216 protein-coding genes, 2 tRNA genes, 1 other RNA gene and 1 pseudogene (2 of these 220 only partly in view) are annotated in these 230,686 nt (G+C 57.0%); 110 read left to right on the forward strand and 110 right to left on the reverse strand.

Features of this window, described 5'->3' with window-relative positions:
- On the forward strand, positions 1-509 hold the 3' portion of the coding sequence (locus tag HWX89_RS07160; protein WP_138792171.1) for a GDSL-type esterase/lipase family protein. Its footprint begins 115 nt before the window's first position; the window shows 509 of its 624 coding nt (coding positions 116-624); its start codon lies beyond the left edge, outside the window; its stop codon occupies positions 507-509.
- Positions 510-847: 338 nt separating this feature from the next.
- Here the strand turns inward: HWX89_RS07160 and HWX89_RS07165 are convergent, their stop codons facing one another.
- Together HWX89_RS07165 and HWX89_RS07170 are read right to left on the reverse strand one after the other, a co-directional pair.
- Positions 848-1,756, reverse strand: coding sequence for a GGDEF domain-containing protein (locus HWX89_RS07165; protein ID WP_138792170.1), 909 nt, complete (start codon positions 1,754-1,756; stop codon positions 848-850).
- A gap of 294 nt (positions 1,757-2,050) precedes the next feature.
- A complete protein-coding gene (locus HWX89_RS07170; protein ID WP_138792169.1) occupies positions 2,051-2,977 on the reverse strand; it encodes a LysR family transcriptional regulator in 927 nt (308 codons plus the stop codon).
- Between the two features lie 160 nt (positions 2,978-3,137).
- Here HWX89_RS07170 and HWX89_RS07175 point away from each other — a divergent pair, with 160 nt between their 5' ends.
- On the forward strand, positions 3,138-3,887 hold the full coding sequence (locus HWX89_RS07175; RefSeq protein ID WP_138792168.1) for an SDR family oxidoreductase: 750 nt from the start codon (positions 3,138-3,140) through the stop codon (positions 3,885-3,887).
- 133 nt (positions 3,888-4,020) lie between these two features.
- Here HWX89_RS07175 and HWX89_RS07180 read toward each other — a convergent pair whose 3' ends face one another.
- The 7 genes from HWX89_RS07180 to HWX89_RS07210 form a co-directional block, all read right to left on the reverse strand.
- On the reverse strand, positions 4,021-4,890 hold the full coding sequence (locus HWX89_RS07180; protein WP_138792167.1) for a D-psicose 3-epimerase: 870 nt from the start codon (positions 4,888-4,890) through the stop codon (positions 4,021-4,023).
- A gap of 85 nt (positions 4,891-4,975) precedes the next feature.
- Entirely contained in the window at positions 4,976-5,644 is a 669-nt protein-coding gene (locus HWX89_RS07185; protein ID WP_138792166.1) for a nucleoside triphosphate hydrolase, read from the reverse strand.
- 61 nt (positions 5,645-5,705) lie between these two features.
- Positions 5,706-6,554 carry a sugar phosphate isomerase/epimerase family protein gene (locus HWX89_RS07190; RefSeq protein ID WP_138792165.1) on the reverse strand — a complete coding sequence of 283 codons (849 nt, stop codon included), beginning with the start codon at positions 6,552-6,554 and terminating at the stop codon, positions 5,706-5,708.
- A 1-nt stretch (position 6,555) separates the two neighbouring features.
- On the reverse strand, positions 6,556-7,551 hold the full coding sequence (locus HWX89_RS07195; protein WP_138792164.1) for an ABC transporter permease: 996 nt from the start codon (positions 7,549-7,551) through the stop codon (positions 6,556-6,558).
- Positions 7,551-8,564: an ABC transporter permease gene (locus tag HWX89_RS07200; RefSeq protein ID WP_138792163.1), complete on the reverse strand. Its 1,014-nt coding sequence runs from the start codon at positions 8,562-8,564 to the stop codon at positions 7,551-7,553. The genes HWX89_RS07195 and HWX89_RS07200 overlap by 1 nt, the downstream gene beginning before the upstream one ends.
- Positions 8,557-10,047, reverse strand: a complete 1,491-nt coding sequence (locus HWX89_RS07205; protein ID WP_138792274.1) for a sugar ABC transporter ATP-binding protein — start codon at positions 10,045-10,047, stop codon at positions 8,557-8,559. The genes HWX89_RS07200 and HWX89_RS07205 overlap by 8 nt, the downstream gene beginning before the upstream one ends.
- A gap of 108 nt (positions 10,048-10,155) precedes the next feature.
- Positions 10,156-11,133 carry a substrate-binding domain-containing protein gene (locus tag HWX89_RS07210; protein ID WP_138792162.1) on the reverse strand — a complete coding sequence of 326 codons (978 nt, stop codon included), beginning with the start codon at positions 11,131-11,133 and terminating at the stop codon, positions 10,156-10,158.
- Between the two features lie 237 nt (positions 11,134-11,370).
- Here HWX89_RS07210 and HWX89_RS07215 point away from each other — a divergent pair, with 237 nt between their 5' ends.
- A complete protein-coding gene (locus HWX89_RS07215) occupies positions 11,371-12,447 on the forward strand; it encodes a LacI family DNA-binding transcriptional regulator (RefSeq protein ID WP_138792161.1) in 1,077 nt (358 codons plus the stop codon).
- Here HWX89_RS07215 and HWX89_RS07220 read toward each other — a convergent pair whose 3' ends face one another.
- Entirely contained in the window at positions 12,448-13,185 is a 738-nt protein-coding gene (locus HWX89_RS07220; protein ID WP_138792160.1) for an IclR family transcriptional regulator, read from the reverse strand.
- A 236-nt stretch (positions 13,186-13,421) separates the two neighbouring features.
- Between HWX89_RS07220 and HWX89_RS07225 the strand changes: the two genes are divergently transcribed.
- The 7 genes from HWX89_RS07225 (at position 13,422) to HWX89_RS07255 (ending at position 23,778) form a co-directional block, all read left to right on the forward strand.
- Positions 13,422-17,282 carry a hydantoinase B/oxoprolinase family protein gene (locus HWX89_RS07225; protein WP_138792159.1) on the forward strand — a complete coding sequence of 1,287 codons (3,861 nt, stop codon included), beginning with the start codon at positions 13,422-13,424 and terminating at the stop codon, positions 17,280-17,282.
- 69 nt (positions 17,283-17,351) lie between these two features.
- Positions 17,352-18,908, forward strand: coding sequence for an ABC transporter substrate-binding protein (locus tag HWX89_RS07230; protein WP_138792158.1), 1,557 nt, complete (start codon positions 17,352-17,354; stop codon positions 18,906-18,908).
- Between the two features lie 54 nt (positions 18,909-18,962).
- The gene (locus HWX89_RS07235; RefSeq protein ID WP_138792157.1) at positions 18,963-19,970 is read left to right on the forward strand and encodes an ABC transporter permease; all 1,008 of its coding nucleotides are present in this window, start codon (positions 18,963-18,965) and stop codon (positions 19,968-19,970) included.
- Positions 19,967-20,863, forward strand: a complete 897-nt coding sequence (locus HWX89_RS07240) for an ABC transporter permease (protein ID WP_138792156.1) — start codon at positions 19,967-19,969, stop codon at positions 20,861-20,863. Before HWX89_RS07235 ends, HWX89_RS07240 begins: the two co-directional genes overlap by 4 nt.
- A gap of 9 nt (positions 20,864-20,872) precedes the next feature.
- Complete coding sequence (locus HWX89_RS07245; protein WP_138792155.1) at positions 20,873-21,757, forward strand: ABC transporter ATP-binding protein; 885 nt, start codon at positions 20,873-20,875, stop codon at positions 21,755-21,757.
- On the forward strand, positions 21,757-22,581 hold the full coding sequence (locus HWX89_RS07250; protein WP_138792154.1) for an ABC transporter ATP-binding protein: 825 nt from the start codon (positions 21,757-21,759) through the stop codon (positions 22,579-22,581). Before HWX89_RS07245 ends, HWX89_RS07250 begins: the two co-directional genes overlap by 1 nt.
- Positions 22,582-22,596: 15 nt before the next feature.
- Positions 22,597-23,778 (forward strand): M20 aminoacylase family protein, encoded by a 1,182-nt coding sequence (locus tag HWX89_RS07255; RefSeq protein ID WP_138792153.1) that lies wholly within the window; start codon positions 22,597-22,599, stop codon positions 23,776-23,778.
- An 84-nt stretch (positions 23,779-23,862) separates the two neighbouring features.
- Here the strand turns inward: HWX89_RS07255 and HWX89_RS07260 are convergent, their stop codons facing one another.
- From HWX89_RS07260 to HWX89_RS07290, 7 genes are all read right to left on the reverse strand, one after another.
- Positions 23,863-24,702 (reverse strand): MurR/RpiR family transcriptional regulator, encoded by an 840-nt coding sequence (locus HWX89_RS07260; protein WP_138792152.1) that lies wholly within the window; start codon positions 24,700-24,702, stop codon positions 23,863-23,865.
- A gap of 103 nt (positions 24,703-24,805) precedes the next feature.
- On the reverse strand, positions 24,806-25,483 hold the full coding sequence (locus HWX89_RS07265) for an aspartate/glutamate racemase family protein (RefSeq protein ID WP_138792273.1): 678 nt from the start codon (positions 25,481-25,483) through the stop codon (positions 24,806-24,808).
- Positions 25,484-25,528: 45 nt separating this feature from the next.
- Complete coding sequence (locus tag HWX89_RS07270; protein WP_138792151.1) at positions 25,529-26,494, reverse strand: ABC transporter ATP-binding protein; 966 nt, start codon at positions 26,492-26,494, stop codon at positions 25,529-25,531.
- 3 nt (positions 26,495-26,497) lie between these two features.
- Complete coding sequence (locus HWX89_RS07275) at positions 26,498-27,559, reverse strand: ABC transporter ATP-binding protein (RefSeq protein ID WP_138792150.1); 1,062 nt, start codon at positions 27,557-27,559, stop codon at positions 26,498-26,500.
- Positions 27,556-28,446, reverse strand: coding sequence for an ABC transporter permease (locus HWX89_RS07280; protein ID WP_138792149.1), 891 nt, complete (start codon positions 28,444-28,446; stop codon positions 27,556-27,558). The genes HWX89_RS07275 and HWX89_RS07280 overlap by 4 nt, the downstream gene beginning before the upstream one ends.
- A 2-nt stretch (positions 28,447-28,448) precedes the next feature.
- Positions 28,449-29,402, reverse strand: coding sequence for an ABC transporter permease (locus tag HWX89_RS07285; protein WP_138792148.1), 954 nt, complete (start codon positions 29,400-29,402; stop codon positions 28,449-28,451).
- Positions 29,403-29,479: 77 nt separating this feature from the next.
- Complete coding sequence (locus tag HWX89_RS07290; RefSeq protein WP_138792147.1) at positions 29,480-31,096, reverse strand: ABC transporter substrate-binding protein; 1,617 nt, start codon at positions 31,094-31,096, stop codon at positions 29,480-29,482.
- 490 nt (positions 31,097-31,586) lie between these two features.
- On the opposite strand from HWX89_RS07290, the gene HWX89_RS07295 reads away from it, so the two are divergent.
- Positions 31,587-32,525 carry a DUF808 domain-containing protein gene (locus HWX89_RS07295; protein ID WP_138792146.1) on the forward strand — a complete coding sequence of 313 codons (939 nt, stop codon included), beginning with the start codon at positions 31,587-31,589 and terminating at the stop codon, positions 32,523-32,525.
- Between the two features lie 7 nt (positions 32,526-32,532).
- On the opposite strand, the gene HWX89_RS07300 is transcribed toward HWX89_RS07295, so the two are convergent.
- Entirely contained in the window at positions 32,533-33,480 is a 948-nt protein-coding gene (locus tag HWX89_RS07300) for a YihY/virulence factor BrkB family protein (RefSeq protein ID WP_246705101.1), read from the reverse strand.
- A gap of 178 nt (positions 33,481-33,658) precedes the next feature.
- On the opposite strand from HWX89_RS07300, the gene HWX89_RS07305 reads away from it, so the two are divergent.
- The 7 genes from HWX89_RS07305 to HWX89_RS07335 all read left to right on the forward strand — a co-directional run bounded on the left by HWX89_RS07305 (position 33,659) and on the right by HWX89_RS07335 (position 38,970).
- Positions 33,659-34,492, forward strand: a complete 834-nt coding sequence (locus HWX89_RS07305; protein ID WP_138792145.1) for an SDR family oxidoreductase — start codon at positions 33,659-33,661, stop codon at positions 34,490-34,492.
- Between the two features lie 15 nt (positions 34,493-34,507).
- Positions 34,508-34,705 carry a twin transmembrane helix small protein gene (locus HWX89_RS07310; protein WP_138792144.1) on the forward strand — a complete coding sequence of 66 codons (198 nt, stop codon included), beginning with the start codon at positions 34,508-34,510 and terminating at the stop codon, positions 34,703-34,705.
- Between the two features lies 1 nt (position 34,706).
- Entirely contained in the window at positions 34,707-35,285 is a 579-nt protein-coding gene (locus tag HWX89_RS07315) for a cob(I)yrinic acid a,c-diamide adenosyltransferase (protein WP_138792143.1), read from the forward strand.
- Between the two features lie 32 nt (positions 35,286-35,317).
- Positions 35,318-36,091 carry a rhomboid family intramembrane serine protease gene (locus tag HWX89_RS07320; RefSeq protein WP_138792142.1) on the forward strand — a complete coding sequence of 258 codons (774 nt, stop codon included), beginning with the start codon at positions 35,318-35,320 and terminating at the stop codon, positions 36,089-36,091.
- A 181-nt stretch (positions 36,092-36,272) separates the two neighbouring features.
- On the forward strand, positions 36,273-37,019 hold the full coding sequence (locus HWX89_RS07325) for an electron transfer flavoprotein subunit beta/FixA family protein (RefSeq protein WP_138792141.1): 747 nt from the start codon (positions 36,273-36,275) through the stop codon (positions 37,017-37,019).
- A gap of 25 nt (positions 37,020-37,044) precedes the next feature.
- Complete coding sequence (locus HWX89_RS07330) at positions 37,045-37,974, forward strand: electron transfer flavoprotein subunit alpha/FixB family protein (protein WP_138792140.1); 930 nt, start codon at positions 37,045-37,047, stop codon at positions 37,972-37,974.
- A 114-nt stretch (positions 37,975-38,088) separates the two neighbouring features.
- Positions 38,089-38,970: a 3-hydroxybutyryl-CoA dehydrogenase gene (locus tag HWX89_RS07335; RefSeq protein WP_138792139.1), complete on the forward strand. Its 882-nt coding sequence runs from the start codon at positions 38,089-38,091 to the stop codon at positions 38,968-38,970.
- A gap of 67 nt (positions 38,971-39,037) precedes the next feature.
- Here the strand turns inward: HWX89_RS07335 and tlpA are convergent, their stop codons facing one another.
- Positions 39,038-39,700 (reverse strand): thiol:disulfide interchange protein TlpA, encoded by a 663-nt coding sequence (gene tlpA, locus HWX89_RS07340; RefSeq protein WP_138792138.1) that lies wholly within the window; start codon positions 39,698-39,700, stop codon positions 39,038-39,040.
- Positions 39,701-39,724: 24 nt separating this feature from the next.
- Between tlpA and argH the strand changes: the two genes are divergently transcribed.
- From argH to HWX89_RS07360, 4 genes are all read left to right on the forward strand, one after another.
- Positions 39,725-41,125 carry an argininosuccinate lyase gene (gene argH / locus HWX89_RS07345; RefSeq protein ID WP_138792137.1) on the forward strand — a complete coding sequence of 467 codons (1,401 nt, stop codon included), beginning with the start codon at positions 39,725-39,727 and terminating at the stop codon, positions 41,123-41,125.
- A 93-nt stretch (positions 41,126-41,218) separates the two neighbouring features.
- Positions 41,219-41,422, forward strand: coding sequence for a hypothetical protein (locus HWX89_RS07350; RefSeq protein WP_138792136.1), 204 nt, complete (start codon positions 41,219-41,221; stop codon positions 41,420-41,422).
- 13 nt (positions 41,423-41,435) lie between these two features.
- Positions 41,436-42,704 (forward strand): diaminopimelate decarboxylase, encoded by a 1,269-nt coding sequence (gene lysA, locus HWX89_RS07355; RefSeq protein ID WP_138792135.1) that lies wholly within the window; start codon positions 41,436-41,438, stop codon positions 42,702-42,704.
- 165 nt (positions 42,705-42,869) lie between these two features.
- Positions 42,870-45,554, forward strand: a complete 2,685-nt coding sequence (locus HWX89_RS07360) for a TIGR02302 family protein (protein ID WP_138792134.1) — start codon at positions 42,870-42,872, stop codon at positions 45,552-45,554.
- A 156-nt stretch (positions 45,555-45,710) separates the two neighbouring features.
- Here HWX89_RS07360 and HWX89_RS07365 read toward each other — a convergent pair whose 3' ends face one another.
- The 3 genes from HWX89_RS07365 to HWX89_RS07375 all read right to left on the reverse strand — a co-directional run bounded on the left by HWX89_RS07365 (position 45,711) and on the right by HWX89_RS07375 (position 47,494).
- The gene (locus tag HWX89_RS07365) at positions 45,711-46,070 is read right to left on the reverse strand and encodes a response regulator (RefSeq protein ID WP_138792133.1); all 360 of its coding nucleotides are present in this window, start codon (positions 46,068-46,070) and stop codon (positions 45,711-45,713) included.
- A gap of 144 nt (positions 46,071-46,214) precedes the next feature.
- The gene (gene hpt, locus HWX89_RS07370) at positions 46,215-46,757 is read right to left on the reverse strand and encodes a hypoxanthine phosphoribosyltransferase (RefSeq protein ID WP_138792132.1); all 543 of its coding nucleotides are present in this window, start codon (positions 46,755-46,757) and stop codon (positions 46,215-46,217) included.
- A 65-nt stretch (positions 46,758-46,822) separates the two neighbouring features.
- Positions 46,823-47,494 (reverse strand): DUF3426 domain-containing protein, encoded by a 672-nt coding sequence (locus HWX89_RS07375; RefSeq protein WP_138792272.1) that lies wholly within the window; start codon positions 47,492-47,494, stop codon positions 46,823-46,825.
- 196 nt (positions 47,495-47,690) lie between these two features.
- Between HWX89_RS07375 and ftsE the strand changes: the two genes are divergently transcribed.
- The 4 genes from ftsE (at position 47,691) to HWX89_RS07395 (ending at position 51,111) form a co-directional block, all read left to right on the forward strand.
- Positions 47,691-48,350, forward strand: coding sequence for a cell division ATP-binding protein FtsE (gene ftsE, locus HWX89_RS07380; RefSeq protein WP_138792131.1), 660 nt, complete (start codon positions 47,691-47,693; stop codon positions 48,348-48,350).
- Positions 48,343-49,350: a cell division protein FtsX gene (locus tag HWX89_RS07385; RefSeq protein ID WP_138792271.1), complete on the forward strand. Its 1,008-nt coding sequence runs from the start codon at positions 48,343-48,345 to the stop codon at positions 49,348-49,350. Before ftsE ends, HWX89_RS07385 begins: the two co-directional genes overlap by 8 nt.
- Positions 49,351-49,447: 97 nt before the next feature.
- Positions 49,448-50,179, forward strand: coding sequence for a YdcF family protein (locus HWX89_RS07390; protein ID WP_138792130.1), 732 nt, complete (start codon positions 49,448-49,450; stop codon positions 50,177-50,179).
- Between the two features lie 116 nt (positions 50,180-50,295).
- On the forward strand, positions 50,296-51,111 hold the full coding sequence (locus tag HWX89_RS07395; RefSeq protein ID WP_138792129.1) for a lysophospholipid acyltransferase family protein: 816 nt from the start codon (positions 50,296-50,298) through the stop codon (positions 51,109-51,111).
- Here HWX89_RS07395 and HWX89_RS07400 read toward each other — a convergent pair.
- Positions 51,083-51,619, reverse strand: coding sequence for a gamma-glutamylcyclotransferase (locus tag HWX89_RS07400; RefSeq protein WP_138792128.1), 537 nt, complete (start codon positions 51,617-51,619; stop codon positions 51,083-51,085). The genes HWX89_RS07395 and HWX89_RS07400 overlap by 29 nt on opposite strands.
- 49 nt (positions 51,620-51,668) lie before the next feature.
- Between HWX89_RS07400 and HWX89_RS07405 the strand changes: the two genes are divergently transcribed.
- Positions 51,669-52,670 carry a DUF2125 domain-containing protein gene (locus HWX89_RS07405; protein WP_138792127.1) on the forward strand — a complete coding sequence of 334 codons (1,002 nt, stop codon included), beginning with the start codon at positions 51,669-51,671 and terminating at the stop codon, positions 52,668-52,670.
- A gap of 55 nt (positions 52,671-52,725) precedes the next feature.
- On the opposite strand, the gene HWX89_RS07410 is transcribed toward HWX89_RS07405, so the two are convergent.
- The 3 genes from HWX89_RS07410 to HWX89_RS07420 form a co-directional block, all read right to left on the reverse strand.
- Positions 52,726-53,655: a prephenate/arogenate dehydrogenase family protein gene (locus tag HWX89_RS07410; RefSeq protein ID WP_138792126.1), complete on the reverse strand. Its 930-nt coding sequence runs from the start codon at positions 53,653-53,655 to the stop codon at positions 52,726-52,728.
- On the reverse strand, positions 53,655-54,761 hold the full coding sequence (gene hisC, locus HWX89_RS07415; RefSeq protein ID WP_138792125.1) for a histidinol-phosphate transaminase: 1,107 nt from the start codon (positions 54,759-54,761) through the stop codon (positions 53,655-53,657). The genes HWX89_RS07410 and hisC overlap by 1 nt, the downstream gene beginning before the upstream one ends.
- A gap of 84 nt (positions 54,762-54,845) precedes the next feature.
- Positions 54,846-55,607 (reverse strand): class I SAM-dependent methyltransferase, encoded by a 762-nt coding sequence (locus tag HWX89_RS07420; protein WP_138792124.1) that lies wholly within the window; start codon positions 55,605-55,607, stop codon positions 54,846-54,848.
- A 107-nt stretch (positions 55,608-55,714) separates the two neighbouring features.
- Between HWX89_RS07420 and gloB the strand changes: the two genes are divergently transcribed.
- On the forward strand, positions 55,715-56,488 hold the full coding sequence (gene gloB / locus HWX89_RS07425) for a hydroxyacylglutathione hydrolase (RefSeq protein WP_138792123.1): 774 nt from the start codon (positions 55,715-55,717) through the stop codon (positions 56,486-56,488).
- On the forward strand, positions 56,485-56,928 hold the full coding sequence (locus HWX89_RS07430) for a cupin domain-containing protein (RefSeq protein ID WP_138792122.1): 444 nt from the start codon (positions 56,485-56,487) through the stop codon (positions 56,926-56,928). Before gloB ends, HWX89_RS07430 begins: the two co-directional genes overlap by 4 nt.
- 5 nt (positions 56,929-56,933) lie before the next feature.
- Here the strand turns inward: HWX89_RS07430 and HWX89_RS07435 are convergent, their stop codons facing one another.
- Complete coding sequence (locus HWX89_RS07435; RefSeq protein WP_138792121.1) at positions 56,934-57,707, reverse strand: DUF3108 domain-containing protein; 774 nt, start codon at positions 57,705-57,707, stop codon at positions 56,934-56,936.
- 252 nt (positions 57,708-57,959) lie between these two features.
- Between HWX89_RS07435 and rpmB the strand changes: the two genes are divergently transcribed.
- Together rpmB and HWX89_RS07445 are read left to right on the forward strand one after the other, a co-directional pair.
- Complete coding sequence (gene rpmB, locus HWX89_RS07440) at positions 57,960-58,250, forward strand: 50S ribosomal protein L28 (RefSeq protein WP_138792120.1); 291 nt, start codon at positions 57,960-57,962, stop codon at positions 58,248-58,250.
- A 169-nt stretch (positions 58,251-58,419) separates the two neighbouring features.
- Positions 58,420-59,055 carry a queuosine precursor transporter gene (locus HWX89_RS07445; RefSeq protein ID WP_138792119.1) on the forward strand — a complete coding sequence of 212 codons (636 nt, stop codon included), beginning with the start codon at positions 58,420-58,422 and terminating at the stop codon, positions 59,053-59,055.
- Between the two features lie 39 nt (positions 59,056-59,094).
- Here the strand turns inward: HWX89_RS07445 and HWX89_RS07450 are convergent, their stop codons facing one another.
- The 4 genes from HWX89_RS07450 to HWX89_RS07465 form a co-directional block, all read right to left on the reverse strand.
- Positions 59,095-60,120 (reverse strand): esterase-like activity of phytase family protein, encoded by a 1,026-nt coding sequence (locus HWX89_RS07450; RefSeq protein WP_502707585.1) that lies wholly within the window; start codon positions 60,118-60,120, stop codon positions 59,095-59,097.
- Positions 60,110-62,011 (reverse strand): cobaltochelatase subunit CobT, encoded by a 1,902-nt coding sequence (gene cobT / locus HWX89_RS07455; protein WP_138792118.1) that lies wholly within the window; start codon positions 62,009-62,011, stop codon positions 60,110-60,112. The genes HWX89_RS07450 and cobT overlap by 11 nt, the downstream gene beginning before the upstream one ends.
- Positions 62,012-62,115: 104 nt before the next feature.
- Entirely contained in the window at positions 62,116-63,105 is a 990-nt protein-coding gene (cobS, locus tag HWX89_RS07460; RefSeq protein ID WP_138792117.1) for a cobaltochelatase subunit CobS, read from the reverse strand.
- 66 nt (positions 63,106-63,171) lie between these two features.
- Entirely contained in the window at positions 63,172-63,807 is a 636-nt protein-coding gene (locus HWX89_RS07465; protein ID WP_138792116.1) for a J domain-containing protein, read from the reverse strand.
- A gap of 113 nt (positions 63,808-63,920) precedes the next feature.
- On the opposite strand from HWX89_RS07465, the gene HWX89_RS07470 reads away from it, so the two are divergent.
- A complete protein-coding gene (locus HWX89_RS07470; RefSeq protein WP_138792115.1) occupies positions 63,921-64,202 on the forward strand; it encodes a BolA family protein in 282 nt (93 codons plus the stop codon).
- Positions 64,203-64,204: 2 nt separating this feature from the next.
- On the opposite strand, the gene aroB is transcribed toward HWX89_RS07470, so the two are convergent.
- Positions 64,205-65,338: a 3-dehydroquinate synthase gene (gene aroB, locus HWX89_RS07475; RefSeq protein WP_138792114.1), complete on the reverse strand. Its 1,134-nt coding sequence runs from the start codon at positions 65,336-65,338 to the stop codon at positions 64,205-64,207.
- On the reverse strand, positions 65,335-65,925 hold the full coding sequence (locus HWX89_RS07480; protein ID WP_138792113.1) for a shikimate kinase: 591 nt from the start codon (positions 65,923-65,925) through the stop codon (positions 65,335-65,337). Before HWX89_RS07480 ends, aroB begins: the two co-directional genes overlap by 4 nt.
- A gap of 134 nt (positions 65,926-66,059) precedes the next feature.
- Between HWX89_RS07480 and HWX89_RS07485 the strand changes: the two genes are divergently transcribed.
- The 5 genes from HWX89_RS07485 (at position 66,060) to HWX89_RS07505 (ending at position 69,949) form a co-directional block, all read left to right on the forward strand.
- Positions 66,060-66,233: a histidine kinase gene (locus HWX89_RS07485; protein ID WP_138792112.1), complete on the forward strand. Its 174-nt coding sequence runs from the start codon at positions 66,060-66,062 to the stop codon at positions 66,231-66,233.
- Between the two features lie 14 nt (positions 66,234-66,247).
- On the forward strand, positions 66,248-67,204 hold the full coding sequence (gene xerD, locus HWX89_RS07490) for a site-specific tyrosine recombinase XerD (RefSeq protein WP_138792269.1): 957 nt from the start codon (positions 66,248-66,250) through the stop codon (positions 67,202-67,204).
- A 62-nt stretch (positions 67,205-67,266) separates the two neighbouring features.
- Positions 67,267-68,220: an acetyl-CoA carboxylase carboxyltransferase subunit alpha gene (locus HWX89_RS07495; RefSeq protein ID WP_138792111.1), complete on the forward strand. Its 954-nt coding sequence runs from the start codon at positions 67,267-67,269 to the stop codon at positions 68,218-68,220.
- A gap of 203 nt (positions 68,221-68,423) precedes the next feature.
- On the forward strand, positions 68,424-69,719 hold the full coding sequence (locus HWX89_RS07500) for a L,D-transpeptidase family protein (protein ID WP_138792110.1): 1,296 nt from the start codon (positions 68,424-68,426) through the stop codon (positions 69,717-69,719).
- Positions 69,716-69,949 carry a sulfurtransferase TusA family protein gene (locus HWX89_RS07505; protein WP_138792109.1) on the forward strand — a complete coding sequence of 78 codons (234 nt, stop codon included), beginning with the start codon at positions 69,716-69,718 and terminating at the stop codon, positions 69,947-69,949. The genes HWX89_RS07500 and HWX89_RS07505 overlap by 4 nt, the downstream gene beginning before the upstream one ends.
- Positions 69,950-69,967: 18 nt before the next feature.
- Here the strand turns inward: HWX89_RS07505 and HWX89_RS07510 are convergent, their stop codons facing one another.
- Both HWX89_RS07510 and HWX89_RS07515 read right to left on the reverse strand, forming a co-directional pair.
- Complete coding sequence (locus HWX89_RS07510; RefSeq protein WP_138792108.1) at positions 69,968-71,116, reverse strand: CobW family GTP-binding protein; 1,149 nt, start codon at positions 71,114-71,116, stop codon at positions 69,968-69,970.
- A gap of 187 nt (positions 71,117-71,303) precedes the next feature.
- Positions 71,304-72,389, reverse strand: a complete 1,086-nt coding sequence (locus HWX89_RS07515; RefSeq protein WP_178340653.1) for a D-alanyl-D-alanine carboxypeptidase family protein — start codon at positions 72,387-72,389, stop codon at positions 71,304-71,306.
- 181 nt (positions 72,390-72,570) lie between these two features.
- Here HWX89_RS07515 and HWX89_RS07520 point away from each other — a divergent pair, with 181 nt between their 5' ends.
- The 4 genes from HWX89_RS07520 to HWX89_RS07535 all read left to right on the forward strand — a co-directional run bounded on the left by HWX89_RS07520 (position 72,571) and on the right by HWX89_RS07535 (position 78,018).
- On the forward strand, positions 72,571-73,743 hold the full coding sequence (locus HWX89_RS07520) for a M20 aminoacylase family protein (RefSeq protein ID WP_138792106.1): 1,173 nt from the start codon (positions 72,571-72,573) through the stop codon (positions 73,741-73,743).
- 591 nt (positions 73,744-74,334) lie between these two features.
- On the forward strand, positions 74,335-74,628 hold the full coding sequence (locus HWX89_RS07525; protein ID WP_138792105.1) for a hypothetical protein: 294 nt from the start codon (positions 74,335-74,337) through the stop codon (positions 74,626-74,628).
- A gap of 147 nt (positions 74,629-74,775) precedes the next feature.
- Positions 74,776-76,065 (forward strand): TadE/TadG family type IV pilus assembly protein, encoded by a 1,290-nt coding sequence (locus HWX89_RS07530; protein WP_138792104.1) that lies wholly within the window; start codon positions 74,776-74,778, stop codon positions 76,063-76,065.
- 192 nt (positions 76,066-76,257) lie between these two features.
- Complete coding sequence (locus HWX89_RS07535; RefSeq protein WP_138792103.1) at positions 76,258-78,018, forward strand: peptidoglycan D,D-transpeptidase FtsI family protein; 1,761 nt, start codon at positions 76,258-76,260, stop codon at positions 78,016-78,018.
- 12 nt (positions 78,019-78,030) lie between these two features.
- Here HWX89_RS07535 and pbpC read toward each other — a convergent pair whose 3' ends face one another.
- The 6 genes from pbpC to HWX89_RS07565 all read right to left on the reverse strand — a co-directional run bounded on the left by pbpC (position 78,031) and on the right by HWX89_RS07565 (position 88,145).
- Positions 78,031-80,109: a penicillin-binding protein 1C gene (gene pbpC, locus HWX89_RS07540; RefSeq protein WP_138792102.1), complete on the reverse strand. Its 2,079-nt coding sequence runs from the start codon at positions 80,107-80,109 to the stop codon at positions 78,031-78,033.
- Complete coding sequence (locus HWX89_RS07545; RefSeq protein ID WP_138792101.1) at positions 80,106-85,553, reverse strand: alpha-2-macroglobulin family protein; 5,448 nt, start codon at positions 85,551-85,553, stop codon at positions 80,106-80,108. Before HWX89_RS07545 ends, pbpC begins: the two co-directional genes overlap by 4 nt.
- A 113-nt stretch (positions 85,554-85,666) precedes the next feature.
- A complete protein-coding gene (locus HWX89_RS07550) occupies positions 85,667-85,855 on the reverse strand; it encodes a Trm112 family protein (protein ID WP_138792100.1) in 189 nt (62 codons plus the stop codon).
- 15 nt (positions 85,856-85,870) lie between these two features.
- Positions 85,871-86,545 carry an LON peptidase substrate-binding domain-containing protein gene (locus HWX89_RS07555; RefSeq protein WP_178340654.1) on the reverse strand — a complete coding sequence of 225 codons (675 nt, stop codon included), beginning with the start codon at positions 86,543-86,545 and terminating at the stop codon, positions 85,871-85,873.
- A gap of 66 nt (positions 86,546-86,611) precedes the next feature.
- Positions 86,612-87,580, reverse strand: coding sequence for a thioredoxin (gene trxA, locus HWX89_RS07560; protein ID WP_138792099.1), 969 nt, complete (start codon positions 87,578-87,580; stop codon positions 86,612-86,614).
- Positions 87,581-87,635: 55 nt separating this feature from the next.
- Positions 87,636-88,145 (reverse strand): prolyl-tRNA synthetase associated domain-containing protein, encoded by a 510-nt coding sequence (locus HWX89_RS07565; protein WP_138792098.1) that lies wholly within the window; start codon positions 88,143-88,145, stop codon positions 87,636-87,638.
- A gap of 258 nt (positions 88,146-88,403) precedes the next feature.
- On the opposite strand from HWX89_RS07565, the gene HWX89_RS07570 reads away from it, so the two are divergent.
- Positions 88,404-88,478, forward strand: a tRNA-Gly gene (locus HWX89_RS07570).
- Between the two features lie 753 nt (positions 88,479-89,231).
- On the opposite strand, the gene HWX89_RS07575 is transcribed toward HWX89_RS07570, so the two are convergent.
- The 23 genes from HWX89_RS07575 to ruvC form a co-directional block, all read right to left on the reverse strand.
- Positions 89,232-89,308 (reverse strand) — tRNA-Met (locus HWX89_RS07575).
- A gap of 134 nt (positions 89,309-89,442) precedes the next feature.
- Positions 89,443-90,639 (reverse strand): tRNA 2-thiouridine(34) synthase MnmA, encoded by a 1,197-nt coding sequence (mnmA, locus tag HWX89_RS07580; RefSeq protein WP_138792097.1) that lies wholly within the window; start codon positions 90,637-90,639, stop codon positions 89,443-89,445.
- Positions 90,640-90,840: 201 nt separating this feature from the next.
- Entirely contained in the window at positions 90,841-92,028 is a 1,188-nt protein-coding gene (locus tag HWX89_RS07585) for an OpgC family protein (protein WP_138792096.1), read from the reverse strand.
- A 451-nt stretch (positions 92,029-92,479) separates the two neighbouring features.
- Positions 92,480-93,550 carry a Tim44 domain-containing protein gene (locus tag HWX89_RS07590; protein ID WP_138792095.1) on the reverse strand — a complete coding sequence of 357 codons (1,071 nt, stop codon included), beginning with the start codon at positions 93,548-93,550 and terminating at the stop codon, positions 92,480-92,482.
- 219 nt (positions 93,551-93,769) lie between these two features.
- The gene (gene serA, locus HWX89_RS07595; RefSeq protein WP_138792094.1) at positions 93,770-95,365 is read right to left on the reverse strand and encodes a phosphoglycerate dehydrogenase; all 1,596 of its coding nucleotides are present in this window, start codon (positions 95,363-95,365) and stop codon (positions 93,770-93,772) included.
- Positions 95,366-95,446: 81 nt separating this feature from the next.
- Complete coding sequence (locus HWX89_RS07600; RefSeq protein ID WP_138792093.1) at positions 95,447-96,625, reverse strand: phosphoserine transaminase; 1,179 nt, start codon at positions 96,623-96,625, stop codon at positions 95,447-95,449.
- Between the two features lie 215 nt (positions 96,626-96,840).
- Positions 96,841-97,686: an outer membrane protein gene (locus HWX89_RS07605; protein WP_138792092.1), complete on the reverse strand. Its 846-nt coding sequence runs from the start codon at positions 97,684-97,686 to the stop codon at positions 96,841-96,843.
- A gap of 185 nt (positions 97,687-97,871) precedes the next feature.
- Complete coding sequence (gene glmM / locus HWX89_RS07610; RefSeq protein WP_138792091.1) at positions 97,872-99,224, reverse strand: phosphoglucosamine mutase; 1,353 nt, start codon at positions 99,222-99,224, stop codon at positions 97,872-97,874.
- A gap of 191 nt (positions 99,225-99,415) precedes the next feature.
- Entirely contained in the window at positions 99,416-101,362 is a 1,947-nt protein-coding gene (gene ftsH / locus HWX89_RS07615; protein WP_138792090.1) for an ATP-dependent zinc metalloprotease FtsH, read from the reverse strand.
- Between the two features lie 154 nt (positions 101,363-101,516).
- Complete coding sequence (gene tilS / locus HWX89_RS07620; RefSeq protein WP_502707586.1) at positions 101,517-102,848, reverse strand: tRNA lysidine(34) synthetase TilS; 1,332 nt, start codon at positions 102,846-102,848, stop codon at positions 101,517-101,519.
- 32 nt (positions 102,849-102,880) lie between these two features.
- A complete protein-coding gene (ybgF, locus tag HWX89_RS07625) occupies positions 102,881-103,861 on the reverse strand; it encodes a tol-pal system protein YbgF (protein WP_178340655.1) in 981 nt (326 codons plus the stop codon).
- A 159-nt stretch (positions 103,862-104,020) separates the two neighbouring features.
- Positions 104,021-104,554: a peptidoglycan-associated lipoprotein Pal gene (gene pal, locus HWX89_RS07630; RefSeq protein WP_138792088.1), complete on the reverse strand. Its 534-nt coding sequence runs from the start codon at positions 104,552-104,554 to the stop codon at positions 104,021-104,023.
- A 209-nt stretch (positions 104,555-104,763) separates the two neighbouring features.
- Positions 104,764-106,077, reverse strand: a complete 1,314-nt coding sequence (tolB, locus tag HWX89_RS07635; protein ID WP_138792087.1) for a Tol-Pal system beta propeller repeat protein TolB — start codon at positions 106,075-106,077, stop codon at positions 104,764-104,766.
- 82 nt (positions 106,078-106,159) lie between these two features.
- Positions 106,160-107,341 carry a cell envelope integrity protein TolA gene (gene tolA, locus HWX89_RS07640; RefSeq protein WP_138792086.1) on the reverse strand — a complete coding sequence of 394 codons (1,182 nt, stop codon included), beginning with the start codon at positions 107,339-107,341 and terminating at the stop codon, positions 106,160-106,162.
- A gap of 10 nt (positions 107,342-107,351) precedes the next feature.
- Positions 107,352-107,810 carry a protein TolR gene (gene tolR / locus HWX89_RS07645; protein ID WP_138792085.1) on the reverse strand — a complete coding sequence of 153 codons (459 nt, stop codon included), beginning with the start codon at positions 107,808-107,810 and terminating at the stop codon, positions 107,352-107,354.
- Between the two features lie 46 nt (positions 107,811-107,856).
- A complete protein-coding gene (gene tolQ / locus HWX89_RS07650; protein ID WP_138792084.1) occupies positions 107,857-108,576 on the reverse strand; it encodes a protein TolQ in 720 nt (239 codons plus the stop codon).
- 262 nt (positions 108,577-108,838) lie between these two features.
- Positions 108,839-109,276 (reverse strand): tol-pal system-associated acyl-CoA thioesterase, encoded by a 438-nt coding sequence (gene ybgC, locus HWX89_RS07655; RefSeq protein ID WP_138792083.1) that lies wholly within the window; start codon positions 109,274-109,276, stop codon positions 108,839-108,841.
- The gene (locus tag HWX89_RS07660; RefSeq protein ID WP_138792082.1) at positions 109,273-109,809 is read right to left on the reverse strand and encodes an NUDIX hydrolase; all 537 of its coding nucleotides are present in this window, start codon (positions 109,807-109,809) and stop codon (positions 109,273-109,275) included. Before HWX89_RS07660 ends, ybgC begins: the two co-directional genes overlap by 4 nt.
- Positions 109,806-110,318, reverse strand: a complete 513-nt coding sequence (locus tag HWX89_RS07665; protein ID WP_138792081.1) for an NUDIX hydrolase — start codon at positions 110,316-110,318, stop codon at positions 109,806-109,808. Before HWX89_RS07665 ends, HWX89_RS07660 begins: the two co-directional genes overlap by 4 nt.
- Complete coding sequence (locus HWX89_RS07670; RefSeq protein WP_138792080.1) at positions 110,308-110,898, reverse strand: DinB family protein; 591 nt, start codon at positions 110,896-110,898, stop codon at positions 110,308-110,310. The genes HWX89_RS07665 and HWX89_RS07670 overlap by 11 nt, the downstream gene beginning before the upstream one ends.
- 68 nt (positions 110,899-110,966) lie before the next feature.
- Positions 110,967-112,007, reverse strand: coding sequence for a Holliday junction branch migration DNA helicase RuvB (ruvB, locus tag HWX89_RS07675; RefSeq protein WP_138792079.1), 1,041 nt, complete (start codon positions 112,005-112,007; stop codon positions 110,967-110,969).
- A gap of 70 nt (positions 112,008-112,077) precedes the next feature.
- Entirely contained in the window at positions 112,078-112,695 is a 618-nt protein-coding gene (ruvA, locus tag HWX89_RS07680; RefSeq protein ID WP_138792078.1) for a Holliday junction branch migration protein RuvA, read from the reverse strand.
- A 32-nt stretch (positions 112,696-112,727) separates the two neighbouring features.
- Positions 112,728-113,240 carry a crossover junction endodeoxyribonuclease RuvC gene (ruvC, locus tag HWX89_RS07685; RefSeq protein ID WP_138792077.1) on the reverse strand — a complete coding sequence of 171 codons (513 nt, stop codon included), beginning with the start codon at positions 113,238-113,240 and terminating at the stop codon, positions 112,728-112,730.
- Positions 113,241-113,485: 245 nt separating this feature from the next.
- Between ruvC and HWX89_RS07690 the strand changes: the two genes are divergently transcribed.
- Complete coding sequence (locus tag HWX89_RS07690; RefSeq protein ID WP_138792076.1) at positions 113,486-115,795, forward strand: methyl-accepting chemotaxis protein; 2,310 nt, start codon at positions 113,486-113,488, stop codon at positions 115,793-115,795.
- Positions 115,796-115,926: 131 nt separating this feature from the next.
- Complete coding sequence (locus HWX89_RS07695) at positions 115,927-116,928, forward strand: LLM class flavin-dependent oxidoreductase (protein WP_138792075.1); 1,002 nt, start codon at positions 115,927-115,929, stop codon at positions 116,926-116,928.
- A gap of 66 nt (positions 116,929-116,994) precedes the next feature.
- Here HWX89_RS07695 and HWX89_RS07700 read toward each other — a convergent pair whose 3' ends face one another.
- Positions 116,995-117,741, reverse strand: a complete 747-nt coding sequence (locus HWX89_RS07700; RefSeq protein ID WP_138792074.1) for a YebC/PmpR family DNA-binding transcriptional regulator — start codon at positions 117,739-117,741, stop codon at positions 116,995-116,997.
- Positions 117,742-117,933: 192 nt separating this feature from the next.
- Between HWX89_RS07700 and HWX89_RS07705 the strand changes: the two genes are divergently transcribed.
- A complete protein-coding gene (locus HWX89_RS07705) occupies positions 117,934-118,437 on the forward strand; it encodes a pyridoxamine 5'-phosphate oxidase family protein (RefSeq protein ID WP_138792073.1) in 504 nt (167 codons plus the stop codon).
- 37 nt (positions 118,438-118,474) lie between these two features.
- Here HWX89_RS07705 and HWX89_RS07710 read toward each other — a convergent pair whose 3' ends face one another.
- The 7 genes from HWX89_RS07710 to HWX89_RS07740 form a co-directional block, all read right to left on the reverse strand.
- Positions 118,475-119,314: an MBL fold metallo-hydrolase gene (locus HWX89_RS07710; protein WP_138792072.1), complete on the reverse strand. Its 840-nt coding sequence runs from the start codon at positions 119,312-119,314 to the stop codon at positions 118,475-118,477.
- Positions 119,315-119,441: 127 nt separating this feature from the next.
- On the reverse strand, positions 119,442-120,266 hold the full coding sequence (locus tag HWX89_RS07715) for a TIGR00282 family metallophosphoesterase (RefSeq protein WP_138792071.1): 825 nt from the start codon (positions 120,264-120,266) through the stop codon (positions 119,442-119,444).
- Between the two features lie 90 nt (positions 120,267-120,356).
- A complete protein-coding gene (locus HWX89_RS07720; RefSeq protein ID WP_138792070.1) occupies positions 120,357-120,953 on the reverse strand; it encodes a 5-formyltetrahydrofolate cyclo-ligase in 597 nt (198 codons plus the stop codon).
- Complete coding sequence (locus tag HWX89_RS07725; protein WP_178340679.1) at positions 120,953-122,215, reverse strand: hemolysin family protein; 1,263 nt, start codon at positions 122,213-122,215, stop codon at positions 120,953-120,955. The genes HWX89_RS07720 and HWX89_RS07725 overlap by 1 nt, the downstream gene beginning before the upstream one ends.
- A gap of 212 nt (positions 122,216-122,427) precedes the next feature.
- Positions 122,428-122,585, reverse strand: a non-coding RNA gene (gene ssrS, locus HWX89_RS07730) — 6S RNA.
- Positions 122,586-122,714: 129 nt separating this feature from the next.
- Positions 122,715-123,095: a cell division protein ZapA gene (locus HWX89_RS07735; protein WP_138792068.1), complete on the reverse strand. Its 381-nt coding sequence runs from the start codon at positions 123,093-123,095 to the stop codon at positions 122,715-122,717.
- A gap of 11 nt (positions 123,096-123,106) precedes the next feature.
- Entirely contained in the window at positions 123,107-123,379 is a 273-nt protein-coding gene (locus HWX89_RS07740) for a DUF4164 domain-containing protein (RefSeq protein WP_138792067.1), read from the reverse strand.
- Between the two features lie 330 nt (positions 123,380-123,709).
- Between HWX89_RS07740 and tkt the strand changes: the two genes are divergently transcribed.
- The 5 genes from tkt to HWX89_RS07765 all read left to right on the forward strand — a co-directional run bounded on the left by tkt (position 123,710) and on the right by HWX89_RS07765 (position 131,442).
- Entirely contained in the window at positions 123,710-125,692 is a 1,983-nt protein-coding gene (tkt, locus tag HWX89_RS07745; protein ID WP_138792066.1) for a transketolase, read from the forward strand.
- A gap of 59 nt (positions 125,693-125,751) precedes the next feature.
- Positions 125,752-126,762: a type I glyceraldehyde-3-phosphate dehydrogenase gene (gap, locus tag HWX89_RS07750; RefSeq protein WP_138792065.1), complete on the forward strand. Its 1,011-nt coding sequence runs from the start codon at positions 125,752-125,754 to the stop codon at positions 126,760-126,762.
- 304 nt (positions 126,763-127,066) lie between these two features.
- Positions 127,067-128,947 carry a potassium/proton antiporter gene (locus HWX89_RS07755; RefSeq protein WP_178340656.1) on the forward strand — a complete coding sequence of 627 codons (1,881 nt, stop codon included), beginning with the start codon at positions 127,067-127,069 and terminating at the stop codon, positions 128,945-128,947.
- Positions 128,948-129,021: 74 nt separating this feature from the next.
- Positions 129,022-130,224, forward strand: a complete 1,203-nt coding sequence (locus HWX89_RS07760; protein WP_138792063.1) for a phosphoglycerate kinase — start codon at positions 129,022-129,024, stop codon at positions 130,222-130,224.
- A gap of 192 nt (positions 130,225-130,416) precedes the next feature.
- Positions 130,417-131,442 carry a class I fructose-bisphosphate aldolase gene (locus HWX89_RS07765; RefSeq protein WP_138792062.1) on the forward strand — a complete coding sequence of 342 codons (1,026 nt, stop codon included), beginning with the start codon at positions 130,417-130,419 and terminating at the stop codon, positions 131,440-131,442.
- 72 nt (positions 131,443-131,514) lie between these two features.
- Here HWX89_RS07765 and HWX89_RS07770 read toward each other — a convergent pair whose 3' ends face one another.
- Positions 131,515-131,670: a hypothetical protein gene (locus HWX89_RS07770; protein WP_178340657.1), complete on the reverse strand. Its 156-nt coding sequence runs from the start codon at positions 131,668-131,670 to the stop codon at positions 131,515-131,517.
- Between the two features lie 134 nt (positions 131,671-131,804).
- Here HWX89_RS07770 and HWX89_RS07775 point away from each other — a divergent pair, with 134 nt between their 5' ends.
- The 3 genes from HWX89_RS07775 to rcdA all read left to right on the forward strand — a co-directional run bounded on the left by HWX89_RS07775 (position 131,805) and on the right by rcdA (position 134,208).
- Positions 131,805-133,088, forward strand: a complete 1,284-nt coding sequence (locus tag HWX89_RS07775; protein WP_138792061.1) for an MFS transporter — start codon at positions 131,805-131,807, stop codon at positions 133,086-133,088.
- The gene (locus tag HWX89_RS07780) at positions 133,085-133,276 is read left to right on the forward strand and encodes a DUF1192 domain-containing protein (protein WP_138792060.1); all 192 of its coding nucleotides are present in this window, start codon (positions 133,085-133,087) and stop codon (positions 133,274-133,276) included. The genes HWX89_RS07775 and HWX89_RS07780 overlap by 4 nt, the downstream gene beginning before the upstream one ends.
- A 416-nt stretch (positions 133,277-133,692) precedes the next feature.
- Complete coding sequence (gene rcdA, locus HWX89_RS07785; protein WP_138792059.1) at positions 133,693-134,208, forward strand: protease adaptor protein RcdA; 516 nt, start codon at positions 133,693-133,695, stop codon at positions 134,206-134,208.
- 142 nt (positions 134,209-134,350) lie between these two features.
- Here the strand turns inward: rcdA and rpmE are convergent, their stop codons facing one another.
- Positions 134,351-134,572, reverse strand: coding sequence for a 50S ribosomal protein L31 (gene rpmE / locus HWX89_RS07790; protein ID WP_003497640.1), 222 nt, complete (start codon positions 134,570-134,572; stop codon positions 134,351-134,353).
- A gap of 260 nt (positions 134,573-134,832) precedes the next feature.
- Between rpmE and HWX89_RS07795 the strand changes: the two genes are divergently transcribed.
- Positions 134,833-136,632 (forward strand): ABC transporter transmembrane domain-containing protein, encoded by a 1,800-nt coding sequence (locus HWX89_RS07795; protein ID WP_138792058.1) that lies wholly within the window; start codon positions 134,833-134,835, stop codon positions 136,630-136,632.
- Positions 136,633-136,635: 3 nt separating this feature from the next.
- Here HWX89_RS07795 and HWX89_RS07800 read toward each other — a convergent pair whose 3' ends face one another.
- The 6 genes from HWX89_RS07800 to HWX89_RS07825 form a co-directional block, all read right to left on the reverse strand.
- Entirely contained in the window at positions 136,636-138,282 is a 1,647-nt protein-coding gene (locus HWX89_RS07800) for an FAD-binding dehydrogenase (protein WP_138792057.1), read from the reverse strand.
- 85 nt (positions 138,283-138,367) lie between these two features.
- The gene (locus HWX89_RS07805) at positions 138,368-139,399 is read right to left on the reverse strand and encodes a peptidoglycan -binding protein (RefSeq protein ID WP_138792056.1); all 1,032 of its coding nucleotides are present in this window, start codon (positions 139,397-139,399) and stop codon (positions 138,368-138,370) included.
- A 2-nt stretch (positions 139,400-139,401) separates the two neighbouring features.
- A complete protein-coding gene (locus HWX89_RS07810) occupies positions 139,402-140,424 on the reverse strand; it encodes a flagellar motor protein MotA (protein ID WP_138792055.1) in 1,023 nt (340 codons plus the stop codon).
- Positions 140,425-140,626: 202 nt separating this feature from the next.
- The gene (locus HWX89_RS07815) at positions 140,627-141,427 is read right to left on the reverse strand and encodes an inositol monophosphatase family protein (protein ID WP_138792054.1); all 801 of its coding nucleotides are present in this window, start codon (positions 141,425-141,427) and stop codon (positions 140,627-140,629) included.
- A gap of 163 nt (positions 141,428-141,590) precedes the next feature.
- Complete coding sequence (locus HWX89_RS07820; protein WP_178340658.1) at positions 141,591-142,691, reverse strand: tetratricopeptide repeat protein; 1,101 nt, start codon at positions 142,689-142,691, stop codon at positions 141,591-141,593.
- 8 nt (positions 142,692-142,699) lie between these two features.
- Positions 142,700-143,353, reverse strand: a complete 654-nt coding sequence (locus HWX89_RS07825; RefSeq protein ID WP_138792052.1) for a thiamine phosphate synthase — start codon at positions 143,351-143,353, stop codon at positions 142,700-142,702.
- 104 nt (positions 143,354-143,457) lie between these two features.
- On the opposite strand from HWX89_RS07825, the gene HWX89_RS07830 reads away from it, so the two are divergent.
- Entirely contained in the window at positions 143,458-144,222 is a 765-nt protein-coding gene (locus HWX89_RS07830) for a sulfite exporter TauE/SafE family protein (protein ID WP_138792051.1), read from the forward strand.
- Positions 144,223-144,341: 119 nt separating this feature from the next.
- Here the strand turns inward: HWX89_RS07830 and HWX89_RS07835 are convergent, their stop codons facing one another.
- Positions 144,342-144,518 (reverse strand): YdcH family protein, encoded by a 177-nt coding sequence (locus HWX89_RS07835; protein WP_138792050.1) that lies wholly within the window; start codon positions 144,516-144,518, stop codon positions 144,342-144,344.
- 233 nt (positions 144,519-144,751) lie between these two features.
- Here HWX89_RS07835 and HWX89_RS07840 point away from each other — a divergent pair, with 233 nt between their 5' ends.
- The 5 genes from HWX89_RS07840 (at position 144,752) to HWX89_RS07860 (ending at position 147,540) form a co-directional block, all read left to right on the forward strand.
- Positions 144,752-144,955 carry a YdcH family protein gene (locus HWX89_RS07840; RefSeq protein WP_138792049.1) on the forward strand — a complete coding sequence of 68 codons (204 nt, stop codon included), beginning with the start codon at positions 144,752-144,754 and terminating at the stop codon, positions 144,953-144,955.
- Between the two features lie 48 nt (positions 144,956-145,003).
- Positions 145,004-145,471, forward strand: a complete 468-nt coding sequence (gene purE, locus HWX89_RS07845; RefSeq protein ID WP_178340680.1) for a 5-(carboxyamino)imidazole ribonucleotide mutase — start codon at positions 145,004-145,006, stop codon at positions 145,469-145,471.
- Positions 145,472-145,479: 8 nt separating this feature from the next.
- On the forward strand, positions 145,480-146,571 hold the full coding sequence (locus tag HWX89_RS07850) for a 5-(carboxyamino)imidazole ribonucleotide synthase (protein WP_138792047.1): 1,092 nt from the start codon (positions 145,480-145,482) through the stop codon (positions 146,569-146,571).
- 124 nt (positions 146,572-146,695) lie between these two features.
- On the forward strand, positions 146,696-146,821 hold the full coding sequence (gene ykgO / locus HWX89_RS07855; protein WP_003497670.1) for a type B 50S ribosomal protein L36: 126 nt from the start codon (positions 146,696-146,698) through the stop codon (positions 146,819-146,821).
- 98 nt (positions 146,822-146,919) lie between these two features.
- Positions 146,920-147,540, forward strand: a complete 621-nt coding sequence (locus HWX89_RS07860) for a tetratricopeptide repeat protein (protein ID WP_138792046.1) — start codon at positions 146,920-146,922, stop codon at positions 147,538-147,540.
- A 57-nt stretch (positions 147,541-147,597) separates the two neighbouring features.
- Here the strand turns inward: HWX89_RS07860 and HWX89_RS07865 are convergent, their stop codons facing one another.
- The 3 genes from HWX89_RS07865 to HWX89_RS07875 all read right to left on the reverse strand — a co-directional run bounded on the left by HWX89_RS07865 (position 147,598) and on the right by HWX89_RS07875 (position 149,118).
- A complete protein-coding gene (locus HWX89_RS07865) occupies positions 147,598-147,855 on the reverse strand; it encodes a DUF2312 domain-containing protein (RefSeq protein WP_138792045.1) in 258 nt (85 codons plus the stop codon).
- Between the two features lie 150 nt (positions 147,856-148,005).
- The gene (locus HWX89_RS07870) at positions 148,006-148,311 is read right to left on the reverse strand and encodes a DUF1244 domain-containing protein (protein ID WP_138792044.1); all 306 of its coding nucleotides are present in this window, start codon (positions 148,309-148,311) and stop codon (positions 148,006-148,008) included.
- Positions 148,312-148,329: 18 nt separating this feature from the next.
- Positions 148,330-149,118: an N-formylglutamate amidohydrolase gene (locus tag HWX89_RS07875; RefSeq protein WP_138792043.1), complete on the reverse strand. Its 789-nt coding sequence runs from the start codon at positions 149,116-149,118 to the stop codon at positions 148,330-148,332.
- A 194-nt stretch (positions 149,119-149,312) separates the two neighbouring features.
- On the opposite strand from HWX89_RS07875, the gene HWX89_RS07880 reads away from it, so the two are divergent.
- Entirely contained in the window at positions 149,313-149,795 is a 483-nt protein-coding gene (locus tag HWX89_RS07880; protein WP_178340659.1) for a DUF1036 domain-containing protein, read from the forward strand.
- Complete coding sequence (gene pyk, locus HWX89_RS07885; protein ID WP_138792041.1) at positions 149,795-151,234, forward strand: pyruvate kinase; 1,440 nt, start codon at positions 149,795-149,797, stop codon at positions 151,232-151,234. The genes HWX89_RS07880 and pyk overlap by 1 nt, the downstream gene beginning before the upstream one ends.
- Before the next feature lie 58 nt (positions 151,235-151,292).
- Here the strand turns inward: pyk and HWX89_RS07890 are convergent, their stop codons facing one another.
- On the reverse strand, positions 151,293-151,790 hold the full coding sequence (locus HWX89_RS07890) for a thermonuclease family protein (RefSeq protein WP_138792040.1): 498 nt from the start codon (positions 151,788-151,790) through the stop codon (positions 151,293-151,295).
- A gap of 188 nt (positions 151,791-151,978) precedes the next feature.
- On the opposite strand from HWX89_RS07890, the gene HWX89_RS07895 reads away from it, so the two are divergent.
- The 8 genes from HWX89_RS07895 to HWX89_RS07930 all read left to right on the forward strand — a co-directional run bounded on the left by HWX89_RS07895 (position 151,979) and on the right by HWX89_RS07930 (position 158,441).
- Positions 151,979-152,881, forward strand: coding sequence for an NUDIX hydrolase (locus HWX89_RS07895; protein WP_138792039.1), 903 nt, complete (start codon positions 151,979-151,981; stop codon positions 152,879-152,881).
- Between the two features lie 69 nt (positions 152,882-152,950).
- Positions 152,951-153,922, forward strand: a complete 972-nt coding sequence (gene nadA / locus HWX89_RS07900) for a quinolinate synthase NadA (protein WP_138792038.1) — start codon at positions 152,951-152,953, stop codon at positions 153,920-153,922.
- Positions 153,919-155,460, forward strand: coding sequence for an L-aspartate oxidase (locus HWX89_RS07905; protein WP_138792037.1), 1,542 nt, complete (start codon positions 153,919-153,921; stop codon positions 155,458-155,460). The genes nadA and HWX89_RS07905 overlap by 4 nt, the downstream gene beginning before the upstream one ends.
- A gap of 1 nt (position 155,461) precedes the next feature.
- Complete coding sequence (nadC, locus tag HWX89_RS07910) at positions 155,462-156,319, forward strand: carboxylating nicotinate-nucleotide diphosphorylase (RefSeq protein ID WP_138792036.1); 858 nt, start codon at positions 155,462-155,464, stop codon at positions 156,317-156,319.
- 134 nt (positions 156,320-156,453) lie between these two features.
- The gene (locus tag HWX89_RS07915) at positions 156,454-156,705 is read left to right on the forward strand and encodes a GlsB/YeaQ/YmgE family stress response membrane protein (RefSeq protein WP_138792035.1); all 252 of its coding nucleotides are present in this window, start codon (positions 156,454-156,456) and stop codon (positions 156,703-156,705) included.
- 12 nt (positions 156,706-156,717) lie between these two features.
- Positions 156,718-157,134 carry a DUF3597 domain-containing protein gene (locus tag HWX89_RS07920; RefSeq protein WP_138792034.1) on the forward strand — a complete coding sequence of 139 codons (417 nt, stop codon included), beginning with the start codon at positions 156,718-156,720 and terminating at the stop codon, positions 157,132-157,134.
- Positions 157,135-157,214: 80 nt separating this feature from the next.
- On the forward strand, positions 157,215-157,403 hold the full coding sequence (locus HWX89_RS07925; RefSeq protein ID WP_138792033.1) for a hypothetical protein: 189 nt from the start codon (positions 157,215-157,217) through the stop codon (positions 157,401-157,403).
- A 78-nt stretch (positions 157,404-157,481) separates the two neighbouring features.
- Entirely contained in the window at positions 157,482-158,441 is a 960-nt protein-coding gene (locus HWX89_RS07930) for an asparaginase (RefSeq protein ID WP_353505662.1), read from the forward strand.
- Between the two features lie 58 nt (positions 158,442-158,499).
- Here HWX89_RS07930 and cydX read toward each other — a convergent pair whose 3' ends face one another.
- The 6 genes from cydX to HWX89_RS07960 all read right to left on the reverse strand — a co-directional run bounded on the left by cydX (position 158,500) and on the right by HWX89_RS07960 (position 165,519).
- On the reverse strand, positions 158,500-158,622 hold the full coding sequence (gene cydX, locus HWX89_RS07935; RefSeq protein WP_138792031.1) for a cytochrome bd-I oxidase subunit CydX: 123 nt from the start codon (positions 158,620-158,622) through the stop codon (positions 158,500-158,502).
- A gap of 21 nt (positions 158,623-158,643) precedes the next feature.
- Entirely contained in the window at positions 158,644-159,801 is a 1,158-nt protein-coding gene (gene cydB, locus HWX89_RS07940) for a cytochrome d ubiquinol oxidase subunit II (RefSeq protein WP_138792030.1), read from the reverse strand.
- 5 nt (positions 159,802-159,806) lie between these two features.
- Positions 159,807-161,384 carry a cytochrome ubiquinol oxidase subunit I gene (locus HWX89_RS07945; RefSeq protein WP_138792029.1) on the reverse strand — a complete coding sequence of 526 codons (1,578 nt, stop codon included), beginning with the start codon at positions 161,382-161,384 and terminating at the stop codon, positions 159,807-159,809.
- A 75-nt stretch (positions 161,385-161,459) separates the two neighbouring features.
- Positions 161,460-163,151, reverse strand: coding sequence for a thiol reductant ABC exporter subunit CydC (cydC, locus tag HWX89_RS07950; RefSeq protein WP_138792028.1), 1,692 nt, complete (start codon positions 163,149-163,151; stop codon positions 161,460-161,462).
- Positions 163,148-164,938, reverse strand: coding sequence for a thiol reductant ABC exporter subunit CydD (cydD, locus tag HWX89_RS07955; RefSeq protein ID WP_138792027.1), 1,791 nt, complete (start codon positions 164,936-164,938; stop codon positions 163,148-163,150). Before cydD ends, cydC begins: the two co-directional genes overlap by 4 nt.
- A gap of 8 nt (positions 164,939-164,946) precedes the next feature.
- The gene (locus tag HWX89_RS07960; protein WP_138792026.1) at positions 164,947-165,519 is read right to left on the reverse strand and encodes a GbsR/MarR family transcriptional regulator; all 573 of its coding nucleotides are present in this window, start codon (positions 165,517-165,519) and stop codon (positions 164,947-164,949) included.
- Between the two features lie 403 nt (positions 165,520-165,922).
- Between HWX89_RS07960 and HWX89_RS07965 the strand changes: the two genes are divergently transcribed.
- Both HWX89_RS07965 and HWX89_RS07970 read left to right on the forward strand, forming a co-directional pair.
- On the forward strand, positions 165,923-166,678 hold the full coding sequence (locus tag HWX89_RS07965) for an SDR family oxidoreductase (RefSeq protein ID WP_138792025.1): 756 nt from the start codon (positions 165,923-165,925) through the stop codon (positions 166,676-166,678).
- A 79-nt stretch (positions 166,679-166,757) separates the two neighbouring features.
- Positions 166,758-167,660, forward strand: coding sequence for an NAD(P)-dependent oxidoreductase (locus HWX89_RS07970; RefSeq protein ID WP_178340660.1), 903 nt, complete (start codon positions 166,758-166,760; stop codon positions 167,658-167,660).
- Between the two features lie 52 nt (positions 167,661-167,712).
- Here the strand turns inward: HWX89_RS07970 and HWX89_RS07975 are convergent, their stop codons facing one another.
- Positions 167,713-168,174, reverse strand: coding sequence for an Lrp/AsnC family transcriptional regulator (locus tag HWX89_RS07975; protein ID WP_138792024.1), 462 nt, complete (start codon positions 168,172-168,174; stop codon positions 167,713-167,715).
- Between the two features lie 171 nt (positions 168,175-168,345).
- Between HWX89_RS07975 and HWX89_RS07980 the strand changes: the two genes are divergently transcribed.
- The 11 genes and pseudogenes from HWX89_RS07980 to HWX89_RS08030 form a co-directional block, all read left to right on the forward strand.
- On the forward strand, positions 168,346-169,059 hold the full coding sequence (locus tag HWX89_RS07980) for an aspartate/glutamate racemase family protein (protein ID WP_138792023.1): 714 nt from the start codon (positions 168,346-168,348) through the stop codon (positions 169,057-169,059).
- Positions 169,060-169,830, forward strand: coding sequence for a class II glutamine amidotransferase (locus HWX89_RS07985; RefSeq protein WP_138792022.1), 771 nt, complete (start codon positions 169,060-169,062; stop codon positions 169,828-169,830).
- A gap of 335 nt (positions 169,831-170,165) precedes the next feature.
- On the forward strand, positions 170,166-172,628 hold the full coding sequence (locus HWX89_RS07990) for a glycogen/starch/alpha-glucan phosphorylase (protein WP_138792021.1): 2,463 nt from the start codon (positions 170,166-170,168) through the stop codon (positions 172,626-172,628).
- Complete coding sequence (glgB, locus tag HWX89_RS07995) at positions 172,628-174,835, forward strand: 1,4-alpha-glucan branching protein GlgB (protein ID WP_138792020.1); 2,208 nt, start codon at positions 172,628-172,630, stop codon at positions 174,833-174,835. The genes HWX89_RS07990 and glgB overlap by 1 nt, the downstream gene beginning before the upstream one ends.
- A gap of 27 nt (positions 174,836-174,862) precedes the next feature.
- Positions 174,863-176,125: a glucose-1-phosphate adenylyltransferase gene (glgC, locus tag HWX89_RS08000; RefSeq protein ID WP_138792019.1), complete on the forward strand. Its 1,263-nt coding sequence runs from the start codon at positions 174,863-174,865 to the stop codon at positions 176,123-176,125.
- Positions 176,126-176,130: 5 nt separating this feature from the next.
- Positions 176,131-177,573: a glycogen synthase GlgA gene (glgA, locus tag HWX89_RS08005; protein WP_138792018.1), complete on the forward strand. Its 1,443-nt coding sequence runs from the start codon at positions 176,131-176,133 to the stop codon at positions 177,571-177,573.
- A gap of 3 nt (positions 177,574-177,576) precedes the next feature.
- On the forward strand, positions 177,577-179,205 hold the full coding sequence (locus HWX89_RS08010; RefSeq protein WP_138792017.1) for an alpha-D-glucose phosphate-specific phosphoglucomutase: 1,629 nt from the start codon (positions 177,577-177,579) through the stop codon (positions 179,203-179,205).
- A gap of 74 nt (positions 179,206-179,279) precedes the next feature.
- Positions 179,280-181,235: a glycogen debranching protein GlgX gene (glgX, locus tag HWX89_RS08015; RefSeq protein WP_138792016.1), complete on the forward strand. Its 1,956-nt coding sequence runs from the start codon at positions 179,280-179,282 to the stop codon at positions 181,233-181,235.
- Positions 181,236-181,292: 57 nt separating this feature from the next.
- On the forward strand, positions 181,293-181,781 hold the full coding sequence (locus HWX89_RS08020; RefSeq protein ID WP_138792015.1) for a MaoC family dehydratase: 489 nt from the start codon (positions 181,293-181,295) through the stop codon (positions 181,779-181,781).
- 38 nt (positions 181,782-181,819) lie between these two features.
- Positions 181,820-181,990: a hypothetical protein gene (locus HWX89_RS08025; protein WP_178340661.1), complete on the forward strand. Its 171-nt coding sequence runs from the start codon at positions 181,820-181,822 to the stop codon at positions 181,988-181,990.
- Positions 181,956-182,771: pseudogene (locus HWX89_RS08030) on the forward strand (DUF2332 domain-containing protein); the annotation flags it as partial. The gene HWX89_RS08025 and the pseudogene HWX89_RS08030, both read left to right, overlap by 35 nt.
- A gap of 10 nt (positions 182,772-182,781) precedes the next feature.
- Here HWX89_RS08030 and HWX89_RS08035 read toward each other — a convergent pair.
- The 4 genes from HWX89_RS08035 to HWX89_RS08050 are packed head-to-tail and all read right to left on the reverse strand — an operon-like array spanning position 182,782 to position 187,872.
- Positions 182,782-183,336, reverse strand: coding sequence for a sarcosine oxidase subunit gamma (locus HWX89_RS08035; protein ID WP_138792013.1), 555 nt, complete (start codon positions 183,334-183,336; stop codon positions 182,782-182,784).
- Positions 183,329-186,289 carry a sarcosine oxidase subunit alpha gene (locus tag HWX89_RS08040; protein WP_138792012.1) on the reverse strand — a complete coding sequence of 987 codons (2,961 nt, stop codon included), beginning with the start codon at positions 186,287-186,289 and terminating at the stop codon, positions 183,329-183,331. Before HWX89_RS08040 ends, HWX89_RS08035 begins: the two co-directional genes overlap by 8 nt.
- Positions 186,286-186,600 carry a sarcosine oxidase subunit delta gene (locus HWX89_RS08045; RefSeq protein ID WP_138792011.1) on the reverse strand — a complete coding sequence of 105 codons (315 nt, stop codon included), beginning with the start codon at positions 186,598-186,600 and terminating at the stop codon, positions 186,286-186,288. Before HWX89_RS08045 ends, HWX89_RS08040 begins: the two co-directional genes overlap by 4 nt.
- 18 nt (positions 186,601-186,618) lie before the next feature.
- A complete protein-coding gene (locus HWX89_RS08050; protein WP_138792010.1) occupies positions 186,619-187,872 on the reverse strand; it encodes a sarcosine oxidase subunit beta family protein in 1,254 nt (417 codons plus the stop codon).
- A 317-nt stretch (positions 187,873-188,189) separates the two neighbouring features.
- On the opposite strand from HWX89_RS08050, the gene rpsU reads away from it, so the two are divergent.
- The gene (rpsU, locus tag HWX89_RS26440) at positions 188,190-188,405 is read left to right on the forward strand and encodes a 30S ribosomal protein S21 (protein ID WP_138792009.1); all 216 of its coding nucleotides are present in this window, start codon (positions 188,190-188,192) and stop codon (positions 188,403-188,405) included.
- Between the two features lie 121 nt (positions 188,406-188,526).
- Positions 188,527-189,417: a tetratricopeptide repeat protein gene (locus tag HWX89_RS08060; RefSeq protein ID WP_138792008.1), complete on the forward strand. Its 891-nt coding sequence runs from the start codon at positions 188,527-188,529 to the stop codon at positions 189,415-189,417.
- 101 nt (positions 189,418-189,518) lie between these two features.
- Here HWX89_RS08060 and HWX89_RS26250 read toward each other — a convergent pair whose 3' ends face one another.
- A complete protein-coding gene (locus tag HWX89_RS26250) occupies positions 189,519-190,010 on the reverse strand; it encodes a DUF6074 family protein (protein WP_246705102.1) in 492 nt (163 codons plus the stop codon).
- A gap of 147 nt (positions 190,011-190,157) precedes the next feature.
- Here HWX89_RS26250 and HWX89_RS08070 point away from each other — a divergent pair, with 147 nt between their 5' ends.
- Complete coding sequence (locus HWX89_RS08070) at positions 190,158-190,442, forward strand: exopolysaccharide production repressor protein (protein WP_138792007.1); 285 nt, start codon at positions 190,158-190,160, stop codon at positions 190,440-190,442.
- A 125-nt stretch (positions 190,443-190,567) separates the two neighbouring features.
- Positions 190,568-191,560, forward strand: coding sequence for a glycosyltransferase family 2 protein (locus HWX89_RS08075; protein ID WP_138792006.1), 993 nt, complete (start codon positions 190,568-190,570; stop codon positions 191,558-191,560).
- Between the two features lie 56 nt (positions 191,561-191,616).
- Here HWX89_RS08075 and HWX89_RS08080 read toward each other — a convergent pair whose 3' ends face one another.
- Both HWX89_RS08080 and HWX89_RS08085 read right to left on the reverse strand, forming a co-directional pair.
- Positions 191,617-192,567, reverse strand: coding sequence for a polysaccharide pyruvyl transferase family protein (locus tag HWX89_RS08080; RefSeq protein WP_138792005.1), 951 nt, complete (start codon positions 192,565-192,567; stop codon positions 191,617-191,619).
- A gap of 51 nt (positions 192,568-192,618) precedes the next feature.
- Positions 192,619-193,584 carry a glycosyltransferase family 2 protein gene (locus HWX89_RS08085; RefSeq protein ID WP_138792004.1) on the reverse strand — a complete coding sequence of 322 codons (966 nt, stop codon included), beginning with the start codon at positions 193,582-193,584 and terminating at the stop codon, positions 192,619-192,621.
- A gap of 119 nt (positions 193,585-193,703) precedes the next feature.
- On the opposite strand from HWX89_RS08085, the gene HWX89_RS08090 reads away from it, so the two are divergent.
- From HWX89_RS08090 to HWX89_RS08135, 10 genes are all read left to right on the forward strand, one after another.
- Positions 193,704-195,182 carry a lipopolysaccharide biosynthesis protein gene (locus tag HWX89_RS08090; RefSeq protein ID WP_138792003.1) on the forward strand — a complete coding sequence of 493 codons (1,479 nt, stop codon included), beginning with the start codon at positions 193,704-193,706 and terminating at the stop codon, positions 195,180-195,182.
- A 373-nt stretch (positions 195,183-195,555) separates the two neighbouring features.
- Positions 195,556-196,704 carry an acyltransferase family protein gene (locus tag HWX89_RS08095; protein WP_138792002.1) on the forward strand — a complete coding sequence of 383 codons (1,149 nt, stop codon included), beginning with the start codon at positions 195,556-195,558 and terminating at the stop codon, positions 196,702-196,704.
- A gap of 4 nt (positions 196,705-196,708) precedes the next feature.
- On the forward strand, positions 196,709-197,500 hold the full coding sequence (gene exoK / locus HWX89_RS08100) for an endo-1,3-1,4-beta-glycanase ExoK (RefSeq protein ID WP_138792001.1): 792 nt from the start codon (positions 196,709-196,711) through the stop codon (positions 197,498-197,500).
- Positions 197,501-197,573: 73 nt separating this feature from the next.
- On the forward strand, positions 197,574-198,755 hold the full coding sequence (locus HWX89_RS08105) for a glycosyltransferase family protein (RefSeq protein ID WP_138792000.1): 1,182 nt from the start codon (positions 197,574-197,576) through the stop codon (positions 198,753-198,755).
- 16 nt (positions 198,756-198,771) lie between these two features.
- Positions 198,772-199,767: a glycosyltransferase family 2 protein gene (locus tag HWX89_RS08110; RefSeq protein ID WP_138791999.1), complete on the forward strand. Its 996-nt coding sequence runs from the start codon at positions 198,772-198,774 to the stop codon at positions 199,765-199,767.
- Complete coding sequence (locus HWX89_RS08115) at positions 199,767-200,711, forward strand: glycosyltransferase family 2 protein (RefSeq protein ID WP_138791998.1); 945 nt, start codon at positions 199,767-199,769, stop codon at positions 200,709-200,711. The genes HWX89_RS08110 and HWX89_RS08115 overlap by 1 nt, the downstream gene beginning before the upstream one ends.
- Positions 200,711-201,706: a glycosyltransferase family 2 protein gene (locus tag HWX89_RS08120; protein ID WP_138791997.1), complete on the forward strand. Its 996-nt coding sequence runs from the start codon at positions 200,711-200,713 to the stop codon at positions 201,704-201,706. Before HWX89_RS08115 ends, HWX89_RS08120 begins: the two co-directional genes overlap by 1 nt.
- A 50-nt stretch (positions 201,707-201,756) precedes the next feature.
- A complete protein-coding gene (locus HWX89_RS08125; RefSeq protein ID WP_138791996.1) occupies positions 201,757-202,662 on the forward strand; it encodes a UTP--glucose-1-phosphate uridylyltransferase in 906 nt (301 codons plus the stop codon).
- A 113-nt stretch (positions 202,663-202,775) separates the two neighbouring features.
- The gene (locus HWX89_RS08130; protein ID WP_138791995.1) at positions 202,776-205,124 is read left to right on the forward strand and encodes a polysaccharide biosynthesis tyrosine autokinase; all 2,349 of its coding nucleotides are present in this window, start codon (positions 202,776-202,778) and stop codon (positions 205,122-205,124) included.
- Positions 205,125-205,256: 132 nt separating this feature from the next.
- Positions 205,257-206,201: a 2-hydroxyacid dehydrogenase gene (locus tag HWX89_RS08135; RefSeq protein ID WP_138791994.1), complete on the forward strand. Its 945-nt coding sequence runs from the start codon at positions 205,257-205,259 to the stop codon at positions 206,199-206,201.
- On the opposite strand, the gene HWX89_RS08140 is transcribed toward HWX89_RS08135, so the two are convergent.
- A complete protein-coding gene (locus HWX89_RS08140; RefSeq protein ID WP_246705124.1) occupies positions 206,195-207,379 on the reverse strand; it encodes a TIGR03862 family flavoprotein in 1,185 nt (394 codons plus the stop codon). The genes HWX89_RS08135 and HWX89_RS08140 overlap by 7 nt on opposite strands.
- 129 nt (positions 207,380-207,508) lie before the next feature.
- On the opposite strand from HWX89_RS08140, the gene HWX89_RS08145 reads away from it, so the two are divergent.
- The 3 genes from HWX89_RS08145 to HWX89_RS08155 are packed head-to-tail and all read left to right on the forward strand — an operon-like array spanning position 207,509 to position 209,441.
- Positions 207,509-208,096, forward strand: a complete 588-nt coding sequence (locus HWX89_RS08145) for an IMPACT family protein (protein WP_138792264.1) — start codon at positions 207,509-207,511, stop codon at positions 208,094-208,096.
- A 40-nt stretch (positions 208,097-208,136) separates the two neighbouring features.
- Positions 208,137-208,805 (forward strand): pseudouridine synthase, encoded by a 669-nt coding sequence (locus tag HWX89_RS08150; protein ID WP_138791993.1) that lies wholly within the window; start codon positions 208,137-208,139, stop codon positions 208,803-208,805.
- A gap of 9 nt (positions 208,806-208,814) precedes the next feature.
- On the forward strand, positions 208,815-209,441 hold the full coding sequence (locus HWX89_RS08155) for a class I SAM-dependent methyltransferase (protein WP_138791992.1): 627 nt from the start codon (positions 208,815-208,817) through the stop codon (positions 209,439-209,441).
- Here HWX89_RS08155 and HWX89_RS08160 read toward each other — a convergent pair whose 3' ends face one another.
- Positions 209,442-209,627 (reverse strand): hypothetical protein, encoded by a 186-nt coding sequence (locus HWX89_RS08160; RefSeq protein WP_138791991.1) that lies wholly within the window; start codon positions 209,625-209,627, stop codon positions 209,442-209,444. It abuts the gene before it with no gap.
- A gap of 203 nt (positions 209,628-209,830) precedes the next feature.
- Here HWX89_RS08160 and HWX89_RS08165 point away from each other — a divergent pair, with 203 nt between their 5' ends.
- The gene (locus HWX89_RS08165; protein ID WP_138791990.1) at positions 209,831-211,060 is read left to right on the forward strand and encodes a PQQ-dependent sugar dehydrogenase; all 1,230 of its coding nucleotides are present in this window, start codon (positions 209,831-209,833) and stop codon (positions 211,058-211,060) included.
- A gap of 135 nt (positions 211,061-211,195) precedes the next feature.
- On the forward strand, positions 211,196-211,759 hold the full coding sequence (recX, locus tag HWX89_RS08170) for a recombination regulator RecX (protein WP_422646349.1): 564 nt from the start codon (positions 211,196-211,198) through the stop codon (positions 211,757-211,759).
- Positions 211,760-211,766: 7 nt separating this feature from the next.
- On the opposite strand, the gene HWX89_RS08175 is transcribed toward recX, so the two are convergent.
- The 6 genes from HWX89_RS08175 to HWX89_RS08200 form a co-directional block, all read right to left on the reverse strand.
- On the reverse strand, positions 211,767-212,171 hold the full coding sequence (locus tag HWX89_RS08175; protein WP_138792262.1) for a c-type cytochrome: 405 nt from the start codon (positions 212,169-212,171) through the stop codon (positions 211,767-211,769).
- A 99-nt stretch (positions 212,172-212,270) separates the two neighbouring features.
- The gene (locus tag HWX89_RS08180) at positions 212,271-212,798 is read right to left on the reverse strand and encodes a DUF992 domain-containing protein (protein ID WP_138791988.1); all 528 of its coding nucleotides are present in this window, start codon (positions 212,796-212,798) and stop codon (positions 212,271-212,273) included.
- A 236-nt stretch (positions 212,799-213,034) separates the two neighbouring features.
- On the reverse strand, positions 213,035-213,844 hold the full coding sequence (locus HWX89_RS08185; RefSeq protein WP_138791987.1) for an ATP-binding cassette domain-containing protein: 810 nt from the start codon (positions 213,842-213,844) through the stop codon (positions 213,035-213,037).
- 30 nt (positions 213,845-213,874) lie between these two features.
- Positions 213,875-215,842 (reverse strand): Fe(3+)-hydroxamate ABC transporter permease FhuB, encoded by a 1,968-nt coding sequence (fhuB, locus tag HWX89_RS08190; RefSeq protein ID WP_138791986.1) that lies wholly within the window; start codon positions 215,840-215,842, stop codon positions 213,875-213,877.
- The gene (locus HWX89_RS08195; protein ID WP_178340662.1) at positions 215,839-216,741 is read right to left on the reverse strand and encodes an iron-siderophore ABC transporter substrate-binding protein; all 903 of its coding nucleotides are present in this window, start codon (positions 216,739-216,741) and stop codon (positions 215,839-215,841) included. Before HWX89_RS08195 ends, fhuB begins: the two co-directional genes overlap by 4 nt.
- Before the next feature lie 31 nt (positions 216,742-216,772).
- The gene (locus HWX89_RS08200; RefSeq protein ID WP_138791984.1) at positions 216,773-218,899 is read right to left on the reverse strand and encodes a TonB-dependent siderophore receptor; all 2,127 of its coding nucleotides are present in this window, start codon (positions 218,897-218,899) and stop codon (positions 216,773-216,775) included.
- A 184-nt stretch (positions 218,900-219,083) separates the two neighbouring features.
- Between HWX89_RS08200 and HWX89_RS08205 the strand changes: the two genes are divergently transcribed.
- The 4 genes from HWX89_RS08205 (at position 219,084) to HWX89_RS08220 (ending at position 223,904) form a co-directional block, all read left to right on the forward strand.
- Positions 219,084-219,995, forward strand: a complete 912-nt coding sequence (locus tag HWX89_RS08205) for a LysR family transcriptional regulator (RefSeq protein ID WP_138791983.1) — start codon at positions 219,084-219,086, stop codon at positions 219,993-219,995.
- A 180-nt stretch (positions 219,996-220,175) separates the two neighbouring features.
- Positions 220,176-221,843 (forward strand): phosphoethanolamine transferase, encoded by a 1,668-nt coding sequence (locus HWX89_RS08210; protein ID WP_138791982.1) that lies wholly within the window; start codon positions 220,176-220,178, stop codon positions 221,841-221,843.
- Between the two features lie 66 nt (positions 221,844-221,909).
- Positions 221,910-222,563: a response regulator transcription factor gene (locus tag HWX89_RS08215; protein ID WP_138791981.1), complete on the forward strand. Its 654-nt coding sequence runs from the start codon at positions 221,910-221,912 to the stop codon at positions 222,561-222,563.
- 6 nt (positions 222,564-222,569) lie between these two features.
- Entirely contained in the window at positions 222,570-223,904 is a 1,335-nt protein-coding gene (locus HWX89_RS08220) for a sensor histidine kinase (RefSeq protein WP_138791980.1), read from the forward strand.
- Positions 223,905-223,962: 58 nt separating this feature from the next.
- On the opposite strand, the gene HWX89_RS08225 is transcribed toward HWX89_RS08220, so the two are convergent.
- Complete coding sequence (locus HWX89_RS08225) at positions 223,963-225,267, reverse strand: MFS transporter (protein WP_138792261.1); 1,305 nt, start codon at positions 225,265-225,267, stop codon at positions 223,963-223,965.
- Positions 225,268-225,513: 246 nt separating this feature from the next.
- On the opposite strand from HWX89_RS08225, the gene HWX89_RS08230 reads away from it, so the two are divergent.
- The 4 genes from HWX89_RS08230 (at position 225,514) to iolG (ending at position 229,809) form a co-directional block, all read left to right on the forward strand.
- Entirely contained in the window at positions 225,514-226,626 is a 1,113-nt protein-coding gene (locus HWX89_RS08230; RefSeq protein WP_138791979.1) for an RHE_PE00001 family protein, read from the forward strand.
- Between the two features lie 246 nt (positions 226,627-226,872).
- Positions 226,873-227,103 carry a helix-turn-helix domain-containing protein gene (locus HWX89_RS08235; RefSeq protein ID WP_138791978.1) on the forward strand — a complete coding sequence of 77 codons (231 nt, stop codon included), beginning with the start codon at positions 226,873-226,875 and terminating at the stop codon, positions 227,101-227,103.
- A gap of 209 nt (positions 227,104-227,312) precedes the next feature.
- Positions 227,313-228,548 carry an adenylate/guanylate cyclase domain-containing protein gene (locus HWX89_RS08240; RefSeq protein WP_138791977.1) on the forward strand — a complete coding sequence of 412 codons (1,236 nt, stop codon included), beginning with the start codon at positions 227,313-227,315 and terminating at the stop codon, positions 228,546-228,548.
- A 268-nt stretch (positions 228,549-228,816) separates the two neighbouring features.
- Complete coding sequence (gene iolG, locus HWX89_RS08245) at positions 228,817-229,809, forward strand: inositol 2-dehydrogenase (protein WP_138791976.1); 993 nt, start codon at positions 228,817-228,819, stop codon at positions 229,807-229,809.
- A 69-nt stretch (positions 229,810-229,878) separates the two neighbouring features.
- Here the strand turns inward: iolG and HWX89_RS08250 are convergent, their stop codons facing one another.
- Positions 229,879-230,349, reverse strand: a complete 471-nt coding sequence (locus HWX89_RS08250; protein WP_138791975.1) for a nuclear transport factor 2 family protein — start codon at positions 230,347-230,349, stop codon at positions 229,879-229,881.
- 32 nt (positions 230,350-230,381) lie between these two features.
- Positions 230,382-230,686: the 3' portion of an NAD(P)-dependent oxidoreductase gene (locus tag HWX89_RS08255; RefSeq protein ID WP_138791974.1), read on the reverse strand. Its footprint extends 307 nt past the window's final position; only the last 305 of its 612 coding nucleotides appear in the window; its start codon lies beyond the right edge, outside the window; the stop codon is at positions 230,382-230,384.

The raw sequence follows: 230,686 nt of genomic DNA on the forward strand, positions 1-230,686 counted from the left end.
CGTCCTCCTTCCGGATCTGGAATTCCATTGCGGAAGATCTTGGGTCATTTGACGTCGTCAATCTTGGCTTCGGTGGCGGCACCTGCCTCTCGGGCATTCATTATCTCGATCAGCTTTTGACACCGCTCAATTCACGCCGGATCGCGCTCTATTTCGGTGAAAACGATATCGCAAGCGATGGCCTGACAGCCCGCACGACCTTCAAACACTTGCAGGACTTGCGCGCGCAAATTTCAGAGAAAATGCCTGAGGCGGAAGTCTATGTTCTGTTGATCAAACACAGCCCCGCACGCTGGATCTACCGCGACGAATTCGAGCAGTTCAACCACCTCGTTCGCGACTGGTGCGATGGCGCAGACAAAACCAAATGGCTGGACCCGAGTGAGGGGCTTATCGGTGAAAATGGTTTACCGATGTTTCGATACTACCTTCCCGATCTGGTCCACATGAACGCTGCCGGTTATGCGGTCTGGTCTGGCGCCCTAAAAGCTAGCGGCCTTTTTCGTTGATCGAGAGGCTCCCAGCTTCTCGCCCGCTTTCCAACAAAACGTTTGCCGAACCCTTTCCATTTTCGGCAAGCGCCAACTTGGCGATTTGCGCAAGCGTCGCCCCCTCGTAGACCACAAGAAGCTCCGCCTCGGCTGCAGCATGCGTCTTTTCAATAATGGCATTGAGGGATTATCGAGGCTTCGAAAGGTCTCAAATTCTTACACGGCCTTACGCTTCCGAGGCTGGTCGCAAACCACCTCTGTCGCCCCCCCGGATAAGCAGTTCCTTTGACTGAAAACAGAGTTCGACGGCCAGATCATTGTCGCCGTCGAATGGAACCACCCTTATCAATCCAGGCTCAAGCGTCTCTTGTCGATCTGCGTTTTTCGTCTCGCGGTGAGAAACTGTGATCAAGAGCATTGGCGCGAGACCCGATCACACGGTTTCGTCCGGCACGCTTGGCCGTATAGAGGTTTGTATCAGCCTGTTTCAGCATGGTGGCCAGGGTCTCTGTTTCCGGCGACGCCTGGTAAACACCGAAGCTTGCGGTGACAGCGCCACCATCCGGCAAGATGGACGTGCGGGCCAACTGCATTCTCATGCGATTGGCAATTTCACTTGCCGCAGCCTGGTCACAGCCTGGCAGAAGAATGGCAAACTCCTCTCCACCAATGCGAGCTGCCAGGTCATAGGGGCGTACACCGGCAAGAATTACCGCACCAACAGCGGTCAGCGCCTTGTCGCCCACATCATGTCCATATTGGTCATTGATCGATTTGAAATGGTCGATATCCATCGCGATTACGGCGAGGTTTGTGTCTTCACGCTTGGCGCGCGACAGCGGGGCCGGAGCGTTGTCGATGAGCCAACGTCTGTTGCGCAGCCCCGTCAAAACATCAAACGTTGCCTGGCGCTCGAGGGTTTCGAGCGTTCTCGCCAGATCCGTGGTGAGGTTGGAAAAGGCATTCGTGATCAGCCCGATCTCGTCTCTGCGCTCCGAACGCATGTCGCACGCAGTCCGTGACTTGCGGAACTGCAAAATCGCGGCTCGCAACTGCCTCAGAGGATGCAGGGACAACCAAAGCGAACCAAGGCAAAGTGCGGTTCCGGCGACAGTTGCCGCAAGCAGAAGAGCAATCGTCGTCATCGGTTCAAGGTGTTGATTTTTAATGTAATAGATAAGTGCTGCTACGAGCGGAAGGTGGGTACTAACGAAGGATGCGAAAAACAGTTTGAGTGTCAGTGATGATCGGATCTTTGCAAACATCTGTAACCTTTCGGACGATCCCCAGCCGGGCGAAAGGTAAAGACCCGTGAATGAGCGGAATATTAAATAATTTGTTAAATTTTTAACGATCAAGGCCATCGCCTGTGGAAAACTCGGGCTGTCAAAGTGAGAAATGGACCCGCCATTCCAAGCCCAATCCCCTCGTTTATAAGGCCGAAGCCTTCGCGCTGACCGAACGAGGAAGCCCCATGGTCTGAGAAAACAAATTTCGCTTATTTTTCGCCTTGGAAAAGCGGAAACCATGGCAAGAAAATCTCGCTTTATTCACAAGCTTCACACTGTCGGATGGTCCCAATAGGGTGGATTTCCGAACGTCGCGCTCAAATGATCTGCCATAGCACGCAGTTTGGCCGAAGGGTTGCGTCCCTCAGGGTGCGCCATATAGATAAACTCGCCCTCGGGCCGCATACCGACATCGATGGGAAGAAGCGCGCCGGACTTCATCGCCGGACCGGCAATGAACATCGGCAGCAAGGCGATACCCAACCCCGCTATTGCGGCATCTCGGATCATGTCTCCGTTGTTCAGTCCTAATCCCAATCGCCCATGCACAACGATGGCGTCGGCATCGACACCTCCAGCAGAACCTCGTGGAAAGCGCCAGTCGGCAACGCCGCGATTGGTGTAGAAAATACCTTTGTGACCTGACAGCTCATCAATCGAACCCGGCGCTCCATGTTCGGCGATATATGTGGGCGAGGCACAAAGCACGCGACTGCTTGGAGCAAGTTTCCACGCCATCAATCGTGAATCGAGAATGGGGCCGTGACGGATAACGGCATCGAACCCGCCAGAACTCGCGTCCACCCTGCGGTCGTCGAGATCCAGCGTCAACTCGATCTGCGGATGAGCTGCAAGAAACGGATAAAGCGCTGGCCCGAGGTGCATTCGCCCAAAGGTCACGGGCGCAGAAATACGCAGCGGTCCGACCATGGCGCCGCGCCGCTCTGCCATATCTGCTGCGGCACTTTCAACATCTGCGACAATTCGCCGGGCGCGGTTGAGGAAGGCAGCACCGTCCTCCGTTAAGGTCAGCCGGCGCGTCGTCCGATGCACGAGTTTGGCACCCAGGGCTCGCTCCAGTTCTGCCAGCCGTTCGCTGACAACGGATTTCGATTGTCGCAGGCGTCTCGCTGCCTCGCTGATCGAACCCGCTTCGCTGATCGCAACAAAAACGGCAATGCCTTCAAGCTTCATCATCGTTCGGAAAATCCGGAAAATAGAACCGCCTTTTGCAGACTAATCCGAACGAAGAAAAAAAGCCATATTCACCTCAAGCAAACGGCCTGACGAAGACAACAGATGCGCCGACCGGTCTTGCGCAACCGACCAACTCATTGATTTGAAAAGGACCACCACCATGAACCGTCTCGCAAACAAGACTGCCCTGATCACCGGCGGCACCAGCGGCATCGGCCTCGAAACCGCTAAACAGTTCATCGCCGAAGGCGCCCGTGTCGCCATTACCGGTACGAACCCGAAAACTATGGAAGCTGCACGTAGCGAACTTGGTGACGACGTGCTGATCATCCGTGCCGATGCCAGCGACGTTGCTGCACAAAAAACCGTCGCCTCCGAAATCGAGAAAGCATTCGGCAAGCTCGACATTGTCTTCGTCAATGCCGGTGTCGCCGATCTGCGACCCATCGAAAACTGGGACGAAGCGGGGTTTGAACGCACCTTCGACATCAACGTAAAGGGGCCGTTCTTCCTCATCCAGGCGCTCTTGCCGCTTTTGAGCAATCCGGCTTCAATTGTGCTCAACACTTCGGTCAACGCGCATGTCGGCATGCCAACATCGAGCGTCTATGGCGCCAGCAAAGCCGCACTTCTGTCCATGGCGCGGACATTGTCAGGGGAGCTGATCGGACGCGGCATCCGCATCAATGCCGTCAGCCCAGGCCCCATCACCACCCCGCTTTACGGCAAGCTCGGCCTTTCTGAAGAAGGCACAAAGGCAATGGCCGCAGGCGTTTTGGCGCAAGTTCCTGCCGGCCGTTTTGGCACCCCATCAGAAGTCGCCAAAGCCGTGGTGTTTCTGGCCTCCGATGAAGCAAGCTTTACCGTCGGCGCGGAGTTGATGATGGACGGTGGTATGGGCACGCTTTGAACGCGTGCCATCATTCACTTTCGACAATTCCATTCAGAAAGGGGCCGCATTTGCGGCCTCTTTCATTCTAAGCACAGTGGATCAGCATGGGGCGAACACCGCCGCCAAACCGTCCCATTGGCTGCACCTTGTATCAGCCCCCCAGCACGAAACGTGAGAAGGCCAGGGAATTGCGAGCATCTTCGTCCATTTTTGCTTCATTGGCGCCGTCGGTCAGATCGCGCCAAACCTTGATGTCGGAGCCGATGGTGCCACCGGTTTTGACGAAGGGTTCCATCACGACGGCACCGGTATAGTTGATATCGCGAAGTGCGAGGCCAATTTCATGCCACGGTATGCGGCCTTTGCCCGGTACGCGACGATTGCTTTCTCCAGTGTGGAAATGCCCAAGCAATGGCCCGGCGGTGCGGATGGCCTCACCGAAACTATCTTCTTCGATGTTCATGTGGAATGTGTCGAGCATAACTTTGACGTTCGATTTGCCGACGTCCTTCACGAAAGCGACACCTTCGGCAGCAGTGTTGAGAACGTGGTTTTCGAAGCGGTTGAGAACCTCGATGCAAAGATTGATACCGAGATTACCGGCAAAGTCCGCGATACCATGGATGCCTTCAACGCCTCGGGCACGATCGCCTTCCTTGTCAACCGGCTTCGAATAATCCACCGGCCAATAGGAATGCAGAGCGCCACCGATTGTCTTGATATCGAGCTTGGCAACATTCGTCAGTGTCTGTTCGAAGAACAACTTGCCGGCCTGGCGAACCGCCAGATCCGGCGAGGATAGGTTCTTCGTCTTGGACGGACCGATGCCCGCGGTCAGAATGATACCGTTATCCTTCGCGCTCTGCCTGATCTCGGCAAGTTCTGCATCGCTATATTCGTTGATATGATGGGCTGCGACCTCGATAACATCGAAGCCAAGTTTGGCAACCTTCTCGACATACGGACCGAACTTGGCGCTCCACTCATGTTCCCAGTAGGAGTAATAGATTCCGTGTTTCATAAGAGCCTCTCTCAATTTTCAGCTATCGGTGTCAGTTTCACGACCGCAGCACCTCTTTGATCGGTGCGGGGAAATCGTATCGACCTCAGAACTCGTTCTGGCCGCTGCCCGGGTTTTTCACGCGCAAGTCCGGTTCGGCGCTCGTTGAGATGATCGACATGCCATTGGGCAGGTCGTTTTCCTCAACCTTTCTGGTGATTTCGGCATCATCCAGTCCGAAGCCGCGCCAACGGTCTTGGAGGCGTCGCCGCAGATCACTCTCATCAACGTCAACGAAGACCGTCAGATCGAAGATTGGCTTCAAAAGATTCCACGGCGTCTGGTGCGAAAGCAGGTAGTTGCCTTCGCAAACAATGATATCGACGGATTGCGGTATCAATCTTCCGCCTGCACGAGAAATCTCGATCGAACGGTCGAAGACCGGCACAGCGATCACGTCGTCTTCGTTGGCCTTGAGGCGCCCAAGCATATGGCGCAGTCCGTGTGCATCGAAGGTATCGATCGCACCTTTGAACGCACGGCGACCCATATCTTCGAGCACCGCATCGTCATAATGGTATCCGTCCATTGGAAATAGCGCTGCCGAGATACCGTCCTCGCGGTTCAACTGCTCTACAACATGCTCGGCAATTGTGGATTTGCCCGATCCCGGCGCACCCGCAATCGCGATCATAACCCGTCGCCCTTTTTTCTCGGCGACGTGTGCCAGGGTGTGCGTGGCAATCTCACGCGCATTGTCTTCTATCGTCTTCAAAGTGGTCCTCGCCACGGTCGTTAAAGAAAAAACAGGCAGCTTGCCAAGGCGAATGGCCTATTCAGAAAATGCGGTACTGGTCCGCCTTATCGCGGAGGAAGGCCACGCCCTTGTCCAGGACCTCATTCGCGTCACGGGCCACAGGACGCCAGGTCGAGATCGCACCGGCCATTTCGGCCTGCATGGTGACAAAACTTTCCAAAGTGAGCAGGCCTTTAAAACCGATCGCCGCAAGCGCTGCGAAGATTTCGTCCCACGCAATATTGCCCAAACCCGGTGTGCCTCGGTCGCTTTCGGACATGTGCATGTATTTCAGGTGATTGCGGGCGGCGATAATGCCGTTGGCAATGCCCTTCTCCTCCATATTCATGTGGAAAGTGTCGAGATGGACAAAGACGTTGTCGAGCCCGATCCGCTCAACCAAAGCCACCGCCTGTTCTGCGGAATTTACGAGATGATTTTCGTAACGATTGACTGCCTCGACGCCAAACTGAAGCCCAAGCGATTTGGCGTGCCTTGCGGCAGCACCAAGTGCGCGCGTGAGATTGTCGTATTCACCCTGCGTGGGTGGAAAACCCGTTCGCTCATTGGTGCCACCGTAGGTCACGCCTGTCAGGGCCTCAGCGCCTATCTCGGCCGCTTTGTCGAGTGCGGCCTTTAGGTGTTCGATCGCCGCATCGGGACGAGCGGAAGCCCAGGCAGTTTCAGGCAGGACAAGGGAGCAGGCTGCACGAAGGGAATGTTTCTCGAGCAACGCACGACTATGGGGTGCATCGACTGCTGGAATGTCGATCAGCGGGATCTCAATGTAGTCCTGACCGTAACGGGCAGCACCGGCAATGGCGCGCTCGGCACCGGCATGGTCCCACACGGTGGACCACATCATTGCGTGAATACCGAAACCTTGCACGTCAGACCTTCTTTCTGCGGGATAAGAAATAGCTGGAAGCCACACTGCGGGCTGCCATCACGACGATCATCAAAACACCCCAGAGCGCTGTCGCGAGATGCTGATTGGCGCCCATCAAATTGAGCCCCGAAGACAGCAGTTGCAGGACCACAAGAGCGACGAAAACGGGCAGCACGCGTCCAAATCCACCGAACGGATTGATCCCGCCGAGAAATGCCGCGAGCACTGTAATGAGCAGATAGGATTCACCGTGGCCGATACGAACGGAATTGAAGCGCGCGAGCATGATAACGCCAGCCACCGCGCACATGATGCCCGACAGCGTGTAGACCAAGATGATGATACGGCGGGTATTGAGCCCCGAATACTGGCCAGCTTCGATGTTAGAGCCGATCATGAGCAAACCGAAGCCAAGCTTGGTACGGGTCAGCAGAACTTGCCAGAGCCCGACGCACGCAATGAAGATCAGAAGCGGGATCGGCAGTCCAAAGATCGATCCGTGCCCAATCGGCGCCATGTAGCTCGGGAAACCGGAGACGTCGCCACCACGTGTCAGGAACTCTCCTAGACCACGCAGGAATATCATCATCGACAACGTCACAAGGATCGGATGGGCACGGGTATAGGCGATTGCTGCGCCGGTCATCAGGCCAGCAGCGCCACCGGTCAAAAGCGCCGCCGCCACGGCAAGTGCGAAGGCACTGGCCGGTGCCTCAACGCCACCATAGGCCTGCAGTACGCCAGCGGCGGCAAGGCCCGAAAGATTGGCGGTGAAGGTCACAGACAGGTTGATGCCACCCGTCAAAAGCGGCAGGAGCATCGCCAGTGTCAGCAGCCCGAGTTCGGGAAGCTGGAATGCCACGGAGCCGAAAGTACCAAGCGACAGGAAGTTATCGGCACCGAAACCGAAGATCACCATTACAGCGAAGAAGGCGATGACCGGGCCGGCCATGTCCGCGCCGAAGAGAGTGTTGAGCCTGCGGATAAGCGACGTCATCAACGTGCACTCCTCTTCTGAGCATGCCCCTTTGCGAAGAACGGCAGAAGCTTGTCGATCCGCGCAGAGGAGAGCGTGATGGCAATGAGAATGATTGCGCCGACAATCATCTTGAAGGCGAAAGGCGAGACACCCATCAGGTTGAGGCCATTTTGCGTGACAGAGACCATCAGCACGCCGAGGACACAGCCGATGACCGACCCTTTGCCACCACCAAGGCGCGCGCCACCAAGCACAGTTGCGGCGAGAACGTCGAGTTCACGACCATAAAGCGCGTTGGGGACAACTTCTTCAGCGTAATGAGCCTGCATAAGCCCACCGATCCCGGCCATGAGACCAAGCCATCCGAAAGAAATGAAGTGCATGGCGCCGATATTGATGCCGAACCGACGCGCACCTTCGGGATTGTCGCCAAATGCATAGAGCTGGCGGCCGATTGTCGTGCGGGAAATCATGAACCAGGTCGCGACGCAGCAGACAATCATCACGACGACCGGCAAAGTCAGTTCCAGCCAGGAACCATCCGCCATCTCCCGTTCGTAGAAGACGACACGCGTGGTCAGCCATTCCGGCAGATCGTAGATCGACACCCCCTTGGTGAAGAACATCAACAGCCCGAAGAATATGTTGAAAGTGGAGATGGTCGCGACGATCGAGATGATCTGAAAGCGGTAGACAAGCGCCGCGTTGATCATGCCAAGGCCGATACCAACCGCACCTGCAATAATGAAACCTTCGGCCCAGTTACCGCCGCCAAGCGCACCAAGTGCCAGCACCGTAACATATTGCACCACCGAGGCTGCAACGGCGAAGGATATGTCGATACCGCCGGAGATCAGCACAACAAGCAGGCCAACCGCGAAAATAATATTGACGGCCGAGACGTTCAAAACATCAAAGGCATTGGAGATGGTGAAAAACCGGTCAGTCGCAAAAGACAACGCGGTGCATAAGACAATCATCACCGCCAGAAGCGTGAATTCGGTCGTATGGCCTAGCATCAACCTACGCATAGACAGCTCCTTCCAGATCGGTCAACGACATCTGTCGCGGGTCATAGGTCGCCTTGATCCGGCCTTCGACCATGTGGATGATGCGATCAGCGTTGAAATAGACTTCCGGCGGCTCGTCGGAGATCAGGATGATCGACAGCCCTTCGGCAGCAAGCTTGCGCACAATGTCGAAGATCCCAGCCCGGGCTCCGACATCGACACCGACCGTTGGGGCATCGAGAATGAGGATCTTCGGTCCGATCGCCAGCCATTTGGCGATCGCGACACGCTGCTGGTTGCCGCCGGAAAGCGTGCGGATCGGGTCTTCGGGTTTCCCGATCTTCACCCCGAGCGCTGAAATCCAGTGATCGACAACATTTTCCTTTTTTGCCGGCGAGATGAGACCACCTGACAGAATTCGATCGAGCGAGGCCATGACAAGATTGTCAGCAATCGACTGCGGCTGGTTGAGTCCGAGCGAAAGGCGATCTTCCGAGAGATAGGCGACACCGGCGCGGATGGCGTCCCGGTTCGAGCCAAAACGAACCTTATCACCCTCAAGCACAATCTCACCGGCATGCGGCTGGCGCATCCCGAACAGAGTGAGCGCCAATTCGGTCCGACCGGCACCAAGAAGCCCTGTCACGCCGAGCGTTTCCCCACGGCGCAGATCAAAGGAGATGTCTTCGAACTCGTTGGCACGGGAAAGATTGCGGACGGACAGCACAACCGGTTGGTCATCATGGTCGGCTGCAATGACAGCGCTGTCGAAATTGCGACCGGTCATCAGTTCTGTCACACGCGACTGGGTCATACCTTCGACCGGAAACACACCGACCAGAGCGCCATCGCGCAATACCGTCATGCGGTCGGAGATTTCCAGCACTTCAGCTAGACGATGCGAGACAAAAACGACAGCCACACCGGAAGCGGAGAGGTTGCGGACAATTTCGATCAGATAATCGGTTTCCGACTGTGTCAGAGATGCCGTGGGTTCGTCCATGAAGACCAGCCGCGCTTCACCCACCAATGCGCGGGCAATGGCGACGATCTGGCGCTGGGCAATTGGCAACTCCTTGAGTGGCAGATGAAGATCGAGCGAGACACCGAGACGAGCAAGGGCCTTTTCGGCCGCCGCCTCCATGGCGCGCTTGTCGACGAGACCGTATTTGCCGCTAACCGCGTATTGAAACCCGATATTCTCGGCCACGGTCATTTCACCGAAAAGCGCCAAATCCTGCCAGATCACCTGGATTCCGAGCGACTGCGCCAGGCTCGGGGTCATGGCCGTGATAGGCTGTCCGTCAAAGAAAAACTCTGCCCCTTCCTCGGGCTTATAGACACCGGTGATGATCTTGATCAGGGTGCTCTTGCCGCAACCATTTTCGCCGGCAAGGCAATGCACTTCCCCGGGATTGACCTCGAACGACACGCCTTTCAGCGCACGGACGCCGCCGAATGTAATCTTGATGTTTTTGAGGGACAGGAGCGGTTCAGCGCTCATCATGGCAAATCTCTTCGCTCAGCCGCCTCTGAGGCGGATGCTGTGAATGATGGATTAAGGGTGGGTCGCACCGAGCCTGCTCGGCGCGACCCCAGGCCTTGGGGAGGATCAGAGGCCCATCGAAACCAGCTTGTCGATGCTTTCCTTGTCGATCTTCAGCAGTTGATCGACCACAATCGTGTTGCCGTCCGGTGTGATCTTGCCGAGGCCGGGAATGTCGTCACCCGCCTTGGGGTCCTGACCCTTGGCAATACGGTCCGCAAGCGTGATGAATACTTCGCCAGCCTGCTTCGGGTTCCACATGAAGCCGCCGGTCAGCGCGCCTGATTTGATGAGTTTTGCGCCTTGCCCTGGCGAGAACGGGCCAATGACGAAGACCTTGCCGTCCTTGCGGCGCTCTTCAACTGCACGACCCGCACCGATCGGACCTTGTGATCCGAAAGCAAGGAAGCCCTTGAGATCTGCATTAGCGGCCATCAGGTCGAGTGCAGTCGAACGGCTTTTGTCGACGTCTTCGGCCACGCCATAACGGTCGCCGATAAGTTTCATGTCAGGATAATTCGCCTTGATGTAAGCGATCGCGCCATCGGCCCAGGCGTTGTGAAGTGGCACGGTCAGCGAACCGACGAACACTGCATAGGAGCCTTTGCCGCCCATCTTTTCGGCCAGCAACTTGCCGTGCGCTTCACCAAAACCCTTGGCGGAGGCTAGTTCGAAATCCCATGTCGCGCCGACCTGCTTCGGCGATTCATGCGTTATAACCTTGATGCCGGCATCCTGCGCCTTTTTCAATACCGGTTCCAGCACCTTGGCATCATTCGGCACGACACCGATGAAATCAACTTTCTGAGCGATCAGGTCTTCGATGGCGCGCACCTGAAGCGCGGGGTCGGCGCTCGTCGGCCCGACCATGAAACCATCAACACCAAGCTTGGCGCTCTGCTCCTTAATGCCGGCCTCCATGGCATTGAACCAGGGAATGCCGCCGATCTTGACGACAACGCCGACCTTCGGTCCATCGGCGAATGCCGCGGATGCGAGCAGCGCAAGCGACAGGCCCACAGTGGCCGCGATTATTTTCTTCATGGATGTTCCTCCTCCAAAAACACTCCGGCAAGCTGATCTGCCCGCAGCGACTCGGTGGTGCCACGCGCAAATTTCCCGTCCCGCCCATTCGAGACGCTCCTCGCCACTCCCATAGCAACCATCTGCACAATCGATATTGCTTTTGTGCACAATCGATGGTGCAATAACCATAACACGAAGATACCTTTCGTCAAGTGGACGAATATTCTAACAATCGGAATCATTCGGGAGAGCATGATGACGGACCACAGCGCCAAAAAAGCCACCATTTACGACCTGTCAGTTTTGTCCGGCGCGTCGGCATCCACGGTGAGCGCTGTTTTGAATGGCTCATGGCGCAAACGTCGGATTTCCAAGGAAACAGCGGACAAGATTTTGTCACTCGCCAAGGCGCATCGCTACACTGCCAACCTCCAGGCACGTGGACTGAGAAGTTCAAAGTCCGGCCTGATTGGCCTGCTCGTCCCGGTCTATGACAACCGGTTTTTCTCCTCGATGGCGCAAACATTCGAGGCCCAGGCGCGCTTGCGCGGTCTGTCTCCGATGGTCGTTTCGGGCCGACGCGACCCTGAAGAAGAGCGACGCACTGTCGAAACGTTGATCGCCTACTCGATTGATGCGCTGTTCATCGCTGGTGTCACAGATCCGGATGGCGTTCACCAGGTCTGCGCCCGTGCCGGCCTTCCGCATGTAAATATCGATCTACCCGGCAAATTTGCATCATCGGTCATTTCCGACAACCGTAATGGAGCGGAAGTATTGACGTCGGCGATCCTGCGCCATGCGGCACAGAACGGCGCCCTCGACCCGGCCGATGTCGTGCTGTTCGGCGGCCACGACGACCATGCTAGCCGAGACCGTATTGCTGGTTTCCATGAAGCAAAAACTGCCTTCTTTGGAATGGAAAGCGGCGGCGACATCGAGATCACAGGATATTCGCCACGCATGACCGAACTTGCTTTCGAGCGGTTCTTCGCGCGCGAGGGCCGCTTGCCCCGCTGTCTCTTCATAAATTCGTCGATCAACTTCGAGGGACTGCTTCGCTTCCTCGGCCGACATGATGGCGAGACATTCAGCGATATCGTCGTCGGCTGTTTCGACTACGATCCCTTCGCCTCCTTCCTCCCCTTCCCGGTCTATATGGCCAAGCCGAACATCTCCGAGATGCTCGAACGAGGATTTGAGTTACTGGAAGCTGCACCGGCACACCCGGTCGTCACCATTGTCGAGCCTCAATTGATTCCGCCAAGAACCGCACTCAAAGGCCCCCTCGACGATATCAGGGACCCGATGCCAGTTCAGAATGCCCTCTAGTCAATCCGACCTGATGCTGAGATCTGTCCGCATCTGGTCCAGGAGAACCGCGATCTTCTCCTTCAATTCCGGATTGCCGAGGCTTGCCGGGTAAGAAATCGCCACTCCGAATATCTCCATCGTATCCGGGTCGCGCATCGCAACCCCCTGCGATGACACGCCCTCGACAATCTCGTTGGATGCATAGGATCTGCCGGTCGCTCGTATTTTACCAATCCGCTCCAGCAACTCCGCATGGTCCCGCGGGGAATTCGGTGAGACGAATGGGAGCGGTTCCGGCACTCGGTTTTTCAGGCCGGCATCATCCAGAAGCGCCAACATGGCGCGACCGTTTGAGGTCGCATAAGCAGACGACTTGTAGCCGGGTGTCGAGGCAATCGCCAAAGGGTTTGAGCCGCGCACGACGCGAAGCACCATGAGGTCGGCACCATCGAATACGGTAATATAGCCGGTGTGCCCGCCAATATCGCAAATCTGCTTCACCCGCTTGTAGATCATATCCAGAAAATGGTGGCGAGAGCGGAAGATCTGGCCAAGTTCAAACAGGCGCATTCCGGGCGAGTAGAGCCGCGTCGAATGATCATATTCCAGCAAACCCGACGCCACGAGGCTCTTTAGAGCGCGGTGCACGGTCGCCTTTGGACGATCGAGGCGACGTGCAAGATCAGCTTGGCCGATCGCTGGCTCCTCGAAAGAGAAGCACTCAAAGATTGCAATCGTATCGTCAAGAACACCCATAGACCTACCTCTCGTCGAATCAGGACACCTATTTGTTTCATTATTGGAATTCGGTGTCAATTTTGAAACAAGCACTAGACTCCCTAAAATTCACCGCCTACAAATTCCCCAACAACAAGAGAAGCTGAATTTTGAGGCATGCGCTTGCAGAGGCGAATTTTGCCCAAGGTCTCAGCTCGGGAACAAAAGGCTTGCCCTCAATGGGCCGGCTTACTCGCGTGATCTAGGATTGACATATGCAAGCTACTGGCCAGACGACCGGTAAGCGCCTGCGTGCGGGCGTGGATATCGGCGGAACCTTCACCGACTTCATCCTTTTCGACGAGAGCGCGACCGCGATCCGTCTGCACAAGTGCCTCACCACACCCCGCGATCCTTCCCAAGGCGCCCTCGGCGGTCTCGGCGAACTGGTCAAAGCTGCCGGCATCGGCATCTCAGATCTTTCCGAGATCGTCCACGGTACAACGTTGGTCACCAATGCCGTCATTGAACGCAAGGGCGCCGCTGTCGGCCTGATCACGACCGAAGGTTTCCGCGATATTCTCGAGATTGGAACCGAACAGCGTTACGATATCTACGACCTGACGCTGGCCTTCCCAACACCTCTGGTCGAGCGTTCACGCCGTCTGGAAGTGTCCGAACGTATCGACGCCGATGGCAATGTGATCCTTGAGCTCGACGAAGTCGCCATCCTTCGCGCTGCCGAGACCTTGAAAAAGGATGGCGTTGAAGCAATCGCCATCTGCTTCATGCATTCCTATCGTAATCCTGCCCATGAGCGCCGCGCCCGTGACATCATCGCCAAGGCGCTGCCGGAACTTTCGATCTCGATCTCCTGCGAAGTCGTGGCCGAAATCTCCGAATATCAGCGTTTCGTCACCACCTGCGCCAACGCCTATGTGCAGCCGCTCATGGATCGTTATCTTCGTCGCTTTGAAGGCGAGTTGGCAACGATGGGTTTTGCAGGCGACTTCCGCCTTATGCATTCCGCAGGAGGCCTGGTCTCACTCGAAACTGCCCGCGCCTTCCCGATCCGCCTACTGGAATCCGGCCCGGCGGGCGGCGCGCTGGCAACGGCCTGGTTCGGCAAGAATGCCGGCCATGACAACGTCATAGCCTTCGACATGGGTGGCACGACTGCAAAAGCCTGCCTGATCGAAGATGGCAAGATCGATATCGCCTCATATCTGGAAGCCGGTCGCGAGCATCGTTTTAAGAATGGTTCCGGACTGCCGATCAAATCGCCTGTCGTCGACATGATCGAGATCGGCGCGGGCGGTGGCTCGATTGCATCGATCGATGGCGTCGGATTGCTGCAGGTTGGCCCTCATTCCGCAAGCTCCGAGCCCGGCCCGGCCTGCTACGGTCGCGGCGGCCTGAAACCGACTGTAACAGATGCTTCCGTGGCGCTCGGATATTACGATCCGTCCTTCTTTCTCGGTGGTCGCATGACGCTCGATCTTGTTGCCGCGGAAAAGGCACTCGGGACGATCGCGAAGCCTCTCAACATCTCCGCCGTCGAAGCTGCATGGGGTATCCACCAGGTCGTCGGCGAGAGCATGGCGAGCGCCGCCCGCATCCACCTTGTCGAAAAAGGCAAGGACCCACGTGGCTATTCGATGATCGGCTTTGGTGGTGCCGGGCCGGCCTTTGCGGCCAAGGTGGCGCGCATTCTCGGCGTTTCCGAAGTCATCATCCCACCGGCAAGTGGTGCCGCTTCCGCCTTTGGCTTCCTCACAGCGCCACTTTCATTCGACATCGTCCGTTCGCATCCGATCGGACTGTCGGAGAATCTCGAAGCGGACAAACTCAACGACATCCTCGATGAAATTTCGGAAGACGGGCGCGTACAATTGCGCAGCGCCGGGGTTGCGAACACAGACATTCTGGTTGAGCGTTCAGCAGACATGCGCCTCGTCGGTCAGTTGCACGAAATCAACGTACCGCTTCCAGCAGGCACACTGGACGCCGGCGCCTACGCCGAAATCCGCAAGGCTTTTGAAGGTGTCTACAGCGCTCGCTACACGCGTGTGCCATCGGAGGCAAAACTCGAAATCCTCTCCTTCCGCATTCGCGCAAGTGGCGCGGTGCCGCATCTGACCGTCCGTCAGGCCGGTATTGACGGTAGCAGTACCGACGCCAAGAAGGGCACACGCAAGACCTATTTTGGAAACGGTTTTGTCGACGCAGGCATCTATGATCGCTACTCCATGCGCCCTGGCATTCTGGTCGAGGGTCCGGCCATCATCGAAGAGCGTGAATCCACCACCATCATTCCTCCGGGCGACAAGGTGACGGTGGACGAGACCGGCAATCTGCGAATTCGGATCGCGGAAACCGCCAAGGGTGCAACCATCGTCGACGAGACGATGTCACTCGAAGAAGCGAGCAAGCGCATCCAGTCCGATCCAATCGCGCTGGAGGTGATGTGGAGCCGTCTCGTCAACGTCGCCGAAGAAATGTGGTCGACGGTTTGCCGCACGGCTTTCTCGCTGATCATCTCCGAAAGCCAGGATTTCGGATGCGCCATTCTCGACCCACATGGCGAAACGCTGGCGCATTCGGCACGCGTCATGCCGGTCTTCAATCTCACTCTGCCGATGGCCGTGAAGGCGATCATCGAACGTTATCCTGTAGATACTATGAAACCGGGTGATGTCTACATCACCAACGACCCATGGCTTTGCGCGGGTCATCTCTTTGATCTCGCCATCGTTACGCCAGTCTTCCATCGCGGTCGCGTTGTGGCGTTGATGGGAACTGTCGGCCATGTAGGCGATATCGGCGGCAGCCGCGATGGCCTTAACGTGACCGAGCTTTATGAAGAAGGCATCCAGATCCCGGCCATGAAACTGGTCCGTGAGGGCGAAGAAAACGAAGACCTGTTCCGTTTGATGGCGGACAATATTCGCGACAGCGATCAGGTTCTTGGCGACGTGCGCTCCTTCATCTCCGCCAATGAGACCGGCTCAGCTCGCATGCGTTCCTTCATGGAGGAATACGGCATGCATGACCTCAAGGCACTGTCGCACGTCGTTCAGTCACTTTCGGAAAAGGCGATGCGCGACGCGGTCAGCAAATTGAAGGACGGCGTCTACCATTCGGAGATTTCCAACAATCCGATGGGCTCGACGATGACCTTCCCGATCAAGGTTACGGTAAAGGGCGACGAAATCGAACTCGATTTCGAGGGAGCACCGCCACAGACGGTCAAGGGCGGTATTAATTGCACCCTGTCCTACACGACCGCGCATGCGACCTATCCGATCAAGTGCATGTTGACGCCAGGCATCCGTGGCAATGCCGGCTGCTATCGTCCATTCACGGTAAAGGCGCCGAAGGGATCGATCCTGAACTGCGAAAAGCCCGCCCCGGTGTCGCTGAGAACACGCACGGGCTGGTATCTCGCTCCGAACGTGTTCCGGGCCCTGTCTGACGCCGCACCTGATACGGCGCAGTCCTTCTCTGGCCTGCCTAGCCTGATGAGCTTCTATGGCAAGTCGATGGAGACGGGCGCTCTCTTCTACGAACTATTGCTACTTGGCGGCGGCCAGGGAGCATCACAGACCAAGGACGGCAAGTCTTCACTTCTGTGGCCGACATCCGCAGCGACCTCATCGCTTGAAATGTTCGAGACACGTTCACCCATCGTCATCTGGGAAAAGAGCCTGATGACGGACAGCGGCGGCGCGGGTGAGAACCGTGGCGGACTTGGTGTGCGGGTTCGCATCTCGCGTCGCAACAGCGAGGGTCATCCGATCAAAGCAATCGTTTCACCCGAGGGTGTCGACCTGCCGGTCGAAGGGCTGTTTGGCGGCAAGCCGGGCAAGACTGCAACCGGCAAGATCCTCGCGAAATCCAGCGGCGAATTGCTGCAGGACTGCGGCACCGGTGCAATCGTCGATCTGATCGATACGAATACAGTGGTCGAACTGACGCTTGCGGGAGGCTCCGGTTACGGCGACCCGATGAACCGCGACCTCGACAAGCTCGATGACGACGTCAAGCAGGGCTATGTCAGCGCAGATACGGCCGATCGTATTTACGGCCGCACCGCTCGTCAGGGAGAACGCAAGAAACCCGGCACTGCAGTCTGAAAACGAACCAACCGGTCATCTTAAGGGGAGATGGCCGGCACTTTAAAAAAAATCCAGGAGATCATTCGCATGAAAATGACCCGACGCAACTTCCTGAGCACTGCCGTCTCAGCTGCAGCACTCGCCTCAATGCCGCTTGATAGCTTCGCCGCCGGCCGCAAAATCCTGATCATGGCGAGCAGTGTCGACATTCCGAACTTCGATCCGCATGTCGCCACCGGCTATGCGCCTGCCATGCTTTTCCGCAACACCTACGATGCCCTTGTGCGCGTCGTCGGCACCCCACCGAAAATCGAGCCGGGTCTCGCCACGAGTTGGACGGTTTCGGACGATCAGAAGCGCTACGAATTCAAGCTCGATCCCGATGCCAGATTCCAGGATGGCACGCCCGTGACCGCCGAAGCTGTCGTCTATTCCTTCAAGCGCATCGTCAAGCTGAAGCGCGGCCCGTCATGGATGATCGCAGGTATCGTCGATGCGGACAGTGTCAAGGCAGTCGATGCCAACACCGTTGCCTTCGATCTGAAGGCCCCATTTGCCCCGTTCCTCCAGGTTCTGCCGTGGATGTTCGTCGTCAATCCGGCAATCGTCGATGCCAATATCGGTAACGATGACGGTCAGGCCTACCTGATGCAGAACACCGCAGGCTCGGGTCCGTTCAAGATGGGCCGTGTTGCTCCAGGTAATCTCTACGAATTCGTTCGTGTCAAGGACGACTGGCACAAGGGTGGTGGCAATCTCGAAGGCGCGATCTGGAAGATCGTCCGCGAAGCCTCCACCGAACGCATGATGCTGCAGCGCAGGGAAGCCCATATCGCGCTGGAGCTTTACTCTGAAGACATGGACGCCCTGAAAGACAACCCAGCCGTAGTCAGCGTTATCGAGCCGGAATATCGCACGTTCTCGATCAAGATGAACACGGCCAAAGGGCCGCTCGCAGACAAGAACCTGCGCAAGGCAATCTCCTTCGCCTTCAACTACCAGAGCATGCTGGATGCCGCAGGCCCCGCCGAACTGATGGTCGGCCCACTTCCGACAGGCATTTTCGGCCACGACGTAAATCTTGAGGTCTATCGTCACGACATGGACAAGGCGAAGGAATACCTCGCCAAATCGGAATATAAGGACGGTGGTTTCAAGCTCTCCGTTATGCATGCAACCGGCTACGAAAACCAGCGCCGCTGGTCACTGCTTTTGCTGGAAGCACTGAAGGCGCTGAACATCGAACTGGACATTCGCCCGGCTACCTGGCCGGACACGGTTGCAGCCGCCCAGTCGCCCGATACCATGCCGAGCTTCATGTGCCTGTTCCAGACGGCCAACTATGCCGATCCTGATAACGTTGCCTTTGCCGCCTATCACTCCTCGCGCAACGGCCAGTGGCAAAACCCCGTCTACAAGAACGAGCAGGTCGACAAGCTGATCGAAGCAGCCCGCGTCGAGACCGATGAGACCAAGCGCGCCGATCTCTACAGGCAGTTCCAGCAGCTTGTCGTTGAAGACGCCCCCGACATCTTTGGCGTCCTGGAAAAGCGCAAGCTCGGCTTCGGCGCCAATGTGAAAAACTTCGTCTTCACGCCGGTTGCCGCCAACGCCATTGAGCTTCTGCCACTGTCGCTCGACTGATGATTTAAAGGGGCGCCTGTTGCGGCGTCCCTCTTCTGACCACCGGAAGCGCCCATGATCCTTTATACCCTGAGACGTCTTGTTTTGCTGATCCCGATGCTGATCGGGTTGACTGTGATCGTTTTCGCTATCGCCCGTCTGTTGCCTGGCGACCCTGTTGCTCTTGCGGCTGGCCCCAACGCCACGCCTGACGTGATCGAAAGCGTTCGTCAGGAGTTCGGACTGGATAAGTCTCTGCTACTGCAATACTGGGACTACGCGACAGGCCTGGTTCACGGTGACTGGGGCGTATCCATCTTCACTCGTCGTCCGGTCTTTGAAGATATCATGACGTTTCTGCCGGCGACGTTGGAACTCGTTGCAAGCGCCATGCTGATTGCCATCGTACTCGGCATTCCGCTCGGCCTTGCAGCCGCAGTCTATCGCAATGGCGTCGTCGACTACCTGACCCGTACGGTCGCTCTGGGCGGCATTGCCATGCCGCGCTTCTTCCTCGGCCTTCTTCTGCAGTTAATGTTTGTCTCCTGGCTGGACATTCTGCCGCTTTCCGGTCGCTTTCCGCTGATTGAAATTCCACCTGAAGGACCAACCGGTTTTTATACCATCGATTCCATTCTGGCCGGCGACTGGTACTCGCTGTCAATTGCTCTTCATCACCTCGCCCTACCCGCCTTTGCGATGTCGCTTTCCCCGCTTGCGACCATTATGCGCATGATGCGTGCCTCAACGATCGAGGTGCTGCAGCAGGATTTCGTGATGACAGAACGGGCGCTCGGCATTTCCAACCGCAAAATCCTGTTCAAATACGTGCTGAAGAACGCGATGACGTCGACGTTGACGGTGATTGGCCTTTACGTCTCCTGGCTGCTCGGTGGCACCGTCCTTGTCGAGACCGTCTTCGACTGGCCAGGGCTTGGCCTTTACGCAACACAGGCGATCCTGTCTCAGGACTTCATGCCGGTAATTGGCGTAACTCTGGTGATCGCCATGATCTATCTCGTCTCGATGCTCATCGTCGACCTGCTCTACGGCGTATTCAATCCGAGGGTCCGCTACACATGACCATAACGTCCTCAACCCTTCCCAAGCGCGACCACTCAGCACGGCTGGAAAACTGGTCCAGAGCATTTTATCGCTTTCGGCAAAGCTGGCTTTCCGTCATTGGCCTCGCCATCGTCGTGGCCCTGATTTTCATTGCGCTGTTTGCACCTTTCATCGTTCCCCATCCTGAACATGTGGCGGGAGGGACTAACACCTCCGCGCGTTTCATGGCGCCAGGTGCAGAACACTGGTTCGGCACCAACGCACTCGGACAGGATGTGTTCTCGCTCGTCCTTGTAGGCTCCCAGGTTTCTCTCTTCTCCGGCCTTGCGGTGGTCGTCATCGCTATCGTCGTGGGTGGCGTCATCGGTGCAGTCGCCGGGTATTTCGGTGGTTGGATCGATGAAATCCTGATGCGTTTCACCGACCTCTTGCTGACTATCCCGAGCCTCATCCTGGCCATGGCCGTTGCTGCAGCGCTGGGCACCGGGGTGACCAATATGATCATTGCCATCGCAATCACGTGGTGGCCGGCCTATGCGCGTCTCGTCCGAGGCGAAGTTATCGGCAAGAAGGAAGAGCAGTTCATCACAGCAGCAAAGGCACTGGGTGCGGGATGGCCGCGCATTCTCGGCCGCCATATCCTGCCCAACATCATGTCACCGATCATTGTGAAAGCCTCACTCGACATGGGCTTCGCGGTGCTGACTGTTGCCTCGCTCGGTTTCGTCGGCATCGGCGTCAGGGCGCCGACACCGGAATGGGGCACGCTCCTCTCCGTCGCCCGCGCGGACATGCCGGACTACTGGTGGACGGCCGTTTTTCCTGGCTGCGCCATTTTCCTGGCGGTGCTTGCCTTCAACCTGCTTGGCGACGGTCTACGCGACGTCATGGACCCCAAGGCGCGACGGTAAGGTGACGACATGACTTTGCTCGATATCAAAAACCTTAATCTGGCGATGCGCAGCTTCGAAGGTGAAACACAAATCCTGCATGGCATCGATCTCAAGGTCGAGCGCGGAGAAATATGGGGGATGGTCGGGGAAACCGGCTCCGGCAAATCGCTGACGGGCCTTTCCGTTTCGCGTCTCATTCCGCCCGCGACCGGCCGCTATCTCGCCGGATCAATCGAATTTGAAGGCCGCGACATGCTCAAGGCCAACGAGAAAGAAATGCGTTCGTTGCGCGGGCGCAAGATCGGCATGATATTTCAGGATCCGACGACAAACCTTAATCCCGTCTTTCGCATAGGAACGCAATTGGTCGATGTCGCCATTCATGCCGGCCACGCCGACCCGACGGTCCTCGGTCTCGAGCCCGGCGCCTCGTCAGGCGATCGCAAGAAGGCCGCGAGACGTGTGGCCGTGGAAATGCTGGACAAGGTCGGCATTCCCAAGGCAGCCGAACGCATCCATGATTACCCCCATCAGTTTTCCGGCGGCATGCGTCAGCGCGTCCTGATCGCCATGGCCATGATCGGAAAGCCGGACCTACTGATTGCCGACGAGCCAACCACCGCGCTCGACGTGTCGGTACAAGCCCAGATCCTGAAGCTTATCCACGACCTGGTAGCCGAATGGAACATCGGCGTGCTGATGATTACCCACAATCTCGGTGTGGTGGCGCAAGTCTGTTCGCATGTCGCCGTGATGTATCGCGGTCGCATTCTCGAACGCGGCACCGTGATGGACGTTTTGAAAAAACCAGCCCATGCCTATACAAAGGCCCTCCTCAACGCGATCCCAACAGCCCAGACCAAACGCGGTGAACTTCGCGGCCTTGGCGGCGTCATGCCGGAGGTTCAATAATGCTTGAGATCAAAAACGTCTCAAAAATTTTCCCCGGCCAGCGCAAGGGCCTGTTCGGGCGCACAGAGGGTTTTCGCGCCCTCGATGATATCAATCTGCGGGTAGAGAAAGGCAAGAGCTTCGGGCTCGTTGGCGAGTCCGGCTCCGGCAAGACGACTTTGACGCGTTGCATCCTGCGGCTCGAAACGCTGACATCCGGCAATATCCTCTATGACGGTGCAGACATCAGCAAACTCAATCCAACCGAGATGCGGCGCCTGCGGGCCCGGCTACAGATTGTCTTCCAGGACCCCTACGCCTCGCTGGACCCACGTATGACGGTCCATGACATCGTCGCCGAGCCGCTGGTTATCCATCGTGACATCGTCCCTATGTCATCGCGCCAGCAAACCGAACGCGTACTGGAACTGTTGCTGCAGGTGGGACTGCGCGAGGAACATCTTTTCCGATATCCGCATGAATTTTCGGGCGGCCAGCGCCAGCGTATCGGTATTGCCCGCGCACTTGCCGTCAAACCGGAATTCCTGATTCTTGACGAACCGACCTCGGCACTCGACGTCTCGGTCCAGGCTGATGTTTTGAACCTTCTGCACAGGTTGCAGGACGAACTCGGCCTCACATACTTCTTCATAAGTCACGATCTCGGCGTCATCAGATACATCTGTGATGACGTTGCTGTCATCTATCGTGGAAAGCTGGTTGAAAGCGGCCCGGTTGAGGATATCTTCGACAGACCGAAGAACGACTATACACGCCTGCTGATCGACGCGATGCCAGACCCTGATCCGGATCGCTCTCCCTTCCGCAAAGCTGTGTCCGCATAAAACCCTGGAGCAAGCATGACCATCGACGCCCTGTCACTCGCCGCACTTGCCGATGAAGCCAAGACCTGGCGTCGGACCATCCACCAGCATCCGGAACTGCTTTTCGATCTGCCGAAGACAGCAGCACTGGTCACTGAAAAGCTGAAGGAATTCGGTTGCGACGAGGTGGTGAGCGGCATCGCCAAGACAGGCGTGGTAGCTGTTATCAATGGTAACAGGGGACCAGGCCGCACGATCGCACTGCGCTCGGACATGGACGCCCTGCCCATGTCGGAACAGACGAACCTGCCATACGCATCCAAAGTCGAAAACATGATGCACGCCTGCGGCCATGACGGCCACACGGCCATGCTGCTGGCCACGGCCAAGCAACTGGCAGAAAGCCGCGACTTCGCCGGCAAGGCCGTGCTGATCTTCCAGCCTGCTGAAGAAGGCGGCGCTGGAGCAAGGGTCATGATCGAAGAAGGCATTCTGGAACGCTTCGGCATCGAGGAAGTCTACGGCATGCATAATGAGCCGGGTCTCGATGTCGGTTCATTTGCCATCCGAAGCGGCCCGATGATGGCCGGGGGCGATCGTTTTGTCATCACGATCAACGGCAAGGGTGGACACGCGGCTTATCCGCACCTGTCACATGATCCGGTTTTGGCTGGCGCACAGATGATCGTTGCGTTGCAGGCAATCGCATCACGCTTTACCAATCCTTTCGATCCCGTCGTTGTCTCGATCACCTTCATGGAAGGTGGCAATGCGGGAGCACTCAACGTCATCCCCGCGTCGATCAGAATCGGCGGCACCATCAGGACCATGAATCCGGAAACCCGAAAAATGGTGGAGGAGCGTTTCCGCGACGTTGTCGAGAGCACTGCAAAATCTTTTGGTTCGGAAGCAGTTATCGACTGGCGGCCGGGTTATCCGGTAACGGTCAACGATCCCGAAAAAACGAAAATTGCCGCAGCGGCAGCAAGCGCCGTCGCGGGTGCCGACAAAGTCGATACCAATTGGCCGGCAACTATGGGCTCTGAAGATTTTTCCTACATGCTGGAAAAGCGGCCGGGCGCATTCATATGGCTTGGCAATGGCGACAGCGCCGATCTGCACAATCCTGCCTACGACTTCAACGACGACGCAATCGCTCATGGCATCCGCTACTGGCTGTCGCTCGTCGGTAAGCGGCTTGATGGAGCCACCGCCTGATCAAGGCCGGATTCCAAGCGTCGTAGTCAAAAGAGAAAAATCGATACCGCTGCACGCGAAAGAAGATCGCGTGCAATGTTCGCTCTACAGCTCGTCCAGCGTTTCGTTCAGTGCCTCTATGCTGCGAAGGCGGGTCCGCCCCTCTGTGCCCGCCCTTTCGAGGCAGCGCGTGATGAGGAGATGGCAGAGCGCCATCACCGCCGTGTGATTGAATAAAGGTCCCGGTGCCAATGTCTGGCACTGGAAATGCCAGGCAGCATTGGTTTCGAACGGAGCGCCTTCGTCGGTGATATACAGAAGCTGTGCTTTTGATCGCCGAACCTGTTCAATGATCGCATGTGACTGAGTGGTTCTGCGGCGCAGGCCGAAGAAAACCACGACATCATTTTCAGCGATGCTGACCAGATGCTCGCCCATGGTTTGTCCGGCGCCGGGAATAACGGCAATGCTTTCGATAACCTGTGTGAGTTGCCATTGGAGATAGGCTGCAAAGGGGTGGCTGCTCCGGAAACCGACGACCCACACCTTGCGTGCATGCAGCATTGCGTTGACGGCAGCGTCGATCTGGCTTTCCGTAACAGCAAGAAACGTGGCTTCGAGATTGGCTACAGCCTGTGCGACGTGCGCCTTTATCGATTGCTCTGCCCCGACATCGGCAGCGCTCGCCAGAAAGAGCCGGGAGCCCGTCTGCTTTTCCGCTCGGGCGTGGCGCCTTGCCTCTTCGTAGTTCTCATATCCAAGCCGCTTGATGAAACGGGTCACCGTTGCCTTGGAAACATGTGCAAGGGCCGCAAGCTCCTGCGCCGAGTAGCTGGCGAGTTCACCAGGAAAATCGCAGACGAACTCTCCAATCCGCTTTTCGGCGGGATGAAGCTCCGGCAGAGCTTGCCTGACGCGAAACAGAAACGATCTTTCCTTTGGCACGGGATACTCCGGCAAATTCTCAACACGGCAAGCTTCAGCCGCCGTCACACGGCTTGCAACAGAAAAAGCAGCGGGGTGCAAGGTCGACAACGCCGGATATCCGTCACAGTTGCAAGGTCGATGCGTGGCTTTCCATTTCCAACGCCTTAACAAGCCGTTCCACCGCCGAACGGATCGGTGCGATAATGGGTGCAGAGAGAGCGCGTTGCAGATCATCGGCCGCCTGGCCGAGCGGCCCGCCACCGATGATAACCACATCGGCACCGTCCTTTTCGAAACATTCCCGAGCCGCGATTTCAAGCGCCGCGTGTAAAGCCTGAGGATCTGATGCGAGCCGCTGCGGATCTCCCTTCGTCAATCGGGTGCCGGTAAAGAGCGACGCAAAGCCGAATGTCTGCGCCTTGGCGGCAAAACTCTCGACAAGGTCGGGCGTCACGGTGGCGATCCCGAACCGTCGCCCACCGGCTGAAGCCTCCATCATGCTGGCCTGGCAGATCCCGACCGACGGCAGACCGGTTACGGCCGCAAGACGCTCCAACCCTGGATCGCCGAACGCGCAGACGATAAAGCCGTCGCTACGGGCTGCCAATTCAAGCCCCATCTCCACGACGCCATCGGCGGCGGCAGCCAATTGGGCATCGTTGAGGATCATCGGCACGCCACGTCCTGCCGTCATCCCCTCGATTTCAAGGCTCGCCGGCAGATAGCTACGGGCGATGTTGGTCATCATCGTCGTGGTGACATGTGACGTATTCGGGTTGATCAGTCCTATGCGTTTCATCATTCCTGCGAGACCACGAGGGGTCACCCGCCCTATCTAGTTTTATCAATTCGGGAAAAGACATGCGACACCCGCCCCGCCGGAAAGTGGCGCCAGTGGCGGAACCTGCGTGCGGCAGAGATCCGTGACCTGTGTACAGCGCGGTGCGAAAGCACACCCCGGCGACATGGCGGCCAGATCGGGTGGTGCCCCAGGAATGGTGATCAGTCGATCACGTCCATCGGCGAGTTCGACACGCGCGCCAAGCAGGCCTTTTGTATAGGGATGGCGCGGGTTACGGATGATATCGCCAACCACCCCCTCCTCCACGATACGGCCCGCATACATGACAGCAATACGATCTGCCACTTCAGCCGCCACGCCAATATCGTGGGTCACGAAGATGACGGACAGGCCATATTCGCGTTGGAGCTCACGAATAAGCAGCAGGATCTGGATCTGCACTGTCGCGTCCAGTGCTGTCGTCGGCTCGTCGGCCAACAGAACTTTCGGATTGCACGCAAGCGCCATCGCGATCATGGCACGCTGAAGCATACCTCCTGACATTTCGTGAGGATAATTGGCAAGACGCCGCTCTGGCGAGGGGATACGGACCTTCTGGAACAGCGCGAGCGCCCTTTCTGCAGCCGCACTGCGGGACACCTTTTCATGCCGCATGATGGTCTCCTCTATCTGCCGACCCACCGTGTAGACGGGATCAAGTGCAAGACGAGGCTCCTGAAAAACCATCGAGACCACAGCCCCTCGCAAATCGGCAAGCGCACGGTTGGAGAGCCCCAAGACATCACGTCCATCGACTGTCATGCCACCTTCGATCAAGGTTCCCTTGGGATGAAGCCGCAACAACGAGCGCATCGTCACGCTCTTGCCCGAACCGGATTCACCGAGCAATGCGACCACTTCTCCTGGTTTTACGGACAGGCTGACGCCGTTGACGGCCTTCACCGCCTTTCCGCCACGCCGAAATGTCACCGAAAGATTTTTGATATCGATCATCGCATCATTCTGCATGGGTCATGCCTCCATCATTACAGGCGCGCGGCTATGACCGGAGCCAGGGACCGCCATGAGACAGGCTGCAGCCTGATCACCGGAAACATCGGTCAACGGTGGCAAAGTCCGCTGGCAGACATCCTCCGCAAGACTGCACCGGGTGTGGAAACGGCAACCGGACGGTGGATCGATCGGGTTCGGCGGATCGCCCGTCAACGGCGGCGCTTCGGTTCGCTCGGCCGGGTCCATCTTCGGCATCGAGGCCAAAAGTGCCGCCGAATAGGGATGTGTCGTATTTCCGTAAATCGCGTCGCGACTGCCGACTTCCGCCACCTTCCCGAGATACATGACCATGACCCGATCGCACATGAAGCGGACAACGTTGAGGTCATGCGAGATGAACAGATAGGTGAGACCGAAGTCGCGTTTAAGATCGAGAAGCAAGTTGAGCACCTGCGCCTCCACCGATTTGTCGAGGGCAGAGACCGCCTCATCCAGAATGACAAGCCGGGGCTCCAGCGCAAGAGCGCGGGCGATATTGACGCGTTGGCGCTGACCGCCGGAAAGCTCATGCGGATAGCGCCCTGCAAACCGTGACGGCTCGAGACCAACCCGGTGAAGCAGGTCATGAGCCGTCGCGATTGCCTTTGCAGCCGGCGTTCCGTGAACCTGTGGAGCAAAGGCAATGGATTCCTCGATCGTCAGCCTTGGATTGAGGGAGGCGTAACTATCCTGAAAAACCATCTGCACCTGACGGCGATAGGCAGAAAGCGGCAAGGCACCCCCGACCGTTTCACCGTCGAAGAGAATTTCGCCTGCGTCCGGCTCGATCAGTTGCATGAGAAGGCGTGCCGTCGTCGACTTTCCGCAACCGCTCTCACCGACAACGCCGAGTGTCTCTCCTTTCAGGATATCGAAATCGACCCCATCTACCGCGCGCACCACTTTTTTTGGTTTGAGAAAGCCACTGCCCTTGACCGGGAAGTGTTTGAGGAGCCCGCGAGCGGAGATCAACGGTTGGGCAGGGCCGCCCCGTTCACCCACAGGCAGTTCGAAAGCCGGTTTTCCTACGATGCTGATCATGACTTCACGTCCATGGCTGTTCGCAGCCCGTCTGAGAAAAGGTTGAAGCAGATCGAAGTGATGAAAATCATCACGCCGGGAAGAGCCGCGACGAAGGGATTGGTATAAATCGCCGTGCGCAACGTATTGAGCATAAGCCCCCATTCTGCGTCAGGCGGGCGCACACCCAGCCCCAGGAATGACAGGCCGGACGCGAGGATCATCGACACCGAAATCAGGCTCGTGGCGAAGACAAAAATCGGGCCTAGGACGTTTCCAAGGATGTGCACGCGAATGATGGTGAAGGCTGGAGCACCCGACGCGCGCGCCGCATCGACGTAATCCAGCTTGCGTACCTGCGTTGTCACGCTTTCTGCGACGCGCGCGATCTGCGGAATGAACACAACGGTCAAAGAGACCAGCGCGTTTGTGAGGCCGGACCCGAGTGCTCCCGACAGGGCAACGGCAAGAAGCACTGATGGAAAGGCATAGAACACATCGACCGTGCGCATGATGAGTGTGTTGGTCAGGCCACCGGCGTAGCCAGCAATGATGCCGATTGCCGAGCCGATCACAAATGCGATCGGCACCGGCACCACACCCATGATCAGCGACAACCGTGCACCATGGATCAAACGCGACAGCATATCGCGGCCGAGTTCGTCGGTTCCAAGAATGTATCCCGCGATTCCAATCGGTTTCAGACGACGGATCACACTGCCCTTCGCCGGGTCGTACGGCGCAAGATACGGTGCGAAGATAGCGATCAGCACCAGGAGAACGAGAAGTGCCAGCGCCGCCATCGCGACCGGATCGCGACAGAGACGTCTAAAAACGCCGCTCCAGAAACCGGGGGACTTGGCAATTTTCTCGACGGGAATTTCGGATGCTGTGGTGATGGCGACCATGGTCAGCTCCTCTGGATACGGGGATCGATGGCGCTCTGCAACACGTCGACCAGAAGGTTGAGGACAACGAAAAACATCGCAAGCACCAGGATGGTGCCTTGCAGGATCGGCAAATCACGGGTGAAGATTGCACCATTCAGAAGAAAACCGGTGCCGGGCCAGGAAAATACCGTCTCGATCAGGATTGACCCACCAAGAAGATACCCCAGTTGCAGCCCCATGACGGACAGCGCTGTTGGCGCGGCGTTGCGCACCACATGGCGCAGAATATGACCTCGCATCAGTCCCTTGGCCGCGAGCGCCTGGGTGAAATCCTGGGCAAGAATATCTGCCACCAGAGAACGGATCGTCCGGGCGATGATCCCCATCGGAATGACCGACATGGTGACTGCCGGCAGGACGAGGTACTGGAGATATTCCCAACTGAAGCTTCGACCGGATGACCCACCCGGACCGCCCCCCATTGCCGGCAACCAGCCAAGCGTAACGGAAAAGGTGATAACCAGCACCATGCCAAGCCAGTAATGCGGCACGCTGACGCCAAGCATCGATATGCCCGACGACAGGCGATCAACCCATCCACCGCGAAAGACACCGGCAAGAAACCCGAGTGTTGCCCCGCCAACGAAGCCGATCACTGCCGCGGACACGGCAAGAATGATCGAATTAATCGACGCATCGATGATATCGGCGAGAACAGGACGGCCTGTTGCAATCGACGTCCCGAGATCGCCCTGCACCGCATGCCATACCCAAAGTGCATATTGCACCGGCAAGGGGCGGTCGAGACCGTAAAACGCACGCATCTGTGCCTGCATTTCCGCTGAGGCATCCGAAGGCAAGATCGCGGCAAGCGGATCGCCGGGGGCAATATGGATCAGCATGAAGCAGACAATGCTCACGCCGATCGTGACGGGAATGACATGCAACAGTCGTTTCAGCGCGTAGAGCAGCATGATGTCCTCATGAGGGTCAGATCGGGCATCGGAAATGACAGGGCGGGTTCATGACTCGCCCTGTCGCTGCGCAAAAATCAGGGATCGATAGAGATCGTCGAAAAGTCCTGGAACCAGTTCTGTGCCTGAACGAAGCCCTTGACCTTGGTGGACATGGCGCGCGGGTTGACGTCATGCGTCACCATCAAGAAAAGCGCGTCATCGACATATTTCTCGTGGATCTTCTGGAGCACCTTGTCCTGCTCAGCCGCATCGAAGGTGGTGCGTACCTCGTTGAACAGGGCGTCCATGTCCTGGTCACAGTAATAACCCCAGTTGGTGCCATTTGGTGGCGCCAGATTGCACTGCGACTGACGGATCAATGCCGTGAAAGGGTCTTGGATGAAGTAGCTGTAGTTGACAGCCGTGGCGCCCTTTGCGCTCGGGTCTTTGGCACCGGCGCGCCAGATGTTGATCACAGTATTCCAGTCGGCAACCTCATATTCGACGTTGATGCCGATTTCCGATAGCGTCTGCTGGATGTATTCGTTCATGGCGAGCGGCAGCATCTGGCCAGAACCTGAGGAAGAGATAACAACCTTCGTGGTGATGGGTTTGTCCGGCCCGTAGCCAGCTTCGGCCATCAGTTTCTTGGCTTCCTCGACATTGTATTCGAGCTTGAACGTCGGCTTGCCGAACCACTGATGGCCAGGTGGCAAATACCCCTGGGCCGGGACGGAAAGACCGCCGAGCAGTTCATTGAGGCCTTCGCGGTCAACGGCAAGGTTGGCAGCCTTGCGAACGCGGATATCGTTCCACGGCGACCCCTCAACGCGCGAGAGATGCCACGTCCAGTTATGTGGATAGGAATTGGTGACAATGCTGAAACCGGCATCTTTCAGCGACTTGACCGAATCCGGCGCAGGCGCCTCGATCCAATCCACCTGACCAGAGCGCAGAGCAGCCACGCGGGTGTTTGGCTCGGGAAGGGGTACAAGGACAAGCTTGTCGAGCTTCGGAACACGCGCCTTGTCCCAATATTCCTTGTTGGGGGTCAACTCAGCCCGTTCACGCGGCGTAAAGCCGCTTTCCATTTTCCATGGACCTGTCCCGGAAGGCTTCTGGGCAACGGCATCCCAGTTCTTGCCCTGAGCTTCCCAGTTTGCAGGCGATGACATGAGAACCCAACTCAACTGGTAGGGAAGCGTCGCATCCGGGGTCTTGGTGACGATTTCAACCGTCAGCGGATCGATGACCTTGTAGGAGGCAACCGCTGGAATACGGGACTTGCCCTGTGCCGACTGACGCTTGTCGAACTGCGGCGCGTCAGTCACCAACAGCTTGTCGAGGTTCCAGACAACTGCTGCGGCATCGAATGTGCTGCCGTCATGAAATTTGACGCCATCACGCAGTTTGAACGTCCACTTGGTCTTGTCAGACTGATCGACGTCCCACGAGGTCGCAAGCGCCGGTATCAAGGCAGACGGCTTGTCTGCGCTCGAAAGGTCCCATTCGATCAAGGCGTTATAGAGCGTGTACCCCATGAAGCGCTGGCCTTCGCCACCCTGGTCGGTCTGGCCGGTGGTGAGCGGTATGTCGGAGGCGGTCATGCCGATACGAAGCGTCCCGGCCGCCAGGGCTTCAGACACATGTCCGGCCATCAGCGAGACCATGGCGGCGCCCGCCAGCGCTGCCATCCGAAGACCTTTGAGCATAGGAGGCGTCTTCCCGGATATCTGCATCATGCTGTTCCCTCTTTTTGTTTGCCCCTGGGCCCCTGCCCAGTCGAAAAAGAGGATGCAGATTTCATGCCAGTTTGTATGAAACTATAATTTCATGTTGATTATCATTATGTTAATAGAGAATTTCGATAAATGGCGCGCAATTGCGCAATATAACAAGTTGATGAAAATCTAAGCTGCGCAACAAGCATTTGCCGAAACAAGCAGCCATTGCGATGTCGCACGTTGCTTTAAACCTCACACCGGACAACAGACTGGCATGGATAAACGCCGCAGGCTGTTCTGATGGCGACACCGAAGCCTCATCCGTTTTCACTATATTGCGAACATTCCCGAAATCGGGTGCGTCACGACAGAAGTGCCAGCGGCATTTCTTCACGCACGGCAGAAGAAACCAGTTGGATTACCAAAGGTGAGCACGCTAAGTTCACGCGCTGTTTCAGGGGACTCAAAGGAGACAAAATTGGCTACAGGTTTGATTGCGCTGCTCGATGACATAGCTGCTATTGCAAAGCTTGCCGCCGCTTCTCTTGATGACGTTGCTGCACAAACGGCAAAGGCAAGCGCAAAGGCTGCGGGCGTCGTCATCGACGACACAGCCGTTACACCTGCTTATGTCATCGGACTTTCGCCCAAAAGGGAGCTGCCGATTATCTGGCGGATCACGCTCGGCTCGCTTCGTAACAAACTCATATTTCTGCTGCCGATCTGCTTGTTGCTGGGATATTTTGCACCTGCGCTCATCACACCGCTCCTGATGGTTGGCGGCGCCTATCTTTGCTTCGAGGGCGCAGAAAAACTGCATGAATATTTTGGCGGCCACGACCACTCCGTTGACGAAGCCGCAGCTGCAACCATTGATGCCGCAGAACTGGAAACGCAAAAGGTAAACGGTGCCATCCGCACCGACTTCATCCTCTCGGCCGAAATCATGGCCCTGACCTTGGCAGGCGTCTCCACATCCGATCTTTATACGCAGGCGGCCGTTCTGGCAGCCGTCGGCATATTGATAACCGTTGCAGTTTACGGCGTCGTCGCATTCATCGTCAAAGCCGACGATATTGGGCTACACTTGGCTGAAAACGGCCCCGGCTTCATGAAATCGTTCGGTCGAGGCCTCGTGAAAGGGGTCCCCGTCTTCCTGACCTGGCTTGCGGCCATAGGAACCGCCGCAATGTTGTGGGTCGGCGGCAGCATTATCATTCACGGCCTGGCAGCGTTCGGACTGCACCAACCGGAGCACTTTATCGAACATGCCGCAGAAGTCGCCGCAAATGCCATTCCCGCAGGTCATGGAGCAGTAAACTGGCTCGTTTCAGCACTCTTCCAGGCTTTGCTCGGCATTGCTGTCGGAGCAGTGGTCATTGTTTTCTACCGAGTCTGGAAGAGCCTGCGGAAATGACCCGAGATCATTCTTCCTGTTGAGCTGCGAGGCTCTCGCGCGTTGGCGCAGCCGTCAAGCGATCATCGCCATCCGTGTGGGAATTGCGGCTTGATCCGTTGATGTTGCGGCGAATGATCTGACGAACCTTATACTTCATCAGTGCCGCATTCACCTCTGCCCCCAGCATGAAGATAACCCCCACCATATAGAGGAACACCAGAACGACCATGACCGAGGCAAGGCCCGCATAGGTGGCAGCGTAATTGGCGAAGGTGGAAAGATAATAGGCGAAGATCGCCGCGCCTATTGCCCAGAACAGCACCGTCAGGAGAATGCCCGGCCAGACGTCCCAGATGCGACGTTTGCCCGCAGGAAGCCACAGATGCGCCGCGATAAGTCCCACGATCAGCATGAAAACCGTGCCGTATAAGCCGAGGCTCGAGACAGTGTTGAGAATATCCGTCAGCCACGGAAAGCGCTGTTCGGCAAGTGATGTAGCCACCGGAACCGCAACCAGGACAATGCTGATACCGGCAAACACGATAACAGCAATCAGAACGTAAAACAGACTGAGCAGACGCGTCACATACCACCAACGCGTCTCCGAAACCCGGTAGGCGCGGTTCAACGAAATTCGCAGCGCCTCGACGCCGTTCGATGCAAAGTAGGCCGCTGCCAGAACAGACACAGTCAACAGGCCACCACGCGGTATGGTCAAGACCTGTTGGACCTGCGCAGCGAGCGGCGCAGCGATCGTCTCCGGCCATATATCAAAGATCAGATGCACTGCCGTTTCCGAAAACTGGTCGGCACCGAGAAAGCCGGCAAGTGCCGTGCCGAAAATCAGGAAAGGGAACAGTGCCAGCAGAATGGACAGTGCCATGTGGCTCGCCATGGCCCAGCCGTCATCCTCGGTAAAATGGGAATAGGCGTCGAAGGCAACCTTGCCTGCCAGGCGTACTGCGGCAACCATGTCACCTCCACTCATCCGCAATTCAATTGTAACTCTTTCCCGAATATGGGAAATCAGCTTCGTTTTGTACAGCGCACAAGCCCATCATTCGGTTCCCGAAATGCACAGGCTTTCACTCAAAGCAAATAGCCGTGCCCGAACATCGAGGGCAAGTTTCATTCGAAATCCGGAGCATCCGATGTCCGAAAAGCCCGTCATCATCATCACCGGATGCTCCTCAGGTATCGGTGCTTATTGTGCTGGTGCATTGCATCGCGATGGTTGGCGGGTTTTCGCAACAGTCCGCCACATCGTCGACATGGCCGCGCTGGAAAATCAGGGCATTGAAACCCTCATCATGGACTATACCAAGCCGGAGACGATCGCAGCTTTGGTCAAGACAGTTGCGGAAAGAACCGGAGGGCGCATTGACGCGCTTTTCAACAACGGCGCCTATGGCCAGCCGGGCGCCGTGGAGGATTTGCCGGTTGAAGCGTTAAGGCGGCAGTTTGAGACCAACGTCTTTGGCTGGCACGACCTGACCCGCCAGGTTATTCCCTTCATGCGCAAGCGAGGCCAGGGCCGCATCGTGCATTGCTCGTCCATCCTGGGGTTGGTTCCGTACCGATACCGCGGGGCATATACCGCCTCCAAATTCGCCATCGAAGGCCTCGGGGTCACGTTGCGTATGGAGCTTCAAGGCAGCGGCATTCATGTCAGCCTGATCGAGCCGGGACCAATTGCCTCGAAATTTACGGCAACGGCGCTTGCTCACATCAAGGATAATATCGATCTCGAAAATTCCGCTCACGCGGCGGAATACAAACGCCAGCTTGCGCGGATGGACGGATCGGGACCAGTCAATCGCCACAAGCTCGGCCCGGACGCCGTCTACCATGTGTTGAAACACGCCTTGACCGCCGCCAATCCCAAACCCCATTATCCCGTCACCGTTCCAGCCAAGCAGGGTCTGCTGCTGAAACGGCTTTTGCCTGCCGGATTGTTCTACCGTCTGCTGCGCAGGTTCGATTGAGGAGGAACACCCCGTATGTCCGGTTTCACCACCGTTCTCGCCCTGATTGTCATGGGCCTCGTTGTCATCGTGCTGATAAAGGGGCTCTTCAACATGCTGAAAGGTCAGGATGCCAACCGCTCAAACAAGCTGATGCAGCTTCGTCTTCTGCTTCAGGCTGTTGCCATCGTCCTCATCATGCTGACGCTTTGGCTGACAGGTGGTGGCCGTTGACATGGTGAAACTCAACAAGATCTATACCCGTACCGGTGACAAGGGCACAACGGCACTGGTATCGGGACCGCGCCGTCTCAAGCATGACTTGCGCGTTGAAGCCTATGGTACGGTCGACGAAACGAACTCCTCCATTGGTGTCGCACGCCTCTATACGAAGGACATGGCGGATGTCGATGCGATGCTGTTTCGCATTCAGAACGACCTTTTCGACCTGGGCGCCGATCTTGCCACGCCGGAAACAAGTGAGCCCCCCGCCTGGGAGCCGTTACGCATCGTCGAAAGCCAGGTGACACGCCTGGAAAACGAGATCGACCAGCTCAATGACAAGCTTGAACCGTTGACCTCCTTCGTATTGCCGGGCGGCAGTGCGGCAGCCGCACATCTGCATCTGGCACGCACCATCTGCCGCAGAGCAGAAAGGCTGATGGTTGAACTGTCCGTTAGCGAAAACGAAACTGTTAGCGCGGCAGCCATCAAATATGCCAACCGTCTCTCGGATTTCCTGTTCGTCGCCGCGCGCTATGCAAACGATACCGGCAAAGCCGATATCCTCTGGGTCCCCGGCCAGAACAGATAAAATCGAACGGGTGCAAATACGAAGGGCCTTCGATGTTCATACCGCTGCACGATGCGAATGCGCTCAAGCACATCCGCCTGCAATACGTGACGATTGGCTTGATTATCGTCAATGTCCTCGTCTGGCTGTTCACCGGCGTATTGGCAAGCGAAACGGAGGCAAATGCCGCAACCCTCGGCCTTGGCTTCATCCCGGCCGTTGTCTTTGACTACGCTTACCTGGAACCTGCCCTGCAAATCGTGCCTGATGACCTGACGGCAGTTACCTATGCATTTGTGCATCTGGATTTCTGGCACCTTGCTGGCAACATGTTGTTTCTCTGGGTGTTCGGCGACAATGTCGAAGATGCGCTCGGCCATCTTCGTTTTCTGATTTTCTACCTTGCCTGCGCCATCGCCGGCGCGCTGTTTCACGGCATGGTATCACCGATGTCTCAGGGACCGCTGATCGGCGCATCCGGTGCAGTCTCGGGCATTGTCGCTGCCTATTTCCTTCTGCACCCCAAAGTACGCGTTTGGGTGCTGGTGTTCATGCGCATTCCCCTGCCCCTGCCCGCGTTCGTTCCGCTGGCACTCTGGATCGGTCAGCAATTCCTGATGCTGGTCCTCGGACTGGAAGAAAACGTGTCGTGGGGCGCCCATGTAGGCGGCATAATTGCTGGCGCAATTCTGGTGGTTTTTTTACGAAGACGCGGCGTTCCACTGTTTGATCGCACCATTGTTCCACCGAGGGCGGCACAATTCAAAAATACGTCGCAAACGACAGAGTCGCCATGGTCGAAAGGCCAGTATGACGGAACACATTGAAAACAAGCCGAACGGATAAAGTATTTACGTGAACGTCAACGTAAGATATGCCTGATACGCATGTGATAATGATCATTGTTCCGTTGTATTTGCGGGAAAAATGCTTATCCATGACGCCAACCTGTTTTTGGAGGTCCTGCAGGGCTGATGTCTTGCGGACAGGAGTTTAAGGAAGGACGCAATGAAAATCCTCGTACCTGTTAAGCGCGTAGTCGACTACAACGTTAAGATCCGCGTCAAGGCGGACGGTTCCGGTGTAGAACTTGCGAACGTCAAGATGTCGATGAACCCGTTCGACGAAATCTCGGTCGAGGAGGCTCTGCGCCTGAAGGAAGCCGGCAAGGCGGAAGAGGTTGTGGTTGTTTCGATCGGCCCTGCCAAGGCGGAAGAAACGCTGCGCACGGCGCTCGCCATGGGTGCTGACCGCGCCATCCTGATCGAAACCGACGAAACGGTCGAGCCTCTAGCCGTTGCCAAGCTTTTGAAGGGCGTTGCCGAAGCCGAAGCGCCAGGCCTGGTGATCCTCGGCAAGCAGGCAATCGACGACGACAGCAACCAGACCGGCCAGATGCTGGCAGCCCTGCTCGGCTGGGGCCAGGGCACCTTCGCCTCCAAGGTTGCGCCGTCCGATGGCAAGGTTGCCGTGACCCGTGAAGTCGATGGCGGTCTGCAGACGGTCGAGCTGACGCTTCCCGCTGTTGTCACCACGGACCTTCGCCTCAATGAGCCGCGTTACGCATCGCTGCCGAACATCATGAAGGCCAAGAAAAAGCCGCTCGACAAGAAGGCTCCGGCCGATTTCGGCGTCGACGTTTCGCCGCGCCTCAAGGTTCTGAAGACAGAAGAGCCGGCTGGCCGCAAGGCTGGCGTCAAGGTTGGTTCGGTTGCTGAGCTTGTATCGAAGCTCAAGGCCGACGGCGTCCTCTAAGGTTTCGGAAAAGGGAGATTACATTATGGCCATTCTTCTTCTGGCAGAACACGACAACACCACCCTTTCCGACCAGACGGCAAAGACCCTGACGGCTGCAACGCAGATTGGCGGCGACGTCACCGTTCTGGTTGCCGGTTCCGGTGCCAAGGCCGTTGCCGATGCGGCAGCCAAGCTTTCCGGCGTCTCCAAGGTCCTGCTGGCTGACGACGCGTCCTATGCCAACCAGCTCGCAGAGCCGCTCGCCGCGCTGATCCTGTCCATTGCTCCGGCCTATGACGTCATCGTCGCTCCGGCCACCGCATCCGCCAAGAACGTTCTGCCGCGTGTTGCAGCCCTTCTCGATGTTGCACAGGTTTCGGAAATCATCGAAGTCGTGTCGGCTGACACCTTCAAGCGTCCGATCTATGCCGGCAACGCCATCCAGACCGTTCAGGCAACCGACGCCAAGAAGGTGATCACGGTCCGCCCGACAGCATTCGCCGCTGCCGCAGACGGCGGCTCGGCTGCCGTCGAAACCGTTGCAACGGCTGCCAACCCTGGCGTTTCGTCGTTTATATCGGATGCACTTGCCTCTTCCGATCGTCCGGAACTGACTTCTGCCAAGATCATCATCTCCGGCGGTCGCGCACTGGGTTCGGCGGAAAAGTTCAAGGAAGTCATTCTTCCGGTTGCTGACAAGCTGGGTGCGGCGGTTGGCGCATCACGCGCTGCAGTCGATGCCGGCTACGCGCCGAACGACTGGCAGGTCGGCCAGACCGGCAAGGTGGTTGCGCCGCAGCTTTACATCGCCGCAGGTATCTCCGGTGCAATCCAGCATCTGGCCGGCATGAAGGACAGCAAGGTCATCGTTGCCATCAACAAGGATGAAGAAGCGCCGATTTTCCAGGTTGCTGACTACGGCCTCGTTGCAGACCTGTTCGACGCCCTGCCGGAACTCGAGAAAGCTCTCTGATAATTACCATCCGCAAAGCGGCGCGTTTTTGAAACGCGCCGCTTTCGCTTTTCCGGCGATATGCGTAACATCGCCACGATAACAACAGACAAATTCTTGCGAGGAGAAACGCCAATGTCCGCCCCATTTAAGAATATCGGTGTCATTGGAGCCGGTCAGATGGGTTGCGGCATAGCACATGTTTCTGCCATCGCCGGCTACAAGGTCCATATCTACGACCTCGCCAAGGACCGGATCGAAGCGGGTCTTGCCACAATCAACGGCAATCTAGCGCGCCAGGTCTCCCACAACAAGATCAGTGATGATGCCCGCAAGGACGCACTTTCGCTGATCTCGGGATCGGACGACATCAACGACCTAGCGGCAATGGATCTGGTGATCGAGGCTGCCACCGAGAATGAGGAAATCAAGCGCAAGATCTACGCGAAGGTCTGCCCCGTCCTCAAGCCGGAAGCCCTGCTTGCCACCAACACATCTTCGCTTTCGATTACACGTCTTGCATCCGCAACAGATCGCCCGGAACAGTTTATGGGTATCCACTTCATGAACCCGGTTCCGGTCATGAAGCTTGTCGAACTGGTACGCGGTATCGCGACGGACGAGAAAACCTTCAACGTCGCAAAAGATTATGTGCGCTCGCTCGACAAGGCGATCACCGTTGCAGAAGACTTCCCTGCCTTCATCGTCAACCGCATTCTGCTGCCGATGATCAACGAAGCGATTTATACGCTTTATGAAGGTGTCGGCTCCGTTGAAGCCATTGATACCGCCATGAAACTTGGTGCAAACCACCCGATGGGTCCGTTGCAGCTTGCCGACTTCATCGGTCTCGATACCTGTCTGTCTATCATGCAGGTGCTGCATGACGGTCTGGCCGATAGCAAATACCGCCCCTGCCCACTGCTGGTGAAGTATGTCGAAGCTGGATGGCTCGGCCGCAAATCCGGCCGCGGTTTCTACGATTATCGCGGCGAAACACCGGTTCCGACCCGCTAACCCGTTATGGCAATATCAACAGTGGGGCGCCGCCCCACTGCCTTGGCACTAGGGTCCATGTTGGCGATTATTTTGCGGCAGATACCAGCGCCTTGGCATCCTCGCTGTCCCAAGCGGCAGGGCCATTCATCGCAGCAAGCAGGCAGCCGTTTCCGTCGAGTATAAGCGTCGCTGGCAAACCGAAAGCCAGCCCTTCCTTCTTCAGTACATTGAACACGCCCATCGAGCTGTCGCGATAAAGCTTGAGCGCATCGATGTTGTATTCGCTCATGAAAGCGTTCGGCTTGTCATCGCTGCCCGTGTCGATATTGACGGCGACGACCTCGAAATCCGGGCCACCCTTTTCTTTCTCAAGCGCATTGAGCGCCGGCATCTCCTCACGGCATGGGACGCACCACGTCGCCCAGAGGTTGAGGAGCACTGTTTTGCCGCCGAGATCGGCAAGTGTCATGTCCTTGGCTTCGGGGCCCTTGAACGACAAGGGAATAACGCGAGGCTTGTCGGTTGCCGACATCGCCGCAACCTGCCCTTTCAGGAAGGGTTTCAACGAGGCTATCCGGGTTGAGGCACCTTCACATAAACCGGCGTCTGCCACCGCTGCCACTTGAACCTCGCTCTCAGACCCAATATGCCTGAACGCGACCACGCCTGCGCCACTCAAAACACCGGCAACGGCAGCAATTGCAACCAATCTGGCGGAAGGAAGCCTCAGCGGCTTTTTGTCTGTCATCAAATACTCCAGGGCACGCACGATATGGCTGATGGTAACGACACGAAATCCTCCAACCAGATGTGGGGCGGACGCTTCGCCTCCGGCCCGTCAGCCATCATGGAAGAGATAAATGCCTCCATCGGCTTCGACAAGAAGCTTTACGCCCAGGACATCCGCGGCTCTATAGCGCACGCCACCATGCTGGCGGAAAAAGGCATTATTTCGCGTGAAGATAAAGACAAGATCGTCGACGGACTGAACACAATTCTGTCAGAGATCGAAGCCGGTACCTTCGAGTTCTCCCGCAAGCTCGAAGACATCCACATGAACATTGAGGCGCGGTTGGCGACGCTGATCGGTACGGCCGCCGGACGCCTGCACACGGCGCGTTCGCGTAACGACCAGGTCGCACTCGATTTCCGCCTTTGGGTAAAGGAAGAGCTTCAGAAGACCGAGGGCATGCTGACCGCGCTGATCGCGGCCTTCCTCGATCGTGCCGAAGAACATGCCGACACGGTGATGCCGGGCTTCACGCACCTGCAGACCGCGCAGCCCGTCACGTTCGGCCACCATTGCATGGCTTACGTGGAAATGTTCGGTCGCGACCGCGCCCGTGTCCGCCATGCGATCGAACATCTGGATGAGAGCCCGATCGGCGCTGCGGCTCTGGCTGGCACCGGCTATCCGATCGATCGCCACATGACGGCGAAGGCGCTCGGCTTCCGGGAACCAACCCGCAACTCCATCGACACCGTATCCGATCGTGACTTCGCGCTCGAATTCCTGTCGATCGCTTCGATCTGCGCCACGCATCTGTCGCGTCTTGCCGAAGAGATTGTCATCTGGTCCACACCGCAGTTCGGTTTCATCCGCCTGTCGGACGCGTTCTCCACCGGCTCATCCATCATGCCACAGAAGAAAAACCCGGATGCGGCAGAACTGGTGCGTGCCAAGACTGGTCGTATCAACGGGTCACTGATCGCGCTCCTGACCGTCATGAAAGGCTTGCCACTGGCCTATTCCAAGGACATGCAGGAAGACAAGGAACAGGTTTTCGACGCCGCAGAGAGCCTGGAACTGGCGATTGCCGCCATGACCGGCATGATCCGTGATCTGGAAGTCCGCAAGGATCGCATGCGCGCCGCAGCCGGTTCCGGTTACTCCACGGCAACTGACCTCGCCGACTGGCTGGTTCGTGAAGCGGGCTTGCCCTTCCGCGATGCCCATCATGTCACTGGTCATGCCGTCGCACTGGCGGAACAGAAGGGCTGTGATTTGGCTGATCTGTCGCTGGAAGACCTGCAGGCTATCAACCCGGCCATCAACAAAGGCGTCTTTGACGTTCTGTCCGTTGAGGCCTCTGTCGCAAGCCGCACCAGCTTCGGCGGCACGGCACCTTCGGAAGTGAAGAAACAGATCACCTTCTGGCGCGGCCGCAACTGATAAATTCACGTTACGCTGCCATCAAAAGAAACAGGGTGCACAAGCGCCCTGTTTTTCGTTATCAGAGACGCACATATTTCTTTGGACCGGGCCATGCTTTCAAAAAACGCGCGTAATCTCATCGTTCCCATTGGCATGACGCTGGCCGTCAGCCTCGCCCTTTCCGCTTGCGGCCGAAAAGGCGAAATCGATCCGCCGAGCACGCCGGTGGAAATGCGTAACAAGCGCGCCGCTGACGGAACGGAGACCAAACCGGCAGCGACCGAACGGCCATTCATTCTCGACAAGCTTCTCTGACGGACAGATAACCGTGAATCATTTTGGTTACATCGACGGCGTGTTGCACGCCGAAAACGTGCCCGTGCCGGAAATCGCCAAGGCGGTCGGCACACCATTCTACGTCTATTCGACAGCGACGCTCGAACGCCACTACAAGGTGTTTTCCGGGGCTTTCGCCGATGTCGACGCCATGGTCTGTTATGCCATGAAGGCCAACTCCAACCAGGCCGTTCTGAAGACGCTGGCGAAGCTTGGAGCCGGCATTGACGTGGTGTCCGGCGGTGAACTACGGCGCGCACTGGCGGCTGGCGTTCCAGCAAACCGCATCATGTTCTCCGGCGTCGGCAAGACGGTCGCCGAAATGGACTATGCGCTTTCCGCAGGCATTTACTGCTTCAACATCGAGTCCGAACCGGAACTCGAAGTGCTGAATCTGCGTGCTATCAAAGCCGGTCAGAAAGCGCATGTTTCCTTCCGCATCAATCCGGACGTCGACGCACGCACCCACGCCAAGATTTCTACCGGCAAAAAGGAAAACAAGTTCGGCATTTCCTACGAGCGGGCCCGAGCCGTCTACGCTCACGCCGCAACTCTGCCCGGCATCGATGTCACCGGCATCGATATGCATATCGGCAGCCAGATCACCGAACTTCAGCCCTTTGAGGATGCTTTCCGGCTTTTGCGCGAACTGGTTGAGACATTGCGTAGCGATGGCCACACGATCAGCCATGTCGATATCGGTGGCGGTCTCGGCATTCCCTATCGTGAGGACAACAACCCTCCGCCGCTGCCGGACGCTTATGCCAATATCGTCAAGAACGAACTGAAAAGCCTCAATTGCAAGATCGTGACTGAGCCAGGACGCCTAATCGTCGGCAATGCCGGCATCCTGGTAACCGAAGTGATCTATGTGAAGGATGGCGGAGAAAAGACCTTCGTGATCGTTGATGGCGCGATGAACGATCTCATACGCCCTACACTCTACGAGGCTTATCACGGCATCCGCCCTGTGGTGCAGCCGGCAGCCGACACAGCACGGATCAAGGCTGACATTGTCGGGCCCGTGTGCGAAACCGGTGACTATCTTGCGCTCGACCGCGAGATGGCGGCACCGCAGCCTGGCGATCTCATCGCTGTCAGCTCGGCCGGCGCTTATGGCGCAGTTCAGGCAGGAACCTACAATTCCCGTCTGCTGATCCCGGAAGTGCTGGTGAAGGGTGACAAGTTCCATGTCATCCGCCCCCGCGGTACCTATGACGAGCTGATCGCACTCGACTCCGTGCCCGATTGGCTGGACTGACCTCGGCTTGCGATCACAATTGAGCGAAACTGCCTAAAAAATGGGGGCGAGCGTCCGCTTGCCCTCGTCTTCGCCATAAAGAATGTTATCTTTGCTTTCGGGTAGCAACAATTTCGCCGTTCCGGGAATGGCGTGTGACGTGGCCAGAACCGGGAGAACGGATTGATGACCACAGCCGGGCAAGACAACAAAGGCAGGAAGCGCCTCACTGGCGCCTTCGAAAACCGGCCCGATCTTGCGCGCCGGGTCACAACAAAACGGTTTTTCGCCAAACTGGTGATGTTCGCGGAGCGCTTAGCGCCCAGAAGCCTTTGGCCGCTTACCCTTGCTGCTGCTTTTCTCGCGCTCGCCTGGTTCGGCATTTTCCGGCACATGCCAGACATCCTGCGTCTCGGCGTCGTCTTCGTACTTGTCTTCGCCTTTCTGGCAACGCTCTTGCCGATCATTCGGCTGCGATGGCCAACAGACACCGAAGCCTCCCGTCTTCTGGAAGAGCGCAATGGCCTGGCTCACCAGCCAGTTGGTGTGCAGGATGACGAACCTGCCTTCAATACGCCACTGGCGCGAGCGCTGTGGAAGGAACACCAGCTTCGCATGGCGGAGCGCATCGCAGCGCTCGATGCTGGTTTGCCCAAGCCAGATATTGCCCGCCATGACCGCATGGCCTTGCGCGCGGTTCCGGCATTGCTGCTTGCCGCTGCTTTCGGATTTTCCTTTTCAAATGGCGCGGGAAGCGTCGCCGACGCATTCCGCAGCCAGCCTGCCGCTGGGCCGATCGACCCCGATATTCGCCTTGATGCCTGGGTAACGCCACCATCTTATACCAGCCGTGCACCAATCTTTCTGACCGGTCGCGATGCGGGCAATCGGGAGTCCATTGCCGTGCCGCAATCCTCCAGGCTGACGATCCGCATGACGGGCGGCGACGGCGGTGAGGAAGTCACGTTCGAACCGGACACGGCAGGCGCGTTGCAAAAAATCGCACCCGAAACCTCACAGGGCTCGGCCAATGGCACCGAAAACCAGCCGCAGGCAGTGCGTAATCCGGGTCAACCACTGGCGCCCCGCACCTTCACGATGGACATCGCTGAAAGCGGCATGATTACGGCCAATGGCGAGCAATGGGTCTTCAACGTTATCCCCGACCAGCCGCCAACCATTGCCTTCGACAATATGCCGCGCCGTGCCGTTAATGGCGCGCTCGAAGTGGGTTTTACGGCGAAGGATGATTATGGTCTCAAAGAAGCTCACGCCCTCATAGAACCGATTGGCGTGGCTGAAGGGGCAACCCCACTTTATCCACCGCCAGAGTTCAAGCTCGACCTGCCGAGGCAGAATAATCGCGACCTAAAAGGGCTGACAAGCCGTAACCTGACCGAACACCCGATGGCCGGCAAGCGTGTGCGCATCACACTCGTTGCGACCGATGGCGCGGGACAAACGGGCCGCAGCCCGGCGCATGAGATGATCCTGCCTGGGCGCAATTTCTCCGAACCCTTGGCGGCATCCATTGTTGAGCAACGCCAGATCTTTTCGCTCGACACACGCCAGATGCCGAAAGCAATCGCCTTTAACGAGGCCGTTGGCCTTCGCCCGGAAGAAACGATCCCTAATACGACACACTATCTGTTGCTGCAGTCGGCGCAGACCCGCATGCGGCTTGCCTATAACGAGGAGATGCTGAAAGACACGGCCGATTATCTCTGGGAAATTGCTCTAGGCATCGAAGACGGCGACCTCTCGCAAGCTGAAAGGCGCCTGCGCGATGCGCAGAATGCGCTTTCCGAAGCGCTACAGCGCAACGCCCCGGACGAGGAAATCGCCAAGTTGATGCAGGAACTGCGCGAGGCAATGCAAGAGTTCATGAGTGAGCTTGCTCAGCGCATGCAAAATGCACCGCAGTCCAACATGAATCAGCAGGCGCAGAACACGATTCGTCAGCGCGATCTGGAAAATATGATGAACCAGATCGAAAACCTGGCGCGCTCGGGCAATCGCGATGCCGCGCAGGAAATGCTGTCGCAGTTGCAGCGCATGATGAACAACCTTCAGGCTGGCAGGCCACAGCGCCCCGGCCAACAGGGCCAGCAGCAAACCAGCAAGATGCGCCAGCAGATCGACAAGCTCGGAGACATCATGCAGCAGCAGCAAAAGCTGATGGATGAGACGTTCAAGCTGGACCAGGCGCTGCGCGACCGCATGCAGCGGGGCGACCCCCAGCAGAACGGCGAAGGCGACGACCAGCAGATGGGCGAGAATGGCCAGCAGCCACAACAGGGCCAGCAAGGACAGCAGGGGCAACAGGGTGGTCAGCAGCCCAGCGACCAGATGACAGCAGAACAGCTGCGCGAGGCATTGAAAAATCTTCGACAGCAGCAGGATGCACTTGGCAAACAGCTTGGCGAACTGCAGCAGGGATTGCGAGACCTCGGTATGGAGCCCGGTGAGAATTTCGGCAAGGCAGAGCAGGAGATGCAGGGCGCCGGTGAAGCCCTGGGGCAAAGCCAGGGTGAACAGGCTGTCGAAGGACAGGGAAACGCGCTCAACGCCCTGCGTCAAGGCGCGCAGGACATGATGGGACAGATCATGCAGGCCATGCGTCAGCAGGGTCAGCAACCCGGCCAGGGACAGGAAGGCATGGCCGGTCAAGGTGGCCAGAATGGCCGCGATCCACTTGGCCGCCCGCGCTCCACCAACGGTCCTGATTTTGGCGATCAGGTAAAGGTACCTGATGAAATCGACGTTCAGCGTGCCCGCGAAATTCTTGAAGCCATTCGCGAAAAGCTGGGCAACAACCCGCCCGGCGAAATCGAGCGCCGCTATCTGGAGCGTCTGCTGGATATCCAGTAGTAAATGTAGCCTTCCGGCTCAGCCAGTTTGAGGTTGTTATCGTCGTTTCACCACGGCGCAGAAAAGACCGTATGCGCGACTTCGCCGATCGGAAATCGCTCCCAACAAAAAAGGCGGCCCGACGGCCGCCCTTTGCGAATATTTGAACCTGACCGTTCAGGCAGCCAGCGCTCTGGCAACCGCCTTGCGGATATCCGGCAATGCGAAAGGTTTGGAAACCACGTCAACGATCTTCTCGGCCAGATCGTCGGCGCGTTCACGCTGCTCGGCATAACCCGTCATCAGCAGGATACGCATGCCTGGAAAGCGTTCGGCAGCGCGGTGTGCCAGTTCGATGCCGTCCATGACAGGCATACGGATGTCGGAAAGAAGAAGATCGAAATTCGTTTCCTGGAGCTTTTCCAGCCCCTGCTCGCCATCGGCAGCTTCATACGTCTCGTGACCGTCGAGACGTAGAGCGCGCGCAACAAACGAGCGCAGCGCATCCTCGTCTTCGGTAATCAGAATCTTTGCCATCAACCATTGCTCCTGGGCGTCATTTCCAGCCGGGAGCAACATCGCAGGCTCATCTTTTCAAGAGGTAAACACCTCGGCCTCCGCTCTGCGGATGGTTAACGAGGCGTCTCCGAACTGTGTCGCAACAGGACAGGCGTGAGCCCGTCAGGCATCGCCCGTTACGACGCCGACAAACGGCAATTCCCGGAAGGCATAGGCCACGTCCATACCGTATCCGACAACGAAGTAATCAGGACATTCGAAGCCGACATAATCGGCCTCCAGGTCTTCCTTGCGCTTGACCTTCTTATCGAGCAGGACGGCGATGGTGACATTGCGTGCGCCACGCTCGTAAAGCAGTTCCTTGGCGAAACGCAGCGTGCGGCCGGATTCGAGAATATCGTCGATCAGCAGAACATCACGATCCTTCACGTCGCTGTCGATATCCTTAACGATCCTGACGCCTTGGGAAACCGTACCGGCGCCATAGCTCGAAAGCGTGATGAACTCGACTTCCGGCGCAAGACCGCTGTCATGCAAAGAACGGATAAGGTCGGCTGCAAAGATGAACGAGCCTTTCAGGACAGCAATGACCAGCAAGTCCTTGGTCGGGCCGTTTGCGATGCGCTGCGCCATATCCCGATTGCGCTCGGCAATCTGCTCGGCGGTGTAAAGCGGCTCGATATTTTTTCCACGGACGACGGGCATTCTTTCTCCTGTGCTGCGTCTTGCTCTTTTACCGTTCAGTCAAAAGACAAGACCCGTTAGCACAGTCAGCGGTCGGACGCACCCGCCCCGACGAAGGAAAGCTTGATCTGCGGCGTTTTTCCACCGGGATGGCGCAATTTTGCTGAAAAACCATGACTATTAGCCGCTTGGATCGCCTCAACAGGGGGCGAAATGACCATACTGGCGACGAGCTGCCCCTTGGCGGAGAAGAGATCAGCGCGGATCGCTGGCACAGCTTCGAGGTTCCGACCGTTGTTTTCAACGATACCATTGATCAGCAGGATTTCCATGCCGCCGGCATCCTGCGGTGTCACGGAGACATGAGATATCGCTAGAGGGCTGACGGGTGCGGCAACGGCGGACTGCTCTGGCGCAATCATGGAAAGGCCACCGGCACCGATGAAGACGAGGATCGCGAGGGTTGCCACGAGCGCCGAGTAGGCATCTACAGACAGACGCGACAATTTCCGATCAATCCAGCCGACAAAGGCAAATATGACAGCGGCAGCCGTTACCTGCCCAGCCACGTCCTGACGAGCCTTTGTACCACGATTGTCGTTTCCATGCGTACGGCCGCGCGTGTCCTTGATGGTGACAAATTCCGCATCTACCACCTCAGGCTTGGCTCTGGTCTGGCGCGATGCAGACCGTGCCGGCGTTTCAGGCATCAGGAGGTCGAAGTCGAATGCCGCTTGGCGGCGCGATGAACGGAACATACCCATGGAATCCCCTGGTCAGGTTTTCCGCCCTGAAAAACGGGCATTGAAACGAATCCTGCCAAGTTTTAAATTTAAATGGTTAATGCTTCGCAAAAATGCTTCGCCCGGGCTCGCCGATACGGTTAAACGGCTGCAGCCGGAGGGGTGATTCAATGCTGGCGAAAGATCACGAAACAAAGAGACTGGAAGTCCGTTGATCCATTTCGAAAATGTCGGGTTACGCTATGGAATGGGTCCCGAGATCCTGAGAGACATGACGTTCGACATTCCCAAGGGGTCGTTCCAGTTTCTGACCGGTCCGTCCGGTGCTGGCAAAACCACGCTTCTGCGCCTGCTTCTTCTTTCGCTCCAGCCGACACGCGGCAACATCCGCATGTTCAATCGCGATGTTTCACGCATCCCCCGCAACGAATTGCCAATGCTTCGCCGCCGCGTCGGCATCGTCTTTCAGGATTTCCGTCTCCTCGACCATCTGACGACCTACGAGAACGTGGCATTGCCATTGCGGGTGCGAGGCAAGGAAGAAAGCGCCTATCGCAATGACGTTATCGAACTTCTGAAATGGGTGGGTCTCGGTGAACGCATCAATGTGCTGCCCGCCATCCTGTCCGGCGGTGAGAAACAGCGTGCCGCGATCGCACGTGCCCTGATGGACCAGCCGGAGATTCTGCTTGCGGACGAACCGACAGGCAACGTCGACCCACCGATGGCCAAACGCCTGCTCAACCTGTTCCTTGAGCTCAACCGGCTGGGGACGGCAGTTGTCATCGCCACCCATGATTTCGGCCTGATGGACCAGATCAACGCACGCCGGATGATCCTTACAGAAGGGCGGCTTGACATCTATGAATGAGATGAACCCCACCCCGCTGAAACCCGAAGCCGGCGCGCCGAAGCGACCGCCGATGCGGATTCGCCCCATGGCGCCGATTCTGCCGCCCTCCAACATCCAGGGCAACGCATTGATGGTCGTCATCGCCATCATGGCTTTTCTTGCCTGTCTTACGCTTGGTGCAGTGTCCATGGTGCGGGCCACGGCTGCGACGTGGCAGAGCCAGATTTCCCGTGAGATCACCATTCAGATCAAGCCGGAGGACGGCCTGGATATGAATGCGGCGCTGAATAAGGCTCGCAATCTGGCGCTGACCTTCGTTGGCACACGCGAAGGAACAATCCTCGATGACGCCGCGACATCGCGTCTTCTGGAACCCTGGCTTGGTTCGGGTCTGAACCTGTCGGAGCTTCCAGTTCCACGTCTCGTCGTCATCACAATCGATGAGAACAACCCGCCCGATTTCCAGGCCATGCGCGACATGCTGAAAACGGAAATCCCTCAGGCCTTTCTGGACGATCACCGAACCTGGGTCGACCGACTGGTCTCGATGGCGCGCACGACCGTCGGCATTGGCCTCGGCGTGTTGATACTGGTGTTCACCGCCATGGTTCTGACCGTGGTGTTCGCCACGCGCGGTGCACTCTCCGGCAACAGGCATATCGTCGAGGTGCTCCATTTCGTTGGCGCCGAGAGCAGCTTCGTGGCGCGAGAATTCCAGAAGCACTTCCTCAAGATCAGCCTGAAGGGATCGGCCGCAGGCAGTGCACTTGCAGCACTCGTCTTTCTGGCCGCAGGCTTTTGGCAGTCCAGCACGGTCGCAACGCCACAGAGCGACCAGGCGAGCGCCCTTTTCGGATCGTTCTCGGTTGGCCTGGGGGGATACCTCGGCATTGCCGCCACCATGATGGTCATTGCGCTGCTGACGACTCTCACCGCGCGCATCACCGTCATTCGCACCATAGACGATATCGACCGGGTGCGTTCCGACCCGTCGAAAAGCGACGGACTGACCTCCTGAAAAGCGCTTCGGACGAACGAATATCGCCCAAAGCCGTTTATACGTCCAAGGCTAGAAATGCCTGTTCCTTGCCTTAATCGGCGAGTATTCATGAGGAATGTTTGTGAGTCGGACAGACCAGGACCCATCGACCATGCATCGGGCAGGAAACAACCTGCTGTCGCGGCGTGGACCTTTGCGTCGTTTTGTCCGGGTCATCATATTGCTGTGCGTGATTGCCTTTGGCGCGCTTTTCGGCGGTTTTCTCTGGTTTGCCGATTCCGTGGCGTCCATGCGCCCGCCAGCGTCCGCCAAAGCGGATGCAATCATCGTGCTGACCGGGGGCTACCAGCGTATCGAACAGGCCGTCGGCCTGCTGCGTGACGGCGTTGGCAAGCGGTTGCTGATCTCCGGGGTCAATCCGGCAACGACACGTGCGCAAATCCGCAGGATGACGCAAGGGTCTCCCGATCTTTTCACTTGCTGCGTGGATATGGGTTACAAGGCGATCGACACAATCGGCAACGCCAACGAGGCGTCAAGCTGGATACGCGACCACGGATACGCCTCGGTCGTTGTCGTCACCAACAACTACCATATGCACCGCAGCCTGCATGAGTTGCGTAGTGCAAGCCCGCAAACGGAATTCATCTCCTACCCGGTCATCAGCTCTGATCTTGCCCGCACCAACTGGTTCGTGGAGCCCGACGTGGTGAGAACCATGCTCTATGAATATATGAAATTCGTCGCCGCTGCAGGTCGGGATCTGACGGGCATCGGCAAGGGCGATGGGCTGCGCAAGCTCGCTGGCGATCATGCCCCTATCCACACAGGCAGCGTCACCCCCTGACAGATGGGACAAACGCCTTGCTGCAAGGCCTCTTTTTCGTGTAGGCGTTCGCACATAGGCACCCAGTATCCAGGCCAGACATTTCCTGGAGCGGTTGCGCCCAGGGAAGTCTGTTGATGCTCAAGCTGCGCTCGTTTCTTTTCAATACGCTGTTCTATCTCAATCTTATCGTGCGCATGATCGTGCTGACGCCGATCTATTTTCTGTTGCCGCGCAAGATTGCTTTTGAAATCCCCAAGAACTGGGCACGCTCCAACCACTGGCTGATGAAGACCATCGTGGGCACGACCTTCGAAATCGAAGGGCTGGATCACATTCCGGAAACCGGCTGTATCTTCGCGCCAAAACATCAGTCCTTCTGGGACACCTACGCGCTTCTGCCCAACCTTCCTGATCCGGTCTATATCCTCAAGCGTGAACTGCTCTGGATACCGCTATTTGGCTGGTACGCGATGAAGCAGCGCATGATCCCGGTGAACCGCGCTGCACGCGGCAAGGTCATGATGAAAGTCATGGAGCGCGCCAAGGAAGAGATGGCCGCAGGACGTGAGTTGATCATTTACCCGGAAGGCACCCGCCGACCGCCGGGCGCACCACCTGAATATCGCTACGGCATTGCCCGCCTCTATCGCGATCTCAACGTTCCAGTCATCCCGGTTGCCATGCATCCGGGCCTTTTCTGGCCGCGCCGTTCGACCATGCGTTACCCCGGCCATTTCAAGGTAAAGATCCTGCCGCCCATCCAGCCTGGCCTTGATCCGGATGTGTTCTTCAAGCACCTGATAGAGGTCACGGAGAGAGCAAGCGACGAACTGCTTCTGGAGACGGCGCGAAACAACCCGAACCTGCCATTGCCACCCACTGCAGTCCAGCGCATCGCTGAGCTTCAGGGCGCAGAAACGCCTAAGCCGGTTGAACAGCCAATCCGCTAACCCGGGCAGCGATGTTTTCCAGCGTGGTGTCGCGAATACCCATATCCTGCAAATGCTGGATGGTGTTGAAAACATAATCGGTATTGGGGCCGGAACGGCCGGCGGCAGTGGCGACGATCGCCGCCGCATCGGGCGCGGCGAGCCCACCGACATATTGGTCATGCGCGGGGTCTGCCACATAGGTTACGGCGCTACTGCGCCGCCCGTCGACCATGGCAATACTGACCACCCGCTCCTTGTAGACATTTGTGACAAGTTCCCGCTCACGCAGGTAGGCCATGACAGGCTCGTACTCGGCACCTTTGACCCGGAAAGCCACTCCGAGACAGGAGCCGCCGCGCTCCAGCCCAAGCACAAGACCGGGCTTTTCCTCCGTACCGCGATAAACGCTCGACCATATGCACAAAGAGCGACGGTAACCGTGCAGACGCGCCTGCTGCCTCTCCTCAAAAGCAAAGCCCGGGTTCCACATCAACGAACCGTAGCCAAAGACCCAAAAATCGTCCATATCCCACGCCAAATCGAAATTATCTGAAGTCGATTCATCGGAGATCAATATGGCAGCGTCAAGCCAATCCGGCACAGCCAGAAAAATCCTTTGGCTTGGTCTCGCGATCGTAGTGGCGATCGGGCTCTATACGGCTGGGTGGTTTTACGCCGCGAACAAGCTGAAAGAGACCGTCCTGAACGCGATCGCGCCCACAGAAGCCGCCAGCGTCAGTGGCGAATGCGGCGACATTGCTTTCCGCGGTTATCCCTTCCGGATCGGGCTCTTCTGCTCCAAGGTCAACGTGGACGACAAGGAGAACGGCGTTTCAGCATCGTTTGGCCAGCTTCGCTCGGCGGCCCAGGTCTATGATCCTGGCCATATTGTCTGGGAACTCGATTCGCCCGCAGAGATTCGCACCGGCCATGGTCTGACGGTTTCCGCCGAATGGCAGAACCTGCAGTCGAGCCTGACAACCAAACTGAAGGGTATCGACCGCACATCGCTGGTGATCGAAGGCCTCAAGGCCAATGCCGTGTCCTCGGTGACCGGTCAGACAATCGATTTCGATGCTGCAAAAACCGAGATGCATCTGCGCCAGAATGGCGCCGATCTGGATGGCGCCATTACCGTCACCGACGCAGCGACGGTCATCAAGGATTGGCCCCAAATTCTGCCACGTCTGTCAGCAATCGCCGATGTAACGCTTGCCGGCAAGGCGGGCATGATCGACGGTAGCGACGAGACAGGGCTCTACGGCGCGAGCGGTGAATTGCGTCGCGTGTTGGCAGATATCGGTGAAGGCCGAACCATGCGCATCAGCGGTCCCTTCTCCTTCGACAATGAAGGTTATCTCTCCGGCCAATTCAAGGTGGAAATCGAAAAGCTTGGCGCATGGTCGGACAATGCCAAGCAGGCGTTTCCGCAACTGCAGTCAACCATCGACACCGCCCGCAAACTGCTCGGTGCGCTGGCAGGTGGCGGAGACAGGGCGTCCGTTGATGTTGTGGTGGATCGCGGCCGTGCCACGATCAGCGGCTTCATTCCGCTCGGGAAAATTCCGCCAATCTGATGGAAATGAAAATGGCCGGTCAACCCGGCCATTTTTCTAAAGTGACAACACGATCTTATTTTTTCTGATCGAGCGCGTGACGGCCGAAGTCCGGCGCATCTACATCCTGACCTGCCTGAATGATCGAGCGGCGGATGGTGCGGGTGCGCGTGAAGAGTTCGAACAGCTTGTCGCCCTCACCCCAACGGATCGCTCGCTGCAAATAGGCAAGATCTTCGGAAAACCGCGCCAGCATTTCCAGGATGGCATCCTTGTTATGCAGGCATACGTCGCGCCACATGGTTGGATCGGAAGCTGCCAGACGGGTGAAGTCACGAAAACCTGATGCGGAATACTTGATGACTTCCGATTCCGTTACTGTCTCCAGATCATCTGCCGTACCGACAATGTTGTACGCGATGATGTGTGGCAGGTGCGAAACGATCGCCAGCACCTTGTCGTGGTGCTCCGCATCCATTTCGTCCACACGAGAACCCAGCGCCTGCCAGAAGCCCTTCAGCTTCTCCAGTGCATGCTCGTCTGTACCAGGCAGAGGCGTGAAAATGCACCAGCGCTCACGGAAAAGACCCGCGAAGCCGGCATCGGGGCCTGACTTTTCCGTACCCGCCAGCGGGTGACCCGGAATGAAGTGGACATTGTCGGGCATATGCGGCGCCATCTGTGCGATGACCGATGCCTTGGTTGAACCAACATCAGTCACAATGGCGCCGGGTTTGAGATGCGGAGCGATCTGTTTTGCGACGCTCTCCGACGCACCGACCGGGACGGAAACGATGATGAGATCAGCGTCTTCCACGGCCTTCGCCGCCGACACGGTGTATTCGGTACCGAGGTCGAGTTCTTCCGCCCGCTTTAACGTGTCGTCGCTGCGGGTCGAAATGACCACATGCCGTGCGAGCCCAAGCTCCTTGACATCGCGCGCGATCGACGAGCCGATGAGGCCAATGCCGATCAGCGCAATGCGTTCAAACAACACCTCGCCCATCACGACCGTCCCATGAACTCGGTCAGGGCGGCGATAACGCCGAGGTTGGCCTCTTCCGAGCCGATTGTCATGCGCAGCGCATTCGGAAAGCCGTAACCCCGGACTGCACGCAGGATGTAACCACGGCGGCTGAGGAACTCATCGGCGTCAGATGCACGTTTACCATCCTGTTCCGGGAAGTGGATGAGGATGAAATTCGTCACCGATGGCGTGACGGTCAGACCGAGGCCGGCAAACGTCGTCGTAAGCTTTTCCTGCCAGACAGCGTTGTGGGACACAGCCTTTTCAACGAAAGCCTGATCGCGGATCGCTGCGGCACCGGCAGCAATGGCAGGTGCGCTCATGTTGAAGGGGCCACGAACGCGATTCAGCGCATCGATGATATCGGCCGAGCCATACATCCAGCCGACGCGCAGTGCTGCAAGGCCATATACCTTGGAGAAGGTCCGGGTCATTACGACGTTGCGGTTACCCGACACAAGTTCAAGACCAGCCTCGTAATCGTTCTTGCGCACGTATTCCGCGTAGGCCGCATCCAACACCAGAAGAACGTTCTTCGGCAACGAAGACTGCAGACGGCGGATTTCCGCAACTGGAACATAGGTGCCCGTCGGATTGCCGGGATTGGCAATGAACACCATCTTCGTTTTCGCAGTCACAGCGGCGAGAATCGCATCCACATCAACGGTGCAATCCTTCTCCTTCACGGTGACGGGTGTCGCACCGGCGCCCATGATCTGTATCTTGTAGACGAGAAAACCGTGCTCTGTGATGATCGCCTCGTCACCCGCGCCGAGATAGACATGGCAAAGCAGGCCAAGCAACTCGTCCGAACCATTGCCGCACAGGATGTTCGCAATGTTAAGGCCATGAACGTCGGCAATCGCCTGGCGCAGCGCAATGGCCTGGCCGTCGGGATAAATTTCCAGATGGCTGGCGGCAGTGCCGAATGCCTCTATGGCCTTCGGGCTTGGACCAAGCGGTGTTTCGTTGGAGGAGAGCTTGTAAACCTTTGCGACGCCGTCGACATGCTCCTTGCCCGGAACATACGCGGCGATATCCAGAATACCTGGACGCGGAACAGGTTGGCTAAGCTCTGCACTCATTTGATCGACCTTCGGAATAACGCCGGGAAATCCGGCAAAAACAATGCCGCAGGCATTAGACCGGAATGGTCGTTTTGTCGAGGGTCAGCGCCGGTTTCGCTTATCGAGACCGGATCTCGTGGTCGGAACCCCTTGCGGCGCGAGAACGGGCACAAAAACCCGACGTGATGCCCGCTGTGTAACAGGCAGCCCCTGATAAAGCCGCTTCTGGGCTTCGACTATGATGACACCGGAAAACAGCGGCCAGAGCCTGCGCCCCGTGTGCTCTAGATAACGCCTGAATTTCAGAACAGGTCGGCTTGTCGTTGGCGGAAAGAACAACGCCTCCGCTGTCGCACCCGGCGTAAAATTGGTTTCACGCAGGAGCGCGGTCAACTGGCTACGTGAATAAGGGCGACCGGAACCGAAAGGCGTGTGCTCCATCCGCGCCCACACACCGCGCCGGTTCGGCACAACGATAACCAGACGCCCACCAGGCGCCAGCACGCGCCAGAGCTCCTTGAGGCTTTCGCGCGGGTTTTCGGCAAACTCAAGCGAATGAACCATCAGCACGCGATCGATCGACGAATCGGGCAAAGGAAGCTCCTCGTCGAAAATCAGCGCCGTTGAAGAAAGCTCTCCGGCTGGCCAATTCACCGCCCCTTGCCCTGCGGGCATGAAGGCAAAGGTGCGCTCCGTGTCATGGCGAAAACGGTCGAGAAATGGCACCGCGTAGCCGAGCCCGACCAGTCGCTCATCCGGCAAGGGTGGCCAGAGCGTCGATAGCGCCATGGTGATCGCCTGCTCCGCCGACCGGCCAAGCGGAGAGTGATAGAATTCGCGCAGATCGACAATATCGGTATTCATGCGCGAGAATGTAGCATCAGACGGTTGGACTTCAAGGCGGCTATCCTTACATTGAACGTCAGGCGGACGATTGCGCCGGGTTGGCCCCGGCAAATGGAGAGGACACGATGAAACCTTTGGAAATAGACGTCTTTCTTTGCCGCAGCGACAATTTTGGGGTTCTGCTGCACGATCCCGAGACCGGCGCAACTGCCGCCATCGATGCCCCGGAAGAAGGCCCTATCCTCCGGGCGCTCGAAGGACACGGCTGGAAACTGACCCACATCTTCACCACGCATCATCACCAGGACCATGTCGAAGCCAATCTGGCGCTGAAGGAGCGCTACCATTGCGAAATCCATGGCCCCTACGATGAAGCTGTGGCGATTCCCGGCCTCGATCGTTCGCAGGCGGACGGCGACGAGTTCGAATTTGCAGGCCGCCGCGTTCAGGTCATTGCCACGCCCGGTCATACCGCGGGTCATATCTGTTATCACCTGCCTGACGACGGGCTACTGTTTGCTGCAGACACGCTGTTTGCCATGGGCTGCGGCCGCCTGTTCGAACGTCCGGCTACCGATATGTGGCACTCCTTCCAGAAGCTCATGGCCCTGCCTGACGACACCAGGGTTTATTTCGGCCACGAATACACTCTGTCGAACGCCCGGTTCGCGCTGACAATTGATCCGGACAACGTGGAACTGCAGACGCGCGCTGCGCACGTTGACGTCCTGCGCAGGGAAAACGAATTCACCATCCCGACCACCATTGGCCTGGAAAAACAGACCAACCCCTACATGCGGGTAGCAGACGGAAAGATCCGTGCGCATCTTGGCCTTGCGGATGCAACGGACGCAGAGGTCTTCGCAGAGATTCGTACCCGCAAGGATAATTTCCAATGAGCGAGGCAGAGCTTTCGGCCGAAGCCATTATCCGCGAGCTTGGACTGGAACCGCACCCCGAGGGAGGGTTCTACCACCAGACCTTCCGCGACAAGGCGGGTGGAGAGCGCGGCCATTCGACAGCGATCTATTATCTTCTTGAGAAAGGGCAACGGTCGCACTGGCACCGCGTGACTGATGCTGCGGAAGTCTGGCATTATTACGCCGGTGCACCGATTTCCCTGCACCTCTCGCAAGACGGCAGGGAAGTCCAGACTTTCACGCTTGGCCCGGCAATATTGGCGGGAGAGCGACCGCAGGTGATCGTTCCGGCGAATTGCTGGCAATCCGCCGAAAGCCTTGGAGATTTCACTCTCGTCGGCTGCACCGTATCGCCAGGCTTTGCTTTTTCGAGTTTCGTTATGGCAGAGCCCGGCTGGACGCCGGGCGATGCGCTCTAGACCCGTCAGCCGCCGTATTTCGTCGCAGTGATGTAGACCTGGCCAACGCGAGTCGGGATGACCGCATAGACCGGTGCGTACACATCCATTGCGTCGGATTTGGCAAACCAGATCTCCATCGAGATCGATTTCAGATACTCGATGTCCTTCCGCCCCTGCCGGTATCCCGAACGCGGCACGTAGCGCGCCTTGCAGACGACGGCATCGCCGCTGAAGCCCTGCGTCTTGAAGGGCTTGGTGCCACTCGAACTCAGGACCAGATCCAGGCGCGACTCACCGTCATAGATCGGCAGGCGAGTCGGGCAAATTCTTCCACCCGCGGGGATGATGAGACCCGAGATAGGGTCGAGTACAGATCGCAGGTCGCGATCCTTCACCTCAACCCAGTTGTCTGGCCTGGCTTTTGGCTCCGGCTTGACGGTCGTCGAGGTCACATTGCCGTTGCGATAGACAACATCATAGGTTCGGACGCGCTTGCCATCCTTGTAGACCAGCGAATAGGCGTTAGCCTGCAGCCGGTTTCCACGTTTGGCACCCGAGACAGTCGTCTTGCCGGAAATGTCCTTGAGGACGCTTGCCAGCCCGGCAGCACTGAATGAGCCGGAAATCGAATAATTGGGGCCGTCCATGCGAGTCGAAAAACTGGCTCGCGCTATGGGCAGGATACCCAGATTGATGCTGTATTCACTCGTATGGCGTGCTTCAGCAGCGAAAGACGGGCCTACACCCGCAAAAGCCATCGCGGCAGCCAAGAAAAACCTTTGTCCTCTGGCAAACATCGGATATCACCCTAAAAGCGGCCCCTTAAAAGGCCTTGTCGGGCGATGATATACGCCGAGTTGTGGCAAGAAAAAAGCGGATGCCGGTTGAAAACGCCGTAATTTCCGTTCATTTGCTCGCGAGCGACTTGACTGTTAAAGCGTGCCTGACTATAGAACCGCAACTTTCCAATCATGGCCAGTTGGATTGCCACCCGGGTTTTGCCGGTGGCGACCGAGTGGTGAAACAGACGAAACGAAATAGGTGTACCCATGTCCCGTGTATGCGAATTGACCGGCAAGGGCGTCCAGACGGGCAACAACGTCAGCCACGCCAACAACAAGACCAAGCGCCGGTTCCTTCCGAACCTCTGCCAAGTCACGTTGATCTCCGATGTTCTTAGCCAGCGTTTCCGCCTGCGTGTTTCCGCAGCGGCTCTCCGCTCGGTCGAACACCGTGGCGGCCTCGATGCCTTCCTTCTGAAGTCCGACGAAAACGAACTGTCGATGCGCGCTCGTCTGCTGCGTCGCCAGATCGCAAAGAAGACGGCTGAAGCTGCTTAATAAGCGGCTTCACTCTTAACGACATTCAGAAGGCTTGAATGGCTTTTGCCACTCAGGCCTTTTGTGTGTTTCAGTAACACGCTTTTTGTTTTGGCATCGGACGAACAGAACACCGTTCTTCTTTTTTCAGTCCGCAGCCCGAACTGGTGGCATCACCCAGGATAAAAAAATGCCTTACCTACGCTACACGGTTGTTTACGTACTTCTGATGACGCTTGTCGTCGTCGCATCCAATATTCTAGTACAGTACCCGTTGTCCGGATCGCTCTTCGGGGTCAACCTCGGAGACCTGCTGACCTGGGGTGCCTTCACCTATCCAATCGCTTTTCTTGTGACCGATCTGACGAACAGGCAGTTCGGCCCGTCGATTGCACGACGCGTGGTACTTGCCGGCTTCGTCGTCGGTGTGACGCTTTCCTTCTGGACCTCGATTCCGCGTATCGCTGTCGCCTCAGGCACGGCCTATCTGATCGGCCAGCTGCTCGATATCTCTGTCTTCAATCGCCTGCGCCGTCAGCGCTGGTGGCATGCACCGCTGGCTGGTTCGATGCTCGGTTCGGTGCTGGACACCGCATTGTTCTTCTCCATCGCCTTTGCGGCGAGTTTCTCCTTCGTTGGCCCGAATGATGCCTTCGCGATCGAGAGCGCTCCCATCCTCGGCATTTTCGCACAGGAAGCACCACGCTGGATCTCCTGGGCGCTTGGCGATCTTTCTGTGAAGGTTCTTGTTGGTCTCGTGATGCTGCTGCCCTATGGCGCGCTGATGAACACATTGAAGCCAATGCCACCGGCAAAAGCACTCTGATTTTGGATTTGATAAAAGCCCGCGAAAGCGGGCTTTTTTTCATTCAACCAGTTTGAACTCCAGCATCAGATTGCGCTGGAGGAAGGAATGATTGTCGTCGGAGACGATGATGAGACGTGTCGAGCCATCAGGCCCTTTTACCACGTCCATGCCTTCCATATTGTCGATCTGGTAAACCATGCCAGCTTCGAGCAGTATCTCTCCATCGACGACAGCTCCTGGCTTGATATCCTCTGCTCGGATACGGCGGATGCGCATACCGACGCCTTCGGCAAAATTGAACCGCCGCTCCAGAAGTAAAAGGTCACCATTGGGCAGGAAGGCGCCGTCGGTCACGTCGAAGGACGGATGATGGGCGACAGCAAAGGAACCCTTCAGAGGGCCTTCCAGGACGGCCGCAAGCAGGTTTCCATCGGCGTCTATACTCTTCTCGGCAACAACCACCATCGCGCCCTTCAGCAGAGAATCGACCGGCGAAACCGCCAGAGCTTCCATGCCACCATTCGAGCGCAGTTCGTTGTTGGGAATGAGATGCGGCAACCGCCCTATGGGTTTGGAGCTCTCAAAACCTGGATCTGGGAAGATATCAATCCGATGTCGCTGCTCATAGCTGACGAAAACCTTGTCACCACGAAGCGCCAGACCCTCCGCGTCGACATCCATTTTCCGGGTAGGTTCGCGCCCGCTTATGTCCAGTATTGGTGCTATGCGAACGTCGGAAACGCCGGAGAGCGCACCACTATCACCGCGCGTGATCTTGCCGGTCAACCAGTGCCCGGTATCCAGCACTGCCACGAAATTTTCACCGTCCGGGCGAAAACGAATGCTTGATATAGCACCGAAAAGCTTTTCGGGAGAGCTCATCACCAGTCCGCCGACGAACTCCAGCTTGCCAAACCGGCTGGCACTGGTCCCGACTTCGAAATTGGCAAGCAAGCGCGATGCGACCGGCACATCGATAGTCGATGCACCGATGGGTGCCGGAACCAATGACGTCGCAGTGAAAAAAACCACCGCTGCCAGACAATTGCGAGCCGAGAAACCCCCGCCCCGCTTATCCTGCACGGCGAACCCGGCGCGGCGCGGCGGACGAATTGGTGTCCTCAAACAGCGCGGCGAGCTGTTCGGTCATCGCACCGGCCAGTTCATCGGCATCCACGATGGTAACAGCGCGACGATAATAACGGGTCACGTCATGGCCGATACCAATAGCCAGCAGTTCGACAGGCGACCGTGTCTCGATTTGCTCGATCACAGCCCGCAGGTGCCGTTCAAGGTAGTTGCCCGGATTGACCGAGAGCGTGGAGTCGTCGACTGGCGCACCGTCCGAAATCATCATCATGATCTTGCGCTGCTCAGGACGGCCAATCAGGCGGTTGTGCGCCCACATCAGCGCTTCACCATCGATGTTTTCTTTCAGCAGGCCCTCGCGCATCATCAGGCCAAGATTGCGACGAGCGCGGCGCCATGGCGCATCTGCGGACTTGTAGATGATGTGGCGCAAATCGTTGAGGCGTCCCGGCGAAGCAGGCTTGCTGTTGGCCAGCCACTGCTCGCGCGATTGGCCACCCTTCCATGCCTTGGTGGTGAAGCCAAGAATCTCCACCTTGACGCCCGAGCGCTCCAGTGTACGCGCCAGAATGTCGGCGCACGTCGCGGCAACGGTGATCGGGCGGCCACGCATCGAACCAGAATTGTCGATGACCAGCGATACGACCGTATCGCGGAACTTGGTGTCGCGCTCCTTCTTGAAGGACAGCGGCTGCATTGGGTCGATGATGAGACGCACAAGACGCGCCGGATCGAGATAGCCCTCTTCCAGATCGAAATCCCAAGAGCGATTCTGCTGCGCCATCAAGCGGCGCTGGAGACGGTTCGCGAGACGTCCGACAGCGCCCTGAAGATGGGCAAGCTGCTTGTCGAGGAAGGCGCGCAGACGGTCGAGTTCCGCCTCATCGCAAAGTTCCTCGGCATGAATTTCCTCGTCAAACTCCTGCGTGAAGATGCGGTAGTCGACCTTCTCGTTGAAATCGTCAAACGGGCTGTTGGGTCGGCGTGTTTCGCCTGGTGTCTCGGAATCCTCGTCGAGATCGTCGGACATTTCCTCGTCCGACATCTCGGCGCCGTCCATCTCGCCTTCTTCCATTTCCTCTTGCGAGGCTTCGTTCTCATCGGCGGGCGTCGCATCGGAACCGGCTTCCTCCTCGACCTGTTCTTCTTCGGTCTCGTTGGTCCGCGGTTGATCCTCGTCTGAATCGGCCTCCTGGCTTTCCGGCTCGTTGTCGTCGTCGCCGAAATCCTCTGCCATCTGCATGGACGTCAGCATCTTGCGAACAAGCTTCGAGAACGCTTTCTGGTCGCTGATGACATTTGACAGATCGTCGAGATCGCCGGCCGCCTTGTCCTCAATGAACTCCCGCCAAAGGTCGAGAACCTTGCCGGCGCTTGCAGGCGGCTTTTCGCCGGTCAGCTTTTCGCGCACGAGCATCGCCACCGCCTCGGCAATTGGCGCATCGTTCTGTGTGCTGATGTCCGAAAAATTCGCCTTGGCATATTTCTCGGTGTTCATGGCGCGAATGTTGGAAGCCATGCCGGGCATGCGCAAAGCACCGATTGATTCAACGCGCGCCTGCTCCACTGCATCGAAGATCAGCCGGGCATCGGTTCCCTGCGGAGACATGGTCGCATGCACATCGCTGTCATGGCAGGCAAGGCGTAGCGCCATGGAATCGCCCAGTCCACGCGTGATGGCGATTTCCTGCGCGGTCGGCTTCTTGGAAATTTCCGGCAAACGCATACGCTCGCCAGCAAGACCGGGTCGCTCGTTTGCAAATACAACCTCGACCTCGGAATCGCCTGCAACGGATCGTACGCAGCCGGCAATCGCCTGGCGTAGCGGCTCCGTATCGATCGCCGTACCCGGTTTCGCTCTGGAATTGTCGCCGCGCCCTGCCATTGTCTTTCCTGTCGATTCTCGACGCCCCAGAGCCGCCCATCGGAGATGCGCGGCCCTTCGGCGCCTTCACGTCATCGGTGATGTTTCCCGGAAAACCGGAAAAATCAGGCGCTCAAAACGATGTTCGCAGCGCTTTCCTTCAGTTCAACGCCGAATGCGCGCTGATACTGTTCCGCAACCAGCGTGCGCTCGAGTTCGTCGCACTTGTTGAGGAAGGTCACGCGGAATGCGAAGGCGATATCGCCGAAGATTTCCGCGTTTTCTGCCCAGGTGATGACCGTACGAGGGCTCATGACGGTCGAAAGGTCGCCGTTGATGAAGGCCGAACGGGTCAGGTCAGCCACCCGCACCATTTTGGAAACGGTTTCACGCCCCTTCGGGTTGTTGAAGCTCTTCACCTTGGCAGCGATGATGTTCACTTCCTGCTCATGCGGCAGGTAGTTGAGCGTCGTCACGATGGACCAACGGTCCATCTGCGCCTGGTTGATCTGCTGCGTGCCGTGGTAGAGGCCGGTGGTATCGCCGAGGCCGACGGTGTTTGCGGTCGCAAACAGGCGGAAGGCTGGATGAGGACGGATAACTCGGCTCTGGTCAAGCAGCGTCAGACGACCGGAAGATTCCAGTACGCGCTGAATAACGAACATTACGTCCGGGCGGCCGGCATCGTATTCGTCGAAGACCAGCGCGACATTGTGCTGGTACGCCCATGGCAGAATGCCGTCCTTGAATTCGGTGACCTGCTTGCCGTCTTTCAGGACGATGGCGTCCTTGCCGACGAGATCGATACGGCTGACATGGCTGTCGAGGTTGACGCGAACGCAAGGCCAGTTGAGGCGCGCTGCGACCTGTTCGATATGGGTAGATTTACCGGTTCCGTGGAAGCCGGAGACCATGACACGTCGGTTGTGAGCAAAACCTGCAAGAATAGCAAGCGTTGTATCGCGGTCGAAAAGATAGTCTGGATCGAGGTCGGGAACATAGGCGTCGCCCTGCGAATAGGCAGGAACCCGCAGATCCGTATCAATGCCGAAAACCTCCCGCACGGACACGGTTGTGTCGGGCAGGTTAGAAATATCAAGGTCGATTTTGCTCATCACGTCTCCAAGGCGGGCGGCAGCCACCCGGCCACATCATAATCAGGCGGTAAACACGAAAAAGGCTTAGCAGAAACCTGACTGCTTTAACAATTGATATGCTTGAACAACAGCCCGAAAACGTTCTTCCGAACCACGATCGCCACCATTAGCATCTGGATGGTGCTTTTTGACAAGCTCCTTGTAGCGCCTTTTTATCTCTTCCTGTGTTGCACCTGCAGAAAGATCGAGCGTATCGAAGGCTTTGGCTTCCAGCGTCTTGAGCTTGCGGGCTTGCTGAATACGTTGGCTACCCGCCCTTCCCCCTTGCGCAAAACCATTGGTGAAGCCGAAAGGATCGCGGATACGGGCGTTGGCACCTGCTGCGCCGGACCGTAGGGTAGAATGCAGCGGACTGTCGCGCGCTGTCTTGTTGACGCCAACCGTCCATGTCGGGCGGTGACCGGTCACAGCTTCTTTCTGGTATCGGGCAATCTCGCCATCGGACAGGCCGGAGAAGTAGTTGTAGCCCTTGTTATAGTCCTTCACATGCTCGAAACAGAACAGGAAGAATTGCCCCTCGGCATTGCGGCCGACAGGTGCCCGGTGAACGCCCGGCTTGTCGCATCCATCCCACTGGCAGGTTGGCGCCTGAACCTCAGGCTCCTTTTCCCTTTTCCGACGCGTGCGGATGCGGTCAAAATATTTCGAATCCAGTTTCATGATGTCCTGATTATGGTGCGCGAAAGCACGCACAACAAGAATTGACAAATTGGAATGTTGCTGGCTTCTAGGTAGCCCCTTTTTAGAAAGCCAACAGGATTGGAGCAGCCAGCATGTCCCTGCGCGAACGCATAGAAACCAAGCTCAAAGAGAGCTTTTCGCCGGAGCGGCTTCGGGTGATCGATGAAAGCCATATGCATGCCGGCCACCAGCCGGATATTACCGGCACGGGCGAGACGCATATGCGTGTACAGATAGTGGCGGAAGGCTTTCTCGGCAAGTCACGCGTCGACCGCCACAGGGCGATCAACGCACTTTTGAAGCCGGAGCTCGATGCCGGCCTGCATGCGCTTGCGATAGAGGCCGCAGCGCCGGGCGAACCCACCCGTTTCTAAGCTCAGTCGGGATGCTTTTCCGACAGGAAAGACTGTACCTCGGACGCCGCAACATCATCGGCCACGAAAGATTGGCCGATGCCGTGGGTCAGGATGAAGGTGAGCTTGCCACCCTTTACCTTCTTGTCCTGGGCGATCGCCGCCATCAATGTTTCAACAGGCGGCAATTTGCCTGGAATATCCTTCATCGTCGTCGGCAGGCCGACAGCCTTCAGATGCGCTTCCACGCGCGCCGCATCATCCGGGCTTGCAAGGTTGAGGCGTGACGAGAACTGGTGGGCCAGCACCATGCCGATCGCAACACCTTCACCATGCACAAGTCGTTTACTGTCGTAATCTGTCGCGGCCTCCAGCGCATGGCCGAAAGTATGACCGAGATTGAGCAGCGCACGAACACCGTTTTCCTTCTCGTCGGCAACAACGACATCGGCCTTTGCCTGGCAGCTCGTCGCAATCGCCTGAATCCGGGCTGGACCGCCGCTTTTGATCTCGTCCCAGTTTTTCTCCAGCCAGAAGAAAAATTCAGGCTTGTCGATCAGGCCGTACTTCACGACCTCAGCATAACCGGCGCGAAATTCACGCGGGCTCAGCGTATCGAGAACGGCCGTATCTGCCAGAACCAGATCAGGCTGATGGAAGACACCAACAAGGTTTTTGCCATGCCGCGTGTTGATGCCCGTCTTCCCGCCGACCGACGAATCGACCTGTGCCAGAAGCGAGGTCGGGATCTGAACAAACCGCACACCGCGGCGCACGATGCCAGCCGCAAATCCGGCGAGATCACCGATGACGCCGCCGCCGAGTGCGATCACCGCATCGTTGCGTTCAACACGCGCTGCCAGAACAGCGTCGCAAACCGTCATGAGATGCTCGAAACTCTTCGTCTTCTCGCCGGCGGGCAACGTCAGAGAGACGGCCTCGATACCATCCGTCTGAAGCCCATCCATCAGATTTTCGAGATAAAGCGGTGCCACATGCTCATCGGTGATGATTGCGGCGCGCTTTCCCTTTAAACGGGCAGAAATCTCCCCACCTGCCCTGCCGATCAGCCCCGGCCCGATCAGAATGTCGTAGGCGCGTTCACCGAGCGGCACATGGACGAGACGTTCTTCACTCTGGTTTTCGGCGGACGTCATGGCATCTCATCTTTCTTTTCAATGCCGGCAATCGCGGCCAGCACTTCATTCACAATGATTTCCTTGCGCACGTCCCGCGATTCGATGGTCATGTCGGCTTCCGCATAAATCGGATAACGCTTCTCCATCAAAGCCGCGAGTGTCGCTTTCGGGTTTTCGGTTTTGAGAAGCGGTCGATGGTCACGCTTGTTCACGCGCTCCCACAAAACTTCGATATCCGCCTTCAGCCACAACGAAACACTGCCCCGCTTGATATGACGGCGGGTATTCTCGTTGATGAAAGCTCCGCCGCCTGTCGAAATGACCTTTGGCCCGCCGCGCATCAACCGTTTGATGACGCGGGTCTCGAGAGCCCGGAACTCATCTTCTCCGTAGGTAGCAAAAAGCTCCGAAATCGTCATCCGCGACACGCGCTCGATTTCGACATCCGTATCGATGAAGGAAAGCTTGAGTTGCTGTGCCACCAACCGGCCGATGGCGGATTTTCCCGCTCCCATAAGCCCGACAAAGACAATATTGCGCCGTCCGAGCTTCGCCCGCGCCTGTTCCCCAAGTGTGGATGGGACTGTTAAATTCGTTTCATTCATAAATTTGAAAGCCCGTTTGGCATGGATATCTGCAAATGTTTACGAAGCGTCAAGCCAAATTGCTGACTGAATTGCGTTGAATCACTTGGATACCCACGGCCATGCCGTGCACAATACCGCCGAATGGAGCCACTATGCCGACCCTCTTCCGCTTCACGATCGTACTGGCGACCATTGCAGGGCTGATCTATGGCAGCATGGTGCTCCTCGTAATGTTCGTACAGCCGCGCGAACGTGAGGTCACCGTGCGCATTCCTTCAGAGCGGCTAAACCCATCCACGACTGAACCCGCAAGGCGCGCACCATGACCAATGTGCGTGGGATGAGCGGTCGGGATGGCGCCCGGCTTGAGAGTTTTCTGGAAATGATGAGCGCCGAGCGCGGCGCAGCCACAAACACGCTCTCCTCGTACGAGCACGACCTCTCGGATCTCCGCGAATTTCTGGCCGGACAAGGCCAATCTCTGACAGAGGCGGAGGGCAACGATCTTTCCGCCTATCTGGCGCATCTTTCCGCGCAGGGCTTTGCATCGACCTCGCAGGCACGGCGCCTTTCATCGATGCGCCAATTCTACCGCTTTCTCTATGCTGAAGGATTACGCGGCGACGATCCAACCGGCATTCTCGACGCGCCCAAGAAAGGCCGCGCCCTGCCCAAGACAATGAGCGTAGCGGATGTGACGCGATTGTTGGCGCTGGCAGCGGACGAAGCGCAAGGCCAAGGCCCCGGTCAGCTTGGCCGGATCAGAATGCATCTGTTGCTGGAACTTCTCTACGCCACCGGCATGCGTGTCAGCGAACTTGTTTCGCTACCGTCCAAGGTGTTGCGCCACGAAGGCCGTTTCCTGATGATCCGTGGCAAAGGCAACAAGGACCGTATGGTGTTATTGTCGCGCACGGCCATCACGGCAATGACCGCATATGACGACGCCCGCAAGGTGCTTTCTCCCGAAAAAGCCAAGGCCGCCGAAGACAGTCCATGGCTTTTTCCCTCGAACGGGAAGGAAGGTCACCTGACGCGACAGGTTTTTGCCCGAGACCTGAAAGATATCGCAATCCGTGCCGGACTGAGCCCTTCTGCAATATCACCCCACGTCATGCGTCATGCCTTTGCCAGTCATCTGCTGCAAAATGGCGCAGACCTTCGTGCCGTGCAGGAACTGCTCGGCCATTCAGACATTTCAACGACACAAATCTATACACATGTGCTGGAAGAACGCCTGCAAGAGCTGGTACAAACGCATCACCCTCTTGCCAAACAGGCTAAAAACCTTGATTAGAGCGACCGGAACCGCCGGATAACCCGGTCAAACCTTGCGCAAAACGATCGGAAACGGATCTCATGCACAACTACCTCGACTTCGAAAAACCTATCTCCGACCTTGAGGGCAAGATCATCGAGCTGAAGAAGCTTGCCGCCGAAGACGAGAGCATAGACACCTCGGAGGAGATCGGCCGTCTTGAAACGCGCGTCAACGACGCGATGCAGGACATCTATTCGAAACTGAATGCCTGGCAGAAAACGCAGGTCGCGCGCCATCCGCAGCGTCCGCACTTCATCGACTATGCCAATGCGCTGTTCACCGATTTCACGCCGCTCGCCGGCGACCGTAAATTTTCTGAAGACGCCGCCATCCAGGCTGGCCTTGCCCGCTTTAACGGCCAACCCGTTGCCATTATTGGCCAGGAAAAGGGTAACGACACCAAGTCGCGTCTCAAGCACAACTTCGGCAGCCCACGTCCGGAAGGATATCGCAAGGCGATCCGCGTGCTGGAACTGGCTGATCGTTTCTCGCTGCCGGTCGTCACCCTGATCGACACCGCTGGCGCTTATCCAGGCGTTGGCGCAGAAGAGCGCGGCCAGGCGGAAGCCATCGCCCGCTCGACGGAAATGTGCCTGAACGTCAAGGTTCCGATCGTCTCTGTCGTCATCGGTGAAGGTGGCTCGGGTGGCGCAATCGCAATTGCGACCGGCAATCGCGTCTATATGCTCGAGCACGCGATCTACTCGGTTATTTCCCCGGAAGGTGCCGCCTCCATTCTCTGGCGCGATTCGACCCGTGCCAAGGAAGCCGCGACCAACATGAAGATCACATCCGACGATCTGAAGTCGCTTGGCGTTATCGACGGCATCATTCCAGAGCCGATGGGCGGCGCCCATCGCGATCCATCAAAGGTGATCAAGGCGACCGGTGACGTTATCGGCAAGGCGCTGGAAGACCTCTCGCAGCAGTCCGGTACGCAGTTGCGCGCCGAACGCCGCCAGAAATTCCTGGATATCGGCAGAAGCCTCTAAGTCGCAGCCCCCAGATCTCTGCGCCTTATTTTCCAGACGGTCCGCCCCAACTCGGCCACAGTCACGTCACATCAAAGTGATGGGTCGGTAGCTCAGGGGCGGATTCCGATTCAGTTAAGAAGATGTAAACGGTTAATATCGTATTTAAATTGCAGACGCGCAGGTGTAGAACTGCGCCGCGACATCGTCTTTCGGATCGACTCATGCGTTTGACACATTTTGCACTGCTTGCCTGCACGGCGCTCGTTCTTACCGGCTGCAACGACACGTTGGAAACCGTCGAGCGCGACGTATCTCACGTCAAGAACAAGGTCGACTATCCACTCGCGCCATCCATTCTGGCTGAGATGGACAAGAAGAACATGGAGCGGACGTCGCCGATTGCGATCCGTATCTTCAAGGAAGAAGGCGTTCTGGAAATCTGGAAGGCCAAGCGAGACAATCGTTTCGACAAGATTGCCGAATATCAGATCTGTGCCTGGTCCGGAAAACTTGGCCCCAAGGTCAAGGAAGGCGACCGCCAGGCGCCCGAGGGTTTCTACAACCTTACGCCTGCGCATCTCAATCCTAATTCGAAATATTACCTCGCCATCAATACCGGGTTCCCGAACCGCTACGATCAGGCCAATGGCCGCAACGGCACGAACCTGATGATTCACGGCGCCTGCTCGTCTTCCGGCTGCTATTCGATGACGGACGCGCAGATTCTTGAAATCTACGGCTTTGCCAGAGACGCCTTCAAGGGCGGCCAGAAAACGGTACAGTTGCAGGCCTTCCCCTTCCGTATGACGGCGGAAAACATGGCTCGCCATCGCCAGAGCGAGCACCTAGAGTTCTGGAAAATGCTGAAGGTCGGCTACGACAATTTCGAAGTCACCAAACGTCCACCTGAGGTGAATGTTTGCGAAAAGAAATATGTCTTCAACCAGCAGGTGGAAGGCGGTGCCGTGAACGCCTCCGCGCAGTGCCCTGCAATGAGCACCCCACCGGCATTGGCCAGTGCACTGTCGAGCTACGAAAAGACCTACGACCTCGCCTATGACAAGGCGATGAAGAAGTTCGATGGCATGGCCTGGTACGACCCGAGCGAAGCCGAACGCAAAGCACTCGTCGCTGAAAAGCGCAAAGGTCGCGAGCCGGCTTACGCCCCGACCGGTTCCGCCCTGAAGGCTGGCAAGCTGATGAAGGAAACCGAGTACGCAGCGCTAATGGAAAAGAAAGCGCAGCAAGTGACCACGACGTCGCCAGCAACGACGGCGACCGCCTCTTCATTGCGTGGGCCCCGCCCGGCAGCAGCACAACCAGCAGCGCCGCAATCTAACCCGGCACCGGCTGCACCGACGATGGTCGCGTCTGCAGCAGCACCGTCGTCTGGCGCTCCAGGCGGAGCAGCACAGAGCGTTCCCGTTCCAGCCATGAACCCCTTGGCCTATTCCGCAGCACCTCAGCCTGAAGCTCCGGAAAAGAAGCCATTCTGGAAGTTCTGGGCCAAGGAATGAGCCGGACGACCGAGATCCTGTTCGACTTGAGGGGGCTTAAATGCCCCCTTCCGGTTTTGAGGAGCCGCAAGAAACTCACAGCCCTCCAAGCTGGAGATACGCTCACTGTCGAGACGACAGACCCACTGGCAGTCATCGATATTCCGCACATGTGTAACGAAGATGGTCACACATTGCTGGAAACTGTCGCGACTGACACGGGGCATCGGTTCAGGATCGTTAAAGGCTGACGCCGACCTTGCTGCCGGTTAAAATCGTAGACCGGAAATCGCCAGGGGATTGTCGATTATGGCCTGTCGGTCTGGGCGATCAATGCGCGGCGCCCCTGTAAAGGCGGCGAAGAGATCCTGCACAAATGCCTCTGGCAAATCCCTGGTAATCAGAACCATGCGCGTGCGCTGATCTTTCGGATCAGGCCATGCGGCAAGGCGTTCCGGCGCATGGAAAATGTTCTGCACGCCGTGCAGCACCAGAGGCCGCTGCGGATTATCAGAGACCTTGACGATTGCCTTCATACGCAACAGCTTTTCGCCATGCGCCGAACGCAGAAGATCGACAAACATGTCGATCGCCATCGGGTCAATGGGCGTGTCGTGCACGATTGAGAAAGAACGAATCTGATCGTCGTGACGATTGACGTCATGGTGATGGTGATGGTGATGGTGATGGTGATGGTGATGGTCGTGATCGCCATGCCCGTGATGATGGTCATGATGATGTGCGTGGGCATCTTCCTCACCCAGCCAGCGGCTAACGTCTGCTGTTTTGCCTTCAGTGTTGTAGAGACCGTTGTCGAGCAGCTCCGCAGCGCTCCATTCGTTTCGGTCGCCGTCCTCGATCACAGCACGCGGGTTAAGAGATTGAAGGCGTGTCATCAGCCTGGAAAGGCTTGCATCATCGGCAAGCGTCCGCTTCGTCAGCACAAGCCGATCGGCAACCGCGACCTGCTTTACCGCTTCGACATGATTGTCGAGCGTCGACAACCCGTTGACGGCGTCCACGACGGTAACGACGCCGTTCAGCGAGAAGCCGTGGGCAATGACCGGATTGCCCATGACAGACTGCATGACAGGTGCAGGATCGGCGAGTCCGGTGGTTTCGATCACCACGCGGTTGACGCGTTTCAACCTGCCGGTCTGCATGCCGTCCATCAATTCCGCCAGTGTGTCCACCAACTCACCACGTACTGTGCAGCAAAGACAACCTTCGGCAAGCTCAATGATGCCATCGCCAGAGCTTTCTACCAGCATGTGGTCGATGCTGACGTCGCCGAACTCATTGATGATGATCGCCGCATCGCTCATTGCGGGATCTTTCAGCAGACGGTTGAGCAGCGTCGATTTTCCAGCACCGAGAAATCCAGTGATGATGGAAACCGGGATGCGATCGCGAGACATGTCGTGCCTGTCAATTTTGGGGCTGTTCCAATAACGAGAACACTCATCGTATGGCTGGAACCGCGTGGGAAACAAAATATCGCCCGTCGCGGGAAGCAACGAGCGACATCGTAATATCATAACACGGCCGCGATGCGAACGGGAAATCCTCAGATCGTGTCACGCCCTCACCGACAGCGACGGAAAATCAGAATGTCGGACGCGGTATCGGGATCGGAACATTGGCCACCTCGCCCTTCGTTGCGTTGACTGCAACGGTTTCGCTGCCAGGAATAAGGCCTGCGAAGGAATATTCCGGCGGACGCGTCATTTCCCTGACATAAGGAGAATGGATCTTCATACGTCCAGCCTCATCGCGGCTTTCACTGCGGATTTTGGCGGCCTTGGGATTGCAGATTTCGGCGCTCACATCATTCACGATATCGGTATCGCCATAGGGAGAAAGCGACGCCAGCGAAACGCCCTGACCGGATGGCGAGGTCAATCCCAACTGCAACAGATCTGCGGATTGATCGGTACGTCCACCGAGACTATCGGCACCCAGCACCACGGTAATCACCGAACGGCCATTGCGGGTCGCCGAAGAAACCTGATTGAAGCCGGAGGCACAGATGAAGCCGGTCTTCATGCCGTCGGCACCTTCGAAACGGCCGACGAGCATGTTGTAGTTGGCATAGTTCTTCTTGCCGGTTGTGACGCCTTCAAGCGAGAAGTAGCCGGCATATTCAGGGAATTCGCGCTTAATGATAAGCGCCAGAAGCGCAAGGTCGCGTGCCGTCGTATATTGCCCCTTGCCGGGCAGACCGTTGGCATTGACATAATGGGTCGAACTCATGCCGAGGCGCGCCGCCTGCGCATTCATCTGCGCCACGAAATTGTCGTTCGTGCCACCGATCGTTTCAGCAATCGCAACGGCGACATCATTCGCAGATTTGATCAGCAGCAGCTTCAGCGCGCTGTCGAGCGTGAGCTTCTGGCCAGGCTTGAAATACATTTTCGACGCGGGCTGATCGGCTGCCTTCTTGCTGAAGACAACTTCCGTCTGAGGACTGATCCGACCCGACTTCATGGCCGAGAACGCGATATATGCGGTCATCAGCTTCGTCAGCGATGCCGGATACCATTTGCGAAACGCCTCCTGATGGGAGATGACCTTGCCGGTCTTGACGTCAACCACGATCTTCGGATTGGCGTTCGCCATTGGCGCTGTGGCAACAAGTCCGGCCGTCAGGACGGCGACGATCTTTGAAAGCCGCCAGGCGGCGTTTGGCATTCTGCTGTTCTGTGGCAAGGCGTGTCCTCGAATTCCCATGGTCGGTCGGGAACTGGCAATATTCACCATATATGTCCTAGCAATGGCAAAGTACATTGATTACGTCAATTATGCGGCGCACTATCCACCGTGGAGGAAGACGTTTAGCGACGAGCCGTACCGATAAAACAGGAATGAACGAATGCCGATTTTGAACAGAGCCGCCGAACTTCAACCCGAAGTTAGCCAATGGCGGCACTATCTGCATGAAAATCCCGAAATCCTCTATGACGTCGAAAACACCGCGAACTTCGTTGCCGAAAAGCTGAAGGCCTTTGGCGTTGACGAAATCGTGACCGGCCTTGGCCGCACCGGCGTCGTCGGCATCATTCACGGCAAGGCACCCGGAAAACGTACCATCGGCTTCAGAGCGGATATGGACGCGCTTCCAATCGTCGAAGAGACCGGCAAGCCATGGGCTTCCAAGACCGATGGAGCCATGCACGCCTGCGGCCACGACGGTCACACAGCCATGCTGCTCGGCGCCTCGAAATATCTCGCCGAAACGCGTAATTTTTCAGGCTCTATCGCTGTGATTTTCCAACCCGCCGAAGAAGGTGGCGCGGGTGCGCTTGCCATGGTGGAAGACGGCTTGATGGAGCGCTTCGGCATCAACGAGGTTTATGGCATGCACAACATGCCGGGGATTCCGCTCGGCACTTTTGCCATCCGCAAGGGCGGCATCATGGCCGCACCCGACAAATTCTCGATCACGGTGAAGGGTAAAGGCGGTCATGCCGCCCAGCCGCACCGCACGATCGATCCGATCACCATCGGTGCGCAGATCGTTGGCAACCTGCAGATGATCGCATCGCGCAATGCCGATCCGATCCGCTCGGTCGTTGTCTCCGTCACCCGTTTTCAGGCCGGTTCCAGCCACAATATCATTCCGAACGAAGCGCTGATTGCCGGCACCGTCCGAAGCCTGGATGAAACCGTGCGTGACCTGGCGCAGGACCGGATCAAGCAGATGGCAGAAGGCATCGCGCTTGCCAATGGCGCGCAAGCAGAGGTCGTATACGAGCGATATTGCCCTGTAACGTTCAACCACGCCGCCGAAACCGAACACGCGATCCGTGTCGCCCGCGACGTGGCCGGGGAAAAGAACGTCGATCCCGAAGTCGACCCGTCGATGGCAGGCGAGGACTTTTCCTTCATGCTGAAAGAACGTCCGGGCGCCTTCATCTTTATCGGCAATGGCGATTCGGCTGGCCTTCACAATCCAAGCTACGACTTCAACGACGAAGCCATCGCCTACGGAGTTTCCTACTGGGTGAAACTCGCCGAACAGCGTCTTGCGGATGAAGCCGCCTGAAGAAAGGCGAGGAACAGATCAACCGCGGCAAAGAACGCGGTTGATCCGCCGATGGAGCCGGGTTAAAGAGCATTCAAGTGTCCACGTAGCTCAGCAGGATAGAGCACAGGATTCCTAAGTGAAATTGGGGGTTGCGTTTGGAAACGACGCAATCGATCTGCTCAAAGTCGGGGAACGCTTCGTTGCACTTGCAACATGCCAATCCCGAGCCAAGCTTCGGAGAAATCCGTTGAAGGTGTAGAGACTGGATGGGCAGCACCTAAAGGCCTCGGCCCATGGTGAAGGGACAGTCCAGACCACGAACGACACCGTCTATGAACGACGGGACGGCGGCGAAAGTCGAAGTGGTATGAATCCTGGGGTCGGAGGTTCGAATCCTCTCGTGGACGCCATTTTCCTGCAAAATACGATGTAAAACCAAGAAATTACCAACAAGTCTACCTGATCTCACCCGTTGGGAGCCCCATTCACAAACCCGTGAAAACACGCATATTGGCATTGGATTATCCTCCAGGCGGCCCAACATTCACCTGCGTGTGACTGTTCCCTGCAGACCTGTTTTACGATTCCAATGCGAATGAAGGAGATTAGATGAGCAACCAATGTGGCCCCTACGTACAGATGGGTACGCTTGCAGAGCAGATGGCCGGCAGATACCAGATGGACGCCAACCTCGCATTGGACTCACACCTGTCGCATTACATGGATGAGGTCGCGGTCAATGTTGCCGCTGACAGTTTCGACCACGTCGGTTTCATGAACAATATCCGCGACCGACTGAAGCTAACGCTGGCCTCGACGATCAGCCCAAGGCGCCGAGAATTTCTGGACGCCGTCGTTGTCGCGCTTCAGGAAAGGATCGATCGCTATCCACTTGGCCGTTAGGCGAGGCACCTCGGGATGGCGCAGACGACGGCGACTTTTGAGTTCTGTCGCGCCTGACTGGTTTTATCCAAAATTAATTATGCCAGAAAACAAAAAATCAAATCTTCACCCGTAATTTCCAAGCCGGGTAAAGATTTGGGGGCACGTGTGCGAAATTTCTGGCGCGACAAATCCGGCAACTTCGGAATTCTTTCTGCATTATTGATCGTGCCGCTTTTTGGGGCGGCCGGCGTTGCTCTCGACGTTGCGGACGCAATGTCTGTGAAGGAGGAAATCCAGCGAGCAGCCGATTCGGCGGTGCTCGCGGCTGTAGCCGACCTATCGGCGAGCGTCCAGGCGGCAAAAAGCATGCAGTCCGATGGTGCAATCAGTGTGGGAGAGACGGAAGCGCGCGCGTTCTTCGATGCCAATGCCGCTCAGTCGATGGCGTACAGGATAAATGCCGTCGATATTTCCGTGACAAAAAAAGGCAACGTCGTCGAATCGACGCTGAGCTTCAAGGCGACGATCAATACGACACTCTCGAAAGTTCTCGGCAAAGACATTTTGACAGTCGGCGGCTATGCCTCGGCCAGATATGAGACCGAGACGTTCAGTGACTTTTATCTTCTTCTCGACAACACACCTTCCATGGGTGTCGGGGCGACACCCGCCGATGTCTCAAAACTCGTTGCCAATACCAGCGACAAATGCGCATTCGCTTGCCACATTGTCAAAGACGGCGTGGCCGATAAAAACAGCTATTACTACAAGGCAAAATCGCTTGGCGTCACAACGCGCATCAATGTCGTGGCAAAAGCGACCGCCAGCCTGATGGATACCGCAATGTCAACGCGGAAGAACAGCAATCAGTACCGCATGTCCGTCTACACCTTCGGTGAAAAGGCAGAGGATACGAAATTGCTCGAAGTCGTTCCGCTGACCTCAGACCTGACCTCGGCAAAGAAGAAGGCAGGCGAGATTGATCTGATGTCCATCCCATACCAGGGATACAATAACGACCAGCAGACCGACTTCGACCGCGCTCTGACCCAAATTTCCGACAAGATTGGCAAACCTGGAAACGGCTCAAGTTCAGCGAGCCCTGACAAGGTTGTGTTCTTCGTTTCTGACGGCGTCGGCGACAGCTACAAGCCATCGACCTGCACAAAGAAGACTACGGGCGGCCGTTGTCAGGAGCCGATCGATATAAAACTCTGTACCAAACTGAAGGAAAAGGGCTTCCGGATTGCCGTGCTTTACACCACGTATCTGCCCCTGCCGACGAACTCCTGGTACAATTCCTGGATCAAGCCTTTTCAAAGCGAAATCAGCACACGAATGCAGGACTGTGCTTCGCCAGGCCTGTTTTTTGAAGTCAGCCCGACCGAGGGCATCAGTGAGGCGATGTCCGCGCTGTTTCGACGTGTCATCACCTCTCCCCGTTTGACGGGCTGATGATAGTCTGGACCAACAAAACGTTAAGCCGGTCCATAGAGTTTTAAATGTATATTAATGCCAATTGAAGGACCTGCAGTCTTCTGTCGTCCGTCGTGTTGGCTTTATTCCCATACAATTGCAGATTTCATTTCGACGGCATGAATGGCGTCTGGGATATGATTCACTCGCAATGCGTGGGCTTGGTTCGGAATGCTTGCTTTTATCGTAAAGCTTTGCAGCAGCGCTCATTTCCGTATGCAGGGCAAAAGCAACCTGCGAACAAGGACCTTCGTGGGAACGGCAGAGCGCCGCAAACGAAACGCCAGGCAGAGACTGGCGATCATGATCGCCGGCTTTGCCGTCATGTACATCGTTGTTGGCGCGCGGCTTGTCCAATACGGTATGACCGAGCCCGCGATCATGGGCTCCATCAATTTCAACGCCAACTCTGTCGCCTCTCGTCCGGATATTCTGGATCGAAACGGCGAACTCCTGGCAACCGATATCAACACTGTATCGCTCTATGCCGAGCCCCGCAGAATTGTCGACGCGGATGAAGTTGTCGAGAAACTTGCAACCGTCCTTCCCAATCTGGATTGGCGCGATACGCACCGGAAACTTCAATCCGGAACCGGTTTTCAGTGGCTTCGGCGGCAACTTACACCACGGCAGCAGTCCGATATTCTTTCCCTTGGCATTCCAGGTATCGGCTTTCGACCTGAAAAACGCCGCTTCTATCCCGGCGGAACAACCGCATCGCATATTGTCGGCCACGTCAATATCGACAATCTCGGCCTTGCAGGAATGGAACGATATATTGACCAGCAAGGCTATGCCGACCTTCGAGCCGCTGGCCTTACGAATGACACCCGCCTGGAACCCGTCCAGCTTTCGATCGACATCCGCGCCCAGCATATCCTGCGTGAAGTGGTGGCCCGATCGATGAAGGAATATGAGGCGGAAGCGGCCGGCGCTGTCATCCTTGACGCCGAGACGGGCGAGGTCATCGCCATGGCATCGGTTCCAGACTACGATCCGAACGAGCCTTCACGAACCCTTGGCGACGGAAGCGTCGACAAAGAGTACGAAAAGGGCTGGTTCAACCGGATGAGCAACGCGACCTTCGAGATGGGCTCGACCTTCAAGAGCTTTACGCTGGCCATGGGGCTCGATGCCGGACATATCACCCTGAACTCTGTCGTTGACGCCACTCGCCCCATCCGCATGGGCGGCTTCACGATTCGGGATTTCAAGGGGAGGAACAGGCCACTCTCGATCCCAGAGGTCTTTCAGTATTCATCCAACATCGGAACCGCAGCCGTTGCCGACAAAGTCGGAATTGAAGGGCATCAGGAGTTCTTAACCCGGCTAGGACTTCTCTCCAGAATGGAAACCGAAATGCCGGGCGTGGCGACCCCAACCCAGCCGCGCACGTGGAAAAAGATCAATTCAGTTACGATTTCCTTCGGCCATGGTGTTGCGACAACGCCGCTACAAACCGCAGTCGCGGCGGCTGCCCTCATCAACGGCGGCAACCTCATCAATCCGACATTCCTGCCACGCTCCAGAGACGATGCAGCCCTCATATCGCGCGCTGTCATCAAAGAGAAAACCAGTGCCGATATGCGTTTCCTCTATAATTGGAATGGCGTGAAAGGGTCCGGCCGCGCAGCGCAGGTAGAAGGATTTCACGTCGGCGGAAAAACCGGTACGGCCGATAAGGTTATCAACGGGCGTTATGCCAAGGACATCAACTTCAACGCCTTCGTAGCGGGGTTTCCAATGGAGAAACCGAAATATGTCGTGCTGACGATTATCGATGCGCCCAAGACTGGTGTAAATGGTGGCCGAACGGCGGCATCCACGGCCGCACCGATGACAAAAGAAATCATAACCCGTACGGCGGGCCTGCTGGGAGTGAAACCCAGTTTCGGACTTGACGATCAGCCGCAGCTGCTCGTCGACTACTAGGCATAAATGCCGCTATTCGACAAAGATACGCACGCTTGATGCACGGCCATCGGCGTCAATCACCGTCAGTGTTGAAAAACCCTGGCCTTCGGGCTGCCATTCACTGCTACGGCGATGCGACGCATCCGGCAGAGGCCTGCCATTGGCAAGCCAGCGGAACGGCGCCCGTCCACCCTGTAGTTTCAGAACCAGCGGTGAAATGCCCGACTGACCTGAGAGCTCCACCCGCGCGCCTTCTGGCGGATAGACGATGCGAGGAGCCGTTTCGCGTCGAGAAGCCGATAGCAGGCCACTTGCCGTAACCGCAAAGCGGCGTTGATTGGCGGGAAGTTCACCGTGTGCGATACGCGCAACACCTGCCGGAGCCGCAGGCATAGGTGTCACCGGCAACCCCGACTTTTCAAATGCGTCAAAGAGGATCGGCGCTGCCGTGGCGTAACCGGCAATGCCGGGGACGGCACCGTTATCTGCACGCCCGATCCACACGCCGATGGCGTGGCGACCGTCATAACCAACCGACCAAGCATCTCTGTAACCGTAGCTCGTCCCCGTCTTGTAGGCGATGCCACGCTGTTTCATGCCAAGCGGGGGCAAAACGCCTGAGAGAATATCCGAAACGTTCCAGAGTGCCGTGCTTGAGAACAGCGGATCACTTTCCATAATCTCTGGCATGCCACGAATGGCGTCACCCAGCCGGACCGGATTTCCACGATTGGCAAGCGCAGCATAAAGCTGGGTGAGATCGACTAGCGAAATCCCCGCTCCGCCCAGAGCAATGGCGAGGCCCGGCGCCTCATTGGGCGGCAGTACAAGCTTCACGTCGGCGCGACGGAACCGCACCATCAGCGCCGAGGGGCTGGTTGCATCCAGCAGCTTCACAGCAGGAACGTTGAGTGAGAGTTGCAGCGCCTGCCGAATGCTGACATCGCCCTGGTATTGCATATCGAAGTTTCGCGGACGGTAGCCGGAGAAATCCGAGGGGCGATCCTCGATGATGGTCTCCTGCGCAACCAGCCCATTTTCGAAGGCAAGCCCGTAGATGAAGGGTTTGAGGGTCGAACCGGGAGAGCGCACCGCGCGGCTCATCTCCACAAAACCACGTCGCGCGGTGTCGAGGTAATCCGATGAACCGACCTCTGCAATGATCTCGCCACTAAGGCTATCGGCCATGACGATGGCGACTGACACATGGCTCCCAAGTTTTTCCGCAGCGTGGCGCGCAATGGTTTCAAATTCCCGCTGGATGGGAAGCGATAACGTGGAATGCGCCTCGCCCTTCCCGGCGAACTTCGCCTTGGCGAAGGCGGCCATGTGGGGGGCATAGGCCGGCAACTCCTGCCTTCTGGACGGCACCGAGGACAGCGCGGCACGGTCCGCCTCTCCCTCGCCGACGACGTTTGCAACAGCAACGCGCTGCAAGACCCGCTCTCTCGCCTCCTTGGCAGCAGCCGGAAAGCGGTCCGGTCTGCGTTTTTCCGGCAATTGCGGCAGCGCCACCAACAATGCCGCCTCGGCGCTATCCAGCCGCTTTGGCTCCTTTCCAAACCAGGCAAGGCTTGCCGCACGCACACCTTCCAGATTACCGCCATAGGGCGCAATGTTGAGGTAGAGGTCGAGAATGTCCGCTTTGCTCAAGCGTCTTTCGATCTGCAGGGCGCGCAAAACCTGTCGGAACTTCGCCGAGAACGATCTGTCGGCGCGGGGTTCAATCAGCCGCGCGACCTGCATCGACAGTGTCGACGCACCGGAGACGATACGCCCGTTGGTAACAAGTTGGGACGCCGCGCGCAGCAGCGCCCAGGGATCGATACCATGATGCTCGTAAAAGCGCTGATCCTCATAAGCCACCAGCATTCGGAGAAACTGCGGATCGACCTCCCTCGCCGTCGTCTTGAGCCGCCATCGTCCTTCCGTCGTTGCAAAGGCTCGCAACAACCGCCCGTCCCGGTCCAGGACTTCGAAGGAGCGTTGCGCAGCAGCATCCAGCGGAGGCGGATAGGCCTTGTCAAGCGTATCTATGCCAAAGACCGCGCCGCCGAGAAGCAGCGCGGCCGAGGAAATACTGACAATAACAGCCCTTGCGCGCCTCATGGTGTCGCCGAACGCACCTCCATGCGACCTGTTGCCGTGCGAGCGGCAAATTGCGGGCGATACATGTCCTCTACCGTCGCGGCAGGGTGATCGTAGGTGCCCGGAGTTACGGCGCGCACGACATAGGCCAGTGTGATCTCCGAACTGTCGCCAGCGGTTCGGTCGAAGGCCGCCACGAAGCGATCGTAGCGGAACTCCGTATGGGCAGCCTCGGTTTCGGGCAGCCAGTCGAAATTCGAAAGCGCTGCCGAATTGACGAGGCTCGGGTTGTCGATCTCGAAGCCCGATGGCAACAGGTCAGTCACAAGGAGACGGGACTGCCAATCGTTTTGCGGCGCGACATTCAAAACCACGACATAACGTTCGTTCTGCACGACCTCGCTCGGGTTCACCTCTTCGCCGTCCATCGAATAATAGGTGCGGTTGATCGTGAAACCGTCGCCCCCAGCAGCCAGAGGCTGAGCAGGCGGCGCCACCGTGGTCACGACCGCCGTTACAGGATCAGGCGAAGCGTTGGAGATTTTCAGTGGTGTGCCGAGAAGCTCATCGCCGCTCATGCGTTTACCGAAACCGCCCGTCTGCAAATCCCCATTCACATCAATGCGGATGTCCTTGTCCTCACCCTTCACGGCACGAGCGGCAAGCAGCATCCAGGCCTGTTCCTGCGTGCTGGTATAGGGTTTCTTTTCCCATTCTTTCGATACGGCACCGGCAAGTTGCGGCACGACAGCGGGAACGGGGCGGCTTTCCGCAGCCAGCGCCAACGACGCTGCACCGTCACGCAACGGTGAGCCATAGTCAGCACGGGCAAAGCTGACATTGGTGACACGGCTCGCCATATCCAGCGATGCACCAAAGATGCTCTTGGACCGGGCCGCATCGCCATAGAGCGACAGTGCTGCCGCGATCTGGGCTTTTGAGAGCGGCGTCGGGAAATCTGCAAGCGCCGTATCGGCATAATATCTGAGATCGTTGATAGCAGCCTTGCGGTTACGTGCCAGCACGTAGAGCGAATAGGCAATCTCGTTGCCGCGATCCTTGACATTGCTGTCATAGGAAAGGCCATTCTGCAGATTGCTGAGCGCCTGGACCATGGCCTGTTCCGGAACGTCATAACCTTGTTCGCGGGCACGCGTCAGGAAATCGCTGACATAAGAGTCAAGCCACAGGTCGCCGTATCCGGGTGACCAAAGGCCGAAGCTGCCGGAACTCGACTGGAACGACAGAACGCGGTAGATCGCCTCCTGGACGCGCTTGCGCATCTCCGGATCTTCGGCAATCCCACTGTCTTTCGTCAACTCGGAGAGATAAAGCAGCGGCAGGGCACGGCTGGTGGTCTGTTCGGCGCAGCCATAGGGATATTTGTCCAGCATCATCACCAGAGCCGGAATATCGAAAGCGGGTGAACGCGTCACATTGACCGCAACGGACGCACCAAGCAGCATGCTGTCAGCCAACAGGTCACCGTTGATCGTCAAGCTGCTATTGGGGGCAATCCGTATTTCACGGCGCGTCGTGACAGGCAGAACCGCTGGACGCACCGGAATGGTCAACGCCTGCTCCAATGCGACACCGCTGTTGTTCGAGACCTTGATGGTGATCGCGCCGTTCCCCGGCAATTCACCCGTCAGCGGAACGGTCAGCGAGGTCTTACCGCCCTTATCGAGTGACAGCACCTGCGAAACCTCGCCTTGATCAACGGTGAGCGCCGTATTGCTGGTAACATCGAGCCGGTAGTCGCCAGCCCCGCCATCGGTGTTAGCGATATCGAGCCTTAATTGCGACTGATCACCCGGGGCAAGAAACTTCGGCGCGCTGGCAGTGACCACCACAGGATCACGGATCACCGCATCGGAGACCGCATGGCCCACCCCGTCCTTCGTCCAGGCAACCGCCATTATGCGAGCTGTTCCGTTGAACTGGGGTATATCGAAGCTGATAGTTGCCTTGCCATCCGCATCGAGTGCGACGGGACCTGCAAAAAAGGCGACCAGCTTTTCAGTGGGTGGGCTACCCTGCAACGCCACCTGCCCGCCGTCACCACCTGTGCGAAGCCGGCCTGTTGCGCCGAGTGAACCGTCGATCAGACGCCCATAGAGATCGCGTATTTCCAAACCGAGACGCCGCTGGCCAAAGTACCAGTCATCCGGCTTTGGTGGCTCGTAACGCGTAAGATTCAAAATACCGACATCAACTGCAGCTACGGTGATGTAGGCCTGTTCGCCGATACCAGCCCCCGTTACCGTCACAGGTATTTCAAGCGGCTGGCGCGGCAGCGTTTGTTTGGCAGCACCAAGCGACACATTCAGCTTGCGTTCGGCGGGATCAACGCCAAGCCATTTGATACCGATGGCACGCATCGGCATACGGCTTTCCTGCGCATCTCCTGGACGGAACAACGTCGCCGTCACATAGGCGCCTGCACCCCACGCCTCGGTAACCGGAAGTTCGATCTCACCGCCACCTTCACCGATCTCGACATTCTGTACGGCGATCAGCTTCTCGGAACCTGCCGTTATCATGACCTCGCCCGCAAAACGGGGAGACACCCTGAGCTTGGCGGTGTCGCCAATCTTATAGCTTGCCTTGTCGAGCGCAATTTCAAGAGCGTCCGGCGTTTCCGTAGAGCTTGCCTCAACATAGAAACCGGCATCAAATTCAACGCTGGAGACTGGCGCGGCGGCACCAGTGCCCTCAACTTCTAGCCTGTAGCGGCCCCAGGTCACCGGCACGGAAATTTCACCCCCGTCAGCCGAGAGGGAAAGGTTTCCGGTTTCCATCTGTTTGGTAAACTCCACCGGCTCATACCGCCAGGAGTTGCCCTGACGATACCACTGGTAGTTTCGCTCAACCTTGATGAGCTTCCAGTTGAGCCCACTCATGGCCTGCTTTACGCCGTCTGCGGAGACCCCAATGACATGGAAGCGACCAATGGAATTCTGTGCCAGATCACCGGAAAACTGCGGCTTGATGCCGATCATCGCGCCCTCACCCTTGATCGGCAGCGACAACGAGCGTTCCACAGCGCGCCCACCTGCTTCCTGCATGCGCACCGTGATGTTGGCGGACAGCATTTGCGTGGTCGACGGCAGGTCCGTCAGATTGACGTTGAAACTTGCCTTACCCTCCTCGTCCAGAGCCGGCAGATCCGCGAGAGTTGTCCGGTTTTCTTCTTCGGTTTCTTCGTCAGCAAGACCAAAGACGTACCCTTCGAACGCGGAATTGCTCCGTGTTGGTTTGATGCCGACTTCGCCTTCAAGCGTCAGGCCGGCCGCCGGCGCTCCGTAAAGATAACGGCCATCCACATCGATTGCGGCATCTTGTGCCGGAACGATCTCCTTCACCTTGCTTGAAAGATCGAACTCCGTACGATCCGGCACGAAATCGTCGACGAGGAAACTCTTTTCACTGATTGCAGCCGTTTTCGGATCGGTGTGAATGCGCAACGTCCAGGTGCCGCGCATGGCATTTTCCTGCAGAGGCAGATCCACCGCATAACCGCCAAGTGTCTTTCCGTCGCTGACGAAGCGCCGGTCTTCCACGCCATCAGGGCGAGAGAAGATGAAGGTGAGCGGCAGGTTCTCGATTGCCTTGCCATCCACGTCCCGCGCCAGTGCAGCGGAATGCACCGTTTCTCCTGCCCGGTAGATGCCGCGTTCCGTCCAGGAAAACACGTCGATCGCACCGGGAGCAGCCCGACCGGTGACACCTCTGTCGGAAAGATCAAAGCCGGCCCGTGTCATATCCAGGAAGACATAATCCTTGTCGCCATTGCGCGCGGTCAGAATTGCCGGTGCTTGAGCCGCCGAACCGCGCATCAGTCCGGCCGAAAAGGTAGCTCTACCATCGCCATCGGTTTTTGCAGTTCCAAGAACTTCGTTGTTCTTCGCCAACAATTGCAGGTCGACATCTGCCAATGGTTTTGCGGTACCAAGTGAGCGGACGAAAACGTTAAGACCGTCCGTTCCGGCATAGGTCGTGATGCCGGTGTCGGAAACCAGGAACCATTGGGTGGCGCGCGAATCCCAATCTTCAGGCTGTGTGCCGGGCGGCGTCGCCGTCAGCACGTAGATTCCGGCCTTACGCTCGGGAAGCGCCTCATCCACCGGAAAGCTGGTAATGACGTCCTTGTTGAGGTCTGGCTGAATTTCGATTGCACCTTGCCAGACCAGTTCACCGATTTCATTTTCGATACGACCGGCATTATAGCCATCCATCTGCGTCAGGAACTGAGAGTTCGCCAGAAGCGCCGTGATGTTGCGATCGCCAATGCGGTAAAGTTTCAAGTCCGCCGTGTCTGCATTGACGGAAACGATCGGGATGCCGCGCCGGGCCGAGCCGGGCAGCACGAAATTCTCTCCGGTAAAACGTACGCTCGCAGCACGATCTCTGACATAAACATCCAGATCAACCTGCTTTTCGAGCGGCTCATCGACCGATGACGGCAGACCAGCGCGAAACGCGATTTTGTAGCGTTGGCCATGTGTCAGACCCTCGACACAAATCTCGCTGTTTTTCGCGTCGATTGCCTTGGGGGCGGCGCCGTCCAGTGTCACGAAGGAGGAGTAATCAACACCGTTCTTGACGAGCGGTTCGGAAAACTGCGCGCAGGCGCGTGGGCTGACACTGTCCGTATCCACCGTGTTGCCGATGATGCGGAAGCCCTGCCGGCTGCGCAGATCGGCATAAGCAGCTTCTGTTTCAGCCGTATCGACGAGCGCAAGGCTTGCCTTGTAGGCGTTCAGGGCGGCCCGGTAACTTTGCGTTCTCTCGAAAGCCTGCGCCAGACGATTGAGCGCTTCTGTTCTGGCGCTGACGGTGCGGCTCAATTGGTAAGCATTGAGCGCGGCCGAGGCAGCCTGACCGGCAATCGAATAATTATCTGTCACCTGCGCGGCAGCGCCGGCAAGCTCAGCCCAGAGCGCTCCATCATCGGGGGCGAGCGCAAGCGCCGATTTATAGGTTTCGACCGCCTCCGGAATGGTGCCGGCGGCCGCCTGCTGCCTCGCCGTTTCCAGAAGGCCTTCGAGCCCCTGCTCGTCGCTTGCTTCCAGACCCGCTTTCAGCTTGCGCGCTTCCTGCTGGAGGCTTTCTGAAATGAACGACAGACGCTGCGGTGCGCCAATATCCGGTTCAGCAACGGTTTCTACCACCTTGCCCGCCACAGCGCCCGGAAATGCGTTAAGCTGATTGAAATCCGATTTCAGGAAGCACCATTTCACCTTCGGATTGTAGGTAAATGCCTTGCAGGCCGCATCGCCCACGCAAATCTCACCGCATTGCTCCAGCGAGACATTCTGCTCGGTGCGCAAATCGAAACCGAAATAATCGCCATTCTTGGTTGTGACGATCTTTCGCGATGGCTCTGCCGCCAAGCCTGGAAGAATGGTGGAAACCGTTGCCAGAACAACGACAGAAGCCCGAACGATAGCACGCAGCGACATCAGTTTTCTCCCCCGTACAGATGCTGGCCGGACTCTGGCCAAATCCACGCACAGTTGTCAACGCGTCATCGCCAATTTGCGGCATGACTGCGCCGAACGGGGTAAACGGAAAATCAGTCTTCTATTTTGCGGGCTTCCGAAATCAGCATGATCGGCACACCATCGCGAATGGGATAGGCCAGTCTGGCACTTTCCGAGACAAGTTCGTTGCGGGAACGGTCATAGGACAAGCCGCCTTTGGTCAAAGGACAAACCAGAAGCTCCAGCAGCTTCGGGTCGACATTGCTCATCCTGTCGTCCATCAGCCCGCTCCTGCCCTATTGCAAAATATTGCCGTTCTCGCCGCCACCTTGAGCGAGAAGAATCTCTGTAATTGCAATGAGTGTCTCAGCCCGTGTCTTCAAATCAGGAGCTTCCAGAAGCGCCTGTTTTTCTGCGGGGCCGAAAGGTGACATCATCGAAAGGGAGTTGACGAGCACGCGATTGCCCGCGCGCTCCACGCTTTCCCAGTCTGCTTCAAGCTGATTGGCATCAAGAAAGGCGCGGAAAACGCGCAACAGGTTGTTACGATCCACAGCATCTTCGTCGTAGTCACCGGAAAGATCGGCAATGAATGGTGCATGCACAAAGCTGCGGTATGGCTTTCCCGCCGCATCCACTTCCTTGAGCAGACGGAAACGGCAAACACCCGTAAGCGAAATCAGATAACGGCCGTCGCCGGTTTCGGAAAATGAAGTGATACGACCAAGACAACCCACGGAACTCAGCGCTCCACCCTCGGTGCCTGTATCGATTGCGTGAAGTGCGGGCTGAACCATGCCAATGAGGCGATCACTCGCCAGTGCCCGGTCGATCATCGCCAGATATCGAGGTTCGAAGATATTCAGCGGAAGATGCCCTTCCGGCAGGAGAAGCGCTCCCGGCAGGGGGAAAACCGGGACTGTTTCCGGCAGATCGTCGCTCTTCACATATCTCGCATTTCCGATATGCATGGGAATGAACCCTCTATTTTCCGGAGTACCGGTCGATCCCGATGGTATCGACCGGTCATCTCCACATTACGAAAACAGGATCGCCGAAAGCTTCCTGCGTCCGGCCACCGTCGCAGGGTCTTTGAAGCCCCAGGCCTCGAAAAACTCCAGCAGTTGCCGACGCGCGCCGTCTTCATCGAATTCGCGGTCCTTGCGCATGATGTAGAGCAGATGGTCGGCTGCTTCATCACGCTTGCCTTGAACGTTCAGAACCTTGGCAAGTTTCATTCGGGATTCGTGATGATCCGGATTTGTTGCCAGATCGCGCTCGAGGGCCGTCGCATCGCCGAGTTTACGGGCTTCCTCATATTGAGCGATCTTCTTGGCAACGAGCTGGATGCCCGCATCTTCAGACAATTCTGGCGGCAGCGAAGACACAAGCTCGCCAGCCCTTTCGTATTCTCCAACGGCGATCATGCACTCGGCGATACCTGCAATCGCGGCTGCATTGTCCGGGTCAGCCTGCATGACCGCACCGAACAGCTGTGCTGCGCCTTCGTGATCGCCATCCGCCACAAGCTGTTTTGCTTCGGCCAGCACAGCTTCGATCTGGGCTTTCGGATCACCTGCATCGGGACCAGCAATCTTGTCGATAAACTGACGGATCTGGCTTTCGGGAACAGCGCCCATGAAACCATCAACCGGGCGACCATCAGCAAAGGCGACGATGGCCGGGATTGACTGGATGCCAAGCTGGCCGGGAATTGAGGGATGATCGTCGATATTCAGCTTTACCAGCTTCACGCGACCATTGGCTTCGTTGATGACCTTTTCCAGAACCGGCGTCAGCTGTTTGCATGGGCCGCACCACGGCGCCCAGAAATCCACCAGCACCGGCTGATTGCGCGATTCCTCAAGAACATCCTTGGAGAAAGCGGCGGTCGTCGTATCCTTGATGTGGCCGGAGGCAGCGCCATTAAGCTCCCCGCCGAATTGCGCGGTTGCAGACATCTGCCCGCCGTAGGAACTGCCGTAAGGGTTGTTCGTGCCGCTCATGCCGGTCTCCAATGGTACCTGTCGTTTTCGTCTCTATTAACGCAAAGATCGTATCTCACTCGCTCACTTTCAAGACAAGCGGCGCATGGCCGGTCGCCTCCAGAAAGCGAATAAGGTCCTGCTTGCCAACCGTCGTCGTCGCATTGTTGGACAGCGGGTGACCGTTGATCAGTTCGTTCTCCATAAGAGCGCTGTCGAGCACAAAAGTCACGTCGTTGTTGACGTCATTGATCGCGCCAAAAACGGTGACCGATCCAGGAACGACGCCAAGATACTCCAGCATCTTTTCCGGCCTGCCAAAGGAAACGCGGCTTGCCGCACCGATCACTTTGTGAACGCTCTTGAGGTCGACGGAGGCATTTTCTTCCACCGTCAGAACAAAATACTTGTCCTTCTTGTCCTTTACGAACAGGTTCTTGGTATGACCACCGGGGATGAGATCACGCAGCGACTGGGATTCAGCGACGGTAAAAACCGGCTCATGCTGTTTCGTGCTGTGTGAGATGCCAAGCTTGTCCAGAAGCTTGAAGAGTTCATCCGCCGTCTTGGGAGAAATTTCCGTCATATCCCGCACCTGTCGCTCTCGATTCTCGGACCATTGTCTTTCTGAATAAGCACGCTGGCTACCGCTGGCAACGGGCGGAAATCCTGCCGCGATGAAAAAATCCAGCCATTTCCGCTACTTGTCGAATTTTCGCGGGTTTTGTTCGTATTTTTGTCATTTCCCTGTTGCATTCCAAAATCGATTGAGCGATATAGCGCCCGTCGCCGCAACACTGGTGACCCACGGTTCAGCTTACTACCCCGAACCGTTGGCTTATGAGCGGGTGTAGCTCAGGGGTAGAGCACAACCTTGCCAAGGTTGGGGTCGAGGGTTCAAATCCCTTCGCCCGCTCCAAATTCTCCTAGATCGTTGATGACATTGAGAATTTTGGTCGCCTTAGCGACTGGGAATCTTTCATTCTCCTTCCGTTGACCGCTGTAAAGCTTACAGCAAAGCACCTTAAAGTCTTGCACGTACCGATCTGGAGTTTGGGGCGGCAGTATCGGGTCCCGCTAACAGCCGTTTCACATTTGCACAAACCCAGCCACCTCTTCCCCAAGAGAATACCGCCTATACCCTCGCATAGCTGGAACAAACATGGCCCAATGCCGTTTAATGTGGTTGTTTCACCACCCTGGGGGTCGCAATGTTCGCAAACAGCAAATCCATATTTCTGGCAGCCGCATTCCTCGCCATATCAATACCGACAATGTCTTCTGCCGCCGACATGATCCAATACGGCCAAGATCGCGCGCCATCGCAGAAGACATACTACCGCTCGTCTTATGTCACGCAGCGCGAGACCTGCAGCAACAATATCGTCTCCTACCGCGCCCCGTACGAACGACACACGGAGCTGGTTACGCTTTGCCACCCGCCGCTTACATGGAATTTAGGACCATCATCAGCGACAACATGGTCGCCATGATCTTGCCATAATTGCTTTAGTGTGTTTACGTGCGCCCGCCCTTGTGGGAGGGGCAGAGGTTGAGACCCGTCGGCTGCAACATTGCGGAAGGCGGGTTTCCCTTTTTTGGGCAGTAGAAAACTGCACGCGGGACACCAGCGGCAGGTAATGCTAATCGTCGATTTGAAATAAATGAGAAGTGGTAGCGGGAGAGGGACTTGAACCCCCGACACGCGGATTATGATTCCGCTGCTCTAACCACCTGAGCTACCCCGCCACAGAGGGAAATGACTGTCTTGTGACCGCCGTTCCGTCAGGATGAGCGGCTTATAAGGCGCCGCTCCCCAAAGTGTCAAGCGCAAGATGCGCAAAAAGTTCGCTTTCTGCACAGGAGCAAAAAAGCGAACGGTTTCAGGCTGCAACCTGATTTTCGAGGAGCGCCTTAAGAGAGGCTTCTGCATCGGCTGACCGTTCAGAGCGCTCAATGAAACCGCCGCCAAAGACGCGTGCGTCCGGTCCTGGCGCAGAATAAAGCACGCAAGCCTGTCCGGGCGCGACACCGGCTTCGCCGGTCATCAGATCGACGTAGACACCCTTCTCATCCGCATGCAGCACGGCTTCTGTCGGTGGCCGTGTGGAGCGAACCTTGGCGAAGCAGGAGAAGCCAGACTGCGCATCGCTTTCCAGCGCGCCATCACCCAGCCAGTTGACATCACGCAGATAAACCCGGTGCGTTTCCAGCGCCTCACGTGGCCCCACGATCACCCGTCGCCCGCGTGCATCGAGATGAACGACATAGAGCGGCTCACCGGTTGCGACGCCGATACCGCGGCGCTGACCGATCGTATAATGCACGATGCCGTCGTGGCGGCCGAGTACGCGACCGTCGAGATGAACGATATCGCCTACCAGCGCCGCATTCGGCTTCAGCTTGTTGATGATATCAGTGTATTTGCCTTGCGGCACAAAACAGATGTCCTGGCTATCGGCCTTCTTGGCGACCACCAGCCCCATATCTTCGGCAAGCTCGCGTGTTTCAGCCTTGGAAAGACCACCGAGCGGGAAGCGCAGATAATCGATCTGCTCCTGCGTGGTCGCAAACAGAAACCAGCTCTGGTCGCGATCGCTATCGATTGGCCGGTAAAGCGCGCGACGATCTGGATGACCCGGAACAGGGTTACGGCGCGAACGGATGTAATGGCCGGTTGCCAGTGCATCGGCTCCAAGTTCCTTGGCAGTGGCCAGCAGATCTGCAAACTTTACAGTCTGATTGCAGGCAACGCAGGGGATCGGCGTTTCGCCCATCGCATAGGCTTCAGCGAAGGGATTGATAACCGTTTCGCGGAAGCGTGCTTCGTAATCCAGCACATAATGGGGAATACCCAGCGTTTCGCAAACGCGGCGCGCATCATCGATGTCCTGCCCTGCACAACAGGAGCCAGCACGATGTACGGCTGCACCATGGTCATAGAGCTGAAGCGTGATCCCGAGGACATCATAGCCCTCACGCTTGAGGATACCGGCAACAACGGATGAATCCACGCCGCCAGACATGGCGACGACAATCCGGGTGTCTTCCGGCTTCTTGTCAAAATCGAGCGTGTTCAAGTTTTTTCCAATCGTCAGTCATACCGGGGGTCAAGGCCCCGCCGCCTGTCGTTTCATCCGGTACGATATGGTTTTTCGAGGATATCATCCATCCCCATTTCGCCGGATTTTCAGCGCTGCATATAGAAAGAATTGCTTTCACACGCAAGTACAGGGCGGCAAAGCCGCCCTGCGCTAAAGGAAGATCACGATAAAGGGCTATCAGGCACCAGCAGTCTTCTGACCGTCGCCGATCCACTTGTCACGCTCGCGCCAGAGCGCAGGCAACGCCAGAAGCGCAATACCCGTAAGGGCGATCATCGTCTTTTCGATCTGACCAAGCTCTGCCGTGCGGCCATCGACATAGTAAATGCCGTAGACGATAGCGACATGCCAGACATAGACCTGAAGCGAATGACGGCCCAGAAGCTGCAGGAACTTGAGCGACAGCACCCAGATGACGCCATTGGCAATCGAGCGCACCAGCGGACGGTGATGATGCGGGCCGGCAATAATCAACCATGTCAGGCCAACGCCGACAGCAAGGAAGTTGATGAGATAGACCGGGCCGAAGTCCGCACGGATTTCCATGGAGGAGAACTTTCCGAGCATGAATTCCGGCATCAGATTCCAGGCCGTTGCGATACGAAGCGGCATGAAGAACAGGCAGATCACCAGAGCCGCCTTCGGAATCCAGGAGTTCTCGGGCGAGAAGATCTTCTTCCACTGGATGCGGCCCTGTGCAGTCATCGCACCAAGCACCAGCGCCGAATAGAACACAAGCTGCCAGCCCAGCATATTGAAGCTGACGCGAATGCCCTGCTCGTCCGCACCCTTAACAAGCTCATTGAGAGGGGCGGTAACGATCTGCTGAAGGCCAAGCTGTCCTGCCATCCAGACCAGCAACGAACCGGCAATAACGTAGGCCCACTTGCCATCCAGGCAAAGCTTCACGAGGACAGGCGCAAAAATCATGTAGACGATATATTGCGGCAGAATGTCCATGAATGTCGGCTGGAACAGGAATGTCGCAATCGCAGCAAGACGCAGCGGATCGTCGAACGAGGTCATGCCAAGCCAGTTGTACCAGATGTAAGGTGCGTGCGGGATAACCATTCGGAAGAACAGAACGGCGATCACGAGACCCATCGCGTAGCGATAGAGTTCCATCGCCCGGTTCCAGATCGCCTGCTTTCCGGCGTCATAACCGTACTTCATCATCTTTCTGGCGTAGACCATACCGATCAGCAGGCCAGAGAGGAAAACGAAGCCCTGAGCGTCTTCGACAAACGCAAACTGTCTGTGATTGATTTCAACAAGCCAAAAGCCACCCGCAAAGACAAGGTGGTTTATCAGCATGAAGACGAGAAAATAACCGCGCATCCCGTCGATCAGGTCAAAGCGTTTCATGTCGATAGCTCTCCATACTCGCGGGCCGTGCAGCGCCCGGCCACTCCTTCTCCCCGAGAACCGGGGCTGGATCGTCAACGCTGATTTCTGGCTGTGGTTCCCTCTTGAAAGCGGTTTAAAGCGGGAAGCAGCTCACGTTGGCGTGTGCACCCTCTGGTTATGACCCCGGGACTGAATGCTGGATGAATGAAAGATGGCATTTCCGTGAGAAGGAGGAAGGCCTCCGCGCCATATGCCCAGGCGCATATCGGCGTAATCCCCTGCATAGCAGGCGAAAGGGTCGCGCCAGTCCATCGCCTCCAACACCGATCGGAGCCATGACATTTTTCTGCAAAATTTTGTGAACAGTGATTGCAGAAAGAAAAAAGCCCGGACACCTTTCGGCGTCCGGGCTTTTTTCAACTTCACTGGTCGGCGACGGTCGGCGTCAATTCCAAACGTCGCAATTTCCTCAAGCGGCAGCCTGGATAGCGGCAACCTGCCAGTTATCATTGCCGGCGCGGCGAACGAAGGTCCACATTTCCACCGATTCGGAAGGGTTCTGTTCATCGCCCTCGATGACCTTGCCCGTAGAGCGGTCACGCATCACGTCGATTGCGGAATAGCGCATGGCAACGGTGGCGAAATCCTGGCCTTCTTCATGCCAGGCCTCGGCAACATCGCCTTGTAGCAGCGTAATGTCTCTCACATCATTCTTCACGCCGCTGGTGGCGTTGTCGCTCAGTTCCTCGGCAAGATAAGACATGGCTTCAGGCGTCGTCAGCTTGCGCAGCGTGCCGTAATCCTCAGCAGCATAGGCGGCCTGAACGTCTTCCAGCATTTTCTGGAAGGTCTCGAGATCACCCTGCGTAACGCCAATTTCATCACCTTCCGACATGGCATTTTCGTGCGGGACAGGCTTGGCGGCCGCCGGAGCGGCAGCCGCAGCGGCGCCACCGAAAGAGCCCGTCTTGGAGCCGATCTGCGGAATCTTGAACGAAGAGCCGCCCTGCTGAGCATGATTATTGGCAGAATAGTCAGTGCGTGCCGAGTTATTGCCTGCACCACCAAAGGCTGGCTGACCCTGACGACGCGATGCGAAGAAACGCATGGCCAGCATGACCAGGCCACCAATCAGCAGCACCTGCAACAGCATACCGAAGAAACCGGCCATACCACCGAAGCCACCGCCCATCAGCATACCGAACAGGCCACCCATCAACAGACCGCCCATGAGGCCACCCATCATACCGCCGAACATACCGCGGTTCTGCTGCGGCGCCTGTGCCGTCGCATTGCGGTTAGGCGTCGTCGCACCCGGCTGACCGGACTGCGTGTTTGGCGTCATGCTGCGGTTGATAGGCGCTGCCTGTCCCGGAGCCGTGCTTGTGGATGGCGGCGCGGAATAAGTGCGTGTTCCACGGCTGCCGAGACCACCGCTGGCACGCCGCGCCTCGGCCATATCGACCGCTACGAAAGAAACCGCAATCCCCAACGCGGCGACCGCAAACAAACCCTTAAAGCGCCGAAAGGCAGCAAACATCGTCTTCTCCTGTTGGCCGCCCTCCCATGAGCGGCATGTCATGAAAAGCGATATAGCAACTCAGGATCATCATTTTTAGTCGGAGCCGATAAAATTTTTCGTGATATGCAACCATAGGGATAATCAGCCAGTCAGACGCACCGTCAAAACGGAAAAACCCGGCACAGGGTTTCCCCTGCACCGGGCCTTATTGTCCCCTTGGGAGGAACGATAACGGGATCAGTCGACGTTGAAGCTCAGCGGCTTTGCCTGACGAATCGCCGGGTTGGCACGCAGCTTGTCGAGGACCTCTTCAGAGACCAGACCATCGACGTAGAGCAAGGCGATCGCGTCACCGGCTTCCTTCTCGCGACCGAGCTGGAAGTTGGCGATGTTGACACCGGCCTCACCAAGCGTGGTACCGATGAAGCCGATCATGCCGGGAACGTCAGTGTTGGTGATGTAGATCATGTGCGATCCAACATCGGCATCCATGTTGATGTTCTTGATCTGGATGAAACGCGGCTTGCCGTCCGAGAAGACCGTGCCGGCAACAGAGCGGACTTGGTTTTCGGTCTTGACCGTCAGCTTGATGTAGCCGTCGTAAACGCCGGTCTTGTCGCGCTTGACTTCGGAAAGGATGATGCCCTTTTCCTTGATCATGATCGGCGCGGAAACCATGTTCACGTCGGAAACCTGGCTACGGATGAGGCCCGCCAGAAGCGCGCTCGTCAAAGCCTTGGTGTTCATGTTGGCGGTTGCACCATCATAAACAATCTCGATTTCCTTGGTCGCGCTCTCCTGTACCTGACCGACGAAAGAACCGAGAACATCAGCCAGCCGGATGAACGGCTTCAGACGAGGTGCTTCTTCAGCCGTGATCGACGGCATGTTGATGGCGTTGGAGACGGCACCCTTGACGAGGTAGTCCGACATCTGCTCGGCAACCTGAAGGGCAACATTTTCCTGAGCTTCCGTGGTGGAAGCGCCAAGGTGCGGGGTGCAGACGACGTTCGGCAGACCGAAGAGCGGGCTTTCCGTTGCAGGCTCAACTTCGAAGACGTCGAAGCCAGCACCAGCAACCTGCCCAGACTTGATGGCGTCGGCCAGAGCTGCTTCATCGACCAGACCACCGCGTGCGCAGTTGATGATACGAACGCCCTTCTTGGTCTTTGCAAGGTTTTCGGCGCCGAGAATGCCGCGTGTCTTGTCCGTCATCGGCACGTGCAGCGTAATGAAATCTGCCTGCGCCAGAAGTTCGTCCAGCTCAACCTTGGTAACGCCCATTTCCTGCGCGCGCTCCGGCGAGAGGAAGGGATCGTAGGCGAGAACATGCATCTTCAGACCAAGGGCACGCGAGCAGACGATGGAACCGATGTTGCCGGCACCGATGACGCCGAGCGTCTTGCCGGTGATTTCAACACCCATGAACTTCGACTTTTCCCACTTGCCACCCTGCGTGGAAGCATCCGCAGCAGGGAGCTGGCGGGCAACAGCAAACATCAACGCAATGGCGTGTTCTGCCGTCGTGATGGAGTTACCGAAAGGGGTGTTCATGACGATGATACCGCGGCGCGATGCGGCCGGAATGTCAACATTGTCGACGCCGATACCAGCGCGGCCGATAACCTTGAGGTTGGTCGCAGCTTCGATCAGCTTTTCGGTTGCCTTTGTGGCAGAACGGATGGCCAGGCCATCGTAGTTACCGATGATTTCGGCAAGCTTGTCCTTGTCCTTGCCGAGCTTCGGCTGGAAATCGACTTCGACGCCGCGATCACGGAAAATCTGGACGGCGGTTTCCGACAGTTCATCGGATACGAGTACGCGAGGTGCCATGGCATGGGCTCCTTGGATGAAACGATTGAGATGTGCGAATGGGAAATGCGCGGCCCTGCATCAGCAGGGCCGGTATTCAAATCAGGCAGCAGCCTTGGAAAGCGTTGCCTTCTGCGTTGCAAACGCCCATGCCAGCCAAGGCATGACAGCTTCCATATCGGCGGTTTCGATCGTAGCACCAGCCCAGATACGAAGACCGGACGGCGCATCACGGTAAGCGCCGATATCCAGCGCTACATTTTCTTTTTCGAGAAGGGCAACAACACCCTTGGCGAAAGCAGCTTGCGCATCGGCATCAAGAGTAACGACATCCTTGTCGACGATCTTCAGGCATACCGACGTGTTGGAACGGGTTTCGTCGACAACAGCCAGATTTGCAATCCAGTCGTTTGCAGCAACGAAGTCGTAGATAACCTTGGCATTGGCATCAGCACGCCCAACGAGCGCCTTGAGACCACCGAGATTCTTCGCCCACAACAAGGCATCGATATAATCTTCAACGCAGAGCATCGAAGGGGTATTGATGGTTTCGCCGGTGAAGATGCCTTCAATCAGCTTGCCGCCGGAGACCATGCGGAAAATCTTCGGAAGCGGCCATGCAGGTGCATAGCTCAGAAGACGCTCAACAGCGCGTGGCGACAGAATGATGACGCCATGACCGCCCTCACCGCCCAGAACTTTCTGCCAGGAGAAGGTGACAACGTCGAGTTTGGAGAAATCCATCTCCTGGGCGAATGCGGCAGACGTCGCATCGCAAATCGTCAGACCCTTACGGTCAGCCGGAATGAAATCAGCGTTAGGAACGCGAACGCCAGACGTCGTGCCGTTCCAGGTGAAGACGACATCGCGATCGAAATCGACTTCGCCGAGGTTCGGCAGCAGACCGTAATCAGCCTCGAACTTGCGGACGTCTTTGAGCTTGAGTTGCTTGACGACATCGGTAACCCAGCCAGCGCCGAAGCTTTCCCATGCAAGCATGTCAACGCCGCGTTCGCCGAGCAGAGACCACAGAGCCATTTCAACGGCACCGGTGTCAGATGCGGGAACGATACCGATGCGGTAATCAGCAGGAACGTTCAGAACTTCGCGGGTGAGATCGATGGCCTGCTTCAGCTTGGCTTTGCCAACTTTGGCGCGATGCGAGCGACCGAGCGGCGCATCAGCGAGAGCTTCAAGCGACCAACCGGGGCGCTTCGAGCAGGGACCAGAGGAAAAATGCGTATTGCCCGGACGGAGGTCCGGCTTCACGATATCTGTCATTTGACTATCCTTCCAGATAGGCGCTCTACGTTAGGGTAGAGTGTCCTGACGCTGTTGCTATGCTTCTCACCTGTTCCAGTCAAGCGGAATATGTCGCTGCACAGAAGAATCTTGGCCCATATGCGCCACATGACACGCAGCATACGACCAAAGAAAAACCGCCCGCATCCTGATGGATGTGGACGGTTTCGATGTTTAACAGTCAAGCGTGACGATTACTTGTAGACGGCCGGCTGCAAGGGAATATCGGCCGGCGGAATGTACTGAGCCGTATCGCAGCCATTGAAGACATAGCGACCGCCGACCCGAACTTCGTGTGAATACAAGCCCTTGTCGCGACCTGGGCCGCCATTGTTCTCATAGGCGAACATGTCGCCCTTGTTGATGTGGCGGAACCGGTAGCCCACATCGGCCTTGAGATTGCAGGTGATATCGATGGAAGCACCCGCCATCAGAGCATAAGCAAAACGCCACTTGCCGCGACCACCATGTTCGGTCGTCGGATCGCACCCTAAACCATCGGTGCTGCACGAAGTGTTGCGCAGTTTATCCCACTTGACGTACGAGCCACCGATACCACCACCGACATAAGGCGTGACGCGACCGTACGTGCCGAGATCCACATAGGCGTTGGCCATCAATGTGTAGGCTTTGAGAGAGCTCAGGTCCGCCGAAACACATGGACCTGGAACCGAGCCGCAGCCGCCAGTGGTCGAACCACGGAAATCAGATTTCCCCATGTAGTCGAAAGTCAGATCCGTACGGAAGTAATTGTTGAACTGATAACCAACACCAGCGCCGATAATATAGCTGTCATCCATCTTCGCCGTAGTAAAGTCAGTCAAGTCTCCCGAGGGGCCACCCTGATAATAATGCGCACCACGGAGCTTGTTGAAAGAATAGCCAACATCACCGCGCAGATACCAGCCGCTGGCCTGCGACACCTGCACTTCTGGCGCCTCGATGTAAGCCGGGGCTGGCTCCGCTTGATAAAGATCGGCAGCGATGGCGCTCGTGCCGGTCATCAGGACGGCCAGAAATCCGGCCAGGGCGTTTTTCATGACTTCCACTCCAGAAACGGCATGTGCGCATGGGCAGCAGATGCCAGTGAACTTTTCAGTCATGAACAGTGACGCAAATTGGTTAAGTCACGATTAACCACGATCATTCACCATATTTATTAGCAAATGCGCAAACAAAAAGCCGGCGAGAACGCCCGCTTTCGTGACCGTTTGAACAGGGCGCCTCAGGCGGCTGTGCGTGCGCTCGAAATGACGCCAACGAGATCGTTGACGATCTGCTCGACCTGGGCACTATCATCGCCTTCCGCCATGACGCGGATCAGCGGTTCTGTACCAGATGGGCGAATGACCAGGCGGCCATTCTTCGCAAGAGCATTTTCCGCATCTGCGATTGCCTGCTGAACAACCGGATTTTCCAGTGGTTTGCCACCGGAGATACGGACGTTCTTCAACAATTGCGGTACGGGGTCAAACTTGCGGCAAACCTCGCTGACCGTACGGCCAGAACGCTTGACGCGCGCCAGCACCTGAAGTGCTGCGACAAGGCCGTCCCCCGTCGTACCGTAATCAGACAGTACGATATGGCCAGACTGTTCGCCGCCAACGTTGAAATCATGATTGCGCATGTGCTCAACGACATAGCGGTCGCCAACCTTCGTACGGGCAAGCGTCAGGCCCTTGCCGTCAAGGAAGCGCTCCAGTCCCAGGTTCGACATGACTGTCGCCACGATACCACCGCCGCGCAACAGATTGTCGGCGGCCCAGCTGTCAGCAATCGTTGCCATCAACTGATCCCCATCGACAATCTCGCCGCGCTCATCAACGATGATGACACGGTCCGCATCGCCATCGAGCGCGATGCCGATATCGGCCCGAACTTCATGGACCTTCTTCTGAAGAGCTTCAGGATGGGTAGAGCCGCATTCCAGATTGATGTTGACGCCGTTAGGCTCGTTGCCGATGGTCACGACTTCCGCACCAAGCTCCCACAGCGCCGCAGGAGCGACCTTGTAGGCAGCGCCATTGGCGCAATCGATGGCAATCCGCAAACCGTTCAGCGTCACATCGCGCGGCAGGGTGCGCTTCACAAACTCGATGTAGCGATAAATGTCGCCATCAACGCGCTTGGCGCGGCCGATCTCACTCGGCTTGGCAAGCTGTGCATAGATATCCTTGTCGAGCAGATCCTCGATCTCAAGCTCAAGTTCATCAGACAGCTTGTAGCCATCCGGTCCGAATAGCTTGATGCCGTTATCCGCGAAGGGATTGTGGGATGCCGAGATCATCACACCGATATCGGCACGCAACGAGCGCGTCAGCATGGCAACCGCAGGCGTGGGGATCGGCCCGAGCAGGAAGACATCAAGACCCGCAGCCGTGAAACCTGCCACCAGTGCGTTTTCCAGCATATAACCGGAAAGACGGGTATCCTTGCCGATCACGACGCGATGACGGTGATGCCCACGACGAAAAATGGTGCCGACGGCAATACCAACCCGCATCGCCAGATCCGGCGTCATGGGAAAAACGTTCGATTGTCCGCGAATACCATCGGTTCCGAAATAACGGCGTGCCATTTGAACTCCAAATCCTTCATGCATTCCGGCGGCATGTAAAAAAGCCGGATGCGTTTTTCGGGTAGATGCCACAAACTACGGCAAACAGCACGTAAATTAGCACAAAAATGGCTTATATCTTGTTACCAAACTGAAAAGGCCACCCGGTTTCGGGTGGCCTCGTTTTCAAAAAGACGTCTGATTTTAAGCCATTAGTGCGGCTGAGGCTCCAGACCACCTTCGGCCTCGCCATCGCCCTTGGCTTCGTTTGGACCGTCCTTCTTGGCACCAGCCTTAGGCACTGCGGATCCGCGGCTGCCGGGAGAATCATCACCGAGATCGCGGGCAGGCTTTTCACCCTTGATCAGCGCTTTGATTTCTTCCCCAGAAAGGGTTTCATACTCCAGCAAACCTTCAGCCAAAGTGACAAACTCATCATGTTTGTCCGTGAGGATACGCCGTGCTTCGGTGTATGCCTCATCAATCAAACGACGAACTTCGTTGTCGATCTTTTGAGCTGTCGCTTCGGAGACATTCTTGGACTGCGAAACGGAGTGGCCGAGGAAGACTTCCTGCTGGTTTTCACCATAAGCAACCTGTCCGAGCTCGTCGGAAAAGCCCCACTGCGTCACCATGGCACGAGCAAGCTTGGTAGCCTGTTCGATATCCGAGGATGCGCCGGAGGTGATGTTTTCCTTGCCGAAGGTCAGTTCTTCCGCAACGCGACCACCCATCATGATCACGAGGCGAGAGACCATCCACTTGTAGCTCATGGAATAGCGATCACCTTCCGGAAGCTGCATGACCATGCCGAGTGCACGGCCACGAGGAATGATCGTTGCCTTATGCAGGGGATCTGCCACAGGCACGTTGAGTGCGGTGATGGCGTGACCCGCTTCGTGGTAGGCGGTGAGCTTCTTTTCGGCTTCGGTCATGGCGGTCGTGCGGCGCTCCGCACCCATCATGATCTTATCCTTGGCGTCTTCAAATTCCTGCATGGTCACGACGCGTTTATTGCGACGGGCGGCCATGAGAGCAGCTTCGTTGACGAGGTTCATCAGGTCAGCACCCGAGAAACCAGGCGTACCGCGTGCCAGAACCTTGAGGTCGACATTCGGTGCGAGCGGCACGTTGCGGACATGCACCTTCAGAATACGCTCGCGCCCTACGATATCCGGGTTCGGAACGACAACCTGACGGTCGAAACGGCCTGGACGCAGGAGCGCCGGATCAAGAACGTCGGGGCGGTTGGTCGCAGCAATCAGGATGATACCTTCATTTGCTTCAAAGCCATCCATCTCGACGAGCAACTGGTTGAGCGTCTGCTCGCGCTCATCGTTGCCGCCGCCAAGACCGGCGCCACGGTGGCGACCTACGGCATCGATTTCGTCAATGAAGATGATGCAAGGTGCGTTCTTCTTGGCCTGCTCGAACATGTCGCGAACGCGGCTCGCGCCGACACCAACAAACATTTCAACGAAGTCGGAACCCGAAATGGTGAAGAACGGCACATTTGCCTCACCCGCAACCGAGCGTGCCAAAAGCGTTTTACCAGTTCCCGGGGGGCCAACCAAAAGCACACCGCGCGGGATCTTGCCACCAAGACGCTGGAATTTCTGCGGATCACGCAGAAATTCAACGATTTCTTCCAGATCCTGCTTGGCCTCATCGACACCGGCGACATCGTCAAACGTGATACGACCGTGCGCTTCTGTCAGAAGCTTGGCTTTGGATTTACCGAAGCCCATCGCACCGCGCGAACCACCCTGCATCTGCCGCATGAAGAACAGCCAGACGCCGAGGATGAGGAACATTGGCAGCAATGTACCAAGGTAGCTCAAGAACCCGGAGGAACCGTCACTTTCCGGCCGTGCGACGATGGTGACGTTCTTGCTCTGCAAGCGCTCCATCAAGGAATCGTCAATAACGGGGGAATAGGTTTGAAATGCCGTACCGTTTTCGGTGTAGGTTCCAAGAACCCGGTTGCCGGTCACAGTAACGTCGCGAACTCGCCCGGAATCCACATCGCGAAGAAACTGCGAGTACGGAATTTCACGCGAACCCGTTTGCGTTGGCGACGTCTGGAACATGCTGAACAATGCGATCAGCAACAGGGCAATAACTGCCCACAAGGCGAAATTTCTGAAATTTGGGTTCATCGAACTCCCCGAACTCACACGGACATGTCTGCTGTCCGCTCTTACGTGCCCCTAACATAAGGTCGACATTTGCCGTTGCCAAGGCGAAGGGCATTATCAGATGCGTTTTGGTGTAAAAAGTATTCCAATGCAATTCACGAAAAAGCGGCCTGAATTAAACCGGTGGCTGTGGATAGGCTGAACGACCGAGCAAAACAGCAATCGCATTTGCCAACTCAAGGTCGAACCGTGGCAGAAAAAGATCGAACGGCGCAAGTCGTGGAACGATTTTGAGAGCCCGAGCGTCAAAAGCTTCGTCACTCGATGCGGTGACAGCCGTCGGCATGCACCATATCGCCTGCCGCACGACACCTGGCGGGATATCGAGACAAAACGGCGGGCTGGCAGCATTCGGAAAAGAAGACGTTATAAGAACCTCATTGGGCGATCGATTGTCGACAAAAAAGCGGTCGTCCCAGATCGCGCTTTTCCCGGCCTCCAAACAGATTTCCGGGAGATTGCGCCGTTCACGATAGAGATAGAGCCCATCCGGCCTCCTGTCGATAAGCACGCGACCGAGAGTCAGACGGCCAGGCCTGCCCTCAACGATAGGCTCGATCGCCCGATCCATGCCACTGGCAGCAGGAAAATAGGCACGCCCGCCCAAGGTCGATATCAGCGCCGCTAACGCGTGCCGGAATTCCGGGCATTCCTCTGAACCCGTGGAGATATTTATCTTCGCAAGAACGGAATGAAGAACCTGAACGTTGGCACGCAAAAACTCCGCTGCAGCTAGAGAAAGCGCCGTTCTCGCTGCAGATCTTTTGTTATAATCCGCCAGAGATGTCGGTCCGAGCGATTGCCGCACGCGCACGCGCTCATATTTAACGCTCTCATTGCTTGGGTCATCCACCCAGTCTTTGCCTTGCGCGAGAACAAAGTTGCGAATGGACTGGCGCTCACAGGCCAGAAATGGCCGCAATATCCACAGACGCCGATCAAAAAGGACCGCATCGGCCATCCCGGCAAGACCGATATTGTCATGTCGATCGCTACGGGCCACGCGCATGGCAATCGTTTCCCGCTGATCGCCCAGTGTATGTCCTGTGACGACCGCATCAGCACCGATAGTATCGGCGACATCAGCAATCAGACGATAACGAGCAAGACGCGATGCTTCAGACAAACCGGTCGAAGGTTTAGGATCGTCCCAACGGCGGATAAAATGCGGAACACCAAGTTCAGCACAGAGAGCCGCGACTTTTTTTGCTTCGTCGGCAGATTCGGGCCGCAGCGCATGATCAATCGTCACCGCCGACAGACGTGTGCCGGGGTTTTGTTCACACGACAAAACCGCGCGCAATGCCAGTAACAGGCCGGTGGAATCGCTGCCCCCGGAAATTGCAACGAGGATATGCGCGGGCTCGCGGAGGTTTTTGAGAAAAAACCTTGCCGCCTCAAGCGGGTCTAGTGTGGTTTCGTCTGAAATGCGGGGTGCAACCGACATGGGCATACCGCTAGCTCAACGGCAGAGAGAAATCAGCAGCTAAGACGCTTCTGTTCGCTGGCGACTTTGTTCAACACGGTCTTGGATGCGCTCGGGTAACGCTTCGGCACTTCGCGCAGCGTCGCACAGGCAGTCTCGGTGTTATCCAGCGCGGCGAGCGACATGCCAAGCTTCATCAACATTTCCGGCGCCTTCGGCGATTTGCCATATGTCTGGTGGCCGTTCAGAAAAGTCTTGGCCGACTCGTTGAACTTACCTTGAGAATACTGAGCTTCACCCAGCCAGAAGCTGGCATCGGCGGCCTTGGCACCCTTTGGGTAGCCTTTCAAATACTGCTCGAAACCCTGTTCCGCCAGCTTGTAATCACCACCAAGTACGTGGCTATACGCGGCCTGATAGATATCATTCTCGCTCGTCAGCGCCGCCGTGTTCACAGGATCGGTCTTGCGCGAAGCTCCGCCCGTCGTGACACCAGGCAAATTGCCGGAGGAATTGTTGGCACCCTGATTAAGCGTTCCGCCAACAGGCATGCCGCCGGAATCGAGCTGAATGGAGCCAAGCGTGGTCTCACCTGGAGCATTGCTCGGCTGAGACGGTGAAACAGAAGCGCCACCCTCGGGTGGCGTTTCAATGATTGCTGCAACGTCATCGTTCGGAGGACTTGCAAGGTCCGCTTCCGCCTTTTTCTTGGGCGCAGCGGGAGCGGCACTCTTACCGCTTTCCAGTTCCTGGAAACGGAATTCATTATCTTCCTGCGCCTTGCGGATGGTTTCCTGCATCTGCAGAAGCTGGAAGCTCATTTCCTCGATACGGCCGTTGAGCTGTCTGATCTGTTCTTCAAGCTGCTGAACCTTATAGGCCTCATTCGCCTGAACCCGGACGACCGGGGGCTGTTGAGAGTTGATCGTGCCGAAGCTACCCCCCGCACCGAACAGCGGACCCGAAACGGCAACGCCGCTCAAGCCGGTGCAGGCTGCAAGCCCCAGCATTCCCGCCACGACAAGTTTCTTCATCTCTTTCGTCCTGCCTTAACTGATTTGCACCGGAATGGCGCAAAGCCGGATTTTTTCCATATCACCCGAAAAAGCAACTTAACTTCGGCCAAACTATGAAAAAAACGAAAGGCGGCCCTAAGACCGCCTTCCATTCAAGATCACGAATGCGTTAGGCAATTACATGCCTGCGCCACCGAGAACCGTCACAGCACGGCGGTTCTGCGACCAGCAAGAAATGTCGTCGCAAACAGCGACCGGACGTTCCTTGCCATAGGAGATGGTCTTCATGCGGTTTGCCGGAACACCCTGCGATGCAAGGAATTCCTTGGTGGAAGCCGCACGGCGCGCACCGAGTGCAAGGTTGTATTCACGCGTACCGCGCTCGTCGGCATGACCTTCGATGGTGATCGAGTAGTTCGGATAACGAGCAAGCCACTGAGCCTGACGCTGCAGCGTCTGCTGCGCATCGGCGCGGATCGAGGTCGAGTCGGTGTCGAAGAAGATGCGGTCGCCGACATTGACGGTGAAGTCCTGCTGGGAGCCAGGCGTTGCGGAGCCCGCGCCACCGAGGCCGAGTTCACCGGCGCTGTTCGGCATGTTCTTCTTGTTTGCGCAGCCCGCAAGAGCAAGCGCAAGCGTCATGGCGATGACAGCCGGGTTACGGGCCAGTTTCTGCATGGGGCTGAGTGCCGAAGTGTGTGTACGGCTCATCGCCGGTCTCTCCTTAGAATTTCAGTAACGTTGCCAGAGGCTAACCGATTGAGGTTAATCGCCGGCAAACACTTATGGTTAACAGAAAGGAAATGTCCCACTTTCTTGCTCCCTCACAACACTTTGCGGCAAGAAAGAGGCATCCCCCTGAAGGGCATGCGTAAAAATATGGCGGCGATGGATCATCCAGCGCCGCCATGGCAATCAAATCAGTCCAGAAGCGGCGACCATGCCGGGTCTGAAGCGAAGGTCGGGGTCTTGATAAGCTGCTCGTTGTAACCGGTCAGATCGATCGAATAGAGCTGCGGTCCACCTGCGCCGGCGTTCTGACGGAAGAACATCAAAACACGGCCGTTGGGTGCCCATGTCGGGCCCTCATTGTGGAAACCGCTGGTCAGGATACGCTCGCCGGAACCGTCGGTCTTCATCACGCCGATCGAGAACTTGCCACCTGACTGCTTCGTGAAGGCGATCAGGTCGCCACGAGGAGACCAGACCGGTGTCGAATAAGAGCCATCACCAAAGGAGATGCGCTGCTGACCGGAGCCGTCCGCATTCATGACGTAAATCTGCTGGCGGCCACCGCGATCGCTTTCAAAGGCGACGCGTTGACCGTCCGGCGAATAGGACGGTGCGGTATCGATCGCGGACGTGTTCGTCAGACGCGTCGTTGTCCGCGAACGGAGATCCATCGTGTAGATGTTGGCGTTGCCGTCCTGCTGAAGGCTCATGATAACCTTCTGCCCATCCGGAGAGAAGCGCGGCGAGAACGTCATGCCGGGGAAGTTACCGACAACTTCGCGCTGCCCGGTCTCGAGCTGCAGGAGATAAACACGGGGCTGTTGGCCTTCGAAAGACATGTAGGTGACTTCCTGACGGTTCGGCGAGAAGCGCGGCGTCAGAACGATGTCATTCGAGTTGGTCAGGTTACGGATGTTGAAACCGTCCTGGTCCATGATGGAAAGCTGACGCTTACGGGCTGTCTTCGGGCCGCTTTCGGAAACGAAAACAACACGGGTATCGAAGTAGCCTTTTTCACCAGTGATACGCTCGTAGATCGCGTCCGCGATGATATGAGCCACACGGCGCCAGTTTTCCGGCTGGGTGAAGAACTGCTGACCTGTCATCTGTTGACCGGCAAACGTGTCCCACAAACGGAACTCGGCGCGCAGGCGGCCATCGCTTTCACGTGTCACGCGACCAGTGACCAGAGCCTGCGCGTTGATGACCTTCCAGTCCTCGAAACGCGGCTGCTGATCCGGATTGCTGATCTTTTCGATGAACGCGCTCTTATTGACCGGTGCGAAAAGACCGGAGCGCTGCAAATCAGCCGCGATGACAGCAGAAACCTGCGCACCGATGCCGTCACCCGACATGAAGTCGGTAATGGCGATTGGCAACGGCTGAACATTGCCCTTGTTGATGTTGATTTGAACCTCGGCATTCGCCGGAGCGACAGCAACCAGCGAGAACAACATGCCCGTGGCAACCATGAGGGCGCGGAGGACAGAACACTTGGTCATTTAGACAAGCCTTTCAGCTTCTTACGAAAATTGGACAGGAGTTTTGGGATTTCTGTCGTCATCACTTCCAAAACCTGTCGGCTCACAATGCAAATTCGGACGGATCGAAGTTCAGAACCATCGTGTTCCAGCCCCTTTCGCCCTCATATTTCTCGATCGGCATGTTCTTGAGAGGCGCGGAGCGAAGGATCGCGCGGCGCGCACTGCTTTCAACCGCCCGGCGCGTACCTTCCGGACCACCGGAAGCGCTGACCTCGGGTTGACCAACAATATTGCCGGATTGGTCAAGCTCGATCCTGATCACCACACGCACCTCGGCAACTCCGGTGAGACCGGAGACCATGGACCAATTGTTCTGGATCTGGCCCTTGACGTTATCGATTTCGCTGGCACTCAGACCCGTTCCAAGCGTCTTCTTGCCACCAAGGGAGGCTGTTTCGGTCGAGCGTTTCGCACCGCCGCCGGACGGCGCCTGTTTGTTCAGGAGCGCTGAAATCTCGTCGGCATTGAACTCGCTTGCCTGAGACGCGGCAGACTTGGCTGTCTCCTGCTTTTTGTCGGCAGGTTTCTTGTCAGACGGCTTCTCCGTCGACTTGGCCTGATCCGGCTTTTTCTCGGCAGGCTTTTCAGCCGGTTTCTGTTCTGCAGGCTTCGTCTCGGCCTGTTTCGGCTCTTCCGGCTTCGGCGGCTCTGGACGAGAATTCGGACGCGGCACGTTCTGCGGCACGGGAATTTCGGCCGGCTCCTGGTTTTGCGGTGGCGGCTCTTCCGCCTTGGTTTCCTGCGGAGGCGTCGGCGTGGGTTTTGGCTGCGGCGCAACTTCCGGCTTGGTCTGGGGCAAAGCAGCCATTTCCTGCGGTTTCGGCGCGGAGGTCTCCTCCTTGACGATATCCTTCACCTCGTTCGGCTTGGTATCGACAACAGGCAGCGGATTCTCGGACTTTGGTGGCGCAGCAGCGCTCTCATTGTTGTTCGGCTTTTCCGTCGGGGTCGGCGGCGCCTGAATATCTGTGGTGTTGTTGCCAGCGTTCTGCGCGTTCTCGACGATATCCGGGCGGGTTGTCGGAACAGGCGCAGATTTCTCCGCCTTGGGTGCGTTCTTGTCACCCTGCTGAATCTGGCTCAATTCCTCGACAGGGACCAGTTCCACTGGCAGGGCCTCGGCCTGCGAAACGTCAAGAGGCTCCGGCGAGCCCAAGGATACAAGGGCGAAAGCCAGAAGCGACGCATGCACAATCGCGGATGTGGTGATGCTGCCCTTCATCGCTCTTACGTCAATTATCCTGTTTCTGCTGGGTCACGAGGCCGATATTCTTGAAGCCTGCGGCCTGAATACGAGCCATTACGTCCGCGACCATACCGTAAGCGGCAACGGAATCGGCGCGAACGAAGATGCGTTCGTTATAACCTGTCGTCGCAATGGCCTGCAGCTTGGCAGCCACTTCCTCAGCCTGGATTTCAGTTTCCTGAAGATGGATCTGGCCGTTGGCGTTGACGGAAATCGTGATCGGCTGCGTGTCCGAATTCAGCGCATTCGCAGAGGTCTGCGGCAGATCGATCGGAACGCCCACCGTCATCATCGGTGCAGCCACCATGAAGATGATAAGCAGCACCAGCATGACGTCGACCAGCGGCGTCACGTTGATTTCGCTGATCGCTCCGCCTCTGCGACGGCCGCCGCGTCCACGGCGTCCACCGGAACCGCCGCCGTTGCCACCTGCTGACATACCCATAACGTTTACTCCATTTTGCCTTGCGGCAAATTAATGCGCGGTTCGCTTACTGCGCAGCCTGGCGCGTCTGAAGCTTTTCATCGATCTGGCGAGACAGGATCGCAGAGAATTCGTCGGCGAAACCTTCCATGCGTGCGGAAAGCTTGTGCGCATCGGCGGTGAACTTGTTGTAGGCGATAACCGCAGGAATAGCGGCAACCAGGCCGATAGCCGTTGCCAGAAGTGCTTCAGCAATGCCAGGCGCCACAACGGCGAGGTTGGTGGACTTCGAACCGGCGATAGCCTGGAACGAGGTCATGATACCAACGACCGTACCGAAAAGGCCGATGAACGGACCGGCTGAACCGATCGTTGCCAAAGAACCAAGACGGGCTTCGTATTGCTCGCCTTCACGAGCCATGGTCACATCCATTGCCCGGTCGATACGCATCTGCAAACCGATCGGAGAACGTGCGCCGCGCTCGAAGGACTTTTTCCATTCCCGCATCGCCGACACGAAAATCGCAGCCAAGCCGCCATTCTGCCGCTCTGCCAGCGTACGATAGAGTTCTTCAAGCGACTGACCAGACCAGAAGACCTGTTCGAACTGATCGAACTGGCGCCGTGCCTTGTTGAAGCTCACATACTTGTCGATGACGATCGCCCACGTCCAGACCGAGGCGGCCAGAAGTCCGATCATGACGAGCTTTACGATAAAGCCCGCCTGCATAAACAGAGCCCAGAGACTTACGTCGTGCGTCGCCGCTGCCAAACCTGCCTGTTCCATAAATATCCAATCCCCGAATCCAAACGCCCGGCACGGGACCGGGCGATTCAAACGCGCATCGGCGCTCGAAGTTATGCGGTCAACGCCGCCCAACCCTTTAGCCATGCCCCGGTACTTGCCAATATGCCTTCCTTGCCAATAAATTTGGTGAAAGGAAGGCGTGCACCGCACAAATACCAGATGCTAAAGTAAGACACCATTATGGTTAAGGGAGTGTTACTATACGGACACCATTGCGGGATTTACTGCGGCCGCGCCTGTCTTACTTGAGGAATTTTTCCGCAACCGTTTCCGGAAGACGTCTTGGCCTGCCATTCGCATTGATGACTGCGATGATGACCTTGGCGCTGACAAGCAACGTCTCACCACGACGAATTTCCTGATTGAGCACCATTTTTGCGCCACCTGCCTTCTCGGTGACAGTGGCGATCGTCAACACATTGTCCATACGTGCCGGGCTTTTGAAGTCGATTTCCATACGGTGGACGACGAAAACAAGGCCCTCTTCATCCGCTGTCAGCAGCGCGCTTTGCTCACATCCGAGACACCGCAGATAGTCGGTACGGCCACGCTCCAAAAAATGCAGATAACGGGCGTGGTAGACGAGACCGGAAAAATCCGTGTCCTCGTAATAAACGCGCTGCATCAGTCGATGGCCGTGCTCGATAAGTTCGCCCGAAAGCGGGACGGTAAAGGTCATGAGGTCTCCTTGGGAATTCCTGCCGCGCCAGAGCATCCTTCGCGAACGATCAGATGCTCGCTCCGGCTCGGCAAGGCTTCAATACGCTGCGCGACGAACGCAGGCTTGAGATCGTTTTTCGTGAGCGCGGACGAGTTGGCTGGCAACCAACGGAATTCGATCTCGATGCCATCCATCACACGATGAATAATATCGCTTTCGTGGAAAGGCATCGGCTCCGACAGGGAAACCAGATAGTAGAACGCCAACTCGTGCGCAGCGTATTCTCCGTAAGAGAAAAAATTCTCGGCGGACCACAGCAGCCGTTCGACGCAGCAATCCCGGCCCAGCTCCTCGTGGATTTCCCGAACGATGGTTTCTTCGGAGCTTTCACCGATCTCCGCACGCCCTCCCGGCAAAGCCCAGTAGACGTCGCCGACAGCACGCTGAACGAGGATATGCCCGTCTTGGAAGATCAGCGCCGCCACACGCATGCTGAAAAGCTGCGGCTTGCGGTCCAGCCGGATCATGTGGCGTTCGAGGGCAGAAGTCATTTATCGTCCAGATCGCCGTCGTACCAGACGAGGTGTCTTGTTGTCTGCGGCAGATGCTCTATTTCGTCGGCGATGAAATAGGGCGGAATATCGAGCTCCGTCAATGCCTGGCGCGTCGCCTTGACCCAACGAAACTCCAGTTCGTTATCACCATCCTGTACGCGGTGGATGATGGCCGAGGGATGAAACGCAAAGCTCTCCGGCAGATCCATGAGGTAGTAAAAGCCAAGCTCGTGCCAGTCCTTGCCTTCGTAATGGAAGAAGTTTTCGACCACCCAGAGAAGCCGTCCGACTTTCGCTTCGGTGCCGAGTTCCTCCATCATCTCCCGCTCGAGCGTTTCCTCGGAGCGCTCTCCCATTTCCGCGCGCCCACCGGGAAAAGTCCAGAATTTCTCGTGCGTCGCCCGGTGAACAAGCACATGTCCATCACGAAAGGCGAGGCCCGCGATACGCATCTGGAAAATACGCTTCGGTTTGAATTTTATGCGGATGCGGGTGTCATGCGTCATTGAGCGGCCTGTGGGCTGGAGACATCAAATCATCTTCGCGCCATTCTAACGCATCCATCTCGGTTTTTCTTGCCATTGCGTCATCGCCAACAATGAATTCATCGAGTTGCGGTGGTTTCACACTCGTGCCTGACAACATGGCGTGCACCTGTCCGCGGTGGTGCGTCTGGTGCTGGAAGAGATGGCTGAGAATGTCGTCGCAGCGATCCTGCTGAATGCGCTTGCCGCGGTGAACGTTGATCGTTGCGGCAAGACTGGCTTCATCAAGCTCCTCGACAAAAAAAATCAGGTCGTCATCGAGTTTCGCCTGGGCCTGCCGCAACGCTTCCATCGTCAGGTAGGGCTCCTCGTTTGCCCATGCCGCAGGCCCGAGGGTACTGCCTTTCAGTGCATCGATATAAAAGACATCAATGATATGGATATGGTTCAATGTCGCGCGAATGGTTGGAAAGAAGCTCGTTCGGGGCGCGACGAATTCGTCCTGCGGCAACAATAAACAGGCGTTATGCAGCCGAAAATTGGCAAGGCGATTGTTCCGCGCCAGCTTGCGAAAAACACGCGCCGCATCATAGTCCGGCATGTTCCCCTCCCTTCGTTCTGAGACCAGCCAATCGTCAAATCGCGGCATGAAACCTGGAGGTCGAAGGTTTAATCCTCGTCCAGCGTCAGCCTGAATTGCGCTGCCTCAAGGTCCTTTGGCGGTTGCATACCCAGATGTTTCCATGCGGTTCCCGTTAATATGCGGCCGCGCGGGGTCCTCTGGATAAACCCCTGCTGGATCATGTAGGGCTCGATAATGTCCTCGATTGCATCGCGCGGTTCGGAAAGACCCGCAGCGATGGTCTCGATACCCACCGGCCCGCCACCAAAGTTTACGGCGATCATCGTCAGGTAGCGCATGTCGAGCTGGTCGAGACCCATATTGTCCACGAGAAGGCGCGTCAGAGCCTCGTCAGCAATTTCCTTCGTAACTGCTTCCGCCCGCGCCACTTCAGCGAAGTCGCGCACGCGGCGCAACAGCCGCCCTGCAATTCGCGGCGTGCCGCGTGCACGTCTGGCCACTTCACGCGCACCCTCGTCCGTCATGTTGAGGCCCACCATGCGCGCACCACGACGAACGATCGATTCCAGCTCATCGACGGTGTAAAATGAAAGCCGGACCGGAATACCGAAGCGGTCGCGCAGCGGCGTTGTCAGCAGCCCGAGACGCGTCGTTGCCGCAACGAGCGTGAACTTCGACAGATCGATTTTGACCGAGCGTGCGGCCGGACCCTCCCCGATGATAAGATCGAGTTGGAAATCCTCCATTGCCGGATAGAGAATTTCCTCAACGGCGGGGTTGAGGCGGTGGATTTCGTCGATGAACAGCACATCGCGTTCTTCGAGATTGGTCAGAAGTGCTGCAAGGTCACCCGCCTTGGCAATGACTGGCCCGGACGTAGACTTGAAATTAACGCCGAGTTCTTTGGCCATGATCTGCGCAAGGGTCGTTTTGCCCAGGCCTGGAGGGCCGACGAAAAGGACATGGTCTAGCGCTTCGCCGCGGTTCTTGGCGGCTTCGATAAAGATTTTGAGATTGGCGCGCGCTTCCGCCTGACCGGTAAAGTCGTCCAGCGACTGCGGACGCATGGTTGTGTCGATATCCTCGCCACGTTTATCCGCTGAGATCAATCTTGCCGCATCGCTCATCAAGGGTATTCCGTCTTAATCGCACATTCATGGAGTGACATGTTCCACTCCCTATAACACGGGCATCGCGTTATCGCGAAAGCTCCTTCAACCCGAGACGGATAAGCTTGGCGCTATCGCCGCCCTCACCTCCGTTCTTGAGCGCGGCAGCAACCGCATTTGCTGCCTGATCTCGGGAATAGCCTAGATTAGTAAGAGCGGAAACAGCATCTGCCACTGGAGCGGGGGCGGCCCCTTCTCCGAGTTCCTGCTTCAGACCGATAGACGCAGACGCCTCTCCGGCAAAGGCAGGTGCCTTGTTGCGAAGCTCCGTCACAATGCGAACTGCGACCTTTGGACCAACGCCCGGCGCACGCGAAACAACGACCTTGTCCTGAAGCGCAATGGCATTCGCCAGTTCAGAAGGAGACAGGGTGGACAGGACAGCAAGCGCCACTTTCGAACCCACGCCCTGTACGCTCTGCAAAAGATTGAACCACTCGCGCTCCAGAGCAGAAAGAAAGCCGAAAAGCTTCAATTGATCTTCACGTACATAGGTCTCGATGAAGAGTACAACGGCCTCACCCGCCGATCCGATTTTCGACAGCGTTCGCGCCGAACAATGCGCAACGTAACAGACGCCATGCACATCCACGAGGACGTAATCCGCGCCGATTTCATCGATAGTCCCTTTGAGTTTTCCAATCATGACGCCGCCCGCCGAAATAAAACCACTAAAATTTAGCCCGCCGCCAGAAGGCGGCGCATTCTGTCACCACCACGATTGTGTGCATGGCAAATGGCAATCGCCAACGCATCCGCGGCGTCGTTTCCCTTGAACTCGGCTTTCGGCATCAGGATTTTCAGCATCATGTGAATCTGCTGCTTTTCACCGTGACCAACCCCGATCACTGCTTTCTTGACCGCATTCGGCGCATATTCGGAAACCTGCAATCCAGCCCGCGCCGGAACCAGCATGGCAATACCGCGCGCCTGACCCAGCTTCAACGTGGCGACAGCATCCTTGTTCACGAAGGTCTGCTCCACGGCCGCCTCATCAGGCTGGTAACTGTGCACGATCTCGGCCAGTCCGTCATGCAACTGGCAAAGGCGTGAGGCCAGATCCATGTCACCATCGGATGTAACCGTACCGGAGGCAACAAAGCGCAGGCTATTGCCGAGGCTTTCAATGATGCCCCAGCCGGTACGCCGCAAACCGGGATCGATCCCGATGATTCGAATCGTGTTCTGCATAAGCCACCCTATCTTTCCGGCAGCAAACCTGCCAGCGATAAGTGAACAAAACGACAACATCCGTTAAATTTGCAGTGCAGCATTTACCTCTGTTTAAATCCCGTACCGCATTGTTTCCGGCAATAATGACAAAAGGGGAGCTGCGGACATGATGCGCCGTAGCAAAACAATTCGCCAATCGATCAGCCGGTGCCGCCATTAAGGAGAGCGGGGCTGCCGAACTGGCATTGGGGGCTACAGCAGCCATGCTGAACCGTTTTCATTCCATATCGACCAAAGTTCTGATCATTTTCCTGGCTTTGATGGCAACGTCCACCGCCGCACTGACCCTCCTCGGCTACCAGAGCAGCAGCAGCGTTCTTCAGGAACAAGCTTCGAAATCCATGGAGAGCATTCTCGTCTTCCGTGGAGACATGTTGCAGGAGCGTCTGGAACAGCTTGAAACACAGGCGGATTCCATCGCCAAGATTGAATCGTTGCAAATGGCCGTCGTGTCGATGCGCAGCGGCTGGGGTACGGTTCAGAAAAACTCAGGCGATGCGAAAGCCGAACTGCAACGTGTTTTTGTCAAGGAAAACCCCTTCGGTCAGCGTGAAAAACTTATCAAGCCGGAAAACCCAAGCGGCTTTTATTATTCCACCCACGAAAAGACCCAGACAGATATCGCCGGATACCTGCAGGGAACGCCCTTCAGCGATGTTCTCTTTGTCGACCCTAACGGCACGGTCTATTACTCCTATCTCAAGGGTTCCGCATTCGGTGAAACTGTCACCAGCGGTGCATGGGCAGATAGCGGATTGGGGGCAGCCTTTTCGCGTGGCGCTGAAAACGCCAAAAAAGCTGTGAACGATGTAGCGCAGACCAGTTTCTCCGGACTGCGGATCGACGCAGCCACAAAAGAAGCAGGCATCTATTTCGGCATACCCGTGGTCAAGTTCGGCTCGTTCAAGGGCCTCGTTCTCTTCAAGGTCAAGGAAGAGGTGTTTGCACAGATCCTTGCCAAAGGCATCGCCAAAGACAGTTCCGAACAACCCGCGATCATCGCGGCGGATGGCAAGGTCATCGGCGTAGACGGCAACACGCTGACTGCTCTGGATGCCGGTCCTTACGGGTTTTATACCTCTGCTCTCACTTCATCGGGAATGACAGAAGCAAAGATAACGCGCGCAGACGGCGACGCTAACGCCTATGCCCGGCCATTCTCGTTTGGCGGAGAAAAATATCTTGCCGTCGAAAGCATGCTTCAAAGTGAATTGAACGCAGGCTCTGTCTCGATTGCTGGTACGCTTGCCATAATCGGGCTCTGTGTGCTGGCCGCCATGTGCGCGGCAACCGCGTTCTTTGCGCGTCGACTGTTTGCACCGCTTCAGAAGCTTGCAGGTCTGACAGGTGATGTTGCTGCCGGCAATCTTGATGCCGAGATCGGTAATCAGGACAGGAAAGACGAGATCGGCCAAATGGCACGCGCACTCGGCAGCTTCCGTGAGACACTCATCAGGCAGCGAGAGCTTGAAGCAACATCATCGCGCACCCGCGAGGAAGCTGAAACGGCGCGGCGCACTCATCTTGCCGAACGCGAGGCCGAAGCCAGCACGCTGCAGATGGTCGTGCATTCCCTGGATGAGGGACTCGATCGTCTTGCGCACGGCAATCTCGCCTACCGGATCGAGAGCCGTTTCCCCCATGAGCTTGAAGGTCTGCGCCACAACTTCAACACCGCCATGGCACGGCTCAGCGAAACCATGCAGGCCATCGGAGGCAATTCCGCCGCCGTTCGAAGTGGCTCCGAAGAGATGCGCGTTGGTGCCGACCAACTCGCCGAACGCACAGAGCGTCAGGCTGCATCAATTACGGAAACTGCAAGTGCCATCAAGGCTATCACCGAAGCCGTCCGCGACCAGATCGAGCGGGCTGAACAGGCGACCCGGATCGCCCGCGATGCCAGCAAGGAAGCCGCAGCCTCCGGCAACGTCATGGACCAGACAATCGCCGCGATGGAAGCCATTCAGACCTCCTCGCGGCAGATCAACCAGATCATCGGCGTGATTGATGAGATCGCATTCCAGACCAATCTGCTAGCTCTCAATGCGGGCGTGGAGGCGGCTCGCGCGGGCGAAGCCGGCAAGGGGTTCGCCGTCGTGGCTCAGGAAGTGCGTGAACTGGCACAACGCTCGGCGGCTGCAGCGAAAGAAATCACCAGCCTGCTGAAACGCTCCACCGATGAGGTGTCTACCGGGGTCACGCTTGTCGAAAAGGCCGGCGCATCACTGACTGGCATCGGCCAGCACGTTCAGACGATCAGCAATCGCATCGAGGAGATTATGGAATCGACCCGCGAGGAGGCGCACACGCTGGCGGAGATCAACAGCACCGTGAGCGGTCTCGACGCAATGACACAGCAGAATGCGGCTATGGTGGAGGAAACAACGGCGGCGATCCACAATCTCGCTTCGGAGGCCACAGAAATGGACGGCAGGCTCGGACAGTTCGTCCTCGCCGATGACAGCGGCCACTCTGCTTTCGCCGAACAGGTTCGCTACCGCCAGGCAAGCTGACATCTGTGATTGGGGCTCTCCGCGAGCCCCAATTTTTTTGAACGCTTCATCAATTCTACGCGACGCCTATGGTAAAGGCGCACCAGCGACTTACATCGGGTCGGAAACAGGACTTTCTCTAGGAGCGACGGATGATCCCTTTTTCCATTCTCGACCTCTCCCCGATCGGCGAAGGCGAGACCGTCGGTGAAGCGCTTGAAAACTCCCGCCGCATGGCAATCAAGGCGGAAGAGCATGGCTACAACCGCATCTGGCTTGCTGAACATCACGGCATGCCGGGTATCGCAAGTGCAGCCACATCGCTTGTCATCGCCCATGTCGGGGCGGCAACAAAACATATCCGGGTTGGGTCCGGTGGCATCATGCTGCCAAACCACTCGCCACTGGTGATTGCCGAACAGTTCGGCACCCTGGCAGCGCTGCTGCCCGGACGTGTCGACCTTGGCCTCGGACGCGCGCCCGGTACCGACATGCGCACAGCCCGCGCGCTTCGTCGCAATCTCGATGCCGGTGCAGAAAACTTTCCTCACGACATCATGGAGCTCCAGCGTTATTTCGGTCCGCCGGAGCCAGATCAGACGATCCTTGCCGTTCCTGGCATGAATTCGAATGTGCCGATCTGGCTGTTGGGCTCAAGTACCTATAGTGCGCATCTGGCGGCCGCTCTTGGCCTTCCTTATTCCTTCGCGTCGCACTTCGCACCAGACATGCTGATGGAAGCGCTGCATATCTATCGCGAGCGGTTCCAACCGTCCGAGGTCTTGGACAAACCGTACGTCATGGTCGGCGTGATGGGTGTGGGCGCAGATACTGACGAGGAAGCGCAGCATCTCTTTACATCATCACAGCAGCAGTTCGTGAACCTGCGTCGCAACGTTCGCACCCAGTTCCCCAGACCGGTGGAGAGCATGGATGACTACTGGAACGAGATGGAGCGTTTTTCGGTGGAACACACTCTGCGCTTCGCCACCGTTGGATCACCCGACACAATTGGTCGCCATCTCGACGGCTTCCTTGCCGAGACGCAGGCCGATGAACTGATCGTCTCCATGCCGATCCATGATATTGAAAAGCGGCTTCGTTCCGTGGAGATATTTGCGGACGTTCGAACATCGATCCGTAAGGCGGCATAGGATACGCAAGAAAAAAGCCCCGGAGCAGACGCTGCCGGGGCTTTGTAATTCAGACATTTGAAAAAATCAGGCCGAGAGCTTCGCCAGGATTTCTTCGGATACTTCGAAGTTCGAATAGACGTTCTGAACGTCGTCATCGTCTTCGAGGTTGTCGATCAGCTTCATCAGCGACTGCGCCTTTTCCTCGTCAACCGGAACCGTGTTCTGTGGCTTCCAGATTGCCTTGACGCTGTCAGCTTCGCCGAGCACGCCTTCGAGCGCCTTGGCAACTTCGTTCAGATCTTCAAAACCGCAGATGATCGTGTGGCCGTCCTCGGAGGATTCCACATCATCAGCACCGGCCTCGATAGCCGCTTCCATGACCTTGTCGGAGTCGCCAACTTCAGCCTTGTAGGTAATTTCGCCAACGCGATCGAAGGAGAAGGATACCGAACCGGTTTCACCAAGCGCTCCGCCAGCCTTGCTGAAGATCGAGCGGACGTTGGATGCCGTGCGATTGCGGTTGTCGGTCAGCGCTTCGACGATAACCGCCGTGCCGCCCGGGCCATAACCTTCGTAACGAACTGCATCGTAGTTCTCAGCATCGGCGCCCGACGCCTTCTTGATGGCGCGGTCGATGTTGTCTTTTGGCATCGACTGCGCCTTGGCGTTCTGAACAGCCAGACGCAAAGCAGCGTTCATGGTCGGGTCAGGCAGGCCGGACTTGGCTGCAACGGTGATTTCGCGTGCAAGCTTGGAAAACATCTTCGAACGGATCGAATCCTGCTTACCCTTGCGGTGCATGATGTTTTTGAACTGTGAATGACCAGCCATGGAAAACCTGATTGTCGTAATTTGGGATTGCGGGCCTTATAAGTGCGATACGCCCATCGTTCAAGCCCGGATGCGTTTTCAGACCTGAAGAAGATAAGGAACCGATTGATCCGCACGCCGTTTTGGTCAGGAGCGCGGTGAGAGGACGGCTTGTCCCCTCTCCGACAGACAACAAACCGGAAGGAGATAACCATGGTCAGCCTGACAGAAGCGCGCGAAGCCCCTGCCCGTCAGCTTTGGGACGAAATCAATTCGGTCCATGCCGGCATGCTGGGGCTTGAAGGCCTGCATAGCCATATGCAGCCAATGGCACCGCACGCAGATCCTAAAACCAATACGATCTGGTTTTTCTCGAAGAAGGATACGGACCTCGCCCAGTCGATCAAACCAGGTTCTCGCGCGCACTTCTGCCTCGTCGGCAAGGATCACGATTATCACGCCTGCCTTTCTGGAGTGCTCGAGATTCGCGACGACAAGACAAAAGTCGATGAATACTGGAACTCGGTGACAGCCGCCTGGTACGAACACGGCAAGTCAGATCCTGAGCTGACAATGCTTGCCCTGCATGTTGACGACGCCGATATATGGGCTTCTACGGACAGCACGCTGAAATTCGGCTGGGAAATTGCCAAGGCAAACATGTCCGACGATAAGGTGCCTGATGTTGGGGTCCGCCAGCATCTCGCCTTCGCCTGATTGATTAAGCTCCCCCGTCTTCTTCGCCAGTTGTACGCTACATGCCTTGTGGCACCAGTATCTGCGGCTGGCGGGGAAGATTGCGCATCGACACACGGATGATGGGTTCATTCGCGTAGGCAATTTTGAAGCTCTCCCCAAACATCGTCAGAAACTGCTCCAGTGGCGGGCCGGTGCGGTGCATTGGCAAGATCAATGCAGAACGAAGCCGCTTCACGACCCGGCTCATGCTGTCGGCGCCCATCGTCAATCCACCATCGACGGGAACCATCAGGATATCCAGCCTGCCAATCTCCGCATAGTGGGTGTCTGTCAGCTCGTGGTGCAAATGGCCGAGATGGCCGATGCAAAGTCCGGCGACTTCGAAAATGAAAATGGAATTGCCATTTTCCTGAAAACTCTCGTAGTCACCCCAGCGGTTGCGGATGTCGGTTGCAACATTCCTGATGTAGACGTCTCCGACGAGAACCTTGTGATCGGCCTTTCCGCCCGGCGTATCGCTCCAACCGTGCAGAACGTGCTGGATGGCGGGATCAGGATTAAGGGTGAAATGGGTCGAATGCGCCCTGTTCATCGTCACGACGTTGGGCGTAACAGGGGGGCGATAGACGCCGTTATAATCGGTAGCGATCGTCACACCATCAGGGCTCTCGATCAGGTAGGTCGAGTGCCCGATAAAACTGATCTTCACCTCTTCCTTGACTGTTGCCTGCGCAAGCTGAAGATCGGCTGGGCTGAAGCTGACAAATGTCACATCAGGAATTTTTTGAGCAATCGCCTGGCATTGACTGACAGGTGGGCGGGCGGCTGTTTGCGAGAGCGCCGCTCCAGCAAATGCAACCAGTCCGGACATTGCAAGCAATAGCACGCGCAGCATGACGCCACTCCCCTGAACTTGCGATGGCAGAGGATGCGACAAGCTTGGGCAAGCGTCCAGTTCGCAGAACCGGCGCCACGCTCACAATGTCGTCATTATCGACGGGTCACTGACGGCGCAGCGTTGCTCAAGCCCAGAAGGCCGGAATGCTTTCAGAGAGCCGTGGTCCAATGCGCAAGGGCGCGATTTTTTCGGCGAGCCCGGTTCTGTCAGAGATCTCTACGCCAACCCCGCAGATCGTCGCTGGCCCGCTCGCTGCCTCAAACCGGCCCTTCGGCATCTTGGAGATGAAGCGGTTGATCGGCTCTTCCTTGTCCATACCAAGCGAAGAGTCATAATCGCCACACATGCCAGCATCCGACATATAGGCGGTTCCACCGTTTAAAATCTGCGCATCGGCTGTCGGCACATGGGTATGCGTTCCGACCACGAAGCTTGCACGTCCATCAACGAAATGACCGAAACATTGCTTTTCGCTGGTCGCTTCCGCGTGGAAGTCGAAAATGATCGCGTCGGCCTGCTCTTTCAGCGGACAGGCGGCCAGAATGGTTTCGGCAGAGCTGAAAGGATCATCGAGTTCTGGGTGCATGAACACACGGCCCATGATGTTGGCCACGAGAACACGCGCGCCATTGCGCGCATAAAACAGGCCGGAGCCCTTTCCTGGCGTTCCCTTGGGATAGTTGGCAGGCCGCAGAAACTGGTCGTGTCGCTCGCAAAACGATACGGCTTCTTTCTGATCCCAGACGTGGTTGCCGGTCGTCACGACATCGGCACCTGCGTTGATCGTCTCAAGGTAGATGTCTTCCGTAATCCCGAAACCACCGGCAGCATTCTCGCCGTTGACGACAACGAAATCCAGTTTCAGGTCGGAGATCAATCCTGGCAGTTTTTCCCAAACCGCCGTCCGTCCGGTCTTGCCGACCATATCCCCGAGAAAAAGAAGCCTCATTCACCTGCCCCGCTGGCGCCAGTTTGTCAAATTTCGTTCCGTCTAATGGGAAATTCGTCGTTTAAAAAGGGCTAAAGCGTCTTTTGCCCATTATCGCTGGTCTGGAGCTGCATAAATCCGCCGCAAACCGCTCTCAGTCAGGATGGCGTTGAGCGGGACATCATGTGACTCTGCCGGAACGGACGGCACTTCCTGGCAATCAAACGCCACCCCGATAAGCGTTGGCTTGCGCCCCTGCTTGTGCAGGCGGGCAATCGCACGGTCATAATGACCGGCACCGTAACCGATACGATGCCCCTGTCTATCGAACGCCGAGAGAGGCACCAGGAGAATGTCTGGATCGAGGATCGCAGCATCCTGGCCGGGTCCGGTCGTGCCGAACCCTGTATTTGTCAGAGGTATGCCTTCTTCGAAAGCCCTGAAAACAATCGTCTCACGGTCGAGAACAACAGGCAGCGCCAGACGTGCACCCTTGCGGCGCAGCGATTCCAACAATGGTCGAATATCGGCTTCCGAGCGGATCGGCATAAATCCGGAAACAACCGTGCCTGGCTCAAAGTTGATCCTGGCAGCCCCACAGACACACATGGCCAGGCTTTTTACATGCCGTTCGTCTATTGTGAGCGCATCCCGCGCGGCGAGCCTTTCGCCGCGCAACCGTGCCTTCTCCCCGACACCAGGCTGCATCAAGCAGCCCGGCTCACGAGCACCTTGTCGATGCGATGCCCGTCCAGGTCGATCACTTCAAAACGCCAGCCGTTGCGGGTAACGTGTTCGCCGAGTTCCGGCAGGCGACGGAATTCGTCCAGCACCAGGCCAGCGACGGTTTCGAATTCTGCATCCTCGTCGATCTGGAAGCCCATACGATCTGCGAACTCGTCCGCCGGCATCCAGCCAGCAACCAAGAACGAGCCATCGTCACGTTCGACGATTGCCGGCTCCTCGTCATTGTCTTCCTGGAATGCGCCAGTAATGGCTTCGAGAATATCGCCTGAGCTGATGATACCTTCGAAATGGCCATATTCGTCGTACACGAGAACCATATGAACGGTCGAACGGCGCAGCGACTGGATGACATCCACAGCGCTGGTGAGGTCCGACACGACCGGTACTTCACGCAACAGTTCGCGGATGTTCAGCTCGTTACCCGAGGCGAGTGCATCAAATGCATCCTTGGCAAAAAGAACACCGAGGATTTCGTCAGACGCACCGTTACGGACAGGAAGACGCGAACGCTGCGTGCCACGAAGCTGTTCGCGAATTTCCTCGGCGCTGTCTTCAATGTCGACGACTTCCACATCACGACGCGGCGTCATCAGACCACGGGCGTTCCGGTCAGCGAGACGCATGACGCCGGTAATCATGGCCGATTCCTCGGTTTCGATGACGCCGGCACTGTGCGCTTCAGCAAGAACGGTGCGAATTTCATCATCCGTAACAGACGCATTGGATTCGCCGCTGTGTCCAAGCAGCGCAAGAACGGTTTTGCCGGACTTGTCGAGCAGCCACACCAGCGGCGCACCGATCTTGGACAGCAACATCATCGACGGAGCAACGCGGGCTGCAACCTTCTCCGGATCGCGAAGCGCAATCTGCTTCGGGACAAGTTCGCCGACGATCAGCGAAAGATAGGTAATGGCAACAACAACCGAGCCGACACCAAGCGCGTCAGCGGCGCGGTCTGGTACGCCCTGCTCGATGAGCCACGCGGTAAAACGCGTGCCGAGCGTGGCGCCGGAAAATGCACCCGAGAGAATGCCGACCAGCGTAATGCCGATCTGCACGGTGGACAAAAAACGTCCCGGATTTTCAGAAAGATTAAGGGCGAGCATTGCGCCCTTGCTGCCTTGTGCGGCAAGCACCTTGAGCCTTGCCGGTCTCGAAGAAACCACGGCAAGCTCAGACATGGCAAGCACACCGTTCACGACGGTGAGCAGGACCACGATCAAGATTTCAGTAAACAAGTTTAGCTCTTTGGGCTGTTGAACGGCACGTCGCGGTTTTGACCGCAGCGCCTTTTTTAAAAGGCAGAACAGACATACCAATCCGGATAATAGGGAATTGTTCCGCCAATGCAATGATTGCGGATTAAAAATCTCAGCCAGGCAGCGATGAAAGAGACTGTCGACGATATAAAGAGGATACTTCACAGAAAACTGAAGTGCGATCCACGCGACCGATGGAGATTTACGATCCTGGGTGCCTACAAAAGTAGGTGGGCACCGTGTGTCCAGCCCCACGGGACTGGTCAGGGACAGCTCCCTTTGGATCGAGTATGGCCCCAGGGATTGTGGTTCCTGTCGGGAAGCGCAGAACGCTCCCCAGATATAGGACGGATCGAAAGGTTCCGCCAGAGGGTGAGCAGCGGATTTTTACGTTGTGAAACGCTGCATCGGAACGACGCCTTGTCGGCCAATGCAGCCGCTTGTACGGGCGGCCAAAAGATAATCAGTGGGTAGCGGCAGGTTTCGGCCGCGCCAGCAGCTTTTCCGTCACTCCGTTGAGACGCGTGGCAAGATCACTGATGGCAATGGCAACCATCTCGTCGGATTTCGCCTTTTGCTCCGCCATGCCATCACGGTTCTGGGTCAGCGATGCGACCTGGCTCTCGAGCTTCTCCAGCTTGCGGCTCAACTCCGAAAGCTCATCCATCACCATAATGCCCGACATGACGGTCAACCGAAGATCGCCAATCTCTCCAAACTGGCTTTTAAGATGTCCGACATACTGATCGAAACGCGTGGCAAGATCGGTCAGGTGCTGCTCCTGTCCCGCTTCGCATGCCATACGATAGGCTTTGCCATCGATCATCACAGTAACCTGAGCCATTGGTCGCTCCCCTATCGATCCAGCACGGCGCGGATAGTCTCCATTGCCGTCACTAGGCGGCGAGAAACCTCGCGATTGACTTCTTCAAGGCGATTGGCACGAAACTCGGCCTGGTCCAGTTCGTTGGCAAGCCGCGCCCGGTCGATGTGAACCCGCTTTACTTCATTATCGATGTCACCTGCCTCCCGCTCCCGCTCGATACGCATATCGATGGCGTTTTCGAGATTTGTAATGGCAGCACTCAGCTCCGTCAGTGCAGATTGTACGGTCTTCTCAGCCGACATCGTTTTTTTCCAACTCGCACGCAACTGGCCGAATCATTCGGCCTTGGGCTCTTTGTTTCATGCTCACGAGGTTATTACCCGATTTACCATCCCGTCAATCAAACCAGTGCATTGGGACACTTTGCTCTGTGGATGAATAAAGCTGCACAACAGTGCTGCGCATCGAACAGACGCGAGCCAGGCTGTTTTTCAAAACGATTTTTATCGATCACCGAACTGCAAATGGCCGTGGATTTATTGACTTGCCTGCTTCACCTGCTATGGATCAACCCGCTTTTTGGATAGTTGCATCTAACTATCTCCTTTCACCCGGAAACAGACGGAAAAGCCATGATTTCTCGCGACAAACACAACCGGATGGCCAATGCGATCCGCTTTCTTGCCATGGACGCAGTGGAGAAGGCCAATTCCGGCCACCCCGGTCTGCCGATGGGCGCAGCAGATGTCGCCACCGTTCTCTTCACCCGCTACCTGAAGTTCGATCCGAAGAGCCCGCTGTGGGCAGACCGCGACCGCTTCGTACTGTCAGCGGGCCACGGCTCGATGCTCCTCTACTCGCTGCTTTATTTGACCGGCTACGAGGACATGACGATCGATGAGATCAAGCGCTTCCGTCAGTTCGGCTCGAAGACCGCCGGCCACCCCGAGTACGGCCACGCAACTGGCATTGAAACGACCACGGGTCCGCTCGGCCAGGGCATTGCCAACGCCGTTGGCATGGCGATTGCCGAACGCAAGCTCGAAGAAGAGTTCGGCTCCGATCTTCAGAGCCACTTTACCTATGTTCTGTGCGGCGACGGCTGCCTCATGGAAGGTATCAGCCACGAGGCGATCGCTCTTGCCGGTCACCTGAAGCTGAACAAGCTCGTTCTCTTCTGGGACAACAACAACATTACCATCGACGGTGAAGTTGGCCTGTCTGACTCGACCGACCAGATTGCGCGCTTCAAGGCCGTACACTGGAACACGATCGAAGTTGACGGTCATGATCCGGACGCGATTGCCGCAGCAATCGAAGCTGCCCAGAAGTCGGACCGCCCGACCTTCATCGCCTGCAAGACCGTTATCGGTTTCGGCGCCCCGAACAAACAGGGCACCCACAAGGTTCACGGCAACCCGCTGGGCGCAGAAGAAATCGCTGCCACCCGCAAGCACCTGAACTGGGAAGCCGAAGCGTTTGTCGTTCCGGAAGATGTGCTTGACGCATGGCGTCTGGCCGGTCTCCGCTCGACCAAGACACGTCAGGACTGGGAAGCCCGCCTTGAAGCGTCTGAAGCCGGCAAGAAGGCCGAGTTCAAGCGCCGTTTCGCTGGCGACCTGCCAGGCAACTTCGACAGCAGCATCGATGCCTTCAAGAAGAAGATCATCGAGAACAACCCGACGGTTGCAACCCGTAAGGCGTCCGAGGATACCCTCGAAATCGTCAACGGCATCCTGCCGGAAACAGTTGGCGGCTCTGCCGACCTGACACCGTCGAACAACACCAAGACCAGCCAGATGAAGTCCATCACTCCGACGGATTTCTCCGGCCGTTACCTGCACTACGGTATCCGTGAGCATGGCATGGCGGCAGCGATGAACGGCATCGCCCTGCACGGCGGCCTCATCCCTTACGCCGGCGGCTTCCTGATCTTCTCGGACTATTGCCGTCCGTCGATCCGCCTTGCTGCCCTGATGGGAATTCGCGTCGTTCACGTCCTGACACACGATTCCATCGGCGTCGGCGAAGACGGTCCGACCCACCAGCCAGTCGAGCAGATTGCCGCGCTGCGCGCCATCCCGAACCTTCTGGTCTTCCGTCCGGCCGACGAAACCGAAACGGCCGAATGCTGGCAGATTGCTCTCGAGCAGAAGCATCGCCCGTCTGCGCTTGCCCTGACACGTCAGAACCTGACGCCGTCGCGCAAGGAATATGAAGAGAAGAACCTGTCGGCTTACGGCGCCTATGAACTGGTCTCGGCAAGCGACGCAAAGGTTTCGATCTTTGCTTCCGGTTCTGAAGTGGAAGTTGCCCTTAAGGCAGCGGCAACACTGAAGGACAAGGGCGTTTCCGCCCGCGTGGTATCCGTTCCGTGCTTCGAACTGTTCAAGGAACAGCCCGAAACCTACCGCAACGCCATCATTGGCAAGGCATCGGTCAATATCGCTGTTGAAGCTGCTGTCCGCCAGGGCTGGGACTACTTCATCGGTTCTGACGGCGCTTTCGTCGGCATGCACTCTTTCGGCGCCTCCGCCCCGGCGAAGGATCTCTTCAAGCACTTCGGCATCACGGCAGAAGCCGTTGTCGCAGCAGTTGAAGAAAAGCTTTCGTGAGGGCCCCAAGCCCTCACAATACTGCAAGACACGTACAATTCTTCATCGGGAGACTGTAAATGACTGTAAAAGTTGCCATTAACGGCTTTGGCCGTATCGGCCGCAACGTCCTTCGTGCCATCGTCGAATCTGGCCGCACCGATATCGAAGTTGTTGCCATCAACGACCTCGGCCCGGTTGAAACCAACGCACACCTGCTGCGCTACGACTCGATCCACGGCAAGTTCCCGGCAGACGTAAAGGTCGAAGGCGACACCATCATCGTTGGCGGCGGCAAGCCGATCAAGGTGACGGCGGTGCGCGATCCCGCCACCCTGCCGCACAAGGAACTCGGCGTTGATATCGCGCTCGAGTGCACCGGCATCTTCACCGCGCGTGACAAGGCAGCGGCCCACCTCACCGCTGGCGCCAAGCGCGTCATCGTTTCTGCACCGGCAGACGGAGCGGACCTGACGGTCGTTTTCGGCGTCAACCACGACCAGTTGACGAAGGATCACCTCGTCATCTCCAACGCTTCGTGCACGACGAACTGCCTCGTGCCGGTCGTCAAGGTTCTCGACGACGCGGTTGGCATCGATCATGGCTTCATGACCACGATCCATTCCTACACAGGTGACCAGCCTACGCTCGACACCATGCATAAGGATCTGTATCGCGCGCGTGCCGCAGCACTCTCGATGATCCCGACTTCGACCGGTGCCGCCAAGGCCGTCGGTCTCGTTCTGCCGCACCTGAAGGGCAAGCTGGATGGCACCTCCATCCGTGTTCCGACCCCGAACGTTTCGGTTGTTGACTTCAAGTTCCTCGCCAAGCGCAACACGTCGGTCGAGGAAATCAACGCTGCGATCAAGTCTGCTGCCGATGGCAAGCTGAAGGGCATTCTCGGCTACACCGACGAGCCGTTGGTTTCCCGCGACTTCAACCACGACAGCCATTCTTCGATTTTCGCAAACGACCAGACCAAGGTCATGGAAGGCACGTTTGTTCGCGTCTTGTCCTGGTACGACAACGAGTGGGGCTTCTCCAACCGTATGTCCGACACGGCTGTGGCTTTCGCCAAGACCATCTGATCCCGCAACGGATCTGTCATCAGGGAACCCGACCAGAGCAATCTGGTCGGGTTCTTTTTTAATCCTAATGCCGCCAACTTTCCTATTTCCTGCCTTGTTGCGGTCCACTTTGACCCTGAAAAATTAAAGCAGAGATTCGGTCGTGCGCAATGCACTGCCTCCTGCCGTATCGTTCGATACACCCCGCCTTGCCTTGCCATTCAACGCCACCCCGCAAAAGCGCTGAAGGTCTGCAACCGTGGCGCATTGACTGCAAACGTGCAGCGTATGCATTGCCAGCTCCGGAGCCGTTTCAAGCGAGGCGATGGACGTGGAATCATTTTACTTTTTGCTCCTGGTGGCAACGATCCTGGTTCTGGTTGCGGCGTTTTCCAGCCTGATCGCATTCCGCTTCGGCGCACCATTGCTATTGCTGTTCCTGATGATCGGCCTTGCCGCCGGTGTTGACGGCCTTGGTATCGAGTTTACCAACAACCCGCTCGCATACATGCTGGGTTCATTGGTTCTGGCAGTCATTCTGTTCGATTCCGGGTTCGGCACATCGATACAATCCTTCCGGATATCAGCGGCCCCCGCCATCACGCTTGCCACCGTCGGCGTGATCCTTACCTCCGTGTTTTTTGCCGGTGCGGCCGCCCTTCTGCTCGGACTATCCTGGCTTGAGGGCCTGCTGCTTGGCGCGATCGTTGCCTCGACGGATGCGGCAGCCGTCTTCTTCCTGCTCCGCATCGGCGGCATACATATCCGCGATCAGGTGCGTTCGACGCTCGAAGTCGAGTCCGGCACCAACGATCCCATGGCGATCTTCTTGACCATCGCGCTTGTCGAGGTGATCAGCAAGGGTCAGGGGCTTGCCGGGTTCGACCGAAGCTTCGTTATTCTTTTCCTCGAACAGATGGGCCTTGGGCTGATCTTCGGCCTGTTGGGCGGGTTGATGATCGTTTCCGTAGTCAACCGTTTTGCTGCTGACCGCGGCCTGGCGCCGATCTTTGTGCTGGCACTGGCACTGCTCGTCTTTTCCTTTACCGGCACCATCGGCGGCAGCGGCTTTCTCGCCGTCTATGTGGCAGGTATCGTCGCCGGCAACCGGAGAATCTTTGCCAAGGAAACCATTCGCCGTTTCCATGAGGGTCTGACCTGGCTCTCGCAGATCATCATGTTCCTTATGCTTGGTCTACTGGCGACACCATCGCAGTTTCCTGCGATCGCCGTTCCGGCCGTGTTGCTGGCGCTCTTTCTGATCTTTGTGGCACGCCCCCTTGCCGTCTGGCTCAGCCTCATGCCCTTCAACTACACACAGCAGGAGACGTCGTTCGTTGCCTGGGTTGGCTTGCGCGGCGCAGTCTCTATCCTGCTTGCCATCATGCCCATTCTCGGGGGGCTTGATGACGCGCAAATCTATTTCAACGCGGCTTTCATCATCGTCCTGGTATCGCTTCTGTTACAGGGATGGACGATCAAGCCGGTTGCCACTCGGCTCGGGCTGATCGTGCCGCCTCGCATGGGGGACGTCGACAAGCTGGAGGTCGACCTTCCCGGCACGGCCAATCACGAACTTATTTCCTACCGCGTCGCCAGCGGCAGCGCGATTTTACAGGGCGAGCGCATTCCGCGCTGGGCGATGCCCTCTCTGGTCGTGCGGGACGGCAAATCCATGCGATACCAATATGCCGGACGCCTGCGCGAAGACGATCTCGTTTATCTCTTTATTGCACCCGGATATTCGCGTCTGATCGACCGACTGTTTGCCAGCGCGCTGCCAGTTGCGGCAGACGATGCGGAGTTTTTCGGCACTTTCTCGATCCAGCCATCTCGCCCTGCCAAGGAACTGGAAATCGCCTATGGTCCGAGCCTTCTATCCGCCGCCGAACAGTCGATGACTATCGCCGAATTGATCGAATCCCGCCTCAGTGGAAAGGCCGACTATGCCGATCGTGTACGCCTTGGCTCAATCGTCCTGATCGTTCGCGCGCTGGACGAACATGAGGCGATAACGGGCGTCGGCGTCTCGCTCGAACCCGTTGAACCGGCGACCAGCCTGCCTATCTTCATCAGCTTCGGTGAAATCGTCCGCCGTGTCCGCGCCCACGTGGAGCACCGTCGGAACGCTCGCAATCCGCAGGCCCAGAAAAGTGCTCAGCCCTCCTCCACAGCTTCAACCGATGTGCGAGAAAATGAAGCATAAGCGGCTTGCGTCGGCTTTCAGGCATTGTATGTTCCTGCCAACCTTACCCGTCTTAACAAAATCAGGATCGACATATGCCCGCCTTCAAAACCCTCAACGATCTTAAAGACATTGCCGGAAAACGCGTTCTCGTGCGCGTTGATCTCAACGTACCGGTCGCGGATGGGAAAGTCACGGATAAGACCCGTATCGAGCGTGTTGCTCCGACCATCCTCGAGCTTTCTGAAAAAGGCGCAAAGGTCATCCTGCTGGCGCATTTTGGCCGCCCGAAGGGAGAACCTGTCGCGGACATGTCGCTGTCGCTGATCGTTCCAGCCGTCGAAGAAGTCCTCGATCACGCGGTGTCCTTCGCGTCCGACTGCATCGGCGCGCCTGCTGCTGAAGCCGTCGCCAAGCTGAATGATGGCGACATCCTGCTTCTTGAAAACACCCGTTTTCACAAGGGTGAAGAAAAGAACGACCCGGCCTTCGTCGAGGCACTGGCAGCCAATGGCGATATATACGTGAACGACGCTTTCTCCGCCGCCCATCGCGCGCACGCCTCTACGGAAGGCCTGGCACGCCACCTTCCCGCTTATGCTGGCCGCACCATGCAGGCAGAGCTGGAAGCCCTTGAAAAGGGTCTGGGCGCACCTGCCCGCCCGGTCGTGGCAATCGTCGGTGGCGCGAAGGTTTCGTCCAAGATCGATCTCCTGATGAACCTCGTCAAGAAAGTCGATGCACTCGTCATCGGCGGCGGCATGGCCAACACCTTCCTTGCTGCGCGTGGCACGAATGTCGGCAAGTCCCTCTGCGAGCACGACCTGGCCGACACTGCCAAGCAGATCATGATCGAGGCCGCCACCTCGGGCTGTGCAATTGTTCTGCCGGAAGACGGCGTGATTGCCCGCGAGTTCAAGGCTGGCGCTGCTAACGAAACCGTCGAAATCAATGCCATCCCTGCCGATACCATGGTGCTGGATGTCGGCGCAAAATCCGTCGAAAGCATCAAGGCATGGATTTCCCGTGCCGAGACGCTGGTGTGGAACGGCCCCCTCGGTGCGTTCGAAATCGAGCCGTTCGACGCGGCAACGGTCGCTGCGGCCAAGCACGCTGCTGAATGCACCAAGGCTGGAAAACTCGTGTCGGTCGCAGGCGGTGGCGACACTGTCGCAGCCCTCAACCATGCCGGCGTTGCCGACGACTTTACCTATGTCTCGACGGCCGGTGGCGCCTTCCTCGAATGGATGGAAGGCAAGGAATTGCCGGGCGTTGCCATCCTTTCTGGCGACAAGTAAACTTCTACAACTTGCCTGACGAAAGAGCCGGACAAGCACTGCTTGTCCGGCTTGTTTTTTGGCAGGTAAAAATGGGAGGAAAAGTTTCAAACGATTGAAATGATTTCAATCGTTTCAATGAGTTAGCATGCCATTTCCCTGCATTGGAACTTCTGTTATCCGGAATTGTATTGTGCCTTGGGAGTATAGCAAATGACCGAACGTCTCGAAGACATCGCACTCAAAATGGTCGCTGACGGCAAGGGTCTCCTCGCTGCAGACGAGTCCACAGGAACGATCAAAAAGCGTTTCGACAGCATCAATCTGGAATCCACCGAGACCAGCCGCCGCGACTATCGCGAGATGCTGTTCCGCTCCGACGACGCCATGAAGAAGTGTATTTCCGGCGTCATCCTCTATGAGGAAACCCTCTACCAGAAAGCTGCAGACGGTACGCCTTTCGTCGACATCATCAAGGCTGCAGGCAGCCTTCCTGGCATCAAGGTGGATATTGGCGCCAAGCCGATGGCTTTCCACCCGCATGAATTCATCACCGAGGGCCTGGACGGCCTCTACGAGCGCCTGCGCAAGTACCATGAAGCAGGTGCCCGTTTTGCCAAGTGGCGCGGTGTTATCACCATCGGCGAGCAGCGTCCGAGCTGGGGCTCCATCAAGGCCAATTCCCAGTCTCTCGCTCGCTATGCCGCACTCTGCCAGCAGGCTGATATCGTTCCTATCGTCGAACCTGAAGTTCTCATGGACGGCGAGCCGGGAACCCACGACATCGATCGCTGCGCGGAAGTTACCCAGTGGGTTCTGCAGACGGTATTCGCCGATCTGTTTGACGCCCGTGTCAACCTGGAAGGCATGATCCTAAAGCCGAACATGATCATCGACGGCAAAAACGCTCGCAAGGCATCTGTCGAAGAAGTGGCTGAGAAGACGGTCAAGGTTCTCAAGGCAACCGTGCCTTCGGCCGTTCCCGGTATCGCGTTCCTCTCGGGTGGCCAGTCCTCCGAAGAAGCGACAGCCCACCTGTCCGCCATGAACTCCGCTTACGACCTGCCGTGGGGACTGACCTATTCCTACGGTCGTGCGCTTCAGGACACCGCACTCAAGGTTTGGGGCGGCAAGCAGGAAAACGTTGCAGCAGGCCAGCGCGCCTTCACGCACCGTGCGATGATGAACACACTGGCAGCCAAGGGCACCTGGAAACAGGAACTCGAAAAAGCCGCCTGAGACATTCTGATCCAGAAAAAGATCAAGGCCGCCCTTCGGGGCGGCTTTTTTTATTGGCACACGCCAATCTGATCAAGGACGCAAAAGAAGCGTTGCTGTCCAGATCACAAAGGCGACGATGGCAATCTTCCAGAAATCGCCGCGTTTTCGCAGTCCTGGCAGGCCAATTGGCCTGATAATCTGCACGATCATCGCCAAGAGTAGAAAAAGGCCGATCGCCTTTGCCATTTGTTCAGCCTTTTCTTTATTTCCGGATCGTCACAGGCTGGACATTTTTACCGTTCACCAGAAGAGTGCAACCCATTGGGGTAGCATCCGTGTGAACGCCCGACCTGTACGACCGAACGCATGAGAGTGTCTCTATGAGCAGAAACCTTCTACCCGTATTCGCTCTTTTATCCAGCACTCTGTTTCTTTTTCTGGGCAACGGCCTGCAAGGTCTGGTCCTACCTGTGCGTGGTTCGGCGGAAGGATACTCGAACGAAGTCCTTGGCTTTCTCGGAACCTCCTGGGCGGCGGGTTTTGTCATTGGCTGCTTTGTCGCACCCGCCATCGTGCGCCGGGCGGGACATGTACGAGCTTTCGGCTCCTTCGTGGCCGTTGTTTGCCTCACTGTACTGATGACTGGCCTTGTCGTTGACGACGAATGGTGGATTGGGCTGCGTGCTCTGACGGGCTTCTGCACGGCCGGGACATCGATGATTATCGAGAGCTGGCTGAACGAGCGTGCCACCAATGAGACACGTGGCATGATCTTCTCGCTCTACATCGCGATCACGCTGCTCGGTGTCGTGGCGGGCCAGATGATCGTCCCAATGGGCAATATCAGCGACACGTCGCTCTTCATGATCTGCGGCATCATCTACTGCGTCGCCATTCTGCCGGCCACGTTGTCGAAAGCAGCAACCCCCCAGCCTCTACAAAAGGTCAGGCTGGATTTACCGGCATTGTATCGCAACTCGCCCGTCTCATTTGTCGGCATCCTGATGATCGGCATAGCCAACGGCGCGTATGGTACGCTGGGTGCGGTGTTCGGAGCGCGGGCGGGGCTTGATCCAACCATGATTGCTATCATGGTCTCTGTCACGATTTTCGTCGGCGCCATGGCACAGTTCCCGGCCGGTCGTCTCTCAGACCGCATCGACCGTCGTTACGTGCTGGCTGGGCTTGCCGGTCTCGGAGCGTTGGCCGGTCTTGCTGTCGCGGCAGTCCAGCCCCATAACGTTTATCTGCTCATTCCAATGATTGCGGTCTATGGCGCCGCCGCGAACGCGCTCTATCCGATTGCCGTAGCACATGCCAACGACTTCGCGGCCTCCCAGGATTTCGTTAAGGTATCAGGCGGCCTGCTGTTGCTTTACGGCATTGGCACGATCATCGGCCCAACATTGGGTGGCGCCGTCATGACCCATTACGGCCCCTACGCTCTGTTCCTGGTAACCGCCCTCGCCCACACACTCATAACGGCCTACGCGATCATGAGAAGCTACCGTCGTGCCGCCCTGTCGACGGAGGAGAAGGATAACTTCAAGAGTATCCCGACCACTCCAGCGCCGCTTGTCACGCCGGAAAGTATTGCGCTCGACCCGCGCGCGCCGCAATATCCAGAGGACGGCGACTATGTTGAAAAAGGAGCGGGCATATGAGCCTCTTTGACGATGACAGGCCGAAAAAACCACAGGCGCACGAGATCGGCAGCGACCTCAGTCTTCTCTCGGTCGACGAACTGACGACTCGGATCGGGTTGCTTCAAGCAGAGATCAACCGACTCGACGAGGAGCGGAAAAGGAAATCCGCAGGCAGGCAAGCGGCAGAGAATCTCTTCCGGACTTAAGCCTGCCTGACGTCTGGCAACCGTGGAAGCTTAGAAGCAGAATGAAGGAAAGACTTCGTCGCTAGCGCTGTCGCGCCGGAAGGAATTAAAATTCTGAGGCAGTCTTTCGTTTACCATTAACACAAAATTAAGCTTTCTGAGAGATTACTATACATGTCCAGTTCTTCTGGACTTCAGGCATCTTCTCCAGTTGGCGATTTGGTCTGATTTTTCTCCCTGTTTTACCTTGAGAGCCGCTTTTGCGGCTCTTTTTTTGGTCGATGGCATTTTCGCAAAACTGTGGGTATTAACCCTTCTTTAATAATTGCCTTGCGCATTTCAGGTAATGATATCATCCTGAAAACACTAAAGACCGGAACAAAATATCCGGATCGTCGTTGCCTGACAGTGTGGTGCGTGAGCAGGGATTAAAGAACATGTCCGAACAGGTGTTGAATACCATTAGCTTTGCAGGGCGCGCTGCTGCTTCCAACCAGTTCAAGACCCTCTATAACGAAGGGATGACACTGGTTGAGGAAACGGCAAGCTATCTCGATGGTGCTGGCCGCGTTGCCTCGAAGGTTCTCCCGCGTATGGCGTCGGTGCTTTACGCAGCAGAATCGATGCGCCTCACCACCCGCCTGATGCAGATGGCATCCTGGTTGCTTCTGCAGCGCGCCGTCAACAACGGCGAGATGACCAAGGATCAGGTTATCAGCGAAAAGAACAAGGTTCGCCTCGACAGCTTTAACGTTGATCGCAACGCTCCCGGCTGGAACGACCTGCCGGAATCCTTCCGTGATCTGATCGAACGCTCGCTTCGGCTTCAGAATCGCGTTGCCCTGCTCGACCGCGAAATCTATCGCCCCGCAGAAGCTGCCAAGGTGCCGGACAATGAAAACAGCGTCCAGGCTCAGCTCAACCTTCTGCGCACGGCATTCACAATCAACTAAGAAAAAACAAAAAATATAGACGATTTAAAAAGCAGGCTTTCAAGCCTGCTTTTTTTGTTGCGCAACACGCCTGTGAACACAAACAGGCAAATAAAAAAGCCCGGCAGAGCCGGGCTTTTTTAAATAATCCGTCCACAAGGGATCAGAGGCCGAGGCCACCGAAACGCTTGTTGAACTTGGAAACGCGACCACCGCGGTCCATAAGCTGCTGGTTGCCGCCCGTCCATGCCGGATGGGACTTGGGGTCGATTTCGAGGTTCATGACTGCGCCTTCCGAACCCCAGGTCGAGCGGGTTTCGTATTCGGTGCCATCGGTCATGACCACCTTGATCGTGTGATAATCGGGATGGATATCAGCCTTCATGACAATCTTCCTGGTTAAGTGACGTGCGGTCCATTTGCCGCAATTGCGTCAACTGAGCCAATTCAATAAATGAAGCCATAGTCCAGATGGGCTATGGCTTCCCAATTTGATGCGGAGCCTATACATGAAGGTCGCCGAGATAACAAGAGCCTGCTGTTTCCTTGTGAACGGAGATAGCCCCTTTTGGCAAGAACGGATTGCATAATCCGAATTCCCTGCCAGGGCCGACTGGCAAGCGCTGACAAAGGAGAAGACAAGAAGTGGCAGACGTACAGGAGCAGAAAGCGGCAAACCGTAAAAGCCTGAAGCCGCTTCTCGGTCTCTTCCCTTATCTCAAGCGCTACCGCGGCCTGATGGCAATCGCCCTTTTCGCGCTTGTTCTCTCATCGGCCACCACCCTTGCTTTGCCGCTCGCCGTCCGCCGCATCATCGATCATGGCTTTCAGGTTTCAGACAGCGGCATGATCAACAGCTACTTCGCCATGCTTCTTGCGATTGCCGTTGTTTTGGCCCTCGCCAGTGCCATGCGCTATTATTATGTCATGAGCATCGGTGAACGGGTTGTTGCCGACCTTCGCCATGACGTGTTCGCGCACCTGACATCGCTGTCCCAGCAATTTTTCGATGCCAACCGATCCGGTGAACTGACCTCGCGCCTTACTGCCGACACGGTGCAGATTCGCTCCGCCTTTGGCTCCTCTGCCTCCGTGGCGCTGCGTAACATCATCATGTGTTTCGGTGCCGTCGTCATGATGATCTATACCAGTCCCGGACTTTCAGGCTTGGCGCTGCTGGCCATCCCCTTCATCGTGTTCCCCCTGATTGCATTTGGGCGATCGGTGCGCGCTCGCTCGCGTACAACACAGGATACATTGGCCCAATCCGCAGCCTACGCCTCCGAGACCATCGGAGCCACCCGAACGGTGCAATCGTTCAATGCCGAACCTCTTGCGAACGCCCGTTATGGTCAATCCGTCGAAGCGGCCTATCAAGGCGCCAGGGCAGCCATCGGTGCGCGTGCAATCCTGACAGCCGTCGCCATCGCCCTCGTCTTTGGAAGCGTCGTCGGCATTCTCTGGTACGGCGCCCAGAACGTTCTGAGCGGCAGCATGTCAGCAGGTACGCTCGGCCAGTTCGTTCTTTATTCGGTTATTGCCGCCAGCGGCCTGGGTCAACTTTCGGAAGTCTGGGGCGAACTGGCGCAAGCAGGTGGCGCGGCCGAAAGACTGTCTGAAATCTTGAACGAGCGCTCCGCCGTCGCCGAACCCGCAGCACCTGTTTCGATGCCGCTACCACCACGCGGGGAGGCCGAATTTCACGACGTCGGCTTTGTTTATCCGCTGGCAACCGAAAGGCCGATCATCTCCGGCCTGTCGTTCAAGGTTGCAGCCGGTGAAACGGTGGCGATCGTCGGGCCATCCGGCGCTGGTAAAAGCACGGTCTTTTCTCTTCTGATGCGATTTTACGATCCACAACAAGGTCGCATCACCATCGACGGTACCGACATCAAAAGTGCCCGCATTGCCGATGTGCGCTCGCGTATGTCCAGCGTGCCGCAGGACGTGGCAATTTTTGCATCCTCGATCCATGACAACATCGCGTTTGGTCGTCCCGAAGCGACGCGTGATCAGGTTCGCGCTGCGGCCACAGCGGCACAGGCCGACGGTTTCATTGAGAGGCTGGAAAGCGGATATGACACGCAGGTTGGCGAGCGTGGCGTGACGCTTTCCGGTGGCCAGCGACAGCGGATAGCCATTGCCCGCGCCATTCTTCGCAATGCGCCAATCCTTTTGCTTGACGAGGCCACCTCCGCGCTTGACGCCGAAAGCGAAATGCTGGTGCAGAAGGCGCTTGATGAGCTAATGAAACCCCGCACCACCATCGTCATCGCACACCGCCTCGCTACCGTGCTCAAGGCCGATCGCATCCTTGTCATGGATGAAGGGCGCATTGTCGAGGAAGGCACACACCAGAGCCTGATCCGCCAAAACGGCCTTTATGCGCGTCTTGCACAGTTGCAATTCCAGACCGGGCCGGATGAATTGCGCGCCCACGCGTAAGTGTCACGACAAAACGTTGCGTCCGGCAACACGGCCGGAAAACAGGCAACCGCCGAGAAATGTGCCCTCCAGCGCGTTGTAACCGTGCATGCCGCCACCACCGAAACCGGAGACTTCGCCGGCGGCATAAAGCCCCGCAACCGGCTCGCCTGCCCGATCCAAAATGCGCGCTTGCAGATCGGTATGCAGGCCGCCCAGTGTCTTACGGGTCAGGATATGCAGACGCACGGCAATCAGCGGCCCCTTCCCGCGATCAAGCAACCGGTGAGGTCGGGCGGTTCGCATGAGTTTGTCGCCGAGGTAGCGCCTTGCTCCGTTGATCGCCGTTATCTGGGCGTCCTTGCCGAAGCTGTTTTCGATCTCCCTGTCACGGGCCTCGATTTGCTGGCGGATATAAGCCGGATCAAGCCTGTTTTCGCCGCTGATCCTGTTCATGGCCGCCACGAGATCTTCCAGTGTGTCAGAGACGGCAAAATCCTCACCGCGTTCTATGAATGCCTTGACCGGCGCCGGTGGCTCCTTACCAAGCCTCTTGAGGAGAAGCTGGATGTTTTTATCCGTCAGATCCGGGTTCTGCTCCGATCCTGAAAGAGCAAATTCCTTCTTGATGATCGCCTTGGTCAAAATGAACCAGCTATAGTCGCTGTTTCTTTGCCTCAGGATCTTTAGCGTCCCAAGCGTATCGAAACCCGGCATGGCGGGTGCGGGCAGCCGATTGCCATCTGCGTCACACCAGAAGGACGATGGCCCTGGCAAAATGCGGATGCCATGATTGGGCCAGATCGGGTCATGGTTTTTCACGCCTTCGGTATAATGCCACATTCTGTCTCGGTTGATGACATCACCGCCAGCCGCCTCGGTGATGGCAATCATTCTGCCATCCACATGCGCTGGTACACCACAGACCATTTGCGCCGGTGGTTGTCCGAGACGATCAGTCGGCCAATTGCGCTGCACCAGGTCGTGGTTGCCACCAATCCCACCAGCGGTAACGATTAAAGCCGAGGCGGCCATCGTGAAGCTGCCTATCGGCTCTCTGCTGCTTGTCTGACCGCGCAGGACAGGATCTTGCACAAGCACGGTCCCGGAGACGCCCGTGACGGTGCCTCCGCTCTTTTCCAGCGCGTCGACCTGATGGCGAAAGCGAAACGTAAGCCGGCCACTTTCGACGAGCGCCTGCGCCTTCTTAATGAAGGGGGCCAGCACGCCCGGGCCTGTTCCCCAGGTAACGTGAAAACGTGGAACGGAATTTCCGTGACCATGCGCGAAAGCGCCTCCCCGCTCCGCCCAACCAACAACCGGAAACCACCGCATACCCAGGCCATGCAGCCAGGCACGTTTCTCTCCGCCAGCAAAATCGAGATAGGCTTCGGCCCATCGCTGCGGCCAATGATCTTCGGCACGGTCGAAACAGGCAGAACCGAACCAGTCCTGTCGCGCCAGATCGATGCTGTCGTGCACCCGCATGAGGCGCTGCTCTGGGCTATTAACAAAGAACAGACCTCCAAGTGACCAGAATGCCTGCCCACCAAGGTTCTGCTCCCCCTCCTGATCTAAAACGCATACGCTAAGCCCACGTTCAGAGGCTTCTGTCGCAGCCACCAGTCCGGCCAGCCCCGCCCCGATGACGATCACGTCGAACCGCTCCATCAGTCTCCTCCCAGATGTGACGGATTTACTTTTACGAGAACGTAAATTTATATCAGCGCAAAGACAATCACACGGTGTGTGTCACTCACCGTTCGGTCAGCTTGAGTTCGATACGTCGGTTCTGCTGACGCGCCTCCTGGCTATCACCCTCGGCAATCGGCTGATATTCACCAAAACCTGCGGCGACCAGACGATTTGCCGGGACACCCTTCGAGATCAGGAACTTGACGACAGAGGTCGCACGCGCCGATGATAGCTCCCAGTTGTCACGATAACGACCGGAACCGGAGAGCTGAACATTGTCCGTGTGCCCGTCGACACGCAGGACCCAGTTAATCTCAGCAGGTATTTCCTTGGCGAGATCAAGAAGGGCTACAGCCAGCTTTTCCATTTCCACCTGCCCTTCCGGGTTCAGTTCATTGCCGCCAGAGGGGAACAGAACTTCAGATTGGAATACGAAACGGTCACCCACGATACGGATATTTTCGCGGTCAGAGAGAATTTCGCGCAACCGGCCGAAGAAGTCCGAACGGTAGCGGTTCAACTCCTGCACGCGCTGCGCCAGCGCCACATTCAGCCTTCGCCCAAGATCGGCGATCCTGACCTGAGAAGACGCATCCTTTGCCTCGGATGCCTGCAAAGCCGATTCGACCGAAGCGATCTGAGCACGAAGCGCCGCAATCTGCTGGTTCAGCAACTCAATCTGTGCAGAAGCGCGGGTATTTGCCTGCTTCTGATCATCCAACTCACTTGTAAGGCTGCCGATACGTGAATTTGCTGCGGCGTTGTTTCCGCTGCCGGCGTCAAGAAGCGACTGCAGCCTAGACCGCTCGTTCTCGGATGCGGCCAACGTCGATTGCAGGTTCGCCAGGGTATCCTCGATATCCTGCTTGCTGCCTTTCTCCATAGCCAAGAGTTCGGTCAACTCGGCAATCTGACTGTTAAGGCGGGTCAGGACTTCGTCCTTGCCGGTGATTTCCCGCGACAGAACAAACTGTGCCAGCACGAAAACCGTCAGCAGGAACATGATGGCCATCAACAGCGTCGAGAGCGCATCGACGAAGCCCGGCCAATAATCGACCCCTCTGTCGCGACGGCGATTGCGCGCGAGCGCCATGGCTACTCGCTCCCGTTATCGTGGCGTATACGCCCGGAAGAAGACTTTGCGTCCTCATCGACACGCGCCGACAGCCGATCGAGCGTACGGCGAAGCGACTTCGATTCTTCCTGTTGCGCTTCAATCCAGTCACGCAACATCTGCTGTTCACTGCGCATGTTCTTCACAAGGCCCTGGATGCCTTCTGCAAGGCTGGTCATGGCGGCGAGTGAACGTTCGGTGCTGACGGCCGTACCCGTCTCGGCCTTTCCGTCCCTGACAACATCCGCTCCCGTATCGGTAACGGAAGATAGCCAGTTTTCCAGCTGGGTATAGAAGCGGTTCTGGGCTCTGCCTGCCTGCAGATCAAGGAAACCGAGAATGAGCGAACCAGAAAGACCAAGCAGCGACGACGAGAACGCCGTGCCCATACCGGAAAGTGGTGCCGTCAACCCGGCCTTCAGCGAGCCGAGGATATCGGTGCTGTCGCCAGCACTCGGGTCGAGCGACTGAATGACGTCGCTGATTGCACCGATGGTGCCGATCAGGCCCCAGAACGTCCCGAGAAGACCGAGGAAAACCAGAAGCCCGACAAGATAACGCGACGTATCGCGGGATTCATCAAGGCGGGTGGCAATCGAATCAAGGATTGTGCGTTGTGTGACAGTCGAGAGACGCACATCACCGCGCTTGCCAATCAACGTGCTCATCGGTGCCAGAAGCTTCGGAGCACGACCAGCTTTCTCGACACTGCCTGCAGCCCTGAAGGCGTTGAACCAGCGCACTTCCGAACGCAGGCTCATAGTCTGCGTGAAGACAAGAATGATGCCGATGACCAGAACACCAAGAATGAAGCCGTTCAGCCCCGGGTTCGTCATGAAAGCGGTATGGGCCTGCCGATAGAGGATAGAGGCCAGGAAACCAACGAGGACCAGAAAAAGGACCATCGTCCAGAGGAATGGTGTGGGGCTGGACAGCTTGTGGCTGTACTGCCGAGTGGTCACCGGTTTCTCGACACCAAGATCGAGCAACTCCGAATCCGCCATGACGTTTGCGTTCCCTTTGGTCACTTGTTCAGCGGAAGCTATTTGAAAATTGCGACGAATTGAAGTGAAAACCCGGTGTAAAATCACAGGCTTTTCACGTCCTTGGATTGAAACGCCGCCAGACAAAAGAAAAGCGCCCGGCGAATGATCGCCGAGCGCTGCAAATCCTTCCGAAAACCTCAGGATTTTCAGGAAAACGTTATTACCGACCGGGAATCGGACGGTTGGCAACTTCGACCAGTGCCTTGTGGATATATTCGTTGCCGGCTGCCACGCTTCCCGTGTCGAAGATCGCCGAGCCGCCCTTTGCGTCGCTAGCAAAGCCGCCAGCTTCGCGAATCAGGACGAGACCAGCGGCCATATCCCACGGCGACAGTTCAGCTTCCCAGAAACCGTCGAGGCGGCCAGCCGCGACATAAGCAAGATCAAGCGACGCAGCGCCCATGCGGCGAATGCCCGCGGCTTCGCCCATAACGTGACGAAGTTCGACAAGAAACTTGCCGTGATTGCCACGGCCAAGATGCGGAACACCACAACCGATAACGCAGTCGGTCAGTGCTTTACGTGCGGCAACGCGAATACGACGGTCGTTCAGGAACGCGCCGCCGCCACGCTCAGCGGTGTAAAGCTCATCGGTGGCCGGATTGAAGATAACGCCAGCGACAATTTCACCGTTACGCTCGAGAGCGATGGATACAGCAAAGTGCGGAATGCCGTGCAGAAAGTTCGTGGTGCCATCAAGCGGATCGACGATCCAGCGATGTGCGCCGTCGGTGCCCTTTTCTTCGCCGCCTTCTTCACCAAGGAAGTCATAGGTCGGACGAGCCTTCATCAGCTCGTCGCGGACAATCTTTTCCGCCTTGAGGTCGGCCTGCGACACGAAATCGCTTGGACCTTTGACCGAGACCTGCAGGTTCTGCACTTCACCGAAGTCACGCGCCAATGACTTTCCCGCCTTGAGGGCGGCCTGAACCATGACATTGAGAAGGGCTGAACGGGCCATCGAGTTCGTTTCCTGGAAAGCTGCCGGACCACCCGAAAACTGGCCGGGCAGGAAAGGCTATTATTATTCTTGAATTGAGAGTTTGCGGTTCAAGACCACAAAACGCGCCGAAATTCAAGGCTAAAAGCCTCAAGGCGCGCCGACAGGGCGCTTCTCCTTGCCGTTACATCGGCCGAAAGCGGTTTGCGGCCTCGATTGCCTTTTTCTGCTGTTCGTCAGTGATCCCGAGATAAAAATCCTCCAGCGAAGGGTCTTTCAGGCCTGCCCGCCGCGACAGCACGTACCACTTGGCAGCTTCAACGGGGTCAGGTCGAGTACCGAGCGCCTGAATGTAGAGATGCGCCACCTTGTTCTGTGCAACGACGTTGCCACGTTGCGCCGCGCCGTAGAGCCAGCGAAAACCCTCATCCAGGTTCCGCTCACCACCAGAACCATTTACCAGCCAGATTCCCAGATCGACCTGCGCTGTGTCGTAACCTGCCTTCGCAGCACGCATCAGCCAGTCGCGCGCCTTCGCCTTCTTCTCAGCAGGAACATCCTTGACCGACCAATAGATCTGCGAGACGGCATACTGCGCATCGGCAATGCCCTGTTCGGCGGACTTTTCGTAAAAGGGCAATGCCAGCATCAACCCCTTGGCGCCAGGGTTTTCCGAAACGAGTATCTGGCCCCAGTTGAACTGGGCAGATGCATTCCCCGCCTCGGCAGCACGACGCATGAAATCGTCCGCCTTGGCCTTGTCGCGCGTGACGAATTTACCCTCCATCAGAATGAGGGCGAACTTGAACATGGCAACGGGATCGCTGCCCTCGGCTGCCTGTTGATACCAGAACGCGGCGGTCTTTTCGTCGCGCGCAATCCCCAGACCACGCGACATCATTTCCGCAACCAGCGTCTGTGCGGTCGCATCTCCGTTCTGGGCGCGTGTGAGCGCCTTGTCGAGGGCCTGAACATATTCACCACGCTGGTAATGCCCGTAAGCCTCATCGACCTTGCCGGTAAATTCCTTCTCCGGCGGCAGGGCAGGAAGTTCGGCACCCATCCGCTGATAGACGTTGACACCCTGCGACGGCTGCAAATCTTTCTGCTCTTCCGACAGCACACGCCCCTGGCGGGTCGGCTGCGCCTCATCTTCCAACTGACGAGCGAGAGGATTTTTCTCCGTCGCCGGACCGGACTGCGCAAAAGCCGGGAAAGCCGCTGCACTCAAGGAAAGCGCCAGAAGCGAAACGGAAAGGCAAAGATGAGCAGCGCGTGTAAACATCGCTCGTATCAACCGTCAAACCGTGGCGCTTTTTCGTCAAGCAGCGCGTTGATTTCAGAAACCGCCTGGGCAGGTCCTGCAGCATGGTCAAACACGGCACTGCGCAGGGCAACAAATTCGACGCCGGTCTCGGCAACAGGCACAACGGATGCGATATCCGAACCGCCCATCACAATGGCCGGAATTTCAATCATCGATGCCCACCATTCCCCGAGCGCCAGGTTTTTCGGGTGCGCCTCTGGTTTGATGTCACCTTCCAGCTTGCCAAAGAAGATGTAGTCTGGATTGGCTTCGCCCTGTTCCAGCGCCTTGTGGCGGTCATCGGCATTGCCACCGCCAACAATAAGCTTGGGGGTAAATTTCTCGACCGCCTCGGCCAGCGCCTCGCCCCCAGTGGTAACATGCAAACCATCAGCCTTGGCGCGACCCGCCACGCGGCTGTCACCCGCAATCAGTGCTGCCGCACCGGACTTTTGCACCAGCGGCACGATCAACTCAGCCACTTTCTGAAAGGCACCGTCATCCAGACCATATTGCGGAATGATGACCGAGGCCACATCGCCGCCACGCAGCGCCTCTTCAACGGCCTTGGCCTGATTCTGCATGTCGTCCGCTTGCGGAACGATAAGGACAAGGCGGCAACGGTCTTCGGTTGTGGTCATGGGTTCGTCCATTTCAGGCAGAAGACGCTTTCGGCGCAATCTGCACTCGTTTTGATATGACAAATCCGATAAACCGGACCGGCGAAAGGATCAACCGTCCATCCATGCTGACAGATTTTCATTTTTTTATGGCCGCCATTCCCGCCGTCATCCTTGTAGGCCTTTCAAAGGGCGGACTGGGCGGTGCGCTTGCCCTTATGGGCGTTCCCATTATGGCACTTGCTGTGCCGCCCGTGCAGGCGGCGGCAATCTTTCTGCCGATCCTGATCGTGATGGATATCGTGGCTCTCTGGGCGTGGCGCCATCATAATCATCGCGAAACATTGCTCATCATGCTGCCGGGCGCCATTGCCGGTATCGCAATCGGCTGGGCAACCTCCAGCATGATTTCGGCTGACGCCATGCGTCTCATCGTTGCAACCGTGACGATCCTCTTCGTGCTGCGTTATTTCTATGAGAGTTTTCTCAGCAGAAAAGGCCAGGAGATTCCTGCAAAACCGCAGCGACGCGGACCGGCAACGCTGTGGTCGACCCTGTCGGGCTACGCCAGTTTTGTTGCCCATGCGGGAGGACCTCCCTTCCAGATCTATGTGTTGCCGCTGAAGCTGGACCCAAAAACCTACACGGGCATGAGCGTTCGCTTTTTCGCGATCATGAACGCGATCAAACTCATCCCATATTTCGCTCTGGGGGCGCTCGACTCGAGCAACATGAAAACGTCAGCTCTGCTGCTTCCGGTCGCAATGCTCGCCACAATAGCAGGGGCAAAAATCGTCAAATATCTGAAACCTGCGGTTTTTTACCCGCTGATGTACACGATGGCGCTGCTCGCGGCCTTGAAGCTGCTCTGGGATGGATTACCGATCTGACACGGCAAAAATTTGATATGGAGAAAATTAAAAAGCTCCGACCGCACCTTGATGCAGCCAGAGCCTGAATTGTCTAACCGCCCGTCCTTACATCACTGAAGGCGGCGGCAGTCTGTCAATCAATGCCTTGTTGAGGCCTTGAGCCTCTGCAATTCGTCCTTCAGGCGCAGTTTTCGACGTTTGATATCGGCGATCTCCGTGTCATCCGAAGACGGGGAAGCAAGAATACTTTCGAGCTCTTCCTCCAGAGCGCCGTGTTTCTTTTCGAGCGATGCAATATGAGCCTGAATGGTCATGCGGCACGTCCTTCCTTTTTGAACCTACCTCCAGCTCTCCATCACTGGAGTTTCAGGTTTACGACAGCACTGTGACATGGATTAACAATCTTGTCGAAGGCGAAATCATGACAATATCTGGGCAATTTGGTCGCATGGGAAACTTCCCGTTATCGCGATTTGGTGATAGAGGCTCCAGAACAGATCACATAAGCGCCGGAGGCGATCCGGCTGGCATAAATGGGGATGACAGGATGCCCGATCAGGACCAGGCGGACATCAGGCTCGCGCTGGCGCGGTTGCGCCAGGAGCATGAGGACTATGATGCAGCGATCAACGCAATGATCCAGACCAGCTGCGATGCATTGCGGATACAGCGCATGAAGAAGAAAAAACTGGCCGTCAAGGACAAGATGTCCCAACTCGAAGACCAGGTCATACCCGATATCATTGCCTGAGCCGGAGCAAGCCAAGTGACAGCAGAAACACCGCCCGTCGCCATCATCATGGGAAGCCAGTCCGACTGGGAAACCATGAAGAACGCCGCCGATACGCTGGATGCCCTCGACGTGGAATACGAAGCGCGTATCATTTCGGCACACCGAACGCCAGATCGTCTTTACGACTTCGCAACCGGCGCAAAGGATGAAGGCTTCAAGGTCATCATCGCAGGTGCAGGCGGAGCTGCCCATCTTCCCGGCATGACCGCAGCCATGACACCACTTCCAGTGTTTGGTGTCCCGGTCCAGTCCAAGACCATGTCGGGACAGGACAGCCTTTATTCGATCGTGCAGATGCCAGCCGGCATCCCGGTCGGAACACTCGCCATCGGCAAGGCAGGCGCCATCAATGCCGCCCTGCTCGCAGCGGCTGTTCTGGCCCTTGGCGACGAGGATCTCGCTGACCGGCTCGATGCCTGGCGTGCGCGCCAGTCAGCCGCCGTTGCCGAATACCCCATGGACAATCCGCAGTGACCGGAAACATGAACAACCTTACCATCGGCATCATCGGCGGAGGCCAGCTCGGCCGAATGCTGGCGATGGCGGCAGCACGCCTCAATTTCCGGACCATCGTTCTCGAGCCGCAGGCGGATTGTCCCGCCGCACAGGTCTGCAACGATCAGATCGTGGCGGCTTACGATGACGAAAAGGCACTCGCCAAACTTGGCAGCCTTTGCGACGTCGTAACCTATGAGTTTGAGAACGTGCCGGTCTCCGCAGCCGAGAGGCTCGCCGCCTCCGTACCGGTTTATCCACCGGCAAAGGCTCTCAGCGCATCTCAGGACCGCCTGACCGAAAAACGCTTTCTCAACGATTGCGGCATTCCGACTGCGGGTTTTCGCGCTGTTGACAGCCAGACCGAACTCGAATCCGCTTTGGCCGAATTTGGTGGCAAAGGCGTTCTTAAGACCCGACGCATGGGTTATGACGGAAAGGGCCAGCGCCTTTTCAAGGGCGGCGAAGATCTGACCGGCGCCTTCGATGCATTGGGCGGCGTACCGCTGATTCTCGAAAGCTTCGTCGCTTTCGAGCGGGAGGTCTCGATCATCGCGGCGCGGTTCAAGGATGGAACCGTGACCTGTTACGACCCTGCAGAAAACGTTCACCTGAACGGAATCCTGCACACGTCCACAATCCCGGCCAATCTTTCCGACGCGGCGAAGATGACCGCTGTGCAGTCGGCTGAAAAGCTTCTTGCCGCTCTCGACTATGTTGGCGTCATCGGCATCGAGTTCTTTGTCCTGCCGGATGGCTCACTGGTGGCGAATGAAATGGCTCCACGTGTCCACAATACCGGTCACTGGACGGAAGCAGCCTGCGTCATTTCCCAGTTCGAGCAGCATATTCGCGCCGTCGCGGGCCTCGCGCCTGGCAGCACTGGCCGTCACTCCGACTGCGTGATGACCAATCTGATTGGCGACGACGTCAACGACGTCCCCCGCTGGCTTTCTGAAAAAGACTGCCTTGTGCACCTTTACGGCAAGACAGAGGCACGGCCAGGCCGCAAGATGGGCCATGTCACGCAACTCAAGAATGCGGGAAATCCTGAGTCTTTTCAGGGAAAACCACTGTGACGAGTTGACAGGCAGGGGCCGCACTGGTATCTGCCTGCCAACCGAAAAGAGCGCGCCCCGTTGCGCGCTTTTGATTGTTTTGATTAAGCGCGGTGGAAGCCGTGCAAAACTGCGGACCAGTAAAATGAAGATCAAGAATTCGCTTAAAGCGCTTAAGGCCCGTCATCGCGATAACCGCCTGGTTCGCCGTAAGGGCCGCGTATACATCATCAACAAGCAGAACCCGCGCTTCAAGGCTCGTCAGGGCTGATTGATCGCTCTGCGGTTTGCGTTTTCTACGCGGATCACATTGTTGATAGATACAAAGTTTGCATTTGATATTGGGCGCGCGCGGATTAATCTATCCGAATGCGCCCAAATCGTTTTTGCACGTCTGTTGTTTTTGCCCAGAGCCTTATGCTGATCGGCGCGCTGTCGATCGGCCACGCAGCAGCGCAACAGGCGTCTCAGCCCACGCCCCCGGCGATAGAAGAGATCGCCCCGGCCCCTGTCCAGACCGTCGATACGCTGTTTGAGTCGCTCAAAAAAGAACGCGACGCGGTGAAGGCACGCAATCTCGCCAACCAGATTGTCGCCGAATGGAATGATTCCGGCAGCGCCACGATCAATCTGCTGATGCAATGGGCTTCGGAAGCGTCTGACGAAAAGCGAAATGCCGCCGCATACGACTTCCTCGACCAGATCATCCTGCTCGACCCCGACTTTGCGCAGGCGCCTTACCGCCGCGCCATGGTACACTTTGCCGACGGCGATACCCGCAAGGCCATGGCCGACATCAATCTGACGCTGGAAAAAGAACCGAGGCACTTTCCTGCGCTGGCAAGCCTCGCGAACATTCTCGAAGCGTCCGGCCGCGATGAACTGGCCCTTAAGGCGTGGGAGCAATATCTCGCGGTCTATCCGGCAGACAAGGAAGCCCGCAAGGAAGCCAGCGATCTCTCGGAGAAGCTGGCGGGAACACGCAGCTAAAAACAAAAATCGCCGCATAAGCGGCGATTTCTTTTTATGGATCTGCAAAAGCGGAGATCATTCCATTCCGAGCGCAGCCATGTAGGTCTGCAGGATGGTTTCTTCCTCGATACGCTCGTTGGCGTCTTTCTTGCGCAGGCGAATGATGGTGCGGATCGCCTTGGTATCGTAACCGCGTCCCTTGGCTTCGCCCATCACATCCTTGATGTCACCCTGGATAGCGGCCTTTTCTTCTTCGAGACGCTCGACGCGCTCGATGAACTGGCGCAGTTCGGCGGCGGCTACGGTTTCGGTGGTCGCTGTTTCGTCCATCATTCTTTCCTTTGTAGTGGCGGCTCTTTCATGAGCCTTGTTCGTTCAGTCGGCGAAACCTTCGCCTGTTGCCATCAATCGTGCGGCAGAAATTCCGGCCTGTGAACTGCCCACTGACAGGCGTTACGTCAAGTCGTTTCCTGCGATACAGCGTTATTCCTTTGGCTTGTTTTCCTCAAATGCAGCCTTTTGAGCAGCACTTGCCTCACCTTGATAGCGGTTCTTCCAATCGTCGTAGGGCATGCCGTAGACGATCTCGCGGGATTGATCCTTGCTCATTTCAACCCCCGCATCCTCGGCTGCCTCCCGGTACCAGTTGGACAGGCAGTTGCGGCAGAAGCCTGCGAGGTTCATCAAATCGATGTTTTGAACATCGTGACGATCGCGAAGATGCTGCACGAGGCGACGGAAAGCCGCCGCCTCGAATTCCATTTGTTGCAAGTCTTTATCTATGGTCATGGCAAACTCCGAAATCCGTCAATATGGCCCGGTCCGCGACGCAAACACCTGATATTCGTGCAGAGCGGGATCGTCGTTCATTACGGCAAAAATGGGAGCAAGCCGCTCCGCCCAAGTGGTTATGCCCGCCTCGTTGCCGATCAGATCCTGCCGAACTTCGAGAAGCGCGTGGGGAATGCCCTTGATCATGCAGTGGCGATACATGGTGTCGCCCTTCAGCGCACCGTCATAGGGCTCGTTGTCACCGACAAGGATATCATTGGCGGCGCGAAGACCAGCGAGAAGCGGGTGAACAGCGCGATGGTCGCTATCCCACAAAACCGCCGCGTGCCAGGGACGCGGCGTCTCCTTCCAGAACGGTGTATAGGAATGCAGCGACAGCACCAGCGGCGCCTTCCCGGTGACGGTTTCGACTTTGCCAAGCACCTGACCAACGGCATTGTGATAGGGGCGATGATAGGTCTCTATCCGTTGCTGCCACTCTTCATCTGAGATCGGATGATTGCCGGGCACGATGGCACCATCGGAAATCTTCATGATGAGCGTCGGATCATCCTCTCCGCGATTCGGATCGATCAGCAGTCGCGAAAACCGGCCCATTACCGCAGGAACGCCGAGCCGGGCGGCAAGTGAACGCGTCAACCCTTCTATCCCGATGTCAAATGCGATATGTCGCTCAAAAGCGGCTTGCGGTAGGCCAAGTTTACCGTACTGTGGCGGAAGAAGGTTCATTGCATGGTCTGCCAGAAGAACCATGCCTTTGTCATATTGGCCTTCTATGATTTCATAGGGTATGAAGTCGTTCATCGATGTTTTCTGGGACAGGATTGAGGAGAGGAACTTGATGGCATGGCTTGAGGCCGCGCGCAAGTTTAGGCGGAAGAACCGCTATCTACCCTACCGCACTCACGATCCGACAACCAATATAATCGATTAAACTCGCGTTGACTTTCTTGGGCGACCGCGCCAAGAAGTGTGTTCATTATAACCATGGAATCCGGATGGAAGCCGTGACTCAGTCATTCTTCGCTCTTCCCCGCAAGTATCGGAATCTTGCTCGTCTTTTTTCCGCAGCCGCATTGTTTGCAACCCCGCTCTTCATTGCGCAGCCTGCTCTTGCGGATTTTCGCGTTTGCAACAGCACGCAAAACCTCGTCGGTGTCGCTATCGGCTACCGGGCGCAGGAGGGTTGGGTCAGCGAAGGCTGGTGGCAGGTTCCTGCCTCCACCTGCGCAACGCTGATAGAGGGCGAATTGCAGTCCCGCTATTATTATCTCTATGCCGAAGATGCCGCCCGTGGCGGCCGATGGACCGGTGACGTCAACATGTGCGTGGCGGAAAACGAGTTCAAGATCAGCGGTGTGGACGATTGCTACGCGCGCAGCTTCCAGAGAATGGGTTTCAAGGAATACGACACGGGCAGACAGGGTAGCTGGATGGTCCAGCTTTCCGACACGCCAGGCACACAGGAAAGTCAAAACTGATGAAGCGTAATCGCAAAGTCAAAATTCTTGCTACCCTTGGTCCCGCCTCCTCCGAAGAGGCGATGATCGAGAAGCTGCATCTTGCCGGCGCCGATCTCTTTCGCATCAACATGAGCCATGCCAGCCACGACGTGATGCGGACGCTCATTCAGCGTATCCGCTCGGTCGAGAGCCGCAACGGCCGTCCTATCGGCATTCTTGCCGACCTGCAGGGTCCCAAGCTGCGCGTCGGAAAATTCGCTGAAGGCAAGGTCGATCTCGTTCCAGGCCAGACCTTCACGCTCGACAACAACGACACGCCCGGCGACAACACCCGCGTTTTCCTGCCACATCCGGAAATTCTCGAGGCCGTGAAGCCTGGCCATCGCCTTCTGATCGATGACGGAAAGCTGCACCTGCGCGCCGAAAAGAGCGATGGCAAGAGCATCGTGACCACCGTTGTTTCCGGCACAAAGATTTCCGATCGTAAAGGCATCAGTCTTCCCGATACGCTGCTCGGCGTCGGCGTTCTGACAGATAAGGACCGCGTTGACCTTGACGCTGTTCTCGCCACCAACGAAGTCGACTGGGTCGCACTTTCCTTCGTTCAGCGTCCGGAAGATCTGGCAGAAGTTCGCAAGATCGCTCGCGGTCGCGTTGGCCTGATGTCCAAGATCGAAAAGCCGCAGGCTATCGAACGCATCGAGGAAATCATCGAACTTTCAGACGCCTTGATGGTCGCCCGCGGTGACCTCGGCGTGGAAATGCCGCTCGAAGCCGTTCCCGGCATCCAGAAGCAGCTGACCCGCGCCTGCCGCCGCGCCGGCAAGCCGGTGGTCGTTGCAACGCAGATGCTGGAATCGATGATCTCCGCACCGGTTCCGACCCGCGCCGAAGTCTCCGACGTTGCAACCGCCGTTTTCGAAGGCGCAGATGCGATCATGCTCTCTGCCGAATCCGCATCTGGCGATTATCCGGTCGAGGCCGTTTCCACCATGGCATCCATTGCCAGCACCGTGGAACAGGACCCGCATTATTCGAACATCATCTACGCACAGCGCGCCCAGCCGGAAGCCACGGGTGCGGACGCGATTTCGCTGGCCGCACGCCAGATCGCCGAAACGCTGAAGCTCGCTGCGATCGTGACCTACACATCGTCGGGCACGACGGGTCTACGCGCTTCGCGTGAACGTCCTCAGGTTCCGATCATTGCGCTGTCGCCGATCATTCAGACCGCGCGCCGTCTATCGGTCGTATGGGGTCTGCATTGCGTCGTCACCGGCGATGCGAACGACCTGGATGACATGGTCAACCGCGCATGTCGCATTGTTGTTTCCGAAGGTTTCGGCAAGCCCGGCGACCGCATCATCATTTCGGCGGGCGTTCCGCTCGGCACGCCAGGCGCAACCAACATGGTGCGCATTGCCTATATCGGCTCCGACGGCCAGAGCGGCGTCTGATCCCGATATCAACGAAGAAGCCCGCCATTTGGTGGGCTTTTTTTTGGCGCGTTGTACGTCAGAGGATTGCCCGCACGTCCTGGCCATTGATCTGGCATTCGACCAGCGACACCTGCTCGACCTGCCCGACCACGCGACACTCCAGATATTTTCCCCGGATACGATTTTCCAGCTTCTTAAACGCGTTCAGCCCGCAGGCAAACCGTCGTCCTTCAAGATCGAGACAGACTTTGTTGCGCTCCACGGTCTCGACGCCATCAAGCCGATACTCCTGTTCCTTGAAGACGAACCCGTTGTTGGAGGTGACGCGAAAACTTTGGTCGGCATGCATTTTCAAGGGAAAGGGATCGGGCGGGGTGGGAATACGCTCGAAATTCTGTGTTTCGACATTCACGCGCACTGGTGCCGTCGTCCATACCATCTCCGTATGAGTGGCAAGACGTGCCGCCGGCTCGGAAACCTCGCCATTCAAGTACGATGCGGTGCGAATGCCTGCAATTCCCAAGCCGATAACGATCGCAATCTGGAAAAGCAGAACTGCAAATTGCCGCACAATCTCTCCGTGATGATCAAGGACAACAGGTTAACGGACAAAGCATAACAGCAATTGCAATGATTACATTAAAAGGCCGCATACAAAAGTTGCCGTACTTTTGCCTTCGCGCAACAAGCAGCCGCAGTTGGCGCGGCAACGTTCCTGTGCCAAAAGGTGAGTAAATCAATCAGATGCGATAAGGAATAACCGTGACAATCGGGCTCGCCCACGCCGAACTCATTGCCGTCGTCACCGCTGTTACTGCAGAAGAACCGCGAGTGATGACCGTCAGGACGGGAGAGGCTCTGCCTTCCGGGCCATTCGAGTTCGGCCACAGGACATTGCAAAGCGGGCTTCGCGAATGGATCCATGAACAGACCCATTATCCGGTTGGCTATCTGGAACAACTCTACACCTTTGCCGACCGAGACCGGAACAATGACATTCTCGGCGGAAGGACAATCTCCATCGGTTATCTTGGACTGGTCCGGGAACAGGAAACAAGCGACAGCAAACGACCGTCGTGGTGGGGGTGGTACGATTATTTCCCTTGGGAAGATCACCGGCGTGGCCGCCCGGCGGTGCTGGATCAACTCGTTGAAAAGCTACGCGCCTGGGCAGATTCCGACCCTCAACGCCAAAGCCAGCGCCATTTGCGTGCCGATTTCACCTTCGGAATGGACGGCGGCGGCTGGAACGAGGATCTCACGCTGCAGCGCTATGAACTTCTCTACGAGGCGGGGCTCGTAACCGAAGCGCAGACGGAGCCACATATCAATTTCGGCAAGCCGATGTTTGCCGATCATCGCCGCATTCTTGCAACCGGGATCGCACGCCTGCGTGCCAAGATCAAATACCGCCCGGTTGTTTTCGAACTGATGCCCGATGCTTTTACACTCCTGCAACTGCAACGGACCATCGAGGCGCTCGCAGGACTGACTTTGCACAAGCAAAATTTCCGTCGCCTGATCGAACAACAGCAATTGGTCGAGGAAACCGGCGAGGTGACCAGCGAAACGGGTGGACGTCCCGCGAAGCTTTTCCGCTTCCGACAGACCATCCTTGATGAACGCGCGCTCTCAGGAACAAAGCTGCCTCTCTCACGCAATTGACATATGCTCTAATTGAGAATATCTCTTTCACCGACATATACTCAATATGAGTATAATTGGGAGAGCGCTATGAACGAACGAATTTCCGCCGCAGCCCTTTATGACCGCGTCAGCCGCGTCATTCCCAAAGCCGAATGGATGGGATTTCAAGATGACGTCGAGGCGATTCTGGAGCTGAAGCGCAAGCGCAACGCCGTTATTCTCGCCCACAATTATCAGACGCCGGAGATCTTTCACGGCGTTGCCGACATCGTCGGAGACAGTCTCGCGCTTGCGCGCAAGGCAATGGAAGTGGAGGCCGATGTCATCGTTCTGGCCGGCGTGCATTTCATGGCCGAAACGGCCAAGCTGCTGAACCCCAGCAAAACAGTGCTTATCCCCGACATGGCCGCAGGCTGCTCCCTGGCGGATTCCATCACGCCCGAAGACATTGCTCTTTTACGCAAGGCCTATCCCGGCGTTCCGGTCGTGACTTATGTCAACACATCAGCAGCGGTTAAGGCCGCCTCAGACATTTGCTGCACATCCGGCAACGCCCGCCAGGTGGTTGAATCGCTTGGCGTCCCACGCGTACTGATGTTGCCGGACGAATATCTCGCACAGAATGTCGCTCGCGCGACCAAGGTGGAGCTCATTGCCTGGCGCGGCCACTGCGAAGTCCACGAACTGTTCACCGCCGAAGATATACGCGAGCTGCGCGAGAGCTATCCGGGCGTCACGGTGCTGGCGCATCCGGAATGTCCGCCAGATGTCGTCGACGCTGCCGATTTTTCTGGCTCGACCGCCGTCATGTCGGACTATGTGGGCCAGGCACGACCTGCCCGCGTCGTGCTTTTGACCGAATGCTCGATGAGCGACAACGTGGCCGTCCATCATCCAGACGTGGAATTCATCCGCCCGTGCAATCTTTGCCCACACATGAAGCGCATCACGCTTGCCAACATCCGAAGCGCACTCGAGCAAAACAGGCATGAAGTGACGGTGGATGCCAAGGTTGCTGTCGCTGCCCGCCGCGCGGTTGAGAGGATGTTGGCAGTATGACGCCGGAACGTCTAAGGCAGCACACCGGAAAAACCGTTATCGTTGGTAGCGGTATTGCCGGACTGATGGCCGCGCTGACAGTCTCGCCTGAACCCGTTGTCCTTCTGACACGAAGCGCACTGGGTCGTGAAACATCCAGCGCCTGGGCACAGGGTGGGATCGCTGCCAGTCTGGCTCCGGACGACGACGTCGCGTTTCATCTGGCCGACACGTTGGCGGCAGGCGATGGCCTGTCTGCTTCAGAAATGGCTGCGGATATTCTCGCAGCCGCCCCATCGATCGTTGCGGCGCTGGAAAAAAATGGCGTGAATTTTGATCGCGACGCCCAAGGCGAATTGCTGTTCGGACTGGAGGCCGCCCATTGCCGCAGGCGGATCATCCATGCCGAGGGAGATGGCTCAGGCGCAGCCATTATTAAAGCACTCACCGCAGCCGTACTGCAGACGCCCTCCATCGAAGTCATAACTGGCGTAAATGTGCGCCGGCTAATTGCAGACGATGGCATCGTGGCCGGCCTCCATTGCGCAGGTGAAAAAGGCACTTTCACCCTTTTGACCGGCAAGGTCATCCTGGCAACCGGAGGGATTGGCGGGCTTTACGATGCAACGACCAATCCAACGGCAAATTTCGGGCAGGGCATCATGCTCGCGGCACGGGCCGGTGCCATGCTCGCCGATATGGAATTTGTCCAATTCCATCCCACCGCGCTAGCCTCGGCGCGGCGCCCCCTGGCTCTCGTCAGCGAAGCCGTACGCGGTGAAGGCGCCACGCTCCTGAATGAAAAAAACGAACGTTTCATGGCGAATATTCCCGGTCAGGAGCTGGCTGCACGCGACATCGTCGCACGCGCCATCGAACGGGAGATTGTCCGCGGCGGTCGGGTTTTCCTCGATGCACGCAAGGCGCTTGGATCGCGATTTTCAACACGCTTCCCCTCGATTGACCGGCTTTGCAAAGAGACGGGCATTGATCCATCCCGCGACCTGATCCCGGTGCGGCCTGCGGTGCACTACCACATGGGCGGCGTCGCGACGGATCGGAATGGCCGCAGCTCCTTCCCCGGCCTCTGGGTGGCGGGCGAAGCAGCCTGCACGGGATTGCATGGTGCAAACCGGCTTGCGAGTAACTCGCTGCTCGAGGCAGCCGTCATGGGCATGCGCGCCGCACAAGATGGATGCTCTTTTTCAGCGCCTCTGTCTGCCGGTGTAAGCGCAATCGGTTCCCTTGCGGAAGCCGATCCACGTGTTGTTCGCCCGCTTGTCTCCCGGCATCTAGGCATCACCAGAAATGCAGCCGGCCTGAATACGGCGATCGCCGGCCTTCTGCAACTGACCGAGCAGAACGGCCCAGCCTCCGACCCGGCAATCGTCGGCCTGTCGATTGCCGTATTTGCCGCCTTGCGCCAGGAATCGCGCGGCGCGCATTTTCGCGATGATTTTCCACTGAAGGGAATTGCGGAAAGACGCAGTCTTTGCCTCGACGAGATTCTGTCGTTTGCCCGAGCTATTTCTTCCAGCACCATCGCCCGGAGTGCCTGACATGCCCCTCTCCCCCTTGCCACGTCTTGTGATTGAAGCACCGGTTCGCATTGCCCTAATGGAAGATCTGGGGCTTGCAGGCGATATAACCTCTGATTCCGTGATCCCTGCAGACCATCGTTCAACAGTCGTCATGGCTGCGCGCGACAGGGGTGTCATCGCGGGCCTGGATGCCGCGGAGCTTGCATTCCAGCTCGTCGATCCAGCCATTGTGATGAAAAGGCAGGTGAATGACGGCTCAGCGGTCAATCCCGGCGACATCATCGCGACAATAGAAGGCCCATCGCGTGGCCTTTTGACCGGCGAGCGGACCGCGCTCAACTTTCTTGGCCACCTCTCAGGCATAGCCTCGGTTACGGCCGGTATCGTAGCAGCCATCGCTGGAACAAGAGCCTCAGTGGCGTGCACCCGCAAGACAACACCCGGCCTTCGCGCCCTGGAAAAATATGCCGTCCGTGCAGGTGGCGGCATGAACCATCGCTTTGCACTTCACGATGCAGTCCTCATCAAGGACAATCATATCGCTGTTGCAGGCAGCACGGCCGAAGCAATTCGCCGCGCAAAGACCAGTGTCGGCCACCTCGTCAAAATAGAAGTGGAAGTCGATACGCTCGACCAACTGAGGCAAGCGATGCAAGAAGGCATCGACGCTGTTTTGCTCGACAACATGAGCCCTGAGATGTTGCGTGAAGCCGTTGATATCGTCGCTGGCAAAGCCATCACAGAAGCCTCGGGCCGTATCAATCCGCAAACGGCTGCCACCATCGCGAAAACCGGTGTTGACCTGATTTCCGTTGGATGGCTGACGCACAGCGCACCGGTGCTCGATATCGGCCTGGATTTTTCCCACACCTGTTGAGAGCGGATACCGGAACAAACGTCTCACATATCCGTTATCGCCTTGCCATGAGGTCCGTGCTTCTAGGCGGGGGACGAATGCGTGCAAAAACCTGTCTTTATCAGCGGATCGCTATCAGAGAGGAAAGGCGTGTTATGGAAGATGCACAGGTTGGCTGGATTGCGGCCATTATCATCGGCGGCATTGCAGGGTGGCTTGCCGAACAATTCATGAAAAGCAACATGGGTGTTTTCATGAATATTATTCTCGGCATCATCGGTGCGATTGTCGCGAATTTTCTGCTTGGACTTGTGGGCGTTTCCCTCGGGGGATGGCTCGGATACCTTATCGCAGGTTTCATAGGCGCGTGCATACTGATCGCCGTAGGGCGAGCGATTCGCCGCTAAAGGGAGAATGAAATGAGCTTCTTTGACAAAATCAAAAACGCCATCTTCGGAAAGGCCGAGGCCGCCACTGAAACGGCAGCGCCTTCGCCTGCACCATCGGGCAGCCCTGCGCCTGCGGCACCGGCACCTGCGCAGCCAACCGCAACAAGTGCTGCACCCGCCCCGGCCGGAAACGTCGATGTTGCTGCCATCCTGGACGCTGCCGTCAAGAAAAACGGTCAGAAACTCGACTGGAAACATTCCATCGTCGACCTTCTCAAGGCGCTCGACCTCGACAGCAGCCTCAGCGCCCGCAAAGAACTGGCCGCCGAACTCCATTATCCCGGCGACACATCGGATTCCGCCGCGATGAATATGTGGCTTCACAAAGCGGTCATTAAAAAGCTTTCGGAAAATGGCGGCAAGCTGCCCGCCGAGTTGCTTGATTGACATGCCGGAGGCCAGGGGTAACACCCCTGGCCTTTTCAACTGACCAGTCGGCCCGGCCATGTCCCGCAAGGAGAAAAGAAATGGACGACTACGACAGCCTGCGCGAACAGATAGGCAGAGACCTCGACACCCTTCACAAGACCGAGAACCCGAAATCGATATTCGAGATTGCGGATGATTATCTTTTGGGAAATCCGCATCTGAAACGTGCGGTCGTTGAAGACATCATCAAAGAGGAAGCCGACAAGCGCAGCATCTCCATCCACTGAAACGCGCTCAACCACAAAGAGTGGAGCCATCTTGTGAACATGCTATAAGCGCCACAGTTCAACAGGATGAGGTTTTTAGTGAAAGAGGCGCAATCAACACCACTCGTCACGGTGATCGCAACCGGCGGCACCATTGCAAGCAAACGTGGCGAGGACGGAGCATTTAAGCCCGCGTTGACAGGTGATGACCTTCTTTCCGTTCTTCCCGAGGTCGATGCGCGTCTTCGCACGGTCAATCTGATGTCGAAAGATTCCTCCAGCCTTACCTTCGCCGACATGCAATCGATCAGCGACGCCGTGAAACGGCAAATCGCTGATGGCGAGGTGCGTGGTGTCGTGGTGATGCATGGCACCGACACGATGGAAGAGAGCGCGCTTCTCGTTCACTTGCAAAACGCCATCGAAAAGCCCGTGATTTTCACCGGCGCACAATTTGCTGCCGACCATCCCTGTTCTGATGGTCCAACTAATCTTCACCATGCAATTTCGCTCGCGTCAGACGCCGTCAATGCTGCGCGTGGTGTTCAGATCGCCTTTGGTGGCAGAACTGTATCGGCATGGGGCGCATACAAATTCAGCAGCGACAAGGCCGACGCATTTCGAAATGCCCGTGGCGAAACGACGAAAGCAAAACTCGAATTATCTGGTCGGGTTGATCCGGTCCGGGTGGACATGATCGCCATCTATCCCGGCTGCGACGCCACACAGATCAAGGCAAGTGTAGAGGCAGGTGCACACGGCATCGTGCTGCAGGCCCTTGGATCGGGCAACGCCAATCGGGTGATTGTCGAGGCGGCTCAAGAATGCACGTCCAAGGGTCTGCCGGTCATCATTTCCAGTCGTGTGCCCGACGGCGCACTTTCGCCCAGTTATGGTGGCGGGGGCGGTGGGCACGACCTGGCAAAAGCAGGAGCCATCCATTCACGTAAATTGCGGCCGGGCCAGGCACGTATTCTCCTGGCCGCTCTTCTGGCAAGTGGCGCCGATGCTGACGCCATCCGAGATGCATTCGACGAAACCGTCGACGAGATGCACTAACGAAAAAAGGCGGCTCCACATCGGAAGCCGCCATTTATACTGTCTCGAGAGAACAGATTTACTCGTTAGATTGAACCTCTGCCTTCCTGGCATTTTCTTCCATCAATTCATACCACATGGCGTTCATGACGGCGAAGATGGCGGCGAGAGGCAGGCCGAGCAGCCAGGCGAAATACCACATGTTCGATCTCCTTATTTGATCTCAGTACGCGTGTCCGCTTTCATCACGGATCGCCTTTTCATCCACTTTTCCCCACAGCACGCGGTAGACCCAGGTCGTGTAAGCAACGATCATCGGCACGAAGATCACCGCAACAACCAGCATGATGAACAGCGTCAGATGACTGGATGAAGCATCCCAGACAGTCAGGCTCGACTTCGGATCGACCGAGGACGGGAGGATGAAGGGAAACATCGAAAGCCCGACAGTCGAGATGATGCCGAAGATTGCGAGAGAACTGGCGAGAAGTGCCATCACTGCCTTGCGCATACGAATGAAAACAAAAGCGATCAGCGGCAGACCAAGGCCAAGTGCTGGCGCAATCATCATCCACGGATATGTGGTGTAGTTCTCGAACCAGATACCACTTGCCACTTCAACCGTTTTGCCAAGCGGATTGGACGGACCACCGGTGGCAATCTCGGACGTGAAGCGGTAACCATCAACCCCGAGCCATAAGAAAATGCCGCCAAGCGCAAAGACAACGGTCGTGGCAAGAGCCGCAACTGTCCCGAAAGCCCTGGCACGTTCGGCGATGACACCGTCCGTCTTCAGCATCAGCCATGCCGCACCATGCATCAGCAGCATGGCAACGGACACAAGACCGCAGAGAATGGCATAGGGGTTCAAAAGTTCGAACAGTGTCGTGCCGTCATAGAAGATTCTAAGATCGTCATCGAAGTGGAACGGCACACCTTGAAGTACGTTGCCAACCGCAACGCCAAAGATCAGGGCAGGTACAAAGCCCCCGACAAACAAGGCCCAGTCCCAGCTGGTGCGCCACACTACACTCTCGCGCTTGGAGCGATATTTGAACCCCACCGGCCGCAAGATGAGCGCAAACAGGGTGGCGAACATCGCCAGATAGAAACCCGAGAAGGACACCGCGTAAAGGGGTGGCCAGGCCGCAAAGATGGCACCACCGCCAAGGATCAGCCACACCTGGTTGCCTTCCCAGGTTGGGCCGATGGAATTGATGACGACACGCCGCTCGATGTCGGTTTTAGCGACAAAAGGCAGCAACGCACCAGCACCGAGATCAAAACCACCGGTGACCGCAAATCCTATCAGCAGGACGCCGAGCAGCAACCACCAGATAAGGCGGAGAATTTCGTAGTCGATAAGTTCGTGCAGGATCATGATGTTTACTCCGCAGCGACAAGTTTTTCGGGAACGAGCGGCGCCTCCGGTTCCTTGTCCGGATCAGGCCCCTTGCGGATCGCCTTGAGCATCAACCCCATCTCGATGATGAAAAGAACCGTGTAGATGGCGATGAAACACAGGAGCGTAATCAGAACCGTCGAAGCACTGAGGCTAGAGACCGCAGCGGCGGTCGGCAGCACACCTTCGATGATCCACGGCTGACGGCCGAACTCTGCGACGATCCAGCCCATTTCCGCAGCGATCCACGGCAGCGGAATGGCAAATACGGCAACCTTGAGCAGGATAGGATAGTGATCCAACCGGCGGCGGGCTGACAGGTAGAAGAATGTTGCCGTCAACAGGATGAAGAAGATGCCGAGCCCGACCATGATGCGGAACGACCAGAACAAGGTCGGGACGTGCGGAATGGTATCTGTCGCGGCCTTGGCGATCTGCTCGTCTGTCGCCTGTCTAGGATCGTCGACGTAGCGCTTGAGCAGCAATGCATATCCAAGTTCGTGCCCGAGTTCCGCAAAGGTGCCGCGCACCTCTTCAGGCAACTGCGTGCCCTTGCCGGCGGCACGAATCTGCATCAGTGCATCATAGGCCTTGATGCCATCACGGATACGGTTTTCAGCCTGCTTGACGAGATCGTTGATACCGGGAATTTCGGTGTCGAGCGAGCGTGTGCCGATCAGGCCCATGACCCAGGGAATATGAACGGCGAAATGGGTTTCGCGTGCTTCCTGATCGGGAAAACCAATCGCGGTGAAGGCAGCCGGTGCCGGTTCTGTTTCCCACATCGCTTCGATAGAGGCGAGTTTCATCTTCTGATGTTCGGTCGAGAGATAACCGCTCTCATCGCCCAGCACGACGACGGAGAGAGCCGAAGCAAGTCCGAACGAGGCTGCAACCGTCATCGAGCGTTTGGCAAGATCGACATGGCGTCCCTTCAGCACATACCAGGCTGAAACACCAAGGACAAAGATTGCGGCCGTTACATAGCCAGCCGAAACTGTATGGACGAATTTCGCCTGAGCGACCGGGTTGAACAGAACTTCGAAAAAATCCGTCACTTCCATGCGCATGGTCTGAGGATTGAAAGCCGAACCGACAGGATTTTGCATCCAGCCATTGGCAATCAAGATCCAAAGTGCAGAGAAATTCGAACCGAGCGCAACGCACCAGGTTGCGATCAGGTGACCAACCTTCGACAGTTTATCCCAGCCGAAAAAGAAGAGACCAACGAAGGTGGCTTCCAGAAAGAACGCCATCATGCCTTCGATGGCGAGCGGCGCCCCGAAGATGTCACCAACATAGTGGCTGTAATAACTCCAGTTCATACCGAACTGGAATTCCATGACGATGCCGGTGGATACACCGAGCACGAAGTTGATGCCGAACAGTGTTCCCCAAAATTTCGTCATCTGTCGCCAGATCGTCCGGCCAGTCATGACATAGACCGTTTCCATGATGGCGATAACCACCGACAGACCAAGTGTCAGAGGGACGAACAAAAAATGATATAAGGCAGTAACTGCGAATTGGAGGCGCGATAGCGCCACGATGTCGAGTTCCATGTGTTTACCCCACCTTTTTCTTCAAAAAAGGTCAGTCTCCTGTTTCAAAAACAGCACCGACCCTGAAAAAATCGATCAGTCCGGACGCAATGTTTGCAACACTACGCCGTAGCCTGGGGTACCGCTTTGACATTCATCAAACGGATGCCCCTCTTTCAGAACCACAATGCGATCGGCGAATTCAGCCTCACGCCGATTGTGCGTCACCATCACGACAGTTTTTCCCGTCGCGTGTTGAAACAGCCTTGCGAGCACATCGCGCGCTGTTTTGCCGTCAAGGCCTTCAGTCACCTCATCCAGAAGCCAGAGGGGCCTGTCTCTCAACAGAAACCGCGCAAGCGCCAATCTGCGGGATTGCCCACCGGACAGGCCCTGCCCGCCCTCGCCCAGACGAGTTTCAAGCCCCTCGGGTAAACGCCTTACCAGGGTACCAAGACCCGCAGCATCGAGGACGTCCCAGAGTTCGCGATCGGTCGCATCGGGTTTGGCAAGCCGGAGATTGTCACCAAGGCTATCGCGAAACAGTTCGTTTCGTTGTGTGAGAAGCGACGAAGAGAAAGCGTTGACGTATCCGGTATCCGGTGTCAGTTCGCCGGCAATCAGATTGAGCAGGCTTGTCTTTCCAGCACCGCTCGCCCCTATGATTGCGACCGTTTCACCGGCCTTGATGTTTAAATCGACATCATCAAGTACCGGGCGGGAATTGCCAGCACGCGTCAGTTTCACACCTGCAAATTCGACGGCCATGCCCGTAGCAGGCACGGAGGGCGAAAACACCGTATCAGCGGCAGAAAGGCGGGGGGCAATCCGTCGGGCGGAGAACAATGTTCTCCCAAGTTCCATTGCTCCCCTTCGCAAAGCAGTAAAAGGCTCCAACGCGGCAAAACAGACGAGCAATCCCAAGGCTGCCGCGGGCGCATCGATCACACCATGTTCGGCCAGCCAGGCCATTCCCAGCAGTGTAGTCGCCAGCAGAACGGCTGAGCTGATCCCAAACGAAAAGCCCGTTGCAACTTCAATCCGATTTAATTGGTCGTCGCACCTTCTCAGATAATCGTCCGCGTCACACGCAGCCGCCACCTGTGCCGACAGGCGACCCGTCGTCAGGAACTCCGCCTGACCGCTGACCATATCAGCGGTGCGCGCCCGCAAAGACTCAAGACCACTCGCACGGCGGCGAGCGAATTTTTCCGCATTCAAGGAAGCTTTGACGGAGATTCCAAGGCCCGCGACCAGCAGGAAGATAGCTGCACCGAGCCCGGCGAGCGGATGCAGAATGCTAAGCCCTAGCCCCGTCGCAATCGCTACCAGAATTGCAACGCCTCCCGGCACGAGAACGCGCAAACAAAGCGAATCCAGCGCATCGATATCGGCCGTCAAACGGTTCAGCAGGCGAACCGGCCTGGCCTCGAGCGCCTTTGCAGCCATGGGCGAGGCCCAGCCGCGAAACAGCTTTTCCCGGAGTGCTGCGAGAACAGAAAGCGTTGCTTCATGCGTTGTCAGACGCTCGCCATATCGTGCGGCGGTCCGAGACAGCGCAAGCAGCCGGATTGCTGCTGATGGCGCAAAAACATCGAATGCATAGGCTGTCGCTGGTGCGAGACCGGCAATTGCCGTGGCCGTGATGAACCAGCCTGAGACGCCCAGAAGTCCAATACCAGCCATAACCGTTGTCGCGGCGAGCGCAGCACCTGCGCACAACATTGTCCGACGTGACGACCAAAAAAGCTGGGTGATGGGCTTCAATACGGCAAGACGCGATATCATGAACGCTCCTCCCCTTGGCTGAGGGCAGCCAGATCCACAACCCTGTCCATACGCCCCGCAAGAACCGGGTCATGCGTCGCCACGATCAGGGTCCTGTCTTTGGCGAGCCGACAGAGGCTGTCAGCAATCCGTTCCGCAGTTTCGCGATCGAGATGCGCCGTCGGCTCATCGATCAGCAATAGCTGTGTTGCGGGGTCGGCAACCGCCCTCGCTATGGCCAGCCTCACAGCCTCACCGCCGGAGATTCCATGACCGCCATCACCGACGGGACAGTGTTGGCGCGCAGATACCAATGCGTCGAGCCCGGTTTCCTGCAACGCACGGTCAACGCCCGTGCCGGTGATGTCAGGACGACCAAAGCGAACATTGGCTTTCAGCGAGCCAGCCGTAAAAAAAGGCTTCTGGCTGATCCATCCAACCGTCTGGCGCAATGCGTCAGCCGTATCGGCATTCAGTGGCGTGCCACCGATCTCGATCAAGCCCGTATCGGCGGCAGCAAAGCCAGCGATCAAAGAGAGAATGGTGGATTTTCCGCAGCCAGAAGGGCCAAGGAGCGCAACGGATTCACCTTCCCGAACGGACAGGTCAAAATCGCAAATGACGTAAGGCCCGCCCGGATAAGCGAAAGACAGCCCTTTGATCTCCAGGGTCGGTGCGCTCGCAATGGAACGTTCCGTAGCGTGCTGACCGTTTCCAACAACTGAGACCGCATTGTTCCTGAACTTGCGCAGTGCATCCATTGCCGCCTCGCCCGCAGCGCGATCGTGCCACACGGCAGACAGTTCGCGCATCGGTTCAAAAAAGGCGGGTGCCAGAAGCAAAATGAAAAGGCCTTCTGCCAGCGTCAACCGCTGCCCCCAGGCCCCGAATTCCAGAAAACCGAGCAGATGGAAGCCGACATAAACAGCGGTCATTGCAACCCCAAGAGCCGCAAACAGCTCAAGGACTGCGGATGACAGGAAAGCAATCCGCAAAACTGCCATCGTCCGCTTCTTGAGGTTTTCGGCATCCCCCCTAAGTCTACGGGCAGTTAGATCGACGGCCTCCAGGGACCGGATCGTTTGCAGTCCGCGCAAGCGATCCAGCAAGAAGGCGTTCATGTTGCCGGTCTCGGCCAGTTGCTTTTCGCTTGCCGCTTTGGCCTGCCAGCCGATCAACGCCATGAACAGAGGTATCGTCGGCATGGCGAAAAGCAGCACCAGTGCGGCAACCCAGGAGAATGGGAAGATAGCGACGAAGAAAACAATGGGAACGACCGTCGCCTTCATTCTCGCCGGTAGAAACCGGGACAAGTAGGGCACGAGTGCCTCCGCACTCTCTGCAATGACACTTGCCGCCTCCCCGGACGTCGTACGGGATGAATCGAGGGGAGACGCTGTGGCCACAATAGCAAGCGCTTCCGCTCTCTCTTGAGAAAGTACGCGACGGGCAGCCCGAAACGATCGGCGTGATGCCGCTTTCTCCAGCCATGCTTTGAGAACCCCGAGGACGAGAACCGCAGAGGCGGCGGGCACGATCGATATCATCGGTGCCGCATCAGCGATCATACCGACGGAAAGAGCCAGCAATCCTGCCTGCGGCAACCAGATAAGGGCGGCGACGGCATGCAAAAATGCGACGGACCTGCCTTGCGATGGGGCACGTTTCTTTTCCTGCCCAACGTTCGCGATCCCGGCTTCCGAAACCCGTCGTCCCGCCGTGTCATGAGCATTGTTCGTCGCTTCTCGAGCAAATTGACCGGGATCAGCGACAGCAGAGGAAGGCGATGCGGATGTGGAAGCGGTCATTGATCCCGTTACCTCTTTTTGCCGCGCGGTTTGGCAAGCGAAACAATTTTATCCTTGGTATCCAGTAGCTTGGTGACCTTCGCGCCTAATGCCAAAAGCGATGCCAGTCTTTCGGTTTCGAGCTTTTTGACGTCGTCGTACCAGCCAGTCAGTTGCTCGATCAGCACTTTCATGTCCTCGATACGCTTTTGGGCGTGGCGCTCGCTCTCGCCTTCAGGCGTCGTCATGAGAATTTCGCGCAATACGCTAAGCGTCGGATCAATTTCGCGTTTCTTGCGCTCTTCCGCAAGTATACGAAGGATGTGCCAGACATCTTCCGGAGTCGTGAAAAAGTCGCGCCTATCTCCGGGCAGATGCTTGAGGATTGCAAGGTTCCAGGCCTGAAGCTCTTTCAGGCTCATCGACACATTCGAACGAGAGATCGCCAACGCCTCGACGATATCGTCTGCGCAGAGCGGCTCCGGCGATAGATAAAGAAGAGCATAGACCTGCCCGACGGTGCGATTGATTCCCCATCGACTGCCCATTTCGCCGAAATGCAGCACAAATGACTGGACGAGAGGCGAGAGATTTGCGGACACGCTTTGTTTCCTAATTTTCAGTAATTTCTGAAACTTCGATATAACAAAAAACAAATGGCATCAAATCTCCTTTTTGAACTGCGTCAAAAAGCGTCACACAGACAAACGGCAGGCCGCTGAAGGCTTTGAATGACAGGGCCTTGCCGATAATCACGATACAAGTCGGCCCGAATTCTCATGATACCGATATCATACGGTCTACCCATGCTGCTGCGATGCCAACAGAAGAATTTTTTCCCTCAATGACTTTGCACGCCAGATGTATTGGGCTTATTCAGGAAATGCCTTTGAGGCGGGATTTGCGCGAACGGCATGACTGAATTTCAGGGTTCTGACCTTGACAAAGTTGTAACGGACAAGCGAATGTTACCGATAACACACCAGGAAATCCGTGGAGGAAATTGTGAGCCTTAAGTTGTTTGACCTTTCCGGCCGTTGTGCCCTGATCACGGGCTCTTCACAGGGCATTGGCCTTGCGCTGGCGAAAGGTCTGGCGGAAGCAGGCGCCGAAGTTGTCCTGAACGGCCGAGACGAAACAAAACTCAAAGCTGCGGCTGAAAGCATCAAGGGCGCTAAAACTCTTGCATTCGACGCCACTGACCACGCGGCGGTTCGTGAAGCGATCGATCGCTTCGAGGCCGAAGTCGGCGCAATCGATATTCTCGTCAACAATGCCGGGATGCAACACCGCACACCGCTTGAAGACTTTCCTGCCGACGCCTTCGAGCGCCTTCTGCAGACCAACATCGCCTCGGTTTTTCACGCTGGACAGGCGGCTGCCCGCCACATGATTGGCCGTGGACGCGGCAAGATCATCAACATCGCCAGCGTCCAGACTGCCCTTGCTCGCCCGGGCATCGCCCCATACACCGCCACGAAAGGCGCCGTTGGAAACCTGACGAAGGGCATGGCAACCGACTGGGCGAAGTATGGCCTGCAGTGCAATGCCATCGCGCCGGGTTATTTCGACACGCCACTTAACGCTGCACTCGTGGCAGACCCGGCATTTACCGGCTGGCTCGAAAAGCGCACGCCCGCCGGACGGTGGGGCAAGGTAGACGAGCTTGTCGGCGCCTGCATTTTCCTCTCGTCGGACGCATCCACATTTGTCAACGGACATATTCTCTACGTGGACGGCGGCATCAGCGTTTCGCTCTAAAACCCCTCGTCTCCGCCGCGCCAGCTGATCCAGCTTTCGGCGGAGACGTTTCCATCATGATGCTTTTGGGAGGAGGCCCATGACAATGACGACCGAAACCAGCAGAATTGCCTTGATCGGCGCGGGCGCCATGGGAGGCGCCATCGGGACCCGACTGCTAGAAACGGGAAATCATCTGACGGTCTTCGATCTCGACAAAGAAAAGGTCGCGGCGCTGACGGGACGCGGCGCCCATGCAGCATCAACAGCGGCCGATGCGGCGTCGGCATCCGATGTCGTCATTCTCAGCCTCAACTCCCCCAAAATCATCCGCATCGCTGTCTTCGGCGAAAACGGGGTTGCGGCTGGAGCAAAGCCCGGAGCACTCATCATCGATATGTCGTCCATCGATCCGGAGGCGACCAAGGAACTGGCGGCCGACTCTGCCGCAAAGGGCCTTCGCTGGGTTGACAGCCCGCTCTCCGGCGGCGCTCCCAAAGCCCTTATCGGCCAGCTTACCTTGATGGCTGGCGGCAGCGAGACCGATGTCGCTGATGCCCACCGTGTTCTGCGCCACGTGGCGAGCAATTTTACCCATATGGGTCCTAGCGGCGCGGGGCAGACCACAAAGCTTATCAACCAGGTTTTGTGCGGACTGAACTTCCTTGCGGTAGCTGAAGCTACACAACTCGCCCTCGACGCCGGCGTCGACGCCGCAAAAATCCCGCAGGCGCTGAAAGGTGGTCGCGCTGACAGCGCCATCCTGCAGGAATACATGCCGCGCTTCGTCGAGAAGGATTACCGCCGCACCGGTCGCATCGACAACATGGTCAAAGAGCTGAACGGCGCGCAGGATCTGGCACGCCGAACCAACACGGCCATGCCGCTGACCGCGGTCTGCGCGGAAGTCCACCGCATGTTGACGGCGGCCGGACTGGGTGGAGAAGATCAGGCCGCCCTGATGGAATTCTTCAGCGGCGCGAAACGGCAATTTCCACAATAGGAGTTCCAGGAGGCCCTACTGGAGGCGCCACAACCCTGAAAAAGCGTTGCTCTCAAATGTGCGTCGTCGGTAAAGCTGTCGACAGCTTGACCGTTTCCATCGAGATGTAGGCCGACATGTCGTAGAGTTCGACACGCCGGATGATCTGCTTGTAGACCGTGTCGTAATATTCGACGTTCGGCAGAACCAGCTTGAGAATATAATCGAAATTGCCGGTAAGCCTGTGGACCTCGACGATTTCGGGAATTGTGCTGACCGCCGAATGAAAGCGTTCGAGCCACTCTTCGCCGTGCAGTCCTGTTCTCACAAGCAGGAAAACCGTCGTCGGCAGATTGACCTTTTTTCTGTCTAGCAGCGCCATTGTGCCGGTAATGTAACCCTCACTCCGCAGCCGGGTCAGTCGTCGCGAACAGGCGGATGGTGACAGGGAAACCTGCTCGGCGATATCGGCGAGCGGCGTTTCGGCATTTTGCTGGAGAATCGCAAGAATGCGACGGTCACGGTCATCAATCATGTTTCGATGATGCGTCAGATTTCTTCATGTCGCAAATGAATTGCACATTTTAAATTCAATGAGCAAATAGAATGCGTGAACCAGGAATTACGCGGCGAACAACGCATCAAACTCCCACAAGATGAATGGCATCATGGGCGCCAATCGAGAATTATACCGAGGGAAGACATAATGAAACGGATCGGCCTGATCGGCGGCATGAGCTGGGAATCGACGGCAACCTATTACCGGCTCATCAATGAGGCAGTGCGCGAAAGCTGCGGCGGCCTGGTATCTGCTGATCTCGTCATGCATTCGCTTGATTTCTCCCAGGTGGTTGCGCTGCAAAAGGCAGATCGCTGGGATGAGGCTGGCGCGCTCCTCGGTGCGGCCGGCGCCCGCCTGGCCAATGCAGGTGCGGACTGTGTACTGATCTGCACCAACACCATGCATCTTGTCGCAGACACCGTGGCAAAGATGTCAGGCGTCACGCTGATCGACATCATCGACGAGACCGCTGCAGCTCTGAAAGCTGACGGCCGCAGCAAGCCGCTGCTTCTCGCAACACGCTACACGATGGAACATGGTTTCTACACCGACCGTATGCGCCAAAATGGCATCGAGGTCTTCGTGCCGGAGTTGGAAGACAGGGTTGCTGTTCATGACATCATCTTCAGCGAACTATGCTGTGGAGAGGTCAAAGCAACGTCACGTCAGACATATCTCGACATCATTGAGAAGGCGCGTGGATTGGGTGTCGACTCGATCATCCTGGGCTGCACTGAAATTTCACTTCTGATCGATCCGAACTCATTGTCGTTGCCGGGCTACGACTCGACGGAAATTCACGCAAAGGCGGCCGTCAGGTTCGCACTGGAAGGCGGCACACTTCACAAAGCCGCGTAAATGTGCCGCCTTTTCGCCTATTCGGGCAAACCTGTCTGGCTCGACAGCCTTCTGATCGAGCCAGAGGCCTCGCTTGTCAGCCAATCAATGGCGGCGCGAGAAGCCAAGACCGTCGTCAACGGCGACGGCTGTGGCATCGGCTGGTATGGAGAACGCGGCGCGCCCGGCGTCTTTCGTGATACGCGGCCTGCCTGGTCTGACGCCAATCTTGCAGCCCTCTGCCATCAGATCCGCTCCGGAATGTTCATGGCGCACGTCCGTTCAGCGACGTCAGGCGAAGTGTCCCGTGCCAATTGCCATCCCTTCTCCCTTGGCCGCCATCTTTTCATGCATAACGGCCAGATCGGCGGTTATGAGCGGATAAGGCGGGATGTCGATTCTCTCATTCCCGATCACATCTATTCTGCCAGACGCGGTACCGGCGACAGCGAAGCAATCTTCCTGATTGCGGCCGGCCACAACCTGCAAGAAGATCCGGTATCGGCAATCGCCAGAGCACTTAAACTCTGTCGGGAAAAGATGATTGCCGGCGGCGTAACCTCCGCATTGCGCTTCAGCGCGGTGCTCATGGATGGGGACTGCCTGCACGCATTCCGCTGGTCGAGCGACGCGACGCCGCCATCGCTCTATTGGCGCGCGCTTGAAGACGGTATCGCCATCAGTTCCGAGCCTTTTTCTTTCGATGCCGCACCCTGGTGTGTCGTACCACCCAATACCGTCGTCAGGATCAGCGCCTGCGGAATGACTGCTGAAAACTTCGAACCGGCATGATGGAATGCCGGACAGCTCTGGGGACGATAAAGTTCCGGCACAACAGGCATCCGCAAAGCGTTACGTCCGCCGTTTTTTCACTTCACCAATGATTTTCCGGACAGACGCGCCACAGTGGCGGAACTTTCCGTTTGCCGAAATTGTCCGATGCACCGGCCGGGCATAATCTCGCGAGCCTACGAGAAAAAGCTTTCTTTTCCAATATTAAGCTCTTCATCTTTCCAAAAAAAACGCTGTTGCCACACCTCCATATCGATGCATAAACTGGCACCGTTACAGGTAAGCCGGATCGACACAATCAGACCCTCTCCTCCCACCAAGGTGCTGACCGACCAATGATCAACAAACTCGCCACCAACGACCTCCCTCGTCCCGCGCCGCGCAGCTCCAACCCGGAGATCATGGCCAACGAAATCATCGAGCGATTGACCTATCGTATCGGCAAGGACGTCAAGGTTGCCAAGCCTCACGACTGGCTGACGGCCACAATCCTCGTCGTTCGCGACCGCATCATCGACAAGTGGATGGAATCCACCCGCAAGGCCTACCAGGACAATTCCAAGCGCGTTTATTACCTGTCGCTGGAGTTTCTGATCGGTCGTCTGATGCGCGACGCAATCTCCAATCTCGGCCTGATGCATGAAATCAAGGACGCCTTGTCGTCCCTTGGCGTTGATCTTGATGTCATCGCAGGTTTGGAGCCGGATGCTGCCCTCGGCAATGGTGGTCTCGGACGTTTGGCCGCCTGTTTCATGGAATCAATGGCAACGGTCGATATTCCCGCCTATGGGTATGGCATCCGCTATGTGCACGGGCTTTTCCGCCAGCAGATGGCCGATGGCTGGCAGGTTGAGCTGCCGGAAACCTGGCTTGCTCACGGTAACCCCTGGGAATTCGAACGCCGCGAAAGCTCCTACGAAATTGGCTTTGGTGGCTCAGTCGAAACCATTGGCGGATACGAAGAACCGCAGCGCTTCGTGTGGAAGCCTGCAGAGCGCGTCATTGCCATGGCAGTGGACACACCTGTTGTCGGTTGGCGCGGCACCCGCGTCAACACGCTGCGTCTCTGGTCGGCTCAACCTATTGACCCGATCCTGCTCGCTGCATTCAATGCAGGCGACCACATCGGCGCACTGCGCGAAAGCAACAAAGCCGAGAGCCTGACGCGTGTTCTCTATCCCGCAGACGCCACGCCAGCCGGTCAGGAACTACGTCTGAGACAAGAGTTCTTCTTCTCGTCCGCATCCCTGCAGGACATCCTGCGTCGCCATTTACAGCAATATCCGGACTTCACATCGCTGCCTGACAAGGTGTCCATTCAGCTCAACGACACTCATCCGGCCATCTCCATTGCCGAAATGATGCGTTTGCTCTGCGACGTACATGGCCTGGAGTTCGAGGAGGCCTGGAAAATCACGCAGGGCACCTTCTCCTACACTAACCACACACTGCTTCCCGAAGCGCTGGAAAGCTGGCCGGTCCCACTGCTCGAGCGTCTTTTGCCACGCCACATGCAGATCATTTATGCGATCAACGCCAATACGCTGGTCTTTGCCCGCAAGGAAAAGAAGATGGTCGATCAGCAGATCCGCGCCATCTCTCTTATCGATGAGACTGGCGAGCGGCGGGTCCGCATGGGCAACCTCGCCTTCATCGGCTCCCACTCGATCAACGGCGTTTCGGCACTGCACACCGATCTGATGAAGGAAACGGTCTTCGCAGACCTCCATAACCTTTATCCCGACCGCATCAACAACAAGACGAACGGCATCACGCCCCGCCGCTGGTTGATGCAATGTAACCCCGGCCTGACGGGGCTCATCCGCGAGGCAATCGGCGACGAATTCCTCGACGACGCGGAAAAGCTGACGGCGCTGGACAGGTTCGCGGAAGATTCGAGCTTCCGCGACAAGTTTGCCGAAGTGAAGCGTTTGAACAAGGTTCGACTGGCAAACACGGTTGCACAGCGCATGGGCATCCGTGTCGATCCATCGGCAATTTTCGACATCCAGATCAAGCGTATTCACGAATACAAGCGGCAGCTTCTCAATCTCGTGGAAACGGTGGCGCTTTACGACCAGATCCGCTCTCATCCGGAGCTTGACTGGGTGCCGCGTGTGAAGTTCTTCGCCGGCAAGGCCGCACCAAGTTACCACAACGCCAAGCTCATCATCAAACTCGCCAATGATATCGCTCGGGTCATCAACAATGATCCGGCCGTGCGCGGGCTGCTGAAAGTCGTGTTCATTCCGAACTACAACGTCTCGCTGGCAGAAATCATGGTTCCCGCCGCCGACCTCTCGGAACAGATTTCCACTGCCGGCATGGAAGCATCCGGTACAGGCAACATGAAATTCGCTCTGAACGGCGCCCTCACCATCGGCACGCTTGACGGGGCGAACGTGGAAATGCGCGATCATGTTGGTGCCGATAATATCGTCATTTTCGGCATGACCGCCGAAGAAGTCGCGAAAACACGTGCTGACGGTCACAATCCACGCGCCATCATCGAGGGCTCGGCGGAACTGTCTCAGGCGCTTTCATCGATCGCTTCCGGTGTTTTCTCGCCCGATGACCGCTCACGTTTCTCCGGACTGATGGACGGTCTCTATAACAGCGACTGGTTCATGGTCACCGCCGACTTCGACGACTATGCGCGGGCACAACGCGAGGTCGACACGATCTGGGGCGACCCCACAGCCTGGTATTCCAAAACCATCCGCAATACCGCACGCATGGGCTGGTTCTCATCCGACCGGACAATCCGGCAATATGCGTCAGAAATCTGGAGAGCCTGATGAAAAAACCGCTCAATTCGGCCGACGAGAAAAAAACTGGTGAGGTAACACAGGCTGAAATAGAGGCAATCAAGAGCGGTTTGCACTCCAATCCCTTTGCAATTCTCGGCGTTCACGGAACGCCGGGAAATTTCGTCGCGCGCTGTTTTATTCCAGGCGCCGAAGAAGTGACGGTGATGCGGCTGGACGGTAATATCGCCGGAGAGCTGAAGCGCATCGATACCGATGGATTTTTTGAGGGCTTGGTCGACTTGCCGTCGCGCCAGCCGATCCGCTACCGTGCCTGTCGCGATGATGCGGAATGGGCTGTAACGGATCCGTACAGCTTTGGCCCCGTTCTTGGCCCGATGGACGACTATTTCGTTCGCGAAGGATCGCATCTACGCCTCTTCGACAAGATGGGTGCACATCCGCTGAAACTCGAAGGAGTTGAAGGTTTTCACTTTGCGGTCTGGGCGCCCAATGCCCGGCGCGTGTCCGTCGTCGGCGATTTCAACAATTGGGATGGCCGCCGGCACGTCATGCGTTTTCGCAAAGACACCGGCATCTGGGAAATTTTTGCACCTGACGTGTATGCAGGCTGCGCCTACAAATTCGAGATCGTCGGCGCCAATGGCGAGCTGTTGCCGCTGAAGGCTGATCCCTTTGCCCGAAAAGCAGAGCTTCGTCCCAAAAACGCCTCGGTGACAGCCCTTGAACTTACTCAGCAATGGGAAGACCACGCGCACCGCGAACATTGGGCAACCGTCGACCAGCGACGCCAGCCGATCAGTATTTACGAGGTGCATGCCGGCTCATGGCAACGACGCGATGACGGTACCTTCCTGAGCTGGGACGAACTTGCAGCAAGACTGATCCCCTACTGCACTGATATGGGCTTTACCCACATTGAGTTTCTGCCGATTTCCGAACATCCATTCGATCCTTCGTGGGGCTACCAGACAACAGGCCTTTACGCGCCTTCTGCCCGATTTGGGGATCCGGAAGGGTTTGCAAGGTTCGTCAACGGTGCTCACAAGGTTGGCATTGGTGTCATTCTCGACTGGGTGCCGGCGCATTTCCCCACAGACGAACATGGCCTGCGCTGGTTCGACGGAACCGCGCTTTATGAACACGCCGATCCACGTCAGGGCTTCCATCCGGATTGGAACACCGCGATCTACAATTTCGGCCGCCTTGAGGTCATGTCTTACCTCATCAACAACGCGCTTTACTGGGCTGAGAAATTCCATCTCGACGGACTGCGCGTCGACGCCGTGGCATCGATGCTCTACCTTGATTACTCCCGCAAGGAAGGCGAGTGGATACCGAACGAATATGGCGGCCGTGAAAATCTGGAGTCCGTCCGCTTCCTGCAGAAAATGAACTCGCTGGTGTACGGCACCCATCCCGGTGTCATGACGATTGCGGAAGAATCCACGTCCTGGCCCAAAGTCTCGCAACCCGTTCATGAAGGTGGCTTGGGCTTCGGCTTCAAGTGGAACATGGGCTTCATGCACGACACGCTGAGCTATTTCTCGCGTGAACCGGTGCACCGCAAATTCCACCATCAGGAACTGACCTTCGGACTGCTTTACGCCTTCAGTGAAAATTTCGTGCTACCGCTCAGCCATGACGAGGTCGTGCATGGCAAGGGCTCGCTGATTGCCAAGATGTCCGGCGACGACTGGCAAAAATTTGCGAACCTCAGATCGTATTATGCGTTCATGTGGGGTTACCCCGGCAAGAAGCTGCTGTTCATGGGACAGGAATTTGCACAGTGGAGCGAGTGGAGCGAGAAGGGTTCGCTTGACTGGAACCTACGCCAATACCCGATGCACGAGGGCATGCGCCGCCTCGTGCGAGACCTGAATTTCACCTATCGCTCCAAACCTGCGTTACATGCGCGCGACTGCGAACCGGACGGGTTCCAGTGGCTGGTCGTCGAGGACCACGACAACTCCGTCTTCGCATGGTTGCGTAAGGCACCAGGCGAGAAGCCCGTGGCGGTGATCAGCAATCTGACGCCGGTTTATCGGGAAAGCTATTATGTGCCGCTACCTTCTGCCGGACGTTGGCGGGAAATTCTCAACACCGATGCCGAAATCTACGGCGGCAGCGGCAAAGGAAATGGCGGACGCGTCCAGGCTGTGGATGCCGGCGGGCAAATCGGAGCGATGATCGTCCTGCCACCGCTGGCAACCATCATGCTCGAGCCGGAAAACTGACGGGAACAACAAACGGGAGGACAAGACATGTCAGAAAAGAGAGTTCAGCCCTTGGCGCGTGATGCAATGGCCTATGTCCTCGCAGGCGGAAGAGGAAGCCGCCTGAAAGAACTGACGGACCGGCGGGCAAAACCAGCGGTCTACTTCGGTGGCAAGGCCCGCATCATCGACTTCGCGCTGTCGAACGCGCTCAACTCCGGTATCCGTCGTATCGGTGTTGCCACGCAATACAAGGCACATTCGCTGATCCGCCATTTGCAGCGCGGCTGGGACTTCTTCCGTCCCGAACGAAACGAAAGCTTTGATATTCTGCCCGCCTCCCAACGCGTTTCCGAAACGCAATGGTATGAAGGCACGGCCGATGCGGTCTATCAGAACATCGATATCATCGAGCCCTATGGCCCCGAATATATGGTCATCCTGGCCGGCGACCACATCTACAAGATGGACTACGAATACATGCTACAGCAGCATGTCGATTCGGGTGCGGACGTGACGATCGGCTGCCTCGAGGTACCACGCAAGGAAGCCTCAGGCTTCGGCGTCATGCACGTGAACGAAAAAGACGAGATCATCAATTTCATCGAAAAACCTGCTGATCCACCGGGCATTCCAGGCAATGAAAACTTCGCGCTGGCCTCGATGGGTATCTATGTCTTCCACACGAAGTTTCTGATGGACGCGCTTCGCCGCGATGCTGCCGATCCAACATCGAGCCGCGATTTTGGCAAGGATATCATTCCCTACATCGTTGCCCACGGCAAAGCCGTCGCGCACCGTTTCGCCTCCTCCTGCGTTCGCTCCGATTTCGAGCATGGCCCCTACTGGCGCGACGTCGGTACCATCGATGCCTATTGGCAGGCCAATGTCGACCTGACAGACGTGGTGCCGGATCTCGATATCTACGACAAATCCTGGCCGATCTGGACCTATGCGGAAATTACGCCGCCGGCCAAGTTCGTGCATGACGATGAAGATCGTCGTGGCTCGGCGGTATCTTCCGTCGTATCGGGCGACTGCATCATCTCTGGCGCAGCGCTTCAGCGCAGCCTGTTATTCACAGGTGTTCGCGCCAATTCATACTCCCGCCTTGAGAATGCCGTAGTACTGCCGAGTGTGAAAATCGGGCGACATGCCCAGCTTAAGAATGTTGTCATCGACCATGGCGTGGTCATTCCGGAAGGATTGATTGTTGGAGAAGACCCCGAACTCGATGCGAAACGTTTCCGCCGCACCGAAAACGGCATTTGCCTTATTACCCAATCGATGATCGACAAGCTGGATTTGTAGCACCCATGAATATTCTTTCGGTTTCATCCGAAATTTATCCCCTGATCAAAACCGGGGGGCTCGCCGATGTTGCCGGCGCGCTTCCCATTGCTCTGGACGCCTTCGGCATTAAAACCCGAACGCTGATACCCGGATATCCGGCCGTCAAAAGCACGGTTAAAGATCCGGTCAAATGTTATGAATTCACCGATCTTCTGGGTGAAAAGGCCGATGTGCTGGAAGTTCATCACGAAGGCCTCGACCTGCTGATCCTCGATGCCCCGGCCTATTATGAACGCTCCGGCGGCCCCTATCTCGACCAGACCGGCAAAGACTACCCGGACAACTGGAAACGCTTTGCTGCATTGTCGCTTGCGGCCGCCCGGATTGGCGCCGGAGAGATTCCCGGCTGGCGTCCTGACCTTCTGCACGCTCACGACTGGCAAGCCGCGATGGCGCCGGTCTATATGCGCTACGCCGAAACGCCTGAAATTCCGAGCCTGCTGACAATCCACAACATCGCATTTCAAGGTCAGTTCGGCGCCAACATCTTCAGCCAGCTCGGTCTGCCTGTGCATGCCTTCGGCGTCGACGGCATCGAATATTATAATGACGTCAGCTTCCTGAAAGGCGGTTTGCAGGCCGCCACCGCCCTCAGCACCGTAAGCCCGTCCTATGCGGAAGAAATACTGACGCCGCAATTTGGGATGGGGCTGGAAGGCGTTATCGCCAGTCGCTCCCACGCACTACACGGCATAGTCAACGGCATCGATGCAGACGTCTGGAATCCGGCAACGGACCATCTGATCCACGATAATTACTCCGCCGCCAACCTTAAAAACCGTCAGCTCAACAAGCAGGCGGTGGCTGAACATTTCCGGATCGATCACGATGACAGCCCTCTCTTCTGCATCATCTCGCGCCTGACCTGGCAAAAGGGTCTGGACCTGATGGCGGAAGCTGTTGACGACATCGTGTCGCTTGGCGGACGCCTCGTCGTGCTTGGTGCCGGCGATGTCGCCCTCGAAGGCGCGCTCCTTGCTGCGGCGTCGCGCCATCGTGGCCGCGTTGGAGTTGCGATCGGCTATAACGAGCCCTTGTCCCATCTGATGCAGGCCGGCTGCGATGCGATCATCATTCCCTCACGCTTCGAGCCATGCGGACTGACCCAGCTTTACGCCCTTCGTTACGGCTGCATTCCGGTCGTGGCACGAACCGGTGGACTCGCCGACACAGTCATCGATGCCAACCATGCGGCTGTTGCCCAGAAGGCGGCGACGGGCGTGCAATTCTCTCCCATCACCCTGGATGGTCTGAGGCAGGCGATCCGCCGAACCGTCCGTTATTACCACGATCCGAAACTGTGGATGCAGATGCAGAAGCAGGGAATGAAATCCGATGTTTCCTGGGAAAAAAGCGCCGGCCTTTATGCCGCGCTTTACAACCAGCTTATCTCGAAAGGCCATTGAAACATGCTAACAACCGTCCAGACGACACCCTATCAGGACCAGAAGCCGGGGACATCCGGCCTGCGCAAGAAGGTGCCGGTCTTCGCTCAGGAAAATTACGCGGAAAACTTTATCCAGTCGATTTTCGATTCACTCGAAGGCTTTGAAGGCCAGGCGCTGGTGATCGGCGGCGACGGTCGCTACTATAACCGCGAAGTGATCCAGAAGGCGATCAAGATGGCCGCCGCCGCCGGCTTCGGCAAGGTTCTGGTTGGTCAGGGCGGCATTCTCTCGACGCCTGCGGCCTCCAACATCATTCGTAAATACAAGGCCTTCGGTGGTATCGTGCTTTCCGCCAGCCACAATCCGGGCGGACCAAACGAAGATTTCGGCATCAAGTACAACATTGGCAACGGTGGCCCGGCGCCAGAAAAGATCACCGATGCGATCTTTGCCCGTTCGAAAGTCATCGACAGCTACAAGATTTCAGATGCTGCGGATGTCGACCTCGACAAGATCGGCAGCTTCGAGGTCGAGGGCATGACCGTCGAGGTGATGGATTCGGTCGCCGACTACGCGCTCCTGATGGAAGAATTGTTTGACTTCGCCGCCATCCGCCAGCTTATCGCAGGCGGTTTCAAGGTGGTCGTCGATTCCATGAGCGCGGTTACCGGTCCTTATGCCGTCGAGATCATCGAGAAGCGCCTCGGTGCACCGAAAGGTTCCGTCCGTAATGAAATCCCGCTGCCGGATTTCGGCGGCCATCATCCAGACCCCAACCTCGTGCATGCCAAGGAACTTTACGACGACGTCATGAGCCCACAGGGCCCTGACTTCGGCGCGGCTTCCGATGGTGACGGCGACCGTAACATGGTCGTCGGCAAAGGCATGTTCGTCACGCCATCAGACTCACTTGCCATCATCGCGGCCAATGCCAGACTCGCGCCCGGTTATGCAGGGGGCATTTCCGGCATCGCGCGTTCAATGCCGACCAGCGCTGCAGCCGACCGGGTTGCCGAGAAGCTTGGATTGGGCATGTACGAGACCCCGACCGGCTGGAAGTTCTTCGGCAACCTTCTCGATGCGGGTAAAGTGACGGTTTGCGGTGAAGAAAGCTTCGGAACCGGCTCAAACCATGTTCGCGAAAAGGATGGTCTCTGGGCAGTGCTTTTCTGGCTGAATATCGTTGCCGCACGCAAAGAAAGCGTGAAGGACATCGTCACGAAGCATTGGGCAGAGTACGGCCGAAACTACTATTCCCGCCACGACTATGAAGAAGTCGATTCCGACGCGGCCAACACGCTGGTTGCGACGCTGCGCGAAAAACTCGCAACGCTTCCGGGCACCAGCTACGGAAATCTGAAGGTCAAGGCGGCCGACGACTTCGCCTATCATGATCCAGTCGATCAGTCGGTCAGCAAGAACCAGGGCATCCGCATCCTGTTCGAAGGTGGCTCTCGCATCGTGTTGCGCCTCTCCGGCACGGGCACGGCGGGTGCAACCTTGCGTCTATATGTCGAACGTTACGAACCGGACGCGGCACGCCATGGCATCGAAACGCAGGAGGCACTGGCTGACCTGATTACCGTCGCCGATACGATTGCTGGCATCAAGGCGCATACCGGTCGCGACGCCCCAAGCGTGATTACCTGAAGACGACCTGAGCGTCCTCAATTTCCTCCCTCCTTTCGGGGGGAGGAGACATCCATCGCCCGGAGAATATGACCATGCAGAAATCGGCCGTTTTCCATCAAGGCGTTCATCTGACGGAAGACGGAGCTGAATTCAGGGTCTATTCCCGACATGCCTCACAGATCGAACTTTGTCTGTTCGATGAGACCGGCAACACGGAGACGGGCCGGCTGCCGATGAGGCGGGGCGAAAACGATCTACACCAGCTTTTTGTGGCCGATTCCCAACCGGGTTTGCGTTACGGCTACCGTGCTCACGGCGTTTACGCACCCGACCACGGTTTGTGGTTCGATTCGTCGAAACTGCTGCTCGATCCGTCCGCGACGGAGATCGATCGCCCTTTCCGTCATGACCCCGCCCTTTATGCGTTTGGACAAGACACGGCGTCGGTGATGCCCAAGGCAATTCTTGCCCTCCATGAACCGGTGAAACGCAAAGCGGTGCATTTTTCACCGGGCGGACTGATCTACGAGCTGTCCGTCAAAGCCTTTACAGCGCTCCATCCAGATGTGCCCAAGGCAAAACGCGGCACGATTGCGGCCCTCGCCCACCCAGCCATCATTGCCCATTTGAAGAGGATTGGTGTCGACGCCATCGAGCTGATGCCGATCACCGCCTGGATTGACGAGCGGCATCTGCCCCCACTCGGCCTTGCAAACGCCTGGGGTTATAACCCTGTGGGGTTCATGGCAATCGACCCTCGCCTCTGCCCCGGCGGTGTGCAGGAGTTGCACGATACGGTCGCTGTACTGCATGGCGAAGGGATCGGCGTTATCCTCGATCTTGTCTTCAATCATACCGGCGAGAGTGACCGCCTTGGCGCGACACTCTCGTTGCGCGGCCTAGACAATCTCACGGCCTTTCGCCATCTGCCTGACGATCCTGGTACACTGGTGAACGATACCGGCACAGGTAACACGGTCGCCTGCGACGATCCCTCCATCCGTCAACTCATCGTGGACACGTTGAGGCATTTCGTCCTGAATGCCGGCATAGATGGTTTCCGGTTTGACCTGGCGCCAGTTCTTGGGAGAACGGCCAAGGGCTTTGATATGGCAAGCGCAACGCTCGCCGCCATGCATTCGGACGCGGCGCTTCACGACCGGCTGCTGATTGCCGAACCTTGGGACATCGGGCCCGGTGGCTATCAGCTTGGCAACTTCCCGGAGAGTTTTCTGGAATGGAACGACAGGGCGCGTGACGATATGCGCCGTTATTGGCGCGGCGATCTTTCCACGACCGGCGCAGTAGCCGATGCACTGTCTGGCTCTTCCCACATTTTTTCCCGCCATAACCGGACAAAAACCCGCAGCGTCAATTTCCTTGCAGCCCACGATGGTTTCACGCTGTTCGATCTCGTCAGCCACGAAAACAAGCACAATGAGGCCAACGGCGAAGGCAATCGCGATGGCCATAACGAAAACTATTCCTGGAACAATGGTTTCGAAGGACTAAGCAACGATCCGCAGGTTCGTGATGCGCGCATCCGAGATGTAAAGGCTCTCCTCTCCACACTCTTTGTCAGCCGTGGCGCAATCATGCTCACCGCCGGTGATGAGGGTGGACGCAGTCAGCACGGCAACAACAATGCCTATTGTCAGGACAACAATATCACCTGGGTCGATTGGGCGTCGCTTAACCCTGAGCTGATTGATCACACGGCGTTTATTTCAGCTCTTCGCAAACGGTTTTCCGTATTCGCCGACACGGATTTCTTTAGCGGCTATGGCGATGTTTCGTGGTTGGCCGCAACTGGGGAGACAATGTCCGTTGCGGATTGGGAAAATCCGCAGGGCCCAGCCTTTGCCATGGTGCTCTCCTCGATCGATCGCGAAACAGACGCGGAGTGCGAACTCGCCGTGCTGATCAATCGCAGCCGGGAGATCGTGCCGTTCACGTTGCAAGGTGATGGTTGGCGCGCCATCGGCACGGATTTTGGCAATCCTGCCTTCCTGCCCGCTCGTTCGGTTGTGTTTTATCTGCGTAGTTGATCGGCAACCCCGCCAACCTCTATAACCGTGACAACAAACCGGCGTAAAAGAGGAAACATGGCCAAGGACATAGCGCTTGCGGAGATGAAGAATTTTGTCGGCACCGAAATTGGTGTTTCCGACTGGATCACGGTCGATCAGAGGATGATCGATGCCTTCGGAAAAGCGACACTCGATGAGCAGTTCATCCATACGGACCCGGAACGGGCAAAAGCAGAGAGCCCCTTCGGTGGCACGATTGCGCACGGGTTTCTCACGCTCTCGCTGCTTTCAGCGATGAATTATGATGCGTTGCCGCGCATCCGCGAGCAGACGATGGGCATTAATTACGGCTTCGACAAGATCAGTTTTGTCTCGCCAGTCAAAAGCGGGGCACGCATCCGCGGCCGTTTCACCCTTGCTGAAGCCCGCTTTCGCGGCGCTGCCATGCTGATGACCACTTATGACGTTACTGTGGAAATCGAAAACGAGAAGAAACCGGCACTGACTGCGCGATGGACGACGATCACTCAGTTTGATCCAAAAGACCGGCCGGACGACGCCTGACGCAGGCGAGATGGAACACGGAACCAACGGAGGTCGCTATGCGATTTGCCTATCTGATAGAGCCTCCGTTCAACTACCTGTCTGACAATGGGGACGTTACCGGCTGTTATGTGGAACTGATCCGCACAGTTCTGAACACGCTCGGGATAGACACTATCGAGTTCATCGAAACCGAAGATCGAACCTCTCACCGCCATCGCGATGGATGACGAGGATGCCCTCTGGGATACATGTGAAAGCGCTCTACGGTTTCACGCCCCCTTTATTCTCGATCGCCTGAAATCTCCACCACAAACGAACGAAGTGCGCAGGTCAGCTGCGTTGCTTCCGGGCTTTTTCGAGATTGCGCGATTGACTGCCAAATCGTTGGTACTTTCCGAGGTCGGTGCCAGTGCGGGACTGAACCTGCAGTTCGACCGCTACCGTTACCGTCTCGGCGGGCTTGAATGGGGTGAAAACTCGGAGGTTGTTCTGATTCCGGAATGGCGAGGTCCATCGCCACGCATTGCCCCGATCACTATTCTCGAACGTGCGGGCTGTGACATCAGTCCGCTTGATCCCTCTTCCGATGAAGACCGGTTGCAACTGATGTCCTATATCTGGGCCGACCAGCCCGATCGGCTTGAACGCACCGCAAGTGCCTTGCGGATCGCCGTTAAAACCAGTGGAGGGATCGAAAAAGCCGACGCTTTGGATTGGCTCGAGCAACGACTTTCCAAATCGTTTCATGACGCAGCTCACGTGGTTTTTCATTCAATCGCCTGGCAATATCTGCCGGAAAAGCGAAAGCAGATCGGCGAAGACATGTTTGCAGCAGCCGGCGAACGCGCAACAGATGATGCGCCGCTGGCCCGTTTGCAGATGGAGGCCGACACCAGACGCGGCGGCGCCTCCTTGACACTGCAACTCTGGCCTTCAGGCGAAAAGCGTGAAATCGGTCGCGCCGATTTTCATGGGCGGTGGATCGACTGGCGTGGTTGGGGTGCCTGACGCGGCGGCATTAAACCACCACGTCCCCTGCCGCTTCCTGCAACAGACCGCCAACATATTCTGCAAAGGAACGCCAGCACTCAAGCCGAAACGTATCGTCCGCAACACGCAGCAAGACGATTTCAGCCTTGCCAAAAATGGTGCGTGAACAGGCGCCGACTGGGAAGACGTTCAATGACAGATCCTGCGGGCAACCGGCGTTGAGCGCCGCCTCGGCGCCTGGACCCGACACGATAATCGCAACATTGCGGTGAGAAATGTCCGTCGTCGAAAACAGGCCGGAAACCCCAGACAACACCGCTGTCAGATCGCTTTCAGCCTGATCGATCACCAGCCACTCATCTGGCCCAAGCCAGAGTGCCGAACGCAGGCCCGAAGTGGAAGACGTCTTGGACGTTTCCGGTAACGCAAGTCCCAACGCCTCCGACAGTGCCGCAACCGCTTCACTCTTCGCCCGAAGCGATATGCGGGATGCGGGAGCAGCCGGCTTCAGCGAAACGACGGGCGAACCACCGTGAAAATCCTCAAGCACGAGCTTGCGTTTTGCGTGATGCGTCTCAGCCATTGAGGCGGGCTCCTTCCTTGTCGAAGAACACCATATCGGTGACTTCTGCGGCAATCGTTTTATCGACCAACGGAATGTAGAGGGTCTCGCCTACACGCGCCCGTCCGTCTGCCACAAGCGCAAAGGCAATTGAGCGGCCGAGGTTTTCCGACCAGTAGGCGGAGGTCACATGTCCGAGCATAGTCATCGGCCTGGGCTGGTTCGGGTCAGCAACGATCTGTCCGCCTTCCTCCGGCACAATCTGCGGATCCTTTGTCAGAAGGCCAACCAGTTGCTTGCGTCCGGGACGCATAAGGTCGGGGCGTTTCAGGCCGCGTATACCGACGAAATCAGTCTTCTTCTTGGAAACCGCCCATCCGAGACCGGCATCGTCAGGTGTAACCGTGCCATCCGTATCCTGACCGACAATGATGTAGCCCTTCTCGGCACGCAGGATATGCATGGTTTCAGTACCGTAGAGGCAACCACCCATCGCTTCCGCACGTTCCCGGATCGTTTGCCACACTGCCGCACCATAATCGGCAGGCACGTTGATTTCGAACCCGAGTTCGCCAGTGAAGGAAACCCTGAAAAGCCGCGTTGGTACGCCACAGAATTTGCCTTCTGCCACCGCCATATGTGGGAAGGCCTCGGGCGATAGATCGATCCCCTCAACGAAGGGCGCTATAACATCGCGGGCTTTCGGGCCCTGCACGGCAATCACCGCCCACTGTTCGGTCGCAGACGTCAGCCACACATTCAGTTCCGGGAATTCCGTCTGCAGATAGTCTTCCATGTGTTGCAACACACGCGGTGCCCCACCTGTTGTCGTTGTCACATGGAAGCGGTCTTCGGCCAGACGCCCGACAACACCATCATCATAAACGAAGCCATCCTCACGGGTCATGATGCCATAACGGCACCGGCCTGGCTTCAGCGTGTCCCAGGCGTTGGTATAGATGAGATTGAGAAACTTTGCCGCATCAGGCCCAACCACCTCGATCTTGCCCAGTGTTGAAGCATCAAAGACGCCAACAGTCTCGCGCACTGTCTTGCACTCGCGATTGATCGCCTCATGGAGGTCTTCGCCCGCACGAGGGAAAAACCATGCGCGCTTCCAGTTGCCAACGTCCTCAAAGACGGCACCCGCCGCAGCCTCCTCATCATGCATCGGTGTCTTGCGGGTCGGATCGAACAGCGCGCCACGTGAATGATTGATGAGAGTACCAAAGGTTACCGGCGTGTATGGCTGACGAAACGTGGTGAGGCCAACCTTTGGCAAGTCTTTGCCCAGCGCTTCGGAGGCGATGGCAAGGCCGTGCATGTTGGAAAGCTTGCCCTGATCGGACGCCATGCCGTTTGTGGTGAACCGCTTGATGTGCTCGATGGAGTGCATGCCTTCGCGCACCGCAAGACGGATATCCTTGGCGCAAACGTCATGTTGGAAATCGATGAATGCCTTGACGCCCGTATCTTCACCAGCGCCCTCCGCAGCACCGATCATGCCGCCCGTCCAGCTTCGTGCATTCTGGCCGGAAAATTCTGCAGCACTGCCGCCTGCGGCAGAGGCTTCGGCAATCAACTCGTCCAGCTCGTCGGTCCCGGCACAGGCACCAATCGAAACGGATTGTGGAGCATGGATATCCGGCAGGAACCGCTGGTTCTCAACATCGAATTTCAGTTTTCCGCGCGATTGTGAGAAGAGATGGACAGAAGGCGTCCACCCGGCAGAAACCGCAAGCGCATCAATTGCAATCTTGCGTTTGTTCGATCCGCCGTTGCGACCAACCGTCATGGACGACACGCGCAAGCGCCCGGCCGTATCATAGACGCTGTGTCCCGCCAGCACCTCGATGCCCAATGCCCTCGCTTCTTCCAGAAGCTTCGGATCGGGGGCCTCACGGCAGTCAACGATAGCGGCAATCTTCACTCCCGCCTTTTTCAGATCGAATGCCGTCTCATAAGCGGAATCATGCGCGGTATAAACGCCAACGTTCTCGCCGATCGCCACACCGTAGTGATTGAGGTAGGTGCGTGCCGCCGACGCCAGCATGATACCAGGGCGGTCATTATTGGCGAACACCATGTGGCGTTCGATCGCGCCTGCGGCCAGTATGACCTTCTTGGCGCGGACTTGCCACAACCGCTCGCGCGGCTGGTGCCTCGCGGGAACGGCCAGATGATCTGTGACACGTTCCGCCAGAGCCAGAAAATTGTGGTTGTAATAACCGAACGCGGTGGTGCGGGTCAGAACACGCACATTCGGCATGGACTGGAGTTCGCCAAAAACCTTCTGCGCCCAGTCAAAGCCAGGCAAACCATCAATTACCGTTCCCGTATCGAAACGCAGCGCCCCGCCAACTTCCGCATTTTCATCCGCGAGGATGACGCTCGCACCCGTCTTTGCAGCAGCAAGCGCCGCTGTCAGGCCCGCGACACCGCCACCGGCAACCAGCACGTCGCAATGAGCATAACGGGATGAATAGTGATCCGCATCCGGCTCTGTCGGCGCATTGCCAAGACCGGCAGCACGACGGATCAGAGGTTCGTAAATCTTGTGCCAGGCAGCCTTCGGCCACATGAAGGTCTTGTAATAGAAGCCCGCTGCAAACATCGGTGAAAAGAAATCATTGATCGCCCCGACATCAAACGACAAAGATGGGAAGCGGTTCTGCGACGCGATGATGGCGCCATCGAAAACTTCCTGCACGGTCGCACGCACATTGGGCTGTTTGCGCAGGCTGTCGCGGGAAACATCGATCAGTGCATTCGGCTCTTCCGGACCTGCAGACAAAAAGCCGCGCGGACGGTGATATTTGAACGAACGGCCAATCAGGTGCACACCATTCGCCAGCAGCGCAGACGCAACCGTGTCGCCTTCCAACGCCTGATAGATCTTCCCGTCGAAGGTGAAGCGCGCAGTTCTGGCCGGCGTGAGACGACCTGCTCCCTTGATACGATAAGCGCCGCTCATTCGTGACTTCCCTTTTGCGCATTCAAAACCGTTTCCCGGTCCGGTTTCGGTTCGCCTGCCTTGTACGTCATGTAAAATCTGTCGCTGACCGTGTCTCGCGCAGCATTGAAGAAGCGACCGCAGCCATGAATGTGGCGCCAGCGCTCGAAAACCAGGCCCTTGTCATTGTCACGCATGAAGAAAAATTCCGCGAAAGCCTCGTCGGAAATATCGGCGATGTTTTCAGGTCGGGCGATATGGGCTTCACCCGCCCACCGGAACTCCAGCTCGGAGCGGTCTTCCCCGCAATAGGGGCAACGAATAAGAAGCATCTTGTTTTCCCCTTTGCTTCAATGCGCCACGGCAGCAGCCGCTGCCTCGTCGATAAGGCGGCCGGTCCGGAAACGGTCGAGCGTCAACCCGGCCGCGAGCCGGTGTGGCTCGCCACGTGCGATAAGATGCGCAAACAGGTGTGCTGAGCCAGGTGTTGCCTTGAAGCCACCCGTCCCCCAGCCGCAATTGACGAAAAGATTGGGCACCGGCGTCACGCTCTGGATCGCCGAGCGATCAGGTGTGTTGTCGGTGATACCGCCCCATTGACGCATCATTTTCACGCGCCGGAAGATGGGGAACAACTCGCAGATGGCATCGAGCGTGTGCGTGATGATCTGCAAGCCGCCTGTCTGGGAATAGGAGTTGTACTGGTCGGTGCCAGCGCCGATGACCAGTTCGCCCTTGTCCGACTGCGAGATATAGGCATGCACCGTATTTGACATGACGACACAGGGGAAAATCGGCTTCAAAGGCTCAGAAACCAGCGCCTGCAGCGGATTGGAGTGCAACGGCACCCGCACGTCCGCCATCGCCATAACGACAGAAGAGTGACCTGCAGCCGATACCCCGATCTTCTTTGCACCGATGAAGCCGCGATTGGTATCAACACCCGTTACGGCGCCATCCGGCCCACGGCGGATCGCAGTCACCTCACAGTTTTGAATGATGTGGACGCCGCGATCGGAGGCCGCACGGGCATAACCCCAGTTGACGGCATCATGACGTGCTGTTCCGCCGCGCCTCTGCAATGCTGCACCATTGATTGGATATCGGGCATTGCCGGAAATATCGAGTGGCGGGCAATATGCCTTGGCCTGCTCCGGTGTCAGCCATTCATTGTCTATTCCATAGAGCCGGTTGGCATTGATATGGCGTTTGAACGACTGCTGGTCGTGAATATTGTGCGACAGCATCATCACGCCGCGCGCCGAATACATCACATTGTAATTGAGATCCTGGCTCAGGCCTTCCCAAAGTTTCAGGGAATGCTCGTAGATGTCCATGCTCTCTTCATAAAGATAATTGGAGCGGATGATGGTGGTGTTGCGTCCACTGTTGCCGCCACCAAGCCAGCCTTTTTCAAGCACGGCGACATTGGTGATGCCATGCTCCTTGGCAAGGTAGTAGGCGGCACCAAGACCGTGACCGCCACCACCGATGATGATGACATCATATTCCTTGCGAGGTTCCGGCGACGCCCATTGCGCGTCCCAGCCCTTGTGGCCGCGCAGGGCCTCACGGGCCACGGCAAAAACGGAATATTTGCGCATTCGCAGACTGCTCCCAGACAAAACGATCGAAGGTCGGACACACCGGCCCGGCGATATCATACACATGACAAATCGAAATCGCAGGCAATATTCATTTTGCGACGCGACCATGCTTTTGTTTTGACATGCCTCGCTGAAGTGCCAAAAAGCCGCGTTTTCTGGCGCTTTTGGACTTATAGCTGGACTTAAGGTGAACTATCTGTTATACGCCCGCTCAATCGTACGGCCTTCGTGGCCAAACCAAACTTTTCTTGTTTGCGTGCGAATGTCCCAGATTCCCACAGCAACATAGCCAAAACCAAAGGAATGTGTTTCACGTGCAGGTACTAGTCCGCGATAATAACGTTGATCAGGCGCTCCGCGTTCTGAAGAAAAAGTTGCAGCGCGAAGGCGTTTTCCGTGAAATGAAGATGCGTGATCACTTTGAAAAGCCTTCAGAAAAGCGCGTTCGTGAAAAGGCTGAAGCGGTTCGCCGCGTTCGCAAGCTGGCACGCAAGCGTGCACAGCGCGAAGGTCTGGTTGCTGGCCGCTGATAGGCCGTCTTTTAGACGTTTTTGAGTGCTTGTTGGGCGGAGGCGATATTGTCGCCGCCGCTTTTTCTGTTTGAAGCCGGGGACGTCCAAAGAGACCGGCGTGCGAGGGAACCCATATCGAATGACCGCTGTTGATGCTTGTGTTGTGAAAAACTCCGATGTCTCCACGCACCGGGTGTCGATAAAGAACAACAAACGGTTCCGTTCCCCAGTCATTCTATGCGCCATGCTTGCAACCCTTGCAGGCTGCGCCACGTCCAAGCAGACGGAAGACGTATTCCGGATCGACCGCGCCCAGGGTTCGCAGGAAAACATCGCCTCGCTGACATCGGTCATCAACGCCAATCCGCAAGATCCGGAAGGCTACAACGTTCGTGGCTCGGCTTACGGCCGCTCCGGCGATTCGCGCCGCGCGATCGAGGACTTCAACAAGGCCCTCCAGCTCAACCCGCGCTTCTATCAGGCATATGCGAACCGCGCCCTTGTCTATCGTAACTCGGGACAGCAGCAGCAGGCCCTGCAGGATTACAATTCGGCGCTGCAGATCAATCCAAGCTATGACGTTGCCCTGATCGGACGCGGTAATCTCTATCGCCAGTCGGGACGTGTAAACGAGGCTTTCAACGATTTCTCGCGTGCAATCGAACTGGAAACGACCGACGGACGCGCCTGGCACAACCGCGGCTTGATCTATCAGCTTCGCAATCAGCACGCGCAGGCAATCGAGGACTTTTCCAAGGCCATCTCGTTGTCGTCGACGTCGCCGGAGCCTTACAACGGCCGTGGCCTTTCCTACGTTGCACTCAATGACGACGAAAATGCTTTCGCCGATTTCAACCACGCCATTTCTCTGGACGACAAGATAGCCGAATCCTGGGCTAACCAGGCACTGGTCTACGAACGCCGCGGCGAGACTGCCAAGGCTGCCAAGTCTTATTCCCATGCCGCACGTCTTGACCCGAAGTACAAACCGGCTCTCGACGGCATTGCGCGTACGCGCGGCGCGTCCTGATATCTACGAAAACCAACAAAAAAGCCCGGAACGATATTCCGGGCTTTTTTGTTTGAATACTGTCGAATATCCGCCGATGGGCTCGAGGCGCGGATTGGACCTCAGTTGCTGTCGCGACGCGCTTCCGGTGCCAGTACATTGGCCCAAAGCTCAGCCTGAACGGCCTCCTGGAATTCCATGATTTCCTGACGCATCGCGGCATCCTCATAGCCGATCCGGGTCAGGTGCGCGGCGAGTTCCCGGCACTCGTTTCGCCAGAAATCATTGGCTTCCGCCCCGTGCAGACGATCGAGCATAACAGCACAGCGTTTTACATCAGCAATGCGATTTTTGGCCGGGAAGGCGATTATTTCCGAATTCGTCGTCACGCGGGCACCTACTCTTCGAGGAATCAATCCCGACTTTTTAAAGGCGATATGGTTAACGAAGTCTGGAGGCAGCCGCGAAAGGTTGAAATGCGTGGCTTCTGCAGGTGCAGCTTCGCCTAAACGTTTCATTTTCGACCGGATTTTTACATTTTGAGGTTCCGGCCTCGGCGCGAAATTAACGGCCGGACAAAGCACATCGCCGACCGTTACGTTTGAATTTACCAATTCACATTACCAAAATTTCATGCCCCCGAAGATAGAAGAAGTATAAGTGTGTTGAAACAGCACCTGTCTCATCGTATATTTCAGTCAAGAAAAGCCATGAAATCTCGCAGCCAAAAACGGAGCAATCGTTCTCGGGAGGAGAGCACCATGTATGCACCGCGTGTTTTCGTCAGCATGATCGGTGCCTTGCTCGTCTTTGCGGTTGCGACCTACTTCATTCATGGCTCGTTTTATACGGCGTTTATTCAAACCCTGATTGCTGCCGTTGTTCTTCAAGTCGGCTACTTCGTCGGTATTCTTGTTCTTGTCGCGCGTGAAAAAAAGCAGCTCCGAGACTCCTCTCCTTTTCAGAGAGAACGAAGTGCTGAAAACGCGTCTTCAGACAGCATCAAGGGTGTTCCACATTCTGGCGCCAAATTGACGGACATGTAGCTCCGCTCTGAACCATTCAGCCCCCTCTCTAAACTCACCCCTAATTTTTTATCGGTTGCATCCATACCCCTGACACTTTCTGCTGGCCAAGTCCTCACCACAACGCAGAAGCAGAAGGGTATGAAATGGCCAACGGTTCCCAGTCCATTTGCGTCATTATCGCTGCGAAGAACGCGGCCGACACGATTGCCATTGCTATCCGCTCAGCTCTTGCCGAGTCGGAAGTGGCTGAGGTTGTGGTGATAGACGATGGATCTTCCGATAAAACCAGTGATGTGGCCCATGCCACGGACGATGGCACCGGCCGCCTGAAGGTTTCGCGATTCGACACCAATCGTGGCCCGTCGGCTGCGCGCAACCATGCGATCTCCATTTCCTCTGCACCGCTTATCAGCATTCTCGATGCCGACGATTTCTTCTTCAAAGGCCGGTTTGCCGCCATGCTGGCCGAAGATGACTGGGACATGGTTGCTGACAACATCGCCTTCATTCAGCAGACAGTCGCCGGTGCATCCTCGATGGTTCCAGAAAGCTTCGAGCCGCAGTCGCATTTTTTGTCGCTGAAGGAGTTCGTTGAAGGCAACATATCCAGGCCCGGTGTCGAACGCGGCGAAACCGGCTTCCTGAAACCGGTCATACGCAGGTCGTTTCTCGACAGGAATGCGTTGCGTTACGATGAAGGCATGCGTCTCGGCGAAGATTATGAGCTCTATGTCAGAGCCCTTGCCGCCGGCGCCCGTTACAAGGTGATCCGTCACTGCGGTTATGGCGCAATCGTACGCGGCAACTCTCTGAGTGGCCGACATCGCACGGAGGATTTGCGTCTGCTATACGAGGCCGACAGGGCTATCCTTGCCGCCGCCAATCTTTCTGCCGCAGAAAAAGCTGTTCTGCGCGAGCATGAGAGGCATATTCGCAGCAAGTTTGAGCTGCGCCATTTCCTAGACACGAAAAAGCAGAAGGGCATGGGTGGAGCGCTTGGCCATGCGCTCAGCCGTTTGCCTGCCGTCCCCGCCATCACAAGCGGCATCTGGAAGGACAAGACGGCGCGGTTCCGCCGATCCCCGCAACAGGTCAGCGACATTCGATACCTGCTGACCGGAACCCCCATATCCTGACGCGATAAAGCCGGTGGTTACCCCACCGGCTTTTTCTTTGATTCCTACAGACGAATTTAAAGATAATCGCGCTTGATCGTTTCGAGCACCGCTGCAAAACGCTCCTTGCGTTCCTCCAGCCTGCCATCGGGACTAAGACGAGGTTCCGCCCGGCTGGCCTGCCAGAGCGCCAGCGTCGAGGGTGCGGCAAGCACCTGCTTGGCTAGCTTGCGGAGCGGTTTCTGCGCCGGCTGCTCGCGCACCAGCACATCACCCTCATCCCTAACCGCAACATCGTGCTCAACGACGGCAACCGGCGCTGGCGGTGGGAAATTCATGCCCCAGAAACGTGACCCCTTTTTGGCTGCCTCGGCACGTGTCGACACCGGCACATAACGCGGCTCGTATTTGACATCGACGGTGCCTGCCCAATCGCTCCATTTGAAGCTGTTGATCGAAGTCGATGTCGTGACGGCGACCCACGGCACACGGAAGGCATCGGCAAGGATCGCGCCATGCATCGATTCGGCCACGATGAATTCAGACTGTGCGATGGCGCGGATGACCGACTTCGCCTCGCCACGTGGATCGAGATAGGTCAGGCCAGCAGGTTCGCATACCGTTTCCCACATGCCGAACTCCGCCGATTCCCAATGCGGAACGAAGGTTTTCTTGTACACCTTGGGCAGACCTTTGAAGTCAGGCATCTCGGTGACCATGACAGCCGGATCGACAATGCCCATTTCAGGAGCGAGACCGAGCTTTGCAGCGGTTTTTTCGCCGCGCACGCAACGAATGTCCCACAGCCCCGTACTGACATCTGGCACCGCGCCATACCCATATCCGCTGCCAATAACGAGCTTGCGCTGTCTGGTCGGTAGCAGGACATCGTTTAACACGGTGCCGACACCGACAAGCAGAACGTCGTCATGAACGTCGCGCAGGCCGGGAAGCAGGAAATCCCAGAGCCAGAGATTGAGATCGTCACCGAAATTGCCGTGATGCGATTCCCAGTGGTAAGGTTTCATGAGGTTACTCCTCGATAAAAAACATATAAATTCTTACGGGCGAAAATTCACTCAGCGAGAACCGACAATTTTGCCCGCTCCAAGCTGAAACGCGGCCCGAAGAATTGCCGGATCGCGGATCGCCCACTTCAGAAGCAACCCGAATTCGGGAACTTTGCGCTGTTTCAGTTTGCCTGCCTGGCTCCAGAGCGCCTGTTTGCGTGCCGTGTTTTTATAGGAAGCGATCGAGGCAACGTCATCAGGGCGTCGGGAAAAACGACCCTCCAGCGTGTCGAGCGCAACCCATGTATTGAACTGCTGCCGCAGAAATTCCGGTGAGGTGTTGTCGATGCTGTGGAAGATATTGACGCCCATACCACGCATTGCGCCAGCATCGTCACACAACAGTGTGCGTTGCGATGCCAGGATGCAATCGCAGAAAAACAGCACGTCTTCAGCCGCCAGCCTGAGCGCCGGATCGAAACGGATGTTTTCGAAAAGCCGCCGACCGATGACCATGCAGGAAAGATGCAGGAAGCTCCAGTTCCGCAGCATGACACTCGCAAGATCGGGTAGCTCGATCAGCAATGGCCGCTCCGAAAGACGCGCCGCACCTTCATTTTTCTCCAGCTCGGAAATGGCGAAATGGTAATAAAATTCGTCACTTGCCTGCATGGAAGCCCAATAGCATTCGCCCTCATATGTATCGAGCGCGTGGGCTGCATTCTTCAGATGATCTGGTATCCAGATGTCGTCGGAATCAAGAAATGCAACATAGGCACTTGCCGCCGGAACATTATCCAGGCCAGTGTTGCGTGCACCGCCAGGGCCGGCATTCGCCTGCTTGATGACGGTGATCCGGTCCTGCTCGGCTGTCGTGAGATCAGCGAGTTCGTTTTCTATCGGGTATGGCGACTCGTCATCGACGATGACAAGATCGAAGTCCTGATAGGTCTGCGCAAACACCGATGCCAGGGCGCGACCCAGGACTCCATGCTGCTTTTGATAATAGGGAATAACGACTGTAAATCTTGCCATTGTTTCGCCCCTTGCGTTGATCAAGAAGTTTCGGGTCCGATTGTTCAGCGGACCCGATGGTATCGGCAACTCCCAACCGGCTTTCCTCCCTCGCCGGCCTCCAGAAACAGGATGCACGTATGCCCCCAGCTCCAAATATAAAATCTATCACCACGAATGTCGGATGGAGCGTCCTGTCAAAAACAGGGACATTCGGGCTTAAATTTGTCACGGTTCCCATTCTGGCGCGATTGCTGTCGCCCGAAGAATTCGGCGTTGTTGCTGTCGGCTTAACCGTCGTACAATTTCTGACCATGATAGCCGGAGCGGGGCTGACCTCCGCTCTGATCGTCGAAAAAGAAGAGGATATGGACACGATCCATACCGTCTTCTGGGCCAATCTCGCCATTTCCTGCACCATGGCTGCCATCCTATACACCTGGGCAGAGTTCTTCGGCGGACTGCTCGGCGCCGTGGAAAGTGCTTATCTGCTGCGCATCATGGCCTTTCTCATTCCGCTGCAATTGGCGGGCGATGTCGCTTATTCGCTTCTTGCCCGGCGCATGAATTTCAGCAAGGACGCCGTCTGGAGCATGCTTTCGGAAAGCATTGCTGCGGTGGTTGCCGTGGCTCTCGCTTTCATGGGTTTTGGCGTCTGGGCGCTGATCATCCAGCTTTTTGCCGCTGCCCTGATACGACTGATCGGCCTTTACGCCGTGTCGCATTATTGCCCACGCTTTGTCATGAAACCACGTCGACTGGTGCCGCTTCTTGGTTTCAGCTCTGGTCTGATGGGCTCCGAAATCGCCAATTTCGTCACCTTTCAGTCGCCGATGGTCATCATTGCCAGACATCTCGGGCTTGCCGACGCGGGCGCATATTCTGCTTCCAACCGGTTTGCCAGCATACCCAACCAGGTCGTGTTGTCTGCCGTCATGGGCGTGCTTTTTCCGGCTTTCAGTCGAATGATGGACGACCCGCAGCGGCGGCGCGATGCGCTGATGTTCAGCACGCAGGTGCTGACCGTGCTGCTCGCCCCCATGATGTTCGGTCTTTGGGCTGTCGCCGAACCCGCCATGCTGGTGATCTTCGGCCCGAACTGGGCTTATGCCTGGCCCGTCCTTGGACTGCTGGCCCTTTCGAAGGCAATCCTGACGCCCTGCAGCACTTTCATTCCCTATCTGAAAGGCGCCGGGTACGGACGTGTCCTGTTCTGGTCGGCGACGATTCGCGCCATTGTCACCACTGCGGCGGTCTGGATCGCAGCACTTTACGGCACCCTGATCGACGCCATGGTCTGGCTTTGCATTGTCAACGCCGTCACCCTCGTCGCCTATTCCTGGGCGGTCTTCAAGGCCAGCGACACCCCGTTTTTCAGCGGCCTTTATGTCAGCAGCAGGCCGATGATCTCGGCGCTGGTGATGGCGATTTGTGTGCGTTATCTGCTTGAGTTTATGGGTGATCGCATTCAGGGCGCGACCCTGCAGGTTCTCGTCGGCGCGGCCGCAGGCGGGCTGATCTACGGTGTCCTCGTTATCCTGACAGAACGAGCCTTGCTGCAAAAAATTCTCGGCATGGTCAAAGCGCGACGTACGCGAGAACCCGCAACCCAGAGTTAAAAACAGCATCTTGCCTGCGCCCCATTTTCGCCGCGAACACCCCCTGTTCGCGGCGCACGCCTTCACAGAAGCGTGACGAAACAGGTGTGTTTTTTGCATTGCAACATTATGACGGATGATAATTCATTGCGCGACAGCAATTTTCGACCTGTAATAAAAATAAAAACAAAACGTTTTAATTCAGATACTTAATATCATTTTTCCTATAAAAATCGGAAAAAGACAGACAATTACCCACAAAATCTTAGCTTGTCTTTTTCCTGCGTCGCCACATTTTACCCTCAAGTCGAAAACAGACTTTGCCAGGCGGACTTAGGTTCGCTCTGGTTGCAACGCGGCGTGGGTGGACGCCGCATAAATAGGGGTGACTGATGTGACGGTCGATCAGAACCTATCCTCCCGTATCAACCTGATGCGTATATTGCTGATATCCGGAATCGTGTTTGTCCATGTGCCGCACGATCCCTACACGAGCCCGTTTCTGGGTCTCTATGGCTTCTTCGACTGGCTTCGCGTTTTTCTCGGCGACGCCCTGTTTCGGATCGGTGTGCCGTGCCTGAGCGCGATCTCCGGCTATTTGCTGTTCCGTCGCGGAATGAGTGAATTCGACTATCCTGCTACGATACGTTCCAAGTCGAAAACGGTGCTGCTGCCGTTTCTGCTGTGGAACGGAGCGCTGTTTCTGGCGATCATGCTGCTCCAGCATTTTGACCTCAGCGTCGGCTATTTTCCGGATATCTGGAACGCCACTCCGCGCGAAATCGTCAGTCACGGCATGGCCATCGAAACGCTGCCAATAAATGTACCGCTCTATTTTTTACGCGATCTTTTCGCCTGCATTCTGTTGTCCCCGATCCTGGCATTCCTGATGCGGCGTTTCGCGCTACCGACACTTGCCGTGTTGCTGCTCATCACCGCCGTTCCGGACGTGACGATCTTCATCGTCCAGAAAAAATCGATCCTGTTCAGTTTCTCGCTCGGTATCGCGCTCGCCCTGCATCGGGTTGATGTCAAAGCGCTTGATCCTTTTGCTTTGCCGATCATGCTTCTGACACTCGTTGCTTCTGCTGCCCTTGCGACCGGCCTATATTTCACCGGTCCGGAATTTACCTTCTGGCTGAGCCTGTCACGCAACCTGCTGGCCGTTTTCGGCGCCATCGGCTTCTGGGCATCCTCCGCCCTGTTGATCCGCAGCAGGCTTGGGCAGCGTCTTGCGCAGACGGGAAGCCTGAGCTTCTGGATTTTCTGCGCCCACTATCCGCTTCTCGTTCTGATGTGGATGGTCTGGAACAAGGCAGGACCTGATTTCTATCCTGCCTTCTATGTCGGCGCGACACTGGTGGCTTTTGTCATCCTCGTCGTCAGCAACACGCAGGTCCGCAAACACCTGCCGGCTCTCTACGCCCTTTTGACCGGGAGCCGCAGCGGCAAGCGCAAGATCACTGGCGATTCCGCGACAAAGCCGGCGTCTCCACCAATGCCCACCCGGTCAGAAACACTTTACTCGCAACGCCAGAGGTGAACCGATGACACAATTTGCGACGCGCGTTCGACCGCACCTTCTTCTTTCCGCATTGCTGCTTGCCATGCCACTTGCAACACCAGGCCAGGCTCAGGAAGGCAATGGTGCCTCCTTCGTCGAGAACTTCGACGCGATGGACCGTAGCTTCTGGTACGTCTCGGACGGCTGGTCAAATGGTGCGCACCAGAACTGCACCTGGTCGAAAAAGCTTGCCCGCGTGGAAAATGGCCAACTTCAGCTCGGTTTTCAGCAGGGAAAAGCCGGCGACCGCGAGTATTCCTGCGGCGAAATCCAGACCAAGGGACGATACCGCTATGGAACCTATGAGGCGCGTGTGAAGGCTGCGACCGGCTCCGGTCTCAACTCGGCATTCTTCACCTATATCGGCCCGACCGATAAAAAGCCGCACGACGAAATCGACTTCGAAGTGCTGGGCAAGAACTCGGCGAAGGTGCAGCTCAACCAGTATATTTCCGGTAAGGGCGGCAATGAAAAGCTCGTTCCCGTGGCCGGTGGCGCGGATGCCGGCTTCAATGACTTCGCTTTCGTCTGGGAGCCGGAGCGCCTGCGTTATTACGTCAACGGCACGCTCGTGCATGAAGTGACCGACCCGACAAAAATTCCGCAAAATGCGCAGAAGATTTTCTTCAGCCTTTGGGGCACCGATACGCTCAAGGACTGGATGGGCGCCTTTTCCTACTCTGGCGCCACACAAATGACGGTTGACCGCGTCGCCTTCACCGCGCTCGGCGACAAATGCCAATTCTCCGAGTCGATCGCTTGCGCGCTGAACTGAGCGCCAGCGACTTTTGATGCCCAAGCATGAGCCTCGACGTCTTTCAGGTCGAGATCCCAGCCAGGACGATTTTATGACCCATGTTCTTTATCTCGCCCACGATCTGTCCGATCCCGCCATTCGACGGCGGGTTCTGACACTGATTGCAGGCGGCGCGCAGGTTACGCTGGCTGGTTTCCGCCGCGGAGAAAACCAGCTCGCGGATATCGAAGGGGTTCGCCCAATCGCGCTCGGCGAGACTGCGGACGGAAAATTTCCGCAGCGTGTGAAGGCAGTGGTGCTCGCCAGCCTTTCGCTCGGCGGGAAACTGCAAGGGATTGCACGCCCTGACATCGTCATCGCACGCAATCTGGAAATGCTGGCACTGGCAAAACGCGCGCTCGCGCTCTACGGAGGCGACATACCGCTTGTTTACGAATGCCTCGACATTCACCGCCTGCTTTTAAACCAAGGCAAGGTGGGCAAGGCCCTCAACGCCGCACAGCATTATTTCGCACGCGACGCAAAACTTCTGATGACCAGTTCTCCGGCTTTTGTAGAGCATTATTTCAAGCCGATTTCCGGCCTCGATTTGCCCGTTCTGCTGCAGGAAAACAAGGTTCTGGCGCTCGATACCGTCACACAGGAAAAACCCCACCCTCGTCTTCCTGAAGCCGGCCAACCATGGAAAATCGGCTGGTTCGGTGCACTGCGCTGCCGCAAATCGCTGGAAATACTTGCCGCATTCGCCAGGGAAATGGATGGAAAGGTCGAGGTCATTCTGCGTGGCCGACCCGCCTATTCCGAATTTTCGGATTTTGATGGTTTTGTAAAGAACGCACCGCACCTTCACTTCCACGGTCCTTACAAAAACCCCGAGCAACTGGCTTCGATCTACAATGAAGTGCAGTTCACCTGGGCTATCGATTTCTTCGAAGAGGGCCAGAACTCGAGCTGGCTGTTGCCCAACCGGCTTTATGAGGGCTGCCTTCATGGCGCGCTTCCCATTGCCGTAACAGGCACAGAAACCGCCCGTTTCATCCAGAAACGCAATATCGGCTTCACCCTGCCGGACGCGACAGCTGCAAACCTTGCCGCGCTTTTCAGTACGATGACGCCGGAAACCTACTCTGCCGCGTTCGAGACACTTGCTGCGCAGGACGAAAAACAGTGGCTGACGGACCGAGACGATTGCCGTCTCCTGGTCCACAAACTTTCCAACCTGACCAAATCCGCTTCGGGCCATGCCAGTGAAGCGGCCTTTTCAACTGTGTAATGCGTGGGGGCAAGTCATGGAAAGTCGCGTAAATTCCAAGATCCGGACATTGATCGTTATTCCTTGCCTCAACGAGGCAAAGACGATCGAGGCGCTGCTGCATAAGTTTACTGGCATGATGGACGGAAAAAATTTCCGGGTCGTGGTGGCCGATGGTGGCAGCACGGATGGGACCCGCGACATCGTGGATGCTTTTGTCACAAACGATGAGCGCGTGACGCTGCTTCCCAATCCCAAGCGTATCCAGAGTGCGGGTATCAACCTTGCCGTTTCGACGTTCGGCCAGGATTACGACTACCTCATCCGTATCGATGCACATGGCGATTATCCTGACGATTATTGCCTGCGTCTCATCGAGGACGCGGAGCGCACCGGCGCCGATTCCGTTGTGGTTGCGATGGACACCGTGGGCCATGGGCTTTTCCAGAAGGCCACGGCCATGGCGCAGAACTCCAAGCTCGGTAATGGCGGCTCCAAACACCGGGAAGGTGCCAAAGGTCACTGGATCGACCATGGTCACCACGCGCTGATGCGGATCGCCGCTTTCGATGCCGTGGGCGGTTACGATGAAACATTCAGCCACAATGAGGACGCGGAACTGGATTTCCGTCTGCGCAAGTCAGGCTTCCGCATCTGGATGACCGACAAGACACGCATGACCTATTATCCACGCTCCAGTGTCCTGCCGCTCTTCAAACAATATCTGGCTTATGGCCGTGGCCGCGCAAAGAACCTGCTGAAGCACCGCTCCATTCCGAAAATCCGCCAGATGATCCCGCTGGCCGTGCTGCCGGTTTTCGTCTTTGCCCTGCTGTCCCTCTATCATTGGGTCGCTCTTATTCCACTTGGCCTCTGGATTGCCGCATGTCTCGGTTATGGCTTGTGGATGGCTATCGGTCAGAAAAACCCATACGGCCCACTCGCGGCCTTCTCAGCCATGGTGATGCACTTCGCCTGGTCCACCGGCTTCTGGCTGGAACTCCTGAAATTCCGGGGAAAAAAGGCTGCCTGATGAACGACACAACCGTCATCCAACCGAATTCTGTGACCACCGTTGACATCGGCATCTGCACGTATAGACGCCCCGCACTGGTCGCCACACTTCTGTCATTGTTCGAACTGGACGTTCCTCAGGATGTGAAAATTCGCCTGATCGTCGCGGACAATGACGCGGAACCGAGTGCGCAAGCCAGTGTCGAACGGCTGCGCAAGACAGCGCCTTTCGAAATCACTTACGTGCATTGCCCCAAGTCGAACATTTCGATTGCCCGCAATGCTTGCCTTTCCGAATGCAAGGCCGACTACCTGGCATTTATCGATGACGATGAAACAGCACCGCCTCATTGGCTTTCAGCTCTTCTGCAAAAAGCGCGTGAAACGGGCGCCGAAGCGGTTCTCGGGCCGGTTACCGCCGTCTATCGCGACAATGCTCCTGGCTGGATGAAACGCGGCGATTTTCACTCCACTGTGCCCGTCTGGGTCAATGGCGACATCATCACTGGCTACACCTGCAACACACTTCTGAAAATGGAAGCACCGCCGGTAAAGGGCCGACGATTTGCCCTCGCGCTTGGCCAGAGCGGTGGCGAGGACACGCATTTCTTCTCCTACATGCATGCAGCAGGCGGGCAGATCGCCTTCGCTGAAAATGCCATGCTGTCAGAACCCGTTCCGGAAAGCCGGGCCAGCTTCATGTGGCTCGCCAAACGCCGCTTCCGCTCGGGACAGACCCATGGCCGCGTGCTTGCGGAAAAGAAACCGGGCATCCGGCGTGTCATGCAGATGCTGACGGCTGGCTCCAAGGTGCTTTATTGTGCGACATTTGCTGCACTCAGCAGCTTCGATGCGGTTCGTCGCAATCGTTATGCGTTGCGCGGCGCATTACATCTGGGCTCAGCCAGCGGCGCGTTCGGCGTACGCGAAATCCGCCAATACGGAACGGTGGAGGCGATCTGATGGACAACCAGATTTCGCAGCCGGACGTCAGCTTCGTCATTGCCGCTTACAATGCCGCCGACACCATTACCGCGGCCATTCAGAGCGCGCTTGAGCAAAAGCATGTCGACCTGGAGATCCTCGTTGTGGACGATTGTTCCAGCGACGAAACGCGATCCATCGTCGCTGAAATCGGTGGCAACGATCCGCGCGTAAAGCTCATTGCACTTGAACGAAACGGTGGTCCCGGCGCCGCCCGTAACGCAGGCATCGAGGCTGCGACAGGGCGCTGGATTGCAGTGCTCGATGCCGATGATGTCATCCGCCCGGAGCGCACCGCCTGCATGGTATCTCGGGCAGAAACTGCCAATGCCGCTATCGCCGTCGACAATCTCGACGTCGTCTATCTGGACGACCGCCCGATGGATACGATGTTTCCGGAAGACATGCTCGAAAACATGCCGGTTCTGACGCTTGAGCAGTTTATCGGATCAAACGTTCTTTTCCGGACGACCTTCAATTTCGGCTACATGAAACCGATGTTCCGCCGGAATTTTCTCAACGACAACGCACTGCGTTTCCGTGAGGAAATTCGCATTGGCGAAGACTACATCCTGCTTGCTTCGGCACTGGCCGCCGGCGGCCTCTGCGTTATCGAGCCGAAGCCTGGTTATATCTACAACATCCGCGAGGGCTCGATTTCGCGCGTGCTGGAAATCAGTCACGTCGAAGCGATGATGAAGGCCGACCGAGATTTTCTCAGCCACTACACATTGCTGCCCGCCGCCATGGATGCGCAAAAGGCCAGAAGTCGCAGCCTGAGCCTTGCCTTCAACTTTCTGACATTGGTCGAGGACATCAAGCGCCGGTCTATTCTTGGCGTCCTGAAAACGACCATCAAAGATCCTGCGGTCATCGGTCATTTGAGAATGCCGGTCGCCGTACGGTTACGACGCTTGCGGGAGGCACTTTTTTCGCCCGCAGCAAACACAGGGGTGAAAAGACAGATTTCATAAAGTTTGCAAGGGACTGGGGACAGATCAAAACCTTGATGAAGGAGAACGCGATGGACATGAAGAAAACTGTCAGAAAAGCCGTTATTCCCGTTGCCGGAAACGGCACGCGCTTTTTGCCCGCAACGAAGGCAATGCCGAAGGAAATGCTGACGATCGTCGATCGGCCCGTCGTGCAGTATGCCGTTGACGAGGCCATGCAGGCAGGTATCGAGCACATCATCTTTGTCACGAGCCGCAACAAGACCGCGATCGAAGACTATTTCGACAGCGCACCGGAACTGATCAACACGCTGACCCGCTCCGGCAAGACGGTGCAGGTGCTCCAGCTTGAGAAGATGCTGCCGGTAGCAGGCACGGTCAGCTATACCCGCCAGCAGGTGCCGCTCGGTCTCGGCCACGCCGTCTGGTGTGCCCGCGAACTGGTTGGCAACGAACCTTTTGCCCTTCTTCTGCCTGACATGGTTTCTTACGGCGCACGCGGCTGCATAGCCGGCCTGATGGAGCTTTATGACGAAGTCGGCGGCAACATCCTCGGCGTCGAGGAATGCCTTCCGGCGGAAACCTCCTCCTACGGCATTGTTGGCGTGGGCGCGAAGGTCAGCCACGGCTTTTCCGTCACCGAAATGATCGAAAAGCCGGAACCGTCCAAGGCACCGTCGAATTACTATCTCAATGGCCGCTACATTCTGCAGCCGGAGATTTTCGACATTCTCGCGAGGCAGGAGCGCGGTGCAGGCAACGAGATCCAGTTGACCGACGGCATGAAACGACTGGCTGAAAAGCAGGCGTTCCACGCTCAGAAATATACTGGTCGTACCTTCGACTGCGGCAGCAAGCAGGGCTTTATTGCCGCCAACGTCGCATTTTCGCTGCTCCGTGCGGATATGGAAGAACAGGTTCTGGCTTCGATCAAGGAATTGGTCGCCAACCATGAAAGCCGCGTTCAGGCGGCCTGACATCACCACGCGCGGTGGGATTTCTGATCCCTGACCGCGCCGAGACAACGGGAGGCGGGAAGGCGAGCAAGGCTTGGCTTCCCGCGCCATTTTTTAGTTCACAAGGTAGGTCCATGCACCACAAGACCTTTAAATCCAACATCAATTTTGCCGATCAGGGCAAGGATGCCGACACCTTCATTGACCTCGATCGCCTCTGGGCGGCCGTGATGCGTCGCGCCAACGTGATTGCCGCCTGTGTGGTCGCCAGCATGGTGTTGGCTGGCCTTTATCTGGTGCTTGCAACCCCTGTTTATACCGCGATGACGCAGGTCCTCCTGGATGAAAGCCTGTCTCGTTATGCGGAAGAGGAATCACCGGTCCCGGCAGCCCAGATCGTCGACAACCGTATTGCCAGCGCCGTGGAAATTTTGAAATCCAAGGAAATGGCGCTGACCGTCGTCGACAAGGCGAAGTTCGATGAGAACGACACCATCGTCAATCCGCCGATGTCGCCGGCCGAACTGGTGAAATCGTCCGTGCGTGGCATTGTAAATCTGCTTACGCCAGGCGAGCCGCCAGTCTCCGAAGCCGCACTCCGTGCTGGACGCCGTGAAAAGGCCGCCGCCGTTCTCCAGCAATCGCTGACCGTCGAACGCGTTGGACGCAGTTCCGTGATCGCAATCTCGACGCGGTCCATCGACCGCCAGCTTGCCGCACAGATCGCCAAGACCTATGCACAGGCCTATCTGACGGAGCAGCTCAACGCCAACTTCGACGCCAGTGAGCGCGCCTCTGTCTGGTTGCAGGAACGCCTCAGCGACCTCAATCAGCGTGCCCAGGCTGCCGAGCTCGCCGTCGAAAAATTCAAGGCGGACAACAACATCATCTCCTCGCGCGGCGAACTGATTTCGGAAGGCCAGCTTGCCGATCTCAACGGCCAGCTTATTGCCGCACAGGCCGATGCCGCTACCGCTTCCGCACGCTACAACCAATATAAGTCGATCATCGACCGCGGCCCAGATGCCGCCGTGGACAACGCGGTCGTTTCGGCCCGTGACACTGACAACACCGTCATTCAGGATCTTCGCAAGCGTTACATCACCATCTCCGACCGTCAGAAGGGGATCGTCGAGCAGTTCGGCGCCGATCACCCGCAGGCGGTAGCGCTTGACGGTGAGAAGAAAGAAGTTGCGCGTCAGATCTTCCAGGAACTGCAGCAGCTTACCGGCAGCTTCAAGAATGAATATGACGTGGCCAACTCCCGCGTGGAGTCGCTTCGCGAAAACATCGATCGCGTCGCAGGACGTAACTCGCAGACCAACATGACGATGGTCCAACTGCGTGAACTGGATCAGCGTGCCACGGCGTTGCGCACGCTTTACCAGTCCTATCTCGGACGCTTCGAAGAAGCCGCGCAAAAGCAGTCGTTCCCGATTGCCAAGGCCCGCGTCATCTCAGAAGCCGGACTTCCGACCTCGCCTTCCAGCCCGAAGAAAACCATGACGATGGCGCTTTCGGTCATTCTTGGCTTGATGCTGGGTGGCGGTGTCGCAGCACTGCTCGAGTTCCGCGACCGCTTCTTCCACACTGGCAACGATGTGCGCGACAATCTGCGTATGCGTTTCCTGGGCTACCTGCCATTCATCGGTGAGCGTGGTGTCGAGGCTGCCAAGCCAGGAAACAGCGCCGCGACCCCCGGTGGTGAAAATGCAACCATCGACGCCAACGGGCAGGTCTCGTTCCAGAAGATGCTCCGTCTTGCCGTCGATAGCCCGCGCTCGAGCTTTGCCGAAACGCTTCGCAATGTGAAGCTGACGGCGGACGTTGTCATTCAGGAGCGCCAATGCCGGGTCATTGGCGTGATTTCCTGCCTGCCGAACGAAGGTAAATCTGTCGTTGCGCTCAACCTCGCGGGGCTGATCGCATCAACTGGCAAACGCACACTGGTGGTGGACGCCGACATCCGCAACCCGGGTCTCAGCCGCATGCTCACCACGCGTCAATCTGCAGGTCTTGTGGAAGTGGTCCTCGACGAGGTTCCCTGGACGCAGGCGGTCAAGGTCGATAGCCGTACGAAAATGGGCATTCTTCCTGTTTCGACCAGCAACCAGTTCGCCCATTCCAGTGAACTTCTGTCGTCATCTGGCATGCGCAAGTTCATCGATGCCGCACGCGAAGCGTGTGACTACATCATCGTCGACCTGGCACCGGTCGTTCCAGTGATCGATGCAAAGGCTTTCGCATCGCAGGTGGATGGTTTCGTGTTCGTGACCGAATGGGGCAAGACGCCGATCCAGATGGTACAGAACGTCATGGCCAACGAACCGCAAATCGCCAACAAGACGCTCGGTATCGTGTTGAACAAGACCGACATGACCGAGTTGCAGCGCTACGCAGGACCGGGCGGTTCGGAGCACTATCACGAGAAATTTGCGGCCTATTACGGCGACGCCAAACAGCCCGCCAAGGAACCAGCATAAAGACCAGAACGGCCCGGCACCTGACCGGGCCGTTTCTTTGTCGGATTTCATTTTTGCGTGTGGATTTGGCGCGCGAATTGCGCATTGATGGTGCCCGATCAAATCGCATCAATGAGCAGGACAGAATTTCTCATGCCGACACCCATTGCCTTTGTTTCCCGATCGGATTCGGAATCCGAAACCATCTGGAAAACCGCCCTTCGCGCGGCCATGCCGGAGGAAACCATTCTTTCCTTTTCCGAACTGAGTGAAGAACAGAAACAGGCGGTGGAACTGGCAATCGTCGCAAATCCTGACCCAGCCGATATCGCAGCTTTACCGGGGCTTAAATGGATTCACAGTCTGTGGGCAGGCGTTGAGCGGCTGGTCCTCGAACTCGGGCAAAAGGCACCACCGATCGTTCGGCTGAAAGATCCTGAACTGTCACGCGTGATGGCGGAAGCAGTGCTCGCATGGACCTATTATCTGCAGCGCGATATGCCCGCCTATCGCAACAATCAGCAGAATGCCATCTGGAAGGACCTGGATTACCGCCATCCGCAAGATGTCACCGTCGGTTTGCTGGGACTTGGTGCTCTCGGTGCTGTTGCCGCCAAACGACTTCTGGACGCCGGCTTCAATGTCGCAGGATGGAGCCGATCACCAAAATCAATCGCCAATGTGGAAACGTTGACCGGCGAAACCGGATTGAACAGCCTGCTTGCAAAAAGCGACATTCTTGTCTGCCTGGTACCGCTTACAGACGATACACGTGGCCTTATTAACGCCGACCGCATCGGCGTGATGAAGGACGGTGCAGAGATCATCAATTTCGGGCGTGGCCCTGTCATCGTAACCGATGATCTCACCGCAGCACTCGATTCCGGCAAGTTGTCGCATGCTGTGCTCGATGTCTTCGATCAGGAACCATTGCCGCAGTCGTCTGCGCTCTGGCGAAACCCGAAAGTGACCGTTTTACCGCATATTTCCGCCCCCACCAGCCGCGAAAGTTCGGCAAGGATCGTTGCTGCCAATATCGGCAAGTGGCGGACCACAGGTGTCTTGCCTGAGACAGTGGATATGGCGCGCGGTTACTGATCCGCGCGGTCTGAGAGACCCTGCCTGCACCATGTCGCAATGCCGTTGGCGGCGGCTTTTCCGGTCGCAAAGCAGGCGGTCAACAAGTAGCCACCAGTCGGTGCTTCCCAGTCAAGCATTTCCCCGGCGACGAAGACGCCGGGGAGCTTCTCCAGCATGTAATCGTCTCTGACGCCCTGCCACGCGACCCCGCCGGCGGAAGAAATAGCCTCGTCAATCGGCCTTGTCCGCGCCAGTGGGATCTCGGCATGCTTGATCCGCACGGCCACCAGATCTGCCGGTAGAGAGGAAATGTCAGGAAAGAGCTCTCGTAGCAGCGCAGCCTTTACCCCTGAAAGCCCGGCTCCCTTGCGTAACCGGTTGGAAAAGCTTTCCTTGCGACCAAGCTTGGACAGATCGCGTCCAAGTCGCTCCACCGTTCGGCCGGGCGCCAGATCGACGATGAGGGAAGCTTTTCCGGTCTCGTCCAATTGATCGCGAAGTGCGGCCGAATGTGCATAAACGAGACTGCCCTCAACACCATGTCTGGTGACGACGAACTCGCCCGGAAACGCACCAGTACTGGAAATGGCGACAACCGATTTTAAAGCGTCACCGGCGAAACGCTCGCGAAATGTCTCGCTCCAGTCGACGTCGAAACCGCAGTTGGCAGGGCGGAAGGGAGAGACGACAACACCCTTTTCGGCGAGCCACGGAGCCCAGGCGGCATCCGAGCCAAGGCGCGGCCAACTGGCGCCACCGAGCGCCAGCAAAACGGCATCGAACGTGGCGGTCATCGGTCCAGCCGGTGTTTCGAACCGAAGACTGTCGCCCGTAAATCCTGTCCAACGGTGGCGCGTCTTGATGACAACGCCCTGCATTTCCAACCGTGACAACCACGCTCGCAACAGTGGAGACGCCTTCATCACCGTTGGGAATACACGGCCCGATGTTCCTGTAAAGGTTTCCTGCCCCAAACCCACCGCCCAGTCACGCAACATGGCAGGCGTAAAAGCATCGAGTGCGGTACGCAGACGCGGTTCGGCCGTACCAAATCGGTGAACGAAGTTTTCGTAGTCCTCGGAATGGGTGAGGTTAAGGCCGGATTTCCCCGCCATCAGCAATTTTCTTGCGACCGTCGGCATCGCTTCAAAGACCGTGACAGCATGGCCCGCAGCCGACAGCATCTCGGCTGCCATCAGACCTGCCGGTCCACCGCCGACGATTGCGATCTGCCTTACGCCAGTCACGTGCTTATCTCCGTCACCATCCATCATCGCTGCCTTATACCGATTTGCGCGCCGGAATATATGCGATATTGCATGGGCATGTTCACACTCGACCAGCCCGTCACCTTTTCGCAGGATATCAAAAAAAGCCGTTTCATTGCGTTTGCCGCGCCGATCACCGGCGAGGAGGATGCAAAGACCTTTCTGGCTGAGAATTCCGATTTTGCTGCGAACCACAATTGCTGGGCCTGGCGAACAGGACAGATCTACAGATTTAGCGATGATGGCGAACCCTCCGGAACGGCGGGTAAACCGATCCTCCAGGCCATTGATGGACAGGAACTCGACAATGTCGCGGTGCTTGTCGTGCGCTGGTTCGGGGGCATTCTCCTTGGCAGTGGCGGCCTGATCCGGGCCTATGGCGGAACAGCAGCCGCGTGTTTGAGGCTCGGTGAAAAATCGCCGGTGATAGCCTATCTCACCGCGACCCTCAGTTGCCCGTTTTCCGATCTGGCTCTGGTTAAATCGAGGCTTTCAGCAATCCGTAATCTCAAAGTCGACGCCGAGGATTTCACTGCCACCGGTGCTGATATGCGGCTGTCCGTGCCAACCGAAGAGGCTGAAAAGCTTGGACGATTGTTAAGCGACCTAACAAGCGGGCGGGTCAATTTGCATATTCCGGTCTGACCACTCTGGCCGAGTGGTGGTTTCGTGATAAAGAACGAAAATGTCGTCCAAGCTTTCGAACCCGATCTATAATCCACCGCTTGAACCCTACCTGACGATCGTTCACCGCGATGACGATCTTCTTGTGCTGGACAAGCCAAGCGGACTTCTGTCGGTGCCGGGGCGCGATCCTGTCCTGTCCGACAGCTTGCTGACGCGGGTGCAAAAGAAATTTCCAAAGGCCTTGATGATAAATCGGCTGGATAAGGACACATCCGGCATCGTGCTTTTGTCGCTCAACCGAAAGGCCCATGCTGCGATCGCCTCACAATTTGAAAATCGGCAAACGCAGAAATCCTATATCGCTGTGGTCTGGGGAGACGTTCAGGGCGAGAACGGCGAAGTGGATCTGCCGCTTGCGATCGATCCCGACAACAAGCCTCGTCACCGGGTCGACTACGAGCACGGTAAAACCGCGCAAAGCCAATGGCATGTGCTGGAACGGCTGCCTCTGCCTGCCACACGGCTTCGGCTTCACCCTCTGACAGGCCGTACTCATCAATTGCGCGTTCACATGAAGGCGATCGGCCATCCCATCCTTGGCGACGAGTTTTATGCCGATGGCGAAGCCTTGGCGGGCGCTTCCCGACTGATGTTGCATGCCGAGGAGGTGGCCTTCCGGCACCCGGATGGCCGAGACGTTCGCTATGTTGTGCCCTGCCCCTTCTGAGAGCGACGAATGAAAGAAGAAGACGAAAGCTTCGTGGTGGATTTTGTCGGTGGCGCGGTCGGTCACAGGTTCCGCTCTGGTGAAGGGCGCGGACAGGCACTGGCAAAAGCTGCAGGTTTCACCAAAGGGCGTACGCCGAGGATTGTCGATGCGACAGCCGGCCTTGGGCGCGATGCATTCCTGCTCGCTTCACTAGGCGCCGATGTCACGCTCATCGAGCGCTCTGCGGGGATGCACGCCCATCTTGAGGATGGCATAAGACGTGCACTTGAAGCTGGCGGCGCCTACGCCGAAACTGCGGCCCGCATGACGCTACTGCATGGTGATTCCAGGGAATTATTGAAAGAGCTTTCACCTGAGGTGGTGATTGTCGATCCAATGCACCCACCCAGACACAATACGGCACTGGTCAAGAAAGAGATGCGCGTGCTTCGCGAACTCGTCGGCGCTGATCCAGACCAGGTGCAGTTGATGGAAGTGGCTCTGGCCAACGCTACAAAGAGGGTCGTACTGAAATGGCCGCTGCGGGCCGATCCGATGCCGGGCATACGAAAACCCTCGCATCAGATACTTGGTAAAAACACCCGGTACGATGTGTTTATGATCTTCGGAAAAACGGCCGACATAGAAGACTGATCAACGCGAAACCGGTTTACGCTGGGCATTCATGAGAAGCTCATGGCGCGTGGCGAAATCGCCGAACAGCTTGCGAAGGCGCGTTTCTTCCGTCTTGTCGAGACGGTAACGTCGGCAGAATTCGGCAACGTTGAGGATCGGTTTTATCCCGCTACCGTCTAGGTTTTTGTTATCGATGACCTGCATAGTTCCCTCCATCGTATCAGAGCAGAAACGCACGTGAACCCATTGCAGTTCCCTGCAATTTCGAATGGATGAGAAGTAGCGCATTGCGCGTCAAACCCCTCCTTTTGCGAACACGATGCCATCAAGTTTTCTTGAATGCATCGATTGAAACGAAATGCCTCCCATATGGTTCTTTGCTGACGGTAATGACGGAAGGGAGATCCATGTTCCGCAACAAACGATTTTTGACCTCGACAATGCTCTGGGCAGTGGTGGGAGCGTCGCTCTCGAGCGCCGCCTATGCGCAATCTGCTTCGCCCGTTGAGACAGGACGGGCTAACGCACCAGATCAAAAACCGGCTTTTGAAGGTCAAACTCGAGCACCTCAGGCGACCGCACAGCCAGACGTCGAAACATCCGTTGTCGCAGACGGCTTACCGCATCTGTGGTCGATGGAATTTCTACCAGATGGCCGCATGATAGTCGCCGCCAAGGAGGGCGCGATGCATATTGTCGCCGATGGCAAGGCCGGCTCCGCGATTGACGGCGTGCCGGACGTTGCGTCCGACGGACAGGGTGGCCTTCTGGACATTGCGCTTGCACCCGACTTTGAAACCTCGCGCACGATCTTCTTTTCTTTCTCTGAGCCCCGTGACGGCGGCAACGGAACCTCTGTCGCATCCGCAAAGCTGAGTGAGGACGGCGGAACAGCAAAACTCGAAAACGTCAATGTCATCTTCCGCCAGATGCCAACCTATGACGGCGACAAGCATTTTGGCTCCAGGCTCGTCTTTGGGCCAGACAATGCGCTCTATGTGACAGTCGGCGAACGCTCCGATGCAACACCGCGCGTTCAGGCGCAGGACCTGTCGAGCGGCCTCGGAAAAGTCTTCCGGATCGATACCGAGGGCAAGGCATTCGAGGGCAATCCGTTCGCCAGCCAGAAGAACGCCCTCCCGGAAATCTGGAGTTATGGCCACCGCAATCTGCAGGCGGCCGCGCTGGACGGACAGGGCAGGCTTTGGACCGTTGAACACGGCCCCAAGGGTGGCGATGAACTCAACATGCCCAAAGCGGGGCTGAACTACGGTTGGCCCGTCATCACTTACGGTGTCGAATATAGCGGACGCGCCGTCGGCGAGGGTGCGACCTCCAAGGACGGCATGGAACAGCCTGCCTATTATTGGGACCCTGTTATCGGCCCATCTGGAATGGTCTATTACGACGCAGAGCAAATTCCGGAATGGAAGGGTGCGTTCCTTGTCGGCGGACTGGTAAGCCAAGGACTGGTGATCCTGAAAATCGACGGCGATAAGGTTGCGACCGAGAACAGGCTGCCACTGGATGCACGCATTCGCGATGTGAAGGTCGGCCCCGATGGTGCTGTTTATGCCGTGACCGAGCAGCGCGGCGGCGGTAATTCGCAGATCCTGCGGATCGCCAAGTCCAGCTAACCAACTTTCCTTCATGAGAACGGGCCGCTTGCCAATAGCGGCCCGTATCTCTTTCGCGTATCAAGCGCTGACATACGATCGCCCTTCCCGTATATCGTCAGATGAAGTGAACCAAACGATTCCGGCCCCGCCTTGATTGCCGACACCGATGACACGCCAGAACCAGAAAACTTGGAGCCGACAAGCCGCATGCTGTCGTGGGCGCGCAATTCCGCGATTTATCGCCTGGAACGACGGATGATGACTGAGCGGCAATTGCGCGACGCGATTACCCGCAAGGCAAAGGAAAAGTTCGAAGATATCAGTGTCCAGCAGACGAAGGCTCTCGGCGATTTTGCCGTCAAATTCGCTTACGAAATCAAGGCTCTTGACGATACCGCCTTCGCTGAGATCACGGTTCGCAGTGGTCTGCGCAGTGGCAAATCCAAACGCGGCCTTGCACAGAAACTAACGATCAAAGGCGTCGACCGGCAGACTGCGGAAGCTGCTCTCGACGAAACCAATGACCTTGTCGCGGCAGTGGTTTTTGCCCGCAAACGGGCATTCGGTCCCTACCGTCGTATTGAACTGGATGAAAAACGAAAGAACAAGGAACTGTCAGCTTTTGCGCGCAACGGTTTTTCTTTTGAGATCGGTGCCCGGGTTTTCGCAATGACGCCTGAAGAAGCGGAAGATATTCTCTACGACGCGCCGCTTTGACGTCGGACTATTGCGCTGGCAAAGGATGCGCTTTTAAAAAAGCGATCAGGTCGGCGATTTCCGTTTCGCTCCATAGCCCGAAGAAGCGCATTGACGTCCCTGGCACAGCTTTTTTGGGGCTGGCAATGAATTTGGCCAATTCCTCCTCTGACCAGACCCGTCCCGCGTTACCCGCATCCTTCATCGCCTGCGAGTAGTTATTATAATCGGCAACAGATGCCATTGGCCTACCGACCACACCCATCAAATGTGGCCCCATTCGGGTGCGGGGAGCGTCGACACTGTGACAGGTGGAACAGCGGCTGAATACGCGCTCCCCTTTGCTGACATCACCTTCTGAAAAAGCAGGCACAGCCGCGCTCAGAAGAAAGGCGATTGACGCAGAGACGACAGATGAGGCAGTAAATTTCATATCCTCATAATACAAACGCCCTCTTCATCTCGCAATGAAAAGGGCGTTGTGCATGCTGCGACAGAATGCCCGAAGCCTTGCTTCGAGCGCCCGCGCAAATTAGTTGATGGCCGTCAGCGTTACCGACGTACCGGTCGCGGCAAGGTTCAGGCCGACCTGGCCCGTCACGCTGACAGTCTGAAGCTGGATGGAACCGGAGGTACCGCCAACGAGGACGTTAGCGCCGACGCCAAGACCGACAGTCGCTTCAGCCGTTGCACCCTGATAGAGGCCACCGAGCGAACCGCGGTGATAGCCTGCTGTCGGAGCAAAAACCGCCCAGACCAGACGACCCTGTGTGGTAAAGCCTAGGTCAACACCCATCTTGCGGATAGCGCCGGTGTAGTGATCGGTACGGCGCGCGCCCATGGTGGACTGGAACGTGCAGTCCAGTTCCTTTGCGGAACCGATCACGTAACCCACACCGCCACCGATATCGCAGCTCAGGTAACCGATCTTGACACCATTGCGATCGTCCTGCTCCTGAGGAGCTTGCTCGTATCTCGCAAGGTCCGCAGCCAGCGCAGATGCGGCACCGCCAAGACCCATCGTCAATGCGGCAAAGGTTACGGCAACAGCTTTTTTCATCTGGTTTTCTCCTTGTTTTATTCCTACCCGCAGCAGCCCTTCTTGCCCACTCCGGATACTGAATTCCGCACTGTTAACGTTTGTTCCTCAAAATCGATCCAAAACAACCGAATTGGGGACAAGGAGACCCAAACAGTTAACAATGTCTTTAAGGCGGTAGGGGGCCATTAAGGCAGTGTTAGGGCAGACATCGATGCAGGGGTGTCTATCCCCGGATTGCCATGCCCAGTTGCAAATCAGAGCGGAAGGGCGACGGGAAAACCGGTGGCGGGATGGGTCATCACATCCATCTTCACCCCGTAGATTTTCTCCAATGTCTCGGGGTTCATGATCTCTTGCGGTGTGCCACGAGCGATCAATCTGCCCGAGTGCAGAGCGACGATTTCATCGCAAAAACGAGCGGCCATGTTCACGTCATGCAGAACCACGACAACGCCAAGACCTTTCTCCCGTGACAGACGCTGAACAAGAGACAGCACCTCAATCTGGTGGGCCATATCGAGCGCCGAAATCGGCTCATCCAAGAGAAGGCTTTCAGCATTTTGCGCAACCAGCATCGCCAGCCATACCCGCTGACGTTCACCGCCGGAAAGAGTGTCGACCAGCCTGTCGCGGAAGGCAACCGTGTCGGTGAGTTCTATCGCCTCGTCGACCTTCTCCTGATCTGCCTTTGTGAATTGTCCTAGCGCGCCGTGCCACGGGTAACGGCCGAGTGCCACCAACTCCTTGGCCAGCATACCTGACGCCGCAGGCGTGTATTGCGGCAGATAGGCAAGTTTCCGCGCGAACTCGCGGTTGCCCCAATCGCCGAGCGCCTTGCCCTCGAAGGCAATTTTACCCGATGAGGGCTCATGCATCCGGGCGAGAAGCTTCAGCAGCGTGGATTTACCAGAGCCGTTGTGACCAATGAGGCCAATCGTCTTGCCACTGTCGAATTGCGTTGTCAGGGGATGCAAAAGCACCCAACCCGGCACCTCCATCGAAACCGCATCCAACGAAAAAAGCGGCGTCTCATCATACTGTATGGCAAGTGCAGCCTGAGCCATGGGTCTTATCTCCGGATGTGAACGTGAAAATCATTGTCGCCGACCTGCCAGCCAGATCAGGTAGGGTGCCCCTGCCAGCGTTGCGAAGAGGCCGAGCGGCAGCTCGTAGGGAAACGTAATCGTCCTCGCCCCCAGGTCGGATAACACCATCAAGGTCGCGCCAAACAGGAACGATGCAAGCATGTGATGTCGTGGGGTGACGAAACCGGCACGAAGGGCGATGTGTGGCGCCATCAAGCCGACGAAACTCAAAGGGCCGACAAGCAGTGAAGCAGCTGCTGTCGCAATGCCCGCGACGGCAACGACACCGGCGCGCGCACCAATAAGCGGCAACCCCAGAGATTGCGGCACGGCTTGGCCCAGCGGCAGGATTGCCAGCCATCTCGTCACCGAGAACGCAGCAGTGAGCAAAACGGCGGACAGAACGAACAGGAAGATCGACGAGGCAGGTGTCGCCGTCGATCCAGAGCCACTGAGCCATGACAGAATCTGCCAGGCACGCTGATCGCCGATGGACAGCAGTGCCGATAACACCGCCGAGCACAAGGAACTGATGGCAATGCCGGCGAGCAGGATTTTCTCGGGTGTCAGATATCGGCGCGCAGCAAAGAACATGACCAGGATCATGACGGCGGCAGAACCGACACCTGCGCCTACAAACAATTCGAAAATGCCACCTGCTGGAAACAGCGTGATGGCTGCAGCAAAGCCAAGGCCAGCACCGCCGCTGACGCCCAGAACTTCAGGGCTTGCCATCGGGTTACCCGTCAGCCTTTGCAAGAGAGCCCCGGCCATGGCCAGAAGGCCGCCTGCGGAAAAAGCAGCCAGCAGTCTCGGCCAACGGAACGGCAACAGATCTTGCAGATCGGACGACGCCAGAAGTGCCCAGCCTTCAGGCCCTTTGGTGACGACAAGCGCCGCAAAGACAAGAACGGCCAGCACTGCGAGCACTGGCAGCAATGCGGCAGGTCCGCGCCTCTTCGTCGGCTCGTCATTGCCGCCGCGATGAACCTCGGTGGCGCGGATTTTCGGGAGCAACCATAATAGCAGCGGGCCACCAATCAACGCCGTCACGGCGCCAGTCGGGAATACCTCGGATGTGGACGTCGCAACAAATTGTACAACCCCATCGCAAAGCCACAGGAGCAATCCGCCGACAAGAGGCGAAACCAGCAAGACCGCCGACGAACGCCGTATACCGAGCGCCCGCGTGATGGCCGGCGCCGCAAGCCCGATAAAGCTGACAAGACCGACAGCGGAAGAAACGAATGCCGCCAGAACGACCGCCAGCGCCCCAACCGCCAGACGCACGGAGAAAAGCGACACGCCGAGGGATTGTGCACCGGAATCGCCGAGCCCGAGAAGGGTCAACGGCCGCATCAGCAGGAATGTCACGGCAAGCCCTGCAAGAAGCTGCCACGACAGCGCAATTGCCGCCGACCAGTCCTGCTGGCTGAGTGCGCCGCCATTCCAGACGACAAGCGACATCAGATATTCGCCTTGCGCCAGTGTCAAAGCGGCCGAAACCGACGCGGCGGTTATGCCAACCAGCAGCCCGGCGATCACCATGGTGACCGGCTCGAAGGAACGGCGCCAACCAAGCAGAAAGACGACTGACGCTGCCGAAGCAGCCCCGAGCAATGCCACCAGCGAGCGGTTTCCGTCCAAGGCTTCGGGAAAAAACAGGGTTGCGATAACGATGGCGAGTTGCGCTCCGGCGGAGATACCGAGCGTGGAGGGATCTGCAATCGGATTGCGGAGCAATAGTTGAAACAGTGCACCGGAAAGGCCAAGCATGGCTCCGGCAAGGATCGACACAACGACGCGCGGCATCAGGCTGAACACAACAATGATCTGATCGAGCGACATCGACGACGGATCGAACGGCAAGGATGGCCAAAGACCGAAGGGCAAACGCAAGACCATGGCGTGCAGGGAAAGCGCACATGCCAGCGCAACAGCGAGACCGCAGAAAAGCTGGATGGAGCGCGCCGTCACAATGCCCCCTGCTGCGTCGTCAGTGCTTCTGTCAGAAGGCGCGCAAAACGCATGCCGGCTGTGATACCGCCATAGGGATTGATATTTTCGAGCATCGTCACCCGGTTTTCTCGAACTGGCGTCAGCGACTGCCAGATGACGCTGTTGCGGAGGCTCTGACGCGCTTCAACAGGAATATCGGAAACGATGACAATGCGCGCCTCAGGTGTTTCTGCGAGGTTCTCAAGCGGCACCGGAGCGGCAAAGGTGAATTGCGAGCGGTCTTTCCATGCGTTGGGAAGGCCCAGCCTGTCGAGAATGTCACCGAACATGCTGTCTGCGCCGAAAGCCCGGAAATGTCGTGCGTCACCGATGTTGATAATGTAGGTCGGGCGCGCAGCGAATGCGGCAAGGCGTTCCCGCATAGTCTCAAGGGAACGTGCCGTCTCATCCAGAACCTTTTGGGCCTCGTTGATTTTTCCGAGTTTCTCACCAAGCGCAGAGACGGCCGATAGCGCGTTTGCGAAAGGCGGCTCGCCCTTCACATAGAACGGCAGCGAGAACACGGGGGCGATCGCTTCCAGCCGCCCGGTATAGCGAGTGTAGAAAGGCGAGATCAGAATGAGGTCGGGCCTGGAAAGGTGCAAAAGCTCGAAATTCGGCGCGCCACGCAGGCCGAGGTCAGTCACTTCAGCCGGAACAGGCGGCTCGACGGCATCTTTTCTGAACTGGATCAGTTCTGTCGCCGCCACAGGCGTGACGCCGAGGGCTACGACGGTTTCCAGCATGGCCCAGTCGATCGCCGCGATACGCAGCGCTGTTTGGGCTTGAAGCGGCCGTACGAAAGCCGAAGCAGCGAGCAATCCGAGAAATTCCCGCCGCCCCCACAACGAGGACATGTATCGATACCTGACTGTCATACCCCTAGTTGCTTCGCGTGTTGCGGCAGCCTTACCAACGATAGGTCAGCTTGCCCATGACGGTTCTTCCGTCACCGTAATAGCATCCGAAAGTGGAGCAACTAGAAATATATTCTTTATCAGTCAAGTTTTGCACGACAAGCGAGGCACGATAACCGTTTTTCTCGTAGTGAACCCCGATATCGAGCAGTGCGAGTGCCTTCATATCGAAGGCATTGGCGGCGTCACCGTAACGCTGACCGATATAACGCACGCCACCGCCGATGCCGAACCCCTCAAGAGCGGTGTCTTCCGGGAACGTATAATCGAGCCAGAGGCTCGCGGCATGGCGCGGCGCATTATCGAGTTCCTTGCCGTTGTTGACGCGGCCTGAAACCTCCGTGTCCATGTAGGTGTAGGCTGCCCTGAGATCGAGGCCATCAGCAAGTGTTGCCACGCCTTCAAGTTCGATGCCTTTTACACGCGCCTGGTCCATCTGCTGTGTCACGCCGCCGACGGTCGTCGTTACGTTTTTCTGTTTCAGGTCATAAGCCGCGACGGAGAAGAAACCGTCCCAGCCTTCAGGCTGGTACTTGATGCCAGCTTCCCATTGTTCGCCGGTCGTCGGCTTGGGTGCCTCACCAACGGCGGGTTGCGGCACGGGTTCGAACGACGTGGCATAGCTGACATAAGGCGCAATGCCATTGTCGAAGAGATAGCTCACGCCGGCACGCCCGGTCAGCTTGTGGTCATCCTTGTCGAGCGATCGATACGTGGTGCCATTGAATGTGGTACCGCTGGTGCTTGCCCAGTCCTGCCTGAGACCAGCGGTAACGCGCCAATTCTCAAATGCCATCTCGTCCTGCACATAGAGGCCGACCTGGGAAATATCGGTTTTCACGTCGGCATAAAGCGTGCGTGACGTCAGGCTGATCGGACCGCCATAAACTGGATTATCGGGGTTGAGCGACGTTGCCGCCCAAAATTCGGTTTTCACATTGTTGTCGAAGTAGCGATAATCGACCCCGGCCAGTACTGTGTGATCGACCGGCCCGGTCGAAAAATCGACCTGCAGGCTGTTGTCGATGTTAAAGGTGTTCAGCAACTCGTCCTGGAACGTTGCATTGCGACGAATGAGGTTGCCGATCATTCCGCTATTGGTCGAAGACATCCCAAGTGCCCGATAGGACCAATCGAAATTGGAATAACGGGCATTCTGTCTGAACGTAAAGGTGTCGTCGAAGCGGTGTTCGAACTCATAGCCGATATTCGTGAATTTGCGGCTGGACGTATCGAACGACGGATCACCGACATAGAAACTACGGTCAAGCATATTACCGGGGCGCAGATAGGTCAGCGCGGGAGGCAGACCGGATGGCGAGCTTGGGTTATCGTGCTGATAGGCGCCAAGGACCGTCAGTTTCGTATCTTCGTCGGGTTGCCAGGTGACTGCGGGCGCGATGAAATAGCGGTCGTTCTGCAGGTTGTCGGTTTGCGTGTGCGCGTTGCGCGCCACGCCGGTTAGCCGATAGGCAAAAGTGTCGCTGTCAGCGATCGGGCCACCAATGTCGAACATCGACTGGTAATAGTCGTAAGTACCGACTTGCGCGCCGACTTCTCCAAAGCGCTCGAAGGTGGGGCGTTTGCTGATGAGATTGATGAGACCGCCGGGGTTACCCTGTCCATAAAGAACCGATGCAGGCCCACGAATGACCTCGACACGCTCCAGACCATACACCTCGTAAGCAGGTGCACCTGCAGTACGCATGAGACGAAGGCCGTTGAGGAATTGCAACTGGTTTCCTGCAAAACCCCGAATTCGAGGCGCATCGAACCGCGGGTCGGAACCGGAGGGCTGAGAGACAACACCTGGAACGTAATTCAATGCTTCGCTGAGATTGCGGACACTTTGATTGTCCATCTGGTCTCTGGTGATGACAGAGATGGACTGTGGCGTCTCGATCAAGGAGCGGCCCGTCTTCGTCGCGCTTGCGCTGGTCTTTGCCACATATCCCTTGACTGGCGCTTTGGGGTCCTGCGTTTTGCCATTACCATCGACGGTAATCGTCTGGAGAGTCGTCGAACCGGTGTCCTGAGCGACGGCAGGCAGAGCTGCGCAGAGAGCGATCAGAGCGCAATTGCCCGCCAGGACAGAACTGTATTTCGACTTCGCCTTCACCCCGAGACCCTTTTCACCTGCGCACCCAAAAAACGGGCGCTTTTCTGGACTAATTCAGTCATCTTATTAAGCAAGTGGTCGATTATGATCCAATAAGCCAAAACCGGTTTTTTCATCACTGTTGATTATGATAGATGGTTTCGATAATAGCTTGAAATTATTCTAATCTGAAAACCGCACAACCATGACCAAACGGCAAAGACCTCGGGCCGAGACCTTCGAACTCCGGCACTTACGGTATTTCACCGCACTGGTGGACGAGCGCAACTTCGAGCGTGCTGCCATAAAGCTTGGCATCGCACAGCCGGGGTTAAGCCAGCAGATCATGAACCTCGAGGATATCGTCGGAATGCCATTGCTGGACCGGACACGCCGATCCGTGCAACTGACGGCCCCGGGCCAGCTTCTCTACGAAGATGCGAAAAAGATTCTGGCAGATGCCGATGCCACACTGGCAGCCCTCAAACGAGTCGATCGCGGGGAAACGGGCCGCATTACCATCGGTTATGTTGCTTCCGCCGCTTACTCTGGCCTGCTCATTCAGTCTATCGCCAGCTTTCGCGCATCTCATCCCGATGTGGAACTGCAACTCATCGAGATGGAAATGCGGCTGCAGCTATCCAAGATTGCCGACGGTAATCTCGATATCGCCTTCATACGTCCGCCGGCGCCGATACCGGAGGGTGTAGCGACCAACGTCATTCTGCGTGAGCCTCTGATGGCGGCACTGCCGCAAACCCATCCTTTCGCGTTCGCTCGCCAGGTCGATCTGAAGAACCTGTCACAGGAAACCTTCATCACACCCCGTCAGCCTCCCGATGTTGGCTTCCATTACAACACCATCGAAGCCTGCAACGAGGCAGGCTTCCAGCCGTCCATCAGCCCTGAAGGGCGCGATTACACCACCATCGCCTGCATGGTCTCTATCGGCCTTGGAATTGCACTCGTACCGCGTTCGCTCGATTGCCTGAGGTTGCCGGGTGTTCACTACGTGCCACTTTCATCCAGCACAACAACGTCTGATCTGGCAATTGCCTATCGCAAAACCGAAGCCTCTCCCGCCGTTCGGGCCTTCATCCTGCACAACAGGCAATGATGTCAGACGGCATCTTTTGAACCAACCCGTCAGGCGCACCGCCAGGATATGACGCCTCCATGACAAGGCTTTCAGGTTCATGTCAGCTAAATCCCGCATCCGCCATACAAGGCCGATGCGGTGCTGCACTTGCACGTGTTTTTTTACGCTCTTCGCTGTCGTCGGTTCATGTGAAATCTGGTGGACCTGACAGTGGCTCTATTTACGGCGAAAGCAACAGGAACTGAATCGTATCGTCCCGAAATCGGCAGCGTGCCGCTTAGCTTGCTAACGGGCGTGTATTTGCTGTTTTGCACGAACCAGACATTCTGGTCGAAAATACACACCTATCTGTCGGCCTATCCGGTTGCCATCGCGGCGCTTTATATTGCCATGGCGGCTCTTCTCTGCGCTCTGATAACGATTTTTTCCGCCAAATATCTCATCAAGCCGTTTCTGATCTTTCTGGTGATCGCAGCGGCCGCTGCGTCCTGGTTCATGGATCGTTATGGTATCGTCATTGACAGCGACATGATCCGCAACGCTATGGAAACAACGCCAGCCGAGGCCGGCAACCTGATGACGCCTGGCTTTATCCTGCATCTTGCGATCTACGGACTTGTGCCGTCCATCGTCATCATGGCTGTCAGGGTCAGGCATCGACCGATCCTCGACAAATTGCTCTGGAACACGGTCAGCATTTTGCTCTGCCTCCTTCTCGTCGGCATCATCAGCTTCGCCAATTCCAAGACCTTCACCACTGCCATCCGTCAGCACAAGGATATCGTAAAGAGCGTCAATCCGCTGTCTCCGATCCTGTCGACAATCCATTATTTCACCCAGGCCGGCAAAGAGGCTGAGATCACGGTGAGCCCAATCGGCCAGGATGCGAAAATTCTTCCTGCGCTGGGCGGCGTCCATAAACCGCGTGTCACCGTTATCGTCGCAGGAGAGACGGCGCGCGCGGCCAACTTCTCGCTCAACGGATATGAGCGCGACACCAATCCCGAACTGGAAAAGCGCGACGTGGTCTATTTTCCGAACACGACGAGCTGTGGCACCGCGACCGCCATTTCCATCCCCTGCATGTTCTCGAAATTCCCCCGTTCGAGCTATAGCCATAGCAAGGCGCTCGCCAACGAAAACGTCATGGATGTTCTCGTCCATGCGGGTGTGGATGCAAACTGGCTGGACAACAATACAGGCAGTAAAAATGTCGCCGACCGTATCGCCTATTTCGACTTGCCATCGACCAATGATACCCGCTTCTGCACAGGCGGAGAATGCCGCGACGACATCTTCTTTGACAAACTGGACAGTTGGCTCAACAACATTCGAAAGGACAGCGTCATCGTCCTTCACCAGATGGGTAGCCACGGACCAACCTATCACCTGCGCTACACCGACGAATTCCGGAAGTTCACACCGGATTGCCGTACCGCAGAGCTTGGCAATTGCACCGATAGCGAGATCGTCAATTCCTACGACAATACCCTTCTCTACACCGATCATTTTCTGTCGACAGTGATCGACAAGCTGAAAGCACGATCCGACAAGCTGGCGACCGGCATGATCTATGCTTCGGATCACGGTGAATCGCTTGGTGAGAACGGTGTCTACCTGCACGGCGCGCCCTATCTGCTGGCACCGGATCAGCAGACCCACGTTCCGTTCCTCGTCTGGTTCGATGATGACTTCGCCAGGTCAATGGGTCTGGACAGAGCCTGCCTTGCCAAGGATGCAGCAAAGGGTGGCCGTTCCCATGACGACTACTTCCACAGCATCCTGGGCATGATGAACATCTCCACCTCCGTCTACGATCCGTCACTCGATATTTTCAGCGGATGCACGACACGTCAGAGCAGTTGATCAGACAGAACTTGACGCTTGTCCTGCGAAAGCGATACGCAGGACAGCGCTATAAAGGGAGCTGTCTTGCGAGTTCTGCTTGTTGAAGACGATCACGTCTTGGGAGAGGCGTTGCGGGACCATGTTGCGGCAGCGGGACACGCAGTCGACTGGTTCAAGACGTTGAACGACGCCATGGCGGCAACATTGACCATGGCCTATGGGCTCGTTCTGCTCGACATGAGATTGCCTGATGGCGACGGCATCACCCTGTTGAAGGCCTTGCGCAATCGTAACGACGCCACACCCGTTATCATTCTGACTGCCCATGACCAGGTCTCCGACCGCATTGCAGGCTTGAATGCGGGTGCCGACGATTACCTCGTCAAACCGTTCGATCTCTACGAGCTTTCGGCCCGCATGCTGGCGGTTTCGCGGCGTTACGAAGGGCGTTCGGCGCCAGTCATTCGGTTGCCAGGCATCGAAATCGATCAGGTCGGGCGGAACATCGTGGTTGACGGAACGGCGCAGACGCTGAGTGCCAGAGAATGGGCCGTTCTTGAAAAACTTGTCGAGCGCCCGGGCGCGGTCATTTCGAAAACGCAATTGCACGACGCGCTTTACGCGTTTGGTGCAGAAATCGAAAGCAATACGGTCGAGGTCTATATCAGCCGTCTGCGCAAAAAAATCGGCCATGACCGCGTCGAGACCGTTCGCGGCGTGGGTTACACCATCAAGTAGGCAAGCATGTCCAAACCGGTCAGCATGACCCGAAAAATCGTCGTCGCCGTCACAAGCGTCGTTGCGGCGTCGTGGCTTCTCGCAAGTGGCCTCGGGATCATGGTGATGCAGGATGAATTCGCGGAAATCTTCGATTCCGGTGTGCAGGAAACGGCAGAGAGGCTGCTGCCTCTTCTGGTCGACGACCTCAGACAGAACAACACGGCACCCGCCCTGCAAAAACTTCGCTCCTCGGAGGGATCGGAATATCTGACCTATCAAGTCCGGGACCGCGAAGGACAGGTCGTCCTGCATTCGCATGACAGCTCGACCGAGCCTTTCGAGGTTTCGCTCGATCCCGGTTTTTCCGAAACCTCGACTCAACGTATCTATTCAGTAGCAACCCCGGACGGAAACTATGTCCTGCAGGTTGCAGACGCTTTCGCCAATCGCCGAGAAGCCATACAGGAGGCAGGAACCGCACTGCTCTTGCCCGTCCTCATTCTTATTCCCGCAAGTATCATCGCCGTGATCGTTGTCGTCAGACGAACACTCTATCCGATACGCACCCTGCGCGACGAGATCGGCAAGAAGGATGGCGGCAACCTTGCGCCGCTTGAAACCGAACCTTTTCCCGCAGAACTTCATCCTATCGCTCGCTCGGTCAACCTGCTGCTGGAGCGGCTGCGCGCAGCCATCGAGGCTGAGCGAGAGTTTACGGCAAACAGCGCTCACGAATTGCGCACGCCGATTGCCGGCGCCCTGGCGCAAACGCAGCGACTGCGTGCAGATATTCCTGCTGAACTGTCTCCCCGTGTGGAGAATATCGAAAAGTCGCTGAGCCATCTCGGTCATCTGGCGGAAAAACTGCTGCAGATGTCCCGTGCGGAGGCGAAGATCGGCGTCACTGACACCAGCAGCGATATCATGCCGGTCGTGGAACTGGTTGTTGACGATATCAGCAGATCGGCACTTGGTGCACGCCGTATCAGGTTCATCAACGATTGCGACACGGGTCTCGAATGTCGGATCGGTGCCGACGCATTGGGGATTGTCGTCAGAAATCTGCTCGAAAACGCACTGATCCACAGCACGGCGGGAAGTCCGGTGACGGTCCAGACGAAGCCCGACGGAACGATTACCGTCGTCAATTCCGCACCGGTGATCGACGAAGCACTGTTGCCCAAACTGACAACGCGCTTCACCAGAGGCCAGACGGGTGCCGAAGGCTCGGGCCTCGGCCTTGCCATCGTGAAAAAGCTGGTCGAAGAAAGCGGCGGAAAGCTGTTTCTGTCATCGCCGGCACCTGGACGAAAAGACGGGTTTGAAGCGCGCGTTGTCTTTCCCGTAAAAGCGGCCTGACGAAAAAAGCCCCGCCGAGGTCGACGGGGCTTGGATATTTATGGGCGTATTCGCCAGTTCAGTCTTCGTGGATGTGGCTGTGATCGCGTGTATCGCGCATCTTCACATAGACGATGAGCGACAGGGCAATCATGATCGTCACGTACCAGAAGAACCAGCCCTCATGGCCGATCTGCTTGAACTTGAGGGCGACGAACTCAGCCGTTCCACCGAAGATGGTATTGGCAAGCGCGTAAGGCAGCGCAACCCCAAGAGCACGGATATGTGCCGGGAACATTTCCGCCTTCACTACCGCGTTGATGGACGTGTAGCCCGTCACGATCAACAGCCCTGCAAGCACCAATGCGAAAGCCGTGAACGGGCTGGTCGTGGTCGCAAGGGTGCTGAAGATGAGATAGGTGAACAACGTTCCTAGGATACCGAAGCCGACCATCAACGGCTTGCGACCAATTTTGTCAGACAGCGCACCGGCAATCGGCTGGCACAGCATGAAGACAAAAAGGGCCGCCGTGGTAATTTCGGTCGCGCTCTCCTTGCTGAAGCCCGAGGTATTGACGAGGAATTTCTGCAGGTAGGTGGTGTAGGCGTAGAAGGCCAGGGTACCGCCCGATGTCAGGGCCATAACCATGAAGGCCTCCTTCGGGTAGTGCCGGAAAAGCGCCCAGCCGCTGGACTTCGGCTTGCTGTCGTCATTTTCCTTGACGTTCTTGAACGACTGCGTTTCGACCAGTCCACGGCGAATGTAAAACACCGCAATCGCCAGAACACCGCCGATGAAGAACGGAATGCGCCAGCCCCATGCGCTGAGCTGTTCGGGCGTCAACAGGCGCTGCAGGATGAGCAAAACGGCAAGTGCCAGAAGCTGACCGGATATCAGGGTGACATACTGGAAGCTGGAGAAGAAGCCACGGCGGCTCTTACCGGCCATTTCGCTGAGATAGGTCGCGCTGGCGCCATATTCGCCGCCGACGCTGATCCCTTGCAGCAAACGGGCAAAAACCAGAATTGCCGGTGCAGCTATACCAATCGTTTCATGGCCAGGGGTGATGGCAATCAGGAGCGACCCAAGACACATCAGCGTCACGGAAAGGGTCAGGCCTGCCTTGCGACCCTTGCGGTCGGCATAGGTGCCCATGAACCACGCACCGATTGGGCGCATCAGAAACCCGACAGCGAAAACCGCGGCGGCACTCAGGAGTTCGGCGGTCTGGTTCCCAGACGGGAAAAAGATCGGCGCAAAATAGAGGGTAAAGGCTGAGTAGACATACCAGTCATACCATTCAACGAGGTTACCCGCCGATCCACCGATGATGGATTTCAGCCGGGTTTTCTGATCCGGCGCAGCCGCCGGCTCATTTGTCATAATATTCACGCTAGACTCCGATTCAGTCTGATCTGGAGATTGGAGCGAGCAAGGAAGGTGTGATAATTTGTCGCTCCCTGCGGACGGTATATACCTCTGATGCTGCAATGCGCAAGCTTATGCTGCAATGCGGCATAATCCTTGCTTTCACCCGGTCGCATCTGCGTTTTCATATGCCGCCGTCGAGACGGCAAAAACACCAATCCCGCCGTTGCCAGTGGCTGCGGGGTAAAATAAAAAATATCAATGCTTTACAATATCGCACATTTGCAACTCGAGAAGCTCCTCGTGCCGGCATCACGGGCGGGCGAGGCGTTGGCGCGGCTGGACGAACGAATTTTACGCTCACCGCTGCGATTGGGCTTCATTGAGCGACAGGATTTCGGCGATGCGATCTCATCCATGTGGGTCGATGGCGAACTCGTGCACATGGAAGACCTCGTTTTGCATGAGGCGCGAATGGACGTACGTGCGCCCACGCACGAGATGATTTCCGCCTACAGGATTTTGCGAACCCGACGCACGATCTTCGCAAATGTCAGAGGATGGGCCTTCTCGGCGAGCGGCTTGTCCCGCCTGCGTGGCAAGATATCGGATACTGATGAAAGTACAGGCCTCCAAAGTTTCTCTCCCGCTACACCGGATGTCGATGAAACGTCTGTCGAAGATGCGCCACTGCAAGATGCTTTTTCCGAGCTGGATGCCCTTCTGGCACGCAGCACGGCAACATTGCAGGCCGTCACCGGAGGGCGTGATCTTCCGCCAAGCCTGCCCGCGAACGACAGCCACGCTCTGATCCGTGATGCAGACTGGGACGAAGAAGAAAGGCTTGAGGAGTGGCGGCAGGTTCATGACGCAAGCCAGACACTCCCGCCGATCCTGCGCGCCGCGATCATGCTGGACGCGTGGAACAAGCTTGAAGTTCTGCAACGAAGCCCCTGGCTTGGCAGGCTGCTGACAGCGGCTTTTCTACGCGATTCGGGGGTTTCTCCTGACAATCTGCCAGCGCTCAGCCCAGGCCTGCGCGCTGTTGCACGCGACCGCAGACATGCCGCCGACCAGACAGAGCGCACCGTAGCGCTTCTCGACAGTTTTTACGAAGCCGCTGTTGGCGGACTGAAAGAGCATGACAGGCTCCTGCACGCCCGTGAAAGAATGCTGCGGAAACTGGTCGGCCGGCGTTCCAGCTCGCGATTGCCGGCACTGATCGACCTTGTTGTCGCCCGGCCCGTCGTCTCGGCCTCCGTCATCGTCAAGGAACTTGGAACAACACCGCAAGGCGCTGTGGGACTAGCCAACCAGCTTGAACTTCGCGAAGTCACGGGGCGCGGGCGATTTCGTGCCTGGGGAATGCTTTGAGGCTGACTGATACTGGCTTTCTCGGCGTGACAGCAGCTATGCTCACTGGATAAGCAACTGAAACAATTTCAGAATTTTCCGATCACGATTCTTAACAAAATTTAACTATTGCGGAGCGGGTCGAAATGTCTATCTTCCTCGCAGCGTTGCAGCCCAATTTATTCTCCGGCAACGCAGTCGCATTCAACACCGGCAATATTTTCAGACCGGCGACATCTAGTGTCCATCACGAGGGAGATGCAAGTCATGACCATTTCCATTTCACAGCCAGATTCCGATCAGGAAACCAGCGCACCATTTGCCAGAAAGATACTGGCAGCCAGAAACCACGCCGGCTACACGGTCGACCAACTGGCAATAACCTGTGGCCTTACGACCACCGAAATCCGAGCCCTGGAAGAGGGCACTGACAGCGATCCGCTACGCATCAAGCGCGTTGCGGCTGCTTTGAACATCCCCGTCGAAGCTGTCATCTGATCTTCTGCGCTCCGACTTGACCGCCGCCCACGGAATGTTCTTGATGGAGCATTCCGGCGGCGTTTGAATGTTCGCCTTCAGAAATGGCGAAACTATTTCCGAAGCTTCTCTTAAAATTTCGCTTTTCAGCACCACATGAGCGTGGTCACCGGCATCCGCCGGGCGCTGCCTGCACGACCGAGAGCCGGCCACATTTCGGGAATCCGCTCATGACACTTCGCGATAACACCGAGGATCTCATTTCGGCGTCGACGCTCAATCTTTGGCCGACGGAAAAAACCGGCATCCTCGACTGGCTCGTGACCGATACCAAGGGTCAGCGTTTCATCGACGAAATATTCGTGGAAATGTGCGAGCGGTTGCGTTCCGAAGGCGTTTCCATCGCACGTGCCGTCCTTGCCTTCCAGGTTCGCCACCCGCAATGGCTTGGTGCGCGCATACTTTGGAAGCCGGGCATCGAAACCGCCGACATCGATACATTCGGGTACGGATCGGAAAGTTCTCCGGAATATATCAACAGTCCAATCAGCGAGATCCATCGTGGTGCTCAGGAGGTTCGCCAGCGGCTGCAAAGCGGCGCAACGAACGGGGCCGGATATGCGATCTATGACGATCTTCTCGCCGAGGGAATGACAGATTATTGTGCCTGGCCAATAGAACACACGTTCGAAAAACGGCATGTGGCGAGTTTCGCCAGCGATCGCCCTGGCGGATTTTCTGATGCTGAAATCGCAACGTTGAAAAATCTTATACCCGCGCTCGCGCTCGTCAGCGAGATCAGGGTCAAAAATCGCATGGCGCGGACATTGCTGGAAACCTATGTCGGACCACATGCTGGGGCGAAGATTCTGGATGGCGCAACGACACGCGGAAGCGGCGCCACGGTCGGCGCGGCGATCCTGATCTGCGATCTGCGCAATTTCACACATATTTCCGACCTTTGGCCAAGAGACGATGTGATCGAACTGCTCAACGGCTATTTCGACGCCATGTGCGATCCGATCGAGGAATTTGGTGGGGAGATCCTGAAGTTTATGGGCGACGGATTGCTGGCGGTTTTCCCACTCAGCAATCCCGACGCCTGCCACAATCTTCTCAAGGCGATTGGCAAGGCGCAGGAAGGGCTTGCCGCGCTCAATGAAGTCAACAGGCAGAAAGGCCACGAACATCTAGGGTACGGCATCGGCGTTCATATCGGCGATGTCATGTATGGCAACATCGGTTCGAAAACCCGTCTGGATTTCACCGTCATCGGCCCAGCGGTGAACATAGCATCTCGCCTTGAAACCCTGACGAAAGACACTGGGCGACCGGTTCTCTTTTCCAAGGAATTCGTCAACGCTGCAGGATGTAGCGACAAGCTGGAAAACCTCGGACCCTGGTTGCTTCGTGGACTTGAAACCCCTGTGGAAGTCTACGCTCTCCCCGCGCAAAGCCACGCATAAGCGACTTATATAAAAACACATTTGTCATGCGGCTACGCCATCATCGATGACTGCGGCGCGCTTTTTCATCTTAAACAAACGTCAGGTGCATTGTGACCGGACACGTCAAACCAGCGCCCGAAAGGGACGCATCTGCTCGTTTAATTCGCTTGACATGATGCACCTGTCGATCTAGCAAAATAGAACATATATTCCATATTTTCACATAGAGAGTTCTACATTCTGCCTTTCAGGGAGTGGAGGGCAGTTATGAGCAACGGGAGGAATGATGGTTACGAAACTGGCACTGCTTGGCGCTGGTCGCATCGGCAAGGTTCACGCCAAGGCAATCGCGACGGATAGTCGCGCGAAGCTGGTCGCCGTGGTCGATGCAATGGAAAACGCAGCGAAGGCAATCGCAGAGGAAACAGGATGTGCCGTCAGCACAATTGGCGACGTCTTGGCGAACAAGGACATCGACGCCGTCATCATCTGCACGCCGACCAATACGCATTCCGACCTGATCGAGCGCTTTTCGCGCGCCGGCAAAGCGATCTTCTGTGAAAAACCCGTCGACCTCGACGTTGCACGTGCGGAAGCCTGCGCAAAGGTGGTTCAGGAAACCGGCGCGAAGGTCATGCTTGGCTTCAATCGCCGTTTCGACCCTCATTTTCAGGCCGTTCACAAGGCGATCGAAGATGGCCGCATCGGCAAGGTGGAAATGGTGACGATCACCAGCCGTGATCCCGGCCCGCCGCCTGGAGACTATATCAAGGTGTCCGGCGGCATTTTCCGTGACATGACCATCCACGATTTCGATATGGCGCGTTTCCTGCTCGGCGAAGAGGTAAGCGACGTCTTCGCAAGCGGTTCCGTTCTCGTAAATCCCGAGATCGGTGCGCTTGGCGATTTCGACAGTGCCAGTGTCATTCTCACCACCAAGAGCGGAAAACAGGCCATCATTTCGAACTCACGCCGGGCCACATATGGTTACGACCAGCGCATTGAAGTACACGGTTCTCTTGGCTCGGCGGCTGCCGAGAACCAGCGTCCGGTTTCCATCGAGATCGCCAATGCGGACGGCTATACACGCCCGCCTCTGCATGATTTTTTCATGACGCGTTATACCGCCGCTTATGCTGCGGAAATCACGGCGTTCATCGATTGCATCCAGAACAATAAGGCGCCATCGCCATCCATTACCGACGGGCTCATTGCCCTCAAGCTGGCGGATGCGGCCCTTAAATCCGCCCAAACGAAAACAGCTGTTTCGATCGCTTGAAACGGCGAAAGGCAAAAAAGGCCGGGCGACAACGCCCGGCCTTTTTTCATTAGAGGCCTGTTTTGTTTGTCAGAACATCGTGTTCTGGTTTGCTGACGTTTCAGGCACGTTCTGGATCACGTCCCAATGTTCGACAATTTTGCCATCCGCGACCCGGAAGATGTCGACAACAGCCTGGCCATTATCTTTCTCACCATTGGTGGAGTGGATGTGTAGCCAGACCAGATCTCCATCCGTAGAGCTACGAACAATGCGCGCTTTGGAATTGGGGTTGTCCTTGAAGAAACCAGTGAAAAACGACAGGAAAGGCGCCTTGCCATCCGGTACCTCCGGATTGTGCTGCCTGTAGTCGTCGGCCACCACCCTGGCCGCTTCTTCAGTTTCATGCCTATTGAAGAAACGATCGTAAAATTCGATCACAAGTTTGCGGTTTGCTTCTTCCTGCACAAGATCGCGAGAGGCCGTTTGAGCGAGAACGGGCATTGTTGCGGCAACCAGAATGACAGTGGCGCGCACAAGCAGCTTCAGAGATCCGACCATGGTGTCTCCCTTACATTGTTTTTGAGAACGACTTAGTATCCGACCGTGAAACGCTGGCGCACATGCGCTGGCTTCTCAATTTCGTCTACGAGCGCGATGGCGTAGTCCTCGAAGGAAATGCTGGAGCCCTGATCGTTGGCAAGCAGGGTATCCTTGCCGAGGCGGAACTTTCCGGTGCGTTCACCAGGAACAAACATCGCCGAAGGCGAAAGGAACGTCCAGTCGAGGTCTTCAACCGTCTTCAGCAAGTCGAGGAATTCGGCCCCCTTCGATGCTTCCGCCTTGTACAGGGCCGGAAAATCGGGTTGGTCGACCAGACGCGCACCCGGCGCCACCT

The organism is Rhizobium sp. RM, from assembly GCF_013390595.1.
Lineage (GTDB): Bacteria > Pseudomonadota > Alphaproteobacteria > Rhizobiales > Rhizobiaceae > Agrobacterium.

Coding starts and splice junctions, on each gene's coding strand:
- HWX89_RS07165 (WP_138792170.1), bottom strand. CDS start 1,756: ATGTTTGCAAAGATCCGATCATCACTGACACTCAAACTGTTTTTCGCA.
- HWX89_RS07170 (WP_138792169.1), bottom strand. CDS start 2,977: ATGATGAAGCTTGAAGGCATTGCCGTTTTTGTTGCGATCAGCGAAGCG.
- HWX89_RS07175 (WP_138792168.1), top strand. CDS start 3,138: ATGAACCGTCTCGCAAACAAGACTGCCCTGATCACCGGCGGCACCAGC.
- HWX89_RS07180 (WP_138792167.1), bottom strand. CDS start 4,890: ATGAAACACGGAATCTATTACTCCTACTGGGAACATGAGTGGAGCGCC.
- HWX89_RS07195 (WP_138792164.1), bottom strand. CDS start 7,551: ATGACGTCGCTTATCCGCAGGCTCAACACTCTCTTCGGCGCGGACATG.
- HWX89_RS07200 (WP_138792163.1), bottom strand. CDS start 8,564: ATGCGTAGGTTGATGCTAGGCCATACGACCGAATTCACGCTTCTGGCG.
- HWX89_RS07205 (WP_138792274.1), bottom strand. CDS start 10,047: ATGAGCGCTGAACCGCTCCTGTCCCTCAAAAACATCAAGATTACATTC.
- HWX89_RS07210 (WP_138792162.1), bottom strand. CDS start 11,133: ATGAAGAAAATAATCGCGGCCACTGTGGGCCTGTCGCTTGCGCTGCTC.
- HWX89_RS07215 (WP_138792161.1), top strand. CDS start 11,371: ATGACGGACCACAGCGCCAAAAAAGCCACCATTTACGACCTGTCAGTT.
- HWX89_RS07220 (WP_138792160.1), bottom strand. CDS start 13,185: ATGGGTGTTCTTGACGATACGATTGCAATCTTTGAGTGCTTCTCTTTC.
- HWX89_RS07225 (WP_138792159.1), top strand. CDS start 13,422: ATGCAAGCTACTGGCCAGACGACCGGTAAGCGCCTGCGTGCGGGCGTG.
- HWX89_RS07230 (WP_138792158.1), top strand. CDS start 17,352: ATGAAAATGACCCGACGCAACTTCCTGAGCACTGCCGTCTCAGCTGCA.
- HWX89_RS07235 (WP_138792157.1), top strand. CDS start 18,963: ATGATCCTTTATACCCTGAGACGTCTTGTTTTGCTGATCCCGATGCTG.
- HWX89_RS07240 (WP_138792156.1), top strand. CDS start 19,967: ATGACCATAACGTCCTCAACCCTTCCCAAGCGCGACCACTCAGCACGG.
- HWX89_RS07245 (WP_138792155.1), top strand. CDS start 20,873: ATGACTTTGCTCGATATCAAAAACCTTAATCTGGCGATGCGCAGCTTC.
- HWX89_RS07250 (WP_138792154.1), top strand. CDS start 21,757: ATGCTTGAGATCAAAAACGTCTCAAAAATTTTCCCCGGCCAGCGCAAG.
- HWX89_RS07255 (WP_138792153.1), top strand. CDS start 22,597: ATGACCATCGACGCCCTGTCACTCGCCGCACTTGCCGATGAAGCCAAG.
- HWX89_RS07265 (WP_138792273.1), bottom strand. CDS start 25,483: ATGAAACGCATAGGACTGATCAACCCGAATACGTCACATGTCACCACG.
- HWX89_RS07270 (WP_138792151.1), bottom strand. CDS start 26,494: ATGCAGAATGATGCGATGATCGATATCAAAAATCTTTCGGTGACATTT.
- HWX89_RS07275 (WP_138792150.1), bottom strand. CDS start 27,559: ATGATCAGCATCGTAGGAAAACCGGCTTTCGAACTGCCTGTGGGTGAA.
- HWX89_RS07280 (WP_138792149.1), bottom strand. CDS start 28,446: ATGGTCGCCATCACCACAGCATCCGAAATTCCCGTCGAGAAAATTGCC.
- HWX89_RS07285 (WP_138792148.1), bottom strand. CDS start 29,402: ATGCTGCTCTACGCGCTGAAACGACTGTTGCATGTCATTCCCGTCACG.
- HWX89_RS07290 (WP_138792147.1), bottom strand. CDS start 31,096: ATGCTCAAAGGTCTTCGGATGGCAGCGCTGGCGGGCGCCGCCATGGTC.
- HWX89_RS07300 (WP_246705101.1), bottom strand. CDS start 33,480: ATGGTTGCCGCAGTACGCCTGGCAGGCAAGGTTGCCTTCGACGCCTAT.
- HWX89_RS07305 (WP_138792145.1), top strand. CDS start 33,659: ATGTCCGAAAAGCCCGTCATCATCATCACCGGATGCTCCTCAGGTATC.
- HWX89_RS07310 (WP_138792144.1), top strand. CDS start 34,508: ATGTCCGGTTTCACCACCGTTCTCGCCCTGATTGTCATGGGCCTCGTT.
- HWX89_RS07315 (WP_138792143.1), top strand. CDS start 34,707: ATGGTGAAACTCAACAAGATCTATACCCGTACCGGTGACAAGGGCACA.
- HWX89_RS07320 (WP_138792142.1), top strand. CDS start 35,318: ATGTTCATACCGCTGCACGATGCGAATGCGCTCAAGCACATCCGCCTG.
- HWX89_RS07325 (WP_138792141.1), top strand. CDS start 36,273: ATGAAAATCCTCGTACCTGTTAAGCGCGTAGTCGACTACAACGTTAAG.
- HWX89_RS07330 (WP_138792140.1), top strand. CDS start 37,045: ATGGCCATTCTTCTTCTGGCAGAACACGACAACACCACCCTTTCCGAC.
- HWX89_RS07335 (WP_138792139.1), top strand. CDS start 38,089: ATGTCCGCCCCATTTAAGAATATCGGTGTCATTGGAGCCGGTCAGATG.
- tlpA (WP_138792138.1), bottom strand. CDS start 39,700: ATGACAGACAAAAAGCCGCTGAGGCTTCCTTCCGCCAGATTGGTTGCA.
- argH (WP_138792137.1), top strand. CDS start 39,725: ATGGCTGATGGTAACGACACGAAATCCTCCAACCAGATGTGGGGCGGA.
- HWX89_RS07350 (WP_138792136.1), top strand. CDS start 41,219: ATGCTTTCAAAAAACGCGCGTAATCTCATCGTTCCCATTGGCATGACG.
- HWX89_RS07360 (WP_138792134.1), top strand. CDS start 42,870: ATGACCACAGCCGGGCAAGACAACAAAGGCAGGAAGCGCCTCACTGGC.
- HWX89_RS07365 (WP_138792133.1), bottom strand. CDS start 46,070: ATGGCAAAGATTCTGATTACCGAAGACGAGGATGCGCTGCGCTCGTTT.
- hpt (WP_138792132.1), bottom strand. CDS start 46,757: ATGCCCGTCGTCCGTGGAAAAAATATCGAGCCGCTTTACACCGCCGAG.
- HWX89_RS07375 (WP_138792272.1), bottom strand. CDS start 47,494: ATGTTCCGTTCATCGCGCCGCCAAGCGGCATTCGACTTCGACCTCCTG.
- HWX89_RS07385 (WP_138792271.1), top strand. CDS start 48,343: ATGAATGAGATGAACCCCACCCCGCTGAAACCCGAAGCCGGCGCGCCG.
- HWX89_RS07390 (WP_138792130.1), top strand. CDS start 49,448: ATGTTTGTGAGTCGGACAGACCAGGACCCATCGACCATGCATCGGGCA.
- HWX89_RS07395 (WP_138792129.1), top strand. CDS start 50,296: ATGCTCAAGCTGCGCTCGTTTCTTTTCAATACGCTGTTCTATCTCAAT.
- HWX89_RS07400 (WP_138792128.1), bottom strand. CDS start 51,619: ATGGACGATTTTTGGGTCTTTGGCTACGGTTCGTTGATGTGGAACCCG.
- HWX89_RS07405 (WP_138792127.1), top strand. CDS start 51,669: ATGGCAGCGTCAAGCCAATCCGGCACAGCCAGAAAAATCCTTTGGCTT.
- HWX89_RS07410 (WP_138792126.1), bottom strand. CDS start 53,655: ATGGGCGAGGTGTTGTTTGAACGCATTGCGCTGATCGGCATTGGCCTC.
- hisC (WP_138792125.1), bottom strand. CDS start 54,761: ATGAGTGCAGAGCTTAGCCAACCTGTTCCGCGTCCAGGTATTCTGGAT.
- HWX89_RS07420 (WP_138792124.1), bottom strand. CDS start 55,607: ATGAATACCGATATTGTCGATCTGCGCGAATTCTATCACTCTCCGCTT.
- gloB (WP_138792123.1), top strand. CDS start 55,715: ATGAAACCTTTGGAAATAGACGTCTTTCTTTGCCGCAGCGACAATTTT.
- HWX89_RS07430 (WP_138792122.1), top strand. CDS start 56,485: ATGAGCGAGGCAGAGCTTTCGGCCGAAGCCATTATCCGCGAGCTTGGA.
- HWX89_RS07435 (WP_138792121.1), bottom strand. CDS start 57,707: ATGTTTGCCAGAGGACAAAGGTTTTTCTTGGCTGCCGCGATGGCTTTT.
- rpmB (WP_138792120.1), top strand. CDS start 57,960: ATGTCCCGTGTATGCGAATTGACCGGCAAGGGCGTCCAGACGGGCAAC.
- HWX89_RS07445 (WP_138792119.1), top strand. CDS start 58,420: ATGCCTTACCTACGCTACACGGTTGTTTACGTACTTCTGATGACGCTT.
- cobT (WP_138792118.1), bottom strand. CDS start 62,011: ATGGCAGGGCGCGGCGACAATTCCAGAGCGAAACCGGGTACGGCGATC.
- cobS (WP_138792117.1), bottom strand. CDS start 63,105: ATGAGCAAAATCGACCTTGATATTTCTAACCTGCCCGACACAACCGTG.
- HWX89_RS07465 (WP_138792116.1), bottom strand. CDS start 63,807: ATGAAACTGGATTCGAAATATTTTGACCGCATCCGCACGCGTCGGAAA.
- HWX89_RS07470 (WP_138792115.1), top strand. CDS start 63,921: ATGTCCCTGCGCGAACGCATAGAAACCAAGCTCAAAGAGAGCTTTTCG.
- aroB (WP_138792114.1), bottom strand. CDS start 65,338: ATGACGTCCGCCGAAAACCAGAGTGAAGAACGTCTCGTCCATGTGCCG.
- HWX89_RS07480 (WP_138792113.1), bottom strand. CDS start 65,925: ATGAATGAAACGAATTTAACAGTCCCATCCACACTTGGGGAACAGGCG.
- HWX89_RS07485 (WP_138792112.1), top strand. CDS start 66,060: ATGCCGACCCTCTTCCGCTTCACGATCGTACTGGCGACCATTGCAGGG.
- xerD (WP_138792269.1), top strand. CDS start 66,248: ATGAGCGGTCGGGATGGCGCCCGGCTTGAGAGTTTTCTGGAAATGATG.
- HWX89_RS07495 (WP_138792111.1), top strand. CDS start 67,267: ATGCACAACTACCTCGACTTCGAAAAACCTATCTCCGACCTTGAGGGC.
- HWX89_RS07500 (WP_138792110.1), top strand. CDS start 68,424: ATGCGTTTGACACATTTTGCACTGCTTGCCTGCACGGCGCTCGTTCTT.
- HWX89_RS07505 (WP_138792109.1), top strand. CDS start 69,716: ATGAGCCGGACGACCGAGATCCTGTTCGACTTGAGGGGGCTTAAATGC.
- HWX89_RS07510 (WP_138792108.1), bottom strand. CDS start 71,116: ATGTCTCGCGATCGCATCCCGGTTTCCATCATCACTGGATTTCTCGGT.
- HWX89_RS07515 (WP_178340653.1), bottom strand. CDS start 72,389: ATGCCAAACGCCGCCTGGCGGCTTTCAAAGATCGTCGCCGTCCTGACG.
- HWX89_RS07520 (WP_138792106.1), top strand. CDS start 72,571: ATGCCGATTTTGAACAGAGCCGCCGAACTTCAACCCGAAGTTAGCCAA.
- HWX89_RS07525 (WP_138792105.1), top strand. CDS start 74,335: ATGAGCAACCAATGTGGCCCCTACGTACAGATGGGTACGCTTGCAGAG.
- HWX89_RS07535 (WP_138792103.1), top strand. CDS start 76,258: ATGCTTGCTTTTATCGTAAAGCTTTGCAGCAGCGCTCATTTCCGTATG.
- pbpC (WP_138792102.1), bottom strand. CDS start 80,109: ATGAGGCGCGCAAGGGCTGTTATTGTCAGTATTTCCTCGGCCGCGCTG.
- HWX89_RS07545 (WP_138792101.1), bottom strand. CDS start 85,553: ATGTCGCTGCGTGCTATCGTTCGGGCTTCTGTCGTTGTTCTGGCAACG.
- HWX89_RS07550 (WP_138792100.1), bottom strand. CDS start 85,855: ATGGACGACAGGATGAGCAATGTCGACCCGAAGCTGCTGGAGCTTCTG.
- HWX89_RS07555 (WP_178340654.1), bottom strand. CDS start 86,545: ATGCATATCGGAAATGCGAGATATGTGAAGAGCGACGATCTGCCGGAA.
- trxA (WP_138792099.1), bottom strand. CDS start 87,580: ATGAGCGGCACGAACAACCCTTACGGCAGTTCCTACGGCGGGCAGATG.
- HWX89_RS07565 (WP_138792098.1), bottom strand. CDS start 88,145: ATGACGGAAATTTCTCCCAAGACGGCGGATGAACTCTTCAAGCTTCTG.
- HWX89_RS07585 (WP_138792096.1), bottom strand. CDS start 92,028: ATGAAACGCTTTGACCTGATCGACGGGATGCGCGGTTATTTTCTCGTC.
- HWX89_RS07590 (WP_138792095.1), bottom strand. CDS start 93,550: ATGTTTGCTGCCTTTCGGCGCTTTAAGGGTTTGTTTGCGGTCGCCGCG.
- serA (WP_138792094.1), bottom strand. CDS start 95,365: ATGGCACCTCGCGTACTCGTATCCGATGAACTGTCGGAAACCGCCGTC.
- HWX89_RS07600 (WP_138792093.1), bottom strand. CDS start 96,625: ATGACAGATATCGTGAAGCCGGACCTCCGTCCGGGCAATACGCATTTT.
- HWX89_RS07605 (WP_138792092.1), bottom strand. CDS start 97,686: ATGAAAAACGCCCTGGCCGGATTTCTGGCCGTCCTGATGACCGGCACG.
- glmM (WP_138792091.1), bottom strand. CDS start 99,224: ATGGCACGCCGTTATTTCGGAACCGATGGTATTCGCGGACAATCGAAC.
- ftsH (WP_138792090.1), bottom strand. CDS start 101,362: ATGAACCCAAATTTCAGAAATTTCGCCTTGTGGGCAGTTATTGCCCTG.
- tilS (WP_502707586.1), bottom strand. CDS start 102,848: ATGTCGGTTGCACCCCGCATTTCAGACGAAACCACACTAGACCCGCTT.
- ybgF (WP_178340655.1), bottom strand. CDS start 103,861: ATGAAGAAACTTGTCGTGGCGGGAATGCTGGGGCTTGCAGCCTGCACC.
- pal (WP_138792088.1), bottom strand. CDS start 104,554: ATGAGCCGTACACACACTTCGGCACTCAGCCCCATGCAGAAACTGGCC.
- tolB (WP_138792087.1), bottom strand. CDS start 106,077: ATGACCAAGTGTTCTGTCCTCCGCGCCCTCATGGTTGCCACGGGCATG.
- tolA (WP_138792086.1), bottom strand. CDS start 107,341: ATGAAGGGCAGCATCACCACATCCGCGATTGTGCATGCGTCGCTTCTG.
- tolR (WP_138792085.1), bottom strand. CDS start 107,810: ATGGGTATGTCAGCAGGTGGCAACGGCGGCGGTTCCGGTGGACGCCGT.
- tolQ (WP_138792084.1), bottom strand. CDS start 108,576: ATGGAACAGGCAGGTTTGGCAGCGGCGACGCACGACGTAAGTCTCTGG.
- ybgC (WP_138792083.1), bottom strand. CDS start 109,276: ATGACCTTTACCGTCCCGCTTTCGGGCGAACTTATCGAGCACGGCCAT.
- HWX89_RS07660 (WP_138792082.1), bottom strand. CDS start 109,809: ATGACTTCTGCCCTCGAACGCCACATGATCCGGCTGGACCGCAAGCCG.
- HWX89_RS07665 (WP_138792081.1), bottom strand. CDS start 110,318: ATGACGCATGACACCCGCATCCGCATAAAATTCAAACCGAAGCGTATT.
- HWX89_RS07670 (WP_138792080.1), bottom strand. CDS start 110,898: ATGCCGGACTATGATGCGGCGCGTGTTTTTCGCAAGCTGGCGCGGAAC.
- ruvB (WP_138792079.1), bottom strand. CDS start 112,007: ATGAGCGATGCGGCAAGATTGATCTCAGCGGATAAACGTGGCGAGGAT.
- ruvA (WP_138792078.1), bottom strand. CDS start 112,695: ATGATTGGAAAACTCAAAGGGACTATCGATGAAATCGGCGCGGATTAC.
- ruvC (WP_138792077.1), bottom strand. CDS start 113,240: ATGCAGAACACGATTCGAATCATCGGGATCGATCCCGGTTTGCGGCGT.
- HWX89_RS07690 (WP_138792076.1), top strand. CDS start 113,486: ATGCTGAACCGTTTTCATTCCATATCGACCAAAGTTCTGATCATTTTC.
- HWX89_RS07695 (WP_138792075.1), top strand. CDS start 115,927: ATGATCCCTTTTTCCATTCTCGACCTCTCCCCGATCGGCGAAGGCGAG.
- HWX89_RS07700 (WP_138792074.1), bottom strand. CDS start 117,741: ATGGCTGGTCATTCACAGTTCAAAAACATCATGCACCGCAAGGGTAAG.
- HWX89_RS07705 (WP_138792073.1), top strand. CDS start 117,934: ATGGTCAGCCTGACAGAAGCGCGCGAAGCCCCTGCCCGTCAGCTTTGG.
- HWX89_RS07710 (WP_138792072.1), bottom strand. CDS start 119,314: ATGCTGCGCGTGCTATTGCTTGCAATGTCCGGACTGGTTGCATTTGCT.
- HWX89_RS07715 (WP_138792071.1), bottom strand. CDS start 120,266: ATGAGGCTTCTTTTTCTCGGGGATATGGTCGGCAAGACCGGACGGACG.
- HWX89_RS07720 (WP_138792070.1), bottom strand. CDS start 120,953: ATGCAGCCTGGTGTCGGGGAGAAGGCACGGTTGCGCGGCGAAAGGCTC.
- HWX89_RS07735 (WP_138792068.1), bottom strand. CDS start 123,095: ATGGCTCAGGTTACTGTGATGATCGATGGCAAAGCCTATCGTATGGCA.
- HWX89_RS07740 (WP_138792067.1), bottom strand. CDS start 123,379: ATGTCGGCTGAGAAGACCGTACAATCTGCACTGACGGAGCTGAGTGCT.
- tkt (WP_138792066.1), top strand. CDS start 123,710: ATGATTTCTCGCGACAAACACAACCGGATGGCCAATGCGATCCGCTTT.
- gap (WP_138792065.1), top strand. CDS start 125,752: ATGACTGTAAAAGTTGCCATTAACGGCTTTGGCCGTATCGGCCGCAAC.
- HWX89_RS07755 (WP_178340656.1), top strand. CDS start 127,067: ATGGACGTGGAATCATTTTACTTTTTGCTCCTGGTGGCAACGATCCTG.
- HWX89_RS07760 (WP_138792063.1), top strand. CDS start 129,022: ATGCCCGCCTTCAAAACCCTCAACGATCTTAAAGACATTGCCGGAAAA.
- HWX89_RS07765 (WP_138792062.1), top strand. CDS start 130,417: ATGACCGAACGTCTCGAAGACATCGCACTCAAAATGGTCGCTGACGGC.
- HWX89_RS07770 (WP_178340657.1), bottom strand. CDS start 131,670: ATGGCAAAGGCGATCGGCCTTTTTCTACTCTTGGCGATGATCGTGCAG.
- HWX89_RS07775 (WP_138792061.1), top strand. CDS start 131,805: ATGAGCAGAAACCTTCTACCCGTATTCGCTCTTTTATCCAGCACTCTG.
- HWX89_RS07780 (WP_138792060.1), top strand. CDS start 133,085: ATGAGCCTCTTTGACGATGACAGGCCGAAAAAACCACAGGCGCACGAG.
- rcdA (WP_138792059.1), top strand. CDS start 133,693: ATGTCCGAACAGGTGTTGAATACCATTAGCTTTGCAGGGCGCGCTGCT.
- rpmE (WP_003497640.1), bottom strand. CDS start 134,572: ATGAAGGCTGATATCCATCCCGATTATCACACGATCAAGGTGGTCATG.
- HWX89_RS07800 (WP_138792057.1), bottom strand. CDS start 138,282: ATGGAGCGGTTCGACGTGATCGTCATCGGGGCGGGGCTGGCCGGACTG.
- HWX89_RS07805 (WP_138792056.1), bottom strand. CDS start 139,399: ATGGCGCTCGCGCGCAATCGCCGTCGCGACAGAGGGGTCGATTATTGG.
- HWX89_RS07810 (WP_138792055.1), bottom strand. CDS start 140,424: ATGGCGGATTCGGAGTTGCTCGATCTTGGTGTCGAGAAACCGGTGACC.
- HWX89_RS07815 (WP_138792054.1), bottom strand. CDS start 141,427: ATGGCCCGTTCAGCCCTTCTCAATGTCATGGTTCAGGCCGCCCTCAAG.
- HWX89_RS07820 (WP_178340658.1), bottom strand. CDS start 142,691: ATGTTTACACGCGCTGCTCATCTTTGCCTTTCCGTTTCGCTTCTGGCG.
- HWX89_RS07825 (WP_138792052.1), bottom strand. CDS start 143,353: ATGACCACAACCGAAGACCGTTGCCGCCTTGTCCTTATCGTTCCGCAA.
- HWX89_RS07830 (WP_138792051.1), top strand. CDS start 143,458: ATGCTGACAGATTTTCATTTTTTTATGGCCGCCATTCCCGCCGTCATC.
- HWX89_RS07835 (WP_138792050.1), bottom strand. CDS start 144,518: ATGACCATTCAGGCTCATATTGCATCGCTCGAAAAGAAACACGGCGCT.
- HWX89_RS07840 (WP_138792049.1), top strand. CDS start 144,752: ATGCCCGATCAGGACCAGGCGGACATCAGGCTCGCGCTGGCGCGGTTG.
- purE (WP_178340680.1), top strand. CDS start 145,004: ATGGGAAGCCAGTCCGACTGGGAAACCATGAAGAACGCCGCCGATACG.
- HWX89_RS07850 (WP_138792047.1), top strand. CDS start 145,480: ATGAACAACCTTACCATCGGCATCATCGGCGGAGGCCAGCTCGGCCGA.
- ykgO (WP_003497670.1), top strand. CDS start 146,696: ATGAAGATCAAGAATTCGCTTAAAGCGCTTAAGGCCCGTCATCGCGAT.
- HWX89_RS07860 (WP_138792046.1), top strand. CDS start 146,920: ATGCGCCCAAATCGTTTTTGCACGTCTGTTGTTTTTGCCCAGAGCCTT.
- HWX89_RS07865 (WP_138792045.1), bottom strand. CDS start 147,855: ATGATGGACGAAACAGCGACCACCGAAACCGTAGCCGCCGCCGAACTG.
- HWX89_RS07870 (WP_138792044.1), bottom strand. CDS start 148,311: ATGACCATAGATAAAGACTTGCAACAAATGGAATTCGAGGCGGCGGCT.
- HWX89_RS07875 (WP_138792043.1), bottom strand. CDS start 149,118: ATGAACGACTTCATACCCTATGAAATCATAGAAGGCCAATATGACAAA.
- HWX89_RS07880 (WP_178340659.1), top strand. CDS start 149,313: ATGGAAGCCGTGACTCAGTCATTCTTCGCTCTTCCCCGCAAGTATCGG.
- pyk (WP_138792041.1), top strand. CDS start 149,795: ATGAAGCGTAATCGCAAAGTCAAAATTCTTGCTACCCTTGGTCCCGCC.
- nadA (WP_138792038.1), top strand. CDS start 152,951: ATGAACGAACGAATTTCCGCCGCAGCCCTTTATGACCGCGTCAGCCGC.
- HWX89_RS07905 (WP_138792037.1), top strand. CDS start 153,919: ATGACGCCGGAACGTCTAAGGCAGCACACCGGAAAAACCGTTATCGTT.
- nadC (WP_138792036.1), top strand. CDS start 155,462: ATGCCCCTCTCCCCCTTGCCACGTCTTGTGATTGAAGCACCGGTTCGC.
- HWX89_RS07915 (WP_138792035.1), top strand. CDS start 156,454: ATGGAAGATGCACAGGTTGGCTGGATTGCGGCCATTATCATCGGCGGC.
- HWX89_RS07920 (WP_138792034.1), top strand. CDS start 156,718: ATGAGCTTCTTTGACAAAATCAAAAACGCCATCTTCGGAAAGGCCGAG.
- HWX89_RS07925 (WP_138792033.1), top strand. CDS start 157,215: ATGGACGACTACGACAGCCTGCGCGAACAGATAGGCAGAGACCTCGAC.
- cydX (WP_138792031.1), bottom strand. CDS start 158,622: ATGTGGTATTTCGCCTGGCTGCTCGGCCTGCCTCTCGCCGCCATCTTC.
- cydB (WP_138792030.1), bottom strand. CDS start 159,801: ATGATCCTGCACGAACTTATCGACTACGAAATTCTCCGCCTTATCTGG.
- HWX89_RS07945 (WP_138792029.1), bottom strand. CDS start 161,384: ATGGAACTCGACATCGTGGCGCTATCGCGCCTCCAATTCGCAGTTACT.
- cydC (WP_138792028.1), bottom strand. CDS start 163,151: ATGATATCGCGTCTTGCCGTATTGAAGCCCATCACCCAGCTTTTTTGG.
- cydD (WP_138792027.1), bottom strand. CDS start 164,938: ATGACCGCTTCCACATCCGCATCGCCTTCCTCTGCTGTCGCTGATCCC.
- HWX89_RS07970 (WP_178340660.1), top strand. CDS start 166,758: ATGACAATGACGACCGAAACCAGCAGAATTGCCTTGATCGGCGCGGGC.
- HWX89_RS07975 (WP_138792024.1), bottom strand. CDS start 168,174: ATGATTGATGACCGTGACCGTCGCATTCTTGCGATTCTCCAGCAAAAT.
- HWX89_RS07980 (WP_138792023.1), top strand. CDS start 168,346: ATGAAACGGATCGGCCTGATCGGCGGCATGAGCTGGGAATCGACGGCA.
- HWX89_RS07985 (WP_138792022.1), top strand. CDS start 169,060: ATGTGCCGCCTTTTCGCCTATTCGGGCAAACCTGTCTGGCTCGACAGC.
- HWX89_RS07990 (WP_138792021.1), top strand. CDS start 170,166: ATGATCAACAAACTCGCCACCAACGACCTCCCTCGTCCCGCGCCGCGC.
- glgB (WP_138792020.1), top strand. CDS start 172,628: ATGAAAAAACCGCTCAATTCGGCCGACGAGAAAAAAACTGGTGAGGTA.
- glgC (WP_138792019.1), top strand. CDS start 174,863: ATGTCAGAAAAGAGAGTTCAGCCCTTGGCGCGTGATGCAATGGCCTAT.
- glgA (WP_138792018.1), top strand. CDS start 176,131: ATGAATATTCTTTCGGTTTCATCCGAAATTTATCCCCTGATCAAAACC.
- HWX89_RS08010 (WP_138792017.1), top strand. CDS start 177,577: ATGCTAACAACCGTCCAGACGACACCCTATCAGGACCAGAAGCCGGGG.
- glgX (WP_138792016.1), top strand. CDS start 179,280: ATGCAGAAATCGGCCGTTTTCCATCAAGGCGTTCATCTGACGGAAGAC.
- HWX89_RS08020 (WP_138792015.1), top strand. CDS start 181,293: ATGGCCAAGGACATAGCGCTTGCGGAGATGAAGAATTTTGTCGGCACC.
- HWX89_RS08025 (WP_178340661.1), top strand. CDS start 181,820: ATGCGATTTGCCTATCTGATAGAGCCTCCGTTCAACTACCTGTCTGAC.
- HWX89_RS08035 (WP_138792013.1), bottom strand. CDS start 183,336: ATGGCTGAGACGCATCACGCAAAACGCAAGCTCGTGCTTGAGGATTTT.
- HWX89_RS08040 (WP_138792012.1), bottom strand. CDS start 186,289: ATGAGCGGCGCTTATCGTATCAAGGGAGCAGGTCGTCTCACGCCGGCC.
- HWX89_RS08045 (WP_138792011.1), bottom strand. CDS start 186,600: ATGCTTCTTATTCGTTGCCCCTATTGCGGGGAAGACCGCTCCGAGCTG.
- HWX89_RS08050 (WP_138792010.1), bottom strand. CDS start 187,872: ATGCGCAAATATTCCGTTTTTGCCGTGGCCCGTGAGGCCCTGCGCGGC.
- HWX89_RS08060 (WP_138792008.1), top strand. CDS start 188,527: ATGACCGCTGTTGATGCTTGTGTTGTGAAAAACTCCGATGTCTCCACG.
- HWX89_RS08070 (WP_138792007.1), top strand. CDS start 190,158: ATGTATGCACCGCGTGTTTTCGTCAGCATGATCGGTGCCTTGCTCGTC.
- HWX89_RS08075 (WP_138792006.1), top strand. CDS start 190,568: ATGGCCAACGGTTCCCAGTCCATTTGCGTCATTATCGCTGCGAAGAAC.
- HWX89_RS08080 (WP_138792005.1), bottom strand. CDS start 192,567: ATGAAACCTTACCACTGGGAATCGCATCACGGCAATTTCGGTGACGAT.
- HWX89_RS08085 (WP_138792004.1), bottom strand. CDS start 193,584: ATGGCAAGATTTACAGTCGTTATTCCCTATTATCAAAAGCAGCATGGA.
- HWX89_RS08090 (WP_138792003.1), top strand. CDS start 193,704: ATGCCCCCAGCTCCAAATATAAAATCTATCACCACGAATGTCGGATGG.
- exoK (WP_138792001.1), top strand. CDS start 196,709: ATGACACAATTTGCGACGCGCGTTCGACCGCACCTTCTTCTTTCCGCA.
- HWX89_RS08105 (WP_138792000.1), top strand. CDS start 197,574: ATGACCCATGTTCTTTATCTCGCCCACGATCTGTCCGATCCCGCCATT.
- HWX89_RS08110 (WP_138791999.1), top strand. CDS start 198,772: ATGGAAAGTCGCGTAAATTCCAAGATCCGGACATTGATCGTTATTCCT.
- HWX89_RS08115 (WP_138791998.1), top strand. CDS start 199,767: ATGAACGACACAACCGTCATCCAACCGAATTCTGTGACCACCGTTGAC.
- HWX89_RS08120 (WP_138791997.1), top strand. CDS start 200,711: ATGGACAACCAGATTTCGCAGCCGGACGTCAGCTTCGTCATTGCCGCT.
- HWX89_RS08125 (WP_138791996.1), top strand. CDS start 201,757: ATGGACATGAAGAAAACTGTCAGAAAAGCCGTTATTCCCGTTGCCGGA.
- HWX89_RS08130 (WP_138791995.1), top strand. CDS start 202,776: ATGCACCACAAGACCTTTAAATCCAACATCAATTTTGCCGATCAGGGC.
- HWX89_RS08135 (WP_138791994.1), top strand. CDS start 205,257: ATGCCGACACCCATTGCCTTTGTTTCCCGATCGGATTCGGAATCCGAA.
- HWX89_RS08140 (WP_246705124.1), bottom strand. CDS start 207,379: ATGGCAGCCGAGATGCTGTCGGCTGCGGGCCATGCTGTCACGGTCTTT.
- HWX89_RS08145 (WP_138792264.1), top strand. CDS start 207,509: ATGTTCACACTCGACCAGCCCGTCACCTTTTCGCAGGATATCAAAAAA.
- HWX89_RS08150 (WP_138791993.1), top strand. CDS start 208,137: ATGTCGTCCAAGCTTTCGAACCCGATCTATAATCCACCGCTTGAACCC.
- HWX89_RS08155 (WP_138791992.1), top strand. CDS start 208,815: ATGAAAGAAGAAGACGAAAGCTTCGTGGTGGATTTTGTCGGTGGCGCG.
- HWX89_RS08160 (WP_138791991.1), bottom strand. CDS start 209,627: ATGCAGGTCATCGATAACAAAAACCTAGACGGTAGCGGGATAAAACCG.
- HWX89_RS08165 (WP_138791990.1), top strand. CDS start 209,831: ATGTTCCGCAACAAACGATTTTTGACCTCGACAATGCTCTGGGCAGTG.
- HWX89_RS08175 (WP_138792262.1), bottom strand. CDS start 212,171: ATGAAATTTACTGCCTCATCTGTCGTCTCTGCGTCAATCGCCTTTCTT.
- HWX89_RS08180 (WP_138791988.1), bottom strand. CDS start 212,798: ATGAAAAAAGCTGTTGCCGTAACCTTTGCCGCATTGACGATGGGTCTT.
- HWX89_RS08185 (WP_138791987.1), bottom strand. CDS start 213,844: ATGGCTCAGGCTGCACTTGCCATACAGTATGATGAGACGCCGCTTTTT.
- HWX89_RS08195 (WP_178340662.1), bottom strand. CDS start 216,741: ATGACAGTCAGGTATCGATACATGTCCTCGTTGTGGGGGCGGCGGGAA.
- HWX89_RS08205 (WP_138791983.1), top strand. CDS start 219,084: ATGACCAAACGGCAAAGACCTCGGGCCGAGACCTTCGAACTCCGGCAC.
- HWX89_RS08220 (WP_138791980.1), top strand. CDS start 222,570: ATGTCCAAACCGGTCAGCATGACCCGAAAAATCGTCGTCGCCGTCACA.
- HWX89_RS08225 (WP_138792261.1), bottom strand. CDS start 225,267: ATGACAAATGAGCCGGCGGCTGCGCCGGATCAGAAAACCCGGCTGAAA.
- HWX89_RS08230 (WP_138791979.1), top strand. CDS start 225,514: ATGCTTTACAATATCGCACATTTGCAACTCGAGAAGCTCCTCGTGCCG.
- HWX89_RS08235 (WP_138791978.1), top strand. CDS start 226,873: ATGACCATTTCCATTTCACAGCCAGATTCCGATCAGGAAACCAGCGCA.
- HWX89_RS08240 (WP_138791977.1), top strand. CDS start 227,313: ATGACACTTCGCGATAACACCGAGGATCTCATTTCGGCGTCGACGCTC.
- iolG (WP_138791976.1), top strand. CDS start 228,817: ATGGTTACGAAACTGGCACTGCTTGGCGCTGGTCGCATCGGCAAGGTT.
- HWX89_RS08250 (WP_138791975.1), bottom strand. CDS start 230,349: ATGGTCGGATCTCTGAAGCTGCTTGTGCGCGCCACTGTCATTCTGGTT.